At 68.9% G+C, this 228,543-nt stretch carries 198 protein-coding genes and 10 tRNA genes (2 of these 208 running past the window's edge); 116 read left to right on the top strand and 92 right to left on the bottom strand.

Annotated elements, in window-relative coordinates; translation table 11 throughout:
• Positions 1-830, top strand: the 3' portion of a protein-coding gene (locus tag KUV67_04130) for a CRTAC1 family protein (GenBank protein ID MBY6204054.1). 904 nt of this gene lie to the left of the window's left edge; 830 of the gene's 1,734 nt are visible here — the last part of the coding sequence; its start codon lies off the left edge, out of view; it ends in the stop codon at positions 828-830.
• A gap of 4 nt (positions 831-834) precedes the next feature.
• A complete protein-coding gene (locus tag KUV67_04125; protein ID MBY6204053.1) occupies positions 835-2,451 on the top strand; it encodes a tetratricopeptide repeat protein in 1,617 nt (538 codons plus the stop codon).
• Positions 2,452-2,521: 70 nt separating this feature from the next.
• Here the strand turns inward: KUV67_04125 and KUV67_04120 are convergent, their stop codons facing one another.
• The gene (locus KUV67_04120; protein MBY6204052.1) at positions 2,522-6,331 is read right to left on the bottom strand and encodes an IPTL-CTERM sorting domain-containing protein; all 3,810 of its coding nucleotides are present in this window, start codon (positions 6,329-6,331) and stop codon (positions 2,522-2,524) included.
• 138 nt (positions 6,332-6,469) lie between these two features.
• On the opposite strand from KUV67_04120, the gene KUV67_04115 reads away from it, so the two are divergent.
• Positions 6,470-8,293, top strand: coding sequence for a sulfotransferase (locus tag KUV67_04115; GenBank protein ID MBY6204051.1), 1,824 nt, complete (start codon positions 6,470-6,472; stop codon positions 8,291-8,293).
• On the opposite strand, the gene KUV67_04110 is transcribed toward KUV67_04115, so the two are convergent.
• Complete coding sequence (locus tag KUV67_04110) at positions 8,294-9,589, bottom strand: Nramp family divalent metal transporter (GenBank protein MBY6204050.1); 1,296 nt, start codon at positions 9,587-9,589, stop codon at positions 8,294-8,296.
• A gap of 302 nt (positions 9,590-9,891) precedes the next feature.
• Between KUV67_04110 and KUV67_04105 the strand changes: the two genes are divergently transcribed.
• From KUV67_04105 to KUV67_04080, 6 genes are all read left to right on the top strand, one after another.
• Positions 9,892-12,060 (top strand): hypothetical protein, encoded by a 2,169-nt coding sequence (locus KUV67_04105; protein ID MBY6204049.1) that lies wholly within the window; start codon positions 9,892-9,894, stop codon positions 12,058-12,060.
• A 17-nt stretch (positions 12,061-12,077) separates the two neighbouring features.
• On the top strand, positions 12,078-13,916 hold the full coding sequence (locus KUV67_04100) for a DUF1302 domain-containing protein (protein ID MBY6204048.1): 1,839 nt from the start codon (positions 12,078-12,080) through the stop codon (positions 13,914-13,916).
• 613 nt (positions 13,917-14,529) lie between these two features.
• Entirely contained in the window at positions 14,530-15,981 is a 1,452-nt protein-coding gene (locus KUV67_04095; protein MBY6204047.1) for a DUF1329 domain-containing protein, read from the top strand.
• 88 nt (positions 15,982-16,069) lie between these two features.
• Positions 16,070-17,173 carry a hypothetical protein gene (locus KUV67_04090; protein MBY6204046.1) on the top strand — a complete coding sequence of 368 codons (1,104 nt, stop codon included), beginning with the start codon at positions 16,070-16,072 and terminating at the stop codon, positions 17,171-17,173.
• Complete coding sequence (locus KUV67_04085) at positions 17,166-19,685, top strand: MMPL family transporter (GenBank protein MBY6204045.1); 2,520 nt, start codon at positions 17,166-17,168, stop codon at positions 19,683-19,685. The genes KUV67_04090 and KUV67_04085 overlap by 8 nt, the downstream gene beginning before the upstream one ends.
• A gap of 61 nt (positions 19,686-19,746) precedes the next feature.
• Positions 19,747-20,415, top strand: coding sequence for a hypothetical protein (locus tag KUV67_04080; GenBank protein ID MBY6204044.1), 669 nt, complete (start codon positions 19,747-19,749; stop codon positions 20,413-20,415).
• Here the strand turns inward: KUV67_04080 and KUV67_04075 are convergent.
• Positions 20,372-21,295, bottom strand: a complete 924-nt coding sequence (locus tag KUV67_04075) for a cobalamin-binding protein (protein ID MBY6204043.1) — start codon at positions 21,293-21,295, stop codon at positions 20,372-20,374. The genes KUV67_04080 and KUV67_04075 overlap by 44 nt on opposite strands.
• The gene (locus tag KUV67_04070; GenBank protein MBY6204042.1) at positions 21,295-23,394 is read right to left on the bottom strand and encodes a thioredoxin domain-containing protein; all 2,100 of its coding nucleotides are present in this window, start codon (positions 23,392-23,394) and stop codon (positions 21,295-21,297) included. The genes KUV67_04075 and KUV67_04070 overlap by 1 nt, the downstream gene beginning before the upstream one ends.
• A gap of 142 nt (positions 23,395-23,536) precedes the next feature.
• Here KUV67_04070 and lgt point away from each other — a divergent pair, with 142 nt between their 5' ends.
• The 6 genes from lgt (at position 23,537) to KUV67_04040 (ending at position 28,466) form a co-directional block, all read left to right on the top strand.
• Complete coding sequence (lgt, locus tag KUV67_04065) at positions 23,537-24,418, top strand: prolipoprotein diacylglyceryl transferase (GenBank protein MBY6204041.1); 882 nt, start codon at positions 23,537-23,539, stop codon at positions 24,416-24,418.
• Positions 24,415-25,248 (top strand): thymidylate synthase, encoded by an 834-nt coding sequence (locus KUV67_04060; protein ID MBY6204040.1) that lies wholly within the window; start codon positions 24,415-24,417, stop codon positions 25,246-25,248. Before lgt ends, KUV67_04060 begins: the two co-directional genes overlap by 4 nt.
• A gap of 31 nt (positions 25,249-25,279) precedes the next feature.
• Positions 25,280-25,828, top strand: a complete 549-nt coding sequence (locus KUV67_04055; protein MBY6204039.1) for a dihydrofolate reductase — start codon at positions 25,280-25,282, stop codon at positions 25,826-25,828.
• Between the two features lie 40 nt (positions 25,829-25,868).
• Positions 25,869-26,366, top strand: coding sequence for a DUF192 domain-containing protein (locus KUV67_04050; GenBank protein ID MBY6204038.1), 498 nt, complete (start codon positions 25,869-25,871; stop codon positions 26,364-26,366).
• 179 nt (positions 26,367-26,545) lie between these two features.
• Positions 26,546-27,736, top strand: a complete 1,191-nt coding sequence (locus tag KUV67_04045) for a hypothetical protein (GenBank protein MBY6204037.1) — start codon at positions 26,546-26,548, stop codon at positions 27,734-27,736.
• Between the two features lie 4 nt (positions 27,737-27,740).
• Positions 27,741-28,466 (top strand): metallophosphoesterase, encoded by a 726-nt coding sequence (locus KUV67_04040; GenBank protein ID MBY6204036.1) that lies wholly within the window; start codon positions 27,741-27,743, stop codon positions 28,464-28,466.
• Positions 28,467-28,542: 76 nt separating this feature from the next.
• Here the strand turns inward: KUV67_04040 and KUV67_04035 are convergent, their stop codons facing one another.
• Positions 28,543-28,695 (bottom strand): rubredoxin, encoded by a 153-nt coding sequence (locus KUV67_04035; GenBank protein MBY6204035.1) that lies wholly within the window; start codon positions 28,693-28,695, stop codon positions 28,543-28,545.
• Positions 28,696-28,779: 84 nt separating this feature from the next.
• Between KUV67_04035 and thiE the strand changes: the two genes are divergently transcribed.
• Positions 28,780-29,385 carry a thiamine phosphate synthase gene (gene thiE / locus KUV67_04030; protein ID MBY6204034.1) on the top strand — a complete coding sequence of 202 codons (606 nt, stop codon included), beginning with the start codon at positions 28,780-28,782 and terminating at the stop codon, positions 29,383-29,385.
• Positions 29,386-29,509: 124 nt separating this feature from the next.
• Entirely contained in the window at positions 29,510-30,811 is a 1,302-nt protein-coding gene (gene hemL, locus KUV67_04025) for a glutamate-1-semialdehyde 2,1-aminomutase (protein MBY6204033.1), read from the top strand.
• A 27-nt stretch (positions 30,812-30,838) separates the two neighbouring features.
• Here hemL and KUV67_04020 read toward each other — a convergent pair whose 3' ends face one another.
• Positions 30,839-31,660, bottom strand: a complete 822-nt coding sequence (locus tag KUV67_04020; protein ID MBY6204032.1) for an NAD(P)-dependent oxidoreductase — start codon at positions 31,658-31,660, stop codon at positions 30,839-30,841.
• A gap of 71 nt (positions 31,661-31,731) precedes the next feature.
• Here KUV67_04020 and KUV67_04015 point away from each other — a divergent pair, with 71 nt between their 5' ends.
• Complete coding sequence (locus tag KUV67_04015) at positions 31,732-33,762, top strand: hypothetical protein (protein ID MBY6204031.1); 2,031 nt, start codon at positions 31,732-31,734, stop codon at positions 33,760-33,762.
• A 52-nt stretch (positions 33,763-33,814) separates the two neighbouring features.
• Here the strand turns inward: KUV67_04015 and KUV67_04010 are convergent, their stop codons facing one another.
• The 3 genes from KUV67_04010 to KUV67_04000 form a co-directional block, all read right to left on the bottom strand.
• Positions 33,815-34,417, bottom strand: a complete 603-nt coding sequence (locus KUV67_04010; protein ID MBY6204030.1) for an LON peptidase substrate-binding domain-containing protein — start codon at positions 34,415-34,417, stop codon at positions 33,815-33,817.
• Positions 34,410-35,774 carry a UDP-N-acetylmuramate:L-alanyl-gamma-D-glutamyl-meso-diaminopimelate ligase gene (gene mpl / locus KUV67_04005; GenBank protein ID MBY6204029.1) on the bottom strand — a complete coding sequence of 455 codons (1,365 nt, stop codon included), beginning with the start codon at positions 35,772-35,774 and terminating at the stop codon, positions 34,410-34,412. Before mpl ends, KUV67_04010 begins: the two co-directional genes overlap by 8 nt.
• 112 nt (positions 35,775-35,886) lie before the next feature.
• Positions 35,887-36,396 carry a hypothetical protein gene (locus KUV67_04000; GenBank protein ID MBY6204028.1) on the bottom strand — a complete coding sequence of 170 codons (510 nt, stop codon included), beginning with the start codon at positions 36,394-36,396 and terminating at the stop codon, positions 35,887-35,889.
• A 32-nt stretch (positions 36,397-36,428) separates the two neighbouring features.
• Here KUV67_04000 and KUV67_03995 point away from each other — a divergent pair, with 32 nt between their 5' ends.
• Positions 36,429-36,698 (top strand): sulfurtransferase TusA family protein, encoded by a 270-nt coding sequence (locus tag KUV67_03995; protein MBY6204027.1) that lies wholly within the window; start codon positions 36,429-36,431, stop codon positions 36,696-36,698.
• A gap of 4 nt (positions 36,699-36,702) precedes the next feature.
• On the opposite strand, the gene KUV67_03990 is transcribed toward KUV67_03995, so the two are convergent.
• Positions 36,703-37,269 (bottom strand): adenylate kinase, encoded by a 567-nt coding sequence (locus KUV67_03990; protein MBY6204026.1) that lies wholly within the window; start codon positions 37,267-37,269, stop codon positions 36,703-36,705.
• A 194-nt stretch (positions 37,270-37,463) separates the two neighbouring features.
• Here KUV67_03990 and KUV67_03985 point away from each other — a divergent pair, with 194 nt between their 5' ends.
• The 5 genes from KUV67_03985 (at position 37,464) to KUV67_03965 (ending at position 44,615) form a co-directional block, all read left to right on the top strand.
• A complete protein-coding gene (locus tag KUV67_03985; protein ID MBY6204025.1) occupies positions 37,464-38,729 on the top strand; it encodes a 6-phosphofructokinase in 1,266 nt (421 codons plus the stop codon).
• A 79-nt stretch (positions 38,730-38,808) separates the two neighbouring features.
• The gene (locus KUV67_03980) at positions 38,809-40,557 is read left to right on the top strand and encodes a phosphoenolpyruvate carboxykinase (GTP) (protein ID MBY6204024.1); all 1,749 of its coding nucleotides are present in this window, start codon (positions 38,809-38,811) and stop codon (positions 40,555-40,557) included.
• Between the two features lie 293 nt (positions 40,558-40,850).
• Positions 40,851-42,218: a M17 family metallopeptidase gene (locus KUV67_03975; GenBank protein ID MBY6204023.1), complete on the top strand. Its 1,368-nt coding sequence runs from the start codon at positions 40,851-40,853 to the stop codon at positions 42,216-42,218.
• A 7-nt stretch (positions 42,219-42,225) separates the two neighbouring features.
• Positions 42,226-43,380 (top strand): class I SAM-dependent methyltransferase, encoded by a 1,155-nt coding sequence (locus KUV67_03970; protein ID MBY6204022.1) that lies wholly within the window; start codon positions 42,226-42,228, stop codon positions 43,378-43,380.
• A gap of 254 nt (positions 43,381-43,634) precedes the next feature.
• Positions 43,635-44,615 (top strand): hypothetical protein, encoded by a 981-nt coding sequence (locus tag KUV67_03965; GenBank protein ID MBY6204021.1) that lies wholly within the window; start codon positions 43,635-43,637, stop codon positions 44,613-44,615.
• A 638-nt stretch (positions 44,616-45,253) separates the two neighbouring features.
• On the opposite strand, the gene KUV67_03960 is transcribed toward KUV67_03965, so the two are convergent.
• A complete protein-coding gene (locus tag KUV67_03960) occupies positions 45,254-45,871 on the bottom strand; it encodes a hypothetical protein (protein ID MBY6204020.1) in 618 nt (205 codons plus the stop codon).
• Positions 45,868-46,383, bottom strand: a complete 516-nt coding sequence (locus tag KUV67_03955) for a GNAT family N-acetyltransferase (GenBank protein MBY6204019.1) — start codon at positions 46,381-46,383, stop codon at positions 45,868-45,870. Before KUV67_03955 ends, KUV67_03960 begins: the two co-directional genes overlap by 4 nt.
• Before the next feature lie 89 nt (positions 46,384-46,472).
• Between KUV67_03955 and KUV67_03950 the strand changes: the two genes are divergently transcribed.
• A complete protein-coding gene (locus KUV67_03950; GenBank protein ID MBY6204018.1) occupies positions 46,473-47,936 on the top strand; it encodes an MATE family efflux transporter in 1,464 nt (487 codons plus the stop codon).
• 152 nt (positions 47,937-48,088) lie between these two features.
• Complete coding sequence (gene sppA / locus KUV67_03945; protein ID MBY6204017.1) at positions 48,089-49,954, top strand: signal peptide peptidase SppA; 1,866 nt, start codon at positions 48,089-48,091, stop codon at positions 49,952-49,954.
• A gap of 115 nt (positions 49,955-50,069) precedes the next feature.
• Here the strand turns inward: sppA and KUV67_03940 are convergent, their stop codons facing one another.
• Entirely contained in the window at positions 50,070-50,492 is a 423-nt protein-coding gene (locus KUV67_03940) for a hypothetical protein (protein ID MBY6204016.1), read from the bottom strand.
• A gap of 48 nt (positions 50,493-50,540) precedes the next feature.
• On the opposite strand from KUV67_03940, the gene KUV67_03935 reads away from it, so the two are divergent.
• Positions 50,541-51,557 (top strand): metal-dependent hydrolase, encoded by a 1,017-nt coding sequence (locus KUV67_03935; protein MBY6204015.1) that lies wholly within the window; start codon positions 50,541-50,543, stop codon positions 51,555-51,557.
• 117 nt (positions 51,558-51,674) lie between these two features.
• Here the strand turns inward: KUV67_03935 and KUV67_03930 are convergent, their stop codons facing one another.
• From KUV67_03930 to KUV67_03910, 5 genes are all read right to left on the bottom strand, one after another.
• Positions 51,675-53,174 (bottom strand): AAA family ATPase, encoded by a 1,500-nt coding sequence (locus KUV67_03930; GenBank protein MBY6204014.1) that lies wholly within the window; start codon positions 53,172-53,174, stop codon positions 51,675-51,677.
• A gap of 165 nt (positions 53,175-53,339) precedes the next feature.
• Positions 53,340-53,981: a ParA family protein gene (locus tag KUV67_03925; protein ID MBY6204013.1), complete on the bottom strand. Its 642-nt coding sequence runs from the start codon at positions 53,979-53,981 to the stop codon at positions 53,340-53,342.
• A 142-nt stretch (positions 53,982-54,123) separates the two neighbouring features.
• The gene (locus KUV67_03920; protein MBY6204012.1) at positions 54,124-54,573 is read right to left on the bottom strand and encodes a hypothetical protein; all 450 of its coding nucleotides are present in this window, start codon (positions 54,571-54,573) and stop codon (positions 54,124-54,126) included.
• The gene (locus tag KUV67_03915; protein MBY6204011.1) at positions 54,570-55,058 is read right to left on the bottom strand and encodes a thioesterase domain-containing protein; all 489 of its coding nucleotides are present in this window, start codon (positions 55,056-55,058) and stop codon (positions 54,570-54,572) included. The genes KUV67_03920 and KUV67_03915 overlap by 4 nt, the downstream gene beginning before the upstream one ends.
• Positions 55,059-55,192: 134 nt before the next feature.
• Entirely contained in the window at positions 55,193-57,049 is a 1,857-nt protein-coding gene (locus tag KUV67_03910; protein ID MBY6204010.1) for a diguanylate cyclase, read from the bottom strand.
• Positions 57,050-57,340: 291 nt separating this feature from the next.
• On the opposite strand from KUV67_03910, the gene dusB reads away from it, so the two are divergent.
• Complete coding sequence (gene dusB / locus KUV67_03905) at positions 57,341-58,342, top strand: tRNA dihydrouridine synthase DusB (GenBank protein ID MBY6204009.1); 1,002 nt, start codon at positions 57,341-57,343, stop codon at positions 58,340-58,342.
• 43 nt (positions 58,343-58,385) lie between these two features.
• Here dusB and KUV67_03900 read toward each other — a convergent pair whose 3' ends face one another.
• Positions 58,386-59,660, bottom strand: a complete 1,275-nt coding sequence (locus tag KUV67_03900; GenBank protein ID MBY6204008.1) for a mechanosensitive ion channel family protein — start codon at positions 59,658-59,660, stop codon at positions 58,386-58,388.
• 146 nt (positions 59,661-59,806) lie between these two features.
• On the opposite strand from KUV67_03900, the gene KUV67_03895 reads away from it, so the two are divergent.
• The 3 genes from KUV67_03895 to KUV67_03885 all read left to right on the top strand — a co-directional run bounded on the left by KUV67_03895 (position 59,807) and on the right by KUV67_03885 (position 62,836).
• A complete protein-coding gene (locus KUV67_03895; GenBank protein MBY6204007.1) occupies positions 59,807-60,364 on the top strand; it encodes a hypothetical protein in 558 nt (185 codons plus the stop codon).
• Positions 60,365-60,788: 424 nt separating this feature from the next.
• Positions 60,789-62,273, top strand: coding sequence for an amidohydrolase (locus KUV67_03890; GenBank protein ID MBY6204006.1), 1,485 nt, complete (start codon positions 60,789-60,791; stop codon positions 62,271-62,273).
• A gap of 62 nt (positions 62,274-62,335) precedes the next feature.
• Positions 62,336-62,836, top strand: a complete 501-nt coding sequence (locus tag KUV67_03885; protein MBY6204005.1) for a transposase — start codon at positions 62,336-62,338, stop codon at positions 62,834-62,836.
• Between the two features lie 152 nt (positions 62,837-62,988).
• Here the strand turns inward: KUV67_03885 and KUV67_03880 are convergent, their stop codons facing one another.
• From KUV67_03880 to KUV67_03870, 3 genes are all read right to left on the bottom strand, one after another.
• Positions 62,989-65,055, bottom strand: a complete 2,067-nt coding sequence (locus KUV67_03880) for an NADPH-dependent 2,4-dienoyl-CoA reductase (protein MBY6204004.1) — start codon at positions 65,053-65,055, stop codon at positions 62,989-62,991.
• Between the two features lie 176 nt (positions 65,056-65,231).
• Positions 65,232-66,380, bottom strand: coding sequence for a hypothetical protein (locus tag KUV67_03875; protein MBY6204003.1), 1,149 nt, complete (start codon positions 66,378-66,380; stop codon positions 65,232-65,234).
• A 141-nt stretch (positions 66,381-66,521) separates the two neighbouring features.
• A complete protein-coding gene (locus KUV67_03870) occupies positions 66,522-66,935 on the bottom strand; it encodes a hypothetical protein (GenBank protein ID MBY6204002.1) in 414 nt (137 codons plus the stop codon).
• 104 nt (positions 66,936-67,039) lie between these two features.
• On the opposite strand from KUV67_03870, the gene KUV67_03865 reads away from it, so the two are divergent.
• Positions 67,040-67,708 (top strand): sigma-70 family RNA polymerase sigma factor, encoded by a 669-nt coding sequence (locus KUV67_03865; protein MBY6204001.1) that lies wholly within the window; start codon positions 67,040-67,042, stop codon positions 67,706-67,708.
• Positions 67,709-67,730: 22 nt separating this feature from the next.
• Here the strand turns inward: KUV67_03865 and KUV67_03860 are convergent, their stop codons facing one another.
• Positions 67,731-68,636: an NAD-dependent protein deacetylase gene (locus KUV67_03860; GenBank protein MBY6204000.1), complete on the bottom strand. Its 906-nt coding sequence runs from the start codon at positions 68,634-68,636 to the stop codon at positions 67,731-67,733.
• Positions 68,637-68,730: 94 nt separating this feature from the next.
• A complete protein-coding gene (locus KUV67_03855; GenBank protein ID MBY6203999.1) occupies positions 68,731-70,845 on the bottom strand; it encodes a TonB-dependent receptor in 2,115 nt (704 codons plus the stop codon).
• A 191-nt stretch (positions 70,846-71,036) separates the two neighbouring features.
• Between KUV67_03855 and msrB the strand changes: the two genes are divergently transcribed.
• Both msrB and msrA read left to right on the top strand, forming a co-directional pair.
• A complete protein-coding gene (msrB, locus tag KUV67_03850) occupies positions 71,037-71,603 on the top strand; it encodes a peptide-methionine (R)-S-oxide reductase MsrB (protein MBY6203998.1) in 567 nt (188 codons plus the stop codon).
• The gene (gene msrA, locus KUV67_03845) at positions 71,600-72,208 is read left to right on the top strand and encodes a peptide-methionine (S)-S-oxide reductase MsrA (protein ID MBY6203997.1); all 609 of its coding nucleotides are present in this window, start codon (positions 71,600-71,602) and stop codon (positions 72,206-72,208) included. Before msrB ends, msrA begins: the two co-directional genes overlap by 4 nt.
• A 28-nt stretch (positions 72,209-72,236) precedes the next feature.
• Here the strand turns inward: msrA and KUV67_03840 are convergent, their stop codons facing one another.
• The gene (locus KUV67_03840; GenBank protein ID MBY6203996.1) at positions 72,237-74,321 is read right to left on the bottom strand and encodes a TonB-dependent receptor; all 2,085 of its coding nucleotides are present in this window, start codon (positions 74,319-74,321) and stop codon (positions 72,237-72,239) included.
• Positions 74,318-75,631 (bottom strand): MFS transporter, encoded by a 1,314-nt coding sequence (locus tag KUV67_03835; protein MBY6203995.1) that lies wholly within the window; start codon positions 75,629-75,631, stop codon positions 74,318-74,320. Before KUV67_03835 ends, KUV67_03840 begins: the two co-directional genes overlap by 4 nt.
• A 174-nt stretch (positions 75,632-75,805) precedes the next feature.
• Here KUV67_03835 and KUV67_03830 point away from each other — a divergent pair, with 174 nt between their 5' ends.
• The 6 genes from KUV67_03830 (at position 75,806) to nadD (ending at position 82,458) form a co-directional block, all read left to right on the top strand.
• Positions 75,806-76,873 (top strand): low specificity L-threonine aldolase, encoded by a 1,068-nt coding sequence (locus KUV67_03830; protein ID MBY6203994.1) that lies wholly within the window; start codon positions 75,806-75,808, stop codon positions 76,871-76,873.
• A gap of 62 nt (positions 76,874-76,935) precedes the next feature.
• Positions 76,936-77,493 carry a hypothetical protein gene (locus tag KUV67_03825; protein MBY6203993.1) on the top strand — a complete coding sequence of 186 codons (558 nt, stop codon included), beginning with the start codon at positions 76,936-76,938 and terminating at the stop codon, positions 77,491-77,493.
• 168 nt (positions 77,494-77,661) lie between these two features.
• Entirely contained in the window at positions 77,662-80,259 is a 2,598-nt protein-coding gene (gene leuS / locus KUV67_03820; GenBank protein MBY6203992.1) for a leucine--tRNA ligase, read from the top strand.
• Positions 80,256-80,753 (top strand): hypothetical protein, encoded by a 498-nt coding sequence (locus KUV67_03815; GenBank protein MBY6203991.1) that lies wholly within the window; start codon positions 80,256-80,258, stop codon positions 80,751-80,753. The genes leuS and KUV67_03815 overlap by 4 nt, the downstream gene beginning before the upstream one ends.
• Entirely contained in the window at positions 80,750-81,772 is a 1,023-nt protein-coding gene (holA, locus tag KUV67_03810) for a DNA polymerase III subunit delta (protein ID MBY6203990.1), read from the top strand. Before KUV67_03815 ends, holA begins: the two co-directional genes overlap by 4 nt.
• Positions 81,769-82,458 (top strand): nicotinate-nucleotide adenylyltransferase, encoded by a 690-nt coding sequence (gene nadD / locus KUV67_03805; GenBank protein ID MBY6203989.1) that lies wholly within the window; start codon positions 81,769-81,771, stop codon positions 82,456-82,458. Before holA ends, nadD begins: the two co-directional genes overlap by 4 nt.
• Before the next feature lie 39 nt (positions 82,459-82,497).
• Here nadD and kynU read toward each other — a convergent pair whose 3' ends face one another.
• Positions 82,498-83,715 (bottom strand): kynureninase, encoded by a 1,218-nt coding sequence (gene kynU / locus KUV67_03800; GenBank protein ID MBY6203988.1) that lies wholly within the window; start codon positions 83,713-83,715, stop codon positions 82,498-82,500.
• Positions 83,716-83,824: 109 nt separating this feature from the next.
• On the opposite strand from kynU, the gene queA reads away from it, so the two are divergent.
• The gene (gene queA, locus KUV67_03795) at positions 83,825-84,850 is read left to right on the top strand and encodes a tRNA preQ1(34) S-adenosylmethionine ribosyltransferase-isomerase QueA (GenBank protein MBY6203987.1); all 1,026 of its coding nucleotides are present in this window, start codon (positions 83,825-83,827) and stop codon (positions 84,848-84,850) included.
• A 45-nt stretch (positions 84,851-84,895) separates the two neighbouring features.
• Here the strand turns inward: queA and KUV67_03790 are convergent, their stop codons facing one another.
• Positions 84,896-86,326, bottom strand: a complete 1,431-nt coding sequence (locus tag KUV67_03790) for a DUF1501 domain-containing protein (GenBank protein ID MBY6203986.1) — start codon at positions 86,324-86,326, stop codon at positions 84,896-84,898.
• A 13-nt stretch (positions 86,327-86,339) separates the two neighbouring features.
• On the bottom strand, positions 86,340-88,148 hold the full coding sequence (locus KUV67_03785) for a DUF1800 domain-containing protein (GenBank protein ID MBY6203985.1): 1,809 nt from the start codon (positions 88,146-88,148) through the stop codon (positions 86,340-86,342).
• Positions 88,149-88,325: 177 nt separating this feature from the next.
• Here KUV67_03785 and KUV67_03780 point away from each other — a divergent pair, with 177 nt between their 5' ends.
• Positions 88,326-89,144, top strand: a complete 819-nt coding sequence (locus tag KUV67_03780) for a DNRLRE domain-containing protein (GenBank protein MBY6203984.1) — start codon at positions 88,326-88,328, stop codon at positions 89,142-89,144.
• Between the two features lie 760 nt (positions 89,145-89,904).
• On the opposite strand, the gene KUV67_03775 is transcribed toward KUV67_03780, so the two are convergent.
• The 4 genes from KUV67_03775 to KUV67_03760 all read right to left on the bottom strand — a co-directional run bounded on the left by KUV67_03775 (position 89,905) and on the right by KUV67_03760 (position 92,408).
• Positions 89,905-89,978: transfer RNA gene (locus tag KUV67_03775), tRNA-Gln, on the bottom strand.
• 167 nt (positions 89,979-90,145) lie between these two features.
• Complete coding sequence (gene rpsI / locus KUV67_03770; GenBank protein MBY6203983.1) at positions 90,146-90,538, bottom strand: 30S ribosomal protein S9; 393 nt, start codon at positions 90,536-90,538, stop codon at positions 90,146-90,148.
• Positions 90,539-90,557: 19 nt separating this feature from the next.
• Entirely contained in the window at positions 90,558-90,986 is a 429-nt protein-coding gene (gene rplM / locus KUV67_03765) for a 50S ribosomal protein L13 (protein ID MBY6203982.1), read from the bottom strand.
• A gap of 114 nt (positions 90,987-91,100) precedes the next feature.
• A complete protein-coding gene (locus tag KUV67_03760) occupies positions 91,101-92,408 on the bottom strand; it encodes an N-acetylmuramoyl-L-alanine amidase (protein MBY6203981.1) in 1,308 nt (435 codons plus the stop codon).
• A gap of 311 nt (positions 92,409-92,719) precedes the next feature.
• Here KUV67_03760 and KUV67_03755 point away from each other — a divergent pair, with 311 nt between their 5' ends.
• Positions 92,720-93,010 carry a ferritin gene (locus KUV67_03755; GenBank protein MBY6203980.1) on the top strand — a complete coding sequence of 97 codons (291 nt, stop codon included), beginning with the start codon at positions 92,720-92,722 and terminating at the stop codon, positions 93,008-93,010.
• A 15-nt stretch (positions 93,011-93,025) separates the two neighbouring features.
• On the opposite strand, the gene KUV67_03750 is transcribed toward KUV67_03755, so the two are convergent.
• Positions 93,026-93,706 carry a zinc metallopeptidase gene (locus KUV67_03750; GenBank protein MBY6203979.1) on the bottom strand — a complete coding sequence of 227 codons (681 nt, stop codon included), beginning with the start codon at positions 93,704-93,706 and terminating at the stop codon, positions 93,026-93,028.
• Between the two features lie 8 nt (positions 93,707-93,714).
• Positions 93,715-94,605 carry a 16S rRNA (cytidine(1402)-2'-O)-methyltransferase gene (gene rsmI, locus KUV67_03745; GenBank protein MBY6203978.1) on the bottom strand — a complete coding sequence of 297 codons (891 nt, stop codon included), beginning with the start codon at positions 94,603-94,605 and terminating at the stop codon, positions 93,715-93,717.
• Positions 94,606-94,648: 43 nt separating this feature from the next.
• Between rsmI and KUV67_03740 the strand changes: the two genes are divergently transcribed.
• Positions 94,649-96,631, top strand: a complete 1,983-nt coding sequence (locus KUV67_03740; GenBank protein MBY6203977.1) for a penicillin-binding protein activator — start codon at positions 94,649-94,651, stop codon at positions 96,629-96,631.
• 1 nt (position 96,632) lies between these two features.
• Entirely contained in the window at positions 96,633-96,998 is a 366-nt protein-coding gene (locus tag KUV67_03735) for a YraN family protein (GenBank protein MBY6203976.1), read from the top strand.
• A 75-nt stretch (positions 96,999-97,073) separates the two neighbouring features.
• On the opposite strand, the gene KUV67_03730 is transcribed toward KUV67_03735, so the two are convergent.
• From KUV67_03730 to hutU, 5 genes are read right to left on the bottom strand one after another with little or no spacing between them, the layout of a single operon-like run.
• Positions 97,074-97,622, bottom strand: coding sequence for a phosphatidylglycerophosphatase A (locus KUV67_03730; protein ID MBY6203975.1), 549 nt, complete (start codon positions 97,620-97,622; stop codon positions 97,074-97,076).
• Complete coding sequence (gene thiL / locus KUV67_03725; protein MBY6203974.1) at positions 97,619-98,599, bottom strand: thiamine-phosphate kinase; 981 nt, start codon at positions 98,597-98,599, stop codon at positions 97,619-97,621. The genes KUV67_03730 and thiL overlap by 4 nt, the downstream gene beginning before the upstream one ends.
• A complete protein-coding gene (gene hutI / locus KUV67_03720; protein MBY6203973.1) occupies positions 98,596-99,780 on the bottom strand; it encodes an imidazolonepropionase in 1,185 nt (394 codons plus the stop codon). Before hutI ends, thiL begins: the two co-directional genes overlap by 4 nt.
• On the bottom strand, positions 99,777-100,760 hold the full coding sequence (locus tag KUV67_03715; GenBank protein ID MBY6203972.1) for a formimidoylglutamase: 984 nt from the start codon (positions 100,758-100,760) through the stop codon (positions 99,777-99,779). The genes hutI and KUV67_03715 overlap by 4 nt, the downstream gene beginning before the upstream one ends.
• Before the next feature lie 3 nt (positions 100,761-100,763).
• A complete protein-coding gene (gene hutU, locus KUV67_03710) occupies positions 100,764-102,434 on the bottom strand; it encodes a urocanate hydratase (GenBank protein ID MBY6203971.1) in 1,671 nt (556 codons plus the stop codon).
• Positions 102,435-102,620: 186 nt separating this feature from the next.
• Between hutU and KUV67_03705 the strand changes: the two genes are divergently transcribed.
• Both KUV67_03705 and KUV67_03700 read left to right on the top strand, forming a co-directional pair.
• Positions 102,621-103,064 (top strand): hypothetical protein, encoded by a 444-nt coding sequence (locus KUV67_03705; GenBank protein MBY6203970.1) that lies wholly within the window; start codon positions 102,621-102,623, stop codon positions 103,062-103,064.
• Positions 103,057-103,902 (top strand): hypothetical protein, encoded by an 846-nt coding sequence (locus KUV67_03700; protein ID MBY6203969.1) that lies wholly within the window; start codon positions 103,057-103,059, stop codon positions 103,900-103,902. Before KUV67_03705 ends, KUV67_03700 begins: the two co-directional genes overlap by 8 nt.
• Positions 103,903-103,949: 47 nt before the next feature.
• On the opposite strand, the gene KUV67_03695 is transcribed toward KUV67_03700, so the two are convergent.
• The 7 genes from KUV67_03695 to KUV67_03665 form a co-directional block, all read right to left on the bottom strand.
• The gene (locus tag KUV67_03695; protein MBY6203968.1) at positions 103,950-104,483 is read right to left on the bottom strand and encodes a type 1 glutamine amidotransferase; all 534 of its coding nucleotides are present in this window, start codon (positions 104,481-104,483) and stop codon (positions 103,950-103,952) included.
• 110 nt (positions 104,484-104,593) lie between these two features.
• Positions 104,594-105,412, bottom strand: coding sequence for a symmetrical bis(5'-nucleosyl)-tetraphosphatase (locus KUV67_03690; protein MBY6203967.1), 819 nt, complete (start codon positions 105,410-105,412; stop codon positions 104,594-104,596).
• Positions 105,413-105,474: 62 nt separating this feature from the next.
• Positions 105,475-106,281: a 16S rRNA (adenine(1518)-N(6)/adenine(1519)-N(6))-dimethyltransferase RsmA gene (gene rsmA, locus KUV67_03685; protein ID MBY6203966.1), complete on the bottom strand. Its 807-nt coding sequence runs from the start codon at positions 106,279-106,281 to the stop codon at positions 105,475-105,477.
• A 285-nt stretch (positions 106,282-106,566) separates the two neighbouring features.
• Positions 106,567-107,613, bottom strand: a complete 1,047-nt coding sequence (gene pdxA / locus KUV67_03680; GenBank protein ID MBY6203965.1) for a 4-hydroxythreonine-4-phosphate dehydrogenase PdxA — start codon at positions 107,611-107,613, stop codon at positions 106,567-106,569.
• 7 nt (positions 107,614-107,620) lie between these two features.
• On the bottom strand, positions 107,621-108,901 hold the full coding sequence (locus KUV67_03675) for a peptidylprolyl isomerase (protein ID MBY6203964.1): 1,281 nt from the start codon (positions 108,899-108,901) through the stop codon (positions 107,621-107,623).
• Positions 108,902-108,922: 21 nt separating this feature from the next.
• Positions 108,923-111,169: an LPS assembly protein LptD gene (gene lptD / locus KUV67_03670; GenBank protein ID MBY6203963.1), complete on the bottom strand. Its 2,247-nt coding sequence runs from the start codon at positions 111,167-111,169 to the stop codon at positions 108,923-108,925.
• Positions 111,145-112,203 (bottom strand): aminopeptidase, encoded by a 1,059-nt coding sequence (locus tag KUV67_03665; GenBank protein ID MBY6203962.1) that lies wholly within the window; start codon positions 112,201-112,203, stop codon positions 111,145-111,147. The genes lptD and KUV67_03665 overlap by 25 nt, the downstream gene beginning before the upstream one ends.
• On the opposite strand from KUV67_03665, the gene KUV67_03660 reads away from it, so the two are divergent.
• The 4 genes from KUV67_03660 (at position 112,187) to KUV67_03645 (ending at position 115,529) form a co-directional block, all read left to right on the top strand.
• On the top strand, positions 112,187-112,939 hold the full coding sequence (locus KUV67_03660) for a class I SAM-dependent methyltransferase (GenBank protein ID MBY6203961.1): 753 nt from the start codon (positions 112,187-112,189) through the stop codon (positions 112,937-112,939). The two genes, KUV67_03665 and KUV67_03660, sit on opposite strands and share 17 nt — an antisense overlap.
• A 314-nt stretch (positions 112,940-113,253) precedes the next feature.
• Complete coding sequence (locus KUV67_03655) at positions 113,254-113,985, top strand: EAL domain-containing protein (protein MBY6203960.1); 732 nt, start codon at positions 113,254-113,256, stop codon at positions 113,983-113,985.
• A 10-nt stretch (positions 113,986-113,995) separates the two neighbouring features.
• The gene (locus KUV67_03650; protein ID MBY6203959.1) at positions 113,996-114,817 is read left to right on the top strand and encodes a hypothetical protein; all 822 of its coding nucleotides are present in this window, start codon (positions 113,996-113,998) and stop codon (positions 114,815-114,817) included.
• 46 nt (positions 114,818-114,863) lie between these two features.
• A complete protein-coding gene (locus KUV67_03645; protein MBY6203958.1) occupies positions 114,864-115,529 on the top strand; it encodes a hypothetical protein in 666 nt (221 codons plus the stop codon).
• 143 nt (positions 115,530-115,672) lie between these two features.
• Here the strand turns inward: KUV67_03645 and KUV67_03640 are convergent, their stop codons facing one another.
• From KUV67_03640 to KUV67_03630, 3 genes are all read right to left on the bottom strand, one after another.
• Complete coding sequence (locus tag KUV67_03640; GenBank protein MBY6203957.1) at positions 115,673-116,281, bottom strand: GNAT family N-acetyltransferase; 609 nt, start codon at positions 116,279-116,281, stop codon at positions 115,673-115,675.
• The gene (locus KUV67_03635; GenBank protein MBY6203956.1) at positions 116,278-118,167 is read right to left on the bottom strand and encodes an MFS transporter; all 1,890 of its coding nucleotides are present in this window, start codon (positions 118,165-118,167) and stop codon (positions 116,278-116,280) included. The genes KUV67_03640 and KUV67_03635 overlap by 4 nt, the downstream gene beginning before the upstream one ends.
• Positions 118,168-118,228: 61 nt before the next feature.
• Positions 118,229-118,981, bottom strand: a complete 753-nt coding sequence (locus KUV67_03630) for an NAD-dependent deacylase (GenBank protein MBY6203955.1) — start codon at positions 118,979-118,981, stop codon at positions 118,229-118,231.
• Between the two features lie 78 nt (positions 118,982-119,059).
• Here KUV67_03630 and KUV67_03625 point away from each other — a divergent pair, with 78 nt between their 5' ends.
• Both KUV67_03625 and KUV67_03620 read left to right on the top strand, forming a co-directional pair.
• The gene (locus tag KUV67_03625) at positions 119,060-119,842 is read left to right on the top strand and encodes a hypothetical protein (protein MBY6203954.1); all 783 of its coding nucleotides are present in this window, start codon (positions 119,060-119,062) and stop codon (positions 119,840-119,842) included.
• Positions 119,843-119,852: 10 nt separating this feature from the next.
• Complete coding sequence (locus KUV67_03620; protein MBY6203953.1) at positions 119,853-120,605, top strand: YdcF family protein; 753 nt, start codon at positions 119,853-119,855, stop codon at positions 120,603-120,605.
• A gap of 34 nt (positions 120,606-120,639) precedes the next feature.
• On the opposite strand, the gene KUV67_03615 is transcribed toward KUV67_03620, so the two are convergent.
• The 4 genes from KUV67_03615 to KUV67_03600 form a co-directional block, all read right to left on the bottom strand.
• The gene (locus KUV67_03615; GenBank protein ID MBY6203952.1) at positions 120,640-121,902 is read right to left on the bottom strand and encodes a NupC/NupG family nucleoside CNT transporter; all 1,263 of its coding nucleotides are present in this window, start codon (positions 121,900-121,902) and stop codon (positions 120,640-120,642) included.
• A gap of 277 nt (positions 121,903-122,179) precedes the next feature.
• Positions 122,180-123,535, bottom strand: coding sequence for an MATE family efflux transporter (locus KUV67_03610; GenBank protein ID MBY6203951.1), 1,356 nt, complete (start codon positions 123,533-123,535; stop codon positions 122,180-122,182).
• Between the two features lie 143 nt (positions 123,536-123,678).
• Positions 123,679-125,277, bottom strand: coding sequence for a peptide chain release factor 3 (locus KUV67_03605; protein MBY6203950.1), 1,599 nt, complete (start codon positions 125,275-125,277; stop codon positions 123,679-123,681).
• A gap of 286 nt (positions 125,278-125,563) precedes the next feature.
• Complete coding sequence (locus KUV67_03600) at positions 125,564-126,502, bottom strand: M23 family metallopeptidase (protein MBY6203949.1); 939 nt, start codon at positions 126,500-126,502, stop codon at positions 125,564-125,566.
• 159 nt (positions 126,503-126,661) lie between these two features.
• Between KUV67_03600 and KUV67_03595 the strand changes: the two genes are divergently transcribed.
• Positions 126,662-128,698, top strand: a complete 2,037-nt coding sequence (locus KUV67_03595; protein ID MBY6203948.1) for a S9 family peptidase — start codon at positions 126,662-126,664, stop codon at positions 128,696-128,698.
• Between the two features lie 28 nt (positions 128,699-128,726).
• Here KUV67_03595 and KUV67_03590 read toward each other — a convergent pair whose 3' ends face one another.
• From KUV67_03590 to KUV67_03575, 4 genes are all read right to left on the bottom strand, one after another.
• Complete coding sequence (locus KUV67_03590) at positions 128,727-129,893, bottom strand: amidohydrolase (GenBank protein ID MBY6203947.1); 1,167 nt, start codon at positions 129,891-129,893, stop codon at positions 128,727-128,729.
• The gene (locus tag KUV67_03585; GenBank protein ID MBY6203946.1) at positions 129,862-131,232 is read right to left on the bottom strand and encodes an L-serine ammonia-lyase; all 1,371 of its coding nucleotides are present in this window, start codon (positions 131,230-131,232) and stop codon (positions 129,862-129,864) included. Before KUV67_03585 ends, KUV67_03590 begins: the two co-directional genes overlap by 32 nt.
• A gap of 404 nt (positions 131,233-131,636) precedes the next feature.
• Positions 131,637-132,230: a hypothetical protein gene (locus KUV67_03580; protein ID MBY6203945.1), complete on the bottom strand. Its 594-nt coding sequence runs from the start codon at positions 132,228-132,230 to the stop codon at positions 131,637-131,639.
• Positions 132,227-132,571 (bottom strand): autorepressor SdpR family transcription factor, encoded by a 345-nt coding sequence (locus tag KUV67_03575; GenBank protein MBY6203944.1) that lies wholly within the window; start codon positions 132,569-132,571, stop codon positions 132,227-132,229. Before KUV67_03575 ends, KUV67_03580 begins: the two co-directional genes overlap by 4 nt.
• Before the next feature lie 123 nt (positions 132,572-132,694).
• Between KUV67_03575 and KUV67_03570 the strand changes: the two genes are divergently transcribed.
• From KUV67_03570 to KUV67_03535, 8 genes are all read left to right on the top strand, one after another.
• Entirely contained in the window at positions 132,695-133,450 is a 756-nt protein-coding gene (locus KUV67_03570) for a hypothetical protein (protein ID MBY6203943.1), read from the top strand.
• Positions 133,451-133,487: 37 nt separating this feature from the next.
• Positions 133,488-133,724 carry a glutaredoxin family protein gene (locus KUV67_03565; protein ID MBY6203942.1) on the top strand — a complete coding sequence of 79 codons (237 nt, stop codon included), beginning with the start codon at positions 133,488-133,490 and terminating at the stop codon, positions 133,722-133,724.
• Positions 133,725-133,802: 78 nt separating this feature from the next.
• Positions 133,803-135,626: a DegV family EDD domain-containing protein gene (locus KUV67_03560; GenBank protein MBY6203941.1), complete on the top strand. Its 1,824-nt coding sequence runs from the start codon at positions 133,803-133,805 to the stop codon at positions 135,624-135,626.
• A 78-nt stretch (positions 135,627-135,704) separates the two neighbouring features.
• On the top strand, positions 135,705-136,373 hold the full coding sequence (plsY, locus tag KUV67_03555; GenBank protein ID MBY6203940.1) for a glycerol-3-phosphate 1-O-acyltransferase PlsY: 669 nt from the start codon (positions 135,705-135,707) through the stop codon (positions 136,371-136,373).
• A 44-nt stretch (positions 136,374-136,417) separates the two neighbouring features.
• Complete coding sequence (locus KUV67_03550; protein ID MBY6203939.1) at positions 136,418-137,407, top strand: biotin--[acetyl-CoA-carboxylase] ligase; 990 nt, start codon at positions 136,418-136,420, stop codon at positions 137,405-137,407.
• The gene (locus KUV67_03545) at positions 137,394-138,128 is read left to right on the top strand and encodes a type III pantothenate kinase (GenBank protein ID MBY6203938.1); all 735 of its coding nucleotides are present in this window, start codon (positions 137,394-137,396) and stop codon (positions 138,126-138,128) included. Before KUV67_03550 ends, KUV67_03545 begins: the two co-directional genes overlap by 14 nt.
• Before the next feature lie 19 nt (positions 138,129-138,147).
• Positions 138,148-138,774, top strand: coding sequence for an SPOR domain-containing protein (locus KUV67_03540; protein ID MBY6203937.1), 627 nt, complete (start codon positions 138,148-138,150; stop codon positions 138,772-138,774).
• Between the two features lie 61 nt (positions 138,775-138,835).
• Positions 138,836-138,911: transfer RNA gene (locus KUV67_03535), tRNA-Thr, on the top strand.
• Between the two features lie 218 nt (positions 138,912-139,129).
• Here the strand turns inward: KUV67_03535 and KUV67_03530 are convergent.
• Positions 139,130-139,870, bottom strand: a complete 741-nt coding sequence (locus KUV67_03530) for an IPTL-CTERM sorting domain-containing protein (protein ID MBY6203936.1) — start codon at positions 139,868-139,870, stop codon at positions 139,130-139,132.
• A gap of 477 nt (positions 139,871-140,347) precedes the next feature.
• Between KUV67_03530 and KUV67_03525 the strand changes: the two genes are divergently transcribed.
• The 3 genes from KUV67_03525 (at position 140,348) to KUV67_03515 (ending at position 142,169) form a co-directional block, all read left to right on the top strand.
• Entirely contained in the window at positions 140,348-140,776 is a 429-nt protein-coding gene (locus KUV67_03525; GenBank protein MBY6203935.1) for a MerC domain-containing protein, read from the top strand.
• A gap of 113 nt (positions 140,777-140,889) precedes the next feature.
• Positions 140,890-141,852 carry a periplasmic heavy metal sensor gene (locus KUV67_03520; protein ID MBY6203934.1) on the top strand — a complete coding sequence of 321 codons (963 nt, stop codon included), beginning with the start codon at positions 140,890-140,892 and terminating at the stop codon, positions 141,850-141,852.
• Positions 141,853-141,866: 14 nt separating this feature from the next.
• The gene (locus KUV67_03515; protein MBY6203933.1) at positions 141,867-142,169 is read left to right on the top strand and encodes a DUF962 domain-containing protein; all 303 of its coding nucleotides are present in this window, start codon (positions 141,867-141,869) and stop codon (positions 142,167-142,169) included.
• Positions 142,170-142,496: 327 nt separating this feature from the next.
• On the opposite strand, the gene KUV67_03510 is transcribed toward KUV67_03515, so the two are convergent.
• The 3 genes from KUV67_03510 to argS are packed head-to-tail and all read right to left on the bottom strand — an operon-like array spanning position 142,497 to position 145,958.
• The gene (locus KUV67_03510) at positions 142,497-143,621 is read right to left on the bottom strand and encodes a patatin-like phospholipase family protein (protein ID MBY6203932.1); all 1,125 of its coding nucleotides are present in this window, start codon (positions 143,619-143,621) and stop codon (positions 142,497-142,499) included.
• 25 nt (positions 143,622-143,646) lie between these two features.
• A complete protein-coding gene (locus KUV67_03505; GenBank protein MBY6203931.1) occupies positions 143,647-144,195 on the bottom strand; it encodes an SPOR domain-containing protein in 549 nt (182 codons plus the stop codon).
• Positions 144,195-145,958, bottom strand: a complete 1,764-nt coding sequence (argS, locus tag KUV67_03500; protein MBY6203930.1) for an arginine--tRNA ligase — start codon at positions 145,956-145,958, stop codon at positions 144,195-144,197. Before argS ends, KUV67_03505 begins: the two co-directional genes overlap by 1 nt.
• Before the next feature lie 334 nt (positions 145,959-146,292).
• Between argS and KUV67_03495 the strand changes: the two genes are divergently transcribed.
• The 13 genes from KUV67_03495 to KUV67_03435 all read left to right on the top strand — a co-directional run bounded on the left by KUV67_03495 (position 146,293) and on the right by KUV67_03435 (position 156,224).
• Positions 146,293-146,850: a gamma carbonic anhydrase family protein gene (locus KUV67_03495; protein MBY6203929.1), complete on the top strand. Its 558-nt coding sequence runs from the start codon at positions 146,293-146,295 to the stop codon at positions 146,848-146,850.
• Positions 146,851-146,887: 37 nt separating this feature from the next.
• Positions 146,888-146,964, top strand: a tRNA-Pro gene (locus KUV67_03490).
• 146 nt (positions 146,965-147,110) lie between these two features.
• Positions 147,111-147,187 (top strand) — tRNA-Arg (locus tag KUV67_03485).
• Positions 147,188-147,342: 155 nt separating this feature from the next.
• Positions 147,343-147,417: transfer RNA gene (locus KUV67_03480), tRNA-His, on the top strand.
• A gap of 99 nt (positions 147,418-147,516) precedes the next feature.
• A tRNA-Lys gene (locus KUV67_03475) sits at positions 147,517-147,592 on the top strand.
• Positions 147,593-147,691: 99 nt separating this feature from the next.
• Positions 147,692-148,969, top strand: a complete 1,278-nt coding sequence (gene tig, locus KUV67_03470) for a trigger factor (protein MBY6203928.1) — start codon at positions 147,692-147,694, stop codon at positions 148,967-148,969.
• A gap of 17 nt (positions 148,970-148,986) precedes the next feature.
• Positions 148,987-149,583 (top strand): ATP-dependent Clp endopeptidase proteolytic subunit ClpP, encoded by a 597-nt coding sequence (gene clpP / locus KUV67_03465; GenBank protein ID MBY6203927.1) that lies wholly within the window; start codon positions 148,987-148,989, stop codon positions 149,581-149,583.
• A gap of 96 nt (positions 149,584-149,679) precedes the next feature.
• On the top strand, positions 149,680-150,936 hold the full coding sequence (gene clpX / locus KUV67_03460; GenBank protein MBY6203926.1) for an ATP-dependent Clp protease ATP-binding subunit ClpX: 1,257 nt from the start codon (positions 149,680-149,682) through the stop codon (positions 150,934-150,936).
• A gap of 158 nt (positions 150,937-151,094) precedes the next feature.
• On the top strand, positions 151,095-153,515 hold the full coding sequence (gene lon / locus KUV67_03455; protein ID MBY6203925.1) for an endopeptidase La: 2,421 nt from the start codon (positions 151,095-151,097) through the stop codon (positions 153,513-153,515).
• Between the two features lie 262 nt (positions 153,516-153,777).
• Positions 153,778-154,050: an HU family DNA-binding protein gene (locus tag KUV67_03450; protein ID MBY6203924.1), complete on the top strand. Its 273-nt coding sequence runs from the start codon at positions 153,778-153,780 to the stop codon at positions 154,048-154,050.
• A gap of 16 nt (positions 154,051-154,066) precedes the next feature.
• A tRNA-Val gene (locus KUV67_03445) sits at positions 154,067-154,142 on the top strand.
• Between the two features lie 9 nt (positions 154,143-154,151).
• Positions 154,152-154,228: transfer RNA gene (locus KUV67_03440), tRNA-Asp, on the top strand.
• A 97-nt stretch (positions 154,229-154,325) separates the two neighbouring features.
• Positions 154,326-156,224: a SurA N-terminal domain-containing protein gene (locus KUV67_03435; protein ID MBY6203923.1), complete on the top strand. Its 1,899-nt coding sequence runs from the start codon at positions 154,326-154,328 to the stop codon at positions 156,222-156,224.
• Positions 156,225-156,300: 76 nt separating this feature from the next.
• Here KUV67_03435 and KUV67_03430 read toward each other — a convergent pair whose 3' ends face one another.
• The 3 genes from KUV67_03430 to KUV67_03420 all read right to left on the bottom strand — a co-directional run bounded on the left by KUV67_03430 (position 156,301) and on the right by KUV67_03420 (position 158,150).
• On the bottom strand, positions 156,301-157,098 hold the full coding sequence (locus tag KUV67_03430) for a sterol desaturase family protein (GenBank protein MBY6203922.1): 798 nt from the start codon (positions 157,096-157,098) through the stop codon (positions 156,301-156,303).
• Between the two features lie 81 nt (positions 157,099-157,179).
• Positions 157,180-157,542, bottom strand: coding sequence for a DUF3301 domain-containing protein (locus tag KUV67_03425; GenBank protein ID MBY6203921.1), 363 nt, complete (start codon positions 157,540-157,542; stop codon positions 157,180-157,182).
• On the bottom strand, positions 157,539-158,150 hold the full coding sequence (locus tag KUV67_03420; GenBank protein MBY6203920.1) for a Smr/MutS family protein: 612 nt from the start codon (positions 158,148-158,150) through the stop codon (positions 157,539-157,541). Before KUV67_03420 ends, KUV67_03425 begins: the two co-directional genes overlap by 4 nt.
• 183 nt (positions 158,151-158,333) lie before the next feature.
• Between KUV67_03420 and surE the strand changes: the two genes are divergently transcribed.
• Genes surE through KUV67_03400 form a run of 4 tightly spaced genes read left to right on the top strand, consistent with a single transcriptional unit; the run spans position 158,334 to position 161,408 of the window.
• Positions 158,334-159,152 carry a 5'/3'-nucleotidase SurE gene (surE, locus tag KUV67_03415; protein ID MBY6203919.1) on the top strand — a complete coding sequence of 273 codons (819 nt, stop codon included), beginning with the start codon at positions 158,334-158,336 and terminating at the stop codon, positions 159,150-159,152.
• 29 nt (positions 159,153-159,181) lie between these two features.
• Positions 159,182-159,814: a protein-L-isoaspartate(D-aspartate) O-methyltransferase gene (locus KUV67_03410; GenBank protein ID MBY6203918.1), complete on the top strand. Its 633-nt coding sequence runs from the start codon at positions 159,182-159,184 to the stop codon at positions 159,812-159,814.
• A 6-nt stretch (positions 159,815-159,820) separates the two neighbouring features.
• Positions 159,821-160,420 (top strand): DedA family protein, encoded by a 600-nt coding sequence (locus tag KUV67_03405; protein ID MBY6203917.1) that lies wholly within the window; start codon positions 159,821-159,823, stop codon positions 160,418-160,420.
• Positions 160,421-160,427: 7 nt separating this feature from the next.
• A complete protein-coding gene (locus tag KUV67_03400; protein MBY6203916.1) occupies positions 160,428-161,408 on the top strand; it encodes a peptidoglycan DD-metalloendopeptidase family protein in 981 nt (326 codons plus the stop codon).
• 9 nt (positions 161,409-161,417) lie between these two features.
• Here the strand turns inward: KUV67_03400 and KUV67_03395 are convergent, their stop codons facing one another.
• Both KUV67_03395 and yhbY read right to left on the bottom strand, forming a co-directional pair.
• Complete coding sequence (locus KUV67_03395) at positions 161,418-161,798, bottom strand: hypothetical protein (protein ID MBY6203915.1); 381 nt, start codon at positions 161,796-161,798, stop codon at positions 161,418-161,420.
• Positions 161,799-161,841: 43 nt separating this feature from the next.
• Positions 161,842-162,135 (bottom strand): ribosome assembly RNA-binding protein YhbY, encoded by a 294-nt coding sequence (yhbY, locus tag KUV67_03390; GenBank protein ID MBY6203914.1) that lies wholly within the window; start codon positions 162,133-162,135, stop codon positions 161,842-161,844.
• Positions 162,136-162,249: 114 nt separating this feature from the next.
• Between yhbY and apbC the strand changes: the two genes are divergently transcribed.
• Positions 162,250-163,332, top strand: a complete 1,083-nt coding sequence (gene apbC / locus KUV67_03385) for an iron-sulfur cluster carrier protein ApbC (protein ID MBY6203913.1) — start codon at positions 162,250-162,252, stop codon at positions 163,330-163,332.
• A 57-nt stretch (positions 163,333-163,389) separates the two neighbouring features.
• The gene (gene dcd, locus KUV67_03380; GenBank protein ID MBY6203912.1) at positions 163,390-163,956 is read left to right on the top strand and encodes a dCTP deaminase; all 567 of its coding nucleotides are present in this window, start codon (positions 163,390-163,392) and stop codon (positions 163,954-163,956) included.
• A gap of 297 nt (positions 163,957-164,253) precedes the next feature.
• Here the strand turns inward: dcd and KUV67_03375 are convergent, their stop codons facing one another.
• Complete coding sequence (locus KUV67_03375; GenBank protein MBY6203911.1) at positions 164,254-165,363, bottom strand: trypsin-like peptidase domain-containing protein; 1,110 nt, start codon at positions 165,361-165,363, stop codon at positions 164,254-164,256.
• 290 nt (positions 165,364-165,653) lie between these two features.
• On the opposite strand from KUV67_03375, the gene petA reads away from it, so the two are divergent.
• The 6 genes from petA (at position 165,654) to KUV67_03345 (ending at position 171,191) form a co-directional block, all read left to right on the top strand.
• Entirely contained in the window at positions 165,654-166,262 is a 609-nt protein-coding gene (gene petA, locus KUV67_03370; GenBank protein ID MBY6203910.1) for a ubiquinol-cytochrome c reductase iron-sulfur subunit, read from the top strand.
• A 2-nt stretch (positions 166,263-166,264) separates the two neighbouring features.
• Positions 166,265-167,509, top strand: coding sequence for a cytochrome bc complex cytochrome b subunit (locus tag KUV67_03365; protein MBY6203909.1), 1,245 nt, complete (start codon positions 166,265-166,267; stop codon positions 167,507-167,509).
• Positions 167,506-168,255: a cytochrome c1 gene (locus KUV67_03360; GenBank protein ID MBY6203908.1), complete on the top strand. Its 750-nt coding sequence runs from the start codon at positions 167,506-167,508 to the stop codon at positions 168,253-168,255. Before KUV67_03365 ends, KUV67_03360 begins: the two co-directional genes overlap by 4 nt.
• Positions 168,256-168,292: 37 nt before the next feature.
• Complete coding sequence (locus tag KUV67_03355) at positions 168,293-168,913, top strand: glutathione S-transferase N-terminal domain-containing protein (GenBank protein MBY6203907.1); 621 nt, start codon at positions 168,293-168,295, stop codon at positions 168,911-168,913.
• A 33-nt stretch (positions 168,914-168,946) separates the two neighbouring features.
• A complete protein-coding gene (locus KUV67_03350) occupies positions 168,947-169,447 on the top strand; it encodes a ClpXP protease specificity-enhancing factor (protein MBY6203906.1) in 501 nt (166 codons plus the stop codon).
• Positions 169,448-169,631: 184 nt separating this feature from the next.
• Complete coding sequence (locus KUV67_03345) at positions 169,632-171,191, top strand: CRTAC1 family protein (protein ID MBY6203905.1); 1,560 nt, start codon at positions 169,632-169,634, stop codon at positions 171,189-171,191.
• 78 nt (positions 171,192-171,269) lie between these two features.
• Here KUV67_03345 and KUV67_03340 read toward each other — a convergent pair whose 3' ends face one another.
• Together KUV67_03340 and KUV67_03335 are read right to left on the bottom strand one after the other, a co-directional pair.
• Positions 171,270-173,726, bottom strand: coding sequence for an FtsX-like permease family protein (locus KUV67_03340; protein ID MBY6203904.1), 2,457 nt, complete (start codon positions 173,724-173,726; stop codon positions 171,270-171,272).
• On the bottom strand, positions 173,723-174,325 hold the full coding sequence (locus KUV67_03335) for an ATP-binding cassette domain-containing protein (protein MBY6203903.1): 603 nt from the start codon (positions 174,323-174,325) through the stop codon (positions 173,723-173,725). The genes KUV67_03340 and KUV67_03335 overlap by 4 nt, the downstream gene beginning before the upstream one ends.
• Positions 174,326-174,486: 161 nt before the next feature.
• On the opposite strand from KUV67_03335, the gene KUV67_03330 reads away from it, so the two are divergent.
• The 3 genes from KUV67_03330 to KUV67_03320 all read left to right on the top strand — a co-directional run bounded on the left by KUV67_03330 (position 174,487) and on the right by KUV67_03320 (position 177,287).
• Positions 174,487-175,137 carry an arylesterase gene (locus KUV67_03330; GenBank protein MBY6203902.1) on the top strand — a complete coding sequence of 217 codons (651 nt, stop codon included), beginning with the start codon at positions 174,487-174,489 and terminating at the stop codon, positions 175,135-175,137.
• 118 nt (positions 175,138-175,255) lie between these two features.
• Positions 175,256-176,191 carry a GGDEF domain-containing protein gene (locus KUV67_03325; protein MBY6203901.1) on the top strand — a complete coding sequence of 312 codons (936 nt, stop codon included), beginning with the start codon at positions 175,256-175,258 and terminating at the stop codon, positions 176,189-176,191.
• A gap of 127 nt (positions 176,192-176,318) precedes the next feature.
• Entirely contained in the window at positions 176,319-177,287 is a 969-nt protein-coding gene (locus tag KUV67_03320) for a peptidylprolyl isomerase (GenBank protein MBY6203900.1), read from the top strand.
• A 61-nt stretch (positions 177,288-177,348) separates the two neighbouring features.
• Here KUV67_03320 and KUV67_03315 read toward each other — a convergent pair whose 3' ends face one another.
• Positions 177,349-177,873: an META domain-containing protein gene (locus tag KUV67_03315; protein MBY6203899.1), complete on the bottom strand. Its 525-nt coding sequence runs from the start codon at positions 177,871-177,873 to the stop codon at positions 177,349-177,351.
• 19 nt (positions 177,874-177,892) lie between these two features.
• A complete protein-coding gene (locus KUV67_03310) occupies positions 177,893-179,038 on the bottom strand; it encodes an AI-2E family transporter (protein ID MBY6203898.1) in 1,146 nt (381 codons plus the stop codon).
• A 91-nt stretch (positions 179,039-179,129) separates the two neighbouring features.
• Between KUV67_03310 and KUV67_03305 the strand changes: the two genes are divergently transcribed.
• The 4 genes from KUV67_03305 to KUV67_03290 all read left to right on the top strand — a co-directional run bounded on the left by KUV67_03305 (position 179,130) and on the right by KUV67_03290 (position 185,089).
• Positions 179,130-181,592 carry a glycosyltransferase gene (locus tag KUV67_03305; protein MBY6203897.1) on the top strand — a complete coding sequence of 821 codons (2,463 nt, stop codon included), beginning with the start codon at positions 179,130-179,132 and terminating at the stop codon, positions 181,590-181,592.
• 58 nt (positions 181,593-181,650) lie between these two features.
• A complete protein-coding gene (locus KUV67_03300) occupies positions 181,651-183,276 on the top strand; it encodes an electron transfer flavoprotein-ubiquinone oxidoreductase (GenBank protein ID MBY6203896.1) in 1,626 nt (541 codons plus the stop codon).
• Positions 183,277-183,401: 125 nt separating this feature from the next.
• Complete coding sequence (locus tag KUV67_03295; protein ID MBY6203895.1) at positions 183,402-184,148, top strand: electron transfer flavoprotein subunit beta/FixA family protein; 747 nt, start codon at positions 183,402-183,404, stop codon at positions 184,146-184,148.
• Complete coding sequence (locus KUV67_03290) at positions 184,148-185,089, top strand: electron transfer flavoprotein subunit alpha/FixB family protein (GenBank protein ID MBY6203894.1); 942 nt, start codon at positions 184,148-184,150, stop codon at positions 185,087-185,089. The genes KUV67_03295 and KUV67_03290 overlap by 1 nt, the downstream gene beginning before the upstream one ends.
• Before the next feature lie 338 nt (positions 185,090-185,427).
• On the opposite strand, the gene KUV67_03285 is transcribed toward KUV67_03290, so the two are convergent.
• Both KUV67_03285 and KUV67_03280 read right to left on the bottom strand, forming a co-directional pair.
• On the bottom strand, positions 185,428-186,213 hold the full coding sequence (locus KUV67_03285) for an enoyl-ACP reductase (GenBank protein ID MBY6203893.1): 786 nt from the start codon (positions 186,211-186,213) through the stop codon (positions 185,428-185,430).
• 178 nt (positions 186,214-186,391) lie between these two features.
• Entirely contained in the window at positions 186,392-187,138 is a 747-nt protein-coding gene (locus KUV67_03280; protein MBY6203892.1) for a hypothetical protein, read from the bottom strand.
• Positions 187,139-187,483: 345 nt separating this feature from the next.
• On the opposite strand from KUV67_03280, the gene KUV67_03275 reads away from it, so the two are divergent.
• Positions 187,484-188,038 carry an NAD(P)H-dependent oxidoreductase gene (locus KUV67_03275; GenBank protein MBY6203891.1) on the top strand — a complete coding sequence of 185 codons (555 nt, stop codon included), beginning with the start codon at positions 187,484-187,486 and terminating at the stop codon, positions 188,036-188,038.
• A 64-nt stretch (positions 188,039-188,102) separates the two neighbouring features.
• Here the strand turns inward: KUV67_03275 and KUV67_03270 are convergent, their stop codons facing one another.
• The 3 genes from KUV67_03270 to KUV67_03260 all read right to left on the bottom strand — a co-directional run bounded on the left by KUV67_03270 (position 188,103) and on the right by KUV67_03260 (position 192,727).
• Positions 188,103-191,333: a hypothetical protein gene (locus KUV67_03270; protein MBY6203890.1), complete on the bottom strand. Its 3,231-nt coding sequence runs from the start codon at positions 191,331-191,333 to the stop codon at positions 188,103-188,105.
• An 86-nt stretch (positions 191,334-191,419) separates the two neighbouring features.
• A tRNA-Arg gene (locus tag KUV67_03265) sits at positions 191,420-191,495 on the bottom strand.
• 110 nt (positions 191,496-191,605) lie between these two features.
• Positions 191,606-192,727 carry an HRDC domain-containing protein gene (locus tag KUV67_03260; protein ID MBY6203889.1) on the bottom strand — a complete coding sequence of 374 codons (1,122 nt, stop codon included), beginning with the start codon at positions 192,725-192,727 and terminating at the stop codon, positions 191,606-191,608.
• Between the two features lie 144 nt (positions 192,728-192,871).
• Between KUV67_03260 and KUV67_03255 the strand changes: the two genes are divergently transcribed.
• Both KUV67_03255 and KUV67_03250 read left to right on the top strand, forming a co-directional pair.
• Positions 192,872-194,704, top strand: coding sequence for an SUMF1/EgtB/PvdO family nonheme iron enzyme (locus KUV67_03255; protein MBY6203888.1), 1,833 nt, complete (start codon positions 192,872-192,874; stop codon positions 194,702-194,704).
• Between the two features lie 200 nt (positions 194,705-194,904).
• Complete coding sequence (locus KUV67_03250; GenBank protein ID MBY6203887.1) at positions 194,905-196,503, top strand: EAL domain-containing protein; 1,599 nt, start codon at positions 194,905-194,907, stop codon at positions 196,501-196,503.
• Here the strand turns inward: KUV67_03250 and KUV67_03245 are convergent.
• From KUV67_03245 to def, 11 genes are all read right to left on the bottom strand, one after another.
• Positions 196,482-196,568, bottom strand: a tRNA-Leu gene (locus tag KUV67_03245). The genes KUV67_03250 and KUV67_03245 overlap by 22 nt on opposite strands.
• A 75-nt stretch (positions 196,569-196,643) precedes the next feature.
• Complete coding sequence (locus KUV67_03240) at positions 196,644-197,216, bottom strand: cysteine dioxygenase family protein (protein ID MBY6203886.1); 573 nt, start codon at positions 197,214-197,216, stop codon at positions 196,644-196,646.
• A 40-nt stretch (positions 197,217-197,256) separates the two neighbouring features.
• Positions 197,257-198,342, bottom strand: a complete 1,086-nt coding sequence (locus KUV67_03235; GenBank protein ID MBY6203885.1) for a homoserine O-acetyltransferase — start codon at positions 198,340-198,342, stop codon at positions 197,257-197,259.
• Between the two features lie 52 nt (positions 198,343-198,394).
• Positions 198,395-199,843, bottom strand: a complete 1,449-nt coding sequence (locus tag KUV67_03230) for a TrkH family potassium uptake protein (protein ID MBY6203884.1) — start codon at positions 199,841-199,843, stop codon at positions 198,395-198,397.
• The gene (gene trkA, locus KUV67_03225; GenBank protein MBY6203883.1) at positions 199,843-201,219 is read right to left on the bottom strand and encodes a Trk system potassium transporter TrkA; all 1,377 of its coding nucleotides are present in this window, start codon (positions 201,217-201,219) and stop codon (positions 199,843-199,845) included. The genes KUV67_03230 and trkA overlap by 1 nt, the downstream gene beginning before the upstream one ends.
• A gap of 34 nt (positions 201,220-201,253) precedes the next feature.
• On the bottom strand, positions 201,254-202,585 hold the full coding sequence (locus KUV67_03220) for a response regulator (GenBank protein ID MBY6203882.1): 1,332 nt from the start codon (positions 202,583-202,585) through the stop codon (positions 201,254-201,256).
• A 49-nt stretch (positions 202,586-202,634) separates the two neighbouring features.
• On the bottom strand, positions 202,635-204,845 hold the full coding sequence (locus tag KUV67_03215; protein ID MBY6203881.1) for a HAMP domain-containing protein: 2,211 nt from the start codon (positions 204,843-204,845) through the stop codon (positions 202,635-202,637).
• Positions 204,824-205,357: a DUF4390 domain-containing protein gene (locus KUV67_03210; protein MBY6203880.1), complete on the bottom strand. Its 534-nt coding sequence runs from the start codon at positions 205,355-205,357 to the stop codon at positions 204,824-204,826. Before KUV67_03210 ends, KUV67_03215 begins: the two co-directional genes overlap by 22 nt.
• Positions 205,314-206,639, bottom strand: coding sequence for a 16S rRNA (cytosine(967)-C(5))-methyltransferase RsmB (gene rsmB / locus KUV67_03205; protein ID MBY6203879.1), 1,326 nt, complete (start codon positions 206,637-206,639; stop codon positions 205,314-205,316). Before rsmB ends, KUV67_03210 begins: the two co-directional genes overlap by 44 nt.
• 5 nt (positions 206,640-206,644) lie before the next feature.
• Positions 206,645-207,580: a methionyl-tRNA formyltransferase gene (gene fmt, locus KUV67_03200; GenBank protein MBY6203878.1), complete on the bottom strand. Its 936-nt coding sequence runs from the start codon at positions 207,578-207,580 to the stop codon at positions 206,645-206,647.
• Positions 207,581-207,583: 3 nt separating this feature from the next.
• On the bottom strand, positions 207,584-208,111 hold the full coding sequence (gene def / locus KUV67_03195; GenBank protein MBY6203877.1) for a peptide deformylase: 528 nt from the start codon (positions 208,109-208,111) through the stop codon (positions 207,584-207,586).
• A 149-nt stretch (positions 208,112-208,260) separates the two neighbouring features.
• Here def and KUV67_03190 point away from each other — a divergent pair, with 149 nt between their 5' ends.
• The 8 genes from KUV67_03190 (at position 208,261) to KUV67_03155 (ending at position 216,854) form a co-directional block, all read left to right on the top strand.
• Positions 208,261-209,445 (top strand): LysM peptidoglycan-binding domain-containing protein, encoded by a 1,185-nt coding sequence (locus KUV67_03190; protein ID MBY6203876.1) that lies wholly within the window; start codon positions 208,261-208,263, stop codon positions 209,443-209,445.
• Positions 209,446-209,488: 43 nt separating this feature from the next.
• Positions 209,489-210,649, top strand: a complete 1,161-nt coding sequence (gene dprA, locus KUV67_03185) for a DNA-processing protein DprA (protein MBY6203875.1) — start codon at positions 209,489-209,491, stop codon at positions 210,647-210,649.
• An 8-nt stretch (positions 210,650-210,657) separates the two neighbouring features.
• Positions 210,658-211,122: a DUF494 domain-containing protein gene (locus tag KUV67_03180; protein MBY6203874.1), complete on the top strand. Its 465-nt coding sequence runs from the start codon at positions 210,658-210,660 to the stop codon at positions 211,120-211,122.
• Positions 211,123-211,174: 52 nt separating this feature from the next.
• Positions 211,175-213,601: a DNA topoisomerase I gene (locus tag KUV67_03175; protein MBY6203873.1), complete on the top strand. Its 2,427-nt coding sequence runs from the start codon at positions 211,175-211,177 to the stop codon at positions 213,599-213,601.
• 155 nt (positions 213,602-213,756) lie between these two features.
• Complete coding sequence (gene hemF / locus KUV67_03170) at positions 213,757-214,674, top strand: oxygen-dependent coproporphyrinogen oxidase (protein ID MBY6203872.1); 918 nt, start codon at positions 213,757-213,759, stop codon at positions 214,672-214,674.
• Between the two features lie 124 nt (positions 214,675-214,798).
• The gene (locus tag KUV67_03165) at positions 214,799-215,326 is read left to right on the top strand and encodes a sigma-70 family RNA polymerase sigma factor (protein MBY6203871.1); all 528 of its coding nucleotides are present in this window, start codon (positions 214,799-214,801) and stop codon (positions 215,324-215,326) included.
• Positions 215,323-215,823 carry a hypothetical protein gene (locus KUV67_03160; GenBank protein ID MBY6203870.1) on the top strand — a complete coding sequence of 167 codons (501 nt, stop codon included), beginning with the start codon at positions 215,323-215,325 and terminating at the stop codon, positions 215,821-215,823. The genes KUV67_03165 and KUV67_03160 overlap by 4 nt, the downstream gene beginning before the upstream one ends.
• A 77-nt stretch (positions 215,824-215,900) precedes the next feature.
• Positions 215,901-216,854, top strand: a complete 954-nt coding sequence (locus KUV67_03155; protein ID MBY6203869.1) for a DUF4097 domain-containing protein — start codon at positions 215,901-215,903, stop codon at positions 216,852-216,854.
• Between the two features lie 104 nt (positions 216,855-216,958).
• On the opposite strand, the gene KUV67_03150 is transcribed toward KUV67_03155, so the two are convergent.
• Positions 216,959-217,606, bottom strand: coding sequence for a rhomboid family intramembrane serine protease (locus KUV67_03150; GenBank protein ID MBY6203868.1), 648 nt, complete (start codon positions 217,604-217,606; stop codon positions 216,959-216,961).
• Complete coding sequence (locus KUV67_03145; GenBank protein ID MBY6203867.1) at positions 217,603-218,088, bottom strand: cytochrome c; 486 nt, start codon at positions 218,086-218,088, stop codon at positions 217,603-217,605. Before KUV67_03145 ends, KUV67_03150 begins: the two co-directional genes overlap by 4 nt.
• A 30-nt stretch (positions 218,089-218,118) precedes the next feature.
• On the opposite strand from KUV67_03145, the gene KUV67_03140 reads away from it, so the two are divergent.
• The 3 genes from KUV67_03140 to KUV67_03130 are packed head-to-tail and all read left to right on the top strand — an operon-like array spanning position 218,119 to position 220,413.
• Positions 218,119-218,730 (top strand): TIGR00730 family Rossman fold protein, encoded by a 612-nt coding sequence (locus tag KUV67_03140; GenBank protein ID MBY6203866.1) that lies wholly within the window; start codon positions 218,119-218,121, stop codon positions 218,728-218,730.
• Positions 218,711-219,454 carry a hypothetical protein gene (locus tag KUV67_03135; GenBank protein ID MBY6203865.1) on the top strand — a complete coding sequence of 248 codons (744 nt, stop codon included), beginning with the start codon at positions 218,711-218,713 and terminating at the stop codon, positions 219,452-219,454. Before KUV67_03140 ends, KUV67_03135 begins: the two co-directional genes overlap by 20 nt.
• Positions 219,451-220,413 (top strand): hypothetical protein, encoded by a 963-nt coding sequence (locus KUV67_03130; protein MBY6203864.1) that lies wholly within the window; start codon positions 219,451-219,453, stop codon positions 220,411-220,413. Before KUV67_03135 ends, KUV67_03130 begins: the two co-directional genes overlap by 4 nt.
• A 15-nt stretch (positions 220,414-220,428) precedes the next feature.
• On the opposite strand, the gene acs is transcribed toward KUV67_03130, so the two are convergent.
• A complete protein-coding gene (gene acs / locus KUV67_03125) occupies positions 220,429-222,393 on the bottom strand; it encodes an acetate--CoA ligase (protein ID MBY6203863.1) in 1,965 nt (654 codons plus the stop codon).
• Between the two features lie 375 nt (positions 222,394-222,768).
• Between acs and yajC the strand changes: the two genes are divergently transcribed.
• The 4 genes from yajC (at position 222,769) to KUV67_03105 (ending at position 226,478) form a co-directional block, all read left to right on the top strand.
• Entirely contained in the window at positions 222,769-223,101 is a 333-nt protein-coding gene (gene yajC, locus KUV67_03120; protein MBY6203862.1) for a preprotein translocase subunit YajC, read from the top strand.
• Positions 223,102-223,202: 101 nt separating this feature from the next.
• A complete protein-coding gene (secD, locus tag KUV67_03115; protein ID MBY6203861.1) occupies positions 223,203-225,062 on the top strand; it encodes a protein translocase subunit SecD in 1,860 nt (619 codons plus the stop codon).
• 10 nt (positions 225,063-225,072) lie between these two features.
• Positions 225,073-226,038 (top strand): protein translocase subunit SecF, encoded by a 966-nt coding sequence (gene secF, locus KUV67_03110; protein ID MBY6203860.1) that lies wholly within the window; start codon positions 225,073-225,075, stop codon positions 226,036-226,038.
• Between the two features lie 14 nt (positions 226,039-226,052).
• Entirely contained in the window at positions 226,053-226,478 is a 426-nt protein-coding gene (locus KUV67_03105; GenBank protein MBY6203859.1) for a hypothetical protein, read from the top strand.
• Between the two features lie 83 nt (positions 226,479-226,561).
• Here KUV67_03105 and hutH read toward each other — a convergent pair whose 3' ends face one another.
• Entirely contained in the window at positions 226,562-228,094 is a 1,533-nt protein-coding gene (gene hutH / locus KUV67_03100; GenBank protein MBY6203858.1) for a histidine ammonia-lyase, read from the bottom strand.
• 111 nt (positions 228,095-228,205) lie between these two features.
• Here hutH and KUV67_03095 point away from each other — a divergent pair, with 111 nt between their 5' ends.
• Positions 228,206-228,543: the 5' portion of a disulfide bond formation protein B gene (locus KUV67_03095; GenBank protein ID MBY6203857.1), read on the top strand. 178 nt of this gene lie beyond the right edge of the window; only the first 338 of its 516 coding nucleotides appear in the window; it begins with the start codon at positions 228,206-228,208; its stop codon lies off the right edge, out of view.

The following is a 228,543-nucleotide window of genomic DNA, read 5'->3' as shown; positions in this document are numbered from 1 at the left end:
CCGGGAACGCGGTCAACGCCTCGGGCGCCGCCGAAGCGGGCATGGGCGTGGACGCCGGAGATCATGACCGCGACGGCGATCTCGACCTGTTCGTCACCCACCTGGTCCGGGAGACCAACACCCTGTACCGCAACGACGGGCAGGGCTGGTTCACGGACGCCACGGCGAGCAGCGGCCTCGGCCCGCCGAGCCTGCCGAAGACCGGGTTCGGTACGGCCTTCGTCGACTTCGACCGCGACGGGCGTCTGGACCTCTTCGTGGCCAACGGCGGCGTGGTGAGCGACGGTGAGGATGACGGTCCGCCGGTCGAAGGCGACCGTTCCTGGCCGTACCACCAGACCGACCAGTTGTTCGCCGGCGGGGACGACCGCTTCCGCGATGCCACGGCCGGCGCCGGTCCGGCGCTGCAGGTCGAACGGACCGGGCGAGGCGCGGCCTTCGGTGATCTCGACAACGACGGTCGCGTCGATGTGGTCGTCGCCAACAATCGCGGTGCCGCGCAGCTGCTGCACAACGTGACCGATGCGGGCCCGCGCTGGATCGGCGTCGACCTGCGCGATGCCGACGGCGGTCGCGATGCGCTGCCGGCCAGCGTTCGGGTCATCTCGCCGGACGGGCTCACCCTCGCGGCCCGGGCTCGAAGCGACGGATCCTACGCCTCGGCCAACGATCCGCGGGCCGTGCTCGCCCTTGGAGAGCATGCCGGGCCGGTCGAGCTCGAAGTGCGCTGGCCCGACGGCCAGCGGGAACGCTTCGCCGGTCTCGAGGTCGATGTCTACCATGAACTCGTGCGGGGCCAGGGTGCCCCGCCTCCATCCGCAGAAGAGTGACCCCATGAAACGAACCTTCGATGTCCTGCCGGCCCTGCTGGCCGGCGTTCTCGCCTTCGTCATCGCATCCGGTGCCGCAGCGCAGGACGATCGGCTGCCCGAGGTGCCGGCCCCCGACCTGAGCGATGCCGCCGGACCTGTGCGCGACGCCCTGACCGAGGCGCGCAACGCGATGGCCGACCTGCTCGACAACACCGACGAGCCGATCACCCGGGCCAATGCCTGGCTGGCCCTTGGCGATGCCTATTTCGCCCACGACTACCTGCCCCAGGCCGGTGCGGCGTGGCGAGAGGTTGAGGCGCTGCAGCCGGGCCGGTCGGACCTGGCCTATCGGCTCGGGGTGCTGGCCACGCTGGAAGGCGACTCCGAGCGGGCCGTGGCGCGCTTCAGCGAGGCGCTGGACCAGGCCTTCCCCGACGTCCTGGTGCCTGCCCGGATTCGCCGCGGTCGGGCCTTGCTGGAGCAGGGCGACGTGCTCGCCGCCCAGGCCGATTTCGAGGCCGCGCTGCGGCTGGCGCCCGAGGCTCCGGCCGCGCTGGGCGGTCTCGGCCGGGCCGCGCTGGTCGACGGACGGGCCGAGGACGCGGTTGAGTTGCTGAGCCGCTCGCTGGCGATCGATCCGGCCGGCACACGCCTGTACTTTTCCCTGGGCCAGGCGCTTCGCGACCTCGGCCGCGTCGACGAAGCGCGCGTCGCGCTCGATCGCGCCGGCGAGGGCGAACCGACGATCGACGACCCCATCATGCTGCGAATCCAGCAGTTGTCGCGCAGCCCGCAGTTCTATCTCGAGGCCGGTCTCGCGCAGGCCGATCGCGGCGACTTCGACGCCGCGGTCCAGATGCTCAGCCGCGGCGTTTCCCTGGCCCCCGAAAACCCGGACGTGGTCGCCGCCTACGGCAAGGTCCTGGCGCGTGCCGGTCAGTACGAACTGGCCCGGAACGCGCTGCGCCAGCTCCGTGAACTCGGCCGCATGAGCGCCGAGGACTGGGTCGTGCTCGGCCAGGTCGAGGCGCTGACGGGCTCGATCGAGCAGGCCCTGGGCGCCTACGCCGGTGCCCTGACCCTGGAGCCGGCCATGCCCGAGGCGCTGGAAGGACGTGCCCGGATCTGGCTCCACCAGGGCGAATTCGACCGCGCCGCCGGCCAGTTCGCCGAATTGGCCGAGCAGGCGGAGGCGCCGGCGAAACGCGCCCGCATGCTGTACTGGCAGGGCATGACCCGCCTGGCGAGCGGAGACTGCGAAGCCGCTCGTCCGCACTTCCAGGCGGCCTTCGACGCGACGACCCCCCGCGATGCCGCGCTGCTGTCCGCGCTGGCCCGCATGAGGGCGAGCTGCCTGGACGTCGACGCGGACGCCCTCGACGAGGCCCTGGAATGGAGCGAGCGGATCTACGACGCCCGCCCGGGCCTGGCGTCCTCGGAGACCCTGGCCATGGTCCACGCCGCGCTGGGACGGTTCACCGATGCGGTCGACCTGCAGGCCGCGGCCATTTTCGAGGCGCTCAAGGCCGGCGAGCTGGAGCGGCGGTCCGACCTGCAGGCCAATCTGGCCCGCTACGAGGCCGAGCAGACCGCCGAGCGGCCGTTCGCGCCGGACGACCCGCGCTTCCGACTCGACTGATCGAGGCACCTGAAACGAAACGCGGCCGGGGAGGCCCGGCCGCGTGTCTTCGAGATCTCCGTTTCCGGGGTCAGCTCGTGCCGCGCCGCCTCAGGCCGAGCCAGCCGAGCAGGCCCATCACGCCGCCGAGCAGCATCAGTCCCCAGCGTCCCAGGGTGGGAATCGCGATCGCTTCCCCGGCGCTGCCCTGGAGGTTCACCGTGTCCGGTGAGCTCGGCGCATTGCTCAGGATGTCGAAGCTGGAGGCGTAGGCGCCGCTTGCGACCGGGTCGAAGCCGACCTGGAGATCGCAGCTGGCCGACGGGCTCAGCGTGAACGGCGGGTTCGAGCACAGGGTCGCGCCGCGCGTGCCGAAGGTCAGCGAGAACGGCGGTGCTGGATCGGTGATGGACGAGATGTCCAGCGGGACCGTGCCGGTGTTGGTCAAGGTGACCAGGGCCGTGCCGCCGACGCCCAGCGAGATCGTGCCGAAGTCGACGTCGTTGGTACTCAGGCCGACCGTCGGCGTACCGACGCCGGTTCCGGATAGATCGATCGGGTCCGGCGAGGTGCTGCCGTCACTGGTCACGTCCAGCGTCTGGGTCGCCGGGCCGACCACGGCCGGCGTGAAGGTGTAGTCGACCGTGCAGGTCGCGGTCGGCGCCAGCGTGAACGGCGGGGCGCCGCAGCTGCCGCCGGCAGCCGCGAACGGGGCCGCCGCCGCCTCGATCGCGCTGACTACCACGTCGACCACGCCGATGTTCTCCAGGGTCGCCGATTGCGGCGCACTGGTCGATCCCACCGTGACGTTGCCGAACTCGACCGGAGCGGGCGTGATGTCCAGCTCCCCGAGCGCGCCTTCACCGGTCAGCAGGAAGGTATCGGGGCCGTCGCCGTCGTTGGTCGTCAGCGTGATGTTCAGGCTGTCGACGCCCACGGCGATCGGCGTGAAGGTGAAGTCGAGCGTGCAGCTTTCGCCATCCGCGAGGCTGAATGGCGCTCCACCGCAGGTACCGCCCGCGGCGGCGAACGAGCCGCCTGCGGCGCTTACTGCGCTGACGTCGAGCTGGCCGCCGGTGTTCGAGATCGTCACCGACTGCGGGGCGCTGGTCTCGCCGACCTTCTGGACCCCGAAGTCGAGCGGGTCCGGCGCGATCGCGATGTTCGGTGGCAGTTCGCCCTCGACCGCGCCCATGTCCGGTGCGGCACCGACAACGCGCGGGAAGCCGGCGCCGCGCTGGTCGAAGTCCGGCGGCGATGCGAAGGCCGGATTGGCGGCATCGATGACCGGGCTGGCCGGGTCCGGACGCTGGGTCTCCGTCGGGCCGCCGTTGTCCTGCAGCGGACCGAGCTGGGGATCGATTCCGGTGAGCGTGTTGTTGCCGACGATCGTCGCCTGGCTGTCGTCCTCGATCAGCGAGGAGTCCGCGTAGGCGAAGCCGCTGATGTCGTAGCCGTTGTCGGCGACGATCGAGTTGCGAAGGTCGGCGGTCGCGTACCCGTTCATCCGGATGCCGCCGACCCCGTTTCCTCCGCGCGGGCCGGTCGACGTGTTGCTTGCGATCGTGGCGAAGGTGGCGTCGAGCCGCATCGAGGAAATCCCGCGGTTGATGTAGTAGCCCGTGCCGTAGAGATCGATGGCGCCGCCGCTGTCGGAAGCGCTGTTGCCGCTGACCGTGCTGTTGAGCAGAAGCAGGCCCCGCGTTCCGCGCCCTGCGGCAGCGATGCCGCCGCCGAATCGCGCGTCGTTGCCGCTGATGGTCGAATGCTCGACCGTGACTTCGCTCAGCAACGAGTAGTAACTGCCGCGTTGACGGTCGCGCTCCCGCTCGGCGGTTCCGCGCCTGCCGCCCGAGCGGACCAGGCCGCGACTCGGGTCGCCGTTGCGAACGGGTCCTCCGAACACGTCGCGGGTGAAGGCGGCGACCCCGCCGCCGCCGTTGTCTGCGGAGTTGCCGCTGATCGTGGTGTCGCGGAGGGTCAGCGAACCGTAGGGGCTGCCGTAGATGCCTTCTTCGTTGAACAGGGCCAGCCCGCCACCGAAGCCGTAGGTCGCGCCGCCTCGCTCGCGAACCGGGTTCCCGGCGGTCGCCGTGTTGGCGCTGATCGTGCTGTCTTCGAACAGCACCGTCGACCCGTAGGATTCGAAGATGACCAGCGCCCCCGCGCCGACCGTCGCCGAGTTGCCGCTGATGGTGGTATCCCGCACCGTCAGACTGCCCAGCCCGTAGTCGTTGGAGAACAGCAAGCCGCCGCCGGCGCCGTTGGCGGCGCCTCCGCGAAGCGGCGGGCCCTGCGCCTGCACCTGGTTGTCGAGGATCTGGCTGTCGCTGATCAGGATCGCGTTGATGTCTTCTTCGCCGTACAGGAACAGGCCGCCGCCGGCTCGCCGCGCGGTGTTGTCCTGCACGGTGGAGTTGGAAATGGTAAGGGTGCCGAGCACTGCGGCTCCATCGCTCTGGCTGCTCAACGCATCGGCGTACAACGACAGCCCGCCGCCGGTCGTCGCCGAGTTCGACGCGATGGTGGTGTTGGAGATGGTCAGGGTGCCGCCGTAGTTGCCCCGGTCGATCGAGATGCCGCCGCCGAAGCCGGTTCCGCCGTAGTAGACCCCGCCGAAGGCGCCGGCCGTGTTGCCGGTAATCGTCGACAGATCGATCTGGAGCAGGTCGTCGCCGTAGGTGCCGTTGAACAGCACGCCGCCGCCGTCGTATTTCGCCTGGTTGTTCGATACGGTGGTGCCGGTGATGACCAGTTCGCCGCCGAACTGCGCCACGCCGCCGCCGTTGCCGCCGCCGTACCCGCCGCCCCGATGCGCGTCTCGGTTGAGGTAGTAGGGCGCGTAGGCCTGATTGCCGGTAATCACGGAATCGGCAATGGTCAGCCGGCTCGATGCCAGGCTGTGGATGGCTCCGCCGTCTTCGTTGTAGGCAAAGCCTTCGGTCAGTGTCAGCCCCGAGATCGTCACTTCGGAGGCCGAGGGGGCGATATCGAAGATGCGCGAATCGTCGTTGCCGCTGATCGTCAGGTTCGGCGCGCCCGGACCGTTGATCTGGAGATCGTCGGTGATGTCGATCTCGCCCGTCGTCAGCGTGATCGTGCTGCCGCTGAGGCCGGGATCGAAATCGATGGAGTCCGGGCCGGGTGCCGCATTGGCATCGAGCACGGCCTGGCGCAGCGTGCCGGGACCGCTGTCGCCGCCGTCGGTGACCGTGAAGCCGCCGAGCAGTCCGGTGAATTCCGCCCGTGCGGCGTCGCCGAAGATCGGCGCGCGGGAGGCGAGGACGGTCGACCGCTCGAGCGTCCAGTCGCCACCGCGGTCCGCATCGCCGGTCGGGTCGTCCGAGGCCCAGACCGGAACGCCGGTCAGCCGGCCCAGGATTTCGATGAACTCGCTGCCGGAGGCGCCCGAGGCCACGTCGCAGCCGTACAGCACGATGCCGCCGCGGCCGTCGCCGAACCAGGTCTCGAGGCGAGCGGCGTAGCGGGCCAGGTCACGCCCGGTCACCGCGCCGCCGGCAAAACGGAGTTCGCCCGGCGCACCGTGCGTGACCAGGTGCAATTCACGGGTGCCGGGGTGGGCGGCCACAAGAGCCGTCAGGGCACCGAGCGGGTCGGCGTCGCCGGGAAGCCGAATGACCCGAGCGCCGGACGGCAGCCCGGCCAACAGCGCATCACCTTCAGCCACACCCGCGTCGACAACGACCAGTGCAGCCCGGTGCAGTCCGGCATCGCTGACGGTTGCGGTCGCCGTTGCGCCCTCGTCGAGAGCCAGCGCGGGCAGTGCCGGCAGGCCGCCGGCGGCCAGGCCGAGAGAGGCCCAGGCCGTGGGACGGCGCAGGGTCGAGAGGGCCTCACGCACGGCGGCGTGCAGGCGGGACGGACGTATCGCTCCGGACATCGTTGGGTTCTCCCTCGAGTTGGCGCCAACGAATGACGGATACGATCCATCTCTCGTCGTCACGCTGGTTATTTGATGCGTGTCACAACTTCCCCGGGTGGATAATAGGCCGATCGTCTCCACGAATCAATGCATCCGATGAAGCTACCCGCCGAGTTCCTGCAGCTGCCGCTGCGTTTCGATGCCGCGCGCCTCCAGGCCGAGATCGACGCGGTGCCCGCGTCGGCGTGGCGCCCCCATCCGCAGGGCTTCGTCGACAACGACGCGCTGCTGCTGGTCACCGCCGGCGGCGGACAGAACGACGACCTGGCCGGCACCATGGCGCCGACGCCGGTGCTCGATCGGTGCCCGTACCTGCAACAGGTCATGGCGTCTTTCGCGACCGTGATCGGCCGCTCGCGCCTGATGCGGATCGGCGGCGCCGCCGAGGCCAAGCCGCATTTCGACGAGAACTATTACTGGCACCAGCGGATGCGGGTCCACGTGCCGATCCGTACCTCGCCGGGCGTGCGCTTCCACTGCGGCGACCGGTCGGTTCACATGCAGGCCGGCGAGTGCTGGGTCTTCGATACCTGGAAGATCCACAAGGTGACCAATCCGGACAGCGCGCCGCGCGTCCACCTGGTCTGCGACACGGTCGGCTCGGGACCGTTCTGGGACCTGCTCGCCAGGTCGAGTGATCCATACGAGCCGCGCGCCGGATTCCGGCCCACGGAGATTCCCTATGCCGCCGGCGAATCGCCGAGGCTGCATTTCGAAACGACCAACGCGCCGGAGGTCATGTCGCCCTGGGAGCAGGAAAGCCTGATCGCCGCCATGCTCGACGATCTCCGCGCGGCGGATCCGCCGGCCGAGGTCGAACGCCAGCTCCAGGCCGTGCTCGAGCGCTTCCGGTTCCAATGGCGCGGTCTCTGGGCCCGCTATGGCGCCGGAGCGGAAGGGTACGGAGCCTATCGACGTGCGCTGGATGGGCTGCGGGAACGTCTCGATCCCTTTGCTGGCCAGCTGCAGTTTCCGAACGGAGCGGACGTCTTCGGTGTGCTCGACAAGGTGCTGATCGGGAGCGCGATGACCCCCCCGGCACCGGCGACGTCCGCGAACGATCGGCAGGCTCGTCCGGGCGTGCGCATGGGGCGGCCGGTGGTCATCGCCGCGGCGCCCCGGTCCGGCAGCACGCTGCTGTTCGAGACGATGGCCCGGTCGCCGGTCGCGGTCACGGTCGGCGGCGAAAGCCACGGAGTGATCGAGGGCGTGCCGGCACTGGATCCGGCCGGGCGGGGCTTTGCGTCGAACGCGCTGTCGGCGGAGGACGCGGACCGCGCCACGATCGAGACCCTGCGCCAGCGGTTCGTGCAGGCGGTGCGCGCGCACGAGGGCGAACAGGGGCTGGCCGCGAAGGGACCCGAAGTGCGGTTGCTCGAGAAGACCCCCAAGAATGCCCTCCGTCTGCCGTTTCTCAGGCAGGTCTTTCCCGGTATGCAGCTGGTCTACCTGGTCCGGCACCCGCGCGAGAACATCAGCAGCATCATCGACGCGTGGCGATCGGGTCGCTTCGTGACCTACCCACGGCTGCCAGGCTGGAACGGGCCGCCGTGGTCGTTGCTGTTGATTCCCGGCTGGCGGGACCTGCCGGCCGACGACGTCGCGACGATTGCTGCGCGCCAATGGCAGGCCGCGCACGAGGCGATTCTCGATGCGCTCGACGCCGCTGCGTTCCACCGGGTCGTGCCGGTTCGCTACGAGACATTGATCGACGATCCGCGCGGTACGCTGGAGTTCCTCTGTTCGCAACTGGACCTGGCGCCGCCGCGCGTCGACGGCGAGCTGCCGCTGTCGCGCCATACGCTGACCCGGCCCGATCCCGACAAGTGGAAGCGGAATGCAGAAGCGCTCGAGCGGGTGCTGCCGATGGTCGAGACGACCTGGCAGCGCATCCAGCGCCGACTGGAGGCCGCCGACTGATCAGCCGGCCAGCCGCCAGCCCATCCAGATCAGGGAGAACGCCACCAGGAACAGCAGCCCGGCCCAGGACAGCCCCCGGAGCGCCGGTCCCGGGCGGGCGTGCTCGGGCGTCCACCGGCCGGTCAGCAACCGCAGGTTGAGCCAGGCCACGACCGGGGCGGCGAGGAAGGACACGGTGGTGATGAAGTCGATCAACGAAGTGAACTGCGCGCCGAACAGGGCGATGACGCCGAGTGCGCCGGCCACGATCAGCGCCAGGCCCGACAGGTACAGGGCGCGGTGCCGGGCCGGATCCGGTCGCTCCCGGGCGTCGCCCGTGGCCGCTGCCTGTTCGATGAGAGCGCGCAGCACGCGCGGAAAGGCGTCGATGACGGTCAGCGTGGTCGACAGCATCGTGGCCAGCGCGGCGGCGGCGATCAAGGGGCGCGACCAGTCGCCCAGGCTGCGGGCGTAGAGGTCGACGAACTGTCCGGCGAAGGCCACGGCCCCGCCGGCGAATTCCGACCCGGTGCCGTACATGGTCAGCGCGCCGAGCAGCAGGAAGGCCAGCGCCAGCAGCGTGGCCCCGGCGTAGCCGATGTGGAAGTCGACGGCGGCCTCGCGGAGGCTCGGACGGTGCCCCGTCTGCCGCGCCCGTTCGACGGTCCACAGCGAATGCCATGCCGCCGCGTCGAGCGGGATGGGCATCCAGCCCAGCAGGGCGAGCACGAAGCCCAGCGTCGCACCGGTGCGTAGGCGGTCGTCGGTCAGGCTCGCGGCGAGACGCTCGAAACCGGCGCCGTCGGCGACGGCGCCGAGCGCCAGCACGACCGCGGTCAGGGTGATCAGGGCCAGGCCGGCCATGATGATCTTCATGATCCGGTCGAGAGCGCGGTAGTGGCCGAACACCAGCAGTGCCGTGCATGCAGTCAACACCAACGCCGAGAGAGCGGTCGGCGACAGGTCGAGGCCGAACAGCAGGCCGGTCAGGCCGGCCGTCACCAGCGTGACCGCGGCGCTGACGATGAACATGGTGCTGACCGTGATCAGCGCGAACAGCCCCAGCGCCCATCGCCCCATGCGTCGATAGCCGGCCACCAGGCTCTCCCCGGTCGCCGCGGCGTAGCGCGGCCCGTACTCGAGGAACGGGAACTTCAGGACGCAGCCGATGACGACCAGCACGGCCAGGGCCAGGCCGTACTCGGCCCCGGCTCGGGTCGACTGGACCAGGTGCGACACGCCGACCGCCGCGCCGGCCATCAGCAGGCCCGGGCCGATCGCGGCGCGGAGGGTGGAGGCGGTGCGGGGTGCAGTCATCGGAATCGGTCGCTCGGGAAAGCGCGTACCTTGCCCGAAGTCGGCCCCGGTGCGCAAACGCTGCGTGCCGACTGCGAGGATCTTCGATGCACAGGGTGTGGATTCGTCGTCGGGGCGACGGTGACCCGCGGCATCGCCGATTCGGGTACGCTCTTGAATCGAACGGGGGAAGCCTTGTGCCGCTTGCATTCGCGCGGAGCCTGTTCATATCATACGAGGGCGATTCCGAGCCGCTGCCCGTTTCCGGCCGGAGCCCTACATAAATAACGACCGACAAGCTCAAGCTTCGGGGAGAAAATCTGATGAAGTATCGTCTGATCCCGGCGTTCGCGCTGGCGCTGACCATCCTTGCGGGTTGCGGCGGCAGTTCGAGCACCGACCGCTCGGTGCCGACCCAGCCGGCGACCAATCCGGACGGCGGCCTGACCACCGACACCCTGACGGCCGTCTACGATCCGTCCAATGGTCTCCTGCCCTTTCCCATCAACCTGCTGTTCCTGGGGACGACGGACCTGACCCTGAACATTCCGGTTGCCGATCCGACCGACTTCGGCGATCCGACCGTGGCGCTGAACGCGCTGGACGGATTCAGCACGGTCACCCCCTGGAGCTTCTCGTTCTCCGACCAGATCAACGCGTCGACCGTCGTCCCCGGCTCGACCGTTCGCATGTTCGAGGTGCAGCTCGTGCAGGGCAGCATCGCGGTCCAGCAGGTCAACCGGGAGCTGACCCCCGGCGTCGAGTACGTCACCTCGGTCACGTCGAACGGACCGGACGGCGCCTCGATCGCCATCGTGCCGCTGGTGCCGCTGCAGGAGCTGACGGCCTACATGGCGATCGTCACCAACGGTGTCGAGGACCCGGCCGGCAATATCGCCACGCCCTCGCAGACCTACTTCCTCTCCAAGCGGACCGATCCCCTCGTGACCGCGGGCGGCGTGAGCACGGAGCCGCTGCTCGACAACGCCACGGCTCAGGCCCTCGAGCCGCTTCGGCAGCTGACCAACTCCCGTGAGTTCGCCGCGTCCGCGTTCGCGGGCATCGCGCGCGAAGACATCGTGCTGTCCTGGACGGCGACGACCCAGTCGATCACCCCGGTGCTCAGCGTGGTCCGTTCGACGCTGTCGCCGACCTCGGCCCAGGTTGCACCGACCGGCCTGACCACGGCCGACGTGCTCCCGCCGGGTGCGTCGCCGGGCATCGCCGACGTGCTGATCGGCGTCGTCGAGCTGCCGTACTTCCTCGGCGTGCCGTCGGCCGAGAACCCGACCGCGCCCCTGAACCAGTTCTGGGAAGCCGCGCCGGGCAACTACATCCCGCCCTTCGATTCGCTGGGTCTCGACCCGACCTCGACCAACATCACGGTCGCGAACCCGATTCCGGTCGAACGCGCCCGCCAGGTCGCGCCGATCCTGGTGACCGTGCCGAACGAGTTCTCCGGCCAGGTCAAGCCGGCCGGCGGCTGGCCGGTGGTGATCTTCCAGCACGGCATCACGGGCAATCGCTCGCAGGCGCTGGCGATCGCGGACACCATGGCCTCGATCGGTTTCGCGGTGGTCTCGATGGACCTGCCGCTGCACGGCATCACCCAGACCGACCCCACGGACCCGAGCCAGCCGCTGGCTGCGCTGTACATCGGCAACACGCCGTTCGCGGCGATTCCGGGGGCGACCGAGCGCACCTTCGATCTCGACCTGCAGGACAACGCGACCGGCGCACCCGGTCCGGACGGCAACATCGACGGCTCCGGTGCGTACTTCATCAACCTGCAGAGCCTGCTGACCGCGCGGGACAACAACCGCCAGGCGCAGGTCGACCTGTCGACGCTGGCGTTGAACATCCCGAACATCGACGTCGACGGAGATTCGCTGCCGGACTTCGACGGCTCGAACATCAACTTCACGGGCCTGTCCCTGGGCTCGATCGTCGGCACCGCGTTCCTCGGCGTCGAGCCGACCGTCAACAACGCGGTCCTCTCGGTTCCGGGTGGCGGTATCGCCAACCTGCTCGCCGGTTCGCAGACCTTCGGCCCGGTGATCCGCGCCGGCCTGCAGCAGGCGGGGGTCGAACCGGACTCGCCGGACTTCTTCCAGTTCCTGGGCGCGGCCCAGACGGTCGTCGACTCCGCCGACCCGATCAACTGGGCTCGCGTCACCGTGCAGGACAACTCGATCCTGCTCCACCAGGTCGCGGGCGATACGGTCGTGCCGAACGCCGTGCCGGGTGCGCCGCTGTCGGGCACCGAGCCGCTGATCCGCGTGATGGGGCTGGACCCGATCACCGGAACCACCCAGGACCCGATGGGTATTCGCGGCGCCACGCGCTTCATCGCAGGTAGCCACGGCTCGCTGCTCGATCCGTCGGCGAACCCCGCGGTCACTGTCGAGATGCAGGGCCAGGCGGCCAGCATGATCCTGTCCGGCGGGACGGCGGTGCAGGTCACCGACACGTCCGTCATCCAGACCGATTGAGCAAGGGAGATCGATTCATGAAGAACCTCAACACCACGACAGGGCTGCCGCGTCGGTCGCTGCTCGCCTCTGCCATTGCTCTCGGCCTGGTTGCCGGACCGGCGGCCGCGGTCGACCTCAGCACCGGCGAGGTCAGCATCAACCTCGACACCACCGTGTCGTATTCGATGGGCATGCGCGTCGAAGAGCGCGACGAGGACCTGGTCGCCAAGTCCGTGTTCAACCCGGCGATCTCGTTCCTGCCGATCGAGCAGCAGATCGCCGCGCCGGGCCGCTTCTCGGCCAACTCCGACGACGGCAACCTGAACTTCGACCAGTACGACCTGATCTTCAACCAGGCCCGGATCACCTCCGAGCTGGAGATCGGTTACAAGAACTACGGCGCCTTCGTTCGCGGCAACTACTTCTACGACTTCACGCTGAACGACAAGAACCGTCTCAGCGAGGACGCGAAGAACTACGTCGGCGAGCGCGCCCGCCTGCTGGACGCGTACGTCTACGGCGACTTCGAAGTGGCCGACAAGCTGCTGACCGTGCGCGTCGGCCGCCAGGTGGTCAGCTGGGGCGAGTCGACCTTCCTGCCGGGCGGCATCAACGTGATCAACCCGGTCGACGTCTCGGCGATCCGGACCGCCGGCGCAGAGCTGCGCGATGCGTTCGTGCCGCTGGGCATGGTCTACTCCTCGCTGGAGCTGACGCCGAACCTGTCGGTCGAAGGCATCTACATGTACGAGTGGGACCGGGTCGAACCCGAGCCGGCCGGCTCGTACTTCTCGACCAACGACTTCGCCACCGATGGCGGTCAGTACGCGATGCTCGGCTTCGGCCTGGTGCCGGACGACCCGCTGCCCCTGCCGGGCTGCGGCGTCGATCCTCTGCCGCAGACCTGTTTCCCGCCCGGCAACCTGCCGCGCGGGCTCGATGATCGTCCCAGCGATACGGGCCAGTACGGGATCGCCTTCCGCTACTTCGCGCCGTGGCTGAACGACACGGAGTTCGGGCTCTACTACCTGCGTTATCACAGCCGCCTGCCGGTACTCAACGGCCAGGCCGTGACCAGCACGGACACGTCCACCGGGCGCGTCAACGTGGTCTACCCGGAGGATATCGACTCCTTCGGCGTGAGCTTCAACACCACGGTCTTCGAGACCTGGGCGTTGCAGGGCGAGGTCAGCTACCGGCCGAACCTGCCGCTGCAGATCGACGACGTCGAACTGCTGTTCGCCGGCCTGTCGCCGCTCAACGCGGTGATTCCGGAGCCGGCGCTGCGCTTCAACAGCCAGCTCGGCCAGTTCGCTCCGGGCGAGACGATCCAGGGCTACCTGGAGCGTGAAGTCTCCCAGGCGCAGTTCACGCTGACCAAGCTGTTCGGGCCGAACAACCCGATCGGAGCCAACCAGATCGCGTTCGTCACGGAGTTCGGGGCCACGCACGTCTGGGACCTGCCGAGCAACAGCGAGCTGCGCTTCGAAGGACCCGGCACGGACACCGGCGGCGGCGTGGGCAACCAGCTCACCGGCGGCGACCTGCGCAACCCGATCACCACCACCGACGGTTTCGCAACGCCGTTCAGCTGGGGCTACCGCCTGGTCGTCGCACCGACCTACAACGCGGTCTTCGGGTCGGCCTGGAACATGACGCCTCGCCTGGCCTTCAACCACGACGTGACCGGCACATCGCCGGGGCCGGGCGGCAACTTCATCGAGGGCCGCAAGTCCGTTTCGCTCGGGTTGGGTTTCTCCTACCTGTCGAACTGGCGAGTCGATTTCGGTTACACGAACTTCTTCGGCGCCGGCACCAACAACCTGATCGGCGACCGGGACTTCGTCTCGGGCTCCATCAGCTACTCGTTCTGACGCGGAGGACTAACGGATGACGAACCTGACCAAGAAAACGATCGCCCTGCTGCTTGCAGCGGGACTCGCCATCGCGCTGGCCGCGTGCAGTACCACTCCGGACGAGTCGATGGACGCCGAACAGGCCGCCGCCGAACGGGCCGCGGCGGAACGCGCCGAAGCCGAGGCCGAGCGTGCCGAAGCGGAGGCGCAACGTGCCGAGGCCGAACGCCGCGCCGCCGAGCAGGCCGCGGCTCGCGCCGAGGCCGAAGCCGAGCGTGCAGCGGCCGAAGAGGCCGCTCGCGCAGAGGCCGAGCGCCGCGCCGCCGAGGAAGCGGCAGCCGCCGAAGCCGCAGCGCGTGCGGAGCGTGAAGCTGCCGAACGGGCAGCCGCCGAAGCCGAACGCCGTGCCGCCGCGGAAGCCGCTGCCGCCGAGGCCGCGGCTGCCGAAGCCGCCGGTCGCGCCGAGGCCGAAGCGGCAGAAGCCGCCGCCGAGGCCGAGCAGATGGCAGCCGAGCAGGCTGCACAAGCCGAAGCCGAGCGTCGCGCGGCCGAAGAAGCCGCTGCCGCGGAGGCCGCTGCGGAGGCCGAACGGATGGCCGCCGAGCAGGCTGCTGCCGAGGAAGCCGAAAGGATGGCCGCCGAGCAGGCTGCTGCCGAGGAAGCCGAGCGGAGGGCTGCCGAACGGGCTGCCGCCGAGGCAGAGGCGCGCCGCCAGGCCGCGGCCCAGGCCAGCGCGTCGGCATCGTCCGGCAGCGCCGATTCCGGCGCTGCGGAAGGCATCATCGCCGACAGTCCGCAGAACATCGCGCGCCTCGGCAACGACCTGACGCCGATGGGATCGCCGCGCGCCGGCAATGCCGCAGGAACCATTCCGGCCTGGACCGGGGGACTGACCCGGGACGACTGGCCGGCAGGCTTCCAGCCCGGCGACCGGCATCCGAACCCGTTCCCGAACGATCGTCCGGAGTTCGTGATCACCGGGGAAAACTACATGGACTACGCCGACCAGCTGTCGGCCGGTCAGATCGCGACCTTCGAGCGCTATCCGGATACCTACTACATGCGCGTGTTCCCGACCCGTCGCAGCGCGTCGTTCCCGGAACGAACCTACGAGATGTCGATCCAGAACGCGTCGACCGCGCAGCTGGTGTCCGACGGTGAAGGCGTGACGAACGCGGCCGAGGGCTTCCCCTTCCCGATTCCCCAGAATGCCTACGAGCTGATGTGGAACCACAAGCTCAAGTACAAGGGCACGGGCGGCACCCGCTACAACAACCAGGTCGCACCGACCGCCGGCGGCAACTTCCAGCTCGTGAAGCTGCGCGAGGAAATCCTGGGTCTGTACTACAAGGAAGGCGTCACGATCGCCGACACCAACAACATCCTCCTTTACTTCTTCCAGGAAGTGGAGTCGCCGGCCCGCCTCGCGGGCAACATCCTGCTCGTGCACGAGACGCTGGACCAGATCCAGCAGCCGCGCCAGGCATGGATCTACAACCCGGGCCAGCGCCGCGTCCGCCGCGCGCCGAACGTGGCCTACGACAACCCGGGCACCGCATCGGACGGCCTTCGCACCAACGACATGACCGACATGTTCAACGGCGCGATGGACCGCTTCGACTGGGAAGTGGTCGGCAAGAAGGAAATGTACGTGCCGTACAACTCCTATGGTGCGCACGGCTCCGACGTCACGCCGGAAGACCTGGTCATGGCCGGCCACCTGAACCCGGAATACATGCGCTACGAACTGCATCGCGTATGGATCGTGGACGCCACCCTGAAGGAAGGCACCCGCCACATCAATTCGCGGCGGACCTTCTACATGGACGAGGATTCCTACCAGATCCTGCTGATCGACCACTACGACCAGCAGGGTGAACTGTGGCGGGCTTCCGAGGCGCATTCGATCAATTACTACGAAGTGCCGACGTTCTGGACGACGATCGAAACCCACATGGACCTGCTCTCCGGCCGCTACGTGGCCGTGGGCCTGGACAACCAGGATCCGGTCAACACCTTCAACGTCGAGCTGGCGCCCAGCAACTACACGCCGCAGGCGCTGCGCACGCGCGGGCGCCGATAGGCCCGCTTCCCGCACCCGCGGGCACGCACCATGCGGCCGGTCCTCCGGGCCGGCCGCTTTCGTCACGCAGTTCCGCCCGGAGTTGTCGATGAACCATCTTTCAAGATCCGCGATCGGGGGAGCGGCGCTGCTCCTGGCCGTCCCCGGTCTTCTCTTCGCCCAGGATGACGCGACCGGCGACGCGGCCGGCGAGAACACTCCCGAGCCCGCGCTCGAAGCACGCCTGGCCGATCAGAGCCTGCTGCTCGACATTCTCCGTTACGACGACCGGTTCGTCGCGGTCGGCCAGCGGGGTCACGTGCTGCTGTCCGACGACGGTCGGACGTGGTCGCAGGCCGACCGGGTGCCGGTCCAGTCGACCCTGACCCGGATCGAGCGGGAAGGCCGACGGCTGTGGGCCGTGGGTCACGACAGCGCGATCCTGTCCAGCGCCGACGGGGGGCGGACCTGGTTCATCCAGAACTGGGACGAGGACGCCGAGGAACCGCTGCTCGATGTCGAGTTCCTCACGGCACTGAAAGGGTTTGCGGTCGGCGCCTACGGCCGATTCATGGTGACCTCCGACGGAGGGGTCACATGGCAGACCGAGCGGATCGAGGACCGGTTGGTTTCCGAGGCGATCGACTGGGGCGACGTGGCAGCAGCCGAGGACGGTATCGATACCCTGCCCGAAGACTTCGAGCCCGAAGCCAACGTAGAGACCGATGAAGGCGAAGACGTGTTCGTCGACAAGGGTTGCTACGAGTTCTACGAGTGTCACCTGAACGATCTGCTCGTTCTCGAGGACGGCCGGCTGATGATGGCCGCCGAACGAGGTTTCGGCTACCGTTCCGAGGACGGTGGTGAAACCTGGGAGAGCTTCCGCTTTCCCTATTCGGGCTCGATGTTCGGTCTGATCGAGCTCGGCGACTGCATCATCGCGTTCGGGCTGCGAGGCCACATCCAGCGGAGCTGCGATTTCGGCGACCGCTGGGAGGATCTCCAGTACGGCGGCGACCAGACCCTGATGGGGGCGACCCATCTGCCTGACGGTCGCGTACTGATCGTCGGGGCGGCCGCCAGCCGCGTCACGATCGATGAAGACGGCAGGATCGAGGAGCAGGTCGACCGCCTCGGCAGCGACTACGCTGCGGTCCTGGTCCAGGGCGACCACCTGATCCTTGTCGGCGAAGACGGAGTGCGCCATGAATAAACCGAGAGGGTTCAACCTCCGTGTTGCCGACGGCATCTTCGCGCTGCGGCCCCTGATCCTGCTGCTGTTCATCGTCGGTACGGCGGTGATGGCGTACTCCATGCTGCAGCTCCGGGTCGATGCCGGGTTCAAGAAGCAGCTGCCGCTCGATCACGAGTACATGCAGACCTTCCTCGATTACGAGCGCGAGTTCGGCGGCGCGAACCGCATCATGGTTGCCCTGATGGCACGCGACGGCGAGATGTTCACGCCCGAGTTCTTCGAGGCCTTCGAGCAGGTCAGCAACCGCGTCATGCTGCTTCCCGGCGTCGAGCGCGCCAGCGTGCGGTCGATCTTCACGCCCAACGTGCGCTTCGTCGAGGTCGTCGAGGACGGATTTGCCGGCGGAAACGTCATCCCCGCCGATTTCGCGCCGTCGCCCGAAATGTTCGAACGGGTCCGTTCGAACATCATCAAGTCCGGCGAAGTCGGGCGCCTGGTGGCCGAGGACTTCTCCGGTGCGATGGTGCAGGCCAACCTCGTCGAAGGCGACGTGCAGGTGCCGGACTACGATCCGGACAACCCCTGCACCGACCCCGATCGCTTTCCGCAGCCGACCGACGGCAGCCTGAACTACCAGCAGGTGGCCTGCTACCTCGACAGCATCCAGGAGGAGTTCGAGACCGAGAACCACAGTGTCCACATCATCGGCTTCGCCAAGATCGTCGGCGACATCGCCGACGGCGCGCGCGGCGTGGTGACCTACTTCGGGGTCGCGTTCGCGATCACCGCGTTGCTGCTCCTGTTGTATTCGAAATCGATCTGGCTGACCGTGCTGCCCCTGGTCTGCTCGACGACCGCGGTGATCTGGCAGCTGGGTTCGCTCAGTCTGCTCGGATTCGGCATCGACCCGATGAACATCCTGACGCCGTTCCTGGTCTTCGCCATCGGTGTCAGCCACGGCGTCCAGATGATCTCGGGCTGGACTGCCGAGAAGTACTTCGGAGGCCGCTCACCGGCCGGGCTGCACCAGGACGGAATCGCGCTCGAGTCGATCGAGATCGCGTCGAGCATCGACGCCGCCAAGGCGACCTTCGCGCGCCTGCTGGCACCGGGCGCGATCGCGCTGCTGTCCGACACCATCGGCTTCCTGACCATCCTGCTGATCAACATCCGGATCATCCAGGAACTGGCGATCACCGCTTCGATCGGTGTGGCCATCATCATCTTCACCAACCTGGTCCTGCTCCCGCTGCTGCTGTCCTACGTCCGGATGCGAAACGGCGAGGCGTTCCGCGAGCGCCAGTTCGCGAAGGCCGCCCGGACCTCCGTGGTCTGGCGCTTCGTTGCGTCGTTCACCAGGCCGGGCGTCGCTGCGGTCACCCTGGTCCTGGGTATCGTGCTGTTCGCCGGCGCGCTCTACAAGTCCCAGGACATGCAGATCGGCGACTCGGAGGCCGGCGTGCCGGAACTTCGCCAGGACGCGCGCTACAACCAGGACGCCCGCCTGATTTCCGAGCGCTTCTCGCTGGGTACGGACCTGATCTCGGTGATCGCCGAGACGGTGCCGCAGGCCTGTACGGAAAATCCCGAGATCATGGACGCGATCGACGATTTCTCGTGGCAGATGCGCCAGGTCGAGGGCGTCCAGCAGGTGATCTCGCTGCCGATGGTGGCGAAGGTCATCAACGCCGGCTGGAACGAGGGCAACCTGCGCTGGCGCGTGCTGCCGCGCAACGTCTTCATCATGCGCCAGAACCTGCAGAACATCGAGACGTCGTCGGGCCTGCTCAATCGAGATTGCAGCGCGATGCCGGTGATGATCTTCACCGAAGACCACAAGGCCGAAACGATTTCGCGCGTGGTCGACCGGGTCAAGGAACTGCGCGGCCAGTTGATGAACGAGTCGCTCGAGTTCCAGGACCCGGAAGGCGTGCCGGCCGACGCTGAGCCCGGCGCGACCGCGGACTGCAGCGGCGATCTCTGCTTCCGCCTGGCCACCGGCAACGTCGGTGTGATGGCCGCGACCAACGAAGAAGTACGGGCCGCTCAGACGCCGATGCTGCTGTACGTGTACGGGGCGATCATCCTGCTGTGCCTGATCACCTTCCGCTCCGTGCGCGGCACCCTGTGCATCGTGCTTCCGCTGGTCCTGGTCAGTTACCTGGCCTATTCGCTGATGGCCTTCATGGGCATCGGGCTGAAGGTCAATACGCTGCCGGTCGTCGCCCTTGGCGTCGGCATCGGCGTCGACTACGGCATCTACATCTACAGCCGCCTGGCCGGCCACCTGAAGGAAGGCATGCCGCTGGGCGAGGCCTACATGCACACGCTGCGCCTGACCGGCAAGGCCGTGTTCTTCACCGCGATCACGCTGGCCGTCGGCGTGGGCACCTGGCTGTTTTCGGAGCTGAAGTTCCAGGCCGACATGGGCGTGCTGCTGGCGTTCATGTTCATCTTCAACATGATCGGTGCCATGCTGCTGCTTCCCGCTCTGGCGCGCTGGCTCCTGCGGCCCCGCGAAGCGACCTGATCGGGCCTCGGTCCGGGTCGGCCATCGACCCGGACCGGTGCCGCGCTCGCGCACTCATCGCATGAACCGGGACGGCGACCTTGCGCTGATGTTCAGCGGCGGCAAGGACTCGCTTGCCGCGTTCATGCGCCTCGACGGCTCCGATCGGCCGCGCTGGCTGGTCACCACCTACAACGAGGAAAACGATCGGGTCGCCCTGCACGGCACGCCGATCGGACTGCTCCGTCTCCAGGCCGACCGTCTCGGCGTTGCGCTTTTCGAAATTCCGCTGCCGGGCGACTGCGACAATTCCACCTACCTTGGCCGCGTGGCCGACGGGCTGGCGCCGTTGAAGCAGGAGGGGCTCGCCCGGCTCGCCTTCGGCGACCTGTTTCTCGACGACATCCGCGCGTTCCGGGAAGCCCAGTGCGGCGATCTCGGCCTGGAACCCGTGTTCCCGATCTGGGGAGAAGACACCGCCTCGATGGCCGAGCGTCTTCCGCGCGAGGGGCTGGATGCGCGGGTGTGCTGCGTGGATACCGAAACGATCGATGCGGCCGCGCTGGGTCGGCGCTGGACCCCGCAGTGGCTGGTCGACTATGCGCCCGATGCCGATCCCTGCGGCGAGAACGGCGAGTTCCATACGTTCGTGGTGGATGCGCCCGTGTTTCGCGCCCCGATCGCGGTTCGACCGGGGCGGACCGTTCTCAGCGGGGGGCGATTCCGCATGCTGGATCTTCAGCCCGCCTGAGCGTATCCAGGCGTTCGCACAGGGCCTCGGCGCCTTCGAGCAGGCGCGTGGTCGGGCGGACCAGCGTATCGGCGTCCACTTCCAGCACCCGTCCGCACCGGACCGCTGGAATCCCGGTCCGCGACGCCCAGGCCGCAGATGCCTCCGCGGGGCGCCGGTCGGCGCCGACCAGGATCACGTCCGGCGCGGCGTCGACGACCGACTCGATGCCGACCGCCGCGGCTTCCACGTCCAGGTCGGCGAAGACGTTTCGGGCGCCGCACAGGGCCAGCACCTCGTTGAACACGTGGCGGCCACCGAGCGTGAACAGGGGGCGCCGGCTGACCTGGTAGAACACGGTGATCGGGGCGCCGCGACGGGGATTGGACCGGAGCCGTTCGAGCCGCTCGCGATAGCGCCCGGCCGCAGCGTCCGCCGCCGCCGAGGTGCCGGCCAGGCGGCCCAGGGCGCGCAGCGCCTCGCCGATCTCGTCCAGTGTCCGGGTTTCGATCGAATGGACCGACAGGCCGAGCGCCTCGAGCTGGCGCCGGCTGGAGATCGGCGTGCCGCCCTCCCACGCGATCGCATCGGTGGCGCCCAGCGAGAGGATCGTTTCGGCGTCGAAGCGGAACGCGTCGCCGATCCGGGGCAGCTCGCGCGCCGCAGCGGGATGGTCACTCCATTCGACCGCGCCCACCAGGCGGTCGCCGGCCCCGGCATCGAAGGCCAGCTCGGTCAGGTGCGGTGCGAGGCTGACGATGCGCGGAGCCGCCGCGTCCTCGCTTCGTGGATCGTTGCCATCCGCCGCAGGCGGGACCAGCAGCACCACGACCGCGAGGACGGTGGCCGCGATTCGCCCGAGAGCCCGGGTGATGCGCGCCAGGGGGCGGCCGGTTCCCATCAGGCCGTTCCCGCCGCCGATTCCCGGTCCAGTGCTTCTTCGACCGCGTCGAGGTCGTCCAGCGGGGCCAGGCAGCGCGCGCCGACACAGATCCACGCGCTCGTTCCCTCGGCGCTCGTCGCGGCCTGGAGCGTGGCCGGGAGGTCGTCGAGACCCGGCGGCACCCGGAGCACGTCGCGGTCGACCCGCCGGACCAGGCGCCGGACCCAGTCGTCCGGCTCGCGTCCGGGACCGCCGACGACGATCAGGGGCCGGTGCCCGTCGAGACGTCGCTGCGCCCGGAGCCAGGTCGCGTGCGCGGCCGGCGATTCCTGCACGGCGGCACGGACCGCGTCGGCCGCCTGCCGGGCCCGCGCCAGGCGTTCGGCGTCGCCGGTGCGGTGGGCCAGGGCGACCCAGCCGAGCACGGCGGTGGCCGCGCCCGCCGGAATCGCCTCGTCCACGTCGGCGCGCGGCCGCATCAGGACCGTCGGCCGGTCGTGCGCGATCAGGCCGAAGCGGCCCGTGTGCGGCTCGAAGTGATCGCGCTCGATCCAGTCCGCAAGGCGTTCGGCCAGGTCGAGGCGCTCCGGATCGAAGCGCGCGTCGAGCAGCGCGATCGAGGCGTCGAGCAGGGCCGCGAGGTCGTCGAGGAGCAGGGGGTGCTCCGCCCGGCCCTCGGCGAGCACCGCCGCGGGAGGCTCGGCGTCGAGCAGTTCCGAGACCACGCGCGTCAGGGTCCGGTCGGCCCGGTCGATCCAGTCCTCGCGATCGAGGTACCGGCCGGCCCGGGCCAGCGCGGCGGCGGCAAGGCCGTTCGTGCCGGCCCGGAGCTGATCGTCGCGCGCCGGCATCGGCCGGCGGCAGCGCGCCTCCAGCATCCGCGTCCGTGCCCGGTCCAGGAGGGCGAGGGTGGAGGCCGCGTCGCGCCCCGCCTCGGCGAGTTCGGCGATCGAACGGGCCTGCACCGGGTGCCAGAACCTCCCGGGGAGATTGCTCGGTCCGTCCAGGCCGAAACGCGCTTCGGCGAGTTCGCGGATCGGCCCGTCGAGCACGCCGTCGAGGTCGTCCGGTCGCCAGCGGTAATGGGCGCCTTCCTCCACCCGGACCTGGCCGGCCTCGAGCGGGGTGTCGGAGTCCTGGTGCGCCTCCGGCACCGCGCTGTCGGCGTCGAGCGAAGTGGCGAACCCGCCGCCGTCGAGGGCCAGGTCGCGCGCCAGGAACTCGGCCGTCCGCGTCGCCGCATCGGCCAGTTCCGGGTCGCTCCAGCGCGCCGCCGCCGCGGCCAGCAGATCGAGGAGTTGCGCGTTGTCGGCCAGCATCTTCTCGAAGTGGGGAATCTCCCACGCGGCGTCGACGCAATAGCGGAAGAAGCCGCCGCCCAGCTGGTCGGCCAGCCCGTTGCGCACGATCGCACGCAGCGCGTCGAGCAACATCCGCTCGGCGCTCGGGTCTTCGATGCCGCGCTCGGCGAGCCACGCCAGCAGCGGCGGCTGGGGAAACTTGGGCGCATCGCCGAACCCGCCGTGGCGCGTGTCCTCGCGGGCTTCGAGCTGGCCGATCAGGTGATCGTCGGGCGCCGGTGCGTCCGCCTCGCCGTCGCTCGAACGGGCGACCAGCAGGCCGAGCGCGTCGATCACGCGGCGATTCTGCGCCTTGAGCGTGTCGCGCTGCTCGAGCCAGGCGCGGTGCACCCGTTCCAGCAGTTCGCCGAAGCCGATCAGGCCGTGCCGCGCTTCCGGCGGAAAATAGGTTCCGGCGACGAAGGGCGCGAGGTCCGCGGGATCGAGGAACGCGGTCAGCGGCCAGCCTCCGCCCTGGCCGCTGAGCAGCTGGTGGGCCAGCTGGTAGGTCCGGTCCAGGTCCGGGCGCGCCTCCCGGTCGACCTTGACGTTGACGAACCAGGCGTTCATGCGCTCGGCCACCTCCGGATCGTCGAAGCTCTCGTGCGCCATCACGTGGCACCAGTGGCAGGCCGCGTAGCCGATCGAGAGCAGGATCGGGCGGTCGCTGTCGCGCGCCTCGCGCAGCGCTTCGTCGCCCCAGGGGTACCAGTCCACCGGCTGCTCTGAATGCTGACGGAGGTACGGGCTGGACGCGCCGTGGAGTCGGTTGGGCATGGTCGATGCGCGGTGCAGGGACGGCCGACGAGGATACCGCAGGGGCCCGGCGACCGCCGGCCCGGCCGGGTGTCGTAGCCTATACAATCGAGGCTCGTTCTCCGTCCCCGCCGACCCGCGCCCCAGCATGTCTTCTCCCGCGATGCTCGTCGATATCGACCCGATCGCCCTGGACCTGGGGCCGGTCCAGGTGCACTGGTACGGCGTGACCTACCTGCTGGCCTTCGCCGCCGGTTGGTGGCTGCTGCGGCGCAGGGCGCGCCAGCCGCACTGGCCGATCGCCCCGGTCCAGGTCGGCGACTACCTGTTCTGGATCATCGTCGGGGTGATCGCCGGAGGCCGGCTCGGCTACGTCCTGTTCTACGGGCTCGATCGCTGGGCCGACGACTGGTTGTTTCCGATCAGGATCCAGGACGGCGGCATGTCGTTCCACGGTGGGCTGATCGGCGTCCTGGTGGCCATGGCGCTGTACGCGCGGCACCTCGGCATCGGGTTTCTCAAGCTCGGCGACTTCACGGCCCAGGTGGTGCCGCTGGGCCTGGCCTTCGGCCGGATCGGCAACTTCATCGGCGGCGAGCTCTGGGGCCGCGTCAGCGATGCGCCCTGGGCGATGATCTTTCCCGCGGCGATCGATCGCGGCTTCGCCAGCGAGGCGGCACTCGAAGCCGCGTGGCGCGCCGGCGAGCTCGACGTCTACGCCAGGCATCCCTCGCAGCTCTACCAGGCGGCGCTGGAAGGCGTGCTGCTGTTCGTCATCGTCTGGGTGTTCGCGCGGCGTCCGCGGCCGGCCGGAGCGGTCGGCGGCCTGTTCCTCGCCGGCTATGCGGTGTTCCGCTGCATCGCCGAGTTGTTCCGCGAGCCCGATGCGCACCTGGGCTTCGTCGCATTCGACGCGCTGACCATGGGCCAGCTGCTGTCGATCCCGATGTTCATCGCCGGCGTCGCGCTGATGGCGCATGCCTACCGCCGTCCTGGGCCGAAGGCGCCGGATCGGACAGCCCCGAACCGGGAAACACCGCCATGAAGGCCTATCACGACCTCCTGACCCACGTCCGCGACCACGGGGTGGCGAAGAACGATCGAACCGGAACCGGCACCCTCAGCGTGTTCGGCTACCAGATGCGCTTCGACCTCGGCGACGGGTTTCCGATGGTCACCACCAAGAAGCTGCACCTTCGATCGATCGTCCACGAACTGCTCTGGTTCCTGAAGGGCGATACGAACGTCGGCTACCTGAATGAACACGGCGTGACGATCTGGGACGAGTGGGCCGACGAACGCGGCGACCTGGGGCCGGTCTACGGCAAGCAGTGGCGGGCCTGGCCGCTGCCCGCCGGCGGTTCGCTGGACCAGATCGAGCGGGTCGTCGAGCGCATCCGTAAACGGCCCGACTCGCGACGCCACGTCGTCTCGGCATGGAACCCGGCCGAGCTTCCGGACGAACGCCTCGCGCCGCACGAGAACCCGGCCCGGGGCCGGATGGCGCTGGCGCCGTGCCACACCATGTTCCAGTTCTGGGTCGCCGACGGCCGGATCAGCCTCCAGCTGTACCAGCGCAGCGCCGATTGCTTCCTGGGCGTGCCGTTCAACATCGCCTCCTACGCACTGCTGCTGATGATGGTCGGGCAGGTCACGGACCTCGAGCCCTGGGAGTTCATCCACACGCTCGGCGACGCCCACCTGTACCGAAATCACCTCGACCAGGTCGACGAGCAGCTCGCGCGCGAACCCTACCCCCTGCCGACCATGACGCTGAACCCGGCGCGGCGTCGTCTCGAGGATTTCGTGTACGAGGACTTCGAGCTGACCGGCTACCGCTGCCACCCGGCGATCAGGGCGCCCATTGCCGTATGAATCGCAGCATGAATCGCCGCACGAGGCCCCGATGAACGAGCGCAGCTCGCTCGGACCTCCCGCGCGACCGGAAATCGTCCTGGTCGCGGCGCTCGGGCGCAACCGCGTGATCGGCGTCGACGGCGAGATGCCCTGGCACCTGCCGGCCGACCTGGCGCACTTCAAGCAGGTCACCCTGGGCCACCCGGTGATCATGGGACGGGCGACCTTCGAGTCGATCGGGCGCCCCCTGCCGGGACGACGAAACCTGGTGCTCAGTCGTTCCTGGAGCGAGGCGCCGAGCGGGGTCGAATGCGCGCGATCGCTGGACGAGGCGCTGGACCGGCTGGACGCCGAGGTGCCGGCCATGGTGATCGGCGGCGGTCAGCTCTACGCCGAGGCATTGCCGCGTGCCGCGGCGATGGAGCTCACGCTGGTCGATGCCCGGCCCGAGGGCGATACGCGGTTTCCGGCGTGGCGCCGGGTCGACTGGCGCCTGCGGTCGATGGAGGCGCACCCGGCCGACGGCGCGAACCCGCATCGCATGATCTTCCTGTCGCTGATCCGGAACACGCCGGTGGAGTGGGCGGATGACGATTGACACGACGATTGCTACGACGATTGACACGACGAGCGCGAGAATGGGCGAGACGACGAACGATTCGACGGTGACCGCGAAGCGAACGACGGTCGCTCCGGCCTGGCTGCCGTGGGTGCTGGCCGCGCTGTTGCTGGCCACCGGCTGCCAGGCCTCGGGGCCGTGGGTCGAGGTCGGCGGTCAGCGCTACCGGGTGGAGATCGCCGACGACGACGAGGAGCGCGCGCGCGGGCTGATGTTCCGGAACGAACTCGACGCCGGGGCCGGGATGCTGTTCCTGTTCCCGCGCGAGGCGCCGCGCGCGTTCTGGATGCGCAACACGCGGATACCGCTGGACATCGTCTACATCGACGCGGAGCGGCGGATCGTGGCCTGGTCGCTGGACACGCCGCCGTGCCGGACCCGGCGCTGCCCCAACTACCCGAGCGGGGTCCCGGCGCAGTACGTGCTCGAAGTCAATGCCGGCGAAATGGAACGGCTGGGCGTGGAGATCGGTGACCCGGTGGTCTTCGGGCAGGTGCCCGGCGAGGACGACGGCTGATTCGCGTCCGGTTCCTGTCGGACCGGCGCGCCCGGTGACCCGGCCGGCCCGCATTCGTCACAGGCGACCGTCCCTTCCTCGCTGAATCCACGGATCCAGGTTCGACGGATGCAGGGCGCACGGAGCGGCATGAAGGAAGAAATCGATGAAGGAATCGTATGCATGAAGCGGAATCGACCATGACCCGGCGAACGGGCATCGTCTGCGCGTTCGTTGCACTTGTCGCGACCGGACTGGCCGGCTGCGGCGGACCGGTCGAGCTCGACGCCGACGAACGCGCGGCCGCGGAGCAGGCGCTGTACCCGCCGTTCCATCGTGTCCACGGCCGCGTCCTGCCGACGTCGCCCGACGGGCTCGAAGCGCGACTGACGGGCCTGCTCGATCGCCTGCGCGAGGCCGGCGCCGAGCTGCCGTCGACGGTGGACGTCGTGCTGACGGTCGAAGCGGACCCGGACGCGCTCTGCCTGGCCGGCGGGCGGATCGTGATCGGCCGCGGCCTGCTCGCATGGCTGCACAGCGACGACGAGGCCGCCGCGGTGCTGGCGGCGGCCGGAAGCATGTGCCGCGCGGCCGACCGCGCGTGGAGGGCGGGTGCGTCGAAAGGGTTGCCGGCCGACGAACCGGACAGCTTGCGCAAGCTCCGCTACATCGACGTGCGCCTGGACGGCAACGCCGCGCTCTACCGCCAGGCCGTGGCCGGCGCCTGCGGCGGCGACTGCGCGTCCGTCGTGCCTGCATCGTTGCGCGAGGCGGGCTTCGACGGCGAGGCGTTCCACCGACTGGTCCATCGACTCAGCGTCGAGCGGCCCGAGTCGCTGTGGCTGGAGCGGGTCGGTGGTGCGGCGGCCAGCGCAGCCGCCGATGGCGCCGGGGCCGGCGACTGGAGCGGACTGGCCGACCTGCGCGACGGCCTGGAGCACCTGGCGGTCGTGCGACGGGAAATCGGCCGCGGCCGGCTCGATCGCGCCTACCGGGCCGTGCTGGCCGCCGGGCGGACCCTGCCCGACGACGTCGACGGCCGCTACCTGCACGCCGAGCTGGACCTGCGCAACAACCACGCCTACTACGCCCGCGATCGGCTCGAAGCGCTGCTCGCCGAAGGTCACCGGCTGCCGGATGCCGATTATCTGCGGGGCTGGATCCTGGCCCACCTGCGCGAGCTCGAAGACGCCGAAGCGCTGCTCGGTCCCGAACTGGTCTTCCTGCCGCGCGCGCCCGGGCTGTACGAGATGGCCGTGGTCCGGGTCCGCCAGGGCCGGGACGAGGAGGCCGCGGCGCTGCTCGAGCGCGCCGATGCGGCCGGTCCGACCAGTCCCTATGCCGACGCGATCGACACGATCGAGCAGTTGATCGAACGCAGGAGGCGTTGAGCCGGTGCGCGTGCTGCAGGTCACCGACTGCCACCTGGCCGCCGACCCCGGCGCCGACTACCGCGGCCAATCCGCCGAGCGCAACCTCCATCGCCTGAGCGCGGCCGTCGAGGCCTTCGAGCCGGACCGGCTGGTGCTTACCGGCGACCTGTCCGAGGACGCCAGCCCGGCCAGCTACGAGCGTATCGTCGACTGGGCCTCGGGCTTCGGCTGCCCGGTCGCGTGGCTTCCGGGCAACCACGACGACCGGTCACGGATGCAGGACCCCTTCGACGCGGCCGGCTGGGACGCCGGGCCGGTGATCGAGGCGGGGGACTGGCAACTGGTGCTTCTGGACTCGGCGTGGGTGGACGAGCCTGCCGGGCGCTTGACGCCGGAGCGCCTCGAGCCGTTGAAGCGGCTCGACGGGATGCGGCCGGTCGGGATCTTCGTGCACCACCAGCCCGTGCCGGTGGGCGCGGCCTGGATCGACAAGGTACCGCTGGTCGAGCCGGACGCGTTCTGGAACGCCACGGAGGCGGCGGGCGGGGTTCGCTTCGTCGCCTTCGGTCACGTCCACCAGCGGTTCCGCGGTCGGCATCGCGGCATCGCGTGCCTGGCCGCTCCGTCGGCGGCGGCGAACAGCCTGGCGGGCATGCCGCGCTTCACGCCCGGCGAGGCGGCGCCGATGGCGCGCTGGTTCGTGCTGGAGGACGGAGGACGCTGGTCCAGCGGCCTGATCGGCGTTTGAGGGAAGCCCCGGATCCATTCTGCGACCGGGGGAGCGGGGCATCGAAGCCCCCGGACGGGCAGGCCCGACCGACCGATCAGAATTCGACCATCTCGAAGTCTTCCTTGCCGGCAGCGCAGTCGGGGCAGACCCAGGATTCGGGCACGTCGTCCCAGCGCGTTCCCGGGGCCAGGCCGGAATCGGGGTCGCCGAGCTCCTCGTCGTAGATCCAGCCGCAGACCACGCACATCCACTTCTTGAACGGTTCAGCTTCGCTCACGGGTATCCTTCGAGACGTCGATCAGCGCGACATTCTAATGAAAAGGCATCGCCGATGCGCTCACGCCCGTCCTCCCTGTACCTGTTGACTCCCGACGGTCTCGGCCGCGACGAACTGCTGCGCCGCTGTCGGGCCGCGCTGGCGGCCGGCGTCGACTGGCTGCAGTACCGGGCCAAGGCCGGTGCGGACCCGGAAACTGCGCGCCTGCTGCGCGCACTGACCCGCGAGACCGGCGCGCGCCTGATCATCAACGACGACCCGGCCCTGGCCCGGTCCGTCGGCGCCGACGGGGTCCACCTCGGGCGCGACGACGGCTCCCTGGCCGAGGCGCGCGATCGACTCGGGGCCGATGCGCTGATCGGCGCGTCCTGCTACGACGACCTGGAGCGGGCGGAGCGGCTCGCGGCGGCCGGCGCCGACTACCTGGCCTTCGGCGCGGTGTTCGCGTCGCCGACCAAGCCCGATGCCGTCCGCTGCCCCCTCGACGTGCTGGGCCGGGCGCGCCGCTTCGGCCGGCCGGTGGTCGCGATCGGCGGCATCACGGCCGACAACGCCGCCGAGGCGCTGGCCGCCGGCGCCGACCGGGTCGCGGTGCTGTCCGACGTGTTCGCCGCGCCCGACGTCGCCGCGCGGGTGCGCGCGTATCCGTCCATGGTCTGATCCCGGCCGCGCGGCAGCCACCGGTCCTGGTGTCGGTGAAGTACGCATCGTCGATGCAGTCGCCCGGTCGGTCCAGTACCCTTGGGCGCCTCACACTCTGCCCTTCGAACAAGGCGATCCTGCGATGAATCACACCCAGAGTCACGAACTGTTCCTCCGCGCCCGGGCCCGCATCCCCGGCGGCGTCAATTCACCGGTCCGGGCCTTCGCCGGGGTCGGCGGCGATCCGGTCTTCTTCGAGCGTGCCGAAGGGGCCTGCCTGTTCGACGTCGACGGCCAGCGCTACATCGACTACATCGGGTCCTGGGGGCCGATGATCTGCGGCCACGCCCACCCGGCGATCATCGAGGCCGTGCAGCGCGCCGCGGCCAACGGTCTCAGCTTCGGCACGCCCAGCCCGAACGAAGTGACCATGGCCGAGCGCCTGTGCGACCTGGTCCCGGGCCTCGAGCGGGTGCGGATGGTCAACTCCGGCACCGAGGCGGCGATGAGCGCGCTCCGTCTCGCCCGCGCGGCCACCGGCCGCAATCGGTTCATCAAGTTCGAGGGGAATTATCACGGTCATGCCGACAGCTTCCTGGTCAAGGCCGGCAGCGGTGCACAGACCCTCGGCGTTCCGACCTCGCCCGGCGTGCCGGCGGCGCTGGCCGAGCTGACCCTGAACGCGACCTTCAACGACCTCGACTCGGTCCGCGCGCTGTTCGAGCAGTACCCGGACGAGATCGCCTGTGTGGCGGTGGAGCCGGTGGCCGGAAACATGAACTGCGTGCCGCCGAAGCCGGGCTTCCTCGAAGGCCTGCGCGAGCTGTGCGACGAGTACGGCAGCGCGCTGCTGTTCGACGAGGTGATGACCGGCTTCCGGGTCGCGCTCGGTGGGGCGCAGCAGCTCTACGGCGTCAGGCCCGACCTCAGCTGCTTCGGCAAGGTCATCGGCGCCGGGATGCCGGTCGGCGCCTTCGGCGGCAAGGAAAAATACATGCGGATGATCGCGCCCGAGGGGCCGGTCTACCAGGCCGGCACGCTGTCGGGCAATCCCGTCGCGATGGCCGCCGGGCTCGCCAACCTGGACCTGATCACCGCGCCCGGCTTCTACGATGCGCTGACCGCGACCACGCTCCGGCTCACGGAAGGCATCGCCGGCGCGGCGCGTGACGCCGGCGTGCCGATGGCCACCGTCGCGGTCGGCGGCATGTTCGGCCTGTTCTTCACCGAGCGGGAGCGGGTCGAGAACTTCGAGCAGGCCGCGGCCTGCGACCTGGACCTGTTCAAGCGCTTCTTCCACGGCATGCTCGACGAGGGCGTCTACCTCGCACCCTCGGCCTTCGAGGCCGGCTTCGTATCCAGCGCCCACGGCGAACGCGAGGTCGAAGACACGATCGCGGCGGCCAGGACCGTGCTGACGGCGATCGCGGCAGACCGGAGCTGAGCCGGCCCCGGCCCCCGGCCGGTCGCCTCAGTCGAGAAAGAGGTCGGGCGCCAGCGGCTGGCCGGGCTCGATCGCGTAGCGCTCGAAGTCGGTCACTCCGTTCGCGCGGAGAACGTCCTCGTCGATCAGGAATTCGCCGCTGCGGGCGTCCGGGCTTGCCGACAGCACGGCGTGCGCGGCGTCGGCCATGATCGCGGGGCTGCGGCAGTTCTTCGGGTCGACCGCATCGCCGAGCATGCGCAGCGCGGCGGTGGCGATCACCGTGCGCGGCCACAGGGCGTTGACGGCGATGCCGCGATCCTCGAACTCGCGCGCCATGCCCAGCACGCACAGGCTCATGCCGTACTTGGCCATCGTGTAGGCCACGTGCGGCGCGAACCACTTGGCGTCCATGTTCAGCGGCGGGGACAGATTTAGAATGTGGGCGTGGTCGGAGCGTTCGAGAAACGGAAGCGCGGCCTGGGAACACGCGAAGGTGCCGCGCACGTTGACCCCGAACATCAGGTCGAAGCGCTTCATCGGCACCGCGTCGGTCGGCGCGAGATAGATCGCCGAGGCGTTGTTGACCAGGATGTCGATGCCGCCGAAGGCATCGGCCGTGCGCTGCATCGCATCGACGATCGCCTGCTCGTCGCGGATGTCGACCTTCAGCGGCAGGGCCTTCCCGCCGGCCTCTTCGACCGCTTCGGCCACGCTGTGGATGGTGCCCGGCAGCTTGGGATGCTTGCGGTCGGATTTCGCCGCGATCGCGACATTGGCGCCGTCGGCGGCGGCGCGCAGCGCGATCGCCTCGCCGATGCCGCGCGACGCGCCGGTGATGAACAGGGTCTTTCCGGACAGGGTGCTCATGATGTCTCACCGAATTGCATGCGGACCAGGACGGCAGTGTAGCCGCTGGTCCCGCTTGCCCGGAGACCGCAGTGCGTGACGCCCTGCAGACGATGACCGAGCAGCTTGCCGCATCGCCCGGGCTGCTGCTGGCGGCCGGCTTCCTGGTGGCGTTCGTCGAGGCCGCTGCCATCGTCGGGTTGCTCGTGCCGGGCATCTTCCTGTTGTTCCTCATTGCCGCGCTGGTCGGCTGGAATCCTTCGATGATGGTCGCGATGAGCGCGGCGTTCGCGCTCGGCGCGATGGCCGGCGACGGCCTGAGCTACGCCCTGGGCCGCCGCTACCGGCACCGGCTGGCCGCGCTGCCTCCGACCTCGCGCAGCGGGCGCTGGCTGGATTCGGGACGGGCCTTCTTCCGTCGCCACGGTGGCCGCAGCGTGTTCATCGCCCGCTTCGTCGGGCCGGTGCGACCGATCGTTCCCGTGGTCGCAGGGTCGCTGGGCATGCCGGCAGCGGCGTTCGTGCCGCGCATGGTGATTGCGTCCCTGCTCTGGGCGCCGGCGATGGTGATTCCCGGCGCGCTGTTCGGCCAATCGCTGGAGGTGGCCGCGGAGTTCGGTACCCGGGTCGTCGTGCTGCTGCTGCTGGCCGTGCTCGGCGGCTGGTTGCTGGTCTCGCTGGTCCGCGGCGCCTACGCCTGGGGCTCGCGGCGCAGCACCTGGTGGTTCAAGCGGCTGGGCGGCTGGTTGCGACGGCACCCTCGCTTCGGCCGCCTGGCCGGACCGCTGCTGGTGCCCGGCCAGCGCGAAGTGATTCCCGTGCTGGGTCTGGCGGCCATGCTGCTGCTGTCGTTCACGGCCCTGCTCGCGGTGCTGACGCTGGCGATCGTCAATGCACCGCCGGCGCTGTCCGAGGCGGTCGGCACGGTGACCGGTGCGGCAACCCTGTCGGGCAGCCTGCGGACCCCGCTGGCCGATCCGTTGTTCGTGGTGCTCGGCCTGGCCGGATCGGCGCCGGTGGCGGTTGCCCTGGGGCTCGGCGTGACCCTGTTCCTTGCCGCCGCGGGCCGCTCCGTGGCCCTCGTTCACTGGCTGCTCGCGGTGGTGCTGGGGACGGCGCTGGCGCAGGGGCTGTACGGCCTGCTCGGCCTGCTGCCGATGCGGGTCGCCCGGCCCGACGTCGCCTTCGCCTCGCTGGTCCTGATGCACGGATTCCTGGCCGTGATCGCGGCCAAGGACCTGGCCGCCACCCAGCGCAAGTGGTTGTACCTGGCCGCGACCGCTGCGCTGGTGCTGATCGGCTTTGCCCGCCTGTACCTCGGCCGGGCCGACCTGTACGCGCTGGGCGTCGCCGCGGCGCTGGCGGTGGTCTGGCTCACGCTGGTCGGCATCGCCTACCGGGTCCGGGCCCGTCCGGCCCGGACCCGCTCGGCCTGGGCGCTGGTCGCGGTGTTCGTTCTGCTCGCCGCCGGCGGCTCGGTGGTGGCCAACGGCATGGGGTATTCGCGCGTGCTCCAGGGCCAGCAGCAGGGCCCGCCGGTCCGATCCGTGGCCGAATCCTGCTGGTGGTCCCGGGGCCGGGACTGCGACGGCACCGAGTTGCCGCGTCGTCGGACCGTGTTCGGCGACCCCGGCGGGCAGGTGTTCGACGCCCAGGTCGCGGCCGATGCCGAGGTCCTGCGCAACGCGCTGGACGAGGCGGACTGGCAGCCCCTTCCGCCGCTGGGGGTCCGGGCGATCCGGGCGGTGCTGGCCCGGCGCGTCGATGCGGATCGCCTGCCGCACCTCGCGCGCGACTTCAACGGCCGGACCCAGGAGGTCGCCCGCCGCCTGCCGCTGGGCGACGATCGCTGGGCGGTGCTGCGGGCCTGGCGATCCGGTTGGCAGCTGACGCCCGACGGCCGGCCGGTCTGGCTCATCCAGGTGCGGGTCGTGACCCCGACCACCGTGGCCGGCCTGTTCGCGACCTGGCGGCGCGATGCGTCGCGCAGCGACGAGGGCATCGATGCGCTGCGTCGAGCGGGCTCGGACTGGCGCTGGCGGCGCGACGGCGACGAAGACATCCTGCGCGCCGATGCCCGACGCGACGAAGTGGACCGCGAAGCACCCGACCCGACCCCCTGAGCGCGAGCCGACCGGACGTTCCCGGCTTGCGAACCGGCCGCCGGGGGGCGGCTCAGTCGGGCACGGCGTCGCTCGCGTCGTCCGGGCCGAGCAACCAGCACAGGGCGCGCAGACGCTCCTCCGGGTCGGAGACCGCCAGCAGCTCTTGGGCCTGGGGCGGGTCGAGCGGCAGAATCCCGGCCAGCGCCATGCCGAGCTGGCTGGCGTTGTCCGCTTCGACTTCGGGCAGTTCCGCGGCGGGCAGGCGGGCGACGAGTTCGCGATACAGGCTTTCCAGTGCGGCGAACTCCGGCCCGATCGAGCGGGCGGGTTCCGGCGCGATCCACTCGACGTGACCGATCAGCAGGCCGTTGTCGCGGGCCGAGGTGTGGTGGATACGGAACCGGCGCGTGCCGCGGGCCCGAATCCCCAGGAGTCCATCTTCCAGCGTCGAGAAGTCCTCGATCACGGCTTCCGTGCCGATCGAGGCGTGGCGCGCGGTCCGCTGGTCCGTGGCCGGATCGAGCATGACCACGCCGAAGCCCTGGCCGCTGCGCGAGCAGTCGCGCACCAGTTCCAGGTACCGGGTTTCGAAGATCCTCAGGGGTAGCGGCGCGCCGGGAAACAGCACCAGCTGCAGGGGGAACAGCGCCAGTTCGTCGAGCGCGTCAGTCACCGCTGTCGCCGTTCAGGAATCGCTGCTGCACGTTGCCGAAGCCGCGGTTGCTCATGAACACCACGTGGTCGCCGGGCCGCGCGTTCTCGCGCAGGTCGGACAGCACGTTGCTCAGCTGACGGCGGAAGCGGCCGCCGGCCTGGAGCTTGTCGAACACCTCGCTCGGGTCCCAGTCCAGCGTGTCCGCCGAGTGCATCACGACGTAGTCTGCCGCGGCCAGCGCCGGGGCCAGCTGGTCGAGGTGGTGGCCGCCGCGCATGGTGTTGCTGGCCGGTTCCAGGGCGACCAGAAGGCGGGCCGCGCCGATCGAGCGCCGAAGCCCCTCCAGGGTCAGGCGGATGGCGGTGGGGTGGTGGGCGAAGTCGTCGTAGACGTGCACGCCGCCGACATCGCCGAGGTACTCCATGCGCCGCTTGACGCCGCGGAACTCGCCCAGTGCGGCCACCGCGGTCTGCGGATCGACGCCGGCCGCCGCTGCGGCGGCGATCGCGGCCACCGCGTTCAGCGCATTGTGGCGGCCGCTCTGGGCCCATTCCAGCGTGCCGATCTCGTCGTCGCCGCGGAAGAACGTGAGCTGGCGGCCGGACGGCTCGTCGAGCCGGACCCGCCAGTCGGCCTCGACATCGCCTTCGATGCCGAAGGAGGCGCGCTCGCTCCAGCAGCCCTTTTCGAACACCCGCTTGAGGTTGGCGTCGTGCTGGTTGTGGATGATGCTGCCGTTGCCTGGCACGGTGCGCAGCAGGTGGTTGAACTGGGTCTCGATCGCGGCGAGGTCCGGATAGATGTCGGCGTGGTCGAACTCCAGGTTGTTCAGGATCGCGATCGAGGGTCGGTAGTGGACGAACTTGGCCCGCTTGTCGAAGAAGGCCGTGTCGTACTCGTCGGCTTCGACCACGAACCAGTCGCCTCCGGCGCGGGCCGAGATGTCGAAATTGCTCGGAATGCCGCCGATCAGGAAGCCCGGTTCCAGGCCGGCGTGTTCGAGGATCCAGGCCGCGAGGCTGGCGGTCGTGGTCTTGCCGTGGGTGCCGGCCACGGCCAGCACCTTGCGCCGGGCGAGGTAGTTCTCGCCCAGCCAGCGCGGGCCGGAGACGAAGTCCATGCGCCGGTTCAGCACGTGTTCGACGGCCGGATTGCCGCGGCTCAGCGCATTGCCGATCACGACCTGGTCGACGTCGTCCGGGATCGCCTCGGCCGAGTAGCCCTCGTGCAGCTCGATGCCGAGGTTCTCGAGTTGGGTGCTCATCGGCGGATAGACGTTGGCATCCTGGCCGGAGACTTCGTGGCCGTCGGCCCGCGCCAGCGCCGCGATGCCGCCCATGAAGGTGCCGCAGATGCCGAGGATGTGGAGTTTCATAAGGCCTCAGTGGGGTCTCGGGGTGTCCGCAATTCGTCCGCAATTCGTCCGCAAGTCGTCGGCTTCGGCACCCGGTTCTCGCTTTTCGATTCTCGAGCGGTCGTGCGGGGCGTCAGGGGCCGATGCCGACCGCTTCGAGCGCGATGATCTGGAGCAGGAAAACTAGCACAGCCACCGCGATCCCGCCGGCGTACGGAAGCTCGAGCGCGTGGCGCCACACGTGGCCATCGACGGCCAGGCTCCAGAACAGGCCGATCAGCGCCAGCACGACCAGCGGACCGGGGATCGCCGCCGCCCCGTCGGCCGGGCCGGCCGCCAGCCACAGGGGGAGATTGAGCAGGCCGACCAGTGCGCCGGTCGCGAACAGGGCCTGGGCGACCTGGCCGAACCGCGCCGGGCGCCGCGCGAGGGCCAGCACCACCTGGATCGAGGCCAGCTGCAGGGCGAAGGTCAAGAGTACGTCGCGCACCGGAGGCGGGTCCGGAGCGAACAGCAGCATCGCGCCGGTCAAGCCCCACCACAGCGCCATCGCCAGCCACAGCGCCGCCGAGGAGGCCGGCAGGTCCTGCGGTCCGGCGCGCAGCAGCGCGATCCGGACGACGAGCGCCAGCCAGGCGTTCATCGGCGGGCCGCCGGGCAGGGCAGAATAGGGCGATGGAATCGGAACCAGACGGCACGACCGGGGTCGAGCAGGGGGTCGATCGACACGTCGATGCGGTCGGCCTGATCTGCCCCGAGCCCGCGCTGCGCGCGCGCAAGGCACTGGCGCAGATGCGGCCGGGTGCGCTGCTCGAGATCGTCACGGACGATCCGCTGGCCGAAGTCGACCTGCGGATCCTGTGCGACCGGGGCGGTCACGAGTGGGTCGAAAGCGTCGAGACGGACGGCGTGCGCCGCACCCGGATTCGCCGGGCAGGCGACTGAGCGGTCAGTCGGCCTGCAGCGCATCCAGCAGGCGCTGCTGGACGTCGTCGACCGAGCCCATGCCGTCGATTTCGCGCAACTGGCCGCGGGCGGCGTAGTGACCGGCCACGGGAGCGGTCTGTTCGGCGTAGACCCGCAGGCGGTTCCGGATGACCTCCTCCGTGTCGTCCGAGCGGCCTTCCTCGACGGCGCGCTTGCTCAGGCGGTCGACGATCTCCTGCTCGTTGACGGTCACGGAAACGGCCACGTCGACCGGCTGGCCGATGCGCTTCAGCACCACGTCCAGGGCCTCGGCCTGGGCCAGGTTGCGCGGATAGCCGTCCAGGATGAATCCGTTGGCGACGTCGGGCTGGCCGAGTCGTTCCTCGATCAGGCCCAGCATCAGGTCGTCCGGGACCAGGTTGCCGGCGTCCATGTAGCGCTGGGCTTCCCGGCCCAGCTCCGTCTGCTGCTCCACGGCGTCGCGCAGCAGCGCGCCGGTCGAGATGTGGGCGAGGTCGAGACGGTCGCGGAGGAGGGCGGCCTGGGTTCCCTTTCCGGAGCCCGGGGGGCCGAGAAGTACGATGCGCATCGGTAGAGGGTTCGGGTGCGGCTGGACAAGCGGCTAAAGGTAGCCCGACCCCGCCGGCAAGTCAAATCTGCGGGACCCGGCTCGAGGGTGCGCGGCCGGGCCCGTCACGAAGCCCCCTCGGGCGTCCCGATCGCGGAATCGCCCCCCGAATTGCTTTATCCTTGCTCGGGAAGCGAAGCCACCACCGGATCGAAATGCCCGGGACCAATATCCTCTACGCCCAGTCCGGCGGCGTCACGCCGGTCATCAACGCCACCGCGGCGTCGGTCATCGAGACCGCGCGCGAGTACCCGGACGACTTCGGCACGGTCTTCGGCGCCGCCGACGGCATCATCGGGGCGCTCGAGGAGCGGCTGATCGACACCTCGTCGTTTTCCGCCGACGACCTGGTCGCGCTGGGCCACACCCCCGGGGGCGTCTTCGGGTCCTGCCGCTACAAGCTGAAATCCCTGGACGACAACCGGCGCGAGTACGAGCGCCTGGTCGCCGTGCTCGACGCGCACGACATCGGCACCTTTCTCTACAACGGCGGCAACGACTCGGCCGACACGGCGTACAAGATTTCGCGCATGGCCGAAGAACTCGGCTATCCGCTGCGGGCCCTTGGCGTGCCGAAGACCATCGACAACGATCTCGTGGTCACGGACAACTGCCCGGGCTTCGGCTCGGTGGCCAAGTACGTCAACGTGTCCATCCTCGAGGCCAGCCTCGACGTCATGTCGATGTCGTCGAGTTCGACCAAGGTCTTCATCATGGAAGTGATGGGCCGCCATGCGGGCTGGATCGCCGCCGCCGCCGGGCTGACGCGGCGCGGCGAAGGTGATCCGCCGCAGATCATCCTGTTTCCCGAGGTGTCGTTCGATCGCGAAGCGTTCTGCAAGGCGGTCGATCGCTCGGTGACCACCAACGGCTACTGCTCCGTGGTCGTCTCCGAGGGCGCGCGGGATGCAGAGGGCACCTTCCTGGCCGACGCCGGAACCACCGATGCCTTCGGTCACAAGCAGCTCGGCGGCGTTGCACCGGTGGTCGCCGGGATCGTCGGCGAGGACCTCGGCCACAAGGTCCACTGGGCGGTCTGCGATTACCTGCAGCGCTCGGCGCGGCACATCGCGTCGGCTACCGACGTCGCCCATGCCCGCGCGGTCGGGCGTGCCGCGGTCGAGTTCGCACGCGCCGGGCAGACCGGTGTGATGCCGGTGATCCGGCGCATCTCCGACGAGCCCTATGAGTGGACGATCGCGAGCGCGCCGCTCGGCGATATCGCCAATCACGAGAAGACCCTGCCCGCGGACTACATTTCCGACGACGGGTTCGGGATCACCGAGAAGGCCCGGCGCTACCTCGAACCGCTGGTTCGCGGCGAGGATTATCCGCCCTACGACGAACACGGCCTGCCGAAGTATTTCCGGCCGACGCTCCACCCCGTGAAGCCCCGGCTGGACCCGTTCACGCCGGCCTGAGCGCGCCCGGGGGCGCGCTGTCTTCGAAGCTCCTGCGAGCAGATCGAGCATCCAAACCCACATCCACCTGGAAGATCGAATGACCACCAAGCTCAACGCCCTGTCCGAATGGGTCGACTCCGTCGAACGTCTCACGCGCCCCGACGAGGTGTACTGGTGCACCGGCAGTTCGGAAGAGAACGCGTCGATGATCAACGGCATGCTCGACAGCGGCGACCTGATCGAACTGAACCAGGCCACCCACCCCGAGTGCTACCTGCACCGTTCGGACCCGGACGATGTCGCCCGCGTCGAGCACCTGACCTTCGTCTGCACCACCGACGAGGACGACGCCGGCCCGAACAATCACTGGATGTCGCCCGACGAGGCCCACAGGAAGATGGACGGCTTGTTTGCCGGCTGCATGGAAGGCCGGACGATGTACGTGATCCCCTACTGCATGGGACCGATCGAATCGCCGTTCTCCCGGCTCGGCGTGGAGATCACCGACAGCCCCTACGTCGTGGCCAACATGCGCAAGATGACCCGCATGGGCGACGACGCGCTGGCGCGGATCGAGCGCGAGGGGACCTTCGTCCGCGGTCTGCATTCCACCGGCGAACTGGACCCGGACCGACGGTTCATCATGCACTTCCCCGAAGAGCTGCAGATCCAGAGCTACGGCTCGGGCTACGGCGGCAATGCGCTGCTGGGCAAGAAGTGCCACGCGCTGCGCATCGCCAGCTACCAGGCTCGCAGCGAGGGCTGGCTGGCCGAGCACATGCTGATCGTCGGCATCGAGAGCCCGGAGGGTGAGACGCGCTACGTGGCCGCGGCCTTCCCGTCGGCCTGCGGCAAGACCAACCTGGCCATGCTGATTCCGCCGGAGCCGTACAAGTCGGCCGGCTGGAAGATCCACACGGTCGGCGACGACATCTGCTGGCTGCACCCGGGCGAGGACGGCCGCCTCTACGCGATCAATCCCGAGGCGGGCTACTTCGGCGTCGCGCCGGGCACCTCGGCGAAGACCAACCCGAATGCACTGGCCATGCTCGACCACGATGCGATCTTCACCAACGTGGCCGTGACCGACACCAACGAACCCTGGTGGGAAGACCTCGACGAGCGGATCCCGAAGTTCGACTGGAAGGGCAACAAGTACGATCCGGGCTCCGGCAAGAAGGCGGCGCACCCGAACTCGCGGTTCACCGTATCGATGGAACAGTGCCCGACCTACACCGAGGCGGCGGAGAATCCGAAGGGCGTGCCGATCGACGCGATCATCTTCGGAGGCCGGCGCGCGACGCTGGCGCCGCTGGTGATGGAAGCGCGCGACTGGACCCACGGCACCTTCCTCGGCGCCAGCATGGCCTCGGAGACCACTGCGGCCGCGACCGGCAAGGTCGGCGTGGTCCGGCGCGACCCGATGGCCATGAAGCCGTTCTGCGGTTATCACTTCGGCGACTACTGGGGCCACTGGCTGAAGGTCGGCGAGACGCTCGAGCACCCGCCGAAGATCTTCCAGGTCAACTGGTTCCGCCGCGACGAGAACGGCAAGTTCATCTGGCCCGGCTTCGGCGAGAACCTCCGCGTGCTCGAGTGGGTGCTCGGTCGCTGCGCCGGCGAGACCGGCGCCGTCGAAACCCCCGTGGGCTTTCTTCCGGAACCCGGCGCGATCTCGACCGAGGGCCTGGACGCCAATCCCGACATGGACACGCTGCTGGCCGTGGATGCGGGCGCCTGGGCGAAGGAACTCGACGACGTCGAGCGCCACCTGGCCCGCTTCGATCCGCGCGTGCCGAAGGCGCTGGTCGACGAGCTGGAAGCGATGCGGGAAAAGCTGGGCTAGACGGCGGGGGACAGGGACGAGGGGCCAGGGACGAGTAGAGCGCGGTCAGGCCGAGTCTCTGCCGCTCCCGGCCCTCCGCGCCGTCATTCCGGCGGATTCCGAACCGCCCGGCTCCATCGAAACGGCCCGCCCTCGGCGGGTCGTTTCCGTATCGTCATCAATGCGCCGGTGTGGACGATCCCCCTCGCCCGTGACCACCGGCTCCTTCCCCCCAATCCCTTTCCCCTGCCCGACGTCCCTCGTTTCCGCCCGGTGCGCTATCCTTGCGGGCTTCCCCGAACCCGCGAAACGTCATGTTCCGTAGCGCATCCGACGCCGATCGCGTCATCCCGATCTCACTCGTCGCCCCCGACTCGCTCGCCTCCGTCGGCGACGGCCTGACCCGGTCCTGGATCGAGGCCACGGGCTACACCGGCAAGCCCGGCACGGTCCTCCAGGTGCCCGACGGCGACGGCAGGCTGGCGCGCGTGCTGGTCGGTCGCCCGCAGCAGGGGCGGGTGTGGACGCTGGCCGGTCTGCCGGCGCAGCTGCCCGAAGGAGACTACGGGGTCGACGGCGCCACGGCCGAGGCAGGCGACGACGCGCTCGACGACCTGGCCGTCGGCTGGGCCCTGGGCCACTATCGCTTCGACCGCTACAAGAAGGGCGATCGACCGTGCGCCGCGCTGGTCGTGCCCGGCAACAGGATCGGGCGGCTGGAGATTCTTCGCGACGCCCTGTTCCGGGTCCGCGACCTGGTCAACACCCCGGCCGCCGACCTCGGCCCGGGCGAACTGGCGAAGGAAGCCGAGACCCTGGCGCGCACCCACGGCGCCTCCTTCAAGGTCGTCCACGGCGACGACCTGGAGCGCGAGTTCCCGGCCATCCACGCGGTCGGCCAGGCGGCGTCGCGCGGCCCGCGCCTGATCAAGATGGCCTGGGGCGACGCGTCGCACCCCTCGCTGGCGCTGGTCGGCAAGGGCGTGATCTTCGACTCCGGCGGCCTCAACATCAAGCCGGGCTCGGGCATGGTCCTGATGAAGAAGGACATGGGCGGTGCGGCGCACGTGCTCGGCCTGGCCGAGCTGATCATGCGGCTCGGCATCAAGGTCCACCTGCGGGTCTACATCCCGGCGGTCGAGAACGCGATCGCCGGCAATGCCTACCGCCCGTCGGACATCGTCACGACGCGCAACGGCACGACGATCGAGATCGGCAACACCGATGCGGAAGGCCGCGTCGTGCTGTCGGACGCGCTGACCCTGGCCGGCGAGGACGGCGCGTCGCGCATCATCGACTTCGCCACCCTGACCGGTGCCGCGCGCGTCGCCCTGGGCGAGGACCTGCCGCCGTTGTACGCACGAGACGATGCGCAGGCGCGTGCGATCCAGGACCTGGCCTTCGAGGTCGAGGATCCACTCTGGCACATGCCGCTGTACACGCCGTACAAGGAGCAGATCCAGCCGAAGATCGCCGACCTGTCGAACACCGGCACCACCAGCTACGGCGGCAGCCTGACCGCGGCGCTGTTCCTGGACCACTTCGTGCCCGAGGGCGTCGACTGGATGCACCTGGACATCTATGCGTGGAACCTGTCCGACCGGCCGGGCCGACCGGCCGGCGGCGAGGCGCAGACGCTGCGCGCGATGATTGCCTGGCTCGAGCGGACCTACGGGCGGTGATCGCTCGATGAGCGAGGCGGGTCTGATCGCAAGCGCCGAAGGCTTCGGCGTCGTCGCACTCGAGGTCACCGCACCGGCCGTGTTCGATGTCGATGCACACCTGCGCATCACCCGGCCGGACGGCAGCATCGAGGATCGCCACCTCGGCGCGGCCGGTATCGACCCGGCGTGGTTGCCGCGCGGCCGGTTCCGGCTCGAAGCACCGACCGATCCGGCCTGGCCGACCGGCACCCGGCTCGACGTCATCGCGTCGACCGGCGGCCCCGACGGCCGACGCCATGCCGAGCCGGTCACCTTCGAGGTCGACGCCCCGGCCGAGCACGCCTCGAGCTGGCGCCTGGGCAGCTATTCGGGCACCGTTCCGATCGAGCAGCTCAGCTGGTCGCAGGGCATGAGCAACTGGTTCTACCGCCACTTCGACCACGCCGCGCGGGTAGTCATGGACCTCATGTTCGCCGGCCACCCCAAGCTGCAGGGCGACGTGCTCGACGTCGGCTGCGGCGACGGCATCACCGATCTCGGCATCGCGCTGCGAAGGCAGCCGAAACGCTTCGTCGCCGTCGATCCCTTCAAGGGCTACGAACGCCTGCCGGCGATCTGCGAAGACCACCATTTGCCGCCGGAGCTGGTCCGGCAATCCCGCATCGAGTTCCGTTCCGACGATGGAAACGACCTGCAGCTCGACGACGACAGCTTCGACGTCGTGCTGTCCTGGGGCTCGCTGGAGCATATTGCCGGCGGCTATGCGCAGACCCTGGCCGAGATCAAGCGCGTGCTGCGCCCCGGCGGCCTGTTCTTCGCCCACCCGGGCCTGTTCTACGGCTCGGCCGGCAACCACCTCGGCGAGTTCTTCGACGACCCGTGGATCCACCTGAAGCTCGACCGCGACGAACTGCAGCGACGCGTCCTCGCCGGCACCCCGCGCTACATGGACCGGGCCGGCGAGAAGTCCCCGCCCGAGCAGTACTGGCAGTGGTACACGGAGCTCAACCCGATCAAGCTGCCCGACTTCGAACAGGAACTGCGAGGCATGGGCTTCGAACCCTGGCGCTTCGCCCTGCGCACCGACCCGGTCGTCGAATACACCCCCGAACTCCAGCAGCACGACATGGTGACGCTGGGGATCGCGGAGTTGTACGGGGTGTTCAGGTTGGTCGCGTGAGTCTCCTCAGGGTCGTTTCTGGTCCGATCCTTTCCCACGATTTCCTAAGCCTCATGCTGTAGGAAAAGTTCCTACCCAACGCCTAGTTTATTTCCTACTCATTTTTCGTACTTTTGCGCATGACGCAAGCAACAAATGGCAATAGCCTGATCGGGCATTAGTGCCTGAGTCCTGGTGCAGGACTCGCGTTGTGCGAAGGCGTGGTTTCGCCTTCGGTTTTCAATCTTAAGCATTCGAAACAAAGGAGTGTAGAGATGGTGGGAATCAGGTGTTTTGGTTTGCTTGTTTTGCCTGTTGCGGCTCTTGCGCTGAGTAGCGAAACTGTTGACGCTGAACAGGCAAGTTCAGTGACTTCAGAAATCGAATCGTTGCATTGCACATATCATTCCGCCGCAGTTTCGAGCACTCGATCGATTCGCGAGTGGGAAGTCTGTTCTTCGGCAGACGGCCGGAATTTTCGGCTTGTGGGCCGCGATGCTGGAGCGAAAGATCTGGCAGAGGTCTCCTACATTTCGGGTCATGGCGTTTCTGCGTTGAGTGCTCGCTATCTCGATCGAGTCGCGGAGCTCACCATTAGCTCGGTACTTGATGTTCTTGAGCTAAGCGCCCGATACCACGGGTCGCTGGATGTAGGTCGTTCCGAGACTCTCTCAGCGAATGCGCAAATTCCGATGAGCGCCATGGTTTGTGACGAGGCTGGCGAGGACGCAGACTCCTTGTTTGAGCGCTCGGACATCATTCCTGGTACCCCCTATTTGGCTCCGGCCGAAGACTTCAATTCGTTTTTCAACAGTGCAAGCGTTGAAGCAGTTGACGAGCTCAAAAGGCAAATCGTCGGCTTGGCGAATGAACATGATGTTCTCTCAGGCCACAGGGTTCCGGGCGCCTTGATGAGTGCGCGATCTAATGGCGAGCCTAGTGCGATCCCTGTCGTTTTTGCGATGATGCAAGAAGCATTGGCTGCGGATGGCCAGACTCGAGGATTCGAATCCTGTGCAATGCTTGCGCTTGGGGCGACTGGCGCCATCATTGGCGTGCTAAGTAGTGATCCAGCGCTCGGGATTGCATGTGCAACGAGTTGCGGCGCGACCTTGGGCTGCTTGGGTCAGGCCGTGGTTGGCGGAGGGTTTTCGCCGGGATGTGCAGGGTCGACTGCTGCATGCCTGGGCTGCGTGGGCCTCGGATACTCAGAAAATTTCGCCAACTGCTTCCGCCAGTTCACGCAGATGTACTAGCTGCCGATTATCGATTAATATTGCGGTCGCTGGGTGCGCTCACGCGGCCGCATTTTTTCGTCTTTCCGTTGGGGGTAGAAAGCGGAATTTAAATATGGAGTTGGCAAATGGCAGACAAGTCTGATACCAGCGTCTTTACAATTTTGGTCGTCATGGCCGTGATGACCTTTTTCTATATTCTTGAAGCCTACTGGGCCGTTCTTCTTGGAGTTTACGGATACGGAGTCGCTGAGTTTCTCCAAAGAACTCCACAGGGCCGAAGGCTGCTAACTGGGTGGCGAAGAAAAGCTACTTAGGCCTCCTGCTAGCTAGCGGCAACGCCCCTCACCGAGTCGTCGATCGAATCTGGTGGTCACGTGTTGTCTAGGGTACGAGTGGACTCTTGAGAAGAAGGTCCAAACTACACTCCATCCATGGACCCGCGTAAAACTCGAATCCGTCAATCGTCGGCCTTGTTTTAGGGCGCTTCGCCCTGCGCACCGACCCGGTCGTCGAATACACCCCCGAACTCCAGCAGCACGACATGGTGACGCTGGGGATCGCGGAGTTGTACGGGGTGTTCAGACTCAAGTCATAGGGGCGCGAATCCGGCGGTTACGTGGCGCCCCGGTTTGCTCCGGAACCATTCCCCGGGCCTCTCAGAACTTGCAACGTGGGCGACTCGGGCGGCTCAGCGCCGCTTCGAGACGAACGCGCGTGGCTCGCTGCAGCAGGATCGGATAGACGTTGACCACCACGCTGCCGAAGGTCAGGAACAACGCCCAACCGGTCCACCCGATCGCTATCGCATGGCCTGCTGTGAGCAGGCCAAGAGCAAGAAGGACAACGTGGCCGCGCTCGCTGTCGATGGTCCGATCGACGAATGCCTCGGCAGTGCGACGGTCGCGGATGATGCGGTGGCCCGGATCCAATCGACGCGCCCATCGATTCGCCAGGTCTCCGTCCGGCACCCATTTCCGGAACGTACGGATGCCAAGTCGGTCGTGGGGTCGCTGGAGACGTTCGAAGTGCCGGATACGAAAGTAGGCGTGGGGCAGGACCCGCCAGAGCCCGATGGCGCCGACCGAGAGCAGCACGAACCAGGGGCCGGGCATGAGGTCGCCCCGAGGGTAGTCGAAGGGCCGGAGCGGGCCCCATACGTGCAGCCGGAACATCGCCATCGGCGCCAGCCAACCGCCGGCCATGATGGCGAAGGGCAGGAGGTTGAAGTTCCGCGAAGCCGCGGATCCCGCGCGCTCCGTCGGCGTTTGCTTCATTTGACGGCTCGGAAGTGATCGCGGTCGAGGTCGTAGTAGCGGTGCGTCAGCCCGGCGAAGTCGAAGTCGCGGCGGTAGCGGAAACCCAGCTTTTCCATGACCCGCTGCGAGGCCCGGTTCGACGGCAGGGTCCAGGAGCCCACGGTCGCCTGCGCGAGCGGCCCGAAGGCAAGGGATAGGATTCCCGACGCCATCTCCGTGGCGAAGCCGCGACCCCACTCGCTCGAGCGGATCGCGTAGGCGAGTCCGGTGTGCGCCTTGCCGTCGAGCCCGTCGAGGACGTAGGTCTTCAGGCCGCCGCGCCCGAGAAATCGGCCGGACTGCCGGTCGTGGAAGGCCCAGAAGCCGAAGCCGTGCTGCTGCCAGTGGGCGACCGCGTCGTCGATCGAAGACCGCGAAACGCTCTCGGGAAGCGGCCGCCCATCGGCCGAGAGGAACGCCATCACCTGCGGGTCGGAGTGCAGCCGGTCGATATCGGCAAGATGCTCCGCCCCGAGCGGGGTCGCGGCCATTCGGTCGGTTTGCCAGCGTTCGATGTACAGGGGAGGACTCCCGTGTGCTGACCGGCTACACTGCCCGGCCGACCGGATCGAAGTCTACCGTGGATCGCAGCACCCCCTCACCCCCGGCCCCCGAAGGCACCGGCCTCCGTTACGAGGTCGGCCGTACGCTGCTGCTGGCCACGCCGCTGATCATCGGCCAGTTGACGTCCTTCGGCATGAACTTCGTCGACACGGTGATGGCCGGGCGGCTGGGCACGGTGGCGCTCGGCGCGATCGCCGTCGGGTCGTCGGTCTGGGCGGCCGGTTTCCTGCTGTCGCTGGGCGTGCTGATGTCCGTGTCACCGGCCGTGTCGCAGCTCGACGGCGCCGGGCGTCGGGGCCAGGCCGGGGAGATGACGCGCCAGGCGGGCTGGATCGCCCTGGTGCTGGGCGTGTTCGTGTTCTTCGCCATGCGCGAGATGGACTGGGTGGTCGCCCTGCTGGATGTCGACGACGCGGTGGCGGCGACGGCGCTGGGGTACCTGGACGCGATCAGCTGGGGCGCGCTGGCGCTGACCGGGCAGCTGGTGCTGCGCTTCTTCGCCGAGGGCACCGGCGACACCAAGCCGACGATGTACATCGGCGTGATGGGCATCGCCCTGAACGTACCGCTGAACTACGTGCTGATGTTCGGCAAGCTGGGCTTCGAACCGATGGGTGCGGTCGGCTGCGGCTGGGCCACGGCGATCGTGTTCTGGGTCCAGTTCGTCGCGCTGGGGCTCTACATCGCATGGCGGCCGCGCTTCCGGCCCTTCGCGCTGTTCGAGCGCTTCAGCCCGCCGTCCTGGCGCGAGATTCGGGGGCTGCTGGCGGTGGGTCTTCCGATCGGGATCATGGTGTCCTTCGAGGGCAGCCTGTTCATCGCCACCGCCTTGCTGATCGCCACGCTGGGCGCGCTGCCGATCGCGGCGCACCAGGTCGCGATCAATATCGCGTCCATGGCCTTCATGGTGCCGCTGGGCATGTCGGGGGCGATCACCGTGCGGGTCGGCAACGCGGTCGGCCGCCGGGACCGCCAGGGCGCCCGGCGCGCCGGGCTGGTCGGCATCGGCATCGCCGGGACCTACGGCGCGATCTCGGCCACGCTGATGCTGCTGCTGGCCGAGCCGATCGCGCGGATGTACACCGCCGAGGCGGAAGTCGTCGCGCTGGCCTCGAGCCTGCTCCTGTGGGCCGCGATCTTCCAGGTCTCCGACGGCCTGCAGGTGGCCTCGGCCGGTGCGCTGCGAGGGCTGAAGGACACGCGCTGGCCGATGGTCTACAGCCTGGTCTCCTACTGGGGCGTGGGCATGACCCTGGGCTGCTGGCTGACCTTCTGGCGCGACTGGGGACCGCACGGCATGTGGGTGGGCCTGGTCGCCGGACTCAGCGTCGCGGCGGTGCTCCTCGGCACCCGCTTCTGGCGTGCCTCCGGCGCCTACATCCGGCACGGTCGGAAGGTGCTGGCCGATGCGCCGGAGCCGGCGCCGGTGCCGAATCCTCCGCCGCCGCCCGGGCCGCCCGATCCGCCCACCGTGGCCTGAGTTTCGCCGCGGCTGCAGGCCGCGCCGCGCGCCCTGACTTCTGGCCCTTGCGGTCGCAGGGCCCGGCTGAAACAATCCGGTCACGATTCTTCCATGACCGGGCCGTGCGATCCTTGCGCGGCTCGATTTTCTTCCGACCGGGAAAGGTTTCAATGACGACCGAACGACGACCGAATTTCCTCGTGCGCATCTGGACCGGCTTCTGGGGCGGCGTGACCGCGCTCCGCATGTTCGTGTTCAACGTGCTGTTCCTTCTGATCCTCGCGCTGCTGATCCGGGGCCTGGTGTCCGGCGACCGCATCGTGGTCGAGGACGACACCACGCTGGTGATCGCGCCGGTCGGCGTGATCGTCGAGGAGTACACGGGCACTCCGGCCGAGCGGGCGCTGAACGAAGCGCTGGGCCAGCAGCTGCCCGAGACGCGCCTGCGCGACCTGGTCCGCGCGCTCGAGCTGGCCGCCGACGACGACCGGATCGTCCAGGTGCTGCTGCGCACGGACCGGCTTCTGGGCGTGTCGCCCGGCACGCTGACCGAGCTGGACGCGGCGGTGAAGCGCTTCCGCCGGTCCGGCAAGCCGATGATCGCCTATGCCGGCGCCATGACCCAGGCCCAGTACGGCTTCGCATCGATGGCCGACGAGGTCTGGCTGGACCCGGACGGCATCGTGATCATCGAGGGCATGGCGTACTTCCGCAACTACTTCGCCGATGCGCTGGAGCTGGCGAAGGTCGACGTCAACCTGTTCCGGGTCGGCGAGTTCAAGTCGGCGATGGAGCCCTACATCCGCAACGACATGTCGGAGGCCGACCGTGAGGCGGCACAGTACTGGATCGGCGGGCTGTGGCAGCAGATGCTGGAAATGATCGCGGCCAATCGCGGCCTGCCGATCGAGCGGCTCGTCGAGCAGACCCAGAACCCGGTCGAACTGGTGCAGGCGGCCGGTGGCGACGCCGCGGCCGCGGCGCTGGACGCGGGCTGGGTCGATCGCCTGGTGACCCGACCGGAGGCACGCCTGGCCCTGGCAGAGCGCGGTGCACCGGACGATGACAAGGGCTTCCGTCAGATCGGCATGGACGCGTTTCTTGCGCTGCCGCGCACGCCCGAGCTGGCCAACGACCGGGTCGCCGTGATCGTGGCGGCCGGCTCGATCGTCGAGGGCAGCCAGTCGCCGGGCATGATCGGCGGCGATTCCACTGCCCGACTGCTGCGCGACGCGGCGCAGGACGACGTGGTCAAGGCGGTGGTGTTCCGCATCGACTCCGGCGGAGGCAGCGCCTTCGCCTCGGAAATCATCCGCCAGGAGATGATGGCCCTGCGCGAAACCGGCAAGCCGGTGATCGTCAGCATGGGCGACGTGGCGGCGTCGGGCGGCTACTGGATCGCCATGGGCGCCGACGAAATCTGGGCCTATCCGAACACCATCACCGGGTCGATCGGCATCTTCGGCTTCTTCCCGACCTTCCAGGACACGCTGGAGATCGTCGGCATCAACACCGACGGCTTCGGCACCACGCCGATCGCCGGCGGCTTCCGCGCCGACCGCGACCTGCCGGAGCCGGTCGGCGCGCTGATCCAGTCGATCATCGAGCATGGCTATCGCGAGTTCATCGGCCTGGTGGCCGAGCACCGCGACATGAGCCTGGACCAGGTCGACGACATCGCCCAGGGCCGGGTCTGGACCGGCGCCCAGGCGCGCGACCGCGGCCTGGTCGACCAGCTCGGAACGCTGGAAGAGGCGATCGAGGCGGCGGCCCGCATGGCCGGCCTGTCCGACGACTACGACCGCGTCTACATCCAGCCGGAGATGAGCGCCTTCGAGGAGTTCCTCGCCCGGATGGGTGCCGAGGCAATGGTCAAGGCCGGGCTGGAACTGCCGGTCAACCCGCTGTCGCGGCTGATCGGCACGAATCTCTACGGCCGGCTGCTCGATGACCTGAACCGCATCGCGGAGGCCCGCTCGGGCCGGCCGAACCTGCCGGAAGTCGTCGCGCACTGCCTGTGCGAAGCGCCATACTGACCCGCCGGACGGCGGATCGAGACAAGGGCCGGGCGTTCGCGTCCGGCCTTTTTCTTGAGTGAATTCCGCGCGGGATGTAGGTCGTCGTCGTGGATCGTCGACGATCGACGGCCGGTCAGTCGGGCGGCGCGTCGGGAAGCTCGGCCGGCGGCAGCCAGCCCTCGAGCCGGGCCAGCGCCTCGAGTTCGGGCAGGTCGCGCTCGGCGCGGATCAGCTGCTGACGCAGGCGAAGTGCGGCCCGCTCGGAATCCGGCGGCAGATTGCGCAGCTGCATTCGCGCTCGGCGGATCGTTTCGCGGTTCTCGCGGATCATCGCGCCCAGCCCGTAGGCTTCGTCCGGTGCCGCCACCGCGCAGGCCGGCGGCACCGGTTCCCCGGCCAGGGCAAGGTCGAAGCGGGCCTGGTCGCTGCAGTCCGGCCCCGTCGGCAGGCCCGGTGCCGACGAGGTCGCGCAGCCGGCCAGGACAACCATGGCGGCCAGCACGGCGGCCAGCAGCGCCGGCAGGAGGAGGCTCGACGACGAGGGGCGAGGATTCATGCGGGGCTTCCCGTACACTGCCTGGATTCGAGCGAAGGATAGCAGCGCATGGATCCAGTCACGCAAGGCCTGTTCGGCGGGCTCTGGGCGCAGGCGGGCGCGCGCCGCCGCGACATGCGACCGGCCGCAGTCACCGGCGTGGTCGCCGGCATGGCGCCTGACCTGGATGTCCTGATCCGGTCCTCGACCGACTCGCTGCTGGCGATCGAGTATCACCGCCACTTCACCCACGCCTTCGCCTTCGTCCCGATCGGTGCGCTGGTCGTTTCGCTGGTCCTCTGGCCGCTGCTGTCCCGGTGGTCGGAGAAGATCCGCTTTGCCCGGGTCTACCTGTGGTGCCTGCTGGCCTACGGTTCGCACGGATTGCTCGACGCGGCGACCTCCTACGGCACGCGCCTGTTCTGGCCCTTCTCCGACGGCCGCGTGGCCTGGAACGCGATCAGCGTGATCGACCCGCTGTTCTCTGTGCCGCTGGCCGTGCTGCTGGCGATCGGCGTGTTCAAGCGCAGCCGGCTGGTGGTCCGCATCGCGGCGCTGTGGGTCATCCTCTACCTGGCCATAGGGTTCATCCAGCACAACCGCGCCGAGAGCATCGTCCGCCACTGGGCCGAGCAAAGCGGCATCCAGGCCGAGCGGGTGATCGCCAAGCCGTCCTTCGCCAATCTCGTGCTGTGGCGCGGGCTGGTCGACGACGGGCGGGACTTCCACGCCGTGGCCGTGCGGATCGTCCCGACCCGACCCGCCATGCTGTGGGTCGGCTCCCGGGTCGAGCACTTCCAGGCGCCCGACGTGCCCGACGGCAGCCGCCTTGCGCGCGATCTCGCGCGCTTCGAGCACTTTTCCGATGGCTGGACCTTCCGCTACTACCGCTACGACCGGGAAGAACGGGCCTTCGTCGGCGATTTCCGCTACGCCATCGACCCGGCGGCGCAGCGGCCGCTCTGGGGCATCCTCTACGATCCGGACGACCCGTCCGAGGGCGTGGTCTTCGAACGTCCGGCGGAGATCGACGAGGCCGAGCGGGCAGGCTTCTTCGCCCGCCTGAGGGGCGAGGACCGGGAGTAGCGGCAAGCGGGGCTGCGGGGGTCGAGTGACCGCGACCGGACTTCGGTTCCTGTGGGAGCGAGCCTCGCGCGCGAAGCGTTCCGTCGGTCCGCGGAAAGGGATCGCGGGCAGGCGCCGCTAGGCCTGGACCGCCCGGTCGCTTGCCCAGGCGCGCAGCCGTTCGATCGGTTCGGCCATCATCACCGACAGCGGCCGGGTGTCGCGGATGGCCTCGAGGATGTCGTCGTTCTCCACGACGCGGTCTTCCGCGTGCGCGGTGTACAGCCCCGCGACGACGGCGTGTTCGAGCTCGGCACCGGAGAAGCCCTCCGACGCCTCGGCCAGGGCCTGGATGTCGTAGAGCATGGGTTTGAGGTCGCGGCGTGCCAGGTGGATGGCGAGGATCTCCCGGCGGGTTTCGAGGTCCGGCAGGTCGACGAAGAACACCTCGTCGAAGCGCCCCTTGCGCACCAGCTCCGGCGGCAGCGCGGTGATGTCGTTGGCGGTGGCGACGAGGAACACGCGGCTGTCGCGCTCGGCCATCCAGGTCAGCAGCGTGGCCAGCATCCGCTTCGACGTGCCGCCGTCGTTGTCGCCGGTCGCGAGGCCCTTCTCGATCTCGTCGATCCACAGGACGCAGGGCTCCATCCGATCGGCGCCGGCCAGCGCGCGGCGGAGGTTGCGTTCGCTTTCGCCGTGGAAGCGGTTGTACAGCGCGCCGGCATCGAGGTGGAGCAGGGGCACGCCGAACAGCCCGGCGACCGCGCGCGCGGCCAGCGACTTGCCGCAGCCCTGGACGCCGAGCAGCAGCACGCCGCGCGGCGGGTCCAGTCCCTTCGGCGGTTCGGCCGCGGTAAAGACGGGCTTGCGGCGGTCCAGCCACTGCTTGAGTTTCGGCATGCCGGCGACCCGCGTGAAGCGCTCCGTGTCGAGTTCGAAGGACAGCGCACCCGAGCGATCGAGCAGGTCGAAGCGGGTCTTCATCAGTTCGGGCAGGTCGTTCTCGTCGAGCACGCCGTCGTCGTGGATGGCGTTCTTCACCAGCCGACGCGCGTCCTTCATCGTCAGGCCGTTCAGGTTCAGGATCAGGCGGTCGACGATCGCGTCGTCGACGCGGGCCTGGACCTTGCCCCGACCGTCCTTCCAGGCGACGGCTTCTTCGTGGATCATCGCCTCGAGTTCGGCCCGGGTCGGCGTGGTCATCTCGAAGTGCACGGCGCGGGGTTTCAGCGAGTCGGGCAATTCGATGTTGTGGCCGACCAGCACCAGCGTGGCGCCCGGACGGTCGTGACCGCGGCTGATCTCGCGGACCAGGCGGGCGATCATCGGGTCGTCGAGATAGGGGTGGAAGTCGGCCAGCAGGAAGATCGCGCCGTCGCGGCGCTGGTCGATGTGGCGGAGCAGCTCGGCCGGCTGGTCGAAGGTGCCGTCGAGGCCGCTTTCGCGTCCGAGCCGGCTCAGACCGCGGGCCGCCGACCAGAAGAACGCCGGGCGGCCGATCTCGCGGCCGACGTGCTGGATGAGCTCGGCCGCGCGGGGCTCGTCGTGGCAATCGATGACGATCGGGCCGGCGCCGGCGCGCACGTGCACGGCCAGTTCGTGCTTGTCGGTGCTCAGCGCGCAGTCGGACTGGGACATGGATCGACCGGAAGGGAGAACCAGCCGGGGATTATGGCCGAAGGCGAAGGGCGCATGGTCGGGGGCCCGGCTGGCGCGCGTCCGGGGCGGGCGTCGTCCGGGATCAGTCCGGTCCGTCGGGTCCCGGACCTGCCATGCGCAGGAGCACCTGCGCCAGCAGGTCCGTCACGCTTTTCCCCGGGATTTCCGGCTCGTGACCCAGTTCGTGACCGTTTCCCACTCTTCCCAGTCCTGCTCGGCCATGTAGGCCGGCAGGTCGTTGACCGACAGTCCGCGCTCGAAGGCGCGCACGTAGTTCATCGAGTCGCGGAGGTGGCCGATGACCGGGGCCTTGAAGCCCTCGAGGAAGCCGGTCAGTTCCCGGTAGATGATGGTGTGCGGCTTGACCCGGTTCGCGACCAGGCCGACCTTGGCGTCGCCCTCGGCGATCGGCTTGAGCGAGAACAGGTGGCCCAGGAAGCGATAGGCGGCGTTCATGTCGATGTACGACGGCAGCACCGGGATCAGGATGGTCTGTGCGCGCCGCACCAGGTTGCCCATTTCCGGGCCGTGGATGCCGGCGGCGGAATCGAGGATCAGGAAGTCGGTGCCGGAGGGTGCGCGGATCGGGCCGTCGGCGGCATTCAGCGCGATGACCTCGGGATACTCGTCGGGCCGCACCGCGCTCCAGTCGGCCGACGACTGCTGGGGATCGAGGTCGCCCAGCGCGACCTGGTAGCCCTCCCAGGCCAGGGCGGCGGCCAGATTGGTCGCGATGGTGGTCTTGCCGCAGCCTCCCTTGGCGTTGAGCACAGCAATCGTTCGCATGTCGGCTCCTTATCGATTCCCTGTCGATGTCGATTCCCGATCGATCTCGATTCCCTGTCGATGCCTACGCGGGCGCCCCGCGCGTCGTGCGGCGGGCTCCCCGATCGAGCCGCGGCCGCGGGGCCGCCTCGATCATGGCAAATCAGCGGCCCTGTGTCACGTCCGGCAGGCCGGAGTGGAGCATCCAGCGCTCGCGCTCTTCGTCCCAGCGCCACGACTCGACGTACTGGATCGTGCGTTCGCGCGCCGTATGAACGTGGTACATCCGCAGCTCGACGAGCCGGTCGACGCCGGTGCCGTCTTCCAGCGCGACGATCTGGCGCACGCGGTACTGGCTGACCTGGAACTGCTTGAGCCGATCGACATCGAGCTGGGTGATCGGGTTCTCGGCCAGGTAGTCCGGGTGCATGAAATCGACCAGTGCATCGGGCTGGTTCCAGCGCACCAGGGCCTCGAAGCGGTCGAAGGTCTCGGTCTGCTTCTGGTTCTTCTGCTGGGTCGCCGGGCAGCCGGCCAGCAGCAGCGCGGCCAGCAGCACGAGCGCAAGGCGGACCGGGCCGGCGGGGATGAAGCTGGGGGTCGTTGCGTTCACGAAACGGGGTCTTCCTGTGCGACGGCGAGCCCAGCATACCGGGCCTCGAGCCGGGCCGCCACCGCCGGGCCTTGCGCGGTCTCGACCCGGATCTCGGGGGCCAGGTCCAGCCGTCCCTTGCCGCGCTCCCGCACCCCGCGCAGGAAGGCCTCGACGGCCGACTCGCCGGGGACCTCGCAGACGGCGCGGAACTCGCCCGACACGGGAGCCAGGAAGCGCACCTCGCAGCGGCCGATGACCAGCTCGGCGCGCACGCCGGCTCGCCGGAGAATCAGGCGGGGCAGCGACCAGCCGGCCAGGATCATCAGCGAGACCAGTGCGCCGCCGAAGGCGGTGCCCTTGTCGTTGACGTTCGGGGCCAGCGGGGCGGCCAGTTCGATGCCGTCGTCGTCGAGGCGTTCGATGGTCAGCGCCATCGCGCCGCCAAGGGGAATCTGCCGGGTCAGCGTGTCGTGCAGCCATCGGCGTTCGTCGAGGTCGTTCATTGCACTCCGTCCTGCGGGTCGGTGGGTGGGGCGGCCCGCGGTGCAGGGCGCCGGTGTCGAGGGTCGACGGTGGATGATCGAGGATCGATGGTAGCGGGCCGGCGATAGCGGTTGGGCGGCGAGCGCTGCGGCGGTCAGGCCGGTTCGGTGGGTTCGGCCTCGGGCCGGGAGCCGGATTCGGATTCCGATTCGCACTCGACCCGGTTCCGGCCCAGGCGCTTGGCGCGGTAGAGCGCACGGTCGGCGGCGGCGATCAGCTGGGTCGAGTCGGCGCCGGGCTGGGTTGCATCGGGTACGATCGACGTCACCCCGAAGCTCACCGTGACGATGCCGAAGGGCGAGCCCCGGTGCTCGATGCCGAGGCGCTCGATGTCCTCGCGGGCGCGTTCGGACAGCGCCCGGGCGGCCTCGAGATCGACGTCGGGCAGCAGGAACACGAACTCCTCGCCACCGATCCGGGCGACCAGGTCGCCGCTTCGTCGCGCACGGCCCTTCAGCGCGGTGCCCACGTCGACCAGCGCGCGGTCGCCGGCCGGGTGGCCGTAGTCGTCGTTGAAGGTCTTGAACCAGTCGATGTCGCACATCACCAGGCTCAGGGGATGACCTCGACGCGACGCCCGCTGCCATTCCCGGGCGAGTTCGCGAGCGAAGCGCCGCCGGTTGGCCAACCCGGTCAATTCGTCGGTGCGGTTCTGTTGCTGCAGCTGCCGGTTGGCGGCCTCGAGCGCGCCGGTCCGTTCGGCCACACGCTGCTCCAGCGATGCCATGACGCCGCCGAGCCGGTTGCTCATCGTCGAGAAGGAGCGGGCCAGCGTATCGATCTCGCGGATGCTTGAATCCGGGACATAGTTCGGAAAGCGGTCGGCCTCGGTGTCGGAGATCGCCGCGGTCAATTCGCGGACCGGCCGGGTGATCCCCCGGGCCAGGACGGCGAGCAGGGCCAGGCCCATCAGCCCCACGGCAATCGCGATGAACAGACCGCGACGGCTCTCTGCTGCCAGCGCGTCGCCGTAGGACGAACGCGGGACGCTGACGCCGATGATCAGTTCCAGCCCGCCGTCGCGTGCGTAGCGGTCGGCGTGGACGATATCGGCATCGGCGCCACTGCCGATCGCCCCCTGGAAGGTTCCGCCCGCCTCGCGGACCCGCGACTCGACGCGCCGGATGCCGTCGAGTGGGCTGCGGCTGGCCGGGACCCGCTGCCGGGGCGCCTCGGCGCTCGCGGTCGTCGCCGGCCCGGCGGCCTCGGAAGCGGCAGGCCGTTCGATCGGCGCCCGTCCGCTCGAGTCCGCGATCATGCGACCGTCCGGGGTCATCACGAAGGCCACGCCGTCGGCGGCGAGGTCGAGTGACGCGAGGAACGCGCCGATTTCGTCCAGGGCGATGTCGACGGCGACCACGCCGCGCGACCCGTCGGGCGTCCGCACGGCGCGCGACAGGCCGATTGCAACGCCCATGCCGGAAAATACTTCGTAGGGCTGGTACCAGGATGGTCCGGCGCGGTCGATGGCGGCGGCATACCAGGGCCGTTCGGTCACTTCGAAGCCTTCACGAGCGGAAAACAGGTCCGTGCGAGTGCCGTCGGGCGCGACATCGAAACTGGAGATGACGCCGCCACCATCGGCGACCGAGACCATCACGCGGGTCGCTTCGTCCCATGGGCGATAGGCGCAGGCGTAACGGCCATCGTCCAAGCCCACGGCAAGGTTGGTGACCCAGGGGTGCGCGCGTACCTCGTTGACCAGCGATCGCTCCAGACGGGCCGCGTCTTCGAAGCCGACCAGGCCCAGCTCGATCGCACCGGCCGTCGTGTCGAGCAGCTGGCCCGGCGCATCGAACAACGCATCCAGGCGGGCCTCGACCCGGGCCGCGACCTGCCGGTTGACCTCCAGCGCCGAGGCATCGGCCACGCGGTGCAGGGTCTGCTGGCTCCAGAACGTATGGACGGACAGGATGGCCGTGACCACTGCCGCGAACGGCAGCAGGATCATCGTCAGCAGAGAAACTCCTCGTCGCGGCATACGCTGGGCGGTGGCCTCCTGCGTCGGTGCAACACCAGGAACCCGGGGCGCGTCGTGGGATCCGGTCGCGTCCCCGGTCGCCCGAAAACGGGTTTCGATTCAGTAGTATGCGGTGTTTCACGGCATGGCGGCAAGCGACGCGAAGGCCGTTCACGTCCGATGCGGGGGGCGGCCTGCGCCTGCTCGTGGCTCGGCGCGGCGGGTGGACCCGGACGCGGGCGCGCGACGATCCGCCCGAGCGCGGCTGGCTACAATGACGCCATGGCTGCCCCAACGCTCTCCATCGGCCCGTACACGATCGCCCCGGCGCTGGGCCTGGCGCCGATGGCGGGCGTGACCGACAAGCCCTTCCGCCTGCTGTGCCGGCGGATGGGGGCCGGCCTGGCGACCACCGAGATGACGTCGGCGAATCCCCGCCTGCGGGGGTCGCGCAAGTCCGCCGAGCGACTGGACCACGCCGGCGAGGCCGGGCCGATCAGCGTGCAGATCGCCGGCACCGAGCCGGTGCAGATGGCCGAGTTCGCGCGCTACAACGTCGCCCACGGCGCCGAGATCATCGATATCAACATGGGCTGCCCGGCCAAGAAGGTCTGCAAGGCCTGGGCCGGCTCCGCGCTGATGCAGGACGAGTCGCTGGTCGCGGCCATCCTCGAGGCGGTGGTCGGTGCCGTCGATGTCCCGGTGACCCTGAAGATCCGCACCGGCTGGGCCGCGGACCGCAAGAACGCGCCGACGATCGCGCGCATCGCCGAGGACGCCGGCGTCGCGGCGCTGGCGGTCCACGGCCGGACGCGCGACCAGAAGTACCGGGGCGAGGCCGAGTACGACACGATCGCCGAGATCAAGCAGGCCCTGTCGATTCCGGTCTGGGCCAATGGCGACGTGGACCACCCTGCCAAGGCCCGCGACGTGCTCGCCTACACCGGCGCCGACGGCCTGCTGATCGGCCGGGCGGCGCAGGGACGGCCGTGGATCTTCGACGAGATCCGCCACTTCCTCGACACCGGGGAGCGGCTGCCGGAGAAATCCCCGCAGGAGGTCGGCGCGGTGCTGGTCGAACACCTCGAGGCGCTGCATGCCTTCTACGGCGACGAGCGCGGTGTGCGCATCGCGCGGAAGCACCTGGGCTGGTACGTCAAGGCGCATCCGGGACGCGAGGCCTTCCTCGCCTCGGTCCAGCGCGTCACCGATGCGGCCGAGCAGGTCGAGAAGACCCGCGCGTATTTCGATCGCCTGCCGCCGGAGCTGGAATCGGCCGCCTGAAGGCGCCCGGAGGCTGGCCTCAACGCGCCTCGAACCGTCCGGCTCAGTCCTTCTCGCCCGCGTCGTCTCCCGCTTCGGCGTCGTCGGCGTTGTTCTCGTTCCGACCGCCGCTGCCGTTCTCGTTGTCGTTCCCGCCGTCGTTGCCGTTCGCGTTCTCGCGCGTGTTGCGCCCCGTGGTCCGCTCCTCCGTGTCCTCGACCTGCTGGAGCTGCAGCGACTCGCCGAAGGTCAGCGTGCGGTAGGGGAACGGTATCTCGATGCCCGCCTCGTCGAGCGCGCGCTTGATCGCGGCCACCACGACGTCGGTGCTCTCGTGGCCGTCGCGCGGCGTGGAGGCGGCCCACCAGCGCACGCGGAAGTCGATGCTGGAATCGTTGAACTCGCAGGCGAAGACGTCGATACCGCGCTCGGAGTCCACCGCGTCCAGGCCGCCGACCGCGTCGCGGATGATCTCGCGCGCTTCGTCGACGTCCGTGTCGTAGGACACCCCGGCGATGATCTCGAAGCGACGCTGGCGCCGATCGGTGAGGACGTAGACCGGGTTCTTGTACAGCATGGAATTCGGCAGGATGACCAGCTGGCCGTCGTTCTTGCGGATGTAGGTGTCGCGGATCATGATGTTCTCGACCTCGCCTTCGACATCCTCGCATTCGATGTAGTCACCGATGTGCATCGGCTTGCGCAGCATGATCATCGCGCCGGCCATGAAGTTCTCGAAGATGTCCTTGAACGCGAAGCCGATCGCGATGCCGCCGACCCCCATCGCCGTCAGCACGCTGGCCGGCTCCACCGAGGGGAACAGCACGGCCATGGTCACCAGCAGGCCGACGATCCAGACCGCGACTCCGGTCAGCGTGCGGGTCAGGCTGATCAGCGCCCGGCGGATGTTCGCCCGGCGCATCGCCTTCTCGACCAGCGAGCGTGCGATCAGGGCGACCACGAAGGTCAGGACCAGGATGACTACCGCGGCGATCATGTTGGGCAGCGATTCGATGAACGACGTGGCGTAGTTCCTGACCTGCTCGACCAGCGTGCCGACCACGTCGAGATCGAGCTCGTCGACCGCCTCGTCCACCGAGGCGGCGGATTCCGAGCCTTCACCGGCGCCCTGGGTCGACGATTCGGTCGACGACTCCGAAGATGAATCGGACGAAGAGTCCGACGATGGATCCGACGATGATTCCGACGACGTCTCCGAAGACGGCTCCTCCTGCGAGTCCGACGACGACTCCTCGAGCAGGGACGATGCGCTGTCCGGTAGGGCTTCCTGTACGTTCTGCACCTGCACGTCTCCGATCACCCGGGCCGGGCCCATCATTGCCGCTTCGGACGCTGCGGGTCAACCGAGGCGCCGTCGACGGCGGCAAGGCGGCCTGGCGAACGAGTCGATCGTTCTAGGGTGACCGCTCTAGAAATGCTCGCTAGCGTCGGAAACTCGGCATCTCGCGTTGGTGGAGTACGACCATGATTCGAACGATCAAGGCCCTTTCCTTCCTCTCCATCGTCGGCTGGTGTTCGCTGTCGAGCGCCCAGCCGGACATCGAAGCGACCCCCGACGGGGTCCGGATCGCCGACCTCGGCCTCGCCACGCAGATTCCCTCGGCGATCGACCTCGTGGGACCGGAAGGCGGTGCCGCGGGGCGGAACCGCACTGCCGTCGCCCACCGTCTCCAGTGCTGGATCGACGGGATCGAGCGCTGCTCGGTGGCCGATCGCAACGACCCGCGCGTCCTGGCCATCCGCCGCTTCCTCGGTCGCGGAATCGACGGCCCGGACGGCGCGGTGATCGTCCACTTCCCCGACCGGACCCGGGTGGAAGTCCGCCTGGTGCGCGCCGACGACCCCGGCCCCGACGCAAGGATCGAAAGCGCCTATGCACCGGTCGTGCTGCCGCACACCGCCCACGGTCCCGGCCTGCCGGCCGTTCCGTCGCTCCCGGGCCAGCTCGATGGCTTCGCCTACGAAGGAAGCCCCGAGATCCACGCCGCGCTGAAGCGGCTGGAGCAGCGGCTGGGTCGGTAGGGTCGCGCTGGATCGGCTGCGAACCGGTCTCGTTCGGGCGTTTCGCGTCGTTCTTCTGGATGATGGACGCAAAGGCGCGAAGGGGCGAAGAGCGCGAAGACACCACAAGACCGGAGAAAGACTTGCCGTAGGGCGCGGCTTGTCCGCGAACGATTCGGACCGATCGCCGGCCGACAGGTGCTGACCGGCCCCTGGCCGCTGAATCGACCCGAGCTCTGCTAGAGCGAGCTTGCGAGCGAATCGGACTCTCGGGTCATGCCCGTTCGCTCGCAAACTTGCTCCCACAGGCGGTCTCTCCCCCGTTGGTTTTTTCCGGTGATCGCCTAGCGGCGCGTTCGCCGGAAGCGGGGGCCGATGCCCTCGATTTGCGCCCGTCCCCGACTTCTGCTCCAATCGAAGACTCCTTCGAGCCAGGAGCCGAACGATGAGCCGCAGCAACGACCGCCACGACCCAGACGGCACGCGCTTGCCGATCAAGCTGGATTCCACCTCCAATGGCGAGTTCGAGCCGATTCCGCTGGGCAAGCCTGAGTTGCTGGCCAACGAACTGGCGCAGGAGGCCGCGACGAAGAACGCGAAGCGGCTCGGCCAGACGCGGCGCAAGTTCCTGGTGTCGAGCTGCGGGGCGGCGTCGACGCTGCTGGCCTTCAACGCGGCGCAAGCGGCGATGGGGCGGACCGGCGGCCTGTTCGCGCTGGCCGAGGACGCGGCGATGGAGCCCGAGGCCGCCGACGCGGTGCTGGCCGGCAACGAGTTCATCTTCGATGTGCAGGGTCACTTCGTGAACCCGACGGGTGCGTGGTTGAACAACGTGCCGGAAGATGCGCGCCCGCTGTCGGGCATGCCGGCGGCCGGTTGCGCGCGCGGCGTCGGCGACGAGCCGCGGTCGTATCTCAAGTGCCTCGGCCCCGATGCCTTCGTCCAGGACGTGTTCATGGATTCGGACACGGACGTCATGGTGCTGTCCTTCGTGCCGTCGACGCGCGAGGGCGAGCCGCTGACGATCGAGGAAGCAGCGGCCGCGCGCGAGATCGTGGCCCAGCTCGAGGGCACGCACCGGCTGATTCTCCACGGACGGGTCAATCCGAACCAGGAAGGCGACGTCGGGGACATGCAGCGCCTGCGCGACGACTTCGGCATCCAGGCCTGGAAGACCTACACCCAGTGGGGGCCGGACGGCGAGGGCTTCTTCCTGACCGACGAGGACACCGGGGTCCCGTTCATGGAGGAAGCGAAACGCCTCGACGTGCCGGTGATCGCGATCCACAAGGGCATCCCCTTCGGCCAGCAGAGCTACCAGCACTCGCTGTGCACCGACGTCGGCCCGGCGGCGAACGCCTACCCGGACGTCAGCCTGCTGATCTACCACTCGGGCCTGATCCCCGGTCAGCCCGAGGGCCCCTACGATCCCGAGCGCGGCGAGGGCATCGATTCGCTGGTGCAGACCGTGATCGAACACGATCTCAAGGGCAAGAACGTCTACGCCGAGCTCGGCTCGACCTGGCGCTTCCTGATGCGCGACCCGGACTCGGCGGCCCACGCGTTGGGCAAGATGCTGCTGCACATCGGCGAGGACAACATCCTCTGGGGCACCGATTCCATCTGGTACGGCTCGCCCCAGGACCAGATCCAGGCCTTCCGCGCGTTCCAGATCAGCGAGGAATTCCAGCAGCGTTACGGCTATCCGGCCCTGACGCCGCAGATCAAGCAGAAGATCCTCGGCCTGAACGCGCTGAAGCCGTACCGTATCGAGCAGGACGTCCTCCGTCACCACCTCGGCGGGGACGAGGTCGAGATCGCGAGGGCGAACTATCGGCGAGAAGCCGATCCGCACTTCCTGACGAACGGGCCGAAGACGCGCCGGGACTTCCTGAACCTGATGAAGTGGACGGGTGGGGAGAGGGTCTGATCGAATCGCTTCTGCTGGCTTTCTCGTAGCCCGGGTAAGCGGAGCGCACCCGGGGGTTCTCGATGGTCAACTACCGACGGAACAGGCTTCGGGGCGGCACGTACTTCTTCACGGTCACGCTGCGGAATCGATCGTCCGATCTGCTGACTCGACAGGTCGCAGCACTCCGCGTTTCCTGGAGACGCGCCGCTGAGCGCGTGCCTCATCAGGTCCTCGCGGTCGTCGTTCTACCCGACCATCTTCATGCGTTGATCGAAATGCGCGATGAGAACGACGATTACCCGAAGCTCTGGCAGGAGATCAAGAAGGGGTTCACTCGGCGGATCGGCGGCAGAGGATCACCTTGGCAATCGCGGTACTGGGAACACACGATCCGCAACGACGCCGACCTGCAAGCTCATTGCGACTACATCCATTTCAATCCGGTGAAGCACGGGTACGTCGAGCGTGCCTCGGACTGGCCGCATTCATCGATTCATCGCTATATCGAACGCGGTGACTTGCCCGCGGATTGGGGAACGAATGACGACTTCGAAGGCCGATTCGGCGAGCCGATCCGGTAGTGGATCACGGGCTGTGAGCATTCGGCGCGAAAAATCCCCGGGTGCGCTTCGCTTACCCGGGCTACGAAAGGCGGAGTCGTCGATCGCTCTTGTAGCCCGGTCAAGCGAAGCGCACCGGGGAAGGTCCAAAAGGCAAGGGATCGACGGCTGCGTCAGATTTCCACCGCCACCCTTACCCCATCCTCGATCGCCCGCTTGGCATCCAGCTCCGCCGCCAGCTTGGCGCCGCCGATGAGGTGGACGGACTGGCCGATGTCCTTCAACGCATCGTAGAGCCTGTTCTCGGAGACCTGGCCGGTGCACAGGACGATGTGGTCGACCTCGAGGACCTGCCGGGTCTCGTTGCCGTCCTTGTCCTTGATGGTGAGGTGCAGGCCGGCGTCGTCGATCTTCTCGTAGTTCACGCCGGAGAGCATCTTCACCCCGTGGTTCTTCAGGGTGGTGCGGTGAATCCAGCCCGTGGTCTTGCCGAGGCCCGCGCCGGGCTTGCTGGTCTTGCGCTGGGTCATCCAGATCTCGCGCGCCGGCGGCTTGCGCTCGGGCTCGACGCCCTCGACGCCGCCGCGGGTCTCGAAGTCCATGTCCACGCCCCATTCGTCGAAGAAGGCCTTGATGGACACATTGTCCGGGTCGGGCTTCAGGGGGACGTCGTCATGCAGCAGGTATTCCGAGACGTCGAAGCCGATGCCGCCGGCGCCGATGACGGCGACCTTCTCGCCGACGGTAGCATTCCCGGCCAGCACTTCGGCGTAGCTGAGGACCTTCTCGTTGTCTTCGCCGGGAATCCCGGGGATGCGGGGCGTGACGCCGGTGGCGACGATGACCTCGTCGAAGCGCTGGCGGGCCAGTTCGCCGGCGCTGGGCTTCGCGTTCAGCTTGAGGTCGACGCCGGTCAGCTCGATCCGGCGCTGGAAGTAGCGGATGGTTTCGACGAACTCTTCCTTGCCGGGAATCCGCAGGGCCATGTTGAACTGGCCGCCGATCCGGTCCGAGGCCTCGAAGAGCGTGACCTCGTGTCCGCGCTCGGCCGCCGTGGTGGCCGCCGACAGGCCGGCCATGCCGCCACCGACGACCGCCACGCGCTTCTTCTCCGACGCGGGTTCGATGACGATCTCGGTCTCGCGGCCGGCGCGCGGGTTGACCAGGCAGCTGGCCTTCCTGTTCTCGAACACGTGGTCGAGGCAGGCCTGGTTGCAGCCGATGCAGGTGTTGATCTCGTCGGCGCGGTTCCCGATGGCCTTGACCGCCCAGTCGGCATCGGCGAGGAACGGGCGGGCCATCGAGATCATGTCGGCGTCGCCCCGGGCCAGGACCGCCTCGGCCGTTTCCGGCATGTTGATGCGGTTGGTGGTGACCAGCGGAATGCCGATCGCGTCGCGCATCATCCGCGTGACCCAGGTGAAGGCCGCTCGCGGCACCGACGTGGCGATGGTCGGGATGCGGGTCTCGTGCCAGCCGATGCCGGTGTTGATGATCGTCGCGCCGGCCGACTCGATCGCCCGGCCGAGCTGGACGACCTCTTCACGGCTGTTGCCGTCGGCGAGCATGTCGAGCATCGACAGGCGGTAGATGATGATGAACTCGCGGCCGACGGCTTCGCGGATCCGCCGGACGATCTCGACGGGCAATTTCATCCGGTTCTCGAACGGGCCGCCCCATTCGTCGGTCCGCTTGTTGGTCCGCGGGACCAGGAACTGGTTGATGAAGTAGCCTTCCGAGCCCATGACCTCGACCCCGTCGTAGCCGGCGTCCTTTGCCAGCGAGGCGCAGCGCACGAAGTCGCGGATCTGCTTCTCGATGCCCTTGCTCGAAAGCGCCCGGGGCTTGAACGGGTTGATCGGCGCCTTGATCGCGCTGGGGGCCAGGGAAAACGGGTGATAGGCATAGCGGCCGGCGTGCAGGATCTGCATGCAGATCTTCGCATCGTGTTCGTGGACGGCGTCCGTGACCTTGCGGTGGCGCTGGACTTCCCATCGATTGGTCAGCTTCGACGCCAGCGGCGCGAGGCAGCCCCGGCGATTCGGCGCGATGCCGCCGGTGACCATCAGGCCGACCCCGCCCTTCGCCCGCTCGGCGAAGTAGGCCGCCAGCTTGTCGTAGTTCCAGACCCGGTCCTCGAGGCCCGTGTGCATCGACCCCATCAGCAGGCGATTCTTCAGCGTCGTGAAGCCGAGATCGAGCGGCTCGAAGAGGTGCGGGTAGCGCGTGGTGTCGGTCAAGGCCGGTCCTCGGTCAGGATTCGTTGATCGTAGGGCGAGCAGTGCGGTGGAAGGAAACGTGGTTCCACGGGACCGGCGCGCGCGGGTTCAGCCGTGTCGGCGACCGCCGGTCCGATCGAATGGAGTCGGACCGGATCGGAAGCCGTCGGACGAAACGGGCATGGAGTGGCTCGTACTCAGCGCCGACGGCGCCGGCGCCGCCGCATCGTGGCGCCGACCTTGGACGGATCGCCGTTGCCGGAGGCCTTCGGATCGCGGCTGGCCGCAGCGTTCGGGGAATCGTCCGCCGAGTCGCTCGACGGATCGTCCTGGCGGTCTCCACCGTCGCCTTCGTCGTCGTCGGGGCCCGCATCCTCGGAAGACGCACGGCTTTCGGGTTCCTTCGCGGGGCCCGACGCCACCGCGGGATCGCTGGCTTCGTCGGCAGCGGGCTCGGTCGATGGGCGGGAATCGTCGGATGCGGCCGCCGTTTCGCGCGCGTCGGATCCGGACGATTCGGCGAGCGTCGCGGGATCGGAGCCCGGCTCGGTTCCGAGCAGGATCTCTTCTTCCTCTTCGGGCTCCGGGTCGGCCAGGCCGGATTGCCACTCGGCTTCGGCTTCCTTGCCCCAGCCGCTCTCGGTCAACGGGTCTTCGTCGTTCGAAGCCGCCGGGGCCGGATCGCTGTCCTCGCTCCGGTCCTCGTCCCGGTTCTCGGCCCGGGTTCTTTCGTGATCCGCATCCGCGCTGGCGGAGTCGTCGCTCGTCGCCGTACCGGGTTCGTCGGCGGTTTCTTCCGCGGTCCGGTCCGGTCCGGGTTCGTCACCGTGACCGAGCATCGGCGCATCGTCGTCCTCGTTGCCGTCGCTCGAGTCCGGGTGCAGCGCCGAGGGTCCGGCTGCATCGGGATCGTCTTCGAGCCATTCGTCGTCGCCCTCGGAGGCTTCGCGTTCCTCGTCGATGGCCGGCGGCGCGTCGTCCGGTTCGAGGAAACGGTCGACCTCGGCGTCGACGGATTCGGCGTCGACCGATTCGTCGCCGGCGGGTTCCGGCAGCACCTCGGGTTCGGGCTCGATGACCTCGCCGTCGGCGAACACCAGCTCGCCGTCGCGTTCGATCGTCACCACGTGGTCGACGCCGCGAGCGGCCGCCATCTGCTCGGCGAACACGGCAATGTCGCCGGCATCGCCCTCGGCCAGGACGTCCAGCGAACCGCCGCGACCCTCGGCCGCTCGCGTCAGCTTCTGGGTCTTGAGTTCCAGGCCCTGGCGGACCAGTTGCGCCACGATGCTGGCGAGCACGCCCGAGGCGCGGTCCAGCTCGAGCTTCAGACGAAATTCCGCCACTGCGGACCCTCCCTTGGACTCGGTTCGTCGAATTGACTCGCAGGACCCGCAAATATAGCAACAACGGGCATCGTTCCGCCACAGAAAGCCCGAGCGGTTCGCGGACCACTCGACGCGTCCGGGGCGGGTTCGAGACCCCGGTCACACGGCGAGGTCGATGTCCTCGTAGGCCTCGGGCCGAAAGCGGGGTGTGCAGACCGCCAGAAACACCAGTTCGACGTCGCCGGCGTGGACGCGCTGGGGCACGCCGGGTGGAATCCGGACCACATCGCCGGGTGCGATGGGCCGGGACATGGGCCGGGCAATGGACCGGGCGGCAGGCGACGCGGCGTGGCCGCCGCCGCCGAGTTCGACCCGGCCCGTGCCCTCGAGGACGACGTAGCGCTCGGCGATGCCGTGGAGGCGGTGCCAGCGGGTGCACGACCCGGCCGGGACCCGCGCTCGCGCGATCGAACAGTCGGCGTCGCCGGCGTCGTTCGACCATTCCTGGACGAAGCAGCCTTCCTCGATCCAGGTCTCCTCGGCGTCGCGGCCGCGCACGTATCCGGGCTTCATGTTCGTTCAGTTGCGGTTCGGGTCGCGCTGGTAGTATTGCATTCGACCGGCTCGGACCGCCATCGAGGTCACGGGTCACGGCACGCCTCGGGCAGGGAGAAGCGATGGGCAAGTCCGCGATCGATGCGAGGGACAACCGCAACCGGGACGCGTCCGGCGAGGCCTCCGATGAGGGCTCCGGCGATCCGTTCGAGCCGCTTCCCGAGCACGAGGTCACCCAGCTGCTTCAGAAGATCCGGAGCGCACCGGACCTGTTCGACCAGGTCGTGCCGCTGGTCTACGACGACCTGAAGCGGATCGGCCACAACCAGCGGCGGCAGTACGCGTCGAGCATGACCATGCAGACCACGGCGCTGGTCCACGAAGCGTTCATCAAGCTCAAGGAGCACTCGTCCGGGGAGATCGAGAACCGGGCGCACCTGCGGCGCCTCGCCGCGATGGTGATGCGCCAGCTGATCTTCGACTACGCCCGGCGGGCCAACTCGCAGAAGCGCGGCAGCGGCCAGGCGCCGGTCGAACTCGAGGACGATCGGGTGGCCGATCACGACGTGGCCGATCGCGACCTGGTGCTGGCGATGGAACGCATCCTGGACCAGATGCAACAGAGCAACCCGCGCATGGCCGAGATCGTTTCCGCGCGCTACTTCGCCGGCTTCGCGATCGACGAGATCGCCGAGATGCTGGACCTGTCGGGACGCACCGTGAGCCGGGACCTGACCCGCGCCCGGGCCTGGCTGAAGACCGAGCTCGAGGACTTCGAGCGCGACGTCTGAGGTCCGCTGCCGCGGCTCGAGCTCAAGGCGAGTCGAGCCGGTCCAGGGTTCGGGTCAGTGCCGTCCCGCAGTCATCCCGGACATTGAATTCCAGCAGCGCGTCGGCGCGTGTCCGGCCTCGGGTGACCGCGGCCACGGGCAAGCCCCGGCGCACCGCCTCGCGCACGATCCGGAACCCCGAGCCGACGACCAGCGACGACCCGGCCACCAGCAGGCCGCCCGCCGAGGCGAGGCGTGTCCTGACCGCCGCGAAGCGCTCGGCCGGTACGGTCTCGCCGAAGAACACCACGTCGGGCTTCAGGCGGCCGCCGCAGCCCTCGCAGTCGACGACCCGGAAGCCCGGATAGGCGGCGTCGTCGAGTTCCGCGTCGCCGTCGGGCCGGATCTCCAGCACGTCGGGCGCCCAGTCGGGGTTGGCGACGAGCAGCCGCTGTTGCAGCACGTCCCGGTCGATCGCGGCGCCGCAATCGAGGCAGAGGACCCGCTGCAGCCCGCCGTGGAGCTCCAGCACGTCGCGGTGCCCCGCGGCCTGGTGCAGCCCGTCGACGTTCTGGGTCACCAGGCCCGTCAGCAGTCCGCGTGCAGCGAGTCCGGCCAGGGCGCGATGCGCGTCACCGGCCCGTGCCCGGTGCATGACGGGCCAGCCGAGGAAGCTGCGCGCCCAGTAGCGGCGACGGGTGACCGCCGAGTCGATGAATTCCTGGAAGAAGATCGGTTGGCGCCGATTCCAGCGGCCGTCGGGATCGCGATAGGCCGGGATGCCGGAGCCGGTCGAGCAGCCCGCGCCGGTGAGCACGAGCACCGGCGCTCGGCGCTGCAGGAAGTCGGCCAGGTCCTCGATCGTGCCCGGCCGCGCCGGGGGCGATCCGTCATCGCGGAACTCGGGAATCCGGATGCCGGGTGTGCGAACGGTGCGGGTGGAGTCCATGCAGGCGCATGCTAGCCGGTCCGGATGAAGCCCGGGCGGAAGGCCGCCCGGGCCGGCCCCGGGGGTCGGGGTGCCGTCGAAACTCGCGATGCGGTCAGAAGCGGGCGCGCAGGCCGGCGGTGACGTTCAGGCCGGGCAGGGGCGCGTCGTCCTTCAGGAACGAGGTGTGGACCCGCTGCGTTTCGTCCAGCAGGTTCGCGCCCTTGAGAAAGACTTCGACGTCTGCCGCGCCCATCGTCCAGCCGTAGGCCAGGTTCGCGGTCAGCATGTTGTAGCCGTCGGTTTCGCTCTCGAACTCGGCGACGTCATCGACCTCGAACACGCGGGTGTAGGCCACGTTCGCGCGCCAGCCGCCCCGGTGCCAGTCGAAGCCGGTGCCGAGCCGGGTCGGGGACAAGCGCGGCACGTTGCCGTTGCCCGCGTCGATGTCGGCCTCGACCGTGTCGCCGAAGACGCGCAGTTCGAACTGCCCGGCCGAGGACTCGGGCAGCTTCAGGCTGGCCTCGGCTTCAAGGCCCCAGAACTCGGCATCGGCCTGGCTCCAGACCTGGACCGGCAGGCCGTCCTCGACGTCCTGCGTGTTGGCCAGGTAGACGAAGTCGTCGATGTCGTTGTAGAACAGGTCGGCGCGGAAGTGGAACGGCCCGGCGTACTTGTGCAGGCCGATGTCGACGTTGTTCGAGGTCTCCTCGGACAGCGACGGGTCGCCGATCTCGAAGGCCTGGGTGGCCACGTGGGGCCCGTCGGCGAACAGTTCTTCCTGGGTCGGCGCGCGCTCCGAGAGCTGCCAGTTGGCGCTCGCCTGCCAGGTTGGTGCGAAGCGCCACACGGCGCCTGCCGACAGGGTCAGGAGATCGAACTCCCGCTCCCGTGTGCCGTCGGCCAGCACGCTGTCGGTCAGCTTGATTTCGTCCTGCTGGAAGCGGACCCCGCCGGACAGCGTGACCGCATCGAGGTCGAGTTCCTCGATCAGGAACAGGCCCTTGGACTGGGTATCGGTACCCGGGATGAAGGCTTCCTCGCCGACGGCCAGCAGCTCCGTGTCCTCGAACTGGAATCCGATCACGCCGGTCAGGCGGCCGATCGGCGCGTGACGCGCCTCGATCCGGAACTCGGAGGCCTCGACGTCGAAGGTCGTGCCGATCTCGTCGCCTTCGAGCTCGACGTGCCGGTAGTCGGTGCGGGCGAACTTCACGCGGACCTCGTCGAGAACATCGACGGGCTGCCACAGCCCGCCGCGGAACTCGTAGCGCGACTGGTCCAGGTCGATCGAGATCGCTTCCTCTTCTTCGCCGTGGTCCTCGTCGCCATGGTCGTCGTCACCGTGGTCTTCCTCGTGGCCGTGTTCGTGGCCGCCCGGAATGCCGTACAGCGTCTCGAAATCCTTCCACGCCACACCGACGAAGCCCCAGTCGCCGACCAGGGAAACGCCGAGCGTGCCGCCTTCGCTTTCCTGGGCGCTGTTCTCGAGAATGCCCGGCTCCAGTTCGTCGAGCTCATCCGCGTCGAGCTCGGCGCGCTCTTCGGCCGACAGCGCGAAGCCCGGGATCTCGTAGTCGTCGGTCTCGCGCTGGAAGCCGTCGACGTGGAACTGGAAGGCGCCCACGCCGCCGTCAACCCGGAACACCCCGGCACGCTCGTCGGCGGCCGTGTTGCCGCGCACTTCGGCGGCCGCGCTGAAGGCCTGGCGCTGCTCGGGAATGCGGTTGTCGACCAGGTTGACCACGCCGCCGGACGCGGTCGAGCCATAGAGCAGGGTGGCCGGCCCGCGGAGGATCTCGATCCGGTCGACCAGCAGCGGCTCGGCCGAGACCGCGTGGTCCGGGCTCAGCGCCGAAGCGTCCTGGGCGTTGAGGCCGTCCTCGGTGACCCGGACCCGGTTGCCGCCGAGGCCGCGGATGATCGGTCGGCCGGCGCCGGGGCCGAAATAGGTCGAGTGAACGCCGAGTTCGCCGTCCAGCGTTTCGCCGAGCGTGGATTCCTTCTGGTCGTCCAGTTCCTCGCCCACGATGACGTCGACCGGCTGGGTCGCGTCCAGCGCCGTGCCGCCCTGCGGCAGTACGCGGACCTCGAGCGTGTCGAGTTCGACGGCCTCGGGTTCGGGCTCGGCGGTCCGGTCCTGGGCATGGACGGAGGCGGTCGCGGCGGCCAGCGAGAGGGCGATCGCGTGGGCAATCGCGTGGGCAAGAGCGTGTCGTTTGATGGTCATGGCAGGTTCGAGGTCAGCAGTGGAGTACGGAGCGGCCGGGGAACGGCCATTAACCTGTAATGTTATAACATCCGAATCCGACAGTGCAACGGCCGAAGCGGCTCCGGGCGCCGGGGTGTCCGGGCGGACCGCTCACGCGCGATGGACGGCCGCCCTGCAAGCTGAACGGGAATTTCCCGGTCCACTGAGTCATGAAACGACGACATCTCCTTTCCGGCGCCGTTGCAGGCGCCGTCGCGGGATCGGTCGCCGCCGGCGTTGCCGGCCGGCTGCTGGCCCAGGACGATTCGGCGGCCATCCCGGCCGCGCCCGATGCGGAATCCTCGGGCGATTCCCCGGCACCGCCCGTGGAATACACGCTGGAAGACTGGCGCCGTGTCCTGCCCGAAGACCGCTACGACATCCTGTTCCGCGAACGCACGGAGCGGGCCGGCTCGAGCTCTCTCAACGACGAGAAGCGCGACGGCACCTACATCTGCGCGGCCTGCTACCAGCCGCTGTTCTCCAGCGCGCACAAGTACGAGTCCGGCACCGGCTGGCCCAGCTTCTGGCGGCCGATCGCCGAGGAGGCGATCGACACCAAGCGCGATTTCAAGCTGATCTGGCCGCGCACCGAGTACCACTGCAGCCGCTGCGGCGGGCACCAGGGCCACGTGTTCGACGACGGCCCCGAGCCGACCGGCCAGCGCTGGTGCAACAACGGCCTGGCGCTTCGCTTCGTACCGCAGGGCGACGCCCTGCCGGAGCTGCGCGGATGAGCCTGCGAACGCGTACGTTGCTGATCTCGATCGGGCTGCTCGCGGGGCTGGTCGTTCCGCCGGCGACGGCCGAAGAACGCGTGGCGACCTTCGGCGGTGGCTGCTTCTGGTGCATGGAACCGCCCTTCGACGAACTCGACGGCGTGCTCTCGACGACGTCGGGCTACATGGGCGGTACGGTCCAGCAACCCACCTACGAGCAGGTCACGCGCGGCGGGACGGGCCATGTGGAAGTCGTCCAGGTTCGCTACGACGACGACCGGGTGTCCTACGAGGACCTGCTGCACGTCTACTGGCGAAACGTCGATCCGCTGACCGACAACCGCCAGTTCTGCGATGCCGGTGAAAGCTACCGGCCGGTGATCTTTGCCCACACGCCGAACCAGCGCGAAGCGGCCGAGGCGTCGAAGCGGGCACTGGTCGAGTCCGACCGCTTCGATCGGCCGATTGTCGTGCCGATCGAGGACGCCGACACGTTCTGGCCGGCCGAGGGCTACCACCAGGACTACTACCGGAAGAACCCGGTGCGCTACAAGTTCTACCGCTGGAACTGCGGGCGCCAGGCGCGGCTCGAGGAACTCTGGGGCGACGAGGCGGGCGGCTGATTCCGCCCCGGCGATGGAACGGCCCGCGTCAGGGCCGGTCCCTCCAGCCCAACTGCACGAACACGCTTCTCCCGGGTCCGGGGAAGTAGCGGTAGTTGCCGAAGGCGAAGTCGGCGCGCTCCGCGTAGCGCTCGCCGCCGAGGTTGCGCAGCTTGACCTCCACCGACCAGCCCGACGGATCGCGGTAGCCGGCGAACCCGTGGACGAGCAGATGGCCCCCGTAGCGGCGGCTGTTGGCTTCGTCGAGGTAGTAGCGGCCGGTGGATTCGGCCGCCAGCTGCAGGCTCCAGCGCGGGTCCGGGCGCCAGGTCAGGTCCGCGCTGGCCAGCCGTTCCGGCGCCGAGGCGATCGTGTTCCCGGTGACGATGGCTTCGCCGCGCAGTTCCCGGTCGAAGTCCCAGCGGTGCCGGGCCCAGGTGCCGCGCAGCCCGGCCACCAGGCCGGGTGCCAGCCGCTTCTCGACATCGAATTCCACGCCCAGGGCCCGGGTGCGGCCCTCGGACACGTTGAATCCCTCGCCGTCGCGGAAGATGAAGTTGCGCTTGCGCTGCGCGAACCCGATCACCTGCCAGTCGGCCCAGGCGCGTCCCGACGCGCCGAGTTCGATGGCGTCCAGCGTCTCCGAATCGAGGTCGGCGACCTGCTGGCCGCGCTGCAGGCGGTACAACTCCGTGGCCTGGGGCGCCCGGTAGCCCCGGGCCAGGCGCAGCCACGCGCGGCCATCGCGAAGCGGGCCCCGGGCGCGATCGAAGCGGCGGGTCACGGTGAACTCGGGCGCGAACTCGTTGAACGTGTCCGTGCGATCGGCGGGCCGGGTGAACAGGCAGCCCCCGAAGCCGCAGGGCTCGCCGCGGTCGTCCAGGTTGCCCGGCGCCAGGGCGGTCTCGTAGTCGTAGCGAATCCGGTCGGCGTGGACACCGGCGCGAACCGTCCACCGTTCGCCGAAGGCTCGCGCCACGGCCAGGTAGCCGCCGGCGCGCAGGCCGAACACGTCGTAGTCGTAGTGGACGCCGACCGGGCGCGTCGCGACCAGGAACGGCGATCCCTCGGCAGGCTGCTCCTGCACTTCGAACAGGAAGCCGTCGAAGACCTCCGCGTCCAGCCCCCACTCGAGGGTCCAGTCGCCCAGCGGGCGCGTCCGGTCGTACTGCACGCCGGCCGAGACCTGGCCGTTCTTCTCCAGCGGCTTGCCCGGCAGGAAGTGCTGCAGGAAGTTCATGCGCGATCGCCGGGCGAACGCGGCGAGGCGATGCTCGCCGCCGTCGCGATCGAGCCAGGCCAGGCGGCTGACCAGCCGCGCGGCGCTGGCCCGGCGGAAGGCTTCCGGGTTGTCGTTGTCGTCGCGGCGCTGCGCATCCCGGTAGGCCTCGAAGCCAGTGATGAATCCGGCCGTGTCCTGGTCGAGCTGGACCAGGCTGAGCAGCGTGGAGCCGTCGGCCTCGCCGAGGCGGAAGCGGTGGTGGGCGGCCAGGAAACCGTGCTCGTAGCCCTCGTCGACGCGGAAGCTGCCGGCCCGCGTGTAGCGCGCATCGATCCCGAGGGCAGCGCGCTCGCCGGTGCCGGTCAGCCGCGCGCCGATCTCCCGGTAGTCGTCGCTGCCGTACTCGATCCACGCCGCGTCGACCGGGTCCAGCCAGGGGTCGCGCGGGCGGACGTCGATCACGCCGTGCAGGCCGCCGGAGGCATGGCCCAGGCCGCCCGGACCGCGCTGGACGCGCACGCCCGAGGCCAGGGCCAGGTCGACCTCGAACAGGTTGTTGACGTTGCAGAAGCCGGGCGGGCGGATCGGTACACCGGCTTCGAGGTAGAGCAGGGCGCCGCAGCCGCCCGCGCCGGTCAGCAGCGGCGAGCGGATCGCGGTGAGATGTTCCTGGCCGCTGCCGCGCGTGACCCAGGCGCCGGGGATGCGGGCGAACAGCTCCGAGGGGTGGGTCACGGCGATCGGCGCCAGGCGCTCGCGGTCGAGTTCGGCGACCGCGCGGGGATCCTCGGCGCGCAGGTCGCGTCCGGTGACCTCGAGCGGTTCGAGTTCGTCGGTGCCTTCGGGCGTCGGGGCGGCGCTTGCCGCGCTGGCAGCGAGCGCCAGGGGAATCCAGGCCAGGGTATGGCTCATGCGGTCGTGTCCTGTTCGAGGTTCTGTTCGATCCGTCGCTTTCGCGCGAGCACGACGAAGGTGACGGCGCCGGCCAGCGTCAGCAGCGCCGGAAAGATCAGCACGAAGCGCCCGTTGCCGGGGCCGACGCGCTCGAGCGCCTGGTAGATGGCGACCCCGACGATCGGCGCGATCAGGCCGCGCACGCCCGTCAGGCTGACGTGGATGCCCATGTACAGCGTGGACCGGCCGTCGCTGGCGAAATCGTTGTGGCCCAGGTTCCAGCCGAGTTTTCCGCCGGCGAAGGCGGCGCCGAGCACCAGGGCGCCGAGCCAGAAGAACTCGATCCGGCCGAGGATCGCACCGGGAACGAACAGGGTCAGCGCGGCGACGAACATCCACGAGTGCCGGGCCCGGTAGTCGAGAATGTGGACCCGGTCCAGGCGCCGCGCCCAGAACGGGGTCATCACGGCGACGGCGAGCAGCGGCAGGGTCGTGGTGATCAGCACCTGCACGAAGCGCGGTGCCCCGATCTGCTCGGTGAGGATGACCACCAGCAGGGCGATCACCATCAGGTTGCCCGAGCCGAACAGGAACATCGTCATCATGTAGCGGCGATACCAGGCGTCGGTCTTCAGCACGTCGATCACGTCGGCCAGGCGCACGCCGCCGTTCGCGCCGTCCCGGGCCGCGGTTTCCTCGCGCAGCAGGCGGCCGTGGCCGCGGACGGTAAAGGTCCGATAGCGCCAGGCTGCGGCGAAGCCGAGCACGGCACTGGTCGGCACCAGCGCGCGCCAGGCCTCCGGCCACGCTTCCATGGCCAGCCCGATCACCGCGGCGGTCAGCGCCATGAGGATCGAATAGGTGACGGCGATGCGGCCGGTGATCGTCGCGCGGACGTGGCGCGGGAAGTTGGCGCGCCAGATCGCCGCGCGCAGCGTGATCACTCCGCAATAGGCCAGCCGGGCAATGATCATCCACGCGGTCAACCAGACCAGGCCGAAGGCGGAGACCGGGGCCAGCGCGATCATCAGCGCGCCGAGTGCGGTGATCGCCATCAGGCTCGAAACCCAGGCGGTCTTGCTTCGGCCGTGGGCGAGCCGGGCGAAGGCGAGGCTGGCCACATTGGCCAGCGCCGGGGCGCCGGTGACGAGGGCGACCGCGAAATTGACCCAGGCCGAGTCGGTCACACCGTCGAAGCCGGTCTTGACGATGACGCCGAGCAGCCCGCCCTCCAGCGCGCCGAGCGTGACCGCCAGCAGGGCGTTGACCTGCACCTCGCGCGGCATCAGGGTGCGCGCGACGAACGGAATGTCCTGTTTCGAATCCACCGAGAAACGGGCCGGCCGGGGCGAACCCCGATTATGGGGGATGGGCCGGCGTCGCGCCGTGGTGGCGGCCGAGGTTCGGCGCCGGCTGCGGGCCGCGGCGGCCGGCCCTCCGGCGCGCATCACGATCGGCTACGCTTGGCCCCCACCCCGAAGGCGACGCCCGACCGACCACCGATGAATTTCAAGAGCGACAACGAGGCCCCGGCGCACCCGCGCATCCTGGACGCGCTGATCGAGGCCAATCGCGATTTCGCGACCGCCTACGGCGACGATCGCTGGAGCCGACGGCTCGACGATGCGTTCTCCGAACTGTTCGAAACGCGCTGCCGGGTGCTGCCGCTGGCCACCGGGACCGCCGCGAACTCCGTGACCCTGGCGGCGCTGACCCCGGCCTGGGGCGCGGTCCTGTGTCACCGCCAGGCCCATATCCATTGCGACGAGGGCGGGGCGCCCGAGTTCTACACGCACGGGGCCAAGCTGATGCCGCTCGAGGGCGACCACGGCAAGCTGGTGCCGCCCATCCTCGCCGCGGCGATCGACGGTGCCGGAACGCACGGCGTGCACAACGTCGCACCGGCGGTCGTGTCGATCACCCAGGCCACCGAGTGCGGCACCGCGTATCGACCCGGCGAGATCGAGGCCCTGTCCGAGGTCGCCCGATCGCGCGGCCTCCCCCTGCACATGGACGGTGCCCGGTTCGCCAACGCGGTGGCCCATCTCGGCGTCGCGCCGGCGGATGTCACCTGGCGGGCCGGGGTCGACGTGCTGAGCTTCGGCGCGACCAAGAACGGCGCGCTGACGGCCGAGGCCATCGTCGTGTTCGAAGACCGGTTCGCCACCGGCCCGCTCGACCACTCGCTCGAGGCCGTGCTCGAAGCGATGGCGCGAATGCGCAAGCGCGGCGGGCACCTGCTGTCGAAGATGCGCTATGTCTCGTCCCAGCTGCTGGCCATGCTCGACGACGGCCTGTGGCTGGACCTGGCGCGCACGGCCAACGCACGGGCCGCGCGCCTGGCCGAAGCGATCGACCGTCACTCCGAGGCGGAGCTGGCGTGGCCGGTCGAAGCCAACGAAGTGTTCATGCGCTGGACGCCCGAGGCCCTGGCGGCCCTGAAGCAGCAGGGCTTCGAATTCCACCTCTGGCCGGGCCACGACGACCTTGCACGCCTGGTCTGCGCCTTCTCGACCACCGACGAGGCCGTCGACGGGCTGATCGCGGCACTGGACCGGGCCATACCCTGACCGGCGTGGAACGCGGTAAGCTATCGGGCCACCTCAGCATGAATGCAGGGAGTACCCACGAAATGAAGATCTGGTTGATTGCATTGATGAGCGCGGGCCTGGTGCTGGCCGGTTGCCAGTCCGACGAGCCCGAAGACAGCATGGAAGAAGCCGGCCAGGCGATCGAGGACGCTGCCGAGGAAACCGGTGAAGCGGTCGAGACCATCTACGAAGACGCGATGGAAGAGGCTGACGAAGCCGGTGACGAGATGGAAGACGCCGCCGACGATGCCGGCGACCGGATGCGCGAGATGGCCGACGATGCCGGCGATGCGATGAACGACATGGCCAACGACGTGGCCGAAGGGGCCGAGGCCGCCTGGGCGCGCGCCGTCGAGCTGGCGCAGACCGCCAACGAGAAGACCCGCGCCGCGCTGGACTCGGGGCTGGAAGAAGGCTCCGAGGCCTGGAACGAGCTGAAGGAAGAAGCGGCCGAGGCCCGTGAAGCGGCTGCCGAAGCGCTGGAGAACGCCCGCGAGTACAGCGGCGACCGCTGGGACGACTTCCGCGAACGCGCGTCCGAGGCGATGGAGAACCTCGAAGAGAACTGGAACGAGCTGACCGACGGCGACGACAGCTGATCGATCGGACCGGTTCGATCTCCGACCCGTCGCGGCCCGGCCGCGGCGGGTTTTTTCTTGTCCGCTCGTCGACCGGCGGGCGGGCCCTCGCAGGCGCCGCATCCCGGCTCGTCCGGGCCGCTTCGGTTATGCTTCGGGACCACAACTCCAGACTGCGTTTTCCTGACCGTGACCGAAGCCTACAACCCGGCCACCCTCGAGCCGGCCGCCCGCGAGCGGTGGCAGCGAGAGGGGACCTTCCGATCCCCCGACGACCCCGGTGATCAGGCGTTCTATTGCCTGAGCATGTTCCCGTATCCGTCGGGCAAGCTGCACATGGGCCACATGCGGAACTACACGATTTCCGATGTGATCACCCGCTACCACCGGATGAACGGTCGACCCGTGCTGCAGCCGATGGGCTGGGATGCCTTCGGCCTGCCGGCCGAGAACGCGGCGATCGCGCGCGGCGTGCCGCCGGCGAAGTGGACCCGCGACAACATTGCCCACATGCGCGGCCAGCTCCAGCAGCTCGGCTTCGCGATCGACTGGGACCGGGAACTGGCCACCTGCGATCCGGACTACTACCGGTGGAACCAGTGGCTGTTCCTGAAGATGCTGGAGAAGGGCATCGCCTACAAGAAGACCGGGACCGTCAACTGGGATCCGGTCGACCACACGGTGCTGGCCAACGAGCAGGTCATCGACGGGCGCGGGTGGCGCACCGGGGCGCTGGTCGAGAAGCGCGAGATCCCGATGTACTACCTGCGGATCACCGACTACGCCGATGAGCTTCTCGACGCGCTCGATGGCCTGGAGGGCTGGCCCGAACGCGTCCGCGCCATGCAGGCCAACTGGATCGGCAAGAGCTACGGGATGGAGATCGAGTTCCCCTACGACGGCGGCCGCCTGAAGGTCTTCACCACGCGACCCGACACGCTGATGGGCGCGACCTACATGGCGGTTGCACCGGAGCATCCGCTGGCGGTGCTGGCGGCCGAGCGCAACGAAGCGGTGGCCGATTTCATCCGATCGTGCTCCACCGGCGGGGTGTCCGAGGCCGAGCTGGCGACGCAGGAGAAGCGCGGCATCGATACGGGGTTCACCGCCGAGCATCCGCTGACCGGCGAGGCATTGCCCGTGTGGATCGCCAACTACGTGCTGATCGGCTACGGCGAGGGCGCCGTCATGGCGGTGCCGGGCCACGACGAACGCGACTTCGAGTTCGCCAACAAGTACGGCCTGCCGATCGTTCAGGTGGTCGATTCCGATGCCTTCGAGGACTACGATTCGTCCACCTGGCACGATGGCTATGTCGCCAAGGACAACGTTCGCCTGGTCAACTCCGGCGAATTCGACGGGCTGGACCATGCGGCGGCCTTCGACGCCATCGCCTCGGCGGTCGAGGCGAAGGGCCTGGGCCGGCGGCGGGTCCAGTATCGCTTGCGCGACTGGGGCATCAGCCGCCAGCGCTACTGGGGTTGCCCGATCCCGATCATCCACTGCCCGGACTGCGGCGACGTTCCCGTGCCGGAATCCGACCTGCCGGTCGAGTTGCCCGAGGACCTGGTGCCGGATGGTTCCGGCAGTCCGTTGACGAAGCACGAAAAATTTCTCGCCTGCAGCTGCCCGAAGTGCGGCGGAGACGCCCGGCGCGAGACCGACACCATGGATACGTTCGTCGACTCCTCGTGGTACTTCCTGCGCTATCCCTGCGTCGACAACGAAGAGGCCATGGTCGATGAACGGACCCGCGCCTGGATGCCCGTCGACCAGTACATCGGCGGCATCGAGCACGCGATCCTGCACCTGCTCTACGCGCGATTCTGGACCCGGGTGATGCGCGATCTCGACCTGGTCGACGTCTCCGAGCCGTTCGCCAACCTGCTGACCCAGGGCATGGTGCTGGCCGAGACCTGGTATCGCGAGGACGAGGCGGGGCGCAAGGTGTGGTTCAATCCGGCCGATGTCGACGTGAAGCGCGACGGCAAGGGCCAGATCGAATCGGCGGTCCTGGCCGAGGACGGCCAGCCCGTGCGCTTCGGCGGCATCGAGAAGATGGCCAAGTCGAAGAACAACGGCGTCGATCCCGCCGCCCTCGTCGAACACTACGGCGCCGATACGGTGCGCCTGTTTTCGATGTTCGCCTCGCCGCCCGAGCAGTCGCTCGAGTGGTCCGATGCCGGCGTCGAGGGCGCCTGGCGATTCATCAAGCGCCTCTGGCAGCAGGTCGAGGATCATCGGGCGGCCGAGCCCCCGGGCACGCTGGACGCCGATGCGCTGGACGAGGCCGGCCGCGAGACGCGCCGTCGTGTGCACGAGACGATCGCGAAGGTGACCGACGACTTCGCGCGACGCTATACCTTCAATACCGCGATCGCGGCGGTGATGGAATGCAGCAACCACCTGGCCCGCTACGAGCCGGCCGACGCCAACGGCCGCGCCGTCGCTCGCGAGGGCTGGGAGGCGCTGGTCCGCCTGGTCGCGCCGGTCACCCCGCACGTCGCCCAGGCTCTCTGGGAACGCCTCGGGCACGACGAGTCGATCCTGGATGCGGGCTGGCCGTCGGTCGACGAACAGGCCCTGGTCCAGGACCGCGTTACCGTGGTCGTGCAGGTCAACGGAAAGGTCCGCGGGCGGATCGAGTGCGAGCCCGGCGCCGACCGCAAGATCGTCGAGGCCATGGCGATCGAGGAGGAGAACGTGCAGCGATTCGTGGAAGGCAAGCAGATCCGAAAGGTGATCGTGGTGCCCGACAAGCTCGTCAACGTGGTCGTGTCCGGATGACCGCGCTCCGGATCGGCGGATCGGTGCTGCTGGCGCTGTGCCTGGCCGGCTGCGGTTTCGAGTTGCGCGGGTCGGCCAGCCTGCCGACGGAGATGGATCGCACCCGCCTCGAGATTGCCGACCCCGACAGCCGCTTCGCGCGCGAGCTTCGTCTCCTGCTGGAGGCCAACGGGGTACGCGTGGTCGATGCGGCGGCCGAGGGCGCGGCGGTGCTGCGGGTCTCGCGCGAGCGGATATCGCGGCGCGCGCTGACCGTATCGGGCAATGCCCGGGTCCGCGAGTACGAACTGGTGTTCGACCTCGGCTTCAGCCTGACCGGCCCGGATGGAACGCGCCTGCTGTCGAACGAAACGCTGCGCCTGGTGCGCGATTTCCAGTTCGACGAGCAGGAGATCCTCGGCGCGAGCAACGAGGAAGACCTGCTGCGCGAGGACCTGCGGCGCTCGATGGCCGCGGCCGTCATCCGCCGGCTGGAAGCCGTCCGCACACCGTGAAGTCGTTCCCCGAACGGCTGCCGGAAGCGCTCCAGCGCGGACTGGCGCCGGTCTACCTGGTGGCGGGTCCGGAGCGCCTGCTGGTCGAGGAGGCCTGCGACGCGATCCGCGAGGCCGCGCGCCGGGCCGGTGTCGCCGAGCGGATTCGCCTGAGCGCCGATGGCCGCTTCGACTGGAGCGAACTGGCCCGCGCCACCGAGACCGGGTCGTTGTTCGCCAGCCAGCGCCTGGTCGAGCTCCGCCTGCCGACCGGAAAGCCCGGCGCCGAAGGCGGCAAGGTACTGCGCGGCTGGATCGACGAGGCGCGTGACGACATCCTGCTGGTGATCTGCGACGCCTGGGAGCTGAACCAGGAAAAGGCGGCCTGGTTCAAGGCGATCGACGGCGCCGGTGTCTACGTGCCCTGCTGGGCGGTCAAGCCCGATCGCCTGCCGCAGTGGATCGACCAGCGGGTCCGCAGCCGCGGGCTGGCGCTGGACGGCGAGGCGGCTCGCTTCCTCGCCGCGCGGCTCGAGGGCAACCTGCTCGCTGCGGCGCAGGAGGTCGATCGGCTCGCGCTGCTGTTTCCCGGCGGCACGCTGAACCTGGAGACAGTGCAGGAGGCGGTGGCCGACAATGCACGCTTCGACGGGTTCCGCTTGACCGACCTGGTGCTCGGCGGTCAGCCGGGCCCTGCGCTGCGCTGCATTCGCGGCCTGCGCGAGACCGATGCGCCGCCGCCGGCCGTGCTGTGGGCGCTGGGCCGTGAACTGGAGATCGCCCGCGAAGTCGCCCATCGCAGTGCGCATGAACCGATCGGCCGGGTGTTCAACGCCCTACGCGTGTGGAAGGCCCGGCAGGGCCCCATCCAGGCCTGCATCCGGCGCCAGGGTCCGGCGCGTCTCGACCGCGCGATCGGTACGCTGGCCCGCCTGGATTCGATCTCCAAGGGACGGGCCTTCGGCGATTTCTGGGTCGAGCTCGAACGCCTCTGCGTTTCGCTCGCCGCGTCGCCGTCGCGGCCTGGACGGGCGGCATGAGCCGAAGCGACGATCGTACCGTGAGCCCGTCCGTGAACCGGGCGATCGCGATCTTCGGGGGTACCTTCGATCCGGTCCATTACGGCCACCTGCGCGCGGCCGCCGAGGTCTCGGAACGGCTCGGGGTGACGGATTTCAGGCTGCTCCCGGCCGGCGTTCCGCCGCACCGCGATGCAACCTGGGCCGAGCCGCGTCATCGCTTGGCGATGCTGGAGCTGGCGCTCGCACCCTACGCCGACCTGTCCGTCGACGACCGGGAAGTCCAGCGCGCCGGTCCGTCGTACATGGTGGACACGCTGGCCAGCGTTCGGGACGAGGCCGGCGACCTCCCCGTCGTGCTCTGCCTGGGCCAGGATGCGGCCAACCAGCTCGACGGCTGGCACCGCTGGCACGCGTTGCTCGACCTGGCCCACCTGCTGGTGATGACGCGGCCGGAATCCGAGCCGAGGTATTCCGATGCCGTACTCGAGGCCTTCGAGGGACGCTGGGTGCCGACGCCGCAGGACCTGATGGGCGCGCCGGCCGGTCGACTCTGCCGGGTCGACGTCACCTGCCTCGCGATCTCGTCCACCGACATCCGCGCCCAGCTTGCCGGGGGCCGCGATCCGCGATTCCTGCTGCCTTCGACGGTGCTGGCGTACGTCCGCAAGCACGGCCTGTACCGCGACGCGCCCGGCGGAGGCTGAACCGCGGCCCGGCGATCGCCGGACCGCTCGCCGAGCCGCTCAGCCTGAAAACTCGTCCAGAAGCGCGATCAGCCGCTCCACGTCTTCGATCGAGTTGTACAGCGGGTTCGGCGAAATGCGGATGATGTCGGGTTCGCGCCAGTCGCCGACCACGCCCGCGTCCTGCAGCCGGTCGAACAGCGCCCGCCCGGCCTCGCGGCCGGCACGAACGGCGATCGAGACCTGGCACCCGCGGCGCGGGCGCTCGCGTGGCGTGACGATCTTCAACGGCTGCCCGGGCAGGTTGTCCACGGCGGCCATGAGATGCGCGGTCAGGTCGGTTTCGGCGTCCTGCAAGCTGTCGATGTCGGCCTCGCGATAGATGTCCAGCGCACCGCGCAGGGCCGCCAGATTGAGCACGGGAGCGCCCGAAACCTGCCAGCCCTCGGCGCCGCGGATCGGCTCGAAGTCGGGGCCCATGACGAAGCGGGTCGATTCGTCGTGACCCCACCAGCCGGCCAGGCGGGGACCGTCGAAGTCCGCGTGGCGGGGATGGACGAACAGGCCCGCGACCGCGCCGGGGCCGGCATTCAGGTACTTGTAGCTGCACCAGGCCGCGAAGTCGACCTGCCAGTCCTCGAGCGCGAGCGGCACGTTGCCCATCGCGTGCGCCAGGTCCAGTCCGATCGGTACTCCGGCCTCATGGGCCGCGCGGCCGATCAGGCCGCAGTCGAATCGCTGGCCCGTGGCGTACTGGACACCGGGCCACAGGACCAGCGCGATCTCGTCGGCCCGGGCCCGGATGAGTTCGGCCACCCGCGCGTCGTCGATCAGCCCGTCTTCGCCGGGGTCGACCTCGATCAGGTCGTCCTCGCCGTACCCGTGCAGGAGCAGCTGCGAGACCACGGCATAGCGGTCGGACGGGAACGCGCCGCGCTCGATCAGGATCTTGCGCTTGCGCCCGTCGGGCCGGTAGAAGCTGGTCATGAGCAGGTGCAGGTTGACGGTCAAGGCGCCCATGGCGACGACGTCGCGCGGACGGGCGCCCGCGAGGCGAGCCAGCACATCGGTGCACTGGCGGTGGTACCCGAGCCATGCGGGGTCGCCGTCGAAGTGGCCGTCGACGCCCAGGTCGGCCCAGCGCTTCAGCTCCTTCTCCACCGCGGCGCGCGCGCTATCGGGCATCAGGCCGAGCGAGTTTCCGCAGAAATAGGTCTTCCGGCCGTCTCGGCCATGGCGAGGAAACGCGAAACGGTCGCGAAACGCGGCGGTCTGCATGGGTGAGATCCATACCTGGGAAAGCCGACAGGATGCCAGATTCGAGCGAACGCTGCGGGACTGGGCCGCGACGCTCGGTACAATCCGTGGCGAACCGACGGAGCGCACGATGGACGTAGCCGATTTCGACTTCGAACTGCCCGAGGAACTGATCGCGCAGCAGCCGCTGCCGGGCCGATCCGACAGCCGCCTGCTGGTCCTCGACCGGACCAGCGGCGAGACGGTCGATCGCTCCTTCCGGGACCTGCTCGAATTGCTCGATCCCGGCGATCTGCTGGTGTTCAACGACACCCGGGTGATTCCCGCGCGCCTGCATGCGCGGAAGGCCACCGGCGGCCGCGTCGAACTCCTGGTCGAACGCGTGATCGATGCGACCACCGCCCTGGCCCAGCTCGGAGTCAACCGGAAGCCCGCTGCGGGTGCCCGGATCCTCATCGAGGGCGCCGAGTGCGAGGCGGAGGTCGAAGGAAGGGTCGACGAGTTCTGGCGTATTCGGCTGGTCGATCCCGCGGCGGACTGGATCGAGCTGCTCCATGCCCACGGACACATGCCGTTGCCGCCGTACATCGCTCGCGAGGACGACGCCTCGGACCGCGAGCGCTACCAGACGGTCTACGGCCGGAAGCCGGGCGCCGTCGCGGCGCCGACCGCCGGGTTGCATTTCGACGAGGCCCTGCTCGCGGCGCTGGACGCACGGGGAATCGGTCGCGCGTTCTGCACCCTGCACGTCGGTGCAGGAACGTTCCAGCCGGTCCGGGTGGAACGGGTCGAGGATCACCGGATGCATCCGGAATGGCTGGATGTCTCGCAGGACCTGGTCGACCGGATCGTCGCCACCCGGGCCGCCGGCGGACGGGTGATCGCGGTCGGCACGACCGCGGTCCGTTCGCTGGAAACCGCGGCATCGGACGGTGAATTGAAACCGTTCACCGGCGACAGCCGGCTGTTCATCTACCCCGGATACCGGTTCCGCGCGGTCGACGGCATGATCACCAACTTCCACCTGCCCGGATCGACCCTGGTGATGCTGGTCTCGGCGTTCGCCGGCCGCGAATCGGTCCTGCGCGCCTACGCCCATGCGGTCGAAGCGCGCTATCGCTTCTTCAGCTACGGCGACGCGATGCTGATTGTCTGAAGGTCCGGAGAGCCGCCCGGGAACGATCCCGGGCGGCTGCGGGGTCTACTCGAAGCCGTCGACGGTGATTTCGTCGTTGGGGCCGTAGTTCGGCAGCTGGTCGGGTCCGTTGACCACGCCCATCGGCTGGTAGTTGTAGTAGTAGGGGAAGATCATCCCGAGGTTCGGGTTGCCCTGGCGCCGGATCAGGACTTCGCTGAGGATGCGGCGGAAGTCGTTGGTCGACCGGAGGTCGTTGCCCTGGTACAGGTCGCCCGGCGCCATGCCCGGCCAGGTGCCGTGGAACTGGCCGCCGTTGACGTTGCCGCCCAGGAGCATCATGGGGTTGCCCGAACCATGATCGGTGCCGTTGTCGTTGTTGTTGTAGGCGCGGCGGCCGAACTCGCTGTGGAACACCACCGTGACCTTGTTCCGGCGGTCGGGGCTGGCGTCGAACTGGCCGGCCATGTCCGCCCAGAACGCGTTGACCGCCCGGGACAGCCGGTCCAGTCGGTCGTGGTACCGACCGCTTGAGCCGCCGGTGCCCATCGGAAGCGAGCCCTGGTCCGTGTGGTCGTCCCAACCGCCGTAGTCGACCTGGGCGATGCGCAGGTCCAGTCCGGCCTTGATCAGGCGCGCCAGCGTGATCAGCTTGTCGCTGATGCTCTCGAGGTTGTTGCTCGCATCACGGACCGGGTAGGGCACGCCCAGGGCGATGTTGTAGTCCTTGTTGCTGGTGTCGAACACGTTCTCGATCAGCGCCTGGGCGATCATGGCCTGCTCGCCGGCGATGCCGATATCGCTTCCGTCCGCGGCGTAGATGCTCGCCAGTCGATCCTCGACCTGCTCCTCGAACTGGGAGAAGGTCGACAGGTCGAAGTCGCTCGGGTAGCGGAGCGTGACGGCAGCGGGTTCGTTGGTCAGCGAGAGCGTGGTCTGGCTCTCGGTTGCCACGACCGGCATGGTCATCGTCGGGGGGAGGTTGTCCGCCGAGGCCAGGTGACGGGTCAGCCAGCCGGTCGATGTCGTGCGTACGCCGTCGATCGGCCCCTGGCCCGGGGGCAGCCCTTCGGTGGCGCCCGGGGTGCCGAGCTCGATGAAGCGTTCGGCTTCGAAGTGGCTGCGGTTGACGATCGGGAGACCGGTGGCGTGGACGATCGCCAGGTCGCCGTCGTCCCACAGGTCGCGCAACGGATCCGCGGCGCTGTTCAGGCCGAAGCCATCACCGTTGTTCAGGGACAGCATCGCGCCCGGACCGCCGGTCGGCAGCCGGACACTCGCGCTGGGGCGGAGGCTCTCGTAGAACCCGCGATCCGGATGGCCGGCGCCGGGTGCGTAGAGGCTCAGGCCATCGATGCCGCCGCGCAGGAACACGTAGATCAGCACCTCGTCGTTGGTGCCGCCCTTGGCGCCGGCGAAGCTCAGGCCCGGGGTCATCGTGGCGGCCGCCGCAGCCGCGCTGCCGGTCAGGAAGGTACGTCGATTGATTCGATTCATCATGGGTCTCCGCCTATCGGCTCATCCGCTCGGGCAACAGGGCAATCAAAAGGAACAGCCCGTTCAGCATCTGCTGGTAGGTGCTGAACTGACCCGTATCCGATGTGTTGATGCCAAGCGGTTGGTCGTCGCCGGCCGCGTTGCCCTGCGCGCGGACGAAGGCCACCATCTCGGCGCGCTTCCCGGCCGCCGTGGCGTGCCCGACCCCCTGGACTCGATCGAGCCAGTAGTCGACGATCGCGTTGGGGGTCAACGCGATGCCCGCGCCGTTGGTCTGGGCGGCGAAGTCGATGTAGTTCGGCGCGCTCCCCGAGTCCGTGTCGCGGATCATCAGCGACGCGGTGCGCCAGGACATCACCAGCGGCCCGGAGCCCTTCCAGAACGAGGCGTCCTCGGCGTAGCCGGTCGGGGGCTCGCAGTTGAACGGCAGCTGTCCGGTCAGTCGCCAGGTCCAGTAGAAGCCGTAGAAGCCGGTATCGTCGCCGGCGCTGGTCAGCTCGAAATCGTAGGGCGCGTTGGCGGCGCGCAGCGTGGAGGCGACGATTTCGTTGGGCCGCTTGACCTTGTCGGCCCAGGTGGTGCGGAACTCGTTCGACAGGATCAGCACGCTGTAGACCTGCTGGAGCTGGTCCGGCTGGTCCCAGTTCGACTGGAAGACGTCCGCGGCGGCCTGGACGACCGGCGACTGGGCCGTGAAGCCGTCGCCGATCAGCCGGACGGCGAGCTTCCAGCAAACGTATTCGGCCGTGCCGCGGTGCTGGCAGAGGTAGTCCAGCAGATCGGTCAGCTCCTGTTCTTCGTTCGCGCCCGGTCCCGCATAGGTATAGGTCTGACCGAGGATGGTCTTCGGTCCGTCGTCGTGCCAGGCGTCGCGGAACAGGAAATCGCCCGTGTCGGGCGCGCCGTCGTCGCTGTCGGCGATGCCGAAGCCGGTCAGCAGGCGGGCGGTTTCGAGAACGTCCGCTTCCACGTAGCCGGCGGGCTCGCCGTCGACGTTGGTCGGTACCTGGCCCGGCGGGATGTAGCCGTAGTAGTTCTCGACCGCGCCGAGCGTGTGCAGCTCCAGCAGCTCGCGGGCATAGTTTTCGTTCGGGTTCGGCGTGCTGTTGCGGGCGTTGTCGAGGTAGAACATCATCGCGGCGTGCTTGACCACGCCTTCGAGCATGGTCCGGAAGTTGCCGAAGATGCCCGGGCGGATGACGTCGCGATCGTAGCTGGTCAGCACGCTTCGAACGACGTCTTCGCTGCCGTCGACGTTGAAGTGGTTGTGCCAGAAATCGGCCAGGACTTCGCGCAGCTGCCAGCGGGAATGGACCGACCGGGTCAGGGTCAGCATCTGCATTTCCCAGTACGGGCGGTTGCGCATCGGCCAGCCGTTGGGGCCGTCGTAGCGATAGTGCTGCGACCACATCTGGTTCAGCGAGAGCGAAGGCGTACGGTAGACCGGGTTGCCGTTGACGCGATTGTCGACTTCCGGGTCGGCGCCCGGCGACATCTGCTCGGTCAACCAGGCCTGCAGGCGCGACGTGTCGTCACCGCCGAGGCTGTTGAAGTACTGGAGGTCGCCGACGTTGCCGGGATTGGCCGGATTATCGGGCCGTGCACCGTAGCCGAGCTTGGCGTAGACACGGAACGCCAGCGAGGGCATTGCGCCGCCGCGCTGCTCGTCGGGGACGCGGGCCGGCCACAACGAGGTCAGCCGGACCTGTTGCGCCAGTGTGGTGATCGGAATGAGCCCGGCACCGATGCCCGCGGCAGCGAGCCCCAGTGCTCCGGACCGGTGGAGAAAGCGTCTTCGCGACGACGGAAGGTTCTTGTCCATGGCGTTCCTGGTCCATGCTGAATTCCCCCCTTCCGTGATCGATTCGTCGTGCGGATCGATCGCTGATCGGTCTAACATACCCTGCGGCCCGAACCCGTTCAATCTCGAAACCTTCGATTTTTCACGGGTTTGCGGAGAGACTCCGCGTAATCGATCACGAATCTTGAGGTGCGTCACATGTTTCGATCTCCGGGCTTCCGCTTTTCTCTCCGACCGTTCGTGCGGCTTGCGCTGGCAGCGATGGTCCCGTTCGCCGCGTCGAGCGTGTACGGCGACACGCTCACCGTGGCCCCCGATCGCGACAACACGCTGTACGAGCGCGCGGCCGGCGACCTGTCGAACGGTGCCGGTCCGAACCTGTTTTTCGGCCGTACCGGGGTCAATGCCGGAAACGTGCGTCGGCGCGCCCTGATGCGCTTCGATCTGTCCGCGATTCCGCCGGGTTCTGTAGTCAACAGCGTCGAACTCACGCTCGAGGTTGACCTGGTACCGCCCGGTGCGACCGGCTTCGATGCGGCGCTGCACCGCGTACTGGCCGACTGGGGCGAGGGGGGTTCCGTGGCGCAGGGAGCGGGCGGTGCAGGCGCGCCGGCGGTCGCACCGGACGCCACCTGGCTGCATCGAGAGTTCGATACGGTCCCCTGGTCCTCGCCCGGCGGCGACTACGCGGCCGCCGCGTCCTCGACCGCGCCGGTCGGCTCCGGCACCGGCCCGGTGACCTTCGTCACCGCGCCCGGCCTGGTCGACGATGTCCAGCAGTGGGTCGACGATCCCGGGCAGAACTTCGGCTGGATCCTGATCGGCGAGGAAGGCAATCCGCAGAACGCTCGCCGGATCGGGAGCCGCGAGAACGCGGCGCTGACGCCGCAGCTGGTCGTCGACTTCGAGCCCCTGGTGTTGCCGGAGGCCGAGCCGGTGCCGGCCATGCGGGGGTGGGGGATGGTCCTGCTGGTACTGGCGGTGGCGGTGCTCGCGCTGCGCTTCCGGCGCAGCTGAATCGTGGGTGCGGGAGCCTGACAGGCGACCCCATTCGCGAGCAAGGCTCGCTCCCACAGGAAGGAAGTCAATCCTTCGCAGCGTCCGGCCGACGGCCTGTGGGAGCCTGCCATGCAGGCGATTGGCCTTTCACGGTTCGGATGGACTTCGCCGCATCTACGCTACGGCTTGCCCTCGCTTCGCTCCCTTGCATCGATCCCTCTCCCGCAGCCCGCTGAAAGCGCGGCACGCAGGCGACTCAGGCGGTCGACGGATCGCTCTTTCCGTGCCGAGCATTGCGTCACGGGTGGGATGGACTGCGCCTTCGCTTCGCTGCGGCTTGCCCTCGCTGCGCTCGGGTGGCAGCGGTCGCTAAGCTCCCTTGCATCGATCCCTCTCCCCCAGCCAACGCGCATAAAAAATGCCCGGCAGTGCCGGGGCGGTGGCCTCTCGACCAAACCGTTTCGTAACGCGTGGGATGGACTGCGCCGCAGCTTCGCTTCGGCTTGCCCTCGCTGGCGCTCGGGTAGCAGCGCGCTTCGCGCTTGCATCGATCCCTCTCCCCCAGCCAACGCGCATAAAAAATGCCCGGCAGTGCCGGGCTGGTCTGGGCTTGTGGCCTCTCGGACCAAGCGCTTTCTTGACGGTGGGATGGACTGCGCCGCCGCTTCGCTGCGGTTTGCCCTCGCTGCGCTCGGGTAGCAGCGCGCTTCGCGCTTGCATCGATCCCTCTCCCCCAGCCACAAAAAAAGCCCGGCGGGAGCCGGGCTGTACTTTTTTGTGGCTGGGGGAGAGGGATTCGAACCCCCGCTGACGGAGTCAGAGTCCGTAGTCCTACCGCTAGACGATCCCCCATTTGGATCGTTGTTAGCCCATCCAGGACTTGCTGAATGGGCGATTCTGCGCGTGGCATTTCGTCGCTGGCCAGGCTCGGTGTCGCTGAGGAAGCGCAGTGCACTGGAGGTGCATGAGCATTCCGAAGCGGCACCGAACGCCGCCAGCGGCGAAAGGACGCCGCAGAATCAGCGCTTGGAGTACTGGGTGGCCTTGCGTGCCTTGTGCAGACCGATCTTCTTCCGCTCCACCGCACGTGCGTCGCGAGTCAGGAAGCCGGCCTTGCGCAGTTCGCCGCGCAGGTTCTCGTCGTACTCGGTCAGCGCACGGGACACGCCGAGGCGCAGTGCGCCGGCCTGGCCCGTGGTGCCGCCACCGGTCACGGTGGCGTAGATGTCGAACTTGTCGGCCAGTTCGACCAGTTCCAGCGGCTGCCGCGCGATCATGCGGGCGGTTTCGCGGCCGAAGAACTCGTCGAGCGGCTTCTGGTTGACCATGATCTGGCCGGTGCCGCGACGCAGGAACACTCGAGCGGTCGAGGTCTTGCGGCGGCCGGTTCCGTAAAACTGTTCGGTTGCCATGTCGTCTTTATTCCGTTGCTTACAGTTCCAGCGCGCGCGGCTGCTGGGCGGCGTGCGGGTGCTCGGAGCCGGCGTAGATCTTCAGTTTCTTGATCATCGCCCGGCCCAGCGGGTTCTTCGGCAGCATGCCCTTGACCGCGTTCTGGATGACGCGCTCCGGAGCCTTGTCCAGCAGCTTTTCCAGCGTGATGGACTTCAGGTTGCCGATGTAGCCGGTGTGGTGGTAGTACACCTTGTCCGACATCTTGCGGCCGGTGACCGCGATCTTGTCGGCGTTGATGACGACCACGTAGTCGCCGGTGTCGACGTGCGGCGTGAATTCCGGCTTGTGCTTGCCGCGCAGGCGGCGCGCGATTTCGCTGGACAGTCGGCCGAGGGTCTTGCCTTCGGCGTCGACCAGCAGCCACTCGCGGCGCACTTCGTGCGACTTGGCGCTGAACGTTTTCATGAGAGCAGTGGGCTCCAAGGTTGGAACGCGATTCAGTAAAGAGCGGGGATGTTACTAGAATTCTCGGGCCGGGGCAAGACCCCGGAGCCGCGGAATCGAGGGGCGGAGGGCGATTCAGCCCGGCGGGATCACCAGCACGGCGCCGGGGTGGATCACGTCGCCGTCCAGCCGGTTGGCGCGGCGCAGCTGGCTCAGGCTGACCGAGTAGCGCTGGGCGATGGTGCCGAGCGTGTCGCCGCGCTGGACGATGTACTCCGAGGTGTCGCGGTTGGCGGCGAACCAGGTCCCCCGCGGGGCGGTCAGGCGGAAGTGTTCCTCGACGCCGCGCAGGATGGCCGATGCGATCTCGGCCCGGTAGCGCGGAGAGCCGAGGTTCTTCTCTTCGTCCGGGTTGCTGATGAACCCGGTTTCGATCAGGACGCTCGGAACGTCATGGGAGCGCAGGACCACGAAGTTGGCGCGTTCGACGGTCCGCCGCGCGCTGGTCTTTCCGTCGCGAACCAGTTCGTCGAGGATCGCCTGTGCGGCCCCGTTGCTGTATTCCATCGACGCGCTCTGCGACAGGTCGAGCAGGACCGAGCGCAGCATGTCGTCGCCCTGGTCGAGGCTCACGCCGCCGGCCCGGTCGGCGGCGTTCTCGCTTTCTGCCAGGAGCCGCGCCGCCTCGGACGAGGCGCCGCGCCGCGAAAGGACGAAGACCTTGCTGCCGCGCACTCGACGGTCCCGGAATGCATCCGCGTGAATCGACAGCATCAGGTCCGCGCGTGCCTCGCGAGCACGCTGGTAGCGCTCCTTCAGCGGGATGTAGTAGTCGCCGGTTCGGATCAGGACCGCGCTCATTCCCGGTGCCGCATCCACCTGCCGCGCGAGTTCCCGGGCGATCGCCATCACCACGTGCTTCTCGTACGTTCCGCCCGGGCCGATGGCGCCCGGATCCTCGCCGCCGTGGCCCGCGTCGATCGCGACCAGCATGTCACGATTGTCGGCAGGCAGGGTCTGTGCGACCTGGCGAAGACGATCGGTCGCCGACTCGGCGCCGTGGGGGTAGAGGTCGAGCACCAGCCGGTGGCCGTACTGGCCGGTCGGCTCGAGCAGGAAGCTCTTGGTCCGCGCCGCGTCGGCCAGGTCGAGGACCACGCGCAGGTCGTTGCCGTTGCGCACGCCGTGGCGCACGCCCTCGACGACGCCCGAGTGTTCGGGGTCGAGCGCCGGCGTCGCGCTCATGCGGGCCGCATCGATATCGACCACCAGGCGATGCGGCGCGTCGAGCGTGAACAGGCGGTAATCGACCTGGGCGTCGAGATCGAGGACGACGCGGGTCTTGTCCGGGCCGGCCCACACGCGCACGTTCTCGACCTCTCCGGCGCCCGCGGGGGCGGCCATCCAGGTCAGAAGCAGCGCGATGATCAGGACTCTCGGCATGCCGAGGCTTCTCCGGTTCGGTCGACAAGCGGTCGATTCAGCTTCCCAGCGTCGATGATGCACCCGATGGCCGGGAAATTCAAGGCTTCAATTTCTTTCACGATCAGCGACCTAGCGTGACTTCGTGAGCATTCGCCTTCAGTGCGTCGGCAAAGGGCCACGTCCCGGCGCGTCGAGCGCCGGAATTCCGTATTCTCGTGTACCGAGGATCGGCAGCGAAGATTGCCCGCCGGCCCTGAACCGGGACTGAAGCGGCCGAAGCCCTCGGCCACTCCCGACATCCCGTATCGCAACCGGAGGAGATCAGATTCATGTCGAGCGAAGGACTGCACGCGCCGCGCGAGCGGCTGAGCAAGAAGACCCTGGCCATGCACCACGCGATCGTCTCGCTGATGGAAGAGCTGGAAGCGGCGGACTGGTATCGCCAGCGTGCCGATGACTGCGAGGACGACGCGCTGCGCGAGATCCTGCTCCACAACATGCGCGAAGAGATCGAGCACGCCGCGATGGTGCTGGAATGGCTGCGCCGCAACGATGGGGACTTCGACGAGCAGCTCCGCGCCTTCCTGTTCAAGGACGGCGAGGTCATGGACCATCACTGACCGCCACCGGCGGATTCAGGGCCGCAGGATCCTCATCCACCACCAGAAGTTCAGCAGGCCCATCAGCGAGGCCGCGACGTAGGTGAACGCGGCCGCAGCGAGGATGCGTCGGGCCGGGCGCCGGTCCTCGGGCTTCAGGTAGCCGCCCTTGTCGAGCAGGGGCAGGGCCCGGCGGAACGACGCGTCGAGTTCCGTCGGCAGCGTGACCAGGTGGACCACGATGCCCGAGGCCAGCGCCGCGAGCCCGAACACCAGCAGCAGGAGTCCGGCCCTCGGCAGCCGAAGCGCGAGCAGGACCAGCGGCATCGCCACCATCAGCACGACGCCGATCCGCTGCACGCGCTGCGCCGCCTTGACCAGGCGGGTCCGCCAGACCAGCGGTCCGTAGCCGAGGGCGTGCTGGACGGCGTGCCCGACTTCGTGAGCGGCCACGGTCACCGCGGTCAGGGATCGCCGGTCGTGGTTTTCCGGGCTCAGCCGCACCACGCGCGCCTCGGGGTCGTAGTGATCGCCCTGGTCCGTGCGTTCGACCGGGACCCGGTCCAGGCCCAGCCGATCGAGCAGGTCGCGGGCCAGCTCCGCGCCGGTCCCTTCGTAGCGGTCGGCGGGCTCGTGGTACCGGCGCATCACGCGCTTCACCCACCAGCCCGGGAGCACCACCACGGCGGCGACCAGGACCAGTCCGATCAGAACCAGCGGCATGATCAGCGCGCCTTGTCGCCCGCGCCGCGCCGTGCTTCGGCGAGCGCGAACGCGTCCGCCCTCGGCAGCCCGGTCAGGGCGCGGATGACCTTTGCCGCGCGGGCCGGCGCCAGCTCGTCGGCCAGCGCGTCGGCGACGGCTTCGGGCGATATTGCCCCGGCCATCGAGGCGCCGGATCGCGCCGGCGCGCCGGCCACCAGGAGCACCGCTTCGCCGCGCTGCCGGTCGGGATCCTCCGCGGTCCAGGTCGACAGTGCGTCGAGGCGATCGCGTCGTACCGACTCGAACTGTTTCGTGAGTTCGCGCGCGATGCAGCCCGGCCGCTCGGGACCGAACGCGCCGGCCAGGTCGTCGATGACCGCGACCAGGTCGCGCGCCGGTACGTAGAAGATCAGGGTGTGCTCGACGTCGGCCAGCTCGACGAGCCGCCTCCGTCGCGCGCTGCGCCGGGGCGGCAGGAAGCCCTCGAAGCGGAAGCGGTCGCTGGGCAACCCCGAGGCGCTGAGCGCGGCGATCGCAGCGCAGGGCCCGGGCACCGGCAGCACCGTCACGCCGGCATCGTGCGCGGCCGCAACCAGTCGGTAGCCCGGGTCGGAGATCAACGGCGTGCCGGCGTCGGAAACCAGCGCGACGTCGTCGCCGGCGAGCAGGTGATGGACCACGCGCTCGGCCGCCCGCGCTTCGTTGTGATCGTGGAGCGCGATCCAGCGCGGCGGTTCGGCGCGGCCGGGCACCAGCTTCTGGCTCGTTCGCGTGTCTTCCGCAGCGATCACCGCCACCTGTTCGAGCAGGGTCTGCGCCCGCGGCGACAGATCGCCGAGATGGCCGATCGGTGTGGCCACCACGTAGAGCGTTCCGGAAGCGGGGGTGACGTCGGGTCGTTGGTCGGGCACGGAGGCAGCATTGCGGCGCGGATCGGCGGGTATTATTGCACCCATGAATGCATGCCCCGCCGTTGCACCCACGGCCACGATTTCCCGATTCGCGCTGGCCCTCGCACTGGCCCTGCTGGTCGGTGCCTGCGCAGCGCCGGCGCCGACGCCGCGCGATCGCACCGAGACGGACGATCCGGCCGAGCTGGTCCGGGCCGGACGGCCGGCCGACGCCGCCGAGGCCTGGCTGGCGCTGGCCGAGCGTGAGCCCGAGCGGGCGGCTTCGGCGAGACTGCGCGCCGCCGAGGCCTGGTTGAGCGCGGGTCGGCCGATGCAGGCGAATGCCGCCGTCGAGGCGATCGATCCGGGTGCGCTCGAACGTGTCGATCGGCTCCGCCTCGACCTGCTGCTTGCCGAACTGGCGCTGAATCGCGGCGAGTTCGATCGCGCCGAGCGGCTGCTCGCGATGCCCGCCGACACTCTCCCGCCGGCGCTGCGCGATCGGCTCGCCGGGCTTCGCGAACGCCTGTCCGCATCCGATCCGGATTCTCCGAAGGCCCGGCTCGATGCGCTGCGCGACGCGGTGGACGAACCGGGATTCGAGCCGACGCTGGCGCTGGCACTGCTGATCGACGTGCGGCTTGCAGACCTCGATGCGCTGGTCGCGGAGCACGGTTCGGAGCCGGCGATCGGCCATTGGCTGGCCCTGGGTCGAGCGGTTCGTGCAAACCTGCTCGATCGACCGGGGCTGGAACAGGCGGTCGAAGCGTGGCGGTCCACGCGTCTCGAGGAGACGGGCCGGCACGGCGGCGATGCACCCGCCGCCGATCGGGTCGATGCTCGTGCCGACGACAGGGTCGACAACAGGTTCGACGACGGGTCCGACGGCGGGACCGGGGTCATGGACGATCCTCGCGCCGAGGCGCTGCCGAGCACCGCGACCATCGTCGAATGGGTCGATGCGTGGCGGAGCCGGCAGCCGATGCCGGAGCGGGTGGCGGTGCTGTTGCCGGGCGACGGGCCGCTCGTGGCGGCCGGCGACGCGGTGCGCGACGGCATGCTGGCCGCCTGGCTGATGCTGCCGCCCGCACGCCGACCCGTGCTCGATTTCGTCTACCTCGAATCGGCGCCGGACGCGGCCGTCGGCGGTTGGTTCGCCGCCCGCGAGAACGGCGCCGACCTCGTCGTCGGGCCGCTGGATCGACGCCAGATCCCGTCCCTGCTCGCCTTGCCCGATGCCGGTGTGCCGATGCTGCTGCTCAATCGACCGCCGCCCGACGTGGCCTGGCCGAGGCCGGCCCAGCCGCTGGCGATGCTGGCGCTGCCGCCGGAAGAAGAAGCCGAGCTGGTGGCCGTGCGCGCGCTGGTCGATGGCGCGAGCCGTGCGCTGGTGATCGCGCAGGACTCCGACTTCGGCGAGCGCCTGGCCGGCCGGTTCATCGAGACCTTCGAGCTGGGCGGCGGGCGCGTCGTCCATCGCGTCGACTATCCCCCGCGCGAGTTCGATGTGACCGACCGGCTCGAGGACGCGCTGCGGCTGCGCGCGTCGGAGCAGCGCATCGAGCGGATCGAAGCGCTGGTCGACGCACCGTTCGCGGCCGAGCCGCAGCGCAGGACCGATCTCGACGTCGTGTTCCTGGCAGCCCGGGAAGAGGCCCGCCAGGTGCACCCGCAGCTGCGCTTCGTCGACCTCGGTGAGCTGCCGGTCCTGGCCACGTCGGCCGTGCTCACGGACCGCCGCGATCGCGACCTGGACGGCATTCGCATGCCGCTGGCGCCGTGGTTGTTCACGAACGGTGCGCAGGCCGAGGAGCGGCGCTCGGCGGAACAGGCGTTTCCCGAGGTCGCCGGCTCGGTCACCCTGAGCCTTCTCCACGCGCTGGGTCGCGATGCCGTCGCACTGCTGCCGTGGCTGGATTCCATGAAGCGGGATCCGCAGCTCGCGCTGTCGGGCGGAATCGGCCGGCTGCGGCTGGCCGACGGTGTCGCGCTGGAGCGCGACCTGCCCTGGGCCGTCGTCCGCGACGGCGTACCGCAGCGGCCCTGACGTGCTGCGGCGCTGGCGCGGACTGCGCGGCGAGCGTCGCGCCCTGCGTCACCTCCAGGCCGCCGGACTCCGCCTCGTCGCTCGCAACTGGCAATGCCGCTTCGGCGAGATCGACCTAGTCATGGCCGACGGCGAAACGCTGGTCTTCGTCGAAGTCCGCGTACGTGCAGCGAGCGACTTCGGCGACGCCGCCGATAGTGTGCACCCCGGCAAGCAATCTCGATTGGTTCGCGCGGCATCGATGTTCGTGGCCACGCACGGCGAATGGCAGCAGCGCGCTTGCCGCTTCGACGTGGTCGCGATCGACGGGTCGGCCGGCGCCGACGCCCTGCGCTGGATCCGGGGCGCCTTCGACGCGGGCAGCTGACGATTCCATCGGCGATGCCGCCGCATCACGCGGTCGCCTGCCGTCGTGACCTTCCGGTTTCGAACCGATCGACGACTACGCCAGGCGTTCAAGGCCGAGGCCGAGCAGCGCGAGGACGGCAATGGCGTAGCCGGCGGCGACGACGTCGTCGATCATGATGCCGAGTCCGCCGCGGACGCGTCGGTCCAGCCAGCCGATCGGCCACGGTTTGGCGATATCGAACACGCGGAAAGCGATGAATGCCGCCAGCCACCAGGCGGGATGCGCGGGCAGGGTCAGCACGACCAGCCAGACGCCGACGAATTCGTCCCACACGATTCCCCCGTGGTCGTGCACGCCCATCGCGCGCGAGGCGCGCTCGCAGATCGGGATTCCGACCAGGAACGCCAGGGCCACGACCACGCCGCCGACCCAGGTCGGCACGCCCAGCAACGGCAGGCCGAGTAGCAGCGCCATCGCGCTGCCGGCGGTGCCGGGTGCGCGCGGGCTCAGGCCGCTGCAGAAGCCGAACGCAAGAAAGCCGACCGGCCCACCGAGCGCGACCTCGCGTGCACTTCGGGGCGCGCCGTGTCCTTGGCCGGGATCGTGTTCACCGCCGCCGTGCCGGGCTTCGACAGCGCTCATCGGCTTCCCCTCCCGCTCGAGCCGGGCTCCGGATCGTCGCTGAAGTGGTCCCAGCCTCGCAGCGACGGCGTGACGTCCCGTCCGTCGGCGTCGATGCAGCGCAGCCCGGAATCGCGAGTGACCGTGCCGATCGCGGTCACCGGCACGCCGTCGATCGCCTCGGGGATTCCCGCGTGTTCGGGGACCACGGCGATCAGTTCGTAGTCGCCGCCGCCGCCCAGCTGCAGCGCGACTCGCCGGGCCGGCTCGGGGACCGCCTCGAGCAACGCCCCGGATGCCGGGAGCCGGTCGACTTCGATCTCCGCGCCGAGCGCATCTCCGAGCAGGTGCCCGAGGTCGGCGGCAAGGCCGTCGGAGACGTCGATCATGCCGCGAGCGACACCGGCCAGCTTGCGGCCGTGCTCGACCCGCGGCGTCGGGTTGAAGAGGCGGTCGCACAGCGGATGCGAACGCGGGCAATCGAGCGCCAGCGCAGCCGCCGCGTCCCCGGGCCAGCCGGTCACGAGGATCCGGTCGCCGGGCCGGGCGCCGGTGCGCCGGGCGAACTGGCCTGCGGGGATCTCGCCGATCGCGGTGACCGAAACGTTCAGGGGGCCACGGGTCAGGTTGCCGCCGGCCAGTTCCGCCCCGAAGCGCCCGGCCAGGCCGAGAAACCCGTCGAGAAACCCGTCCAGCCAGTCGGCGTCGGCCTCGGGCAGCGTCAGCGCCAGCAGCAGCCAGCGCGGCGCCGCGCCCATGGCAGCGAGGTCGCTGAGGTTGGCGGCGGCGGCCAGGTGGCCGACGTCGGCAGCCGTGGCTCGGCCGTCGAAGTGCCGGCCGTCGACCAGCTGATCGACGGTGGCGACCAGCTGCATGCCGCGGCCGGGCTGGAGCACGGCCGCATCGTCGCCGATGCCGAGGACGATGCCGTCGTCGTCGTGGCCGCTGCTTCGCGCGGCCCTCCGGCGGATCCGCTCGATCAGGTCGAATTCGTTCACTGGGGCGGCTCGACCCAGCGACCGCCGGCCAGGGTCCGGATTACCGGGTTGCCGCCGAACTCGAACGCCAGCGCACGCCGGTCGTCGGTGTCCAGCACCACGAGGTCGGCGCGGAGTCCGGGTTCGATCCGGCCCCGGTCGTGGAGGCCCAGCAGGCGGGCGCCGCTGGCGGTCGCGGCGGCGATCGCCTCGTCGATTTCCAGCCCCAGCTTGCGCACCGCGAGCTGGATGACGAAGGGCATGGAGTAGCACGGCGCCGAGCCCGGATTGAAGTTGCTGCCCAGCGCGAGGTTCCCGCCGGCGTCGACGAACGCACGGCCGTCGCCGTAGCGGTCGTCGAGATGGAAGCCGGAGGCGGGCAGCATCACCCCGAAGGTGTCCGATCGGGCCAGGGTCCGGAGCCCGTTCGCGTCGGTGGCTTCGAGGTGGTCCACGCTGGCGAAGCCGCGCTCGATCGCCGCTTCGATCATGCCGAGGGCGTTGAACTGGTCGGCGTGGACGCGGATCGGGTGGCCGGCCTCGGCCCCGGCCTCGAACAGCGCGATGCAGTGCTCCGGGCTCCACGCCCCATGTTCGCAGTAGGCGTCGAGCGCAATGCCCGGAAACTCCTCGCTGATCGCAGGCAGGGTCTGCTCGATGGTCCTGCGGACGAACTCGTCGACCTCGACGTCGGGGTCGATCGCGTGGCCGATGCAGGCCGTCGGCACGACCGTTCCGGGGAAGGTCTCGCCAGCTTGGCGGATCGCGCGCAGCATCTTCAGTTCCGTGGCGGTCTCCAGGCCGTAGCCGGATTTCACCTCGATCGTGGTGGACCCGTGTCGAAGCATGCGCTCGAGTCGTACCAGCAGGGTCGCGGCGAGTCGATCCTCATCGGCTGCACGGGTCGCGCGCACGGTCGCCATGATGCCGCCGCCTTCCTCGAGCAATTGCAGGTAGGGCACCCCGGCGAGCTTGCGCTGCCATTCGTCGAGCCGCGAGCCGGCGAAGCAGGCGTGGGTGTGGACATCGACGAAGCCGGGCAGCACGCAGCGGCCGGCGGCGTCGAAGGTCGATCGGGCGCGCGGCGGCGCCGTATCGCCGGGTTCGATCACGGCCTGGATCAGGCCGTCGTCGATCAGCAGCGCGACCGGTTCGTCGCGGTCGTCCAACCGAGCGCGATCGATGCGGAGGTCGGCGGTCATGATGCCGCTCCGCGGTGCCGGGCTCGATCGGCCAGCCCGGCGAGGAAACGGAGGAACAGATGGGCCGCGAGCCGGGCGGTGCGGCCGGACTCGTCGTGGGGCGGGCTGAGTTCCATCAGGTCGAAGCAGCACACCGCCGGCTGGCGGCCGGCGGCCTCGGCGTAGTCGGCGACCCGCTGGGCCATCCATCCGGCCGGGGCCGGTGCGCTGACCCCGGGCGCCTGGGACATGTCGATCACGTCCAGGCAGATCGATACGAACTGGGCCGTCGATTGCGGCCAGTCATCGGCGAGGAAGTCCGCGAACTCGCCGCCGTGGGCCAGGAACCAGTCCAGGTGCGCCGGCGTGTTGCTGAGCGGGTCGAAGCCGAACAGGGAAAGACGCTCGACGCCGCCGTAGTCCAGCAATCGTCGGAACGGCATCCCGGATCCCTGCTCCTCGCGCACGTCGAGGTGGGCGTCGAAGTAGATCCCGTGCAGGCTGCGGCCGGCGGGCCGGATCAAGGTATCGATCACGGCGCGGACTTCCGGCCAGGTCAGGTCGTGGCCGCCGCCGATGCCGACGGGCATCAGGCCGAGCCGGATCGCCGCGGCGACCGCGGCCGAGACGCGGTCGTGGGTCTCGCCGAGCGACCTGCCCGGCACGATGTTGCCGAGGTCGAGGACCGGGACCGGCAGGCCGTGCAGGCCGACCGAGTGCGCGCCGCCGTAGCCGGCCAGGGCAGTCCGGAAGGCGTCCGGGCCCTGGCGCGCGCCGGTACGACCGCCGTTGAGGCGCACGCCCTCGTCGTCGGCGAGCCCGATCAGACCGACGCCCCGGAACCCGTGGCCGGCGCCGTCGAGCACCGGGTCGCGCAGCGTTGCCAGGGGGTTCGGGTCGCGATGGACATCGACCAGCCTCGAAGCGAATCGGCCGTCACGGCGCTCGGGCCAGGCGCCCGGCCGGCTGGCCGCGAGCAGTTCGTCGAGGACATCGCTCACGGCTCAATCCACCAGGCCGCGTCGATCGAAGGGCAGGTCCAGGGACTGCGCCTCGGCGCATCGCCGGGCGTCGTCGTAGCCGGCCGACACGTGCCGGAACACGCCCATCGCCGGGTCGTTGGTCAGCACCCGCTCGAGGCGGCGTTCGGCCGCGTCGGTGCCGTCGGCCACGATGACCTGACCGGCGTGCTGCGAGTAGCCGATGCCGACACCACCGCCGTGGTGGAAGCTGACCCAGGAGGCGCCGGAGGCCGTGTTGACCATGGCGTTCAGGATGGCCCAGTCGGAGATGGCGTCGGAGCCGTCCTTCATTCCTTCGGTTTCGCGATTCGGCGAGGCCACGGATCCGCAATCCAGGTGGTCGCGACCGATCACGATCGGGGCCTCGACCTCTCCGTTGCGAACCAGGTCGTTGAAGATGCGGCCAGCCCGGGCCCGCTCGCCCTGGCCCAGCCAGCAGATGCGCGCCGGAAGGCCTTCGAACTCGACCCGTTCGCGCGCCATGGTCAGCCAGCGGGTCAGACCCTCGTGTTCGGGAAAGGCCTCGAGCAGGGCGCGGTCGGTGCGGTAGATGTCGTCCGGGTTGCCGGAAAGCGCACACCAGCGGAAGGGACCGCGGCCGACGCAGAACTGCGGCCGGATGAAGGCCGGCACGAAGCCGGGAAATGCGAAGGCGTGCTCGAAGCCCTCGTCGAACGCGCGCTGGCGGATGTTGTTGCCGTAGTCGAAAGTGATGCTGCCGGCCTCCTGGAGCTTCACCATGGCTTCGACATGCCGCTTCATCGTCGCCAGCGAATCCCTGACGTAGCCTTCGGTGTCGCGGTCGCGGTAGGCGTTGGCCTCGTCGAAGCCGTACCCCACGGGCACGTAGCCCTTGAGCGCGTCGTGGGCGCTGGTCTGGTCGGTCAGCGTGTCGGGAACGACGCCGCGCTCGATCAGGCGTTCGAGAAGGTCCACCGCATTGGCGACCACGCCGACGCTGACGGCCTCCCGCCGCTGCTTGAGATCGAGCACGCGGTCGATCGCCCGGTCGATGTCGCGCACGACCTCGTCGAGGTAGCGCTTGCCCCGGCGACGCTCGAGCCGCGATTCGTCGACATCGGCGATCAGGCAGGTGCCGCCGTTCATGGTGATCGCCAGCGGCTGCGCGCCGCCCATGCCGCCGCAGCCGCCGGTGACGTTGAGCGTGCCCTCGAGGCTGCCGCCGAAATGCTGGCGTGCGCATTCGGCGAAGGTCTCGTAGGTGCCCTGCAGGATGCCCTGGGTCGAGATGTAGATCCACGAGCCGGCGGTCATCTGGCCGTACATGATCAGCCCCTTCTTCGCCAGGTCGTCGAAATGCTCCTGCGTGGCCCAGGCGGGGACGAGGTTGGAATTGGCGATCAGTACGCGGGGCGCGTCTTCGTGGGTGCGCACGATGCCCACGGGCTCTCCGGACTGGACCAGCAGGGTCTCGTCGGCCTCGAGACGTTTCAGCGCATCGACGATCGCGTCAAACGCCGGCCACGAGCGCGCGGCCTGGCCGCGGCCGCCGTAGACGATCAGGTGATCGGGATCCTCGGCCACTTCCGGATCGAGATTGTTCATCAGCATGCGCATCGCGGCTTCGGCCTGCCAGGTCCGGCAGACCTTGTCGGCCCCGCGCGGGGCGCGCACGGTGCGGGGGGAACTCATGGTCGCATCGACTCCCGTTTCGACTCCAGCGGGCATTCTAGTCGGTCGCTGCGGGGATCGCTCCGGACCGTCGGGAACGCCGGGGCCGGTTCCGGGGTCCTACGCTCGGGCGAACTCGTCGTCGTCGATGCGGTCGACGACGCGTCGCCCGGAGTGATAGGCCGACCCGACACCAGGAGCATCACCATGACCATCGCCCGCTGGACCTCACGAGCCGCCGCCGCGGTACTGATCGCAGGGCTCGCCGCCGGTTCGACCTCGGCGCCCGCCGTCGACGAGGAGCCGTCGGCGAACCGGGACCGGGGCCGCGCAATGCTGTCGGGCCGGCCGGGCTACGCGAACCGCGACCTGTTCGCGGTCGAGTTCTTCGCCATCGACGGTCGCAACATCTCGCCGCGCAGCATTCTCTGGGTCGAGCCCGGCCTGCGCACAATCACGGTCCGGGTGCCCGAGCAGTTGACCGAGTCGTTGATCAACCAGCGGCGGCAGAAGTGGCCGGATTACGTCGACATCGAACTCGAGCTCGAGCCGGAACACGCCTACGAAATCCGCGGTCGGTACAACCGGACGGACCGCGACAATCCGTACGAGATCGTTGTCGACCGGGTGCAGGACCTGGGCGATGACTGAGCGTGGGGCGCGCTGCGTGTTCCGGACGCTGGCACTCGCGCTGCTCGCCGCTCCCTGGGCGGCGGCCGCACCGGCGGAGGAGCCGGTCCGTCTGCCGTTCGAGGACCCGGCGCGCGAGGTGGTCTTCCTGGCCATGGACCTGGAGACGGGTGCGCGCTGGACGGTGGCGCCGGAAGCGATCGACGCGCGGCGCGCACCGTATTCGACCTTCAAGATTCCCAATCTGCTGATCGCACTGGACGTCGGCGCGGCGGAGTCGCTGGAGCACCGGATCGTCTGGGACCCGGAACGCCGGCCGGCCGAAGACCACTGGCCGGCCGGTTGGGCGCAGTCGCAGACGCTGGCCAGCGCCTTCCGGCGATCGGCGGTCTGGTACTTCCGCGACCTTGCCCTGGCCATCGGGGGGGCGACCTACCGGGAGCGCCTGGACGCCTTCGACTACGGCAACGCGGTCGCGGCCGACGGCTCGGACCGGTTCTGGCTCGACGGAACGCTGGCCATCAGCGTCCGCGAGCAGGTCGACTTCCTCGCCCGCCTGGTTCGCGGCGAGCTGCCCGTTGACCCCGGATCGGTCGAAGCCCTGCGCGAGGTCGCGCGCCTCGACGAGCGTTCCGGGCACGTGCTGTTCGGGAAGACCGGTGCCGGACCGGCCGTGGACGGCGAATTCGACGGGCCGTTCCGCGGCTGGCTGGTGGGCTGGATCGAGCGGCCCGAGCGGGCGCCGGTCACGTTTGCCCTGTTCGCTACCGCACCGGACTGGGCATCGATCGCCCGGTTCCGTCGCCAGGCCGCGGAGCGGCTGCTCGGCGAGGCCGGCGTCTGGCCCGAGGCGCCCTGACGATGGTCGATCCTTCCGGGGGTCGACCGGTCGGCCGCCATGTCGCGTCAGTCGGCGAGGGCCCGGAGGATCGCTCGACAGAACGCGGGTAGGTCGGGCGGCGTCCGGCTGCTGATCAGGTGGCCGTCGACGACGACTTCTTCGTCCACCCAGTCGGCGCCGGCGTTGACCATGTCGTCGCGGATCGATTCGAAGGACGTGGCGCGCTTGCCGCGGACGATGTCGGCCGAGACGGCCATCCAGCCGGCGTGGCAGATCCAGGCCACCGGTTTCTCCTGTTCGTCCATCCGTCGGACGAAATCGACCATCGCGGCGTCGCGCCGCATCCGGTCCGGCGCCATGCCCCCGGGGATCACCACGGCATCGTAGCGGTCGGGGTCGGCGTCTGCCGCGGATCGGTCGGCGTCGACGCCGTAGCCCTTTTCGCTGGTGTAGCGGTCCTTGCCGGTGCCGATCACCTCGACCCGGGCCCCGGCCTCGATCAGGCGCAGGCGCGGGTAGTGCAATTCCAGCTCCTGGTAGCCGTCCTCGGCGAGGATGGCCACGGTCTTTCCGGTGAGTTCGAGTGCGTTGTCGGTCATGGTCTCGTTCCGGTTCGAGCGAGCGTGGAGTATTCCAGCCGGACGGCAGAGCGACGTGATCGCCGCCGGCCGGAGAAGGGCGGGGGCGCCATGCCGCGGCGCGTTCGATGTCAGCCGCAGTCGACCTGTTCGATCCACCGGCGATCCGCCTCGACGATCCACGCGGTCAGGCGGCCGCCCCAGACGCAGCCGGAGTCCAGGCACAGCACCTGGCCGTTGTCGTAGTGGCCGAGCATCGACCAGTGGCCGAATACCACGGTCCAGTCCGACCAGTCCGGGTGGATGAGCTCGAACCACGGCTGATAGCCCTTCGGCGGCTTGTTCAGGTCGCCGGAGGACTTCAGCTCCAGCTTGCCGTCGGACCGCGCGAAGCGCATCCGCGTGAACACGTTGGTCAGGGTCCTGGCTCGGACGAAGCGCTTCTGTTCCGGCTTCCAGCGAACCGGGCGGTTGCCGTACATGTTGTCGATGAAGCGGTCGAACTTCGGGCCCCGGATCACGCCCTCCAGTTCGTCGGCGCAGGCGCGGGCCTGCGCACGGTCCCAGCGCGGATCGATTCCGGCATGGACCAGGGCGATGCGCAACGCATCGTCGGTCCACAGCACCGGCTGCCGGCGCAGCCAGTCCAGCACGCGCGGTCCTTCTGCGTGACCGAGGATCCTTTCGAACTCGGGGTTCTTCTTGCGCACCCGCGGGTGGTTCTGCCAATAGGCCAGGAGGTGCAGGTCGTGATTGCCGAGGACGGTGAAGTGCGGCTCGCCGAGATCGCGGACCTGGCGCAGCACCTTGAGCGACTTGCCGCCGCGGTTGACCAGATCGCCGGCCAGGCACAGGCGGTCGGAGGCCGGGTCGAAGGCGATCCTGTCCAGCAGCCGCTGGAACGCGTCCCAGCAGCCCTGCAGGTCGCCGATGAAGATATGGCGTCTCATCTGGAGAGGGAGCGTTGCATCGGATCGGCAGTGTACGCAGGCCGGGCGGCCCGCGCAGGAGCTCAGGCTCCGGCCGATCGGTCCGACAATTGCTCGGTCAGTCGCTGGAAGTCCGCGAGCGTCAGCGACTCGGCGCGACGCGACGGGTCGATGCCCGCGCTCTCGAAGCCGGCTTCGTCGACCAGTCCCCTGAGCGTGTTCCGGAGGGTCTTGCGGCGCTGTGCGAAGGCGGCGCGGACGACCGTTTCCAGCGCGGCCAGGCTCGCACGCCGGCCGGCGTCGAGCCGGCGCGGGACCAGCCGGACGATCGCCGATTCGACCTTGGGCGGCGGGCGGAACGCGCCGGGCGGAACGGTGAACAGGCGAGTCGCTTCGGCGCGGACCCGGGTCATCACGCCCAGCCGGCCCCAGGCCTTGGTGCCGGGCTCTGCGCAGATCCGGTCGACGACCTCCTTCTGCAGCATGAAATGCATGTCGCGGATGCCGTCGCCGGAACGGTCGGCCTGCTCGAGCAGGTGGAACATCAGCGGGGTGGAGATGTTGTAGGGCAGGTTGCCGACGATGCGCAGCGGCGCGTCGGTGGCCAGAGCGGCGAAGTCGAAGCGCAGCGCGTCGGCTTCGTGGATCGTCAGGCCCGCCGGCCGGCCCAGACGTTCGTCCAGCGCCCCGGCCAGGTCGCGATCGAGTTCGACCACGTCGAGTCGATCGACGCGCTCGAGCAGCGGCCCCGTCAATGCGCCCAGCCCGGGGCCGATCTCGACGAGCCGGTCCCCGCGCTCGGGCGCGATCGCACCGACGATCCGTCGAATCACCGACTCGCTCTCGAGAAAGTTCTGGCCGAAGCGCTTGCGGGGTCGGTGCGACGTCATGCGCTCGATGCGATGGCGTAGGAGGGCTGAATGAAAAGCGAGAGAAACCGCAGATGAACGCAGATGAACGCAGATGCACCCGGTTCTGCACGAGAGGACCGTTCGCCATCGAACCCGGCGTCCGTCGCGCTCGCCACGGGATGTCCGGCAAGTCGAAGGTCCCCCGCTCGTTTGCCGGTGCGGCGGACCTCGGCGTTGTTCGTGGTTCGGCAGGGTCCAGGCAGGGGCTTGCAGAGCCGGCCCGGGTTCGATGCCGAGCTCGTCACCACCAATGCGTCCTGCTTCTTATCCGCGTTCATCTGCGTTCATCTGCGGTTCCTTTTTCTGGATTTTCTGCCTGGATACCAGTTCGAGGGCCAGGTCGACGGCGGCATTGAAGCTGCCGGCATCGGCGGTGCCGGTGCCGGCGCGGTCCAGGGCGGTGCCGTGGTCGACCGAGGTGCGGATGAAGGGCAGGCCGAGCGTGATGTTCACGGCGCGGCCGAAGCCGGCGTACTTGAGCACGGGCAGGCCCTGGTCGTGATACATCGCCAGCACGGCGTCGACGTCCTCGAGGCGGTCCGGGACGAAGGCCGTATCCGCCGGCAGCGGTCCGACCAGGTCCAGGCCGTCGCGGCGCAGGCGTTCGAGCAGCGGCTCGATGATCTCGATTTCCTCCCGCCCCATATGGCCGGATTCGCCGGCGTGCGGATTCAGGCCCAATACGAGGATTCTCGGTCGCGGCAGGCCGAATCGGCCGACCAGGTCGGCGTGCAGGATGGCGAGGGTGCGTTCCAGCGACTCGGCGGTCAGGGCGGCGGGGACGTCGCGCAGCGGCAGGTGGGTGGTCGCCAGTGCCACACGCAGCGATCCGGCGGCGAGCATCATCACGACGCGGTCCACTCCGGCGCGCTCGGCGAGGAATTCCGTGTGGCCGGTGAAGGCGAAGCCGCCGTCGTTGATCACGCCCTTGTGGACGGGGCCGGTGACCAGCGCGGCGGCCCGGCCGTCGACGACCCGGTCGACCGCGGCGGTCAGCGAATCGAGGACGTAGCGCGCATTGGCCGGATCGAGCCGCCCCGGCTCGGCCGGTGCGCGCAGCGGGACCGGAATGCAGTGCAAGGCAGGACGCCCGTTCGCGGCGTCCCCGGTCCGGCGGTGCTTCGGCGGGTCGAGGTCCTCGTACTCGACGACGGCACAGTCCAGTCCCAGGGATCGGGCGGTCGCGGCCAGCAATCCGGGGTCGGCGACCAGGACGAGCCCGTCCTCGGGCCGGTCCAGCGCGATCCGTACGGTCAGTTCCGGGCCGATCCCTGCCGGCTCGCCGGGGGTGACCAGGACCGGACCGGACAGCACGGGATCAGAGCCGCACGTCGACGTAGGCTTCGTTGCGCATGCGGCGCAACACCCGATCGATCTCGTCGTCGGCCTTCTGCCGGATGATCATCTCGCGGGCCTCGGCGCGCAGCGACTCGTTCGTGCGGTCGGCCTGGCGTTCGCCGACCAGGCGAATCACGTGCCAGCCCTGCGGGCTCTGGAACGGCTGGCTCAGTTCGCCGACCTCCAGCGAATCGATGACCGACTGGAATCCGGAGCCGTAGGCGCCTTCGGGAAACCAGTCGATCATCCCGCCGAGATTGGCCGAGCCCTGGTCGTCGGAGAATTCACGTGCGATTCCGGCGAAGTCTTCGCCATCCTCGATCCTGGCGTGCAGCGACTCGATCAGGCGCCGCGCCTCCTCGGCGCTCAGCAGCTCCGATGGCCGGATCATCAGGTGCTCCATCCGGTATTCGTCGACGATGACTTCGCGCTGCGCGCGTCGGTCGGCGACGTTCACGATCACGAACCCGCTCTGGATGCGCATCGGCTCGCTGTACTGCCCGGGCTCCATCCCGCGGATACGGTCGGCGATCTGCCGCGGCAGCGCATTGAGGTTGCGCCAACCCACGTCGCCGCCGTCGAGGGCGTCCGGTGCGTCGGAGTAGGCGATCGCCGCCGACGCGAAGTCCAGCCCGTCCTCCAGCGCCTGCCAGGCTTCGTTGGCGCGGGCCGTGGCCGCGTCGATCTCGGCCGGCGTGGCCGACTCGGGCACCGTGATCATGATCTGGGCCAGCTTGTACTCGTCGCCTTCGAAGTTCTCCGAGGCCAGCATGATGTCGATCTCCGTCTCGGTGATCTCGTCCATGCCGTCGACGATCCTGCGGCGCAGGGCCTGGGTGGTCAGTTCGGAGCGAATCTCCTGGCGGAATTCATCGAAGCTCAGGCCGTCGGCTTCGATCGCGCCGCGCAGTTCACCCAGGGTCAGGCCGTTCTGTCGGGCCAGATCGGTCAAGGCGCGGTCGACGTCCTGGTCGGAGACGCGGATGCCGGTCTGCTCGGCGCGCTGGATCTGGATGCGGTTCATGATCAGGCGCTCGAGCACCTGCTCCTCGAGCACGCCTCGCGGCGGAAGGCGCTCGCCGCGGCTTTCGACCTGCTGGACGATGCCGGCCAGCGCGGAGTCGAGTTCGGAACGCAGGATGACGTCCTCGTCGACCACCGCGACGATCTCGTCGATGGGCTGGCGCTCCTGGGACAGGGCGGCCAGCGGGGCGAGCGCCAGCAGCAGAGAGAGCAGAGCGGTCGATCGGATTCGGGTCATGGTGGAGTCCTGGGTAAATCGCTAGTTCGTGAACAGATCGTAGGGACGGCGGCCGAGGCTGCCGAGGCCCTTGAGGTGCAGCTCGAGGAAGAACGCGGTGCGCTGGTCGGCCTGGCGGTCGCTGACATAGCGGCGAATGGAGGCCCGGACGGCCCAGCAGCAGCTCTCGTATTCGAGTCCGCCGAGCAGTTCCAGCGGTTCGTCGTCCTTCAGGGAGTAATTGACACGGCTGATCAGGTTGAGTTCAGCGGTCAGCGGGTAGCGCCAGCGGATATCGAACTGGTCGACCCGGTCGCGGCGGAAGCGGTAGCCGAGCTGGATCTGCCGTGCGTCACTGCCTTTCCAGCGCAGACCGAAGGCCGCGACGTCGATCCGGTTGTCGTCCGGATCCCACTGCAGCCCGGTATTGAACAGGAAGCGGTCGGTCGGGCGCCAGTTGACTTCGGCGACCGTCGCAGACAGCTCGCGGTCGTCCTCGGGTTCGCCCGGCAGGCGGACGCTGGGGTCGTCGAAGAACAGGATCTGACCGATGCTTGCGTCGAGCAGGCTGCGGCCATCGCTGCGCGAGAGCAAGCGGCTGGTCAGTGCCAGCGTGAGCTGGTTCGCGTCGGTCTGGCGATCGGCGCCGGCGTAGCGATTGGTCTGGAACAGCTGGCCGAAGCCGAAGGTCAGTTCGCGGGTGTCGAAGACCGGAAAGTCGTTCTGGGAGCGGCCCGGGACGTAGAGGTAGAAGGCGCGTGGCTCGAGCGTCTGCAGATGGCCCGAAGGCGTTTCGCGTTCGAACACCAGGCCGCCGTCGACGCTGAAGATCGGCTGCACCCGCGCCGGGCTGTCGTCGGCCGGCGCATCCTCGAGGCTGTAGGCGGTCGCGCGCAAGCCCACTGCCGGCTCGAGGAAGCCGCCGGGTCGGACCAGGCGCCACGACAGCTCGGGCAGCAGGTCGAGCCGCGCCCCGGTCGTGCCCTCGGAACGGTCGAAATACACCGCCTCGCTGTCCAGGCTCATGGTGAAGCCGTCACCCAGCGGCCACTCCCCGTCGAATTCGATGCGCGGCAGGCGGTCGAAGGGCTCGCGGTCGTCCGGTACGTCCCGGTCGAGGACCTGGAACGTATCGAAGGTCGTGCGCATCGTCCAGAACCGTCCCTGGCCGAGCAGCGTGACGTCCGAACGCAGGTACTGGATGGTGCTCGACTCCAGATCGTTGCCCAGGTCGAAGAAGTAGTCCTCGTCGCTGACCCGGTTCAGGGTGACGCGGGTGGTCCAGTCCTCGGCCAGGCGGGTGCGGTAGCGCAGGCGTGCGAGCCAGCGGTCGCGGTCGGCCTCGTCGTCGTCGGGCAGATAGTCCAGCCGCACGGTGCCGGCCTGGCGGCGGGTCAGGAACCGGAATTCGTTGCCCAGCGAGAGGCCCCGGTCGCCGATCAGGCGCGGGGTGAAGGTCGCATCCATGTTCGGCGCGATGTTCCAGTACCAGGGGACCGCGAGGTCCACCCCGTTGTCGCTGGAAAAGCCGAGCTGGGGATACAGGAAGCCGCTCTTGCGCCGGTTGTCCAGCGGAAAACTCAGCCAGGGCGAGTAGAGCAGGGGAACGCCCTTGAACTCCAGACGTGCGTTGCGCGCGGTGCCGATTCCGCGGTCGAAGTCCAGGTCGACTTCACCGGCCTTCAGCTGCCAGTCCGGGTCCTCGATGTCGCAGGTCGTGAAATCGAAGGTCTCGACGCGCGCCTGCTCCGGTCCCAGCATCCGGACCCGGCCGGCATGCCCGGCACCCTCGGCCCCGGCGATGTAGTAGTCCACGCCGTCGAAGCGTCCTTCGGAGGTCTCCGTGTTGTAGGCCGCAGACTCGGCGCGCATCCGGATCACCGCGTCGGTGTACTCGAGCCAGCCCGGCAGTTCGACGCGTCCGGTCTCGGGGTCGTAGATGAGCTCGTCCGTGCGCAGGCGCTGGTCGCCGTAGACCAGCAGGACGTTGTCGCGGAACCGCATCGGCGCGCCGGCCGGCGCCTGCATGTCGCGGGCCTGGATATCCATCGGCAGCGGTCCGATCCGACGGGTTTCGCCGCGAGGGGGGATGCTGCCGGGAGCTCGGCACTGCGACGCGGAGACCTGGCTCGCACCGCTGCTCGGCTCGTCCTGGGCGAACGCGCTGCCCAGAGTCAGGATCGACGCGACGATCCACACCGGGAGTCGGCAGGCGCTTTGCGCCGGGTTCGCGCGTCCGCGCGCCTGGCGAGTCGGGTTCGGCATCACGGGCAAGCGGTCGTCCGGCATGAATTCAGGAAAGCTTCGCGCGATTCGGCCGGCTGCTCGGACAGCCGCTGTGCGGCGTGCAGGAAGCGCCCGAAATCGCCGTCGTATTCTGCCAGAAGCGCGGCGAATGCGCGCGTTCCGTCCTCGTAGGTGGCCACGAGCGCCAGGTCGGCATTGTTGAGTTCGCTGGAAAGCCACGGGTCGAACCGATCGGTGCCGCGGCGCTCGGCGAGGCGCCGTCCCGCATCGCGCAGCGCGCCCAGGCGCCGTCGCTTCGCCGCCCGCATCGCCTCCTCGTCCAGCGGCCCTGCGTAGAGCGCGGCCAGGTCGCGCCGGGCCTCGAGCAGGAGATCGAGGAACTCCGATGTCGTGCGTCGCTCGTCGGCCAGTCGTCGGCGCGCCACGTGATGGCCGCGTGCGAGAAGCCAGCGGTCCAGCCCGGCCCGTTCGACGGCCGTGGCGAAGGCTTCGCTGAATCGCGTGTCGCCCGCTACGAACAGCTGCTGGTGGGCCAGTTCATGCAGGACCAGGCCGGCCAGGGCGACGGGATCGCGGGCCAGCATCGGCGAGGTGACCGGATCGGCGAAGCGCCCGAGGGTGGAATACGCGGCCACCGGCGCGACGCGCACGTCCATGCCGCGCTCGGCCAGCCGACGGGCGCTTCGCTCCGCCGTCGACTTCCGGAACCAGCCCCGATAGGCCAGGCAGCCGACCAGCGGATAGCACCAGGTTTTCGGCTCGACCGAGAACTCGGGCGCCGCGACCACGTTCCAGAGTACGTAGGGGCGATCCAGTTCGACCAGGCTGCGGTAACTGTCGTTGTCGGGCAGGCCGAGCTCCCGGCTGGCAAACTCGCGAACGTCGAGCACCGTCTCCAGCTTGCGCCGAGTGTCCGCGGCAAGCGCTTCGTCGGCCAGCAACTGCTCGATATCCTGGCGCTTCGTGAGCAGCTCCATCTGACCGCGGGCGGCCTGGCCGTACCATTGCAGGGTCGCACAGCCGCCGAGGACCGACGCTGCGCCCAACAGGAGAAGAATCTTGACCGATTGGTACATGGACGATGAATTCTGGCAGCGCTTCGGACCGCTGATGTTCTCCGAGTCGCAGTTTAGCGAGGCGGCGGAGCAGGTGCCCCTGATTCGCCATCGCCTCGGGCTGGAGCGCGGCGCCGTGCTCGACCTCGGCTGCGGGCCGGGTCGCCACGCGCTCCCACTGGCCCGGGCCGGCCTCGCGGTCACGGCGGTGGACACCAGCGGCCACCTGCTCTCGCAGCTGGCTGCGCGCGCCGAATCCGAACGCGTGGAGCTCGAAGCGTTGCAGGCCGACATGCGCACGTTCCAGCGCAGCGAGGCCTTCGACGCGGTGCTGTTGATGTGGACGTCCTTCGGCTATTTCGACGACGAGCAGGACCACGCGCGCGTACTGGAATGCGCCCATGCGTCGTTGAAGCCGGGCGGGCGTCTCCTGATCGACGTGGTCGGTCTCGAGACGCTGTGCCGCGACCTGCAACCGGTTCATTGCACCGAGTACGACGACGGGCGCCTGCTGATCGAGCGGCCGGTGCTGGTCGACGCGGGCGCCCGGCTCGACAACGAGTGGCTGCTGATCGACGGCGACCGGGTGGACCGGCGTCGCTGGTCCCACCGCGTCTGGTCGGCCTCCGAGCTGACCCGCCTGATCGAGGCCAATGGCTTCGAGGTCGCCTCGGTGGACGGCGACTACGAAGGCGGCCCCTACGACCTCGACTCCGACCGCTTGATCGTGATCGCGCGCCGCCTCGAGCAGCGCTGAACGCCCAAGGGGTCTCGCCGAACGCGGCCTCCGCGCCGCGTCGATCCCGCTTCCGATGGCGCGTGCGGTCACGCGCCCGCGCCCAGCAACCGCCGAGCACCGATGCGCGGTCGACGGTCCCCGACCCTGTTCCCGCCGTGCGCCACATGGCGGATCGACGACGCCCGTGTGCATCCGCGGCGCGGGGCGGTTCGGCGCGCCCGAGGCCGCTGCTGGAAGAGCGGCGAAGCCCAGCGAACACCGGCCGGAAAATAGGTTTGACATTTATGGCAATTGCGGCTAATGTCAATTCCCAGTTCCGCCGAGGCCGCCTCGTGATCAGTTACGCGCCCCATTCCATCGTCGACATCGAATACCCGCCCCTGCCGGCCTTCCGGCTCGCGGCGCAGGAGATCGTGCCGACCCGTTCGACCGAACGCATGCGCTGGGTCGAATTCCTGCTCCGTCCCGAGGCGATGCGATCCGGGCCTTCGGTCGAGCAGTACATCCGGCGGGCCTACCGGCGCGACGGCAACGAGTTCGACCACCGGGTCATCGAGAGGGCGTTCGTCGAAGCGCGGGCGCTGCCTGCCGACACCCGGTTCAGCGTCAACATCCTGCCGACGACGCTGGAGGATCCGAGCCTGCTGGAGACCGTCTGGAGCAGTGCGGAAGAGCAGGGCATCGACCTGAGCCGGCTGATTCTCGAAGTGATCGAGTTCGGGGGCGCGGTCGAGCTGAATTCATCGTTCGAGACGATCGTCGAACTGCGCCGGGCCGGCGTCGGCGTGGCACTGGACGACTACGGTCAGGGCTTCTCCAACCTCGACATGGTGTCGGCGGGGCTGGTCGATTTCATCAAGCTGGACCGGTCCATCGTGCAGGGCGGGCCGCGCACGCCGAACAGTCGCGGAGTGATCGAGGGTCTCCAGGCCTTTGCCGAGGCGACGGGGCTGAGTCTGGTCGCCGAAGGCGTCGAAACCGCCGAACAGGTCAGCGCCATCGAGCAGTTCGGCGTGTCCTGGATCCAGGGCTTCCTGTTCAGCCGCCCCCAGTTCCTGAAGTGAGGTAGACGCAATGCAAGCCGCCACGCTGCAGAACAATTCACAGGTCGCCGAGCTGTTCGCCACGGCGATCGACCGGATGTTCCGTCCGATCATCCGGATGTTCGTCGGCCGGGTCTCGTGCCATTACATGCTCCAGATGCTGCGCAAGATCTACATCGAAGAGGCACGGCGCTGGATCGAGAAGAACGCCGACAACGCTAAGGTCACCAAGTCCAAGCTGGCGCTGCTGACCGGGCTGGACACGCGAACGATCGATTCGGTCGAGTCCGCATCCAGGACCGAAGAGCCGCTCTCGGCATCGGCGTTCTCGGCCGAAGCGGCGGTTCTCGAGCGCTGGGTCCAGGACAAGGACTACCACGACGAGCAGGGCAAGCCCGACCGCCTCGCCGTATTCGGCCGGCCGCGGACCTTCGAGACGCTGTCGAAGCCGTTGATCGGCCGCGCCGTTACCTGCAACACGGTGCTCGACCGGTTGCTGGAGGCCGGCAACGTGCGTGTCATCGACGACGATTTCGTCGAGCTGGTCAACCCCTATTTCCAGCCGGTGGGCTCTTCGGAAGCGTTGCTCTTCGACGTCGGGTCGAAGTCGATCTCGCGCCACGCGCGAACGGTCCACTACAACATCCACACGCCGGAATTCGAGAAGCGTCGGCTGCAGCGGGATCGCTGGAGCTTCCAGGTGCCGGCGGATCAATTCGATACGGCTCGTGCCGAACTGCGATCGGTCATCGAGCAGCACATTCTCGAAGTCGAGGGAATCCTCGAGCGCTACGAAAACCCCGAACTTCCCAGTGGAGGAACCCTGGGCGTCGGCTGGTTCTTCTTCGAATGACCCACGGGTCTTCGGTCCCCACCCCATAGTTTCAGGAGAGAACGACATGAATGCTTTGACCATCGAGCGCAACGGAACCGGAATCGAACGGACCGGCACCGGCATCGAACGCACCGGCACCGGCATCGAACGTACCGGAACGGGTATCGAGCGCACCGGCACGGGAATCGAACGCACCGGCACCGGCATCGGCCGTGTATCGCTGTTGTTGTGCGCCATGGCCGCGGCCGGGATGGCCGGCAACGTGCTGGCGTCTTCCGGGCCGCTGTCGGCCAATGCGCCGCTGATCGAAGGCCTGGAGGCGGAACTCGTCGTACGTGACGATGCGGTGGCCCTGCAGGTCGGTGACCAGTCCTGCGAGCTGGGCGGCGCCGGCTGGTCGGTCAGTGGCTATGTCACGCTGCCGCTGAGCTACCGACTCGATGTCGAGGGAACGCAGGCGCTGGTCCAGTGGGAAGCCAACGGCGGAAGCCGGGTCCAGGGCGACGGCTCGGGCGCGAAGACGCCGGCCAGCCCCGCGTGCGAAGGGGTCTTCGATCACTTCGTTCCGGACGTCAAGTGGGCCACCAGCGGCGGCTCGACGCATCTCTGGGGCGAGGCCGAGATCACGCTCGACGGCAGCGCGACGGCCGCCGTGATCCTGTATCGCTGGGGTGCGAACGATTCCCGCCAGGCGGTCGGCGTGATGGAACTCCCCGTGCGGACCCAGTAAACCGCAACGCATCGAGCATCGTTCGGTTCGCGTGGCGGATCGAATCGGGCACTCGCCGCTCGCTTCGGCGAGGCGCCCTACCCAATCCCCGGCGTCTCCGACGCTATGGCAGTGGGGTCGTGCCGCCCTCGTGGCGGCACGTTTTATTTCGGGGGTCCGGTGCCGGCGCGGTCGGCGAACCGGACTTCGTAGAGGGCGACCGGCTTGTCGTCGCGATCGGTGCGCGTCGCGCGAGCCGGCAGGATCTCCGTGAATCGCATGCCCAGCTTCTCGGCGACGCGGATCGAGGCCAGGTTGGGCGGGTCGATGACGGCCAGCAGTCGATCGAGGCGCAGCACGTCCCGCGCGTGCTCGAGCACCGCGCGGGACGCTTCGCTTGCATAGCCCCGGCCCCAGTGGTCCCGCCAGATCCACCAGCCGAGTTCGAAGTGGCCGTCCAGGTGACCGGCGTCGAGTGGCTGGATGCCGCACAAGCCGATCACCTCGCCGTCGGAGCGACGCTCGACCGCGCCGAAGGCCAGGCCGTGCCTTGCCGCGAACCCGGCCTGGCGCTGCAGAAACGCGTCGATCCGCTCCGGCGACCACGGCTGGCCGCCGGTGACATAGCGCATCATCTCGGCATCGGTGGCCATGCGCGCGAGCGCGGTCCGATCGCCGGACGCCAGCGCGTCGTCGACGGCCTCGACCGTGGGCGGCGTCCTGCCGGCATGCCAGGGCCGGATGCGCAGTCGCTCCGTGGCCAGGACCGTCATCCGGTCGGGTCCCGGAGCCGTTCGTAGGCGGTCCGTGTCAAGGTCTCGAGCGGCTTCCGGTCGGCCTGACCGGGAGGGATCGGCTCCAGAATCCCGAGCTGGACCCTCGAGAAGAACCCGCGGTCGCGACGGCGCCAGCGACCGGATGCGCGACTGAACACGCCGCCCCAGAGTCCCTCGAGCACCATGGGCAGGACCGGCACCGGTCGGCGCTCGAGGATCTCGGAGATGCCCGAGCGGAAGGCCTGCACCTCTCCGTCCGGGCTGAGCCCGCCCTCGGGAAAGATACCGACCAGTTCGCCTCGCTCCAGCGCTTCGTCGACGAGGGTGAAGGCACGTTCGAGGAGGGCGGGATCTTCGCGTGCGGGAGCCACCGGAATCGCTCCGGCCAGTCGGAACAACCAGGTCAGCCCGGGCACCTTGTAGATCCGGTGCGTCATCACGAACCGGATCGGTCGCTGGATCGTCCCGCCGATGATCAGGGGATCCATGAAGCTGAGGTGGTTGCAGGTGATCAGCGCCGGGCCCGACTCGGGCACCCGTCCGGCGCCCGCACCGACGATGCGGACCCGGTAGATCAGGCGCGAGACCACCCACATCAGGAAGCGGAGGGCGAACGACGGCACCAGGGTGAAGATGTAGACGGCCACCGCGAGGTTGATCAGCGCGACCACGCCGAACAGTTCCGGGATGGTCAGCCCGACGATGCTCAGCAGCACGATCGCGAGCGCGCTGGCCAGCACCATGAACAGCGCATTGAGGATATTCATCCCCGCGATCACGCGCGCACGCTCGTCATCGCCCGACTGGGACTGGACCAGTGCATAGAGGGGCACGATGAACAGGCCGCCGGACATCCCGATCAGCAGCAGGTCGGCGATGATGCGCAGGCTGCCGTCCCGGCCCAGGAGATCGGCGATCGACGCGTCGAGCAACGGCGTGGCGGGGCTGGCGAACATCAGGTCGAGCCCGAAGATCGTCATGCCGGCCGCGCCGATCGGGACCAGGCCGATCTCGATGCCGCCCCGCGACAGACGGTCGCACAGGAGTGCTCCGGTACTGATGCCGATGATGAACAGCGCGAGCAACGCCGCCAGGGCGCGTTCGTCGCCGCCGAGCACGCCCTGGGTCCATGCCGGAATCTGGACCAGGAAGACGGTTCCGTAGAACCAGAACCAGGACACGCCCAGCACGCTGTTGAGGCGCCTGCGGTCGGCGGCCAGCCGGCGCACCGCGGTCCACGATGCGGTCACCGGGTTCAGGTTCAACGGAAGGTCGGGATCGCCGACCGGCACCGCCGGAATCGCCAGCGAGGCCATCCAGCCGACCAGCGCAATCGCCAGGGTTCCGAGCAGCACGGCCCAGGGCCAGGCGAGATCGATACCGGCCAGCAGCGGGCCGAGAATGGTGCCGGCGAGAATCGCGACGTAGGTGCCCGCCGCGACCAGGCCGTTGCCGGCGGTGAGTCGTTCACGATCGAGCAGCTGCGGCAGGATGGCGTACTTGATCGGACCGAAGAGCGTCGACTGGAATCCGAGCAGGAAGACCACGCTCATCAGCAATGCGACGTTCCCGGTGTACAGCGCGATGCCGGCGAACGCGCAGATCGCCAGCTCGAAGACCTTGATCCAGACGATCATCCGCGACTTCTCGAAGCGGTCGGCGAGCTGGCCGAACACGGCGGAGAACAGGAAGTAGGGCAGGATGAACAACAGCGCGGCCAGGTTGACCAGTCCTGCCGCGTCCCAGCCCGCTTCGATGCCGATGCCGAAGACCAGGAGTGTGGCCAGCGAATTCCGGTAGACGTTGTCGTTGAGCGCGCCCAGCGCCTGGACCGCGAAGAACGCGCCGAATCGGCGGTGGACGATCAGCTTCAGCAATCTCATGCGCGGGCCGGGCCGGGGTCGGCCCCGCACTCTAGCGGCTTGCGGGGGCGCGTGCCACCGGTCACGCCGAGCAGATCAATGCCGGGAGCCAGCGGGCGCTCGGTCCGGCCAGGTGCCAGTCCGCCATGCGCGAGATGGCCGTCGCTTCCGGGTTGACGTCGATGACGCGCGCGCCGTGATCGCGGGCGATGAACGGCAGGCTCGCGGCCGGATGGACTTCGCCCGATGTTCCGGCGACCAGTATCAGGTCGCAGCGGGCGGCGGCATCCAGGGCCGCGTCGATGACCGCGGCGGGAAGCGCCTCGCCGAACCAGACCACGTCGGGCCGTGCCAGGCCGTCGGGGTGGTGCGGCGAGGGCGGAGGTTCCGCGTCGGCATGCTCGTCGAGCCAGTCCTGGTCGATGACCCTGCGCGTGACCGAGCAGACCGTTCGCTGCAGGCTGCCGTGGAGCTCGAGCACGTCCCGGGCGCCGGCCTGCTGGTGGAACCCGTCGACGTTCTGGGTAATCAATGTGACCCCGGGCCGACTTCGTTGAAGCGTCGCCAGTGCATCGTGGCCGGCATTCGGCCGGCTGCTTGCAACGAGTTCGCGCCGCCATCGATACCAGTTCCAGACCCGGTCCGGGGCCTCCGCAAACCCTTCCGGCGAGGCGAGCTGGCGTGGGTCGAAGCGGGCCCACATGCCGGTCTGCGCATCGCGGAAGGTCGGGATGTTCGACTCGGCCGACACGCCAGCTCCGGTCAGTACGGCGACGCGATCGGCGGCCCGGAGCGCGTCACGCGCTTCGTTCAGCAGCGTTCGGTCGAGCGTCATGGGAGGCATTGTGGCATGCCCGCGTGCACCACTCCGGCTATGATCGGCGCGACCCCCGGCGAGACAGGCGCGAAACCGATGACCCCCTGGATGGAACTGCTGATCGCGATTCTCTTCGTCGCCGTTCTGCTGGTGGCCGTCGACATCGGCCGCTGGCTGGCCGGGCGGCACCTCGAACGCGGTTCGGAGCACACGATCGACGCGGGCACGATCCAGGGCGCCATGCTGGGCCTGCTGGCGCTGCTGCTCGGGTTCAGCTTCGGCGGCGCGTCCGGCCGCTTCGTCGAGCGCCAGGACCTGGTGGTCGCGGACCGCTCGGCGATCGAGGCGGTCTGGCTGCGCGCCGACCTGCTGCCGCCGGAGGCGTCGGCCGCGCTGCGAGACGAACTCGTGGACTACCTCGCTCATCGCCTCGGTTTCTCGGCGGACCAGACCATCGCCGGCCAGTCGGCTTTGCCCGTGGCCGAGCAGCGACTCGACCGGATGTGGTCGATCGTGGTCAACGCGCGGGACATCGCGCCGCCGCTCCACGTCGAGGTGCTGGATGCCGTCGGCGCGCTGTTCGACGTGCTCGATCGCCGGGTGGCCGCGTCGCATCGCCACTTGCCGATGGCCATTCTCGCGCTGCTGGTGATCTGCTCGCTGCTCTCTCTGCTGGTCATCGGCTACTCGGGCCGGCTGAGCGGGCACCGCCGGACGCTGCTCACCCGGGTGCTCGCGGTGCTGATCGCCGCCGCGCTGCTGGCGACCGTGGACATGGACCATGGCCGGGTCGGGCTGATCCAGGTCTCCGATGCGCCGCTGGATCGCCTCGCAGACCGCCTGGTCGCCCGCCAGGCCGGGCCGTCGGCGACGGGCTAGGATCGATACCATGGAGCTGATCGAGAAACTGCTGCTGGCGCTGCTGCTGCCGCCGGGCGGGCCGATCCTGCTGGCGCTGGTCGGCCTGTGGCTGGCCTGGCGCGACTGGCGCGGCGGCAAGACGCTCGTGTTCGTCGCGCTTGCCGCGCTGTGGCTGTCCGCGACCCCGGCGGTCTCCGACCTGCTCCGGGGACGGCTCGAATCGATGTATCCGCCGAAGCCGATCGGGGAAGTGCCGGCCGCCGATGCCATTGTCGTGCTCGGCGGAGGAATCGATCCGCCGACCTCGCGGTCCCCGGATCCGAACCTCGGTGCCGCCGCCGATCGCTACTGGCATGCCTACCGCCTGTGGCGGGCGGGCAAGGCGCCGGAGATCCTGATTTCCGGCGGCGCCTTGCCCTGGCGCGACGCGGGCGGTTCCGAAGCCGAGGCCGCGGTGGCGTTCCTGGTCGATCTCGGCGTTCCGGCCGATCGGATCCTACTCGAGCCGGCCAGCCTGGACACCCGCCAGAACGCGCAGCTCAGCGCCGACCTGCTGCGCGCCCGGGGGGCGGACCGGATGCTGCTGGTCACATCGGCATTGCACATGCGCCGGGCGCTGAAGCACTTCGACGCGGTCGGGGTCGAGGTGTTCACCGCGCCGACCGATCACGAAGTCCGGGACGACCCGCCCGGCCTGCTGCGCTGGCTGCCCGACTCGTCTGCGCTGGACGGCAGCCGCCGCGCGCTGAAGGAGATGCTGGGCTACTGGTTGGGGCGTTGATTCCGGTACCGGGGCACGACAGGAGTCGCGGCCTTCAGTGCCAGACCAGCAGTCCGGCCCAGGCCGCGTTCAGCAGGCTGACGATCGTGCCGCCGAGGATCGCCTTGAGACCGAGCTGGGCCAGGTCGGCGCGCCTCGACGGGGCGATACCGCCGATGCCGCCGAGCTGGATCGCGATCGACGAGAAGTTGGCGAAGCCGCACAGGGCGTAGGTCGCGATCAGCACGGAGCGCTCCGAGAGCTCGCCCTGGATGTCGGTCAGCGCGACGTAGGCGACGAACTCGTTGGCGACGATCTTCTGGCCGATCAGCCCGCCGACCGTGACCGCCTCGTCGAGCGGCACGCCGACCAGGAAGGCCACCGGCGCGAAGATCCAGCCGAGGATCAGGGCCAGGTCGATCGGTTGGCCGACCAGCGCTTCGAGCCCCGTCACGCTGCCGAGCCAGGTCAGCGGGCCGTTGATCAGGGCGATCAGCGCCAGGAAGGCGAGCAGCATCGCGCCGACGTTCAATGCCAGTTTGAGCCCCTCGCCGGCGCCGCCGGCCGCGGCTTCGATCAGGTTGGTGTGCTCTCGCTCCACGGTCGTCTTGACCAGGCCCATGGTGTCCGAGGCCTCGCGCTCGGGCAGGATCAGCTTGGCGACGAGCAGCGCGGCCGGTGCGGCCATGATCGATGCGGAGATCAGGTGCTTGGCGTAGAACGCCTGCTCGGCCGGATCGCTGCCGCCGAGCAGCAGGACGTAGGCGGCCAGAACGCCCCCGGCGATCGTCGCCATGCCGCCGGTCATCAGGGCGAACAGCTCCGAGCGGGTCATGCCGGCGATGAACGGGCGCACGACCAGCGGCGCCTCGGTCTGGCCGACGAACACGTTGGCTGCCGTGGCCAGCGACTCCGAGCCCGAGACCTTCATGAACCGGGTCATGATCACCGCCATCCACTCGACGATCTTCTGCATGACGCCGAGGTGGTACAGGCAGGCCATCAGCGAGGCGAAGAAGATGATCGTCGGCAGCACCTGGAAGGCGAAGATGAAGCCGAAGGCCTCGGCGTCGGCGAGGTCACCGAAGATGAACGCGGAGCCGGCCTGGGTGTAGCCGATCAGGGTCACGAAACCGGCGCCGAGCGTTTCGAACACGACGCGTCCGAAGGGGACCCACAACACGAACACGGCGAGCGCGAGCTGGAGCAGCAGCCCGATCACGATGGTCTGCCACTGGATGTGACGGCGGTGCTCGGAGGCGGCCCAGGCGACGCCGAGCAGCAGGGCGATGCCGAGCAATCCGATCAGGTTGGACATGGAAAGGTCCGGAGAAGAGCGACGTCGGGCAGTTTAGCGGGTTGTTCCGGCCGACGCGGAACGCCGGTGCGAGGCGGGGACGCCTGCATCGACAGTCCATTCAGGCTCCGGACTGTGGGAGTGAGCTTGCCAGCGAAGGGTTGGTTCCGGATTCGCTCGCGAGCTCACTCCCACAAACCGGGTTCGGTCCGGATTCGCTCGCAAGCTCACTCCTGCAGCACGGACTTCGCTTCGGCCCTCCGTCGGGTCGCGAGTGAGTGGGCCGCGGGCCCCACATCTACACCTTGATGTGCTGCCACTTCCCCTGGTGCCAGGCCGCGGCGAACCACAGCGTCTGGCCGGAGCGGTACAGGCCCTGCAGGATCCAGACCAGCAGCAGGCCACCGCCGAGAACGGGACCGGCCAGGGCGGCGATCGGCAGGAACACCGCCCACTGGGCGATGAGCGAAATCTTCATCACCCGGCCCGTATCGCCGGCGCCGAGCAACGCGTGCAGCAGGACCAGGCCGGCGGCGTCGATGCCGATGACCGCGCACGAGATCAGCAGGGGCGGCCAGGCCAGCGCGACGACCGCCGGATCGGTCAGGAAGACGCCGAGAATCGGCTTGCCGAAGACCGCTACCGCCAGCCCCAGCGCCGCGCCGACCAGCCCCGTGAACAGCGCCGCGTCCCAGCCCCAGGCCCGTGCGTCGGCGACGTCCTCGCGGCCGAGCGCGTTGCCGACCAGCGTCGCGGTGGCGATGCCGAGTGCGATCGACGGCAGGATGATCACCAGACCGAGCGTCATCAGGACATTGGCCGCGGCCAGTTCGGCGGTGCCGATCCGACCGATGATCACGATCAGCGTCAGCATGCCGGCGGAGAAGAACAACTGCTGCAGGCTGGCCGGCAGGCTGAGCCGGAACTGCTTCGCCAGCATCGTGATCGACGGGCGGTGGTGCAGGAAGCCTTCGGACCAGGCGTGGCGAATGCCGAAGCCGATGTAGATCAGCGTGCCGACGACGATCGACAGGGTGGTCGAAAGACCGGCGCCGGTCACGCCCAGCGCCGGCGCGCCGAGCTTGCCGAAGATCAGCACCCAGTTCAGGAAGATGTTCAAGGCGTGCATGATCAGCAGCGTGGTCAGATAGATGCCGGTGCGGTGGACCGCCGACCAGTAGCCGCGGAAGGAGAAGTTCATGCCGACGAAGACCAGTGCCAGCAGGCGGACCTGCAGGTAGGGAATGGTCTCCTCGACCACGACCGGATCGTTGTTGAGCAGCGCTAGGAACTCCGGCGCGAACAGGATCAGCGCCGCGGCCAGCGGCGTGCCGAGGATCAGCGCCAGCATCAGGCCGCCGTTCAGCGGCACCGCGATCTCGCCGTGCGCCCCTTCGCCGACGCGCCGTGCGCAGATCGCCTGCACCCCGGTCGACAGCCCGAGGATGAAGGCCATCGACAACCAGTTGGCGAAGGAGCCGAGGCCCGTTGCGGCCAGTGCGGTGGTGCCCAGCCGGCCGACCATCGCGATGTCGACCAGGTTCAGGATGTTCTGCGACGCCATGCCGCCGATGATCGGCAGCGCCAGCGCCAGCAGCGCGCGGCGCCGGTCGCGGTTCGGGAAGTGAGCCCGGGCGGCGGCCAGGGTATTCATGGTGTGGTCTTCGGCATTTGCGCGCAGAACTGCATCGCCGCATTGTGCCTGCCTCGCTGTCGCCGATGGGCGAGTGTCGGCGGGCAACGGAGTGGCTTCGAGGAACAGGCGTCTTCGCGCGCGCCGCTCCGGCGGACGCGACGCTAGTCCGTTCCGACGTAGACGCTGACCTCGCGCGTGGCCCGGAAGGTGATCTCGGGGTGGCGCTCCTGGGCGAGCTGGAGGTTGACGCGGGTCGGGGCGAGATAGACCAGGCGACCGCCGCCGTCCTCGGCGAGGTGCTGAATATTCTTGTCGCGGAACTTCTCGAGGTCGCGCTCCTTGTCGGTCGAGACCCAGCGACAGGTGGCGACGTTGACGTTCTCGAAGATCGCCTCGCAGTTGTATTCGTCCTGCAGCCGGTAGGCCACGACGTCGAACTGCAGCATGCCGACGGCGCCGACGACCAGGTCGTTGCCCATCAGCGGCTTGAAGAACTGGGTCGCGCCTTCCTCCGAGAGCTGGGTGAGGCCCTTGGTCAGCGCCTTGAGCTTCAGCGGGTCCTTGAGCCGGACGCGGCGGAACAGCTCCGGCGCGAAGCTCGGGATGCCGGCGAACTGCAGGTTCTCGCCCTCCGTGAAGGTGTCGCCGATGCCGATCGTTCCATGGTTGTGCAGACCGACGATGTCGCCGGGGAAGGCCTGCTCGGCCTCGGCGCGTTCGTCGGCCATGAAGGTCAGCGCGCCGTGCGTGCGCTGCTCCTTGCCGAGCCGCACGTGGTGCAGCTTCATGCCCTTGGTGAAGGTGCCCGAGCAGACCCGCATGAAGGCCATGCGGTCGCGGTGGGCCGGGTCCATGTTGGCCTGGACCTTGAACACGAAGCCGGTGATCTTCGCTTCGCCGGGGTCGACGGTGCGGCCCAACGTGGCGCGCGGCTGCGGAGTCGGCGCGTATTCGACGAACTCGTCGAGCAGCGGGATGATGCCGAAGTTGTTCAGGGCCGATCCGAAGAACACCGGGGTTTGCCTGCCGGCGAGGTAGGCCTCGGCGTCGAAGTCGTGGCTGGCGCCCTTGACCAGCTCGATTTCGTCGCGCAGTTCCTGGGCCATGTCGCCGAGGGTGGCGTCGGCCTCCGGGCTGTCGATGCCGGCGATGATCTTCGGCTCCTGGCGGAGGTAGTTCTTTCCGGACTCGTAGATCTGGATCTCGTCGCGGAGCATGTGATAGATGCCCTTGAGCCGCCGGCCCATGCCGATCGGCCAGGTGATCGGCGCGCACTCGATGCCCAGCACCTCCTCGACCTCGTCGAGCAGCTCGATCGGCTCGCGGCCTTCGCGATCGAGCTTGTTGATGAAGGTGAAGATCGGCGTGTCGCGCAGGCGACAGACCTCCATCAGCTTGATCGTCCGCTCCTCGACGCCCTTCGCGCAATCGATCACCATCAGCGCCGAGTCGACCGCGGTCAGCACGCGGTAGGTGTCCTCGGAGAAGTCGGCGTGGCCGGGCGTGTCGAGCAGGTTGACGATCCGCTCGCGATAGGGGAACTGCATCACCGAGGAAGTGATCGAGATGCCGCGCTCCTTCTCCATCTCCATCCAGTCCGAGGTCGCGTGCCGCGAGGCCTTGCGCGACTTGACCGAGCCGGCCAGCTGGATCGCCCCGCCGAACAGCAGGAACTTCTCGGTCAGCGTGGTCTTGCCGGCGTCGGGGTGCGAGATGATCGCGAAGGTGCGGCGGCGGGCGATTTCGTCGGCAAGTTTCATCTGCGGGACCGGGCGGTGAGGCGGGTTCTGGATCAGCCGGCCATTGTACCGGCGCGGACGGCGGGCGGTTGCTTGCCACGGCGCGTCCGAGCCGGAGGGCGGCGGTCGGCCGGTTCCTGCGGACCGTCCAGGTCCATCGGCCAGCGGTCGGCCGATTCTTACGGGCCGTCCAGGTCCAGCGGACGGCGGTCGGTCGATTCTTACGGGCCGTCCAGGTCCAGCGGACGGCGATCGGTCGAACTTCTACGGGCCGTCCAGGTCCAGCGGCCGGCGATCGGTCGATTTTCTACGGGCCGTCCAGGTCCAGCGGCCGGCCCTTGGTGTCGGTCATCCGGAACGGGATGGTGACCAGTTGCATCTCGTGGTTGACCTGGACCGAGAAGTGCAGGTGGGGGCCGGTGGAGTAGCCGGTGTTGCCGGAGCGCCCGATCAGCTGGCCGGCCCGGACCCGCTGGCCGTCGCGGACCGCGACCCCGCCATAGTCCAGGTGGGCGTAGACCGCCATGGTGCCGTCGTCGTGCAGGATGCGGACGTAGTTCGCTCGGGGCCCGTCGCGGTCCTCGTCGGTGCCGGCGCGGTGGAAGTTCCGCGCCGTGTCCATCACCACGCCGCCGCGAGCGGCGACCACCGGTGTGCCCACCGGCAGCGAGAAGTCGACCGCGTAGTAACTGCCCGGCGCGTCGTGGCTGAAACTGCCGCCGAAGCCCTGGCCGATGCGGATCGGCGTGTCGGCGCGCAGCGGGACCCGGTAGAGCGGTACTCCGTCCTTGCCGGCGCCCATCGAGCCGGGTACGGCCTGCATCTCGATCCGGTACTTCCAGCCGAGGCGACGCTCCAGGGGGCCGATCAGGACCGAACGGTGGCCCCGCGCGGGAATCTCCAGCAACGTCGGCAGCGGCGGATCGCTGACCACGTTCTCGGCCTTGGCGAACACCACCGCTACGGTCACCGGCCCGTGCAGGTGATTGTCGAAGCGATAGTCCGGCTCGCGTTCGGTGCCGACGTTGCGCATGGTCACCGGGTCCTTGGGCTTGGCCACGGCCCGCTGCTCGATCACTTCGTACTCGGCGCTCGGCCGACGATCGGAGAGGTGCTGGATTCCGTTCTCGTCGGTCCAGACGTAGACCGATTGGGCCGTGGCCGGCTGCCCGGCCAGCAGCACGGCGGCGATCAGGAGCAGGAAGGGGAGCTGCGGCAAAGCGTGGGGCCTGGATCGGGTCGGCATCGGAGTTCCGGCTTGCGTTCGGGGACAGTGGAATAGCATGCGGCGGTGCGCGCACCTTCGGCATCTCGGACCACGGTGCGGCGCGGGCGTTCACGGGTCGTGCAGCCACCGGCGTAGTTTGACAAAATAAGCGGCTTCCGACCGAACCTGGAACCGCCCGTGAATCGAATCGCTCGCCGGATTGCTAGCCGAACCACCGTGATCGCCTTCTTCGCGCTGACGCTCGCCGTCAGCGTATCGTCGTCGGTCGCCGACACGCTTCCCGCCGAACAGATCTTCGGCAAGTCGCTGGTCAAGAACATGAAGCTCTCGCCGGACGGCGAGCACGTGGCATTGACCTACGAAGAGGGGTCCGAAGTCAAGCTCGCGGTGATGGAGCTGGCCAGCCAGGACATCGTCAGCGGCTTCGAATTCGGCGGCAACATGCACGTGCTGAACTTCTGGTGGGGCAGCAACAGCCGCGTGGTCATGTCGGTCGGCGAAGTCACCGGCAACCTCGACAATCTGGGGCGGCCCGGGGCGCTGTACGCGGCCAACATCGACGGCACGCGCCGGCAGCAGATCTTCGGTTCCAACCTGTCGGGCTACCAGGTCCTTCATCCGCTTCCGGACGACGACGAGAACATCCTGATCGCCCGCTATCACTTCGCCGACGACGGCGAGCCGAAGGGCAATCTGCTCAACATGTTCGATGGCGAGCTCGATTTCCTCGGTGACCAGCCGGTCGATCCCGACATGCGCGGGCTGGTCGCCGACAACGACGGAGAGCTGCGCGGCGCGATCGCCGTCAAGATGGGCGACACGCTCGACGATGTCGAGCTGCGGCTCTACGCAAAGATCAACGGAGAGTGGGAATCCCTGGACCTGGACAGCGATCGGCGCCGGCCCAACGTGAATTTCCTCGGATTCTCGGCCGACAACGAGCAGGTCTATTTCGCATCGAACCACGACATGCCGACCGGTGACCGGATGGGCGTGTTCCGCTTCGACTTCAATACGCGGCAGATCGAGCTGCTCTATCGCCACGACATCGTCGACGTCCAGGGTCTCCTGCGCACCCCGCGCGGCAAGGTGATGGGCGCCTGGGCCAGCTTCGGGCCGGCGGATTACTCGCTGTTCGACGAGCAGGTCGAAGCGCTGCCCGAAGATGCACGGATGCTGGCCGGGCTTCTCAACGCGTTTCCGAACGACAACGTGTTCGTGACGTCGTCGACGGAAGACGGATCGCTGGCCACGATCTACGTGACCGGCGATCGCAACCCCGGCGAGTTCTACCTGTTCAACACGGAGGACATGGAGCTGGCCTTCCTGTCGGCATCGTTCCCGAACATCGACAAGGATGCGCTCGTGCCGATGGAACCTGTCCGCATCGAGGCGCGGGACGGCCTGGTGCTCAATGCCTTCCTGACGCGCCCGGCCGGCGAGAAGGAAAACCTGCCGCTGATTCTCAACGTACACGGCGGTCCCTTCGGCCCGTACGACCGATGGGGCTTCAACCCCGAGGCCCAGTTCTTCGCCCAGCACGGCTACGCCACCCTGCAGGTCAACTTCCGCGGTTCGGGCAATCGGGGAACGGATTTCCAGCAGGCCGGCTGGCGCGAGTGGGGCGGCAAGATGCAGGACGACCTGACCGATTCCGTGCAGTGGGCGATCGATGAAGGCATCGTCGACCCGGACCGGGTCTGCATCTACGGCGGCAGCTACGGGGGCTACGCGACGCTGATGGGCGTGGTCAAGACGCCGGACCTCTACCAGTGCGCCGTCGGCTACGTCGGCGTCTACGACCTGGTCTGGTTCCGCGAGGGCGACGGCTCGGACTTCTCCATGAACCGCAGCAGCCACGAAGGGCGCCGCAACTTCGAGCGCTTCATGGGATCCGCGGTGGGCGAGGACGCCGAGTCGCTGCGTCCCGTCTCACCGGTCCATCACGTCGACCGGATCAAGGCCGACCTGTTCATCGTCCACGGCGCGTCCGACGTGCGCGTTCCGGTCGGCCACGCGCATCGTCTGCGCGACGCGCTGGACGAAATCGGCAAGGACTACGAGTGGATGATCAAGGAAAAGGAAGGGCACGGCTTCTACGACGTCGGCAACCGCGTCGATCTGTACACGGCCATGCTGGAGTTCTTCGATCGCCATATCGGCCAGGAGTCCGGTAACGACGAGTCGTCTTCCTCGTCCTCCGAAGCACCCTGACGAACGTTGGCGCCGCGTGCAGGCTGCCTCATCGGGCGGCTCTCGCGGCAGTGCCTGCCGGGTCGATGGGCGGACTCCGCTCATCGACGGCCCGGTTCTCGAGAACCCGGTCCCAGAAGCCGTCGCCGAGCGTCACCCGGTATCGCAGCACGGCGGCGTAGCGGCCCGGTTCGAACAGCGGCCAGTCGCTGCCGAACAGCAGGCGCTCGGGCCCGGCCCGGGCCAGGTCGCGCGCCAGTGCATCGGCGTGCTCCGGCAGGCTCGCCGGCACGCCTTCACTGGCCTCCTCGAGCCAGACCGCCGAGACATCGAAGCGCAGGCCGGGACGTTCCCGTCCCGCCGATCGCTCCGACTCGAGCCAGTCGAGCAGTCGGCCGAAGACCTGCTGCGTCCAGCTTCCGTAGCCGCCGCTACCGCCGAGGTGGGCGATGACGAGCCGGATATCGGGGTGCGGCTGGATCACACGATCGAGCAGGCGCTGGATATCGTCGATGTCGAGGTCGCGCAGCTGCGGATCCAGGTGGAGAAGGACGAGGTGCCCTGCTTCGACCGCCGCGTCCAGGGTCGCTGCAAGGGCCTCGAGGTGACGTTCGTTTCTCGGATCGATGCCGGCAGTGGCCAGGTGCAGCTTGATTCCGATCACTTCCTTCCGCTCGGTGCAACGGTGCAATTCCTCGAGCGCCCAGGCGCGCAGCGGATCGATGCTGCACAGCGCCCTCGCGCGTCCGCCGGACGCGACGGCCGCCGCCGCGACGTGATCGTTCTCGGCCCGGGCCCGGGCATGGGCCTCTTCCTCGGTCAAGGCGAGACTCGCTGCGAATCCGTCGGAGGCGTAGAGGTGCGCCATCGGCACCAGCAGTGCGCCCCGGGCGCCGGCCGGTGCGTCGAATACGGCCGATGCGCTGGCGTAGTGCCGAGGATCGCGTGAGAATTCGGCACCGACGGCCGACCAGTCCGAGACCAGGCGGGGGCCGAGCAGGTGGACGTGGTGATCGAACGCGACCGGAGCGTGCGCCAGATCCTCCGGCAAGGGCGCCTGGGGCGGTCGACAGGCCGTGAGCAGGGAGGCGATCAGGACGACCGCCGGCAGGGCCCGAAGGGCGCTCGGCGGTGTGCTGTTCGGCGGCTTCGGCGCGCAGGTCGCCAGCGCCGTTTCGCCGGTCTCAGCACTCGATGACGTTGACCGCCAGGCCACCGCGCGAGGTTTCCTTGTACTGCGACTTCATGTCGCGCCCCGTGTCGCGCATGGTCTTGATGACCTTGTCGAGCGACACCCGGTGCTTGCCGTCGCCGGCCATGGCCATGCGGGTCGCGTTGACCGCCTTGACCGCGCCCATCGCGTTGCGCTCGATGCAGGGGATCTGGACCAGGCCGCCGACCGGGTCGCAGGTCAGGCCGAGATTGTGCTCCATGCCGATCTCGGCGGCGTTCTCGACCTGCTCCATCGACCCGCCGAGCGCGGCGGTGAGGCCGCCGGCAGCCATCGAGCAGGCCACGCCGACTTCGCCCTGGCAGCCCACCTCGGCGCCCGAGATCGACGCGTTCTCCTTGTACAGGATGCCGATCGCTCCGGCGGTCAGCAGGAACTCGATCACGCCGTCCTCGCTGGCCGAATCGACGAAGCGGCGGTAGTAGTGGAGCACGGCGGGAATGATGCCCGCCGCGCCGTTGGTCGGTGCCGTGACGACGCGTCCGCCGGCGGCGTTCTCCTCGTTGACCGCGAGCGCGTAGAGGTTGATCCAGTCGAGGCTGTCGAGGTCTTCGCGCTTCGCGCGTTCCTTGAGCCTGGCGAACAGGCGCGGCGCGCGCCGGCCGACCTTGAGGCCACCGGGCAATACGCCTTCGCTCTCGCAGCCGCGCTGCACGCAGTCCTTCATCGCCTGCCAGATGGTCATCAGTCCGTCGCGTATCTCGGTCTCCGAGCGCCAGGCCTGCTCGTTGGCCAGCATCACGTCGGCGATCCGCAGTCCGTTCCCGCGGCACTGGTCCAGCAGCTCGTCGCCGGAGGAGAACGGGTAGCGGACCCGGGTGTCGTCGGCGACGATGCGGTCGGCCGCGGCCTCGTCGGGGTTGACCACGAACCCGCCGCCGACCGAGTAGTACTCGCGCTTGATCAGCGGCTCGCCGTCCGCGTCGAAGGCCTGGAAGCGCATTCCGTTGGAGTGGAAGGGCAGGGTCTGGCGCTTGTGGAAGACCAGGTCCCGGCGCAGGTCGATCCGGATGGCGCGTTGCTCGAGAAGGCGTACTTCGCCGGATTCGCCGATCTCGGCCATGCGCTTCGGAATGTGGTCGGGGTCGATCTCGTCGGGAAGGTGGCCTTCCAGTCCCATCAGCACCGCCAGGTCGGTGCCGTGGCCGCGTCCGGTGTGGCCCAGCGATCCGAACAGTTCGAGCTTCAGCTTGGCGACCCGGTCGAGCAGTTCGTGGCGATCGATCGAGCGCGCGAACAGGCAGGCCGCGCGCATCGGGCCCACCGTGTGCGAGCTCGACGGGCCGATCCCGATCTTGAACAGGTCGAACACACTGACGGCCATGGCGGCCTCCGTGCTGCATGCGTGGACCGCTGATTATGCCTTCCGACTCGGCTGTCTGCCCGCAAGTCGGCATCCTTCGAGCCTCCGGGCTGCCGATTTTGATGATGGACGCGAAGGCGCAACGGCGCGACGAGAACAGCAGAAGCGATGGGTTGGAGTATCGAAAATCGCCGGGTCCGGTATCAAGTGCGCGACGACGGGATTCGTGGGCCGCGGCGTCGGATCCCGGTCGTGTCTCGTCTCGGATTCCTCTTTGCCCCTGCGTCTCGGCAAGTGATCGTTTTTTGGTTCTCCGGCGGACGTTACGCTTTTCTCTACGCGCCTTCGCGTCTTCGCGCCCATCATCCGAGGGCACCCGCTGCCGAGCCGGGCCGGGCCGAGTTCGCCTGGGTTATGGCGTCGGGTCAGGCGGTCGGGGACTGGGTCACGGAACCACGCCGGATGCGCCGGATACCGATCAGGATCGCCAGGGCCATGAGGATGTAGATGGCGACCGTGACGACGACCAGTGCCTCGTCGACGGCAGGTACCAGCAGCCAGCAAATCGCCTGGGCAATGCCGCCGATGACGAAGGTCCAGCCGATCAGGCGCTGCATGGCCAGTCCCCGGGTGGGAGAGCACCCGGGTTCGACCTTCTTCGGCAGGCCATTGCCGATCACGACCAGCACCATCGCGTTGGTGATCATGGCGTAGCGCGTGATCCAGTCCTCCGGGATCGTGCCCATCGCTCCGAGCGCGCTCGCGCCGAGCGCCCCCGCGATCAGCAATCCGGCGCCGATCAGACTGTTCAGGACGGTGCGGCGTTGTTCCGGACACGCGGCCGAGGGCATGGCGCCGAACAGGTGAAGTCCGACCCAGGCGACCGGCAGGGTCGCCATGCCGACGCCCCAGATCAGGGCCCCTTCCGGCCGGGCGATCCAGGCCAGGGCGCCGAGGGCAAGCGCCAGAACGATCAGGACCTGGAAGGCGATCATGCGGAGCGTCAGGGGATTCATCATGGCTTCTCCTCGTGGGTCGGGTCGGGCGAATTCCGGGTGTCGAGCGGGCCGGTGCGGTCGCCGGTATCGGCACCCGCAACCGGGTTCATTCCGAAGGCCTGGGCGAAGCCCATCAGTGCCTCCTCGAGCACGGACATCCGGAGCGAATATTCGATCGACTTGCCGTTGCGTTCGGCGCGGACCAGCCCGGCGTCCTTGAGCACGCGGAAGTGCACGGACATGGTCGGCTTCGAGACCTCGAAATTCGACGCCAGTTCGCCGGCCGTCAGAGGTCCCTTGCGCAGGAGCTTGAGCACCTCGCGGCGGGTCGGGTCGGACAGGGCCTTGAATACGCTGCTCATGTTTAGAAGATTAGCTAATTAACTAAATGAAGTCAAGTCCGGTGGGCATGTGCGTCCCCACGGCGGGTCTCTATACTTGCGTTCTTCCTCTTCCTGCGCTCGCTCATGCACCGATTCCTGCTCATGCTCCTTCTGCTCGGGTCTGCCGGGGGCGCGTGCGCCCAGTTGCAGCCAGGTGCGCCGGCGACCCCGGCCGCTCCAACGACCGCCGAGGCGCGCGCCGGAACGCCGGCACGGGGTGCCGCGGCCTTCGACTGCGGCGACCTGGCCTACGACGACGGCGTGGCGGAGACCAGCATCTTCTTCGGCGGCGGACAGGCCGGTGAACCGGATCATTTTCTCGGCGTGCGCTTCGAGCTCGACGACTTCGATCTCGAAGCCGGACGGGTGCTGCTGACCGGCTTCTGCATCTCCAATTCGCTGGATTTCAGCGCGGTCGGCGGGCCCTGGCCCAACGAGGTCTACGTCTATCGGGACATTGACGGCGAACCCGATCTGGGCGATCCCCAGCGCAACGCGACCGTGATCACCGGCGACGGCACAGGGCAGGTCGAAATCACCTTCGAGTCGCCGTGGATCGTCGACGACCCGGTGTTCTGGATCATGGTCCAGGGCGATCCGCGTCATGCGGGCGAAGACTTCAATGTCGAGTCGGACCAGTCGCTGAAGCCCGCGGGGCGCAGCTGGATCGCCGATCGAGGCGTGGCATTCATGATCCCCACGCGCCAGGACTTCATGCTCCGGGCGACCGTCGAGGTGCTGGCCGGTTCGGCGGCGACCGTTCCCGCGCTCGGGGTCGCGGGCCTGTTGGCGCTGGCCGCCGTGGTCCTGCTGCTGGGGCTCGCTGCCCGTCGTCGGCTGGACGCGCGCGGCAGCTAGTGGAATACTTGCCGTTTTGCCGAGCGGAACTTCGCCAATGACCCTGGTCTTCTACACCCGTGAGTCCTGCGAACTGTGCGAAAAGGCGCATGCCCTGATCAACCTGGCCGGCCTCTCGGACCGGGTCACCCAGGTCGATATCGACGCCGACCTCGACCTGATCCAGCGCTACGGCGACCAGGTGCCGGTGATCCTGAACGAAGACACCGGAGAGAAGATCACCTGGCCGTTCACCGCATCCCAGGTCCGCGAGCTCGCCGGCTCGACCGACTGACCCGGGTCGGCCGCCGGTCGCCCTCGGCTCGAGTCCGGCGGCCCGGCTCCACGCGACACCGACGATCGACAAGGGGACATGAGCTCGAACTCCACGCTTCTGCACATCGATGCCGAGCACCTGCGCAACGCACTGATGGCCGGCATCGCCCACGTCCAGGCCCGGCGCGATCTGCTCAATCGGATCAACGTGTTTCCGGTGCCCGACGGGGACACCGGTACGAACCTTCTGTTCACGCTCCAGAGCGTGCGCAGGCGACTGGCCGAAGGCCGTCGAGCCACGGTGCCGATGTTGCTCGACGACGTCGCCGACGCGGCCCTGGACGGGGCGCGCGGTAATTCCGGGGCGATTCTTGCCCAGTTCTTCCACGGCGTCAGCGAAAGCAGCCGGACCAATCACCGCTTCGATGCCCACCAGCTCGCGCACGCGGTCAAGGCCGGCGCGGTATCGGCGTGGTCCGCGATGTCGAAACCGGTCGCCGGCACCATGCCGACCGTGCTGGAGGATTTCGGCGATGCGCTGGCACAGGGCGTTGAATCGGGGATCGAGGACATCCGGGACCTGCTGGGGCGAGCCCGCAAGGCGGCGCATCGTTCGCTGAAGGCCACGCCGGACCAGCTTCAGGTGCTCAAGGACGCCGGTGTGGTCGACGCCGGGGCCCAGGGCTTCGTCGATCTGATCGACGGCATCTGGCGCTACGTGCGAAGCGGTCGCGTCCCCGACGCCGAGGCGCTCCCGGCTTTCGAAGCCGACGCGGAAGGAACGGCAGGAGGGCACGAGGCCGGCCCGCTGGATCATCGCTATTGCACCGAGTGCCTGATCGACGGCGACGATGTCCAAGTGGGCACCCTGCGCGAACGCCTGAACGCGCTGGACGCCAGCAGCCTGGTCGTCGCCGGCGGCGGTCGCCGCGCCCGGGTCCACATCCATACCAACAAGCCCGGCGAAGTGTTCCGGGTGTGCGCCGAGTTCGGCGATATCCGCCAGCAGAAGGCCGATGACATGAGCCGGCAGCACGGCCTGCTCAACCAGCGCGGCACGATTGCCGTGGTCACCGACTCGGCGGCCGACCTGCCGGCGGGTGAGATCGATCGGCTCGGCATCCATACGGTTCCCCTTCGCCTGTTCTTCGGAGACACGGAGTACCTCGACAAGCTGTCGATCCAGCCCGGCGCGTTCTACGCGAAGGTGGAGAAGGGCGAGGTCCACCCCCAGACCTCGCAGCCGCCGCCGCGCGATTTCCGGCGCCAGTTCGAACTCCTGACGAGTCACGGGCACGAGGTGGTCTCGATCCATGTCTCGGGCCAGCTCAGCGGCACCTGGCAGGCGGCCGAGCAGACCGCGAAGCGGCTCGGCGACGATGCGCCGATCACGGTCCACGACTCGAAGAACGCGGCCTGCGGCCAGGCGCTGCTGGTGCTGTGGGCGGCGGAGGCGGCGGCGGCCGGCTGGAGCCGGCGCGAGATCGTCTCGGGGCTCGACGAGATCGGCCCGAAGACCCGCACCTTCGCCCTGGCCCGCGACCTGTCCTGGGGCGTGCGAGGCGGCCGGGTGAAGCCCTGGATGGACTGGCTGGCGCGCAACCTGCGGCTGAACCCGGTGCTGGCCAATACGACGGATGGGCTGCTGGCGGCGCGCGGCATCGTGCGCGGCCGCGGCGAGCCGGCGGTCCGGCGCTTCGCGAAATTTCTCGCGAGGAAGATGGATTCCGGTACCGTGTACCGCATCCTGATCAGTCAGGCCGACTGTCGCGACGATGCCCGGCTGCTGCGCGAACTGCTGCTGACCGCGCATCCCGAGGTCGACGCCTGCTGGATCGAGGAGGCCAGTCCCGCGGTCGGCGTCCACGCCGGCCCCGGAAGCCTGATCGTCGGCCTGCAGCCCTGGAGCGCCCCGGGCTGATTCCAGCGAATGGCGGGGCGGCGCGGAGCAGATTGCGAAACACCACATTGACGGACCTGATTCGGATGCGCGACCCCCATGCCTGACCTCGTCGACCTGCAGATCGCGCTGTTCGCCCTGGCCGCCTACCTGATCGGATCGATCTCGGGTTCGCTCGTGCTCGGCCGCCTCCGGGATGTCGATATCCGAACCATGGGCTCGGGCAACGCGGGCGGTACCAACGCCCTGCGCACGGTCGGCTGGGCGTTCGCGCTGGGCGTGGTGCTGATCGACCTGGGCAAGGGCGTGTTGGCAGCGTGGCCCCTGCCGCTGCTCGCCCCGACCGTCGCCTCGCTGTTCGGCACGGCGCCACCGGATCCGCTGGTGCTGGCCTGCGTCTGCGGGTTCTCGGCGGTGCTGGGTCACGTCTGGCCGGTGTACTTCGGCTTCCGCGGCGGCAAGGGGGCCGGAACGGCGGTGGGCGCGGTGCTCGTGCTCGCACCGTGGTGCGTGCTGCCGCTGCTGGTGGTCTGGCTGGTCACGCTGATCGGCACCGGCTATGTCGGCCTCGCGACCATCCTGGCCGGGTTGAGCCTGGTGCCCTCCATGTACCTGGCCGGTCCCGATCCGCTGCCGACGGTGCTCGGCGTGCTTTCCGTCGCGCTCGCGGTGCTGCTGGTGTTCACCCATCGCAGCAACCTCCTGCGGCTGGTCAGCGGCACCGAGAATCGCTTCGAGAAAGCCCGCGTCCTCAAGCGCAGGAAATGAACCGCCGGCTCGCCGACCGACCCACCGCGCCGTACCCGCCCCCGATGACCGACACCGCACTGGACCTCCTCGAACGACTCGGCGACGCCGACTGGCATGCCGGTCCGTCGCTGTCGGCGGCCCTCGGCGTCAGCCGGACCGCGGTCTGGAAACAGGTCGAGGCGCTGCGCGAGGCCGGCCTGCCGATCGAGTCCGACACCCAGCGCGGCTACCGGCTCGGGCGGCGCATCGAACGCCTGGATGCACGGACGATCCGCAGCCAGCTGGACTCGTCCATCGATTCGGCCGTCGATTCCGCCATCGATATCCGCGTGCTCGGGCGCTGCGACTCCACGAATGCAGAACTCGCCGGCGAAGGCTTCGCTCACCGGCGGGCGGTGCTGGCCGAGTGGCAGCAGGCCGGACGCGGCCGCCGGGGGCGTACGTGGACCGCGCCGCCGGGAACGTCGATCGCGCTGAGCTTCGGGTATCGCTTCGACGTCGGTCTTCCGCGCCTCGGCGCATTGAGCCTGGTCGCCGGCGTCGCGGCCGCCCGGGCACTGGCCGGGCTCGGCGCCGAGGGCATCGGCCTGAAGTGGCCCAATGACCTGGTCGCCGACGGCCGCAAGCTCGGCGGCCTGCTGGTCGAACTGCACGGCGTCGTCGACGGCCCCTGCGACGTGGTCGTCGGGATCGGCGTCAACGTCTGGATGCCGCCCGTCGCGGCGCGGACCATCGACCAGCCGTGGATCGACCTGTGCGCGATCGGCCCGGGACCGGATCGGCGGAACCGGATCGCGTCCGCTCTGATCGAGTCGCTGGATGCGGCCTGCGCGCGCCTGCAGGCCGAGGGCTTCGGGGCGATGGAGTCCGAATGGAGCGAGCTCGACGTGCTGCGGGGCAGGGCGGTCCGGGTCGAGCGCGGCGACGGCACTTCGATCGACGGCATCGTCGACGGAATCAGCGAGCGCGGCGGACTCTGGGTCCGCGCCGGCAACGATGCGCAGCGGCTGGAATTCAGCGCCGGGGAGGTCAGCCTGCGTGGCCGCGAGTAACCCCGAGCCCTGGCTGGTCGAGGTCGGGCATACCCGGCTCAAGCGCGCGCAGCTGGATGGCGCCGGAGGTCTCGGCAGGACCGTGGCCGAATCGATCGACGCGTTCGATCGCTGGGCCGAGGCGCATCCGGGCAGTCGCGTGCTCCTGACGGACGTGCGCGGCGACGCGGCCAAAGGCGAGCTGGTCGCCGTCCTGCAAAGCCATTCGATCCGGTGGACCCCGGTCGGTCTCGGCGACGTCGATCTGCCCGTTGCGCCGGCCTACGCGTCCCTGGGCACCGATCGCTGGTTGGCCGTGAATGCTGCCTGGCAGATGCACGGGCAGGCCCTCGTGGTCGTCGACATCGGTACCGCGACGACGCTGGACGTGGTCGATTCCTCCGGAATCCACCGCGGCGGCTGGATCCTGCCCGGACCGGACGCGGCGCGGTCCGGCCTGCTGGCCCGGGCGCCGGGGCTGGAGCGGGCGCGCGAAGCGGCCGATCTGCCGCTGGCGCCGGCGCTCGATACGGCCCAGGCGCTGGAGCGCGGACTGGTCCTGCAGCAGGCCGGGGCGATCCGACTCGGTATCGAGCGGGCGGGCAGGACGCTGGGCTGTTCACCGGTGTTCGTGCTGACCGGCGGCGGGGCCTCGACGGTACAATCCGCGCTGGACCCCGACGACCGGCAGCCCGACCTGGTGCTGCTGGGCCTGGCGCTCGCCGCGACCCGAATGACGTGAACCGCATGGAGGCCGAACGATGATGGGCTGGCGCATCGCCGCGGTCCTGCTGGTGCTGGCCAACGTGGTGCTGCTGGTGCTCGGCCAGATGCAGCCGCCGCCCGCGCCGCGGCCTCCTCCGCCGGCGCCCGACCCGGAGATTCCGCAGCTGGAGCTGATCGCACTGGACTGGCGGGAGGCGCAGTCGACGGTGCCGCGCTGCTACACGATCGGGCCCTTCGCGACCCTGGTCCAGCAGAGCCGCGCCGAGGATCGGCTGCGCCCGTTCGCCTCGCTGATCCGGCCGCGCCGCAGCGAGGCCGATCGCGATCGGGGCTGGTGGGTGTTCGTTGCCGCGCCGAGTCGTCCGGCGGCCATCGACCTGGCGCAGGAACTTGCCGCGCGCGGGGTCGAGGACTACTTCGTGGTCGCCGACGACGACCTGCCGGACGCGGTGTCGCTGGGGCTGTTCGAGAACCGGGAGAACGCCCGTGCCCGCCTGAACCGGATTCGCCGCATGGGGTTCGACGCCCAGCTCGCCGTGCGCCGCGAAGACGCCCCCCAGTTCTGGATCGACTACCGCATCGACCCCGGCGAACGCTCCCCCTGGCGCTTCATCCTCCGCTCCAGCCCCGGTGCAACGCACTTCGAGATTCCCTGCTTCTAGGCGCCTTCGGTTGGCCGGACGGAACCGTCTCCGCTAGAATTGCCGAAGTTGATGATCACTTGCCGGTATAGCTCAGCTGGTAGAGCACCTGATTTGTAATCAGGGGGTCCCGGGTTCGACTCCTGGTGCCGGCACCATCCTGCAAGTTCGCACCGGGCGGCTCCGCCACGAGGCCGCTGGAGTGTCAGCGACAGCCATCCGTCAGCTGGTACGGGCCACCGATCGACCCGGGCCGCATCGCTGGTAGCGACGGGCGCGGACCGCAGCCGAGGGCGAATCGATCCCCCGCAAAAGAAAACGCCGGCGGCCCTGGGGGCTCGCCGGCGCTTGGCGGATTACGAGGTCCAGCTGCGGATCAGGACGGCTTTCCGAAGCGGCGGACGCCGAAGAGCCCGGCCGCGGCGAGCAGCAGGGCCAGCACGCCGAGACCGAGCGCGGACAGCGACGGCACTTCCGTCGTCTGCGGCAGGCCGGCTTCCGGCGTGTTCAGGTAGATGAAATGCACTCCGTGCGTATCGCCGGTCGGGGTCGATACGCAGAAGCTGGCGATCGCCCCGTTCGGATCGGATACGACGGCGATGATGTCGCCGTCGCCATCGGCACCGTCGTCGGCGATGCTCGACCCCACCAGGGCGCCGCCGGCGTCGAAGGCTTCGAGCAGGATGTCGCTCGGCCCGCCGACACCACCGGCCGCGACGCCGATCACATCCGTCCGGCCAGGATTGGTGGTTCCGGGAACGACGATCTGTCCACAGGTGTCGGTCACCAGGTCGAGATCACCGGCAGCGTTGACGCCACCGAACTTCTCCGGCGGGTCGTTGAAGACCCCGACCGGCGGGTTGCCCCCGAACGGCGTGAAGTCGACCCCGAAGCCGAGGTATTCGTCGGTGACCTGGTCGGCCGGCGGGCACGCGCCGAACGGCGGGCAGACCGCGTGCGGCGCATCGATCGGCTCGAAGGTGATGTCCGTGGCGGGGACGCCGCCACGCGGTTCCGGGCTTCCTTCGCCGGTGACCTGGGCATGGGCAAGCCCGGCGGTGAGGCCCAGAGCGACGAGTGCGGTCGTGAATCGACCGGAAATTTCGAAGACGTTCATGTTCAGAGATGCTCCCTTTCGTGTCGAAGACCAGGGTCGGTTTCCGACGGTCGCAGAATGCGATGTCGCCCGACCAACTGTGGCGTAGTCTAGCGAATCCTGTCGTCCGATGCCCGCAAGATCGCGCGCAGGAGGGGCCGTACGATCGGGTCGAACCGCCGACGATCCCCCGTCGAGGTCAGGGTTCGAACCGACCGTGCGAGCGCTCGCCCGAAGGAGCATCGCCGGCGCCTTCTCGTCGCCGGGCTGCCCCATCGACGGGGCGATCACGGTGCTCCGATCTCGGCCGTCGAACGGCCCGGAGTCGGCGAGCACGACGCGCGCGGTGCCGCCGCCTGCACGCAACCTCCGCTCTGCGCTGCTCGCACCGAGGGGACGCTCGCGATGCCGGGGCTCCGGCCAGTCACTCCGGAGCAGGGTGAAGCCCCGCGATGGAAAATGTTATATCATCACAATCGTTCCCTCCGTCCGACGCCCATGGCCGCCGTCCTGAACAAACAGCGCAAGGCATCGAGCGCCGACTTGCCCGTGTCCTGGCTGGACCGGCTGGGCATCGGCGTGTCCGCGTTCTGCCTGCTGCAGTGCCTGGCGCTGCCGCTGGTGCTGGTCCTGGCGCCGTCGCTGACCGCCGGGTTCCTGTCGCACGAGGCATTCCACTTCGTGCTGCTGGCGGTCATCGTGCCGGTCAGCGGGCTCGCCTTCACGCTGGGATTCCTGAAGCACCGCACGCCGGCCATGTGGATTCCGGCCACCGCGGGGATCGGGTTCCTGGTGCTGGCCGCGTGGCTGGAGCAGCGCCACGCCCTGCCGCCGCTGGGGATTGCCGCGGTCACCTCGGCCGGCGGCATCTGCCTGATCGTCGGGCATTCGCTCAACCTCCGCGCGCGGGACCGTCTGCGTCGCTGACGCTGCCCTCCCCCGTGCCATGGATGAGCGGCGCCCGCGGATCGTGGTATCGTTTTTCCGTTGATTGGCGCGCCGGCTCGAAGGCCGGTGCCTCGAATCGGAGGCTCGACACCATGACCGCATTCGTTCGCTCGATCTGTTCCCGCTGCTTCGCTCCGCGCACTGCGGCCGCTCTCGTGGCGCCTGTCGTCCTGGTCGTCGCACTGACCGCGAGTCCGGTATCCGCTCGCTCGGTCGAGCCGCTCGGTCCGGCACCGCAGGCGCGCAGCGCGCCGGCGACGGTGGACGGGCAGGACCTGGTCGATCTGATCTACGACGTCCAGGCGCTGGCCGACGAGTTCAATCTCCTCCCGGCCCAGCGCGCGATGATCGGCATGATCCTGGTGACCGCCGCGCCGGACGCGATGGAGCTTGCCGGGACGTTGGCCGACGGCCGCCGCGCGATGAACGACGCGCTGCTCGCCGACCCGGTCGATCCGGCCGTGATCGAGACCCTGGCCGCTGCGCAGGGACGCGGACTTGCCGACCTCTCGTCGCTGGCTGTCGACACCCTGATCGCCGTGCGCCAGGTCCTGACCGAAGAGCAACGGATGCTGCTGGTCGAATTGCGCGCGCTGCTGGAGGACCGGTTCGGCGGCCTGGCCGACGGGATGAAAGCGAGCGCGGATCGCCAGGGCCTGAGCCGGATGGTGATGCGCCGCGCCGGCCCGGCCGCCGGCGACGGGCTGGACCACGCGGGTGATGCGCTGGGGCTGACGCCTACGCAGCGCGCGGCGATCCAGGCCATCCTGGACGAGGCCGCGCCCGGGGTCCTCTCGATCGCCGCCGATCTCGCGGCCAACCGCAACGAGCTGCTCGACCTGGCCCGGAACGCGCCGGACGACCGGGCGGCCATCGATGCGCTGATCGACGAGCAGGCCGCGCTGTTCGAGTCCCTGGCGCTGGTGCGCGCCGACGTGGTGCTGCAGGTTCGCGACGTGCTGACCGAAGACCAGCTGGCGCTGATCGCCCTTCTGCGCAACGCGCTGCGCGATCGCCTGGCCGCGCTGGTCGGCGACGGATTGGGCGGTTTCTGAGCGAGGAACCGGGCATGCCCCAGGGGTTCGCAAGCTTTCGCGAGTTCTATCCGTATTACCTGGACGAGCATGCCGATCGGCGCTGCCGGCGGCTGCACTTCGTCGGGACCTGGCTGGTGATCGCCGCGTTCATCGCCGGACTGTTCGTGTCGCCGTGGTGGTTCCTCGCCATGCCGCTGGCCGGCTACGGGTTCGCGTGGGTCGGTCACTTCGCGTTCGAGAAGAACAGACCGGCGACCTTCAAGTACCCCCTCTACAGCCTGGCCGGCGACTGGGTCATGTTCTACGACATCCTCCGCGGCAAGATCCGGATCTGACGGCTTCGTTCGGGTTGGGTGCCATCGGCCTTTAGAGGATGGACGCAAAGGCGCGAAGGGGCGAAGAAGCGCGAAGGAAAGCAGGACTTGGTTTTTTAGTGATCTTGGGGAGTCGATGCGCTGGTCGGACGCTTCGTGTGGCCGGATCCTCCGGAGACGGTCTGGTTGACATTTTTCCCAACGGCATGCATCGAGGAAGTGCGGGCTGCCGATTCGTTGAATCGTCAGACGCTCTTCCAGATGTTCTCAGATTCCTCGGTCTTCATTGCGTTCCTTCGCCCCTTCGCGCCTTTGCGTCCATCCTCTAAAGGACCGTTAGCGAGGCGTCTAGTCGCCCATCACCGCCAGCACTTCGTCCTTCGCGGCGAGGCCGTCGGTGTAGCCGAGGTCGATGAGTTCGCGGCAGAACTCCGCTTCGAACAGGAGGTAGCTGGGCAGGCGGCCGGGGCCCCAGGCGCCGATGCCGCGGAGCAGCGTCTTCACGCTGGCCGGGATGCGGTGCATGTGGCGCGTGGCGATCTCGCGGACGTCGCGGCTGGGCTGGATCAGCACGCTTTCGATCGGGCGCAGTTCGGTCCGTCGACGTTGCTCCTCGGTCATCAACGAAAGCGTCCGGTTGATCCGTCGCAGCCGGGCCAGGTCGTTGGTCAGGTAGTCCATGAAGATCACGTCGAGCAGGTAGCCGCCGATCTCGCCCAGCGACGGATAGTCCGGGCAGGCCGGGGGCTCCGGGTCCTGTGCGGCATCGCGGGTGCCGATGATCACCAGGCGGTCCGCACCCATGTGGATCGGTGGACTCAGCGGCGTGGTGTGGCGCATGCCGCCGTCGCCGAAGTACTCGCGACCGATCCGCCGGGCCGGGAACAGCAGCGGCAGGGCGGCGCTGGCCAGCAGGTGATCCGGGCCGATCCGCGTTCGCCGGCCGGCGCGGCGGTACAGCGCCCACTCGCGGATGTCCTCGCGGCCCTGGAAGAAGGTCACGGCCTGCGACGTCGAATAGCCCGAAGCCGTGATCAGCAAGGCCTCGAGGCGGCCTGACGCGATGTTCTCGGTGATCCCGTCGGTGCGCAGTTCGCGTGCCAGCAGTTCGCCGAGCGGCGCGTTGTCGAGCAGCGACTTCGGGTTGGCCACGCCGAGCCCGCCCAGCGTCATGGCCGCCAGCCAGTGCAGTCCCGTGCCGAGGTTGTGGAACCAGCCGGTGCGGTAAATGTGATCGCAGCGGAAATTGCCCCAGAAGCGCTCGAGCCGCGCCGCGCCGTGCGCGAGGTCGGCGGCATGGCTGGCCAGGACCGCGGCATTGATGCCGCCGGCCGACACACCGGCGATGATCGGAAACGGCGATGCAGGCCCGGGCAGGTACTCGGCCAGGGCCTTGGCCACGCCGACCTGGTAGGCCCCGCGTGCTCCGCCCCCCGGCAGGATCAGTGCGGCTCTCGGCGTCGAAGCGGTCATCAGCGTGGCGGGGCGTGGGCCGCGCCTATCGGCCGCCGCTCATGACCATGGCGTCGAAGCCGTTGTCCTGCAGCTGGCGACGTGCCTGGTCGGCGGCCCGGGCCGTGTCGAAGGGACCGAGGCGGACCCGGTACCAGGTGGCGTCGTCCACGGAGACTTCCTGGACCCGGGCGATGAGGCCGAGCAGGGCGAGCTGGGCCTTCAGGGCCTCGGCGTCTTCGGAGGCCCGGAACGATCCGGCCTGGATGAGGTAACGCCCGCCGGACGGCGTGGCCGGCTGTTCGGGGTTGTCGCGCGCCCGTTGCTCGATCTCGTCGCGCGGTACGACCACCTCCATCTCCGGCAGTACGGTGAAGAAGTCGTACTGGCGGTCGCGATTTCCGGTGCCGGGCGCGTCGATGATCGGCGGCTCGCTGCGGCCGTCGGGTTGCCCCGGGGGCGCTTCGTCGCCGCGCGGCAGGTAGCCGCCGACCCAGGCCAGCAAGGCAAGGCCCAGGCCGCAGGCCACGCCCGCGACGAAGCTCAGCAGGCTGCCGCCGGCCGAGGAGCCCCGTCGCGCCTGCTTGCGCGCCATTACATCTGCTCCGGGGCGGAAACGCCGATCAGCTTCAGGCCGCCGGCGAGCACCCGGGCGACGGCCTGGGCCAGGTTCAGCCGGGCGTTGCGCAGGTCTTCGTCGTCGACCAGTACCGGCACGGCGTTGTAGCAGGTGTGGAATGCCGAAGCCAGTTCGTGCAGCGCATGGGCCAGGTCGTGCGGAGCGCGCCGGCGTGCAGCCGCCTCGATCACCTCCGGCCAGCGGCCGATGGCCTGCATCAGCGCGCGCTCCTGGGGCTCGGTAAGTCGCTTGAGCGCGGCGTCACCGATCGCCGGGTTGTGCTTCATGCCCTTGCCTTCCATCTGGCGGAAGATGCTGTGGACGCGCGCGTGGGCGTACTGGATGTAGTAGACGGGGTTCTCGTTGGCGCGCGACTTGGCCAGGTCCAGGTCGAAGTCCAGGTGCTGGTCGTGCGAGCGCATCACGTAGAAGTAGCGCGCCGCATCGCTGCCCACCTCGGCGCGAAGGTCGCGGAGCGTCGTGAACTCGCCGGAGCGGGTCGACATCTGGATCTTCTCGCCGCCGCGGTACAGCACCGCGAACTGGACGAGCTGGAATTCGAGACGGTCCGGATCCTCGCCGAGTCCGCGGGCTGCCGCCTTGAGCCGCGGCACGTAGCCGTGGTGGTCGGCGCCGAAGATGTAGAGCAGCTGCCCCGAGCAGCGGTCGAACTTGTCGAGCATGTAGGCGACGTCGGACGCGAAATAGGTCGTGCGGCCGTTTTCGCGCACCACGACCCGGTCCTTGTCGTCGCCGAGTTCGGAGGACTTGAACCAGGTCGCGCCCGATTCTTCGTACAGCCAGCCGCCGCGCTCGAGCCGGGCGATCGCGCGCTCCAGTGCGCCGGAGCGCTCCAGTTCACGCTCGGAGAACCACCGGTCGAAGGTCACGCCGAATTCGCCGAGGTCGCCGCGGATGTCTTCGAGCATGGTTTCCAGCGCCGTCCGGAAGCAGGCCTCGTAGCCGTCGCCGAGCAGGTCCCGGGCGCGCTGCACGAGCGCATCGATGTGGCGTTCCTTGTCGCCGTCTTCCTGCTCGCTGGCGTCCGGAGGCAGGCCCTCGGCGACTTTCGCGCCGGAAAAGCGCATGTCATCGCCGTGGCGATTCCGGACCTGGCGGGCGATATCGTAGATGTACTCGCCGCGGTAGCCGTTGTCCGGGAAGCGAGGTGTCTCTCCACATAGCTCCAGATAGCGCAACCAGACCGAGACCGCCAGGATGTCCATCTGGCGCCCGTAATCGTTGACGTAGTACTCGCGCACGACCGAGTGGCCGGCGGCCTCGAGCACGGCCGACACGGAAGCACCGTAGGCGGCGCCACGGCCGTGGCCGACGTGCAGCGGTCCGGTCGGGTTGGCGCTGACGAATTCGGCCAGGACCTCCCCCTTGCGCCCCGCTGGCTGATGTCCGTAGGTCGACCCGTCCGCCAGCGCTTCGCGTACCACGCAGCGCAGGTGGTGATCGCTGGCGTGGAAGTTGAGGAAGCCCGGGCGAGCGGTTTCGACCCTGGAGATCCGCTTCGAGCCTGGCAGGCGGGCAGCGATCGCCTCGGCGATGTCCATGGGGTTCTTTCTTGCGGCCTTGGCGAGCACCAGGGCCACGTTGCAGGCGTAGTCGCCATGGGACGCATCGCGCGGACGGTCGATCTGGAATGCAGGGTCGACGTCGCGCGGCAGTTCGCCGTCGCGCTTCAGGTAGCCGAGCGCCTGGTGGATGAGTTCTTCGATGTGGGCGCGCATGAGCGGCCGGACCCGGGTGGTGGACAGTGCGCTATTGTAGCCATCCGCCCCGGTCGCATGGGTGCGCGCGGGTTGTCCACAACTCCTGTGGATAACGTTGTGGGCAACGGCTCGACAATCGCCTCCGTCGCCGGGCCGATCGCATGCCCTGCGCATTGGGCAAAATCGGCCCACTGCGGGCGATTGCATGAAAAACAAAAGGTTGCGAGCATGTCGAAAGAAAGGTTTTGCATTGCGCGGGGCAAGCCGCTGTTTCTTGAACGTTGCGTGACATTGTGAATAACCGGTCGGGCCGCGCCCGGTCCACAGGCCGCCTGGAACGAGAAGATTTCCGATGAACCATCAGAAAAACGACACGATCCGACCGTTCCGCGATGAGCGCCCCGCGCTGGGCGAGCGGGTCTGGGTCGACCCGAAGGCCACGGTGATCGGCCGGGTCCGGCTTGGCGCCGACGTCTCGGTGTGGCCGGGTGTGGTGCTCCGCGGGGACGTCCACCGGATCGACATCGGTGCGCGGACGAACCTTCAGGACAACACGGTGTGCCACGTGACCCACGATGGCCCCCAGGTGCCCGGCGGCTACCCGTTGATCGTGGGCGAGGACGTGACGGTGGGGCATGCCGCGGTCCTCCACGCCTGCACGATCGGCGATCGTTGCCTTGTCGGCATGGGTTCCCTGATCCTCGACGGTGCCGAGATCGAGTCCGACGTGATGATCGGCGCGGGCAGCCTCGTCGCTCCCGGCAAGCGGCTGCAGAGCGGTTGGCTCTATCGCGGCCGGCCGGCGCGGCCCGCGAGGGAACTGTCTGCCGAGGAGCTGGACATGCTGCGCTACTCCGCCGCGCACTACGTGCGGCTGAAGGACGAGTACCTGGTCGGTGCCGACGGTTGACTCCCAGCGCTCGGATCGGAGATACTATGCGGCTCGCCGGGGTGTAGCGCAGCCTGGTAGCGCAACTGCTTTGGGAGCAGTAGGTCGCAGGTTCGAATCCTGCCGCCCCGACCAGTTTCGCGGACTCCGGCGGTCGACCGCAGGACCGTTCCGCTGCCGCAACGTCGACACCAGGTCGGCGGCGCGGCCGAGATCGCTGGCGAGATCGCTGACGAGATCGCGGAATCGTTCGAGAGCTCGCGGCAGGGTCGTCCCGAGATGCGCCTGTAGCTCAACCGGATAGAGCATCGGCCTTCTAAGCCGGCGGTTGCAGGTTCGAGTCCTGCCAGGCGCGCCAACGTCTTTCCGGGCCACGACGGACAAGGCGTTGTCGCGCCGCACCGCGGGGCAATGCGGTTAGAATAGGGCCGCTTCGATCGTCGCCGCCTCGGGCGGTGGCGAGCGAGGCCGACAAGCAGGTGACCCGGACTTCGGGTCGGAGCGCGAACGATGGTGGGCGTAGCTCAGGGGTAGAGCACTGGATTGTGGCTCCAGCGGTCGTGGGTTCAAATCCCATCGTCCACCCCATTTTCGCCCGGTTCCGGCCGGGCATCGCGCGAACCGGGGTTCCGTCGGAACCGGTGCGGAGTTTCCGGCGCCGGCCGCGGCGACCGATGCACGATCGACGGGCCGTTAGCTCAATTGGTAGAGCAGTGGACTCTTAATCCATTGGTTGTAGGTTCGAGTCCTACACGGCCCACCATTTCCGGATCCGGAGCGCCTCGTCGCGACCTGCAAGGGTCGCCGGGCTCCGGTTCCGCATATCGAAAGCAACTATCCAACGTCTAGAGAACGCAATCCCATGCAGGTATCCGTAGAAAAGACCGGTGATCTGGGCCGCAAGCTGGTGGTGGAAGTCCCGGCCGACTCGATCGACGGCCAGATTTCCGGCCGTCTCAACGAACTGCGCCGCCAGGTTCGCCTGAAGGGCTTCCGGCCCGGCAAGGTGCCGATGAACGTGGTCAAGCAGCGCTACGGCCAGCAGGTGCGCGACGAAGTGCTGCAGCAGGTCATGCAGAACAGCCTGCAGGAAGCGATCCAGCAGCAGGACCTGCGCGTGGCCGGCGTGTCCAGCCTGCAGCCGGATGCGGAGGGCGAATCGACCTTCACCTTCACCGCCGAGCTCGAGGTCTTTCCCGAACTGCCGGAGATCGACGTGTCGGGCCTGGAGATCGACCGCCCGGTCGTCGAGATCGAGGAGACCGACGTCGATGACATGATCCAGACGCTGCGCGAGCAGCGCCGCGAGTGGAGCGAGGCCGCGCGGCCGGCCGAACAGGGCGATCGCGTCAAGATCGAGTTCCACGCCGACGTCGATGGCGACCGGGTCCCGGAGTCCGGGACCAGCAAGGCGCAACCCGTGCTCGGCGGCGGCGCGATGTTCGAGGCGTTCGAGCAGGCGCTGATCGGCGTCGAAGCCGGCGCCGAAAAAACCGTGGAACTGACCTTCCCGGACGACTTCCGCGACGACTCGCTGGCCGGCAAGACGGCCGACGTGACCTTCAAGGTGCTCACCGTCCAGGCGTCCGACCTGCCCGAACCCGATGACGAGTTCGCGAAGAGCTTCGGCGTCGACGGCGGCATGGACCAGATGCGCAGCGACGTTCGCCGCAACCTCGAGCGCGAGATGCGGCAGGCGCGGACCAACCGGCTGAAGAAGGCCGTGACCGACGGACTGGCCGAGGAGTACAAGGAATTCGGCCTGCCCGATGCCGCGGTGCGGCAGGAGCTGGGTCAGATGAAGGCGCAGCTCAAGCAGCAGTACGGCGAGCAGGTCGACGTGCCCGAAGACCAGCTGCGGCCCGGCGCCGAGCGGCGGGTCCGGCTCGGCTTCCTGCTGGCCGAGATCGCTCGCCAGCACGAGCTGAAGATCGACGACGGTCGGGTCGAGCAGCAGATCGCGGAGATCGCCGAGACCTACGAGAATCCCGGACAGGTCGTGGAGCTGTACCGGACCAATCCCCAGCTGACCGACCAGGTCCGCAACATGGTCCTGGAAGAGCAGGTCGTCGAGTGGGTGCTGGACAACGCCAAGGTCTCCGACCGGTCGATGTCCTTCAAGGAGCTGATGGAATCGTGAACGAGAAAGCCCTCAACCTGGTCCCGATGGTCGTCGAGCAGTCCGCCCGCGGCGAACGCGCCTACGACATCTATTCCCGCCTTCTCAAGGAGCGGGTGATTTTCATCGTCGGACCGATCGAGGATTACTCGGCCAACCTGATCGTCGCCCAGCTGCTGTACCTGGAAAGCGAGAATCCCGAGAAGGACATCAACGTCTACATCAACTCGCCGGGCGGCTCGGTGACCGCGGGCATGGCGATCTACGACACCATGCAGTTCGTCAAGCCCGATGTCTCGACCATGTGCGTCGGACAGGCCGCCAGCATGGGTGCCCTCCTGCTCGCCGCCGGCGCGAAGGACAAGCGTTATGCACTTCCGCATTCGCGGGTGATGATCCACCAGCCGCTCGGCGGATTCTCCGGCCAGGCCTCGGACATCGACATCCACGCGAAGGAAATCCTCAAGATGAAGGACCAGCTGAACCGGATCCTCCAGCACCACACCGGTCAGCCCCTCGAAACCATCGAGCGCGACACCGATCGGGACAAGTTCATGAGCGCCGCCGAGGCGTCCGACTACGGTCTGATCGACCACGTGCTCGAGCGCCGCGACCAGGATGCGCCGGACGCCTGAGCCCGGGCCGGGCCGGCGCTCCTGCGCGGCGGCCGGCATTGACTTCGTGCCCGGTCATTTCGAGTACCATGACGGGCAACGGTTGGGAAGTACGCCATGAGCGAAACGTCGAGCGACAACAAGGTCCTGTACTGCTCCTTCTGCGGCAAGAGCCAGCACGAGGTGCGCAAGCTGATCGCGGGCCCCAGCGTCTACATCTGCGACGAATGCGTCGAGTTGTGCAACGACATCATCCGCGAGGAGCTCGAGGAAGCGAGCCTGAGCGAGCGCGAGGAGCTCCCGACCCCGAAGGAAATCCACGAATTTCTCGACGAGTACGTCATCGGCCAACCGCAGGCCAAGCGCGTGCTGTCGGTTGCCGTGTACAACCACTACAAGCGCCTCGAATCGCACAAGCACCGCGACGATGTCGAGCTGGCCAAGAGCAACATCCTGCTGATCGGGCCGACCGGGTCCGGCAAGACGCTGCTGGCCGAGACGCTGGCGCGGATGCTCAACGTTCCGTTCACGATCGCCGATGCGACGACGCTGACCGAGGCCGGCTACGTCGGCGAAGACGTCGAGAACATCATCCAGAAACTGCTCCAGAAGTGCGACTACGACGTCGACAAGGCGCAGACCGGTATCGTCTACATCGACGAAATCGACAAGATTTCCCGCAAGGCCGAGAACCCGTCGATCACCCGCGACGTCTCCGGCGAGGGCGTGCAGCAGGCGCTTCTGAAGCTGATCGAGGGCACGCTTGCCTCGGTGCCGCCGCAGGGCGGCCGGAAGCATCCGCAGCAGGAGTTCCTGCAGGTCGACACGCGCAACATCCTGTTCATCTGCGGTGGCGCCTTCGCCGGTCTCGACAAGGTCATCCAGGACCGATCCGAGGCCGCGGGGATCGGCTTCCGCGCCCAGGTCAAGGGCAAGAGCGACTTCAATCTTTCCGAGCTGGTCGCCACCGTGGAGCCCGAGGACCTGATCCGCTACGGGCTGATCCCGGAGTTCGTCGGCCGCCTTCCGGTCGTCGCGACCCTGCGCGAACTCGACGAAGAGGCGCTCGTGCGCATCCTGGTCGAGCCGAAAAACGCGGTGATCAAGCAGTTCCGCAAGCTGTTCGACATGGAAGGCTGCGAGCTCGAGGTTCGTGATGATGCGCTGCATGCCATCGCGCAGAAGGCGATGGATCGCAAGACCGGCGCACGCGGGCTGCGCACGATCATGGAAAACGTGCTCCTCGACAGCATGTACGAGCTTCCCTCGATGGAAAACGTCGCCAAGATCGTGATCGACGAGGCGGTGATCAACGGCGAGTCGGAGCCGTACATCATCTACGAGAGCAGCAAGCGCGCCTCGGGCGATTCCTGAGTCTCCGGTCCGCCTCCGCGGCCGACCCCACTTTTTCCCTTCGATCGGCCCGCCTCGGCCGCCGATCGACCGTGCTCCGTGCTTGAATCGGCACGTCGCTGTGCCAATATAGCTCCACTACTCGACGCATAACGGCGCGTCCGCGCCCAGAGGTCCCGATGGCAACGTCCAACACCCCGGATTCCGCACCGCTGGAGTCCACCCGACAGCCGACGCCGGTACTAAGCCTGCGCGACGTCGTGGTCTATCCGCACATGGTGATCCCGCTGTTCGTGGGGCGCGAGCGCTCGGTCAAGGCGCTGGACGAGGCGATGAACGTCGACAAGCGCATCCTGCTGATCACGCAGAAGAGCCCGGAAACCGAAGAACCGGGCGCCGAGGACCTGTTCGATTTCGGCACCGTCGCGACCATCCTCCAGATGCTGCGCCTTCCGGACGGCACGACCAAGGTCCTGGTCGAGGGTGTCGAGCGGGTCCATGTCGACACGCTCGACGAGGACCCGGGCTACCTGGCCGGTACCTGGACGGCGATGCCGGCGAGCAGCGAGGACGACGAGGCGACGATCGACGTGGCCGCACGCAGCCTGATTTCCCTGTTCGAGCAGTACGTCAAGCTGAGCCGGAAGATTCCGGCCGAGCTGCTGACCACGCTGTCCGGAATCAACGACGTCAGCCGCCAGGCCGATACGATCGCGGCCCATCTCGGCATCCGGATCGAGGACAAGCAGCGCATCCTCGAAACCGCCGACCTGCGCGAGCGAATCGAGCAGCTGATGGCCCTGATCGAGGGCGAGATCGACGTGCTCAAGCTCGAGAAGCGCATCCGTGGCCGGGTCAAGACCCAGATGGAGAAGAGCCAGCGAGAGTACTACCTCAACGAGCAGATGAAGGCGATCCAGAAGGAGCTGGGTGATCTCGACGAGTCGGGCAACGACCTCGGCGACCTGGAAGCCAGGATCGAAGAGGCCGGGATGCCGAAGGAGGCGCTGGAGAAGTCGCGGAGCGAGTTCAACAAGCTCAAGATGATGTCGCCGATGTCGGCCGAGGCCACCGTGGTTCGCAACTATCTGGACTGGATGCTGGCCGTGCCGTGGAAGAAGCGCAGCAAGGTCCGTCACGACCTCGCCAAGGCCGAGCAGATTCTCGAGGACGACCACTACGGGCTCGAGCGGGTCAAGGAACGGATCCTCGAATACCTCGCGGTGCAGCAGCGGGTGAAGAAGCTGCGGGGGCCGATCCTGTGCCTGGTCGGCCCGCCCGGCGTGGGCAAGACCTCGCTGGGTCGATCGATCTCGCGAGCGACGGGGCGCGAGTTCATCCGCATGAGCCTCGGCGGCGTTCGCGACGAAGCAGAGATCCGGGGCCATCGCCGTACCTACATCGGCTCGATGCCCGGGCGGGTGGTCCAGAACATGTCCAAGGTCGGGACGCGCAACCCGCTGTTCATGCTCGACGAGCTCGACAAGATGAGCATGGACTTCCGCGGCGATCCGTCCTCGGCGCTGCTCGAGGTGCTCGACCCGGAACAGAACAGTACGTTCTCCGATCACTACCTGGAGGTCGATTACGACCTGTCGGAAGTGATGTTCCTGGCCACGGCGAATTCGCTGAACATCCCCGCGCCGCTGCTGGACCGGATGGAGATCATCCGGATTCCGGGCTATACCGAGGACGAGAAGCTCAACATCGCCCGGAAGTACCTGCTGCCGAAGCAGATGGAGCAGCACGGCCTGGAGGACGACGAGCTGAGCGTCAGCGATACGGCGATCACCGACATCATCCGCTACTACACCCGCGAGGCCGGGGTGCGGAACGTGGAGCGCGAGCTGGCCAAGATCTGCCGAAAGGTCGTCAAGGAGCTCAGCCTGGACAAGTCGCTGGACAAGCGCCAGGTCACCACCCGCAACCTCGACAAGTACCTGGGTGTCCGGCGGCACCGCTTCGGCCGGGCCGAGGAGAGCAACGAGATCGGCCAGGTCACCGGCCTGGCGTGGACCGAGGTCGGCGGCGAGCTGTTGCAGATCGAAGCCAGCGCAGTGGCCGGCAAGGGCAAGCTGACCCAGACCGGTCAGCTCGGCGAGGTGATGCAGGAGTCGGTGCAGGCGGCCCTGTCCGTGGTCCGTTCGCGCACCGAGCCGCTGGGGCTGGATCCGGAGTTCCACCAGAAGAAGGACCTCCACGTGCACGTCCCCGAAGGCGCGACGCCGAAGGACGGACCGAGCGCGGGGATCGCGATGGTCACGGCGCTGGTCTCCGTGCTTACCGGCGTGCCGGTCCGAGCCGACGTGGCGATGACCGGAGAGATCACTCTGCGGGGACGCGTCCTGCCGATCGGCGGCCTGAAGGAAAAGCTGCTGGCCGCGCTGCGCGGCGGAATCGGCATCGTCCTGATTCCGAAGGAAAACGAGAAGGACCTCGCCGAGATCCCGGATCGGATCAAGAAGGATCTGGACATCCGCCCCGTGGAGTGGATCGACCAGGTGCTGGACATCGCGCTGGTCGAACAGCCCGCCGGTGAGGCGTTGGCCGCGCCGTCCGGCGGCGGGGAGGACACGGGAAAAACCGTGCGTCCGCACTGATTCCTCTTCACCCTCGCGCGGAATTTCGATATACTTCCGGTTTGGGCGCCGACAAGGTGCCCAGACGCTCGGACTGGAGTCGTCCGGGCGTGGATCGAATCGACGAAACACCTTGGTTGATGCGGTCTCCAGCGTGATATACCATCGACGCGAGGGACGACCGGTACGGAGTTGATGGGGGCCATTGGTACCACCGATCGGTCGCCAGCCGGATCAAGGGGCAGACACGCTGGATAACGATAAACCTGGAGTACGAATCACTATGAACAAATCGGAACTGGTTGACGCGATCGCTGACAATGCCGAACTCTCCAAGGCGGACGCAGGTCGCGCGCTCGACGGCATGATTGCCGCTGTTACCAAGGCCCTCAAGAAGGGCGACACCGTTTCCCTGGTCGGTTTCGGCACCTTCTCCGTGAAGAAGCGCGCCGCCCGCACCGGTCGTAACCCGGCCACCGGCGAGACGATCAAGATCAAGGCCTCGAAGACCCCGTCCTTCAAGGCTGGTAAAGGCTTCAAGGACGCGATAAAATAAGTCGCTTACGCGTCCCGGGTGCTTAGCTCAGCTGGAAGAGCATCGCCCTTACAAGGCGAGGGTCGGCGGTTCGAGCCCGTCAGCACCCACCAGCAGTTCAAGGAGTGGTAGTTCAGTTGGTTAGAATACCGGCCTGTCACGCCGGGGGTCGCGGGTTCGAGTCCCGTCCACTCCGCCAAGCCTGAACGGGGCGCCGATTTCGGCGCCCCGTTTTTTTTAGACCGTGTGTTGAGTCGAATCAACGACAAGCAGCCGCTGCACAGGATTCTCCCTTCATGCTCCAAGCCATTCGTGACCGGGTGACCGGCGTTGTCGCCTTCATCATCCTCGGCCTGCTGGCCGTTCCGTTTCTCTTCTTCGGTGTCGACAGCTACATCCGCGACGTCCCCCAGGACACGATCGCGGAGGTGGGTGACCAGACGATCTCGATCACCGAATTCCAGACCGAGTTCGCGCGCTACCGCCAGCAGTTGCGCGCCCAGCAGGGCGAGAATTACAACGATCTCGAGGTCAACCGGCCCGAGCGTCGGCGCGAGTTTCTCGAGCAGATGATCGACCAGCGCCTGCTCAGCGGCTACGCCCAGGAGCAGGGTCTGGCCATCAGCCCGGCCGCTTTGCTCGAGGTCATTCGCGGGGTGCCGGCCTTCCAGATCAACGGCCAGTTCGACCCGCAGATCTATCGCCAGCGGTTGCAGGCCACCGGCCGGACCGTTCAGCAGTTCGAGCGCGAGCTGACCCGGGACCTCCTGCTGCAGGAGGTGCCCGCTGCGGTGTCGAGTTCGGCGTTCGTCACCGAAGACGCGATCGACGATTGGCTGCGGGTCCAGCAGCAGGAGCGCGACGTGGCCCTGGTGGCCATCGACAGCGCCCCGTACCGCGATCCGGAAGCGGTGACCGACGAGGCGATCGGCGATTACTACGAAGCCAACACGGACCGTTTCATGCGGCCCGAGCAGATCACCGTCGAGTACGTCGAACTCGATACGGCCGAGCAGGTCGCGGACGTGGAGATCGACGAAGAAACGCTGCGCGATCGCTACGAGGCGGTCAAGGCCCGGTTCATCACCCCGGAAGAGCGCAACGCGTCCCACATCCTGATCACCGCCGGCGAAGAGCGCACCGCCGACGAGGCCGAAGCACTCGCCGAGTCGCTGCGCGAGCGCATCGACAACGGCGAGGCCTTCGGTGAGCTGGCCGCCGAGTTCTCCGACGACCCGGTCTCGGCCGAAGACGGCGGTGACCTGGGCTGGCTGGAGCCCGGCATCATCGATCCGGCATTCGACGACGCGCTGTTCGCGCTGGACATCGGCGAAATTTCCGCGCCGGTCGAGTCCGACTTCGGCTGGCACATCATCCGCCTCGACGACATCCGCGAGCCGCGCGGTCAGAGTTTCGAAGAGGCGCGCGCCGAAGTGCTGGAAGAGGTTCGGGCCGAGCGTGCCGAGGAGCTCTACTTCGAACTCAGCGAGCGTCTGGTCGACCTGGTCTACGCCGACCCGACCGGGCTGGCTGCGATTTCCGAGGACCTGGGCCTGGAGCTCCAGACCGCCGGACCCTACTCCCGCTTCTCGGCCGAGGGCGTGCTGGCCGACCCCGCCGTCCTCGAGGCGGCCTTTTCCGATCTGGTGCTGGTCGACCGCCAGGCCAGCGAGCCGATCGAGGTCGGCGAGAACCGCGCCATCGTTCTGCGCGTCACCGACTACCAGCCCGAGCAGCCGCGTCCGCTGGAGGCGGTGGAAAACGAGATTCGCGATCAGCTGGCGCGCGAGGCCGCCCAGGAACGGGCACGCGAGTACGGCGAGTCGCTGATCGCCCGGGTCCGGGCGGGGCAGACGCTGAGCGAGGTGGCCGAGGCCGAATCGCTCGAAGTCGATGAGCGCAGCGTGACCCGACGCGACTTCGATCTCGGCGGTGCGGTCCTCGAAGGCGTGTTCCGAATGGCCGAGCCGGCCGAGGGCGAGACCCGCTACGAACTCGTCGACCGTGGCCAGGGCTGGACGGTGGTCGCGCTGCGCGGCGTGACGCCGGGTGATCCGGCCGAGGCCGACGAAGCGCAGCGCAACGGTGCGCGCCAGCAACTGCAGTTCGCCGCCGTGGGCCGGGAAGTCCAGGGCCTGCTGGCCTGGCTCCGGGCGAACACGGAGATCAACGTCGCCGACGAGCGACTCGAATAAGCGCGAACGACAGCGCTCCGGCTTCCCGCCGAGGCGCAGGAGGGGCCTGGCCGTTTTCGGCCCGGCCGAGCAGGAATCACGACGCGGCGCGGTCTTCGGACGGCGCCGCGTTCGTTTCCAGGAACGCGTACTCGGTCTCCATCCGGTCGGTACCCATCCACTTGTCCCACCAGCGGAAGTAGAGCCCGTAATTGGTCCGCGGGTTCCTGTGGTGGAGATCGTGATGCGCCGCGGTGATCAGGTTCCGTCCCGGCCACGCCCGTAGCCACCACCGCGGCAGGATCTCCCAGCCGGAATGGTTGAGCACGGCGGCCAGCGTCATCAGGGTCAGGATGAACAGCGCGGCACCGACGTGGATCGGCAGCACCAGCGCGAGCAATGGCAGGAAGATCGCACCGACCACCGACTCCCAGGGGTGGAACGAGAACGCCGCCCACGGTGTCGGCGGACGTGATTCGTGGTGCACCCGATGGACGACCGGAAACAGTCGGCGATGATGCATCGCGCGGTGCGTCCAGTAAAAATACGTATCGTGCAGGAACAGGTACAGGAACACGCTGACCGGCACGTACCACAGAGGATGGGCGTCCAGGTCGGTGTACACGGCGGTGCCGCCGAGCTTCCACAGTTCGATGACGATCGCGGCCGGCGCGGCGTAGATGAACGACGACCACAGCGACCATCGAATTTCCCGGCCCACTGCCCCCGGGGCCGGTTGTCCGTGCATCAGTTTGATCGCCCCCACGCGATCGGCCGGCCGGCCCCACAGCAACCAGTAGAACAGGCCGGAAATCAGCGCGTAGCGGATCGCGATGATCGCACTCAGGCCGATGAACGTGACCAGCAGCGAGGTCGGCGGAACGTCGTTGAGCATGGTCGGCAGGTCCTCCATGTCGGCCAGTGTATTGGATGCGCGCCCGCCGAGACGGGGGCTTCGCGAGGAGGGCGATCGGCGTCAGCCCGGATCGGGTCCGGGTGGACCCGACGTCGATTCGATCAGGCGTCCGTCCGGCGCGTCGGCCCAGACCCGCTCGACCCGACCGCCGACGAGGCGAACACCGCCGGCGCGGCGCTGGCCGCCGTCGGTGCTGAATTCGAATCGGTACCGACGATCGCCGGTGAGACCCCGTTCGCTCCGCATCGGTCGAAAGCGCTCCATGGCGACCGTCTGGTCGAGCAGCTGCCAGCCTTCGCGTCGGCACAGGCGACGGGCCGCGTCGACCGCGCGGTCCCGGGCCGCCAATGCGGTTGCCCACCACAGAGCCACCGCGCCGAGCAACAGCAGCAAGGGAATCACCGCCTGCGCCGATCCGCTCACGCGCGTTGGCGTTGCTTGAGCAGCACGTAGGTCGCGCCGGTTCCGCCGTCGCCCGGCCGGGCCGCGGTGAACGCGAGGACGCGCGGATGCCGGCTGAGGATCCGGCCGGTGGCGGCCCGCAGGCGCGGTCCCGCCGGCCCCGAGCGCAGCCCCTTGCCGTGGATGATCTTGACGCAGGACATGCCGGCTGCCAGCGCATCGTCGAGAAAGATCCGGATCGAGCGGGTCGCGGCGTCGACGTTCATCTGGTGCAGGTCGATTTCGTCCTGGATTCGCCAGTGACCGCGCCGCAGGCGCGCCAGCACCCGATGCTGCAGGCCGGGACGCAGCCATTGCAGCTCTTCTCCGGTCTCCAGCGCCTCGGCGCCGGGCGATGCGACGGCGAGCTCGTCGAGGACCCGCGCTTCGTCGGCTCTGCGCATCCGGGGCGAGGGACGGGTCCGTTCCGGCCGCGTTTCGGCGCGCTCGGTGCGGATCCGCCGCACCGGGCCGACCGCGTCCCGGAACGCACCGAAGTCGTCCTCGGCGCCGTCGCTCCGAAGCTCGGCCTCCCCGTCGCGACGACCGTGGTCGTCCGCGCCGGTCCGCTCGTCCCAATCATCGCTCATGGAGTCTCCAGAACCGCCGGCATCGGGGCGTGGACGCCGCGCGCCGGGTGAAATGCCGATCGTTCGATCCATTATAGTTACCGGGCTTCGAATCCATCCACGCGGCCGTTCACACCGGGCCGATGAACGCCATCATCGCGATCCGGCAAGCGGACGCCGGCAACCGGGGGTAGTCTTCCTTCCATGCATATCCTGATCAGCAACGATGACGGTCTCGATGCGACCGGCATTCGCGTGCTCGCCGAGCAGATCCAGCGCCACGTCGACCGGGTGACCCTCGTCGCTCCCGACCGCGACCGGTCCGGCGCGAGCAACTCCCTCACGCTCGATCGGCCGATCCGGGTCGATCGCCGCGACGAGGGTATCTACAGGGTCTCCGGGACGCCCACCGATTGCGTGCACATCGGCATCACCGGCCTGCTCGAGGACGAGCCGGACATGGTGATTTCCGGGATCAACAACGGCGGCAACCTCGGCGACGACGTGCTGTATTCCGGCACCGTCGCGGCTGCGATGGAAGGGCGCTTCCTGGGCTTGCCGGCGATGGCCGTTTCGCTGGTCTACGAAGGCGGTCGGGCGAAGAACTACGCCAGCGGTGCCCGGGCCGCCCAGATCCTGATGCGGCAGTTGTTCGACGAGCCGCTGCCTGCCGACACGATCCTCAACGTCAACGTGCCCGACCTGCCCTGGAGCGAGATCAAGGGCTTCGAAACGACCCGCCTGGGGCACCGCCACCGCTCCGAGGACGTGATTCCCATCAAGGATCCTCGCGGCCGCCAGTTCTTCTGGATCGGTGCTGCCGGCGAGGAAGAGGACAATGGCCCCGGCACCGACTTCAACGCGATCCGGCGCGGCTACGTCTCGGTCACCCCGATCCACGTCGATCTCACGCGTTACCAGGCGCTCGAACAGGTGTCGCAATGGGTCGCCGCAATCGATCCGCATGCCGACCCGGACGCAGGAGGCGACCCGGAAGCGGGCCGGGGAGACGGCCGGGAATGAACGCCGAGTCACTGACCCGCGGGATCGGCATGACGTCGGAGCGCACCCGACGCCGGCTGATCGAACAGCTTCGGCGCCAGGGCATCACCAGCGAGGCGGTGCTGGAAGTCATCGCGCGAACGCCGCGCCACCTGTTCGTGGACGAAGCGCTTTCGTCGCGGGCCTATGAGAACAGCGCCCTTCCGATCGGACGCGGACAGACGATCTCGCAGCCGCTGGTCGTGGCCAAGATGACCGAGGCGGTGCTCACCGGCCGTCGGCTCGGCAAGGTGCTGGAGATCGGCACCGGTTCCGGCTACCAGGCCGCGATTCTCGCCCAGCTGGCCGATCAGGTCTTCACCACCGAACGGATCGGCGAGCTGGCTCGCCAGGCCAAGCAGCGCCTGCACCGGTTGAAGCTGCACAGCGTGTTCGTCCGCCACCTGGACGGGCGCGCCGGCTGGCCCAGCCAGGCCCCGTTCGACGCGATCGTTGTCACCGCCGGCGGGCAGGTGCCCGATGCGCTGTTCGACCAGCTGGCCGAAGGGGGCGTGCTGATCGCGCCGATCGGTGAACAGGGTGGCGTCCAGCAGCTCGAGCGTTTCGTGCGCATGCCCGACGGCCTGGAGCGCGAAACGCTGGCACCGGTCAGTTTCGTGCCGCTGCTCGAAGGGTTGGACTGACCCGCCGTGCGCTTGTTCCGGCCCATCTACGATCGGGTCCTGGAGTGGTCCCGCCATCGGAACGCGCACCGGTATCTCGCCGGATTGAGCTTCGCCGAGGCCACCTTCTTCCCGGTGCCGCCCGACGTGATGCTGGCGCCGATGGTGCTGGCCGATCGGGACCGGGCCTGGCGCCTCGCCGGCCTGACCACGGTCGCTTCGGTGATCGGCGGCCTGGCCGGCTACCTGATCGGTTGGCTGGCGCTGGAGGTCGTGCTTCCGCTGGTCGAGCGCTTCGGCTATCTCGATGCCTACGCCGCGGCGACCGGCCTGTTCGAGACCTGGGGGATCGCCTTCGTGATCGTCGCCGGGTTCACGCCGATACCGTTCAAGATCATCACGATCGCCGGCGGCGCGCTGCTGATGCCGCTGCCGGGCTTCATCGTCGGCAGCCTGGTCGGGCGCGGCGCCCGGTTCTTCCTCGTCGCGGCCCTGATCCGCGCAGGGGGTGAGCGGATGGCCGACCACTTGCGCGATCGGATCGATCTGATCGGCTGGATCGTGGTGGCGCTTGCGGTGGTCGCGGCCATCGCCATCGTCCTGAGCGGCGGTGCGGCCGGTGACTAGCGGGCCGATGTCCCGCCGCCGACCCGCCCACTGGAGTGCCGCCGGGCTGGGCCTGCTGGTCGCGCTGACGCTGGCCGGCTGCGGGGCGCCGGGGCCGCTGATGCCCGAACAGCGACCGCAGAGCCGGAGCGCTCCACCGCCGTCGCCGGCCCCGTCGGTCTACCGCGTGCGCGAAGGCGATACGCTGTATTCGATCGCTTTCCGGTTCGGGTTGGACTGGCGCGAGATGGCGCGCTGGAATCGCATCGGTCCGCCGTACACCATCCGGGTCGGCCAGTCCCTCGATCTGCGCCGACCGGCCGCGATGGAGCCGGCGATTCGGCCAGCGCGGCCAGCGGTCGCGCGAACGCCGTCCGGATCGACGCGGGCCGAAGCGCAGCCGTCGACGAGGACGTCGGCGCCTGCATCGGCCTCGAACGAGACGCCGGCCCGCTCGGGGACCGAGACGTCGACCGAGGCGACCGCCGATCCCGTTGGCGAGTCCCGAAGCGGTGGCGAGAGCACGGCCGCAGCGCCTCCGGAACCGCGATCCCGGCGGCCCTCATCGGCTTCCGCGCCGTCAACGTCGGCGACGAGCGGCTCCGCGCCGGTGCCGACGACCGCGACGCGCCGCGCCGGCGGGGTCGATTGGCGCTGGCCGACCGCCGGCAGCGTGGCGCGGGGGTTCAATCCCGGCGACACGAGGAAAGGCATCCTGATCTCGGGTACGCCCGGCCAGCCGGTCCGGGCGGCCGCCGACGGCACGGTGGTCTACAGCGGAAACGGCTTGATCGGCTACGGCGAGCTGATCATCGTCAAGCACAACGACCGGATGCTCTCGGCCTACGCACACAACCGGACTCGCCAGGTCGCGGAGGGCGATCCGGTCCGCGGCGGCCAGGTGATCGCCACGCTCGGTCGCAACGAGCGAGACGACCCGGTGCTGCACTTCGAGATCCGCCGCGACGGTCAGCCGGTCGATCCGACGGGCTTTCTGCCGCAGCGCTAGCGGGTCGGCTCAGGCGGCCGGCTGCCAGATCAGCGCGGCCAGCACGCGCCGCTCCTCGCTGGCCAGCACGTTGAAGGTGCGGGCTGCCGATTCCAGCGTCATGACCTCCAGACCCACGTGTCGGGCCAGGAACAGGCGCTGGATTTCGGCGCCCGGAAACCGGAGCTCGCGGCCCGTGGCCAGCAGCACCACGTCCGGACGGTATTCGAACACCGGCGCAAGCGCCTCCTCGGTCAGGTCCCCCACCGCGGCGACGGGCCAGGGCTTCGGCGCGCGGTCGGGCGTGAGCAACAGGCTTTCGCTCCAGGGTCGGTCGACGATCCGGATCGCGTCGTCGTGAAGCGAGTGAACGAAGTAGCTGTGGTCGGGGCGGTGTTCGGTCAGCTGCATGGCGGTCGGTCGACGTGGACGTGGCGAAGGAGGGCGGTCCGAATCAACAGGGAAGCTGGATCCGCGGCGTGTCCGGGTGGCGGCGATACAGACAGACGACCTGCCCGATCTGCTGGACCACGTCGGCCCGGGTGCTGTCGGCCAGGTCGTCGACCCAGGCCTTGCGCTGCTCGCGATCGGCTCGCAGCTTCACCTTGATGAGTTCGTGGCTGTCGAGCGCCAGCTCGACCTCGGCGCGGACATTGTCGGTCAGCCCCTTGTCGGCCACGATCACCACCGGTGACAGGTCGTGGCAGAGGCCGCGGAGAAAGCGGATCTGGGTGCGGTTCAGGGCCATGACGGCGCGGGAGCCTCGGGAGTGGATCAGGTCCGAGAGGATACCAGCCGACCGTGGCCGCGCGGCGCGCCTACAATACGCCGTTGAGCGAACGTCCACCGACGGAGTCCGATCTTGAGCCAGCCGAACCGAGACGCGTTGCTCGACGCCCTGCGGGCGCTCGACGACCCCGAATCCGGTGCCCCGTTCGGCGACGCGATCCGAGCGGTCGCCGTGCGCGACGGCAAGGTGGCCGTCGACGTCGAACTCGGCTACCCCGCGCGCGGCGTCGCCGATTCCCTGGTCCGGCGGATCGAGTCGCTGGTCCGTGGGTTCGACGGGGTGGATGCGGTGACCGTCGATCTCGGCAGCCGCATCCGCGCCCACGCCGTGCAGGGCGGGCTGAAGCCGCTGGACGGGGTGCGCAACGTCATCGCGGTCGCCTCCGGCAAGGGCGGGGTCGGCAAGTCCACGGTCGCGGCCAACCTGGCGCTCGCGTTGGCCGCCGAAGGCGCCCGGGTCGGCATTCTCGACGCCGATATCTACGGGCCCAGCCAGCCCCGAATGCTCGGGCTGTCCGGCAAGCCCGGGACCACCGAGAATCGCCGCATCCTGCCGTTGCAGGCGCACGGCATCCAGGCCATGAGCATCGGCGTGCTGGTCTCGGTCGACCAGGCGATGATCTGGCGCGGACCGATGGCGACCCAGGCGCTCCAGCAGATGCTGTCGGAAACCCTGTGGGACGACCTGGATTACCTGGTGATCGATCTGCCGCCCGGGACCGGCGACGTCCAGTTGACCCTGGCCCAGCGGATCCCCGTGGCCGGCAGCCTGGTGGTCACCACGCCGCAGGACGTAGCCCTGGACGACGTCCGGCGCGCGGTGGCGATGTTCCGCAAGGTCAAGGTCCCTGTGCTCGGCGTGATCGAGAACATGAGCACCCATGTCTGTTCGAACTGCGGCGCCGAGGAGCCGATCTTCGGTCGCGGCGGCGGCGCGAGGATCGCCGAGGAAACGGGCCTGGCCCTGCTCGGCGAACTGCCCCTCGACGCGGCACTGGGTCGCTCCACCGACGTCGGCCGGCCTTCCGTGGCCGACGATCCCGACGGCGATGCCGCGCTGCGTTTCCGTGCCATCGCTCGCCGCGCGGCCGCCCGCCTGGCCCGGCAGGACCTGAACACCGCGATCCGCATGCCGAAGATCTCGATCACCGACTGACCCGGGCCGCCGGCAAGGGCCGGCTGCGAACCGACCGTATCCGACGAGGAACTCCGAATGAGCATCAAGTCCGACCGATGGATCCGCACGATGGCCGCCGAACACGGCATGATCGAACCGTTCGAGGCGGGGCAGGTGCGCGAGGCCGACGGCCGCAAGCTGGTCTCCTACGGCACCTCCAGCTACGGCTACGACGTGCGCTGCGCGGATGAATTCAAGATCTTCACCAACATCAATTCCGCGGTGGTCGATCCCAAGCACTTCGACCCCGACAGCTTCGTCGACGTCCGGGGTGATTCGTGCATCATTCCGCCGAACTCCTTCGCCCTTGCGCGCACCGTCGAGTACTTCCGCATCCCGCGCAACGTGCTGACGATCTGTCTCGGGAAGTCGACCTACGCCCGCTGCGGCATCATCGTCAACGTCACCCCGCTGGAGCCGGAGTGGGAGGGCCACGTCACGCTGGAATTCTCCAACACCACGCCCCTGCCGGCCCGGATCTACGCCAACGAAGGCGTCGCCCAGTTCCTGTTCCTGGAATCCGACGAGGAATGCGAGACCAGCTACAAGGATCGTGGCGGCAAGTACCAGGCCCAGCGCGGCGTCACCCTGCCTAGGACCTGATCACCTTCCAGCCTGACGAGCATCCAGACAATTACCGCAGATGGACGCAGATGAACGCAGATGAAATGCGCTCAGGCGAATACAGGCGGAACCTGCGGCCGAGGGCGTGGAGTTGGCTGCTGAAAGCGGGGGCGGCACTGATTGCGGGTCCGGTCGCGAGGTTTTCTCGAGGATGCCGCTGAACCCAACCATTCAGTCGTTGTACGCAAGGAATCGCGCTGGGGTTCATCTGCGTCCATCTGCGTTCATCTGCGGTAGAAAAACTTTCACCGTTCTCGAACCGCGGCCGGGCTGAGCTCAGCCCTGCAGGGGTGGGTGCTGGATGAGGGTGATGGAGGTGGTGAAGGTCTGGCCGCTGCGCATGGCGACGACTTCGATGGCGTCGCCCGGCGCGCGATCGGCGATGCCCAGGGTGAATTCGCGGGCGGTGCCCACCGGTTCGCCGTCGGCCGAGATCAGGATGTCGCCCGGCCGGAGTCCGGCCCGCCACGCCGGGCCGTCGCGGTAGATCTGGCTGATCTGGACTCCCTCGGGCTGTGCTTCGCCTTCCAGCGCGACGATCGGTGGATCGGACACGTTGGCGCCGATCCAGCCCCGTTCGACCTGGCCGTAGAGGAGGATCTGCTCCAGCACGTCGGTGGCCAGACGGGCCGAAATCGCGAAGCTGATGCCCTGGGCGCCCATGTCCTGGCTGAGCGAGGCGGAATTGATGCCGATCACCTCGCCGTCCGGGTTGATCAGGGCGCCGCCGCTGTTACCGGAGTTGATCGCGGCATCGGTCTGGATGAAGTCCTCGAACGCGGTCAGGTTGAGGTCGCCGCGGCCCGTCGCGCTGATGATGCCGGCGGTGACCGTGTGGTTCAGGCCGAACGCGTTGCCGATCGCCAGCACCACGTCGCCGGGCCGGTGGCGGGTGCCCGTATCGAACACCGCCGCCGGCAGGCCTTCGAGCTCGACCTTGAGCACCGCCAGGTCGGTGCCCGGGTCGGTGCCGATGATCCGGGCCTCGGCAACGCGGCCGTCGAACAGGGAAACGAAGATGTTGTCGACCCCGTCGATCACGTGCGCCGTGGTCAGGATCACGCCGTTCGGCGATACGATCACGCCCGATCCGAGACCGCTGCGGGGCCGCATCACGCGACGGTTGCCGAAAAGCTGGCGGAACAGCACATCGCCGTCCTCGCGGATCATGGGCTCGCTGACCATGGTCCGCGTGTAGATGCTGACCACCGACGGCGCCGTCCTGTTCACGGCATCGGCGTAGGAGCGCACAGCGCCGCCGGCGACGGTCGTAGGACCGGCGGCGCCGGTGGAGGTCAGCAGCTCCGGCTTGACCCAGACCAGGACGAACGCGGCGGCGAGGCCCACCAGGACGGTCTGGAGCAGGAACAGGACAAGGCGCTTCATCGTTGGCGTCATGGATTCACGGAATGCTCATCATTCTACGTCCTTGCGCGCCGAATCGCCCGTGGAACGGGCGCTCCGAATCGCTCCCGCGCGGTGCCGACGGCGGGCAAAAAGGTGAAAATTTCGGTAAAATATCGGATTGATCCCATGGAAGTCGTCCCTGGGGTGTCGGCGCAGCGCATGCGCGTGGTCGGTCGGCGAGGCCGGCGTCGCGCAGTCCGCCATGCCGAGCTCCGAGCCGACGTCCGCCTGCCTGATTCAGGAGTTCGTTCATGTCAGACAAGGATTCGATGGCCTCGATCGAGAAAGCCCCGAACAAGGGGCGACGCATGCTGTTGCTGGCCGGTACGGGTGCAGTCGGTGCGGTCGGTGCGGGGTTCGTGGCCTGGCCGTTCTACGCATCGTGGAAGCCCAGCGCCAAGGCGCGGGTGATCGGCGCGCCGGTCGAAGCGTATATCGGCGACCTCGAGCCGGGACAGCTGATGCGCCTGCAGTGGCGCGGTCAGACGATCGGAATCATGCGGCGGTCCGAACAAATGGTCGAGAACCTGTCCGAGATCAATGACCAGCTGCGCGACCCGATGAGCTCCGAGAATCCGGATCAGCAACCGGACTACGCGCAGAACCTGTATCGCTCGATCCGGCCGGAAATCCTGGTGCTCAACATGCACTGCACGCATCTCGGCTGCGTGCCGGAGTTCATTCCGGAGGTCGGCGCACAACCGTTCGAGGAGAACTGGAAGGGTGGCTTCTTCTGCCCGTGCCACAAGTCGAAATTCGATCTCGCCGGCCGGGTCTACCAGGGGGTTCCCGCACCGACCAACCTGGTGGTGCCGCCCTACAGTTTCGTTGACGCCGAGAATGTCATCATCGGCGTAGAACCCGAAGGAGCAGCCTGATCATGGCAAAGCCTGCTAGCAACGTGACGCGGCAGCTCGAGTCGCTCGGCAACTGGGTCGACCGCCGCATCCCGGTTTCGAAATTCTGGAAGGAGCACATCAGCGAGTACTACGCTCCGAAGAACTTCAACTTCTTCTACTTCTTCGGCTCGCTGGCGCTGCTGGTCCTGGTCAACCAGATCGTCACCGGCATCTTCCTGACGATGCAGTACAAGCCCGATGCGGCCAGCGCGTTCGCATCGGTCGAATACATCATGCGCGACGTGGAGTGGGGCTGGTTGATCCGCTACATGCACTCGACCGGCGCGTCGTTCTTCTTCATCGTGGTCTATCTCCACATGTTCCGCGGCCTGATGTACGGCTCGTACAAATCGCCGCGCGAGCTGGTCTGGATCCTCGGCGTGTTCATCTACCTCGTGCTGATGGCCGAGGCGTTCATGGGCTACGTCCTGCCCTGGGGCCAGATGTCCTACTGGGGTGCGCAGGTGATCATCTCCTTGTTCGGCGCGGTGCCGTACATCGGCGAGGCCCTGACGGAATGGATTCGCGGCGACTTCTTCGTTTCCGACGCCACGCTGACCCGCTTCTTCGCCCTGCACGTCATCGCGTTGCCGCTGGCGCTGCTGTTGCTCGTGGTGCTCCACCTGACGGCGCTGCACGAAGTCGGTTCGAACAATCCGGACGGCGTGGAGATCAAGAAGCACAAGGACGCCCAGGGACGCCCCCTGGACGGCATCCCGTTCCATCCGTACTACACGGTCAAGGACATCTTCGGCGTCGGCGTGTTCCTGACGCTGTTCGCGTTCGTGATCTTCTACGCGCCCGAGTTCGGCGGCCTGTTCCTGGAGCCGGACAATTTCAATCCGGCCGACCCGCTGGTCACGCCGGAGCACATCGTGCCGGTCTGGTATTTCACGCCGTACTACGCCATCCTGCGCGCAGTGCCCGACAAGCTGCTCGGCGTCGTGCTGATGGGGCTGGCGATCATGGTGCTGTTCCTGCTGCCGTGGCTCGACCGGTCGAAGGTCCGCTCGATCCGCTACAAGGGCTGGGGCAGCAAGATTCTGCTGGCCGTGTTCGCGGTCACCTTCGTGCGCCTCGGAATGCTCGGCATGGCCGAGGGCACTGCGGCCGAGACCATCGAATCTCGGGTCTGGACCTTCCTGTACTTCGCTTTCTTCGGCCTGCTGCCGTTCGTGACCAAGTACGAACGCACCAAGCCGGTTCCGGAACGGGTGACGAAATGATGCGACGCTGGATCACGATTCTCTCTGCTCTCGTCGTCGGCGCACTGGCCGCGTCGGCTTTCGCGGCCGGCGGCGGCGAAGATCTCGAACACGCCGGTGCCAACGTGCACGACATGGCGTCGGTTCAGCGCGGCGCGCAGACCTTCTTCAACTACTGTCACAGCTGCCACTCTGCCGAGTACATGCGGTACCAGCGGCTCGCCCAGGACATCGAGGGCCTCGACGAGCAGATGGTCGAGGAGAACTTCATCTTCGGCGACCGCGAGCTGACCGACTACATGATCGCGGCCATGCCGGAGGAACAGTCCGAGGACTGGTTCGGCAAGGCGCCGCCGGACCTGACCCTGATCACGCGGTCGCGGGGCGAGGACTGGGTCTACAGCTTCCTGAAGGGGTTCTACCTCACCGACGAGGGCTGGAACAACACGGTGCTGGCCAATGCATCGATGCCTCATGTATTGTGGGAGCTTCAGGGCATCCAGCGGCCGATCTACGAAACCTACACCGACGAGTCGGGAGAGGAGCAGTCGCGGATCAAGGAACTCGAACTGGACGAGCCGGGCCTGCTGAGCCCGGAAGAATACGATCGAACGATCCGCGACCTCAGCGCGTTCCTGATCTACCTCGGGGAGCCGGCGATCCTGGTTCGCGAGGGGCTGGGCGTCTGGGTGCTTCTGTTCCTCGTCGCGTTCACGTTCCTGTCCTGGATGCTCTACCACGAGTACTGGAAGGATGTGAAGAAATGAGCGGCGATCGTGCCGCTGGCGATGGGAGACGCCGACCATGATGACGCTGTATTCCTCGGAGAACTGCCTCGACTGCCATCGGGTGCGGGTCGTACTGGCCGAAAAGGGCCTGAACGTGGAGATCATCCACATCGAGCAGGACCGTTCGGCCGTCGCCGATCTCGCGGAGCTCAGCCCCTACGGCGAGCCGCCGACGCTGGTCGATCGTGATCTCGTGGTCTACGGCACCTGGGTCGTCAGCGAGTACCTCGACGAACGCTATCCGCACCCGCCGTTGATGCCGGTCGATCCGGTCTCGCGCTCCCGCTTGCGTCTGGCCCTCTACCGGATTCATCGCGACTGGATCGAGAACGGTCGGATCATCGAGACCTCCAGCGGGCCCAAGCGCATCGCCACCGCCCGCCAGCAGCTCCGAGACAGCATCATCGAGTCGGACCCGCTGTTCGGCCTGTCTCCGTTCCTGCTCAACGACGAACTGAGCCTGGTCGACTGCGCACTGCTGCCGCTTCTGTGGCGGCTGCCCTCCTACGAAGTCGACCTGCCGGCCAAGTCGACCCGCAACATCCACCGGTACATGGAGCGGATGTTTTCCCGGGACGCGTTCCAGCGCAGCCTGACCGAAGCCGAGCGGGCGTTCCGCGAAGAAGAGCCGGTCTGACCGGCCGCGATGTCTTCCGGCACCGACAGGCCGATGACGTCGAGCCGCCCGTACCTGCTGCGGGCGCTGTACGAGTGGATCGTGGACAACGGGGCCACGCCGCAGATCCTGGTCGATGCGACGGCCGACGCTCTCGAGATTCCGGCCTCGGTTCGCTCCGGCGACAAGGTGGTTCTGAACATCGCGCCGGAGGCCGTGCGCGACCTCGAGATCGACGACGGCTTCGTCAGCTTCGTTGCACGGTTTTCCGGTGTATCGCACGGTGTGGTCGTACCGATCGACGCGGTACTGGCCGTCTACACTCGTGAGAACGGCCAGGGCATGATGTTTCCGGAGTCCGGTCCGGCCGGCCCGGCCGCCGATTCCGGCGATGCGCCGCCGCCCGGCCCCCGACCCGTTCGGGGAGCGGACCCGGGGGGCGACGGTTCCGGCGCCGACGAGGGCGATTCCGGTCGGGACGACGGCCCCGACGACGACCCGGACTCGCCGGGCGGCTCCGGCCGCGGCAAGCCCAACCTGAAAGTCGTCAAGTAGTCGGGCCGGTCGTTCCGGGCCGTGCCGTGACGCAGCCCTCGCAATCCCCCGCCACATCGACCATCACGTCGCCCGTCATGTGTTTCTGGACGAACCATCGTCCGCGCCTCGTGCCCCCGGACGCGGGTTGACAGCCGCGCTCGATTTCGCGATAAGAGTCGGACGATCAGCCAAGGGGAAATCGATGTTTCGCTCCCGAATCCTTGCCCGGGCGTTCCTGCTTTCAGGATTGCCTGCATCCGTTGCCGTAGCCGATGTCCAGTTTGTCGACGTGTCGGCCACGGCCGGGTTCGAACCCGGCCTGGACGCCACGATTCCGGCCGGTGGAATCGCCGTGGCGGATTTCGACCGCAACGGCTATCCGGACATCTTCGTGACCGGTTTCGATGAGCCCAATCGGCTGTTCTTCAACGACGGCGCCGGTGCATTCACCGAAGATCCGGTGATCAACGCTCAGCTGCAGGGCAGCCAATGCAGCACGACCGCGGCGGCCGACTACGACAACGACGGCTGGATCGACCTGTATTTCGGCTGCCGGGGAGGCTCGAACCGGCTGCTCCGCAACACCGGATCAGGCTTCGAGGACGTCACGACCGCGGCCGTGGACCACGACCCGATGTCGACCAATGGCCCCCGCACCGATGCGGTTGCCTGGGGCGATCTCGATCGAAACGGCCTGGCCGACCTGTTCGTCGGCATCTACCCGGTCTCGACGCCTGCGGACCCCAACGAACCCCTGAACCGCGACCGGATGCTGCTCCAGACCTCACCGGGCGTCTGGAGCGACGCTGCGCTGGACTTCGACTATCCGAGCCTGGCCCGTCCGGCCCTCGCGGCCATGATCGCCGACATCGACCGCGACGGCGCGAGCGACCTGTACGTGGTCAACGACAAGGAAGTCGGCAATTCCCTGTGGCGCAACGTCGGGCTCGGCTGCAGCGGCGTCTGCATGGTCGACGTGGCCCCGGCCAGCGGTGCCGATCGGCCGGTCTTCGGCATGGGGATCGCCGCCGGGGACATCGACCGGGACGGCCTGGTCGATCTCTACTTTTCCAGCATCGGCGAGCAGGTCCTGCTGCGGGCCACCGGCGACGATCCGCTGGCGTTCGAGGAGCACCAGGACGCTGCCGGGGTGAATCACCCCGGGATCGGCTGGGCCACGATCTTCTCCGACTTCGACCACGATGGATACGAGGACGCCTACCTGGCGATCATGCCGACCCCGGGCGGCACCCCCGATGGTGCCGACCAGTGCAGCCGGAACCTCGGTGACGGCACCTTCGAGAACGTCACCGCGCAGTCGGGTCTGGGTAACGACATCGTGACCATCTCGGCGGCGCGGATCGACTACGACCGCGACGGACGGATGGACCTGGTCCTCGGGCATTCGACCCAGGGCTATCGCCTGTACCGGAACCAGAGCACGGCCGGCAACTGGATCGGATTCCGTCTCGAAGGAGGCGGACCCGGCGTGACGCGCGATGCGCTCGGCGCCTGGGTGGAGATCGAGACGGCCGACGGTATCCAGCTTCGCGAGATGCGCGCCGGCGAATCCCGAGGGTCCAGTCACGATCCCGTGCTGCACTTCGGGCTGGCCGACGCGGTCGAAGCCGATGTCACGATCGTCTGGCCGGATGGCACGATCGAAGACATCGGACCGCTGGACGCCGGTCGCTACCACCACCGGGCTCACCCGCAGTTCGATCCGCTGTTCGACGGCTCGTTCGAGTCCGGCGCCCCGTAAACGGAGCTCCCGGCCGCTCGCTGCGGTCGGCTCGTCGTCTCGACCTGCGCCATCCCGGGCTCCGCCGGGAATGCGCGATCAGCGTGCGCGGAGAATCCTGACCGGCGGGGTCGCGAGCACGCTTCGATTGCCCAGCCAGCCGGCGCCCACGATCAGCGTGACGGCGACCGAGAAACCGAGCGCGAACAGGGCGAAGCCGGGCCGATAGGCGAAGCCGAACAGTTCGTCGGCCAGCAGTGCACCGACGACCGCCGCGCCGCAGCAGGCCAGCGAAGCCGCGATCGCTGCCATGATTCCGTACTCGAGCAGCAGACCGCCCCGCACCATGCGCCGATCCGCGCCGAGCGCGCGGACCAGGGCGGCCTCGCTGCGTCGCTGATCCCGGGTTGCTTCCAGGGCGGCCAGCAGCACGACCAGGCCGGCGACCAGCGTGAACAGGAACACCACCTGGGCCGCCCGGCTGACCTGGTCGATGATCTCGAACACCCGGTCGACCAGCGCTCCGACGTCGAGCAGCGTGGCATTGGGCAGCTCGCGGGCGAGGTCGTCCAGCGCATCCAGCGCGTCCTCGGAAACGCGGAAACTGGCCACGTACTGGTGGGGCAGGGAGTCCGCAGCTTCCGGCGTCAACAGCAGGAAGAAATTGACGTTGAACGATCCCCAGTCGACGTCGCGGATGCTCGTCACTTCGGCGGTGAGGGTCCGCCCCCCGGCGTCGAAGGTCATTCGATCGCCGAGGCCGACCCCGACCCGCTCGGACCAGCGCCGGGCGACCGAGATCTGACCTCGCTCGCCGGGGGCCCAGAAGCGCCCCTCGGTGACCTCGTTGGCCGGCGGCAGGCGATCGATCCAGGACAGGTTGACCTGGCCGGTGAACGGGTCCTCGCGCGGCGTGTCGCCGTCGATCGAGACCAGGTTGGCATTGGCCATGGGGCGGACCTGCAGTCCGGTCGCTCCGAGAGCGGCGAGGCGCTGCCGGACGTCGTCGGCCTGCACCGGCTGCACGTTGATCAGGAAGTGGTTCGGCGTGTCGACCGGCAGGCTGGCACGCCACTGCTCGATCAATTCGGTCCGCACCACCACCAGCAGCAGCAGGGCCATCAGGCCGAGGCCCAGGGCCACGGTCTGGACGATGCTCATGGCCTCGCGCCGACCCAGTCCGGCCAGGCCGAAACGATAGGTGCCCCGGACGCGCCGGGCCGCGGCGCGGGTGATCCGCACGGCCGCCCAGGCGCTCGCTGCCAGCGCCAGCGCGAGTACGGCGCAGCCACCGAGCACCAGCATCGCCAGGCGTGCCTCGCCGAGCTGCAGGACCGGGATCATCAGGGCGACGGCGACAGCCAGCAGCCAACCCGACGCGCCGGCGCGCGATCCGCGGTCGAGCGAGCGGTTCAGGATGCGCATCGGCGGCACGCGGCGCAGCGCGGCCAGCGGAGGCAGGGCGAAGCCGATTGCCAGCAGGGCGGTAAACAGCGCGATGCCGGGCATCGGCGAGGCCGAAACGGGAGGCAGCGGCTCCTGCAGCCCGCGACCGAGGATGTCGGCGATTCCCTGCTGGCCGATCGCGCCCGCCGCGCCGCCGATGACGACCGCGATCAGGACCAGCCACAGCAGCATCAGCACCAGGGCTCGCTGCACGTCGCGACCGTGGGCCCCGAAGGCCTTCAGGACCGCCACCAGGTCGCGCTGGGCGTCGGCGAAGCGCAGCGCGGCCAGCAGCACCGCGACGGCAGCGAGGACCACGGCGGTCAGGGCCGCGACCGCGAGGAAGCGCCGCGCCTGTTCGAGCGCGCCCGCGGTGCGGGCGTCCGCCTCGTCGACGGTGGTCAGGCGGCTTCGATCGTCGAGCGTCGGCTCGATCGCTTCGGCGTACGATTGGACGAGATCGCTGGCCCCGGCGAGCAGCAGGCGATGGCTGGCGCGGGATCCGGGCCCCAGCAGACCGGCCGAGGCGAGATCGTCGAGGGCGAGCAGAACGCGGGGCGCCAGCGCGAACGGGCCGTCCCCCCGGTCGGGCTCGTAGGTGAGCAGGCGGGTGACCTCCAGCTCCCGTTCGCCGATCCAGATCGTGTCACCGAGTTCGATGCCGAGCGTACGCAGGCCGCGCGGCTCGATCCATGCCTCGCCCCGGGCCGGCAGTGCCTCCGCCGGGGCGTCGGGGAGTCCCGCCCCGCCGCTGGTCCTGAGGCGGCCGCGCAGCGGGTAGCCGCTGCTGACGCCCTTGATCTCGAACAAGCCCGAATCGGACTCGGAAAACACCACGGTATCGAGTTCGAGCACCCGCGCGGTGTCGAGCCCCAGGCGCTCGGCTTCGTCGACCCAGGCCGGATCGATTCCGTCGCGGCTGCTGATGCGCAGGTCGGCCGCCAGCACCTCGCCGGCCTGACGGTCGAGCGCCCGTCCGACCCGGTCCGTGAACAGCGTGACCGCGGTCAGCGCCGCGGTGGCGACGGCCAGCCCGAGAATCAGCATCCAGAGCGCGCCGGAGCGCCCCTGGCGCACCAGCAAGCGCGACGACAGACGCAGGGGGCTCATGCGGCCCGGGTCGCGTTGGCTTCGGTCCGCACCAGCCGGCCGGCATCGATCTCGGCGATTCGCTGGCAGCGCTCCGCAAGGCTCGGGTCGTGGGTGACCAGCACCAGCGCCGTGCCGTGTTCGCGGTTGATCCGGAACAGCAGGTCGGCGACCTGTTCGCCGGTCCGCCGGTCGAGATTGCCGGTCGGCTCGTCGGCAAACAGCAGGCGCGGCTCCGGCGCGAAGGCCCGCGCGATCGCGACGCGTTGCTGCTCGCCGCCCGAGAGCTGGCGCGGGTAGTGGTCGAATCGGTGCGACAGGCCGACTTCGGCGAGCGCCGACTCGGCTGCGCTGCGAGGTTGGCGAACGCCTGCGATTTCCAGCGCCAGCATCACGTTCTCACGGGCGGTCAGGGTCGGCATCAGGTGAAACGACTGGAACACGAAGCCGATCCGGGCCCGACGCAGCTCGGCGCGCCGGTCCTCGTCCAGCCCTTCGAGCGAATGCCCGTCCAGTTCGATCCGGCCGCGGGTCGGCTGCTCGAGCCCCGCCAGCAGGCCGAGCAGCGACGTCTTGCCCGAACCGGACGCGCCGACGATGGCCAGCGACTCGCCGGGCATCAACGCCAGGCTGATATCGTCCAGAATCTCGAGGCGGCCGCCCGGCGCGTCGACGTCGAAACCGACGCCGCTGGCGCGAAGCAGCGCCTCGCCCGGTTCGCGATCTGCCGGGGGCGCCGAGGGCGGGCTGCCGGAAGCGGATTCATTCGAAGGAGAAGTGCGTGACACGATTCGGAGTCTTCCTGCTTGGAGTCGGATGGTCGGTCGGGCTGGCGCTGCTGCCGGGGGCGTCGATCGGTGCCACGGCGGTCGTCCTCGGAGACAGTCTCTCCGATGCCTACGGGATGCCGCGTGAAGCCGGCTGGGTGGCGCGACTCGATCGTCGCATCGGGCCGGAGCATCGGCTGATCGACGGCAGCATCTCGGGCGACACATCGGCGGGCGCACGGACTCGCGTCGACGACCTGCTGGCCGAGCACTCGCCCGACGTGCTGCTGGTCATTATCGGAGGAAACGACGGCCTGCGCGGGCTGTCACCGCAGCGACTGCGCGAAAACCTCTCGGCGATCGTCGAGGCCGGTGCCGCCGCTGGCGCGCAGGTGCTGCTGATGCAGGTCCGCCTGCCGCCCAACCTCGGCCCGCGCTACGTGGACGCGTTCGAGGCGGTTTACCCGGCGCTGGCCGAGGCCCATCGGCTCGAGCTGCTGCCGTTCTTCCTCGAGCCCCTGGTCGACCGGCCCGGCATGTTGATGGACGACGGAATCCACCCGACGGAGCAGGCCCAGGCCGCGCTCGCGACCTTCGTCGAGCCCTACCTGCTCGACGCGCTGGAACGCGTCGCGCCGGCACGGGGGCAGTCGTCGGACCCGTAGGAGCGCACCCGGGTCGGGGAAGGACAGCTCCGGACGCGGCGCGTGCGCCGCTCTCCGGTCCGTCGTACCATAGGCGCTGCGCCGTCCGCCCCTGCCAAGCGATCGCCCCCAACCGACCGTGAACACGTCGCCGAATCTCTTCGACATCGACCCCGAGCCGATCCACGACGTCGGCGAGGCCCCGGCTGCTCAAGCGACGCGCCGCTGGCCCTATCTGGTGGTGATCGGCGGCGTCCTGGCCTTCGAGATCGGCCTCCACCTGGCGCTGCTCCCGGCCTTGCCTGTGTCCCGGCTGCTGAGCTTCGGGGCCGGTGCCGAAGTAATGATCGCGTTGCTGCTCTCGACCATCCTGGTGATGGTGCAGTCGCGCGAACTGCCGACCCGGGTTCACCTATTCCTGACCGTCGGGCTGGGTCTGTGGCTGGTTTCGGCCACCGCCGACGTGATGGACGAGATCGTCCGCCAGCCGATCTGGGTGTCCGCCTTCGTCGAGGATGTGCCACGGATCGCCGGCATGGGCCTGGCCAGTCTCGGGCTGCTGGCGCTGATCGGCCACTCCGGCCGGATGATGCGCGAACTGCGCCTGCTCAGCCTGCGCGAGGCGCTGACCGGCCTTGGAAACCGCCGGCGATTCAAACAGGTCGTGGCGCAACGACAGTCGCTCGGGTACGCCTTGCTGCTGATGGACCTGGACCACTTCAAGGCGGTCAACGATCGCTTCGGTCACGCCGTGGGCGACGAAGTGCTGAGCCGCGTCGCCGACGTGCTGCGCGAGCTGGCCCCGGCGGGCAGCGAATCGTTCCGTCTCGGCGGCGAGGAGTTCGCGGTGGTCGCCGAACCCCTGACCGACAGCGAACTCGAGGCGCTGGCCCGTCGCCTGTGTCGAAGCGTGGCGGCGCTGCGTCCACGCGAGGACCTGAGCGTGACCATGAGCGTGGGTGCAGGGCATTCGCGCCCGGACGAGCCGCCGCTGGAATTGATGCAGCGAGTCGATCGCGCGCTCTACCGGGCCAAGGCCGAGGGCCGCAACCGCGTCGCGCTGGCCGGCGCCTGAGCCTCCGGTCGGCAGCCGCGCCGATCCAGGGCCGGCGTCGCACGGACTCCGGCGGCCTTCGCGGCCGCACGTCCTCGACGCCGAAGCGTTCGACACCTTCCGATTTCAACATGCAAGGAGTATCCGAATGACCGTTCGTTTTCTGCTGGCCACGTTGCTGCTGGCTTCGACCTCCGCCTGGGCCCAGGTCCGTACCGTGTGGATGGAGACGACCTACGGGCCGATGCAGCTCGAACTCGACCAGAGCGCCGCTCCGATCACGGTGGCCAATTTCCTGGCCTATGTCGAGGACGGGTTCTTCGACGGATTGATCTTCCAGCGGGTGATCGAGGACTTCATCATCCAGTCCGGCGCCTACGACGAGCGGCTGACGTTCCGGGAACCGACCTTCCCGCCGATTGCCAGCGAGACCGACAACGGACTGCTCAACGTCCCGGGGTCGATCGCGATGGCCCTGTCCGGCAATCCGCCGAACCGCAACAGCGCGACCAGCCAGTTCTACATCAATACCGGGGTCAACGACTTTCTCGACGAGGACTTCACCGTGTTCGGCGAAGTGGTGGCCGGACTCGGCGTGCTGGATCGGATCCAGAGTGCGCGAACCGGCACGCTCACGGTGTTTCCGATCCAGTTCAGCGACTTCCCTGCCGTGCCGGCGCGCATCGTGCGGGTGTTCGAGTCCGACGGGTTCCCGCTGGTGCCGCTCCACACGGGCAGCTGGTTCGATCCGGTCAACCCGGGCCGCGGGCTGAACGTCGAGGTCGCCAACCCGGGCCAGGCCGATGCCGACGCCACGCTGGTGATCTATCTCTACGATTTCTTCGAAGGCGAACAGTTCTGGCTGGCCGGCAACGTCAACTTCGACTTCGGCCCCAGCGAGGTGACGGTTCCGATGTTCATCCTCGACGGGCCGCAGTTCGGCGACGACTTCGACCCCGACGATCGGACCATCGAGGAATGGGGCACGATCACGTTCCGGGTGACCGGGTGCAGCACCGCCGTGATGGCCTACGACTCGCCCGGCTTCGGTAGCGGCGAGCGGCCGCTGACGCGCCTCACGCGGCCGAACGATCTCGACAGCTGCGACGATTTCTGACCGGCAAGGGAGGCTTGCCGGTCGGAGAGCCGGAAACGGGTCGTCGCCGGCGGCCCCGGCTTCAGTCGGACGCTTCGGTCTCGTCGATCGGTGCCTCCGGCCGGGCGATCGACCGCCGGCCGTCGGCGTCGGTCAGCACCAGCCGTCCCTGCGCATCCACCGTGAGTGTGGCGGCCGAACGCAGGGCGTCCAGGAAGCGTGCCTCGGCCGCCATCGCCGGCGTCGGACAGGCGCGCTTGGTCGACGCGGGTGCACCGACCTTCAATGCCGATCCGTCGAGCGAGTACTCCGCCGTGTAACGATTGCAGGCCGCGAGGCCGACAAGGCGCCCCGCCTCGGTTTCGTTTCCCGGTGCGATCTCCAGCGTGATCTCGAGGTCGTCCGGAACCGCTTCGTCGCCCACCCGCTCGAAGCGCCACGTCCGGCCGTCCAGCATCGAAGGATCGAGCTCGGCGCCCCCGCCGTCGTCGGCATTCTCACCGTGGCGCTCGCCTGGCATTTCGCCGTCGGGGCTGCAGGCCGCGAGGGCAATCGCGATGGCGGCCGCGAGGGCCCTGGTCGACAGGGTGCGCAGAAATCGCGTCATCGGCTTCTCCGGCCTGCGTTCACTTCGAATCGCCGCCGTCGCCTTCCCGATCGTCACCGGACAGCGCCCCGGCGGAGTCCGCCAACGGCTCGTCGCGACCCGGATGGTCGGGATGCTCCGGGTGCCCCTGGTTGAATTCGCGGCCGAAGATCTGCCAGAAGGCGATGAACAGCACCGCGATCAGGGGCCCGACCACGAAGCCGTTGATCCCGAACATGGCCAGGCCGCCCAGCGTCGAAAGCAGGACCAGCCAGTCGGGCAGCTTGGTGTCGCGGCCGACCAGGATCGGCCGGAGGATGTTGTCGGCCAGGCCGATGATCAGCACGCCGTAGAGCAGCAGGACGGTGGCCGAGACCCACGACCCGATGGCATACAGGTAGATCGCCGCGGGCAGCCAGATCAGGCCTGCGCCGATCGCCGGGATCAGGCTCAGCACCGCCATGACCACGCCCCACAGCAGCGCGGCGGGAATGCCGAGGATCCAGAAGATGATCCCGCCCAGCGCCCCCTGGACCATGGCCACGACGAGGTTGCCCTTGACGGTGGCCCGGGTGACCTCGGCGAACTTCTGGAACAGCATCCGTTCGCGCTCGTCGCCGAGCGGCAGGGCCTGGACCATCAGTTCGACCAGGCGCCGGCCGTCACGCAGCAGGAAGAAGGTCACGTACAGCATCAGGCCGAGCTTCAGCATGAACGAGAATGTGCCCTGGGTCAGGGCCAGCGCGTTCTGGGCCAGGAAGCGGCTGGTGGCGACCGCCGCCCCGGTCAGGCTGTCGCGCAGCGAAGAGAGGTCGATGTCGAAGCGTTCCAGCAGGCCCTGCACGGCCGGGAACGCGTTGCGGACCTGGTCGATGTACTGGGCCGGCTGGATCTCGCCCGTGTCGATCTGGCGATACAGCGCGATGCCCTGCTGGGCGAAGGAAGCGAGCAGCAGCAGGACCGGCAGCACGACCAGCACCACGCAGGCCAGCAGCGTGGTCAGGGCGGTCAGGTTCGGGCGTTCGCCCCAGGCGCGCTCGAGGCGGACCTGCACCGGCTGGAACAGCACCGCGACGATGCAGGCCCACAGGATCGGCGCGAAGAACGGCTTCAGGAGAAAAAGGAACAGCGCGGTGACCGCAGCCAGCAGCAGCAGGAACATCCGCTGTTCGAGTTTGTCGACCATGGACTCGTATCCGATCCGGCACCCGCGACGACTATAGGCAATGCGCTGGACGACCACAAGCACCGGGGCGGCGTCGCAGGCGGTCGACCGGATGACTTATCCTTACGGCCCCTTGCCGACGGACACCTTCGTGGCCCAGCTCCGCGTCCTGCTGCTCAGCGAACATCCGCCCGTCGATCCGGCGCGCCCGGCCAACGGCCTCGCGGTGCGCCATACGCGGATCGCCGAGGCCCTGGCCGATCGCGGGGCGGAAGTGACCTATGCTCATCCGGACGAGGAGGGCGGCAGCGACTCGGGTGCATCGGGCCGCGACTTCACCGTGCATCCGGTGTCTTCCCCAGCGGCCCTCGCGCTTCGGATCCGCCGCCGTCGTCCCGACGTGACGATCCTCGGGTACTGGGAACTTGCGCACTGGATCCCCGGCGGACTGGACGGCCCGCTGGTCCTGGATTACATCGCGCCGCGGATGCTCGAGCGGATGTTCGAGGATCGTTCGCAGCTCTCCGACGACGCGCGCCGCCTGATCGCGCTGCTGTCGCGCTGCCGAGAAGTGTGGATCGGCAACGATCGCCAGGCCGACCTGATGCTGCCCTGGCTGATGCTGGCCGGCCACGATTGCCGCTTCCGCGTGCCGACCCGGGTCGTACCCATTGCCGGGCCGGTCCGACCGGCGAGCGAGACCGATCGGTCGTCGGCGGACGATGCGCCGAGAACGGTCTTCGCGGGCGGCCACGACTGGCCGTGGCGCGTGTCGGCGCGCTGGCTCGAACCGATGACAGAACCCCCGCCCGGCTGGTCACTGGTCGAGGCCGGCGGCGCCGACATGACCGGGTTCGACGCGTATCTCGAGCGGCTTTCGCACTGCGATGTCCTCCTCGAGCTCTGCGACGAGAACACCGAACGTCGCTACAGCCAGTCGTTCCGGATGAGCGATGCCCTGTGCCTCGGTGTGCCGGTGATCGCCAACCGCTTCCTGCCGATGGCCTCCGCGATCGAAGCGCACGGCGCCGGTTGGCTGATCGACGAGCCTGCCGAACTCGCCCCGCTGCTGCGGCGCCTCGCCGATCGGCCGGACGAGTTGGCCCGGGCCGCCGTGAACGCGCGGACGCTGGCCGGCGAGCGTCTCGACGCTGGCTTCCACTACGGCGCGCTCCACGAGCACCTCGCGGGGCTCGCCGGCGCCGCGCCGGCGAACCGCCCGCAGCCACTGGAACTGGCCGGACCCGAAGCCACGTCCGCCGGCTGGCGCCGGGCCCTGCGTACCTACCTCGGCCAGTGGGTGCACCATCGCATCCGCGTCCCGTTCCATCGATGGCTTCGGCGGCGCGGCGCCGATCGCCCCCAGCCCTCGGAGGCGAACGGCCGGACGTGGATCGTGACCAGCCGCAGCGACCTGTTTCCGACCGACCACGGCGCGGCGGTCAAGATCGAGCGAACCGCGTGGGGCTTGTCCTTCCACGTCGATCGGGTGGTCCTGCTGACCGACCGGCGCGACCGCTACTGGGTCTACGAGCGCGGCGAGCGTACGGAACACCGCTTTCCCGCGTGGCCCCGACTGGCCGGCTGGCCGCGTCCGGTCAACCTGCTGCGCTTGATGGGTCGGGGCCTGCCGTACTCGAACGCGTTCCTGTACCTGCCGCTGGTCGATCGCGGCCTGCACGCCCGCCTGCTGTGGCTGCTCAAGCGTTTCCCGGTTGAGACGGTCCAGGCCGAGTTCCCGGCCTACGCCCACCCGGCGGTCTGGGCCGGCCGGCTGTTCGGCACCCGGTCGCTGATGGTCGAACACAACGTCGAGTTCCAGCGCATCGCCGACCAGGTGCCGGAGCTCGGCGCGCGCGGCGCGCGGCTGCTGCGGCGGACCGAAATCGACCTGGCCAACGCCTGCGATCACGTCATCACGGTCTCCGATCGCGATCGCGACGACCTGGTCGCGGCCGGCGTGCGCGAAGCGCGCGTCGTGACCATCCCCCACGGGGTGGATCTGCAGCGCTTCGAGCGCGCCGAACCGGTCGATCTTCGCAGGGCCTTCGACCTGCCGGCGGACAACGCGGTGCTGGTCTATCACGGCATCTATTCCTATCCGCCCAATCTCGAGGCGGTCGAGGAGCTGTCCTCGCACCTGCTTCCGCGGCTGGCCGAGCGCGGCCTGCGGGCCTCGGTGATCGCCTTCGGGCCCGAACCGCCCGCCCAGGGCCTGCCGGGCGTGACCTTTGCCGGCGCGGTCGATGACCTGGCCGGCCACCTGATGGGGGCCGACCTGGCGGTCATCCCGCTCCGCGCCGGCGGGGGCACGCGGATGAAGATCCTCGACGACTTCGCCGCCCGGGTGCCCGTGGTCACCACGTCGAAGGGCATGGAGGGCCTGCCGGTGAACGACGGCGAGCAGCTGCGGGTCGTCGACGACCCCGACGCGATGGCCGACGTGGTGCAGGACCTGCTCGGCGACCCGGACGCTCGAGAGGCCCTCGCCGAGCGCGCCGCGCGCTGGGTGTCCGACCTCGACTGGCGGGCGATCGCCGGACGCTACGTGGCCCGCGTCCGCGCCATGGACTGACGGGCTCGCCCGAGCGAGCCGCTATACTGGTCGCCCACCCGAAACGCGGTATTCGAGCATGTCCGAAGGCCAGTCTTCCGCAGTCGAGTCGCAGCCTCGCGAAGTGATGGAATACGACGTCATCGTGGTCGGGGCCGGGCCGGCGGGCCTGTCCTGCGCGATGCGCCTGAAGCAGCTCGACGAGTCGCTCAACGTCTGCGTGATCGAGAAGGCGGCCGAGATCGGCGGCCACATCCTGTCCGGCGCGGTGATCGAGCCGGAGCCGCTCGACGCGCTGGTCGAGGGCTGGCGCGATGACCCGCCGCCGATCTGCGTGGCGGCCGCGAGCGACGAGTTCCGGATGCTGTCGAAGAGCGGCTCGCGCAAACTGCCCACGCCGCCGCAGCAGAACAACCACGGCAACTTCATCGTTTCCCTGGGCGCGATGTGCGCCTGGCTCGCCCCGAAGGCCGAGGCCCTGGGCGTCGACCTGTTTCCCGGCTTCGCGGCCGCGGACCTGAGCTACGACGACGAGGACGCGGTGCGCGGGGTGATCATCGGCGACATGGGCGTCGACCGCGCCGGGGAGCCGAAGGACAGCTACGTCCAGGGCATCGAGATCCGAGCGCCGATCACCGTGCTCGGCGAGGGCTGCCGCGGGCACCTGACCAAGCGGGCCGTGCGCAAGTACGGCCTGGACGCGGAATGCGACCCGCAGACCTACGGCATCGGCATGAAGGAACTCTGGAAGTTGCCCGAGGGCCGCGTGCGTCCGGGCCACATCCAGCACACGATCGGCTGGCCGCTGCCGCCGGAGATCTACGGCGGCAGCTTCGTCTACCACCTCGACAAGGACCGGCTCGCGATCGGCTTCGTCTGCGCGCTGGACTACGAAGATCCCGATTTCACGCCCTTCGAGGCGTTCCAGCAGTTCAAGCACCACCCGAGCATGCGCGAGCTGCTCGACGGCGGGGAGATCCTGTCGGCCGGCGCGCGGGCGCTGGTCGAGGGCGGCTACCAGAGCCTGCCCCGGGTGGAGATGCCCGGCGCCCTGCTGATCGGCGACTCGGCCGGCCTGCTCAACGTGCCGAAGATCAAGGGAACGCACCAGGCCATGAAATCCGGGATGCTGGCCGCAGAGCACATCGCCGAGCAGCGGACGACCACCGGCTTCGACGAGCGTCTCCGCGAGTCGGACATCGTTGCCGAGCTCAGGAAGGTCCGGAACATCCGGCCCGGGTTCCACAAGGGCATGTGGCGCGGCCTGCTGACCGCGGCGGTGGAGACGGTGACGGCCGGCAAGCTCCCGCGGACCCTGTCGAACCATGCCGACCATGCGCAGTTCCGCAAGCGCAACGGCGAGGTATTCGACTACGAGTTCGTCGAACGTGAATTGCCTCCTCGCGACCGGCTGGCGTCGGTGTATTTCGCCTCGACCGAACACGACGAGGACCAGCCGGTCCACCTGAAGATCCTCGATCCGGACGTGTGCTTCGAGAAGTGCGAGGAGGAATACGGCAATCCCTGTACGCGCTTCTGCCCGGCCAATGTCTACGAAGTGGTCGAGGACGAGGGCGGCAAGCGCGTCCAAATCAATGCCGCGAACTGCGTCCACTGCAAGACCTGCGATATCGCCGATCCCTACCAGGTGATCGAGTGGGTCACGCCGGAGGGCGGTTCCGGCCCCAACTACACCAACCTGTAAGCGGCTCCCTGGAACAACGGCCCCGCGCCGGACGGCGCGCGTGAACGGGCGCGGAACCGCCGCGCATCGCGCTTCGTTACAATAGCGGGCTGACTTTCGAGCCATTTCGCGAGGCTGCCCAACCCATGAAGATTCTCGTTCCGATCAAGCGGGTCGTGGACTACAACGTCCGCGTGCGCGTCAAGTCCGACGGCTCCGGCGTGGAGACCGAGGGCGTCAAGATGTCGATCAACCCGTTCGACGAGATCGCGCTGGAAGAAGCGCTGCGCATCAAGGAGGCCGGCAAGGCCGACGAGGTCGTGGTCTGCACCATCGGGGGCAAGGACGCGCAGCAGCAACTGCGTACCGGCCTGGCGATGGGGGCGGACCGCGCGCTCCACGTCGTCACCGAGGACGCGGTCCAGCCGCTGACCGCAGCCCGCGCGCTGCTGAAGCTGGTCGAGAAGGAGGAACCCGGGATCGTGTTCCTCGGCAAGCAGGCGATCGACGACGACAACAACCAGACCGGTCAGATGCTGGCTGCGCTGTGGGACCGCCCGCAGGCGACCTTCGCGTCGAAGGTCGAGCTCGAGGGCGAGACCGCGACCGTGACGCGTGAGGTCGACGCGGGTCTGGAGACCATCGAGGTCGATCTCCCCGCCGTGCTGACCTCCGACCTGCGGCTCAACGAGCCCCGCTTCGTCAAGCTGCCGGACATCATGAAGGCCAAGCGCAAGCCGCTGGAGGAACTCACCCTGGACGACCTGGGCGTGGAGCGCGGTGCAGGCTTCGAGCTGACCGCGTTCGAGCCGCCCCCGAAGCGTTCGGGTGGGCGGGTCCTGGAATCGGCCCGTGAGCTCGTCGACGAACTCAAGAACAAGGGACTGCTCTGATGACCACTCTCCTGATCATTGCCCAACACGAGGACGGCCGGTTGAACCCGGCGACCGCCAAGACCCTGGCCGGGGCGCTGGAGGTCGGCGCCGATGCGATCGATGTGGCGGTGTTCTGCGAACCGGGCAGCGCCGTCCCGGCCGAGGCGGCGAAGCTCGGCGGTATCCGCCGCGTGCTCGCCATCGAAAGCGACGAGTTCAAGCATCCCACGGCGGCCCGCCTTGCGCCCGAGATCGCGGCGCTGGCCGAGGACTACAGCCACGTGTTCGGCCCGTCGACCACCTTCGGCAAGGACGTGATGCCGCGCGCCGCGGCCTTGATCGGCGTCAACCAGGTCTCCGACATCCAGGAGGTCATCGATGCCCACACGTTCAAGCGGCCGATCTACGCCGGCAACGCCATCGTCACCGTGAAGGTGCCGACCGGCACGACCGTGGTCGCGACCGTGCGCAGTGCCTCCTATTCCGCGGCCGCGGACGGCGACGCCGCGGTCGAGGTGGAAACCCGCGAAGCCGGCGCGTCGGATCCGGGCCATACGCGCTTCGTCCGGGTCGAGACCGGCGGCGGCGACGGTCCGGACCTGCAGACCGCGGACCGGGTGGTCTCGGGCGGCCGCGCGATGGGATCGTCGGAAGGCTTCGACGTGATCTACAGCTTCGCGAAGAAGATCGGCGCGGCGGTCGGCGCGTCGCGTGCGGCGGTCGACGCCGGCTACGTGCCGAACGAACTGCAGGTCGGTCAGACCGGCAAGATCATCGCCCCGGAGCTGTACTTCGCGGTCGGCATCTCCGGCGCGATCCAGCACCTGACCGGCATCAAGGACGCCGGCACGATCGTTGCCATCAACAAGGACCCGGAAGCGCCGATCTTCGAGATCGCCGACTTCGGCCTGGTCGGCGACCTGTTCGAGATCGTGCCGGAGCTCGAAAAGCTCGTCTGATCCTGCCCGCTCGACCGCACCATTGAAAACGCCCCGGTCCTGCCGGGGCGTTTTCGTGTTCGAGGGAAAAGCAATTGAAACCGCAGATCAACGCAGATCAACGCAGATCGAACCGAAAACCGAACCTTCGATACTGCAAGCGACTGGACTTCAGACCTCGAGACCAGAACTCTTGATTATGTTCTGCGACGTCCCGGAATGATCGATCGTTCGAAGTTCTGCCCCCCGGTCATCCGGTTGCCGGCAATTGGATGGCACCCGGCGCTGCATTGAAGGGCTTCAATCTGCGTTCATCCGCGGTAAAGATCTCGCGTTTTCCGCGATCCGCTGGTCGAGCCTCAGTCCAGGCCGGCCATGCCGACGATGTTGTAGCCGGCGTCGACGTAGGTGATTTCTCCGGTGATGCCGCCGGCCAGGTCCGAGCAGAGGAAGGCCGCGGTGTTGCCGACGTCCTCGATGGTCACGCTGCGGCGCAGTGGGGCGGTGGTCTCGACGTGGTCCAGCATCGCCCGGAACTTGGAGATGCCGGCGGCCGCCAGGGTCTTGATCGGACCGGCGGAGATGCCGTTGACCCGGATGCCGTGCGGACCCAGGCCGTGGGCGAGGTAGCGGACGCCGGCTTCCAGGGACGCCTTGGCCAGGCCCATCACGTTGTAGCTGGGCATCGCCCGAACCGCGCCGAGGTAGCTCAGGGTCAGCAGGGCGCCGTTGCGGCCTTCCATCAGCGGCCGGCCCGCACGGGCCAGCGCCGCGAAGGAATAGCTGGAAATGTCATGCGCGATACGGAAGCCCTCGCGCGAGACGACGTCGGCGAACTCGCCTTCGATCTGGTCGCGCGGCGCGAAGCCCACCGCGTGGACGATGATGTCCAGGCCGTCCCATTCGCTCTTCAGCGTTTCGAACACCGCATCGATCTGGTCGTCCTCGGCGACGTCCAGCGGCAGGACGATCGACGAGCCGGTCTGCTCGGCGATCTTGTCGACCCGGCTCCTGAGCTTCTCGTTCTGGTAGGTGAATGCCAGCTTCGCCCCTTCGCGATGCATCGCCTCGGCGATGCCCCATGCGATGGAGCGCGGACTGGCCACGCCGACGATCAGCGCCTTCTTGCCTTTCAGCATGCCCATGACGGAGTTCCTCCCGGTCGACTTCGTGAGGCGCAGAGTGTACCCGTTCGGTTCTTGCTGCGCCGGCCTTCACGCCTGCATCGCCGGGGACGAGCGACCTGCGCCGCCCATGAAAAAAGGCGGCCCGGGGCCGCCTTCTTTCGTTCGGTCCGAAGCGGACCGTCAAGTCACGTCAGGCTCAGGCGAAGCGACGCACGGCGACGAAGCCGAGGCCGGCCAGGACCAGCACCAGCAGGCCCAGGGCCCACGGGTTGTTGACCGGAACCGGCTGGCTCTCCGGCAGACCCGCAACGGCGCCGTTGCACGCCGCCTGGTCGGTGCAGGCCAGCGCAAGGCCGGCGCACAGGGCCGGCATGGCCGCGTTGCGCATGTTGGCGTCGACCGCATCGGAGGTGTCGTCGAAGCTCTCGAAGATCTGCAGGCGCAGGATGCCGTCGGCACCGGCGACGATGTCGTTCAGGCCGTTGTCGGTGAAGTCGATGATCGCGCCGCCGGAGCTGTAGTCCTGGTCGCCGGAGGTGTCGTCACCGATCCCGACGGTCAGGTTGATCGCGTTCGGGTCGGACGAGCCGTTGGAATCGGAATGCTGGATCGTGGCTTCGCTCAGCCAGCTGGCGCCGACGGTGGCGATGCCGATGTCCCAGCCCACGCCGGTCAGCGCGTTGCCGGCACCGATGTTCAGGTCGATGACGATGTTGTCGGGGTCGTCGAGGCCGTCCCAGCTGTCGATGCCGTCGAAGCTCTGGCAGCCGACGGAGGCGGCGCCGCGCGGCGTGAAGGTCGGCTCGGAAACGGCGATGCTGCCGTCGGCGGACGAGATCACGGCGCTGGCGCCGGTCTTGCCGTCCTGGGCCCAGCTTGCGCCGGCGGCCAGCGACAGCGCGGCCGCTGCTGCGATCAGGGTCGCGTTCTTCTTCAGATTCATCTTGTACTACTCCCTTTCTCTTGAATTGAGGTCGTAACGGGGCGGGACCTGCACCAGGTCCAGCGACGCACTATACGGCATGGCCCACAAGCGCTGCAAGGTCCTTCGTCGTCCGAGCGACCGGCTGCATTCACCGATTCCGTGCACAATGAAACCTCGTTACGCCGAACCCGGTTATCGTCTGGACGGCCCGGGCGCCACCGTGCGGCCCCGACCGGGCCCGGGTTGTTGCCCGGTGCGTGGCTCAGCGTCCCGGGCCCGTCCCGCCGTATCGACCGAGACCGGATCGTGCCGCAACGAATCGCTTGCACGTTCTTCCATCGAAGCCCCAAGGAGAATCTCCCGATGAAGCTGATCGCCATCAGCGGCAGCCTGCGCCGCGAATCGTTCAACACCCGGCTTACCCGGGCCATTGCGGCACGGGCGCCTGACGGCGTCGACGTGGATTGCGCCACGCTGCACGGCATACCGCTCTACGACGGCGACCTCGAAGACGAACACGGCGTGCCCGAGTCCGTCGAGGCCCTGCGCGCACGGATCGACGCCGCCGACGGCCTGATCCTCTCGACCCCCGAGTACAACGGCGCCATGCCCGGTGTGTTCAAGAATGCACTCGACTGGCTGACCCGACCGCCGGAGAAGATGGCGCCGACGTTCTCGGGCAAGCCCGCTGCGCTGTGCGGCGCGACGCCGGGCGGCCTGGGCACCACGCTGGCCCAGGCCGGCAGCCTGGTCATGCTGCGCCAGTTCAAGGTCGCTCTTTTCCCCGACCATCTCCGGGTCTCCGGCGCCGCCGACGCGCTCGGCGAGGACGTCGGCGAGTCCGGCCCGGACGAGCGCACCATCAAGCAGATCGACCGCTGGCTGAAGGGCTTCATCGAGTTCGTCGGCGACCGTTGAGCCGGGGCGCGAGACGCGCAGAGCGCGGTGCGGGTCGACGCCGGGCCGGCCGTCGCTCGGCCGTTCAGTCGGCCGACGGCACGCTGCAATCGAGCGCGTCGAGGCGGGTCAGCCGGACGGGCTCCAGCTGCCCGCTGGAAAACCCTGGGTCGTCGCTGGTCCATTCGATCGACGATGACGTGCAGGTCTCGAATACCCAGGTCGCTTGGCCCCAGGAAAGACGATCGACCTCGGCGGCGTCGAACGCGTCGCCGAAGCGCGTGCCGCGGGTGATCAGCAGGTCGTCGAAGGTCGCGACGGCACCGTCGAGCGTGCCGCCGCCGACGATCCACGCGGGGATGCCGTCGCGATCGTAGGTGAACCAGGCCAGGAACAACTCGCCGGGACGCACTTCCTGGAGCAGCCAGCCCTGGCCGTCCTGGGCCGGGTCGTACCATTGGCCGCTGAGGCCCGGCCGCTCGGCGGCCGCCGGCCGCGGTGCCTCTTCGCAGGGCAGCCCCTCGATCCCGGCCAGTCGCTGCATGGCGCGCGATCCGCTTCCGTAGCCGTTTGCTCCGGCCCACTCCGCGGTCCCGCGCCTGCAGTCGTCGAAGCGCAGCGTCAGGGCGCCCCAGCTCGACAACTCGATATCGGCCGGGTCGAAGCCGGGTCCGAATCGTCCGCCGCGCGCCCGGAGCAGGTCCGGGATCACGATCGCATCGTCCTGGACCGTGCCGGCGCCGGTCAGCCAGAGCTGCTCGTCGCTTTCGCCCTCGGCCGGGTAGGTGAACCAGAGCACCGCCGCGCGACCATCGGGCAGCACCTCGACCAGCCAGCCCTCGCCCGAGCGATCCGGGTCGAACCAGTGACCCGAATGGCCCGGACGGACGGCCCGCAGCTTCGGCGCGATCGCGATCGCCTCGGCCGCCTGGAGCTGTCCCGGTGCCACCGCGTCGTCCAGGTAGGCGCCGGTCGCGGCATCGAAGCGCAGCACGCCGCCGCGGTCGCGATCGACCACGAAGAGATCGCCGGCGGGCCCGAAGGCCAGCGCGCGGGCGCTGGCCAGGCCGCCGCGGCCCGGCGGAACGAGAATCTCGGGCACGCCCGGCAGGTTCGGATCGAAGCGGACCACCCGCGCGCCGTCGGCTACGTAGAGCAGGCCGTCGGGCCCGAAGCCCATGTCGCGCGGGTCGCTCAGCTGTCCGCCGAAGGCCAGGCTCTGGAGCCGTTCCCCGCTCGTGCCATCGAACACCAGGATCCGGCCCTGTCCGCCCTCGGCGAGGTAGAAATGCCCCTCCGGGCCGAAGGCGAAGGCGCGCAGCGGCAGGCTCATCAAGGTGTTCCAGTCGGCGGGGTTGGTCGAATCGCCCGGCTGCGGCTCGGCCCGCCGTCGGCCGGTCTCGTCGTAGCGCTCGACCGCGTTGTCGCCGAGCACGACCAGGCCGCCGGCCGGATCGAAGCCCAGGGCCCGCGGAAACGCGCTGAGCAGTTCGCGCGGCTCCGGTCGCTCGGAATCGAGGAAGACGTCGACCAGCGCGCCCGTCGCCCGGTCGTAGCGGCGGACGTCGGCCGACGCGAGCAGCCAGGCCAGGCCGGTTCCATCGACGGCCAGGTCGCTGAATTCGGTCAGCACGGGCAGGTCGTCGACCGCCTGCGGCGCCGCCGCGGTGCCCCGCGCGCTGCCGTCGAGGTTGAAGGCGAGCACCTGGTCGAGGGCGCTGTCGACCACCAGCAGCTCGTAGTCGTCGATGCTGCCCATGGCTCGCAGGGCGCGCCCGGCGAAGGTAGGCGGCGGGGGCGGGGCGGGCGCCTGGCCGTCGAGCGGGTCGAGCGGGTAGGGATCGGTCGAGTCGGGCACGCCGTCGCCGTCGCTGTCGGCGTCGACCGGGTCCGGTGCGGGCGCGGTCGATGTGCCGCCGCGGTAGGCGGCCACCTGGCCGATCCGTCGCCGCAGTTCGGCGGCGTTGTCGGCCCGTTCGCCGTCGATCTCGGAACCGCAGGGGCCGCCCCCGCACTGGAGGTCGGGCGACGAGAAGCGATCGAGGCGAAGGAACCGGTTGGGGTCGCCGGTGCCGAAGGAACCCATCACGGTGTTGAAGCGCCCGAGTTGCACGTAGGCATAGTTGGACAGGGACGGATCGTCGCCCGGGAACTGCTGGTGGCGCGCGTTGAGGTTGTGTCCCAGTTCGTGGGTGAACACCGCGTCGGAACAGATCGACCAGTTGCTGACCCCGTCGTTGGTGATGTGGACGCCGTAGCGAGGATCCGGGTCGTCGGCCGGCCGCGGGAAGAACGCGATGCCGCAGGAACCGCGGGTCTCGATGTCGTGCGGCCAGGTCAGCACGACCAGGTCGGCGCCGACCTGGTCCCGGATCGCGGCGAGGTTCTCCAGGCCCGGCACGAACGTGCCGTCGACCGCATCGGACAGCAGTCCGAGCATCTCGCTGTTGTTGTCGGTCGGCAGCGAGCCGACCGGCCGCTGCAGCACCTTGCGGACCACCGCGGGCACGCCCGAATCGGCCAGCGCCTGGTTGGCGATCGCCACCAGGTGGTTGAGCCGGGTCTCGAGCAGGTCGCCGGGATAGCGCGCCTGCATGGCGTCGGGATAGATGAACATCACGTCGATCACGGTCGCCTCGCCCGAGCGGACGGTCGCTTGGCCGCGAGGCGGGTCGTCGGCCCGGTCGGTCGACTCCGTTGCCGCGGCCCGCACGCGGGCTTCGGAACGCACGCGCCCGTGCGCAGCCGCGTCGAGCGTCGGGGTCAGCACGTCGCTGCCGAAGTCGTCGACGATCAGCTCCGGGCGGGATGCATCGATCAGCCAGGCTCCCGAGACGTCGCTGTGGACGAGGAGCAGCCTCCCGTTGACGCGGAGCCGCCCGAACAGGCCGGACGCGCCGGCGGTGAGCACGCCCGCCGCCGGGATCGGCGACTTCGCATCGCTGTGGACGCGCACGCTGGAATCGCCGTTGCCGTGCCGGTGTGCAGGCCCGCTCCGAAGCGTCACGCTGCGGCCGTCGGGGAGCGTCAGCGCGACCGTCGACGCGTCGGCCAGGCCAGCGGGATCGGCCACGATCGGGTGACGCGCCGAGGACGGCAGCCCGGCCACCGGGCCCGTGCGGAGCGCCGCCTTGGCGTCCAGCTGCCAGAGCGGCACCGGGTCGGCGGCGACGAGATCGGACGCCGGCAGCAGCAGGGCTGCGACGAGGAGGCGGAGCGCGGCGACCGGGGCGCGTCGCGCCGCCGGGTCGGCCCGCGTGCTGCATCGAGGGTGGAAACGGCCGGGAAGAGGGGGATGCGTCTGGAGTCGATTCATCGAAGGTCCGGAAGTCTTGGGCCGGTCGGGCCGGATCGGGTTCCGCCGCCCCTCCTGGTCGTTCCGGCGATGCCGGCCTGGGGCGCTGGTGCCCCGGGCAGGAGTCGAACCTGCGACCTGCCGCTTAGGAGGCGGCTGCTCTATCCGCTGAGCTACCGGGGCGACGCCGGGCTAAAGAGTACCAGAGCGATTCGTGAGCGGGCGCGCGGTCAGGCAGGTCCGGGCCGCAGATGCTCGCCCGGTCACCCCATCCCGGGAGCCCGGGAGGGGGATCAGGGTTCGAGCTCGGCGCCGAACAGGTCGCCGCGCCAGCCGTCCAGCCAGTCCGGCCGTTCGCCGCGCACGATCCGGGTCAACTCGCGCTTGCTCGCCAGCAGCGCAGGGTCGACGTCGAGCTCCTCGGCCCGGGTTCGCACCGTCTTCTGCAGATCGGTCACTGCGTCGCGGTCTTCCCGGGTGAGCGGTTGCAGCTCCGGCGGGCGGACGAAGTCCGGGGTCGGGGTGCGGCAACATTCGATCAGGGTCGGACCGAAGCGCCGGGCGGCGCCGGGCTTGAGCTTGTCGATGCCCTCGAGCCCCGAGGGGTCGCGGGGATTGCGTCGGGCGATCTCCAGCAGCACCGGATCGGCGGCGATGAAGGTCCGCGGCAGGTCGCGCCTGCGGGCCTCTTCGTCGCGCCACCGCGCCATCCGGTCCAGCCGGGCCAGCGCGTCGTCGTCGAGTCGATCCGCGCCCCGGATCCGGGTCAGCGGATCGACGGGCCGACGGGCCCGCTCGACCAGCCGCGCGCAGTCCTCCGTGTGCCAGCCCAACCGGCCGGCCCGGTCCAGCCCCTCGGCCAGTCGCGCCATCAGTTCGGGCAGGCCGATCACGTCGTGCGCCGCATAGGCCATCCACGCGTCGGGCAGTGGACGCCGCAGCCAGTTGTTGCGGCCCAGTCCTCCGGGAAAGGTCACGCCGAGCCGTTCCTCGGCCAGGGTCTCGTACTTCAGCTGCAGCGGCATGCCCAGCATGGCGGCCGCGATCTGCGTATCGAACAGCGGTTCCGGCAGCGCCCCGCAGACCCGTTCGATCACCTCGAAATCCTCGCCGACGCTGTGGAGAATCTTGACCCGGCCCGGATTCCGCATCCACCCGGCCAGTCGGGAAACGAATTCCCCGACCTCGCCCAGGGCGACCGGATCGATCAGCCAGACCGCGTTTCCGTCACTGAATTGCAGCAGACCGGGCTGCGGAAAGAATGTGCGCTCGCGCACGAATTCGGTGTCGATTCCGACGGCGTGACACGCTTCGATCTCCGAAGCGTGATCTTCTAGCGAGTCGATTCGATCGATGAAAAAGCGGGGCGCGTCCAGCATCTCGCCGGGTGCGCGTCGTCGATGTGTACTGCTCATGGTTCGGGTTCCCGTCCGGATCGTCCGGTTTGCTTGTCGCGTCCAACCAGTTGCGCTATGTTTACGCGGAAAGGGCTTGGCCCGCGAGCACCCGGAAGAAGGTTGCCGCGCGCTGGATGAAACACTCGCAGCAGGAATTTCCAGATGAAATCTTCGTATGCCTTGGTGGGACTGTTCGTGGTGCTCGCGCTGCATGGTAGCGCATGGGCACAGGACGAACAGGAAGGCGCGCAGGCCGACCCGGCCGCAGCCGCAGAAGGACAGGAGCAGGAAGAAGAACGACGAGTCCGCCGATTGGGGGATGTGATCGGCGAAGGCTCGCAGGAATGGTCGATGGACATTCCGGCCATCGAAGCGCCGGCCACGCCGGTCGAGTCGCAGCCGCAGGTCTCGCTGCCGGACCCGGACCAGGACGCGCAGCTGCAGAACCTGCTGACCCGCCGGGCCTTCGTGCCGGACGATCCGGACATTGCCGCCGAGCTGGCCGATCTGCTCGACGACGTCGAATCCCAGGCGCGTGCTGCGCTGGACGCCGGTGACCTGGCCCTGGCCACCCGGCTGGCCAACGTGATCGGAACCCTGGACCCGGATCGCGCGGTGGTCGATGAGGTGGAGCAGGCGCGGACCCGGGCCGAGACCCTGGCCCGGCTGCTGGCCCAGGCCGACGAAGCGCTGGAAGAAGGCAACCTGCTCGAGCCGGCCGATGCCTCGGCCTGGACGCTGTACGAGCGGGCGCTGGAACAGGACGAGGGCAACGCGGAGGCCGAAGCGGGCCTGGACGCGGTGCGGGTGGCGCTGCTGGACAGCGCCGAAGCCGCCATCGCGGAGAACGATTTCGAAACGGCCGCGGCGCTGCTGATCGCGGCCGGCGAACGCGATGCGGACGCCGATCGGATCGCGGCGCTTGAAGCCGATCTTGCTGCGGGACGTGCCGACCAGGTCCGTGCCCTTGCGGCGGACGTCCGTTCGTCGATCGACGACGAGGCCTACGAGCGGGCCGAGACCCAGATCAACCAGCTGGTGGCGCTGGGCGCACCGACCGACCAGGTCGAATCGCTGCGCACGCTGCTCGACGACGCGATCCGCTACGGCGGCTTCGAACCGGGCCAGGTCTTCCAGGACGGTCTCGGCGACGGCGACGGCCTCGGGCCGGTCATGGTGGTGGTTCCGGCCGGCGATTTCCTGATGGGATCGCCGGAAGACGAGGACAACCGCGTCGACAACGAGGGGCCGCAGTTCCGGGTCGAGTTCGACCACGGCTTCGCGCTGTCCCAGACCGAGATCACGGTCGGCCAGTTCGCACGCTTCGTCGATGAAACCGGCTACGTGACCGACGCGGAACGGGCGCGCCGGTCGAAGGTCTATCGCGCCGGCAGCGGTCGGGTCGACGAGCAACGCGGCGTGACCTGGCGCATGAACTACGTCGGCGACGAGGCCGACCCGGACCTGCCGGTGATCCATGTGTCCTGGAACGATGCCAACGCATATGTCACCTGGCTGGCGCGCCGCACCGACCGGCCCTATCGCCTGCCGTCGGAAGCGGAGTTCGAGTACGCGCTGCGCGCGGGCACCCAGACGCCGTACTGGTGGGGCGACGGTAGCCCGGACGAGGCGGTCGAGAACGTGACCGGCAGCGGCGATCAATTCACCGACTCGCGCACCTGGACCGTGGCCTTCGATCGCTACACCGACGGCTACTGGGGTCCGGCCCCGGCGGGCAGCCTGCAGACCAATCCCTTCGGCCTCTACGACATGGGCGGCAACGTCATGGAGTGGCTCGAGGACTGCTGGCACGACAGCTATGTCCGCGCACCGTCCGACGGCACGGCCTGGGTCAACCCGGGCTGCGAACGGCGGATGATCCGGGGCGCCTCCTGGTCCTCGACCCCGGCGATGAGCCGGTCGGCGTTCCGCCTGTCGAGCCGGGAAGACAGCACCGACGCCCGTGTCGGATTCCGGGTCGCTCGCGACCTCTAGGGCGCTGCCGGCGAGGCGGGTGAAGGGTCGGCCATCGAGCTGGGGTATTCTCTCGACCTCGTGACGAACCACGGCGGTCCGCCCGGGCGGACCGGCACTCCGCCTGGAGGAGGCGCCTTGGGGAGCAGCCCACCACGCCACGTCCGGCCGGCCCCCGGCCGACCCGAAGCTGACGGGCCACCGCGCCCGGCACCCGGGGCATGCGGCTGATCGATGTCGATCAGACCGGCCGTCTGCGCGGTGCGTCCGCGCTGATCTTGCTGGCCGCCTTGATGACCGCCGGCGCTCTGGCTGCCGGGTTCTGGGCGGACCGCCAGCGTCTCCACGAACTCAAGTCCAACCTGCGCGGCGCGACCGAGGTGGCGGCCGAGCGGCTGTCCCGCGCGCTGGGGGAATTCCGGTCGCTGGCCGCTCGCGTGCCGACGGCCGGGGCGCCCGACTGCTCGGCAGAGGCGCTGGAACGGCTCCGCCGGGAGCTGTTCGGTCTCGATTACCTGCGCGATATCGGCATCGTCCGCGACCGCACCCTGCATTGCTCGACCACCCTGGGCGAAATCGCCGACCCCGTGCGCAGCAGCCTGCCCGACCTGATCATCGACCACGGTCGGATCGAACTCTATGCCTACCGGAGCGTGCGCCTGTCGCTGAGTCGCCCGACCACGGTGCTCCAGGTCCGTCACATGAACGCGCTGGTCGATCCGGTGGTGGTCGAAGGCCTCAGCGCTTCGCCGTGGCTCGATGGTCTGCAGGTGTCCGACCGGGCGCGCGCCGACTGGTATGCACTCTACGGCCAGCCGGGCACGGAACCGGTCGGGCCGGTTTCGCCCGGTACGCTGGTCGCGGAGGTCTGCAGCGAACAGGACGGCTTCTGCCTTCGCGGCGTACTGGGAAGCTCCGGTGCCTCGCCGTCCGCGTCCGGCACCTGGCTCGGTTTCGCGGTACTCGGCGCCGTCGCAGGTCTCGCGGCCTACCTGTTGATCCAGCTCATCTGCCTGAAATACTGCACGCCGGCGATGCGCATCCGGCGGGCACTTGCCAGCGGCGCGATCAAGGCCCGCTACCAGCCGGTGTTCGATGCCCGCAGCGGCCGCATGATCGGCGTGGAAGCGCTGGCCCGATGGCCGTCGGCGCCCTCAGGCCTTCGCGCGCCGGACCATTTCGTGGCCGCGGCCGAAGCCGGCGGAGAATCCAGCGGTCTGACCCGCGCGATGATCGAGAACGTCGCTGCCGATCTCGGCAGCTGGCTGGCAGTACGAAGCCACCTCAGCGTCGCCATCAACGTGGCGGCGCAGGACCTGGAAGGCGGGGCGCTGGAGTCCGCGCTGGAGGACTGCCTGCTGGCCATCGGTATCGAGCCGGGCCAGATCGTGCTCGAGATCACCGAGCGCAGCCTGCTCGGGGTCCATCGCCCGATCCAGCGCCTGGCCGAACGCGGCTACCTGGTTCATGTCGACGATTTCGGGGAGGGTTACAGCAGCCTGGCCTACCTGCACGAACTGACCCTGCACGGGGTCAAGATCAGCCGGACCTTCGTGTCCAGCCTCGGCACCGATTCGCCGAAGGCCACGCTGGTTGCGAGCATGGTGCAGATGGCCAACCAGCTCGGCCTGGACATCGTCCTCGAAGGCATCGAGACCGAGCGCCAGCGCGAGGCCGCGCGGGCCCTCGGGACGGTGCGCTGGCAGGGCTTCCTGTTCGCCCGACCGATGGCCGGCGACGCGCTGCAGGCCTTCGAGGCGGCGCTCGAAGGCGAAGCAGACGGGGAGCAGGGGACGAATGGTGCCGGGGGAGGGACTTGAACCCTCACTCTGTTTCCAGAAACGGATTTTGAGTCCGTCGTGTCTACCAATTCCACCACCCCGGCACGGGGTGATACGCCGGATTGTACTTCGGACCCGGCGGCGGCGGGCCGGGCGGCTTCGGATCGGGATGCGTCCGATCAGGCCGCGTCGAGATGCAGCTCGGTCCTGGAGCGCTCGTACCAGTCGCCCTCGAGCGGGCGGAACACGCAGCACTCGGTCATCTCGCCGGAATAGATGTGGATCGTCACCGCATTCGAGCGCGGCGAGGGGTTGGCGATCGTGTGGTACTCGTGCGGCGGGATCAGGCTGCCGGCGCTGCCGACGCCGGCGCGCATCGTGGTCCGCGGTTCGAGGCAGAAGCGATCGCCGCGGGTTTCGGTCAGCTCGTACTGGACGACCTCGATCTCGCCCTGCCAGACCGCCTCGACGCACCACATGCCGCTGTGGTCGTGGATCGGGGTCGCCTGGCCCGGGCCCCAGGTCATCGCCATGATCGTGTAGCCGCGCTCCTGGTCCTTGTGGATGAGCCGACGCCCGTAATGATCGCCGGGGCAGTCGTGGACGCAGGCCGGCAGGGCCAGCACCCGGTTGTCGACCAGGTCGCAGAGCACGTTGCGCACGCAGGCGGTGATGGTGCGCGCACAGTCGCCGTCCATGACCGCGTCGAGGCGCTTGACGAGTTCCTGTTTTCCTTCGAATTCGAGCGTCATCCCTGACATGGTGACTCCGGCTCCTCCGCTCGGTTCGGGATCAGTCCAGCCACGCTGAAATCGGTGGTCCGAATCGCTCGAAGTCTACCAGAAAGGCATCGTGCCCCTGGGCCGAGGCCAGGGCGTGGAACTCGACCTCGGCGTCTTCGGCCTCGAGCGCGGCGGCCAGTTCGCGCTGCTGCCAGAGCGGGAACAGGAGGTCGGTCTCGACGCCGATGACCAGCGCCTTGCCGGAGAAACTGCGCCGGAACAGCGCACGCAGGCCCTTGTCGCTGTCGCAGGAGTCGAACAGGTCCATCGCACGCGACAGGTACAGGTAGCAGCAGGGGTCGAAGCTGCCGACGAACTTGCGCGCGTGGGTCTCGAGATAGGACTCGACCTCGAAGCGCATGCCGAAGGGCGTGGTCGGGAAATAATCCTGCGGCCGCCGACCGAAGCGGTCCTGCCATTCGCTGGCCGAGCGGTAGGAGATCATGCCGAGCTTGCGCGCGATGCGCATGCCGACCTCGGGCCAGTCGTCCTCCGTGTAGCGCCCGTCGCGGAAGTTGCGGTCGGTGACGATGGCCTCGCGCTGCAGCGAGCGGATCGCGATCGCCATCGGCGTGGCCGAGCAGGCGGTCGAGATCAACGCCATCCGGTCGGCGGAGTCGGGAAAGTGCTTGATCCAGGCCAGGGCGGTCAGGCCGCCCATCGACGGGCCGACGATGGCCGCCAGGCGCTCGATGCCGAGGTGGTCGACGACCAGCCGCGTCGCGCGGGCGACGTCGTCGATCGCCAGTTCCGGAAAGCTCAGCCGCCAGGGGCGACCGGTCTCGGGGTTGATGCTGGCCGGTCCCGTCGATCCCTTGCACGAGCCCAGGGAATTGACGCAGAGGACGAACCAGCGGTCCGTATCGATCGGTTTGCCGGGGCCGACCATGTCCTCCCACCAGCCCGGTTCCGGGTCGCGCTCGCTGCTGGCGGCATGGGCGCCGGGCGACAGGCCGGTGAACAGGAGCACCGCGTTGCTGCGCTCGGCGTTCAGGGTGCCCCAGCTCTCCCAGGCCAGCTGCAGGCTTGCGAGCGATCCGCCGCGGTAGAGCGGGAACGCGTGGCGATGGACGTAGTAGTTGGTGGCCGGTCCCATGGGCGCAAGGATACCGCCGCGGGCGTCCGGGTGGTCCGCGACGTGCGGCCGGTCAGTGCTTCCAGTAGGTGGGCGTCAGCAGGACCAGCACGGTGAAGATCTCCAGCCGGCCGAGCAGCATGGCGAAGCTCATCAGCCACTTGGTCGTGTCCGAGAGCCCGCCCCAGTTGGCGCCGGCCTCGCCGAGCGCCGGGCCGAGGTTGTTCATCGCCGAGAACACCACGGACACGGAGGTCACCAGGTCTTCTTCCAGGCTGGAGACGATCAGGGTCAGGAACACGATGCAGACGATGTAGAGCGATACGAAGCCCCACACGGCGTTGGCGACCTCGGGGTTCAGGGTCCGGCCGCCGAGCTTCAGGGGCACCACCGAGCGCGGGTGGATCAGCCGCTTGAGCTCGCGCAGGCCCTGCTTGGACACCAGGTACACGCGCACGATCTTGAAGCCGCCGGTGGTCGAGCCGGCGCAGCCGCCGAGGCCCGAGATCAGGATCATCAGGAGCGGCAGCGTGCCCGGCCAGAGGTAGACGTCGGCGGCCGTGAAGCCCGTGGTCGTGGTGTAGGACACCGCGTGGAAGGCCGCGTAGCGCAGCGATTCCCAGAAGGTCTCGTAGACGCCCTGGCGCCACAGCAGCACGGTGATCAGGATCGAGATGCCGAGCAGCAGGATCGCGAACAGCTTGAGTTCCGGGTCGTGCAGGTAGACCTGCGCGGTGGCCCGGCGCAGGGCCAGGAAGTGCAGGGCGAAGTTCATCGAGGCGACGAACATGAACAGCACCAGCAACCAGTCGATCAGCGCACTGTCGAACTGCGCCACCGAGGCGTCGTAGGTGGAGAAGCCGGCGGTGGAAATCGTGGTGAAGGCATGGGTGACCGCGTCGAAGACGTTCATGCCGGCGGCCCACAGGGCCAGCGAGCAGATCACGGTCAGGCCGATGTAGATCAGCCACAGCGCCTTGGCGGTCTCGGCGATGCGCGGCGTGAGGCGGTTCTCCTTGACCGGCCCGGTCACCTCGGCCTTGTAGATTTCCATGCCGCCGATCCGCAGCATCGGCAGGATCGCCACCGCCAGGACGATGATGCCGAGCCCGCCCATCCACTGGAGCTGCTGGCGGTACCAGCGGATCGAGATCGGCATGTCGTCGAGGCCGGCCAGCACCGTCGCGCCGGTGGTGGTGATGCCCGAGGTGGACTCGAACACCGCGTCGGCCAGGCCGATGTCCAGGACCAGGTACAGCGGCAGGGCGCCGGCCAGCGCCACGGCGCCCCAGCACGCCACCACCACCAGGAAGCCGTCGGCGACGCGCAGCTCGCGCCGGTTGTTGCGCACCGGCAGGTACAGCGCGCTGCCGATCAGCGCGACCGTGACCAGGCTGGCGAGGAAGGGCCCCGTCGCGCCGTCGCCGTTGGCCAATGCGAACAGCAGCGGCGGCACGAAGCCGACCGACAGGAACACCAGCAACAGGCCGACGACGCGTTGGACCGGCGCGTAGGCCCGCATCAGACGAACACGGCTTCGACCGCGAACAGCCGTTCGACTTCGGCGATCCTGCGCTTGTCGGCGACGAACAGGATCACATGGTCCTCGGGCTCGATGACCACGTCGTGGTGGGCGATCACCACGTCGTCGCCGCGGACGATGGCGCCGATCGTGGTCGAGTCCGGCAGCGGGATGCTGCCGATCTCCCGGCCGACGATGCGCGATCGGCCCGGGTCGCCGTGGGCGACCACCTCGATCGCCTCGGCGGCGCCGCGCCTGAGCGAATGCACCCGGACCATGTGGCCCTTGCGCATCAGGGTCAGCAGGGCGCCGATCGTGATCTGCTGGGGGCTGACCGCGACATCGATGCGGTCGGATTCGACCAGATCGACGTAGGCCGGCCGGTTGATCAGCGTGATGACCTTCTTCGCTCCCATCCGCTTGGCCAGCATCGACGACAGGATGTTGGCCTCGTCGTCGTTGGTCAACGCGCAGTAGACGTCCATCTCGTCGATGCCTTCCTCGCGCAGCAGGTCTTCGTTGGCCGCATCGCCGACCAGCACGATCGCCGTGTCGACGTTCTCGGCGATCCGTTCGGCGCGCTTCGGGTCGCGCTCGATCAGCTTGACGTGGTGGTCGCGCTCGAGACGCCGGGCGAGGCCGGCGCCGATGTTGCCGCCGCCGGCCAGGAGCACCCGCCGGGCCGGTCCCGAGGTCGCGCCGAAGGTACCCATCACGCCGCGGATTTCGTGGGTCGGGGCGAGGAAGAACACCATGTCGTCGACCTCGATGACCGTGTCGCCTTCGGGGATGATCGCCTGGTCGCGGCGGAAGATCGCGGCAACCCGTGCATCGACGCCGGGCGGCAGCTCGTCGGGCAGGCTCTTCAGGGCTCGGCCCACCAGCTTGCCTTCGCGGATGGCGCGGGTCGCCACGAGCTGGGCGCGGCCGTCGGCGAAGTCGAGGACCTGCAGGGCGCCCGGGTAGTCGATCAAGCGCTGGATGTGGTCCGTGACCAGCTTCTCCGGGCTGATCAGGACGTCGATCGGCGTGTGCTCGCGGTTGAACAGCTCGGGGTGCGACAGGTAGTCCGTGGCCCGGACCCGCGCGACCTTGGTCGGCGTGTTGAACAGGGAATAGGCGACCTGGCAGGCGACCATGTTGGTCTCGTCGGAGTTGGTCAGCGCGATCAGCAGCTCGGCGTCCTCGATGCCGGCGCGGATCAGCGTCTCCGGGTGGGCGGCGTGGCCGAGCACGGTCCGGATGTCGAGTTTTTCCTGCAGCTCGCGCAGGCGCTCGGGGTCCGTATCGACGACGGAGATGTCGTTCTCCTCGCGCGACAGCGAGTAGGCCATGCCCGAACCGACCTGGCCGGCACCGAGAATGATGATCCGCATCAGCCGCGGACCCGGGCGGGCGTCGGGGTGGGCGTCATGCGTCGTCCTCCTGGAGCTGCTTGGGGTCGATGCCGAGCTGCTTGAGCTTGCGATACAGGTGGGTGCGTTCCATTTCCACACCCTCGGCCAGCTGGCCGACGCTGCCGCCGACCTCGCGCAGCCGGGCGATCAGGTACTGCCGCTCGAAGGCTTCCCGGGCCTCGCGCAGGGGCAGGGAGAAGAGCGGCGAGTCGGTCAGCGTGGTGCCGGCCGCGCCGGCCCGTGCCGCTTCCTGCAGCCGCTCGTCGATCTCCTCGACCGTGACCGCGCTGTCGCGACCGTCGAGCAGGCTCCGGACCACGTCGACCAGCTCGGCGAGGTTGCCGGGCCAGTCGTGCTGCCGCAGCCGGTTCTGGGCCGGCAGAGGAATCGGGCGGTAGGTCCGGCCCTCGCGCGCCGGCAGCCGCTCGGCCAGCGCGCGGACCAGGTCGGGGATGTCCTCGGCGCGCTGGCGCAATGCCGGAACCTCGGCGCGGAACGGGCCGAGCTTGGCGGCAGCGGCGGACGCCTCGGCGCTGTCGGCGGCCGCGCCCGGGGCGCCGTCGGCCGCCGCGGTCGAAGCAATGACGCGGATCGCCTCGCCGCCGCGGCCCTCGAGCAGGGCGAGCAACTCGGCCAGGCGGCGCCAGCCCGTCTCGCCGAGCTGGTGGAGGCGGTCGAGGTAGAGCGTGCGCGGCGGATGGGACGAGGCCCCGGAGAGCCGGTCGATCCACTCGGCCACGCGGTCCCCGTTGCGGTCGCAGACCCGGTGGACGAAGCCGCCGCCGCCGGCCTGGGCGTGAACCCAGCGGGCCACCGTGGTGCAGCCGCTGCCCGGCTCGCCGTGCAGCAGCACGTGGCCGTCGGCGCCGGCGCAGACCTCGGCCAGCGCGTCGCGCATGCGCTGGATGGCCGGGCTGCGTCCGATCGGTTCGATCACGTCGCTTTCGCCCTCGGTGGCCCCGATCGGCTCGTGCTTGCGGGTCTCGGCCAGGGCGCGCCGGATGGTCGCCAGCAGGCGCGCCATGGAGACGGGCTTCTCGATGAAGTCGAAGGCTCCCTGGCGGGTGGCCTCGACCGCCGCTTCGACCGAGCCGTGGCCGGAAATCATGACCACCGGGCAATGCAGCTCGCCGCGTTCGCGCCATTCCTTGAGCAGCGTGACGCCGTCGCAGCCGGGCATCCAGACATCGAGCAGGACCAGGTCGGGAGAGGCCGCGGACAGCAGGCTTCGCGCCTGTTCCGCATCGCCGGCCAGCTCCACTTCGAAGCCTTCGTCGGCCAGGATTTCGCCGACCAGTTCGCGGATGTCCGGCTCGTCGTCGACGATCAGTACGCGTTCGGCCATCGTGGGGGAAGTCCGGAGCAGGCGGGAAACGCGCCAAGGATAGCGCACATCATCGCGGTGGTTGCGCGGGTACCGGCAGTTCCAGCGTGAGCAGCGCGCCCCCGCTCTCGGCGTTCGCGGCACGGATCCGGCCACCCATGGCGTCGACGATGCGGTGGACGATCGCAAGCCCCAGGCCGGTTCCGCGCGGCTTGGTCGTGGCATAGGGTTCGAACACCCGGGCCAGCATCGCGGGGTCGAAGCCCGGCCCGTCGTCGCGCAATTCGAGGCCCAGCCAGTCGCGGCCGTCGCGGCGCAGCGCCCGCGAACGGATGACCAGGTGCGGCGCGCCGTCCGGGTGCGCTTCGCGTGCGTTCTGGACGAGGTTGTTCAGGATCTGCCGGAACTGGCCGGGGTCGCCGAGCGGCCGAGCCTCGCTGCCCTGCAGGTCGATGGTCACGGTCACGCCGCTGTCGCCGGTGGTCCACAGTTCGACCACGTCGCGAACCAGCGCCTCGACGTCCAGCGGTTCGCGCCGGGGCGTGCCCGGTCGGGTGTAGTCGCCGAACGCGTCGACCAGTTCGCGCAGCGCGTCGACCTGGTGGACGATGGTCCGGGTCGCGCGCTCCAGCAGTTGCCTGCGGTCGCCTTCCAGTACCGGTTCCAGCTTCAGGCTCAGACGTTCGGCGGCCAGCCGGATCGGCGTCAGCGGGTTCTTGACTTCGTGGGCGAGGCGCTGGGCCAGCTCCGCCCAGGCGGCCTGGCGCTGCGCCTGGTCGAGCTGGGTCACGTCGTCGAACACCACGACGTGGCCGGCCGGTCGCGGGGCGTCCCGGTCCGGGTCCGGACCCTCGGAACGCTCGCCCGGACCGGCGTCGTCGCCCGGCAGCGTGGACCCGCGGCAGACCAGCGCGAGTGCGGTGTCGGGCCGTTCCAGCTTGATCTCTTCACGCCAGTCGCCGCCGGCCCGTTCGATTCGCCGGTCGATGCCCTCGAACAGCGCGGCCAGCGCCGGGTGGCGCTCGGCGAGCTCGGCCGGGGTCAGGCCGCGGGCGCTCGCCGGGTCCAGGCCGAGAATCGCGCCGGCACTGTCGTTCATCGCCTCGAGGCGGCGTGCACCGTCGAAGGCCAGCACGCCGGCGGAAAGCCGCGCCAGGACCGTCTGCAGGTAGCGCCGCTCGTTGCTCAGTTCGCGTTGCGCGGCCTCGAGGCCGGTGGCCATGTCGTTGAAGGACTCGACCAGGAAGCCCAGTTCGTCGCGGCTGGGCACGTCGAGCGTCTCCGGAAAGCGGCCCTGGCGCATCAACTCGGTGGCGTCGGCCAGTTCGCGGATCGGCCGGACCAGCCGTCCGGCGGCATTGAAGGCCAGCAGCATGGCCAGCAGGGCGGTCATCGCCAGGACCAGGAACAGGATCAGCACGAAGCTCTGCTGCAGCCGCTGGCGCAGGTAGGCCACGTTCTCCTGGCGGAAATAGGCCTGCTCGATCGAATCGGCCAGCACGGCGAAATCGTCGGGCAGCGGGAAGATGCCCTGCAGGGTCCGGGCTTCGCCGGGCACCGTGTCGACCGGCATCAGGACGCGGATCTGCATGCCTTCTGCGGTCGGTTCGGCCGCCGCGTAGGGCTGGCCGCGGGCGGCCTGCGACAGCGCGAAGGACGACGGCAGGTCGGCGACCATGCGCGCCGGGTCGAGGTGGACCAGGGCCTGGACCTGGCCGGAGGCGTCGAACAGGGTGAGCTCGGCGGGGCCGGCCGACGACAGCTGGCCGAACAGGTAGTCGAGCTGGCGTTCCTCGTCGAGGCCGCGCCCGCCGGCCGGCAGGCCGTCGGCGATCCGGGCCAGGCGATTGCGCGATTCGCGCGTGCGCAGGTCGAGGAACAGCTGGCCGAGTTCGATCGAGTCGGCGAGCGCCGCCTCGGTGCCGGCATCGAGCCAACCGGCGATGGTCTCGGTCAGGAACTCGGTCGAGAACAGCCACACGATGACCACCGGTGGGAGCGCCAGGGCGGTGAAGATCGTGACCAGCCGCGCGCGCAGGCGCGCGCCGGGCCGGCCGCGGCGGACGTCCCGGACCAGCCGCGCGAGCCGGGTCGCGATGGCCGCCAGCAGGACCAGCAGTGCGATCCCCGTGACCAGGAAGATCCACAGGCTCATGCGGCCGAGCTGGCCCGACTCCTGCTCGACGTTTGCGACCAGGAACAGCGCCGTGAGCAGCAGCCCGGCGAAGGCGGCCAGCGGCAGGATGCGCCCGACCCGCTTCAGGACGGTCCGAAGTGCCACGCGTGCCAGCGATCGCCCAGGTGCCACTGGGCGGAAAAGAGGGTGGGAAGGTGCATCGGCGCGGGAAGCGCGTCGCGGTCGACACGGGCGCGGATCTGGACCTGGAGCGGGCGCTCCTCGGCCGCGCTGCGGTCCAGGCCGGTCTCGAAGAGCCGGGGTTCGGCCAGCGCCTCGCGCAGCATCCAGAAGCGCGGAAAGGTCCGGATGTCGCCCGCATCTTCGAGTTGCCAGTGCTCGAGCAGCGGCAGGTAGCGGATCCGGAAGGGCCGGGCGAGGAGGCGCAGCTCGCGGGCGATCGGCCCGTGCCGGCGAGCGACGCGCAGTTCGACGACCAGCTGCAGGTCGACGCCGTGATCGAGGGCCTCGCGGATCGCGGGACTGGGCTGGAACGCGATCGGGCTCTCGATGACCAGACGGTCGTCGATCCAGCGCGCGGCCGGGTCGAGCGTGAGTTGCCCGAGCCCCGGATCAGCCGGCTGGCAGGCGGCGCACAGCCAGATAGTAGAAGCCATCGCGATCCAGCGAGCCCGGCAGGATCTGGACGCCCGGGTCCACGTCCCGGCAGGCCGGGATCGCGACGTCGACGGCCTCGGCATCGGGATGGCGGTCAAGAAAGGTTCGGCCCTGGTCTCGATTCTCGGCGTGCAGTATCGAACAGGTCGCGTAGACAAGCAAACCGCCGGGTGCCAGCAGCGGCCACAGGGCATCGAGCAGCCGGGCCTGCAGCGCGACGTTGGCCTCGATGTCCCCGGCCCGGCGCAGCCAGCGGATGTCCGGGTGGCGTCGCAGCACGCCGGTCGCGGAGCAGGGCGCGTCGATCAGGATGCGGTCGAAGGCGCGGCCGTCCCACCAGTCGTTCGGCCGCGCCGCGTCGCCGGTCACGACGTCGGCGTCGAGGCCGAGCCGCCGAAGCGACTCGACGACCTTCGTCGCCCGCGCCGGGTCCGACTCGACCGCGGTCAGCTCCACCGCCGCGCGTTCGAGGATATGGGCGGCCTTGCCGCCGGGCGCGGCACACGCGTCGAGCACGCGCTGGCCGTCGGCGAGATCGAGCAGATCGGCGGCCGATTGCGCGCCCGCGTCCTGCACCGACAGCTCACCGGCCGCCAGGCCCGGGAGGTCGCCGACGGCGACCGGGTGGGCCAGCCGCAGGGCGTCGGGAAAGCGCGGGTCGATGAGGCTCTCGATGCCGTCGGCGTGCAGCCGCTCGGCCAGTGCGGTCGGATCGGACCGGCGCCGGTTGGCGCGCAGCCAGGTCGGCGGCGGCCGGTTGCCGGCGGCGAGAACCTCGTCGGCCTCGTCCGGCCAGTCGGCGCGGATTCGCGCGGCCAGCCAGCCGGGCAGGCCGTAGCGGTGGACGTCGTCGTCCGGCCGCGTCCCGGCCCCGTCGCGCAAGCGCCCGCGCAGCACGGCGTTGACCAGGCCGGCCAGCGGCGCGGCGCGCCCGACCCGGGCCGCTTCGACCGTGGCATGGACCACCGCCGGCGCCGGCTCGCGGCCCTCGTTGAGTTCGTCGATCGCGACGGCGAGCAGGAAGTGGATCCAGCGGTTGCGGCGGTCCAGCGGCTTGTTCAGGCGCCCCCGAACGGCCGCGTCGAGCATCGGCCAGTCGCGCAACACGCGGTTGCACAGGCGCCGGACCTGGGCCCGGTCGCGGCGGTCGGGCAGCGTGTCGCCGAGGCCCTCGAGCGCGTCGGTCAGGGCCCGACCGCGGTCGAGCACCTCGCGCAGCGCCAGGGCGGCTGCGACCCGGGGGCGGGCGCCGGTCGCGGGCGCGTTCGGATCCGAGGCCATGGGGCTCAGCCGCGCCAGTCGGGGCGCGCGTTCAGCCAGTCGGTGGCCGACATGCGCCGCTTGCCGGGCGCCTGCAGTTCGTCGATGACCAGCACGCCGGCACCGCAGGCCACCCGGATCGCGTCCGGGTGCCCGGCCGCCGTCAACAGCGTTCCGGGCTCGGCGCCTTCGGCCCGGTCGGCCTCGGCGCGGGCCCGGAAGATGCGCAGGGCCTGGCCGTTCAGCTCCGTGAAAGCGATCGGCCAGGGGTTGTAGGCCCGGACCTGCCGGGCGATTGCCGCGGCGTCCTCGGTCCAGTCGATGCGGGCATCGTCCTTGGCGATCAGGGGGGCATGGGTCGCTCTCCGGTCGTCCTGGGCCACCGGATCCGGCAGATTCCCGGCTTCCAGTGCGGCCAGCCCGTCGGCGAGCAGGTCGGCGGCCAGCACGGCCAGGCGGTCGTGCAGCTCGGCCGAGGTCTCGTCACTGGCGATATCGATCGCGCGCTGCAGCCGCACGGGGCCCGTGTCGAGCCCGGCGTCCATCTGCATCAGGGAGATGCCGGTCTGCGCGTCGCCGGCGCGGATCGCCTGCTGGATCGGGCTGGCGCCCCGCCACCGCGGCAGCAGCGATGCGTGCAGGTTCCAGCAGCCGTGAGCCGGCCAGTCGAGCACCGCCTGCGGCAGCAGCAGACCGTAGGCGGCGGTGACCAGCAGGTCCGCCTCGAGTTCGAGCAGGCGGGCGCGGTCTTCCTCGCGCTTCAGGCGCGTCGGCTGGAGGACCGGCACGCCGGCGTCGACCGCACACTGCTTGACGGGGCTGGGTCGCAGGTTCCGGCCGCGCCCGGCCGGACGATCCGGCTGGGTCAGCACGGCCAGGACGTCGGCTCGGTCGAGCGCCACGCGCAGCGCCGGCACGGCGAACTCCGGCGTGCCGGCGAAGACCAGGCGGGGGGACGGCACGGCTTACAGCGTCTGGACCGCGGGATCTCGACGCGCCTGGCGCGCCTGCTTCTTCATGCGTTTCTCGATCATCCGCCGCTTCATCGGCTTGAGGTAGTCGATGAAGACCTTGCCGTCGAGGTGGTCGATCTCGTGCTGGATGCACACCGCCAGCAGGCCGTCGGCGTCGAGTTCGAAGGGCTCGCCGTCGCGATCCAGCGCGCGTACGCGGATGGCTTCGGCCCGCTCGACCTCGGCATACTCGCCGGGCACCGACAGGCAGCCCTCCTCGCAGACCTGGGATCCCTGGCGATCGACGATCTCCGGGTTGATCAGGACGTGCGGGTCGTCGCGTTCCTCGCTGACGTCGAGCACCAGCATGCGGACGTGCCGATCGACCTGGGTGGCGGCCAGGCCGATGCCGCGCGCTTCGTACATCGTCTCGAGCATGTCGTCGGCCAGCGAACGAATCTTTTCGTCGACACGATCGATCGGACGGGCCACGGTACGCAGGCGCGGATCGGGAAACTGGAGGATGGTCAACTGGCTCATGACATGAACAATGTGACTTAAGGCTCAGAAATTCAATGAATCGGAGGGTGGAAAATCCCCCGCTTATGAGTATGATAGCGCAGGTAGGTGACAATGAACCGCAACCGAAGCGGGGCTGATCGCGCATCGGCGTGCCTGGGAGGAACTCAATGAAGAAGCTGTGTCTGACGATGATCGCGTTGCTGGTGGCCCTGCCGCTGGTGGCCCAGGACGTTGAAATCCGGGAAGATCATCCGGGCGAATACGTCGTCCAGGAGGGGGATACGTTGTGGGATATCGCCGGCCGGTTCCTGACCCGGCCCTGGCAGTGGCCGGCCATCTGGCAGGCCAACCCGCAGATCGACAACCCGCACCTGATCTACCCGGGCGATCGACTGACGCTGATCTACGTCGACGGCCAGCCGCGCCTTGTGATGGACGGTACGAACCGGCGCGGACCGGAAATCCGGCGCGAGGACATCTCGGGCCCGATCACCTCGGTGGCGCTGGACGCGATCGAGCCGTTCCTGACCCGACCGCGCGTGATCGACCTGGAGACGCTGCGGACCATGCCGTACGTGGTCGCCAACCAGGACGAGCGCTACGTCGCGGCAGAGCCGGACTACGCCTTCGTGCGCGGGTTGGACGACGGCCGACTGAACCAGGAATACATGATCGCCCGCCTGACCTCGCAGTTCGAACAGGTCGAGACGGACGACGGCAAGGTGCTCCGCCAGAACCAGCTTCGCGCCAACCGCGGCGCGGTGCCGTCCGACGAGCGTCCGATCGACCCCGACCGCCGTCGCGGCTGGAACCCGTTCGACCGCGGCGGCGAAGTCGTCGGCTATGGACTGTGGGAAGTCGCCTCGGCGAAGCTGGTCAAGCAGGGCGAGATCGCCACGCTGGAAGTGCTCGATGCCGAACTTGAAGTCCGCGCCGGTGACTACGTACTGCCGCTGGACCCGTACCTGTACGACCTGACCTTCTATCCGCGTCCGCCGGAACAGGCCATCCCGGCCAACGCCAGCGTGATCGGAATCCACGGCGGTGAGTACGGCGTGGGCCACTGGCAGATCGTCACGCTGGGCATCGGCAGCGACGACGGTGTCGCGCCGGGACACACCTTCTCGGCGTTCCGGCCGGGGGCGAACGTGCGCGACGACTTCAGCCGCGGCCTCCCGGGGCGTCCCGCGCCGGAGGGCATCGACGGTCGCCAGGTCCAACTGCCCGAGCAGTACGTCGGCATCATGATGGTGTTCCGGGCCTTCGACGACGTCAGCTACGCCCTGGTCATGGACGGCCAGCGAGCGATTCGCGTCGGCGACCACATCGACCACCCCGACCGCCGGCTCTGATCGGCGCGGGGCAGCGCTGCACGAGCGGAATCGCCGAAGGCGCATGGATTCGCAGGAGCGGTTGCGCGCCTGGCTGATCCTGCTCCAGGCCCCGGGGCTCGGGGGCGGAGCGCTCGGCGCGCTGATCGAACGCGACATCGACCCGGCCACGCTGCCGGGTCGTTCGCTTTCCGAACTGGGCCAACTCGGCCTGCGCGAGGCCGCCGCCCGCGCCCTGCGCCGCCCGGACGAGGAGCGCCTGGCCAGGTCCCTGGCCTGGCTGGACGACCCCAACCACCACCTCGTGACCCTCGAGGACGAGCTCTATCCCCCGCTGCTCGGGACCACCAGCGACGCCCCCGCCGCGCTGTTCGTCCACGGTGACCCGGAGGCGCTGCTGTCGCCGCAGGTCGCGGTGGTCGGTAGTCGCAGCGCCACTCGCGGCGGCCTGGAAACGGCGGCGGAGTTCGGACGCGCCCTGGCCGCCGCCGGCCTGGTCGTCACCAGCGGCCTCGCGGCCGGGGTCGACGGCAAGGCGCATCGGGCGGCGCTGGACGCCGGTGGTCGAACGATCGCGGTTGCGGGTACCGGGCCGGACCGGGTCTATCCGGCGCACCATCGGGACCTGGCCCACCAAATCGTGGATAATGGCGCCGTGGTCACCCCCTTTGCACCCGGCGTCGGTCCACGACCCGGTCACTTCCCGGCGCGGAATCGCATCATCAGCGGCATGTCGCTGGGCGTGGTCGTGATCGAGGCCAGCCTTCGCTCGGGCTCGCTGATCACCGCGCGGCTGGCCGGCGAGCAGGGGCGCGAGGTCTTCGCCGTGCCCGGATCGATCCGCAACCCGCAGGCCCGCGGCTGTCATCGGCTGATCCGCGACGGCGCCCGCCTGGTCGAGACGCCGGCGGACGTGATCGAGGACCTGGCACCGCTGGCCGGCGAGCTGGCCGGCCGCCTCCGGGCATTGCTCGACGAGGACGACGCGTCGGCCGATGGGGCCCGGGCCGACGAGCCGCCGGACGACGAGGATCCCGACGTCCAGGCGGTGCTCGAGGCGCTGGGCTTCGATCCGACCCCGGTGGAGGCGGTGATCGACCGCACCGAATTGACGACGTCGGCGGTATCGTCCATCCTGTTGTCGCTGGAACTCGAAGGTCGGGTTGCAGCCCATGCAGGTGGCCGGTACAGCCGGACCGGAACGAACACGGAAAGGAACTCATGAAGGAAAACGTGCTCGACCTGCTGATGTACCTGTTCGAGAACTACATCTACGACGAGCCCGAAGCCGAGCCCGATCGGGATTCCCTCAGCGAATCGCTGGAGCAGGCCGGGTTCTCGCACGGCGAGATCGACCGCGCCTTCGGCTGGCTGGACGGCCTTGCCGAGCAGCGCAAGCTGGCCGACGCGGACCCGACACCGGCCGGATCGGTCCGGGTGTTCTCCGCCGAGGAACTTCGCCGCATCGATGTCGATGCGCACGGCTTCCTGATCGACCTGGAGAACGTCGGCGTGCTCGATCCGGCGCGTCGCGAACTCGTCCTGGACCGCCTGATGGCCCTGGATGTCGAGGAGATCGGGCTCGAGGACCTCAAGTGGGTCGTCCTGATGGTGCTGTTCAACCAGCCGGGCCAGGAAGCCAACTACGCCTGGATGGAAGACCTGATGTTCGACGAGGACGGCCAGTACAGGCACTGATCGACACCGCGATGCGGACGCGTTCCGCATTGCCCGGAAACCCAAGGAATCCATGGCGAAGAACCTGCTCATCGTAGAGTCGCCGGCCAAGGCCACGACCATCAACAAGTATCTCGGCAAGGAGTTCGAGGTGCTTGCCTCCTACGGCCACGTGCGCGACCTGGTGCCGAAGGAGGGTGCGGTCGATCCCGAGCAGGACTTCGCGATGAAGTACGACATCATCGACCGCAACAAGAAGCACGTCGACAAGATCGTCAAGGCCGCGAAGAACGCCGAAGCCATCTATCTCGCCACCGACCTCGACCGCGAGGGCGAGGCCATTTCCTGGCACATCGCCGAGATCCTCAAGGACCGCGGCGTCAACAGCGGAAAGCCGGTTCACCGGGTAGTGTTCAGCGAGATCACGCCGAAGGCGATCAAGAAGGCCATCGAGCAGCCGCGCGAACTGGCCGACTCGCTGGTCGACGCCCAGCAGGCCCGTCGCGCCCTCGACTACCTGGTCGGCTTTAACCTTTCCCCGCTGCTGTGGAAGAAGGTGCGGCGCGGCCTGTCGGCCGGCCGCGTCCAGTCGCCGGCGCTGTGCATGATCGTCGAGCGCGAGGAAGAGATCGAGAAGTTCGAGGCCCGGGAGTACTGGTCCATCGAGGCCGACCTCGGTAGCGAAGGCGAAGACGAGGAGGGCCAGGCGTTCCAGGCCAACCTGGTCAAGCTCGACGGCGAGAAGTTCGAGCAGTTCGACATCACCGACGCGTCGCGCGCCGAGGCGGTGCGCAAGCAGATCGAAGAGGCGGCCGCAGGGCGCTTCGAAGTGGCCCGGATCACCAAGCGTCAGCGCCGCCGCCGCGCCCAGCCGCCGTTCATCACCTCCACGCTGCAGCAGGAAGCCGCGCGACGGCTCCGCTTCACGACCCGGCGGACGATGCAGATCGCCCAGCAGCTCTACGAGGGCATCGACACGGGCCAGGGCACCGAGGGCCTGATCACCTACATGCGAACCGATTCGGTCGCCCTGGCCGGCGATGCGATCAACGAGATCCGCCAGGTGATCGAGTGCGAGTACGGCGCCGAAACGCTGCCGGAAAAACCGAACTTCTACCAGTCGAAGAGCAAGAACGCGCAGGAGGCCCACGAGGCGATCCGGCCGACCTCCGCGGCCCTGACGCCGATCAAGCTCAAGTCGCATCTCAGCGACGACCAGTACCGGCTCTACCAGCTGATCTGGAACCGGGCCGTAGCCAGCCAGATGGTGCCGGCGGTCTACGACACGGTGGCCGCCGAGTTCGACGTCGGCGATGCGACCTTCCGCGCCAACGGCTCGACGCTGGTTGCGCCGGGCTTCCTCAAGGTCTACGCCGATGCCCAGGCCGACAAGGACAATCGCTTGCCGGAGCTCGACGAGGGCGCTTCGGTGCCGCTGGTCGCGATCCGGCCGGAGCAGCACTTCACCGAGCCGCCGCCGCGCTATTCCGAAGCCAGCCTGGTCAAGGCGCTGGAAGACTACGGGATCGGCCGTCCGTCGACCTATTCGTCGATCATCCAGACGTTGAAGGACCGCGAGTACGTCGAGCTGGAGAGCCGGCGGTTCACGCCGACGGCCACCGGCCGTGTGGTCGCGAAGTTCCTGTCCCAGCACTTCGACCGCTATGTCGACTACGACTTCACCGCGCGACTCGAAGACGAGCTGGATGCCATCTCGCGCGGCGAGCACGACTGGGTGCCGCTGCTGAAGGAGTTCTGGCAGCCCTTCATCGATCGGGTCAACGAAAAGGAAGAGTCGGTCAGCCGCCAGGAAGCGCAGCAGGCCCGCGAACTCGGCACGGACCCGAAGTCGGGCAAGCCGGTGATCGTTCGCCTGGGTCGCTACGGCCCCTTTGCCCAGATCGGCCAGGCCGAGGACGAGGAGAAGCCGGAATTCGCCGGCCTGCGCCAGGGCCAGAAGATGGAGACGATCACGCTCGAGGAAGCGCTGGAGCTGTTCAAGCTGCCGCGCGATCTCGGCGAGACGCCGGACGGCGAGCCGGTGCAGGCCAATATCGGCCGCTTCGGTCCGTACATCCGCTACGGCAAGCGCAATTTCGTGTCGCTCAAGGACGTCGACCCGCACGACGTCACGCTGGAGCAGGCGCTGGAGCTGGTCGCCGAGCACAAGCAGATGCTCAAGGATCGCATCATCAAGACCTTCGAGGCCGAGGGCATCGAGATCCTGAAGGGGCGCTACGGACCCTTCGTGACCGACGGCAAGCGCAACGCCAGCGTGCCCAAGGACGTCGAACCGGCCGACCTGACGCTGGAGGAATGCCAGAAGATGCTGGCCGAAGCCCCGCCGAAGGGACGCCGAGGGAAATTCGGGAAGAAGAAGGCCGGCAAGAAGAAAGCGTCGAAGAAGAAGACGAGCAAGAAGAAGGCCTCGAAGAAGAAGGCCTCGAAGAAGAAGGCGTCGAAGAAGAAGGCGTCGAAGAAGAAGGCGTCGAAGAAGTAGGCTTGAATGCAGCGGCGAGGGGCAACGGACCAGGGGAAAGTAAAACCCCGGACGCTTCCGCACTAGTCCCTGACCCCTCGTCCCTAGCCCCTCGTCCCTAGCCCCTGGTCCCTGGCCCCTCACCCGACCGAATTCCCATGCCCACGCCCTCCGAAATGGTCCGCGCCGTCGAGTCCGAGCTCCTCGAGCTGCAGGAGCGCTTGTGCCGCGAGTTCGAGGCCTGCGACGGCAGCGCACGATTTCGCGAGGACGCGTGGACCCGCGCCGAGGGCGGCGGCGGGCGCACGCGCGTGATCGAGGACGGTGCGGTGTTCGGCAAGGGCGGGGTGAATTTCTCGCACGTCACCGGTGCATCCCTGCCGGCGGCGGCCAGCGCCCGCCGGCCCGAACTGGCCGGGCGCGGCTTCCAGGCGCTCGGGGTCTCCGTGGTCATGCACCCGGTCAATCCCTATGTGCCGACCAGCCACGCCAACATCCGGTTCTTCATCGCCGAGAAACCCGGGGCCGAACCGGTCTGGTGGTTCGGAGGCGGCTTCGACCTGACGCCCGTGTACCCCTACGACGAGGATTGCATGGCCTGGCACCGGACCGCGCGCGACCTCTGCGCCCCGTTCGGCGACGAGGTCTACCCGGCGCACAAGGCCTGGTGCGACGAGTACTTCCACCTGAAGCACCGCGGCGAGACGCGCGGCATCGGCGGCCTGTTCTTCGACGACCTGAACGAATGGGGCTTCGAGCGTTGCTTCGACTACTGGAAGGCGGTCGGACACGGTTACGGCGATGCCTACGTGCCGATCGTCCAGCGGCGCAAGGCCACGCCCTACGGTGAGCGCCAGCTGGACTTCCAGCGCTACCGTCGCGGCCGCTACGTGGAGTTCAACCTGGTCTACGACCGCGGCACCCTGTTCGGTCTGCAGTCCGACGGCCGGACCGAGTCGATCCTGATGTCGCTACCGCCGATCGCCCACTGGCGCTACGACTACCGGCCCGAGCCGGGCAGCCCCGAGGCGGCCCTGGCCGACTACCTCAAGCCGCGCGACTGGCTGTCCGGGGCGTCCGCCGACGAGCCGTGATCGACCCGGGCTCGAGCGATCGGGCCTCGATCGATCCGGCCTCGATCGATCGCTGAACGGGCCCTTCCGGCCATTCTGGCCGGTCCATTCCAACCTTTTGCCGTTTCGGCGCATCCTGTAGGGCATGGACGCGTCCGTCGACGATGGCCTGGACCTGAGCCACACCGTGCCCGCGGCGGCCGGCGGCGATCGCGCGGCCTTCGAGCGGCTGTATCGGCGCTATGCCCCTGGCCTGGTCCCGGTGCTCTGGCGACTGGCCGCCGGCGACGAGGCGCGCGCCGAGGACTGGCTGCAGGACGCCTTCGTCCAGGCCTGGGGGCGGCTCGGCGAGATTCGCCGGCCGCAGGCCTTCCCGGGTTGGATTCGCCGCCTGGCGATCAACGTCGCTCTCGCCGACCGCCGCCGCGCCGGCTTCCGGGTCGTCGACGCCAGGCGCGACGCCGCCGGCCCCGAGCCGCCCTGGCCGGGCGCCGACCTGGACCTGGAGCGTGCGATCGCCCGCCTGCCGGACCGGGCGCGGCAGGTCCTGGTGCTGTTTCACCTCTGCGACCTCAGCCACGCCGAGATCGCCGAGGTCATGACGATCGAGACCGGCACGTCCAAGGCGCAGTTGAGCCGCGCCCGATCCCTGCTCAAGGAGATGCTTGCATGAACGAATACGGCACCGGGTCCTCTGACCGCGGCATCGAGGACAGCGAACTCGACGCACGGCTGTCCACGCTGACCCGTGAAGCGCCGCCACCGGCGTCCGCCTGGGCCGGGATCGCGGAGCGCATCCGTCCGCGCCGCCGAGGACGGCACGTTCGCTGGGGCCTGCTTGCCGCGGCGGCGGTGCTGCTGGTCGCCGTGGTCGTGGTCCGCCCGCCGCCCGACGAGCGGCCGGCGGGCATCGACGGAGGCCGGATCCTGGTCGCGGCCGAGACCGAGGCCATGCGCCGCGTCGCACCGACGGTGACCGGCGGGCTGATCGACACGCAGCCGCTGGCCGCGTCCTGGGCCGAGAACCAGGTCGCGATCGACGAACTCGAAGCCGCGCTGGACCGCGACCCGGACAACCGACTGCTGCTTGAATTCCTGGCCGAGGCGCGCATGCGCCAGGTCCGGCTGCTGAACTCGGGACTGGCCGTTCGCGGCCGGACCGACGCTTGATGGACGACCACGTTCCGCCCCCCAACTGCAACGACGAGGATGCTGCCATGAACGTCAGGAACACGATTGAAAGGAACATGAACGACAGGAACACGAACGACAGGAACCCCCCGAAGGCCCGGTCCTGGACCCATTGGATCACGGGCGCCGCGCTGGCCGCGCTGGTGCCGCTGTCGGCCGTCCCGGCCTGGGCCACGGATGTCAGCGAAACGCGCACCGCCGATGCGGACGCCGTGATCGATTTTTCCGGCGTGACCGGCGAATTCCGCGTGGTCGGAGCCGCCGCAGACCAGCTGAGCATCGAAGGCCGGCTCGGGGATGAAGTCGAGGAACTGGTCATCGAGGGCGATCCGTCCCGTTGGACCATCCGGGTCGAGATGAAGGACGGCGAGCGCAACGGGTGGAGCTGGGACCGCGGCCCGCAGACCGCCCTGGTCATCACCGTACCGGCGGGAAGCCTGGTGAGCGCGAGCTCGGTCAGTGGCGATCTCGAGGTCGAGGGCCTGCGCGGTCCGCGTCTCGAAGCCCGTACGGTCAGCGGCGACCTGATCCTGACCGGCAATTCCCCGACGCGACTGACCGCCGAAACGGTCAGCGGCGACATCGAACTCGACGGCGGCGGAACCGACAGCAATACGGTGAAGTCGGTCAGCGGCGACATCGAAGCGTTCGGGCTGGCCGGTAGCATTCGCGCCGGGTCGGTCAGCGGGGACCTCGAGATCGATGCGGTCGAAACCGTGGAGTTCGAAGGCGAGACCGTCTCGGGCGACCTCGAGGTCGCACTGCGACCGGTCGGCAATGCCCGGATCGACGTCCAGACCCATTCCGGCGGCATCGACCTGGCGCTGCCGGCGGGCACGCCGGTGGATGTCGACGCCAAGACCTTCTCCGGCGACCTCGAGAACCATTTCGCGAGCGACACCGAGACCATGCGCGAGAAGGGCATGTCGGTGCGTGCCGGCGACGGCAGCGTTCGCGTTCGCGCGCAGACCTTCTCCGGCGAGTTCGTCCTGCGCGAGTCCGACGGCTGACCCCGGACCGGAGTACGAGAGCCGGTCGCCCCGACCGGATGCACGCCCGCCGCGGGATTCGTCCCCGGCGGGCGTTTTCGTGCCGCTCGAAGCGCCCTCGTCGCCTAGCGGTTTCGCCGCCGGTAGTCCTGCCGGCCCCAGAACAGGATCAGGGCCAGGCCGAACAGCATCCCGCCGAGGTGGGCGAAGTGCGCGACGCCGGCCATCGTGCCGGTCACGCCGAAGAACAGCGTCAGCAGCCCGTAGCCGATCACGAACCACTTGGCCTTGATCGGGATCGGCGGAATGATCAGCAGGATGCGCTGGTTGGGGTACATCATGCCGAAGGCCAGCAGCAGGCCGAACACACCGCCGGAGGCGCCGATGGTCGGATAGATGCCGCCGGTGACCGCCGCGGTCAGCAGCTGGACCAGGCCGGCGCCGACGATGCAGACCAGGTAGTACACCACGAAGCGTTTCGTGCCCCAGGCCTGCTCGATCGGCAGGCCGAACATGTACAGCGCGAACATGTTGAAGAACAGGTGGCCGAGGCCGCCGTGCAGGAAACCGTAGGACAGCAACTGCCAGGGCCCGAAGCCCGTATCGAGCACGCCGACATCGGTGAACCGGATCGACTCCGGTGTGGCCAGCGGCCACAGCGCCAGCAGGCGCATCGACTCGATCGGGTTCATCTGCTGCAGGAACCACGCGACCACGGTGATGCCGAGGAGGACCAGGCTGGCGGGGGGATGGGCGACCCGTTGCGGATTCATGGTGCCGGGACCTGTTCGAGCAGCGCCTCGAGGCCCTCGCGGCCGGCGGTCGCGCGGCTGTCGTCGGTGAGCGGCCGCAGCTCCGCGACCCGGGCCGAATCGGGAAGGCGCTCCCAGCTCGCCCACTCGCGGCCGATGTAGCCGAGCAGTCCGGCGATGTCGTCGTCGGACAGCTGGCGCATCGGCGGCATGTAGCCGCGGTAGGTCCGGCCGGCGACCTCGATTTCGCCGCTCATGCCGCCGAGCACGACCAGCGCGATCGCGTCCGGGCCGAGCTCCAGCCACTCGGAACCGGCGATCGGCGGAAACGCCGGCGCCTTGCCGCCGCCGTCGTTGCCGTGGCAGGACGCGCAGAATCGGAGATAGGGTTCCTGGCCCTCGGCCAGTTCGTCGGACGACGGCGCGCAGGCGCCGAGCAGCAGCGCCGTCCCGGCCAGCAACGCGCCGCGTCTACAATACCGGGCCAGGTTTCGAATCGTCATTGCAGGGGAATCCATACGGTGTCGGGTGAATTGAGCAACAAGCGGATCACAGTCTACGCGGCCTCCAGCCACGCGCTGTCGCCGAATTACTTCGATGTCGCCGCGCGGCTGGGCCGAGCGCTGGCCTCGGCCGGCCATCCGATCGTCTACGGCGGCGGCGGCACGGGCCTGATGGGGGCGATGGCCGACGCCGCGCTGGACGCGGGGGGCGAGGTCCACGGGGTGATCCCCGAATTCCTGACCACCCTCGAGAAGGGCCATCAGCGCCTGACCTCCATGGAGGTGGTGCCCAGCATGCGCATTCGCAAGGAGAAGATGCTGGTCGACAGCGCGGCGGTGGTCACGCTGCCCGGCGGTTGCGGCACCTTCGAGGAAGTCTTCGAGGCGATGACCCTGAAGCGTCTCGGCCAGTACTTCGGACCGATCCTGCTGGTCAACACGGCCGGCTACTACGACAAGCTGATCGAGTTTCTCCAGCACAGCGTGCGCGAACGGTTCATGGGCCAGGCGCACCTGGACCTCTGGCACACGGTCGACGAGCCCGAGGACGTGCCCGAGGCGCTTCGGACCATCGAGCCCTGGAGCGCCGACGCGCTGAGCTTCGCGTCCGTCGATGCGGGCAATGACCGCGCTCGCGACTGACGCGCGCTCGCTGCTCGGCTTCTTCGAGCGCCTGCCCGGACCGCTGTCGACGGCCTGGCTGATGCTCGGGCTGGTCCTGGGCTGGTGGCTCTACGTGCCGATCCACGAGTTGCTCCACGTCGCCGGCTGCGTGCTGGCCGGTGGGTCGGTCTCGCGCCTGGAGATCGATGCGATCTACGGCGGTGCGCTGCTCGCCGAGGTCTTCCCCTTCGTGGTCAGCGGCTCGGAGTATGCGGGCCGGCTGACCGGCTTCGATACGGGCGGCTCCGATCTCGTCTACCAGGCCTGCGTGCTGATGCCCTACCTGCTGACGATCTTTCCCGGCTTCTGGCTGTGGCAGAAGGCGCTTGCCCGCGAGCGCCCCGGCCCCGGATCGATGCTGGCCGCGGGCGGGCTGCTGCCGCTGGTCGCGGCGCCGATGATCTCGCTGACCGGCGATTACTACGAGTCGGCATCGATCGTCGTCTCGCGGTTGTTCGCCGGCTCGGCCGGCCGACCGCTGGAGGCCTGGCGCAGCGATGACGTGTTCCGGATGATCGGCGACTGGACCGCCGCGTGGACCGTTGCCGACGTTGCCGCGATCGCCGGCGGCCTGGTCCTGGCGCTGGTCCTGGCACTGGCCACGATGCAGCTCGGGTCCGTGCTCGGGCATTGCTTGAACCGCACGACGCGCGGCCCGGAAGTGGTCGCTGCCCCCGTCCACGCCGAGGAAGATGCCGCATGAGTTCCGACCCCAGAATCGTCCGAGCCTCGTTCACCGACGGCGCCCGCTGGTTGACCGACGGCGCCAACCTGGTCGGTCGGGGCGGTGCCGGACTGGTGCGCGTCGCGGCCTGGTTGATCGTCCTGTCGCTGCTCCAGGCCGTGCCCCTGATCGGTCTGCCGCTGATGATCGTGTTGTCGCCGGTGCTGACTGCCGGTCTGCTCGGCATCTTCCGGCGCCTCGACGGCGGCGCCGCGTCGCCAGCGGGCTTCCCGAGCACGGCCCTGTTCGACGGGTTCCGGGAGCCCTCCGTGCGCGGCCGGCTGCTGGGTCTCGGCGGCCTGCTGCTGCTCGGCCTGTTCGCCGCAGTGCTCGTGCTGGGTGCCTGGCTGTCGCCGCAGATGGACCTGGAGGCGCTCAATGCGCTGATGGCCGATCCCCAGCGCATGGAGCAGGAGCCCGATGCGCTGTTCGCCCTGTTCGAGGGCGTGAACCTGCTCGGCGGCATCGCGCTGGCCGCCGGCGTGCTCGCGCTGGTGCTGGGTGCGCTCTACTTCGCCGTGCCGCTGGTGTTCTTCTGGCGCTGGCCGCTGCTGGCGGCGCTGCTGTGGAGCCTGCGGGCCGCGCTGGTCAACTGGGCCGCGTTCCTCGGCTACGCACTGGTCCTGGTCGGCGTGCTGTTCCTGGCCGGACTGGTGTTCATCATGCTCGGCGGCCTGTTGACGCTGGCCCTGGGGGCGTTCGGCCAGCTCCTGGTGCAGGTGCTCTCGGTGCTGATCTCGCTGTTCGTCCAGCTGCTGTTCGCCGCGGCCCAGTGGCGCGCCTTTCGCCAGGTGTTTCCGGCGAGCGGCGGTCCGGGCGAGCCGAGCCGGCCCGGAGCAGGGGGCGGCGATGCTTCGGGCGGCGAGTCCACGAGCGAGGCCTCTTCGGAGGATCCGGCCGACCCCTCGTCGGATCGAGAGACCGACCTGCGCGCCTGAACCCGGCCGGAGCGCTCAGACGGCCGTGCGGCGGTTCTTGACCAGGTGGTCGACCACCTCCGGTTCGGCCAGCGTCGAGGTGTCGCCGAGCTGATCGGCCTCGTCGGCGGCGATCTTGCGCAGGATCCGGCGCATGATCTTGCCCGAGCGGGTCTTCGGCAGGCCCGGTGCCCACTGCAGGTGATCGATCGTCGCAATGGGGCCGATTTCCTTGCGCACCCAGCCGACGAGTTCCTTCGCCAGGGCGTCGCTGCCCTCCCGGCCTTCCATCAGCGTCACGTAGGCGTAGACCCCCTGGCCTTTGATCTCGTGCGGATAGCCGACCACGGCGGCTTCGGCCACGGCGCCGTGCGCGACCAGTGCCGATTCGACTTCGGCCGTGCCCAGGCGGTGGCCGGAGACGTTGATCACGTCGTCGACCCGGCCGGTGATCCAGTAGTCCCCATCGGCGTCTCGCCGCGCGCCGTCGCCGGTGAAGTAACAGCCCTTGAAGGTCGAGAAATAGGTTTCGCCGAAGCGCTTGTGGTCGCCGTACACGGTGCGCATCTGGCCGGGCCAGCTGTCCGTGAGGACCAGGTTGCCGGAGGCCTCGCCCTCCAGGACCCGCCCGTCGGCGTCGACCAGCGCCGGCTGGATGCCGGGCAACGGCCGGGTTGCCGAGCCGGGCTTGAGCGCAGTCGCCCCCGGAAGCGGGCTGATCAGGATGCCGCCGGTTTCCGTCTGCCACCAGGTATCGACGATCGGACAGCGGCCGTCGCCGACGACCGAGTGATACCAGTGCCAGGCCTCCGGATTGATCGGCTCACCGACCGTGCCGAGGATGCGAAGGGAGTCGCGCGAGGTCGCCTTCACCGGTGCGTCGCCCTCGCGCATCAGGGCCCGGATCGCGGTCGGCGCCGTGTAGAACAGATTGACCCGGTGCTTGTCGCAGACCTGCCAGAAGCGACGGTGGTCGGGATGGCTGGGGACGCCCTCGAACATCAGCGTGGTCGCACCGTTGGCCAGCGGGCCGTAGACGATGTAGCTGTGGCCGGTGATCCAGCCCACGTCGGCCGTGCACCAGTAGATGTCGCCCTCGTGGTAGTCGAAGACCAGCTCGTGGCTGTAGCTGGCGTAGACCAGGTAGCCGCCCGAGGTGTGCAGCACGCCCTTCGGCTTGCCCGTCGACCCCGAGGTGTAGAGGATGAACAGCGGATCCTCCGCGTTCATCTCTTCCGCCGGGCAGTCGCCATCGACCCGCGCGAGCTCCTCGTCAAGCCAGCGGTCGCGCTCGTCGTTCCAGGCCACCTCGTCGCCGGTATTGCGGACCACCAGCACCGAGTCGACGCGCTCCGCCGCTTCCTCGTTGTCCAGGGCTGCATCGACGTTGGCCTTCAGCGGCGTGGTGCGTCCGCCGCGGCGGCCGAAGTCGGCGGTGATGACCACGTTCGAATCGCAGTCGACGATGCGGCCGGCCAGCGCGTCCGGTGAAAAGCCTCCGAACACCACCGAGTGGACCGCTCCGATCCGGGCGCAGGCCAGCATCGCGATCGCGGCTTCAGGGATCATCGGCAGGTACAGCGTGACGCGGTCGCCCTTGTTCACGCCGATCCGCTTGAGCACGTTGGCGAATCGGCAGACGCGGTCGTGCAGCTCGCGGTAGGTGATCCTGGCGTCGCGGCCCGGGTCGTCGCCTTCCCACAGGATCGCGACCTGGTCGGCGCGCGTGTCGAGGTGCCGGTCGACGCAGTTCTCGCAGACGTTCAGCGTGCCGTCGTGGTACCACCGGATGTGCAGGTCGTCGAGGTCGAAGGAGACGTCCTTGACGCGGGTGAACGGCCGCATCCAGTCGAGCCGTCGGCCGATTTCGCCCCAGAAGCCCTCGGGGTCGTTGCGAGCGCGCTCGCTCATCGCCCGGTGGTCGTCGGCGTCGACGTGCGCGCGTGCGGCCCGCTCTTCGGGGACCGGGTACAGGTCGCGGTGGGAGGCGGGGTCGGTCATGCTTCGGCTCCTTGGCTGAAACGGGCCAGGTGGGCTGTAACGGGCCGGGTGGTCACGGGCCGGGGGTCGCCGCCCCGGGCGGACGGCCGACCGGCGCGACCCAGTGTCCGACATTGCCGGGGGGCAAGTAAAGCCGGAGCGGCCGGGGCCGTATCGCGCGCCGGCAGCGGTCTCGATCGGCGATGGCGCACTGGTAAAGCGCAGCCGGCGCCCCCATTGCTGACCGCGTGGATCGGCCCACCGCACCGTCGGCAAAGGCGGGGCGGTTGTGGGATAATCCGGCGTTTGCCGACGTCCGGCCCCGGGCGGTCGATTGCAAGCAACTGAAAGAACTGAATTTTCTACTCTAGGAGTGCCGCGGCCATGCTGCAGACCCTGTCCGATTTCCTGATTTCTCCCGCGATGGCCCAGGCGGCCGGTGACGCGCCGAGCCTGCTCGGCTCGCTGCTGCCGCTGGCCTTCATCGTGCTGATCTTCTGGCTGCTGATCATTCGGCCCCAGATGAAGCGCAACAAGCAGCACCGCGAGCTGGTGTCCAGCCTTTCCGTCGGCGACGAGATCGTCACCGCCGGCGGAATGCTCGGCAAGATCGTCGAGGTCGGCGACAGCTTCATCGGCGTCGATCTCGGCGGCGGCACCACGGTCAAGCTGCAGAAGCATTCCGTGACCCAGGTCGTGCCGAAGGGCACGTTCGACTCGGCACCCTGACGCCGTTGCCGTGGAGGAATCGCCGGCGCTCCGGCGGTTCCGAGCGGCCCTTGCCCCGGGACGCGCAGCCCGGGACCCGATCCACCAGGACTTCTTCAACGATGAACCGTTATCCCGCTTGGAAATACCTGTTGCTGATCGTCGTGCTGACGCTGGGCGCGCTCTACGCCGCGCCCAACCTGTTCGGCGACGACCCGGCCGTCCAGGTCTCGTCGGCCCGCGGCTTCGAGCTCGATCCGTCGCTCACCGGCGTGGCCACCGACGCGATCCAGGCCGAGGGCCTCGAGGCGAAGGACGTCGCGTTCGATCCGGAGCGCCTGCTGATGCGTTTCGACAACAGCGAGCAGCAGCTGCGCGCCGCCGACGCGTTGCGCGAGGAGCTCGGCGACGGCTACGTGGTCGCGCTGAACCTGGCCCCGGCCACCCCCGACTGGCTCGAAGCACTGGGCGCCGAACCGATGGTGCTGGGCCTGGACCTGCAGGGCGGTGTCCACTTCCTGATGGAGGTCGACATGGACGCGGCCCGCGACGTTCGCCTCGAGGCCTTCGTCGACGACGTCCGCAACCTGCTTCGCGACGAGCGCATCCGCTACCGCTCGGTTCGCCGCGAAGGCCAGGCCCTGATCGCCGAGCTGCGCACCGACGAGGATCGCCAGCAGGCCCTGCAGACCCTGGCGCAGGAACTTCCCGAGCTCGAACTGACCGCGGTCGAAGGCGGCGAGACCTTCAACATCCGCGGTACCGTCCTGCCCGAAGTGATGACCGAGATGCAGCAGAACGCGCTGCAGCAGAACATCACCACGCTGCGCAACCGCGTCAACGAACTCGGCGTGGCCGAACCGATCATCCAGCAGCAGGGCGCCGACCGCATCGTGGTCCAATTGCCCGGCGTGCAGGACACGGCCGAGGCCAAGCGCATCCTGGGCGCCACGGCCACCCTGGAGTATCGGGCCGTGGACGAGGAGAACGATCCCTTTGAGGCCCAGCGCACCGGCCGCGTGCCGCCGCAGTCGCGGCTGTACTTCGATCGCCAGGGCAACCCGATCCTGCTGTCGCGCCGCACGATCGCGACCGGCGACGAATTGCTGAACGCGGCCGCCGGCTTCGAGCAGACCACCGGCTCGCCGATGGTCTCCGTGACGCTGGACGCGGCCGGCGCCCGCCGCATGCTGGACTTCACCACCGAAAACGTGGGCAACCGGATGGCCGTGGTCTTCATCGAGCAGCGGCCCGAGACGCGCGTCGTCGATGGCGAGGAAGTCCGCGAGAATCGCCGCGTCGAGGAAGTGATCTCCGTGGCCGTGGTCCGCGAGCCCTTCGGCCGCCGCTTCCAGACCACCGGCCTGGACGGGTCGCGCGAGGCCAGCCAGCTCGCGCTGCTGTTGCGCGCCGGCGCGTTGGCCGCGCCGGTCGAGATCATCGAGGAACGCACGGTGGGCCCGAGCCTCGGTCGCGACAACATTGACCAGGGCTTCCGCTCCGTGATCATCGGCTTCGTCCTGGTGCTGGTGCTGATGGCCATCTACTACCGGGTCTTCGGCCTGGTCGCCAACCTGGCGCTGACCGCCAACCTGGTGCTGATCGTGGCCGGGCTGTCGATGCTCGGGGCGACGCTGACCCTGCCCGGCATCGCCGGAATCGTGCTGACCGTCGGCATGGCGGTCGACGCCAACGTGCTGATCTTCGAGCGCATCAAGGAAGAGCTGCACCTCGGCAATTCACCGCAGTCGTCGATCCGGGCCGGCTACGAGAAGGCCTTCTCGACGATTGCCGACGCCAACGTCACCACGCTGATCGCCGCGCTGGTGCTGTTCATGTTCGGGACCGGCCCGGTCAAGGGCTTCGCGGTCACGCTGTCGATCGGCATCGTGACGTCGATGTTCACCGCGATCGTCGGAACGCGCGCAGTCATCAACCTGATCTACGGCCGCAAGCAGAAGCTGGCCGGGGTCGCGATCTGAGGATTCGATGATGGATATCATTCGCCAGGACACCAGGATCGACTTCATGGCGCGACGCAAGTTCGCGCTGATCTTCTCCGCCGTGCTGCTGCTGATCAGCATCGGCGCGCTGGCCACCCGCGGTCTCGAATTCGGCCTGGACTTCACCGGCGGGACGCTGATCGAGGTGAGCTATCCGGCCGCGCCCGAGCTCGGCGATGTCCGTGACGCGCTGGACGCCGCCGGCTACGAGGACTTCACGGTCCAGACCTTCGGCACCGCCCGCGACATCGTGGTCCGTCTGCCGGCTGCGGAGGCGGCCGAAGAGGGCGCCGACATCTCGACGGAAGTGCTCGACGCGCTGGAGTCGACGGCCAGCGGCATCGAGATGCGCCGGGTCGAGTTCGTCGGCCCGCAGGTCGGGCAGGAACTGGCCGAGCAGGGCGGCCTGGCCATGCTCTACGCGCTGGCCGGCATCCTGCTCTACGTCTCCTTCCGGTTCCAGTGGCGCTTCGCCGTCGGCGCGGTGCTCGCCCTGATCCACGACGTGGTCGTGGTGCTGGGCCTGGTCTCGCTGTTCCGGATCAACTTCGACCTGACCGTGGTCGCGGCCCTGCTGGCGGTGATCGGCTACTCGCTGAACGACACGATCGTCGTCTACGACCGCTTGCGCGAGAACTTCCGGATCAAGCGCAAGGGCACGGCCGTCGAGCTGACCAACCTGTCGATCAACCAGATGCTGTCGCGCACGCTGATGACCTCGCTGACCACGCTGCTGGTGCTGATCGCGCTGTTCTACTTCGGTGGCGAGATCATCCATGCCTTCGCCTACACGCTGATCGTCGGCGTGATCGTCGGGACCTACTCGTCGATCTTCGTCGCCAGCAACGCGGCGATCCTGCTGGGCGTTTCCAAGCAGGACCTGATGCCGGTCGTTCCCGAGGGCGCAGACCAGCCCGACACGGAAGTGCTGCCGGCCCGGTTCCGCAACCAGTGACGGAGGGACGCACGATGAAGACGCTTCGGTTGATCGGTTCGCTGGCCCTCCTTTTGTCGGCGGGCCTGGCCTCGGCGACGGACTACGTCGTCGAATCCAGCGTCTGGATCGACGGCGAACTGCGCGGCACGCCGTCGGTCGTGGTCGAGGCGGACAAGGAGGCGACGATCGAGATGGCCCAGGGCGAGACCGGCTGGCGCATGACGCTGCTGGTCGAGCCGCCGATGGAGCACGAGGGCGCGGCCCGGGACGCGATCTGGATTCGCGTCGGCATTTCCGAGCGCATCGACGGCGAATGGGAATTCCTGACCGACTCGATACTGGGCGTTCGGACCGGTTCCACGGGCAGCTTCTCGGTGGTCGATCCGGGCGTGGACGCGGCGACGCCCGAGTCCGCGCGCCTCTACGTCGAGCTCAACGCACGGCCCGTCGAGGACTGAACCCCCGCCTTCGGGCCCGCGGCGCTCCGCGGGTCCCTCTCCACCGCCCTGCCGATGGCCCGGTTCGGCAGCCCGGTGAGCGGCTAGTCCAGTTCCACCTCTTCGGCGACCGCGCGGATCAGGGTGCGCTCGCTCAGCAGGCGCGCGCAGGTTTCGATGTCCGCCCCGACTTCGTAGTCGTGGTCGGCGTGGCCTACCGCGTCGCGAACGGCCCGGTGCGCGAGCTGCACGCCGCGTCCCGGCTTCAGCGGCGAGCGGAAATCCAGCGCCTGGGCGCTGGTCAGCAGTTCCACGGCCAGCACGCGCTCGACGTTGTCGAGCACGGACAGCAGCTTCAGCGCGCCGATCGATCCCATCGAGACATGATCTTCCTGGCCCAGGCTGGTCGGAATGGAATCGACGCTGGCCGGGTGCGCCAGCACCTTGTTCTCGCTGACCAGGGCCGCGGCCGTGTACTGCGGGATCATGAAGCCCGAGTTGATCCCCGTGTCCTTCATCAGCAGGGTGGGCAGGCCGTCGTGGCCGGCCAGCAGCAGGTAGGTGCGGCGCTCCGAGATCGAGGCCAGCTCGGCCAGCGCGATCGCGGCGTGGTCGAGCACCAGGGCCAGCGGCTGGCCGTGGAAGTTGCCGCCGGACACGATGTCGCCGTCGTCGAACACCAGCGGATTGTCGGTCACGGAATTCAGTTCACGCTCGACGACCTCGCTGCAGTGGGCCAGCGCGTCGCGGCTGGCGCCGTGCACCTGCGGAATGCAGCGAAGCGAATAGGGGTCCTGGACCTTGCCGCAGTCGCGATGGGATTCGAGGATCTCGCTGTCGGCCAGCAAGCGCCGGATGTTGGCCGCGACCGCGACCTGGCCGGGGTGCGGGCGGATCGCGTGGATGCGCGCGTCGAAGGGCCGGGACGAGCCCTGCAGCGCCTCCAGGCTCATCGCACCGAGGATGTCGGCGTTGCGCAGCAGCGCGATCGCGCGGTAGAGCACCTCGGCGCCGCAGGCCGCCATCATCTGCGTACCGTTGATCAGCGCCAGGCCGTCCTTGGCCGCCAGCTCGACCGGTTCCAGGCGGGCGCGGGCCAGCGCGTCGCTCGCCGGTTCGGCGCCGGTGCCGTCCGGGGTCCAGCAGCGGCCCGCGCCGATCAGCGGCAGGGCCATGTGGGCCAGGGGCGCGAGGTCGCCGGACGCGCCGACGCTGCCGCGGCTCGGCACCCACGGCACGATGCCGTGCCGGTCAAGGGACAGCAGCTGCTCGAACACCGGGATCGAGATGCCGGACTGGCCCAGCCCCAGCGCGTGGATCTTCAGCCGGAGCATCAGCCGGGTGATGTCGCGCGGCAGGGGGTCGCCGGTGCCGCAGGCATGGGAAAGCAGCAGGTTCTTCTGCAGCTGGGCCAGCTGGTCCGACGCGATTCGCTTCGAGGCCAGCGCGCCGAAGCCCGTGTTGATGCCGTAGATGCTGGCCTCGCCGTCGAGCACGGCGTCGACATGGGCGCGTGACCGGTGCACGGCGTCTGCGTTTCCCGCCAGCGACTGCAGGCGCCGATCGAGGTCCTCGTGGAGGTGCCGAAGGCGGATGCGGTCGGTTTCGGGCATCGGTTGGGGCTTGTCGTGCTTCATGTGCTCGGCTCGTTCGAGATGAATGGATTCCGACCGCAGATGATCGCACGGACGCGCCGAACTCGCCGCGCATCGGCACCGCGCTCCATCGCAGCGTGGCAGACTATGCGGATGAAGATTCTCGCCCACCCCCGCACCGGATTCGCCGTCGTGCTGGCCGCCTGCCTCGGCCTGCTCGCCTATGCCTACTTCGCCCAGTACCGGATGATGCTGGACCCGTGCCCGCTGTGCATCCTCCAGCGGATCGCATTCATGATCATGGCGGCCTTCGCCCTGGTCGGCCTGCTGCATGGCGCGCGCGGCGCGTGGCGCTGGGTCTGGACCACGGGCGTCGTCGCCGGCGGCGCCTGGGGCGTGGTCACCGCCGCTCGGCACATCTGGATCCAGAACCTGCCGCCGGACCAGGTGCCCGATTGCGGTCCCGGCTTCGACTACAACCGGGAGATGTT

Source organism: Halomonas denitrificans, from assembly GCA_019800895.1.
Taxonomy (GTDB): domain Bacteria; phylum Pseudomonadota; class Gammaproteobacteria; order Xanthomonadales; family Wenzhouxiangellaceae.
The sequence above is the reverse complement of the archived record's forward strand: the minus strand, read 5'-3'. Positions and strand labels throughout refer to the sequence as shown.

What these genes read in the sequence shown, in the direction of transcription:
- KUV67_04125 (MBY6204053.1), top strand. Translation starts at nt 835, where the DNA reads ATGAAACGAACCTTCGATGTCCTGCCGGCCCTGCTGGCCGGCGTTCTC.
- KUV67_04120 (MBY6204052.1), bottom strand. Translation starts at nt 6,331, where the DNA reads ATGTCCGGAGCGATACGTCCGTCCCGCCTGCACGCCGCCGTGCGTGAG.
- KUV67_04115 (MBY6204051.1), top strand. Translation starts at nt 6,470, where the DNA reads ATGAAGCTACCCGCCGAGTTCCTGCAGCTGCCGCTGCGTTTCGATGCC.
- KUV67_04110 (MBY6204050.1), bottom strand. Translation starts at nt 9,589, where the DNA reads ATGACTGCACCCCGCACCGCCTCCACCCTCCGCGCCGCGATCGGCCCG.
- KUV67_04105 (MBY6204049.1), top strand. Translation starts at nt 9,892, where the DNA reads ATGAAGTATCGTCTGATCCCGGCGTTCGCGCTGGCGCTGACCATCCTT.
- KUV67_04100 (MBY6204048.1), top strand. Translation starts at nt 12,078, where the DNA reads ATGAAGAACCTCAACACCACGACAGGGCTGCCGCGTCGGTCGCTGCTC.
- KUV67_04095 (MBY6204047.1), top strand. Translation starts at nt 14,530, where the DNA reads ATGGCCGCCGAGCAGGCTGCTGCCGAGGAAGCCGAGCGGAGGGCTGCC.
- KUV67_04090 (MBY6204046.1), top strand. Translation starts at nt 16,070, where the DNA reads ATGAACCATCTTTCAAGATCCGCGATCGGGGGAGCGGCGCTGCTCCTG.
- KUV67_04085 (MBY6204045.1), top strand. Translation starts at nt 17,166, where the DNA reads ATGAATAAACCGAGAGGGTTCAACCTCCGTGTTGCCGACGGCATCTTC.
- KUV67_04080 (MBY6204044.1), top strand. Translation starts at nt 19,747, where the DNA reads ATGAACCGGGACGGCGACCTTGCGCTGATGTTCAGCGGCGGCAAGGAC.
- KUV67_04075 (MBY6204043.1), bottom strand. Translation starts at nt 21,295, where the DNA reads ATGGGAACCGGCCGCCCCCTGGCGCGCATCACCCGGGCTCTCGGGCGA.
- KUV67_04070 (MBY6204042.1), bottom strand. Translation starts at nt 23,394, where the DNA reads ATGCCCAACCGACTCCACGGCGCGTCCAGCCCGTACCTCCGTCAGCAT.
- lgt (MBY6204041.1), top strand. Translation starts at nt 23,537, where the DNA reads ATGCTCGTCGATATCGACCCGATCGCCCTGGACCTGGGGCCGGTCCAG.
- KUV67_04060 (MBY6204040.1), top strand. Translation starts at nt 24,415, where the DNA reads ATGAAGGCCTATCACGACCTCCTGACCCACGTCCGCGACCACGGGGTG.
- KUV67_04055 (MBY6204039.1), top strand. Translation starts at nt 25,280, where the DNA reads ATGAACGAGCGCAGCTCGCTCGGACCTCCCGCGCGACCGGAAATCGTC.
- KUV67_04050 (MBY6204038.1), top strand. Translation starts at nt 25,869, where the DNA reads ATGGGCGAGACGACGAACGATTCGACGGTGACCGCGAAGCGAACGACG.
- KUV67_04045 (MBY6204037.1), top strand. Translation starts at nt 26,546, where the DNA reads ATGACCCGGCGAACGGGCATCGTCTGCGCGTTCGTTGCACTTGTCGCG.
- KUV67_04035 (MBY6204035.1), bottom strand. Translation starts at nt 28,695, where the DNA reads ATGTGCGTGGTCTGCGGCTGGATCTACGACGAGGAGCTCGGCGACCCC.
- thiE (MBY6204034.1), top strand. Translation starts at nt 28,780, where the DNA reads ATGCGCTCACGCCCGTCCTCCCTGTACCTGTTGACTCCCGACGGTCTC.
- hemL (MBY6204033.1), top strand. Translation starts at nt 29,510, where the DNA reads ATGAATCACACCCAGAGTCACGAACTGTTCCTCCGCGCCCGGGCCCGC.
- KUV67_04020 (MBY6204032.1), bottom strand. Translation starts at nt 31,660, where the DNA reads ATGAGCACCCTGTCCGGAAAGACCCTGTTCATCACCGGCGCGTCGCGC.
- mpl (MBY6204029.1), bottom strand. Translation starts at nt 35,774, where the DNA reads ATGAAACTCCACATCCTCGGCATCTGCGGCACCTTCATGGGCGGCATC.
- KUV67_04000 (MBY6204028.1), bottom strand. Translation starts at nt 36,396, where the DNA reads ATGAACGCCTGGCTGGCGCTCGTCGTCCGGATCGCGCTGCTGCGCGCC.
- KUV67_03995 (MBY6204027.1), top strand. Translation starts at nt 36,429, where the DNA reads ATGGAATCGGAACCAGACGGCACGACCGGGGTCGAGCAGGGGGTCGAT.
- KUV67_03990 (MBY6204026.1), bottom strand. Translation starts at nt 37,269, where the DNA reads ATGCGCATCGTACTTCTCGGCCCCCCGGGCTCCGGAAAGGGAACCCAG.
- KUV67_03985 (MBY6204025.1), top strand. Translation starts at nt 37,464, where the DNA reads ATGCCCGGGACCAATATCCTCTACGCCCAGTCCGGCGGCGTCACGCCG.
- KUV67_03980 (MBY6204024.1), top strand. Translation starts at nt 38,809, where the DNA reads ATGACCACCAAGCTCAACGCCCTGTCCGAATGGGTCGACTCCGTCGAA.
- KUV67_03975 (MBY6204023.1), top strand. Translation starts at nt 40,851, where the DNA reads ATGTTCCGTAGCGCATCCGACGCCGATCGCGTCATCCCGATCTCACTC.
- KUV67_03970 (MBY6204022.1), top strand. Translation starts at nt 42,226, where the DNA reads ATGAGCGAGGCGGGTCTGATCGCAAGCGCCGAAGGCTTCGGCGTCGTC.
- KUV67_03965 (MBY6204021.1), top strand. Translation starts at nt 43,635, where the DNA reads ATGGTGGGAATCAGGTGTTTTGGTTTGCTTGTTTTGCCTGTTGCGGCT.
- KUV67_03960 (MBY6204020.1), bottom strand. Translation starts at nt 45,871, where the DNA reads ATGAAGCAAACGCCGACGGAGCGCGCGGGATCCGCGGCTTCGCGGAAC.
- KUV67_03955 (MBY6204019.1), bottom strand. Translation starts at nt 46,383, where the DNA reads ATGGCCGCGACCCCGCTCGGGGCGGAGCATCTTGCCGATATCGACCGG.
- sppA (MBY6204017.1), top strand. Translation starts at nt 48,089, where the DNA reads ATGACGACCGAACGACGACCGAATTTCCTCGTGCGCATCTGGACCGGC.
- KUV67_03940 (MBY6204016.1), bottom strand. Translation starts at nt 50,492, where the DNA reads ATGAATCCTCGCCCCTCGTCGTCGAGCCTCCTCCTGCCGGCGCTGCTG.
- KUV67_03935 (MBY6204015.1), top strand. Translation starts at nt 50,541, where the DNA reads ATGGATCCAGTCACGCAAGGCCTGTTCGGCGGGCTCTGGGCGCAGGCG.
- KUV67_03930 (MBY6204014.1), bottom strand. Translation starts at nt 53,174, where the DNA reads ATGTCCCAGTCCGACTGCGCGCTGAGCACCGACAAGCACGAACTGGCC.
- KUV67_03925 (MBY6204013.1), bottom strand. Translation starts at nt 53,981, where the DNA reads ATGCGAACGATTGCTGTGCTCAACGCCAAGGGAGGCTGCGGCAAGACC.
- KUV67_03915 (MBY6204011.1), bottom strand. Translation starts at nt 55,058, where the DNA reads ATGAACGACCTCGACGAACGCCGATGGCTGCACGACACGCTGACCCGG.
- KUV67_03910 (MBY6204010.1), bottom strand. Translation starts at nt 57,049, where the DNA reads ATGATCCTGCTGCCGTTCGCGGCAGTGGTCACGGCCATCCTGTCCGTC.
- dusB (MBY6204009.1), top strand. Translation starts at nt 57,341, where the DNA reads ATGGCTGCCCCAACGCTCTCCATCGGCCCGTACACGATCGCCCCGGCG.
- KUV67_03900 (MBY6204008.1), bottom strand. Translation starts at nt 59,660, where the DNA reads ATGATGGGCCCGGCCCGGGTGATCGGAGACGTGCAGGTGCAGAACGTA.
- KUV67_03895 (MBY6204007.1), top strand. Translation starts at nt 59,807, where the DNA reads ATGATTCGAACGATCAAGGCCCTTTCCTTCCTCTCCATCGTCGGCTGG.
- KUV67_03890 (MBY6204006.1), top strand. Translation starts at nt 60,789, where the DNA reads ATGAGCCGCAGCAACGACCGCCACGACCCAGACGGCACGCGCTTGCCG.
- KUV67_03885 (MBY6204005.1), top strand. Translation starts at nt 62,336, where the DNA reads ATGGTCAACTACCGACGGAACAGGCTTCGGGGCGGCACGTACTTCTTC.
- KUV67_03870 (MBY6204002.1), bottom strand. Translation starts at nt 66,935, where the DNA reads ATGAAGCCCGGATACGTGCGCGGCCGCGACGCCGAGGAGACCTGGATC.
- KUV67_03865 (MBY6204001.1), top strand. Translation starts at nt 67,040, where the DNA reads ATGGGCAAGTCCGCGATCGATGCGAGGGACAACCGCAACCGGGACGCG.
- KUV67_03860 (MBY6204000.1), bottom strand. Translation starts at nt 68,636, where the DNA reads ATGGACTCCACCCGCACCGTTCGCACACCCGGCATCCGGATTCCCGAG.
- KUV67_03855 (MBY6203999.1), bottom strand. Translation starts at nt 70,845, where the DNA reads ATGACCATCAAACGACACGCTCTTGCCCACGCGATTGCCCACGCGATC.
- msrB (MBY6203998.1), top strand. Translation starts at nt 71,037, where the DNA reads ATGAAACGACGACATCTCCTTTCCGGCGCCGTTGCAGGCGCCGTCGCG.
- msrA (MBY6203997.1), top strand. Translation starts at nt 71,600, where the DNA reads ATGAGCCTGCGAACGCGTACGTTGCTGATCTCGATCGGGCTGCTCGCG.
- KUV67_03840 (MBY6203996.1), bottom strand. Translation starts at nt 74,321, where the DNA reads ATGAGCCATACCCTGGCCTGGATTCCCCTGGCGCTCGCTGCCAGCGCG.
- KUV67_03830 (MBY6203994.1), top strand. Translation starts at nt 75,806, where the DNA reads ATGAATTTCAAGAGCGACAACGAGGCCCCGGCGCACCCGCGCATCCTG.
- KUV67_03825 (MBY6203993.1), top strand. Translation starts at nt 76,936, where the DNA reads ATGAAGATCTGGTTGATTGCATTGATGAGCGCGGGCCTGGTGCTGGCC.
- KUV67_03815 (MBY6203991.1), top strand. Translation starts at nt 80,256, where the DNA reads ATGACCGCGCTCCGGATCGGCGGATCGGTGCTGCTGGCGCTGTGCCTG.
- nadD (MBY6203989.1), top strand. Translation starts at nt 81,769, where the DNA reads ATGAGCCGAAGCGACGATCGTACCGTGAGCCCGTCCGTGAACCGGGCG.
- kynU (MBY6203988.1), bottom strand. Translation starts at nt 83,715, where the DNA reads ATGCAGACCGCCGCGTTTCGCGACCGTTTCGCGTTTCCTCGCCATGGC.
- queA (MBY6203987.1), top strand. Translation starts at nt 83,825, where the DNA reads ATGGACGTAGCCGATTTCGACTTCGAACTGCCCGAGGAACTGATCGCG.
- KUV67_03790 (MBY6203986.1), bottom strand. Translation starts at nt 86,326, where the DNA reads ATGAATCGAATCAATCGACGTACCTTCCTGACCGGCAGCGCGGCTGCG.
- KUV67_03785 (MBY6203985.1), bottom strand. Translation starts at nt 88,148, where the DNA reads ATGGACAAGAACCTTCCGTCGTCGCGAAGACGCTTTCTCCACCGGTCC.
- KUV67_03780 (MBY6203984.1), top strand. Translation starts at nt 88,326, where the DNA reads ATGTTTCGATCTCCGGGCTTCCGCTTTTCTCTCCGACCGTTCGTGCGG.
- rpsI (MBY6203983.1), bottom strand. Translation starts at nt 90,538, where the DNA reads ATGGCAACCGAACAGTTTTACGGAACCGGCCGCCGCAAGACCTCGACC.
- rplM (MBY6203982.1), bottom strand. Translation starts at nt 90,986, where the DNA reads ATGAAAACGTTCAGCGCCAAGTCGCACGAAGTGCGCCGCGAGTGGCTG.
- KUV67_03760 (MBY6203981.1), bottom strand. Translation starts at nt 92,408, where the DNA reads ATGCCGAGAGTCCTGATCATCGCGCTGCTTCTGACCTGGATGGCCGCC.
- KUV67_03755 (MBY6203980.1), top strand. Translation starts at nt 92,720, where the DNA reads ATGTCGAGCGAAGGACTGCACGCGCCGCGCGAGCGGCTGAGCAAGAAG.
- KUV67_03740 (MBY6203977.1), top strand. Translation starts at nt 94,649, where the DNA reads ATGAATGCATGCCCCGCCGTTGCACCCACGGCCACGATTTCCCGATTC.
- KUV67_03730 (MBY6203975.1), bottom strand. Translation starts at nt 97,622, where the DNA reads ATGAGCGCTGTCGAAGCCCGGCACGGCGGCGGTGAACACGATCCCGGC.
- hutI (MBY6203973.1), bottom strand. Translation starts at nt 99,780, where the DNA reads ATGACCGCCGACCTCCGCATCGATCGCGCTCGGTTGGACGACCGCGAC.
- hutU (MBY6203971.1), bottom strand. Translation starts at nt 102,434, where the DNA reads ATGAGTTCCCCCCGCACCGTGCGCGCCCCGCGCGGGGCCGACAAGGTC.
- KUV67_03705 (MBY6203970.1), top strand. Translation starts at nt 102,621, where the DNA reads ATGACCATCGCCCGCTGGACCTCACGAGCCGCCGCCGCGGTACTGATC.
- KUV67_03700 (MBY6203969.1), top strand. Translation starts at nt 103,057, where the DNA reads ATGACTGAGCGTGGGGCGCGCTGCGTGTTCCGGACGCTGGCACTCGCG.
- KUV67_03695 (MBY6203968.1), bottom strand. Translation starts at nt 104,483, where the DNA reads ATGACCGACAACGCACTCGAACTCACCGGAAAGACCGTGGCCATCCTC.
- KUV67_03690 (MBY6203967.1), bottom strand. Translation starts at nt 105,412, where the DNA reads ATGAGACGCCATATCTTCATCGGCGACCTGCAGGGCTGCTGGGACGCG.
- rsmA (MBY6203966.1), bottom strand. Translation starts at nt 106,281, where the DNA reads ATGACGTCGCACCGACCCCGCAAGCGCTTCGGCCAGAACTTTCTCGAG.
- KUV67_03675 (MBY6203964.1), bottom strand. Translation starts at nt 108,901, where the DNA reads ATGACCCGAATCCGATCGACCGCTCTGCTCTCTCTGCTGCTGGCGCTC.
- lptD (MBY6203963.1), bottom strand. Translation starts at nt 111,169, where the DNA reads ATGCCGGACGACCGCTTGCCCGTGATGCCGAACCCGACTCGCCAGGCG.
- KUV67_03665 (MBY6203962.1), bottom strand. Translation starts at nt 112,203, where the DNA reads ATGTACCAATCGGTCAAGATTCTTCTCCTGTTGGGCGCAGCGTCGGTC.
- KUV67_03650 (MBY6203959.1), top strand. Translation starts at nt 113,996, where the DNA reads ATGCAAGCCGCCACGCTGCAGAACAATTCACAGGTCGCCGAGCTGTTC.
- KUV67_03645 (MBY6203958.1), top strand. Translation starts at nt 114,864, where the DNA reads ATGAATGCTTTGACCATCGAGCGCAACGGAACCGGAATCGAACGGACC.
- KUV67_03640 (MBY6203957.1), bottom strand. Translation starts at nt 116,281, where the DNA reads ATGACGGTCCTGGCCACGGAGCGACTGCGCATCCGGCCCTGGCATGCC.
- KUV67_03635 (MBY6203956.1), bottom strand. Translation starts at nt 118,167, where the DNA reads ATGAGATTGCTGAAGCTGATCGTCCACCGCCGATTCGGCGCGTTCTTC.
- KUV67_03630 (MBY6203955.1), bottom strand. Translation starts at nt 118,981, where the DNA reads ATGACGCTCGACCGAACGCTGCTGAACGAAGCGCGTGACGCGCTCCGG.
- KUV67_03625 (MBY6203954.1), top strand. Translation starts at nt 119,060, where the DNA reads ATGACCCCCTGGATGGAACTGCTGATCGCGATTCTCTTCGTCGCCGTT.
- KUV67_03620 (MBY6203953.1), top strand. Translation starts at nt 119,853, where the DNA reads ATGGAGCTGATCGAGAAACTGCTGCTGGCGCTGCTGCTGCCGCCGGGC.
- KUV67_03615 (MBY6203952.1), bottom strand. Translation starts at nt 121,902, where the DNA reads ATGTCCAACCTGATCGGATTGCTCGGCATCGCCCTGCTGCTCGGCGTC.
- KUV67_03610 (MBY6203951.1), bottom strand. Translation starts at nt 123,535, where the DNA reads ATGAATACCCTGGCCGCCGCCCGGGCTCACTTCCCGAACCGCGACCGG.
- KUV67_03605 (MBY6203950.1), bottom strand. Translation starts at nt 125,277, where the DNA reads ATGAAACTTGCCGACGAAATCGCCCGCCGCCGCACCTTCGCGATCATC.
- KUV67_03600 (MBY6203949.1), bottom strand. Translation starts at nt 126,502, where the DNA reads ATGCCGACCCGATCCAGGCCCCACGCTTTGCCGCAGCTCCCCTTCCTG.
- KUV67_03585 (MBY6203946.1), bottom strand. Translation starts at nt 131,232, where the DNA reads ATGGCCGTCAGTGTGTTCGACCTGTTCAAGATCGGGATCGGCCCGTCG.
- KUV67_03580 (MBY6203945.1), bottom strand. Translation starts at nt 132,230, where the DNA reads ATGATGAATCCCCTGACGCTCCGCATGATCGCCTTCCAGGTCCTGATC.
- KUV67_03575 (MBY6203944.1), bottom strand. Translation starts at nt 132,571, where the DNA reads ATGAGCAGCGTATTCAAGGCCCTGTCCGACCCGACCCGCCGCGAGGTG.
- KUV67_03570 (MBY6203943.1), top strand. Translation starts at nt 132,695, where the DNA reads ATGCTCCTTCTGCTCGGGTCTGCCGGGGGCGCGTGCGCCCAGTTGCAG.
- KUV67_03565 (MBY6203942.1), top strand. Translation starts at nt 133,488, where the DNA reads ATGACCCTGGTCTTCTACACCCGTGAGTCCTGCGAACTGTGCGAAAAG.
- KUV67_03560 (MBY6203941.1), top strand. Translation starts at nt 133,803, where the DNA reads ATGAGCTCGAACTCCACGCTTCTGCACATCGATGCCGAGCACCTGCGC.
- plsY (MBY6203940.1), top strand. Translation starts at nt 135,705, where the DNA reads ATGCCTGACCTCGTCGACCTGCAGATCGCGCTGTTCGCCCTGGCCGCC.
- KUV67_03550 (MBY6203939.1), top strand. Translation starts at nt 136,418, where the DNA reads ATGACCGACACCGCACTGGACCTCCTCGAACGACTCGGCGACGCCGAC.
- KUV67_03540 (MBY6203937.1), top strand. Translation starts at nt 138,148, where the DNA reads ATGATGGGCTGGCGCATCGCCGCGGTCCTGCTGGTGCTGGCCAACGTG.
- KUV67_03530 (MBY6203936.1), bottom strand. Translation starts at nt 139,870, where the DNA reads ATGAACGTCTTCGAAATTTCCGGTCGATTCACGACCGCACTCGTCGCT.
- KUV67_03525 (MBY6203935.1), top strand. Translation starts at nt 140,348, where the DNA reads ATGGCCGCCGTCCTGAACAAACAGCGCAAGGCATCGAGCGCCGACTTG.
- KUV67_03520 (MBY6203934.1), top strand. Translation starts at nt 140,890, where the DNA reads ATGACCGCATTCGTTCGCTCGATCTGTTCCCGCTGCTTCGCTCCGCGC.
- KUV67_03515 (MBY6203933.1), top strand. Translation starts at nt 141,867, where the DNA reads ATGCCCCAGGGGTTCGCAAGCTTTCGCGAGTTCTATCCGTATTACCTG.
- KUV67_03510 (MBY6203932.1), bottom strand. Translation starts at nt 143,621, where the DNA reads ATGACCGCTTCGACGCCGAGAGCCGCACTGATCCTGCCGGGGGGCGGA.
- KUV67_03505 (MBY6203931.1), bottom strand. Translation starts at nt 144,195, where the DNA reads ATGGCGCGCAAGCAGGCGCGACGGGGCTCCTCGGCCGGCGGCAGCCTG.
- argS (MBY6203930.1), bottom strand. Translation starts at nt 145,958, where the DNA reads ATGCGCGCCCACATCGAAGAACTCATCCACCAGGCGCTCGGCTACCTG.
- KUV67_03495 (MBY6203929.1), top strand. Translation starts at nt 146,293, where the DNA reads ATGAACCATCAGAAAAACGACACGATCCGACCGTTCCGCGATGAGCGC.
- tig (MBY6203928.1), top strand. Translation starts at nt 147,692, where the DNA reads ATGCAGGTATCCGTAGAAAAGACCGGTGATCTGGGCCGCAAGCTGGTG.
- clpX (MBY6203926.1), top strand. Translation starts at nt 149,680, where the DNA reads ATGAGCGAAACGTCGAGCGACAACAAGGTCCTGTACTGCTCCTTCTGC.
- lon (MBY6203925.1), top strand. Translation starts at nt 151,095, where the DNA reads ATGGCAACGTCCAACACCCCGGATTCCGCACCGCTGGAGTCCACCCGA.
- KUV67_03450 (MBY6203924.1), top strand. Translation starts at nt 153,778, where the DNA reads ATGAACAAATCGGAACTGGTTGACGCGATCGCTGACAATGCCGAACTC.
- KUV67_03435 (MBY6203923.1), top strand. Translation starts at nt 154,326, where the DNA reads ATGCTCCAAGCCATTCGTGACCGGGTGACCGGCGTTGTCGCCTTCATC.
- KUV67_03430 (MBY6203922.1), bottom strand. Translation starts at nt 157,098, where the DNA reads ATGCTCAACGACGTTCCGCCGACCTCGCTGCTGGTCACGTTCATCGGC.
- KUV67_03420 (MBY6203920.1), bottom strand. Translation starts at nt 158,150, where the DNA reads ATGAGCGATGATTGGGACGAGCGGACCGGCGCGGACGACCACGGTCGT.
- surE (MBY6203919.1), top strand. Translation starts at nt 158,334, where the DNA reads ATGCATATCCTGATCAGCAACGATGACGGTCTCGATGCGACCGGCATT.
- KUV67_03410 (MBY6203918.1), top strand. Translation starts at nt 159,182, where the DNA reads ATGACGTCGGAGCGCACCCGACGCCGGCTGATCGAACAGCTTCGGCGC.
- KUV67_03400 (MBY6203916.1), top strand. Translation starts at nt 160,428, where the DNA reads ATGTCCCGCCGCCGACCCGCCCACTGGAGTGCCGCCGGGCTGGGCCTG.
- KUV67_03395 (MBY6203915.1), bottom strand. Translation starts at nt 161,798, where the DNA reads ATGCAGCTGACCGAACACCGCCCCGACCACAGCTACTTCGTTCACTCG.
- yhbY (MBY6203914.1), bottom strand. Translation starts at nt 162,135, where the DNA reads ATGGCCCTGAACCGCACCCAGATCCGCTTTCTCCGCGGCCTCTGCCAC.
- dcd (MBY6203912.1), top strand. Translation starts at nt 163,390, where the DNA reads ATGAGCATCAAGTCCGACCGATGGATCCGCACGATGGCCGCCGAACAC.
- KUV67_03375 (MBY6203911.1), bottom strand. Translation starts at nt 165,363, where the DNA reads ATGAAGCGCCTTGTCCTGTTCCTGCTCCAGACCGTCCTGGTGGGCCTC.
- petA (MBY6203910.1), top strand. Translation starts at nt 165,654, where the DNA reads ATGGCCTCGATCGAGAAAGCCCCGAACAAGGGGCGACGCATGCTGTTG.
- KUV67_03365 (MBY6203909.1), top strand. Translation starts at nt 166,265, where the DNA reads ATGGCAAAGCCTGCTAGCAACGTGACGCGGCAGCTCGAGTCGCTCGGC.
- KUV67_03360 (MBY6203908.1), top strand. Translation starts at nt 167,506, where the DNA reads ATGATGCGACGCTGGATCACGATTCTCTCTGCTCTCGTCGTCGGCGCA.
- KUV67_03355 (MBY6203907.1), top strand. Translation starts at nt 168,293, where the DNA reads ATGATGACGCTGTATTCCTCGGAGAACTGCCTCGACTGCCATCGGGTG.
- KUV67_03350 (MBY6203906.1), top strand. Translation starts at nt 168,947, where the DNA reads ATGACGTCGAGCCGCCCGTACCTGCTGCGGGCGCTGTACGAGTGGATC.
- KUV67_03345 (MBY6203905.1), top strand. Translation starts at nt 169,632, where the DNA reads ATGTTTCGCTCCCGAATCCTTGCCCGGGCGTTCCTGCTTTCAGGATTG.
- KUV67_03340 (MBY6203904.1), bottom strand. Translation starts at nt 173,726, where the DNA reads ATGAGCCCCCTGCGTCTGTCGTCGCGCTTGCTGGTGCGCCAGGGGCGC.
- KUV67_03335 (MBY6203903.1), bottom strand. Translation starts at nt 174,325, where the DNA reads ATGCCCGGCGAGTCGCTGGCCATCGTCGGCGCGTCCGGTTCGGGCAAG.
- KUV67_03320 (MBY6203900.1), top strand. Translation starts at nt 176,319, where the DNA reads ATGACCGTTCGTTTTCTGCTGGCCACGTTGCTGCTGGCTTCGACCTCC.
- KUV67_03315 (MBY6203899.1), bottom strand. Translation starts at nt 177,873, where the DNA reads ATGACGCGATTTCTGCGCACCCTGTCGACCAGGGCCCTCGCGGCCGCC.
- KUV67_03310 (MBY6203898.1), bottom strand. Translation starts at nt 179,038, where the DNA reads ATGGTCGACAAACTCGAACAGCGGATGTTCCTGCTGCTGCTGGCTGCG.
- KUV67_03305 (MBY6203897.1), top strand. Translation starts at nt 179,130, where the DNA reads ATGACTTATCCTTACGGCCCCTTGCCGACGGACACCTTCGTGGCCCAG.
- KUV67_03300 (MBY6203896.1), top strand. Translation starts at nt 181,651, where the DNA reads ATGTCCGAAGGCCAGTCTTCCGCAGTCGAGTCGCAGCCTCGCGAAGTG.
- KUV67_03295 (MBY6203895.1), top strand. Translation starts at nt 183,402, where the DNA reads ATGAAGATTCTCGTTCCGATCAAGCGGGTCGTGGACTACAACGTCCGC.
- KUV67_03290 (MBY6203894.1), top strand. Translation starts at nt 184,148, where the DNA reads ATGACCACTCTCCTGATCATTGCCCAACACGAGGACGGCCGGTTGAAC.
- KUV67_03285 (MBY6203893.1), bottom strand. Translation starts at nt 186,213, where the DNA reads ATGGGCATGCTGAAAGGCAAGAAGGCGCTGATCGTCGGCGTGGCCAGT.
- KUV67_03280 (MBY6203892.1), bottom strand. Translation starts at nt 187,138, where the DNA reads ATGAATCTGAAGAAGAACGCGACCCTGATCGCAGCAGCGGCCGCGCTG.
- KUV67_03275 (MBY6203891.1), top strand. Translation starts at nt 187,484, where the DNA reads ATGAAGCTGATCGCCATCAGCGGCAGCCTGCGCCGCGAATCGTTCAAC.
- KUV67_03270 (MBY6203890.1), bottom strand. Translation starts at nt 191,333, where the DNA reads ATGAATCGACTCCAGACGCATCCCCCTCTTCCCGGCCGTTTCCACCCT.
- KUV67_03260 (MBY6203889.1), bottom strand. Translation starts at nt 192,727, where the DNA reads ATGAGCAGTACACATCGACGACGCGCACCCGGCGAGATGCTGGACGCG.
- KUV67_03255 (MBY6203888.1), top strand. Translation starts at nt 192,872, where the DNA reads ATGAAATCTTCGTATGCCTTGGTGGGACTGTTCGTGGTGCTCGCGCTG.
- KUV67_03250 (MBY6203887.1), top strand. Translation starts at nt 194,905, where the DNA reads ATGCGGCTGATCGATGTCGATCAGACCGGCCGTCTGCGCGGTGCGTCC.
- KUV67_03240 (MBY6203886.1), bottom strand. Translation starts at nt 197,216, where the DNA reads ATGACGCTCGAATTCGAAGGAAAACAGGAACTCGTCAAGCGCCTCGAC.
- KUV67_03235 (MBY6203885.1), bottom strand. Translation starts at nt 198,342, where the DNA reads ATGGGACCGGCCACCAACTACTACGTCCATCGCCACGCGTTCCCGCTC.
- KUV67_03230 (MBY6203884.1), bottom strand. Translation starts at nt 199,843, where the DNA reads ATGCGGGCCTACGCGCCGGTCCAACGCGTCGTCGGCCTGTTGCTGGTG.
- trkA (MBY6203883.1), bottom strand. Translation starts at nt 201,219, where the DNA reads ATGCGGATCATCATTCTCGGTGCCGGCCAGGTCGGTTCGGGCATGGCC.
- KUV67_03220 (MBY6203882.1), bottom strand. Translation starts at nt 202,585, where the DNA reads ATGGCCGAACGCGTACTGATCGTCGACGACGAGCCGGACATCCGCGAA.
- KUV67_03210 (MBY6203880.1), bottom strand. Translation starts at nt 205,357, where the DNA reads ATGGCTTCTACTATCTGGCTGTGCGCCGCCTGCCAGCCGGCTGATCCG.
- rsmB (MBY6203879.1), bottom strand. Translation starts at nt 206,639, where the DNA reads ATGGCCTCGGATCCGAACGCGCCCGCGACCGGCGCCCGCCCCCGGGTC.
- def (MBY6203877.1), bottom strand. Translation starts at nt 208,111, where the DNA reads ATGAGCCAGTTGACCATCCTCCAGTTTCCCGATCCGCGCCTGCGTACC.
- KUV67_03190 (MBY6203876.1), top strand. Translation starts at nt 208,261, where the DNA reads ATGAAGAAGCTGTGTCTGACGATGATCGCGTTGCTGGTGGCCCTGCCG.
- dprA (MBY6203875.1), top strand. Translation starts at nt 209,489, where the DNA reads ATGGATTCGCAGGAGCGGTTGCGCGCCTGGCTGATCCTGCTCCAGGCC.
- KUV67_03175 (MBY6203873.1), top strand. Translation starts at nt 211,175, where the DNA reads ATGGCGAAGAACCTGCTCATCGTAGAGTCGCCGGCCAAGGCCACGACC.
- hemF (MBY6203872.1), top strand. Translation starts at nt 213,757, where the DNA reads ATGGTCCGCGCCGTCGAGTCCGAGCTCCTCGAGCTGCAGGAGCGCTTG.
- KUV67_03165 (MBY6203871.1), top strand. Translation starts at nt 214,799, where the DNA reads ATGGACGCGTCCGTCGACGATGGCCTGGACCTGAGCCACACCGTGCCC.
- KUV67_03160 (MBY6203870.1), top strand. Translation starts at nt 215,323, where the DNA reads ATGAACGAATACGGCACCGGGTCCTCTGACCGCGGCATCGAGGACAGC.
- KUV67_03155 (MBY6203869.1), top strand. Translation starts at nt 215,901, where the DNA reads ATGAACGACAGGAACACGAACGACAGGAACCCCCCGAAGGCCCGGTCC.
- KUV67_03150 (MBY6203868.1), bottom strand. Translation starts at nt 217,606, where the DNA reads ATGAATCCGCAACGGGTCGCCCATCCCCCCGCCAGCCTGGTCCTCCTC.
- KUV67_03145 (MBY6203867.1), bottom strand. Translation starts at nt 218,088, where the DNA reads ATGACGATTCGAAACCTGGCCCGGTATTGTAGACGCGGCGCGTTGCTG.
- KUV67_03135 (MBY6203865.1), top strand. Translation starts at nt 218,711, where the DNA reads ATGACCGCGCTCGCGACTGACGCGCGCTCGCTGCTCGGCTTCTTCGAG.
- KUV67_03130 (MBY6203864.1), top strand. Translation starts at nt 219,451, where the DNA reads ATGAGTTCCGACCCCAGAATCGTCCGAGCCTCGTTCACCGACGGCGCC.
- acs (MBY6203863.1), bottom strand. Translation starts at nt 222,393, where the DNA reads ATGACCGACCCCGCCTCCCACCGCGACCTGTACCCGGTCCCCGAAGAG.
- secD (MBY6203861.1), top strand. Translation starts at nt 223,203, where the DNA reads ATGAACCGTTATCCCGCTTGGAAATACCTGTTGCTGATCGTCGTGCTG.
- secF (MBY6203860.1), top strand. Translation starts at nt 225,073, where the DNA reads ATGGATATCATTCGCCAGGACACCAGGATCGACTTCATGGCGCGACGC.
- KUV67_03105 (MBY6203859.1), top strand. Translation starts at nt 226,053, where the DNA reads ATGAAGACGCTTCGGTTGATCGGTTCGCTGGCCCTCCTTTTGTCGGCG.
- hutH (MBY6203858.1), bottom strand. Translation starts at nt 228,094, where the DNA reads ATGAAGCACGACAAGCCCCAACCGATGCCCGAAACCGACCGCATCCGC.